This window comes from Nocardia sp. NPDC003183, from assembly GCF_053590715.1.
In genome coordinates this window covers 1-230,686 of sequence record NZ_JBSFTG010000005.1, presented here as the reverse complement: position 1 = coordinate 230,686, position 230,686 = coordinate 1, and the positions used below count along the sequence as shown (strand labels likewise).

Below are 230,686 nucleotides of genomic sequence, written 5' to 3'. Positions count from 1 at the left end.
TGCCGGTCGACCCGAGCTACCCCGACAGCCGAATCGAGCAGATGGTGTCGGATTCCGGTGCGACGCTGGGGGTTACGGTGTCGTCGGTGCGTGCCCAGCTGCCCGATTCGGTGGACTGGATCGTGCTCGACGACCCGGCCGTCGCCGCGCGGATCGACGCGGCGGCGGGCGGCCCGATCGGCGACGACGAGCGGACGCGGCCGTTGCGAGCCTCGGATGTCGCTTACGTGGTCTTCACCTCCGGATCCACCGGAGTGCCGAAGGGCGTCGCCATCACACATTCCGGCATCGCCGGCTTCGTCGCCGGGCGGCGCGCCGACCGAGAGCTGCGGCACACGTCCAGGGTGTTGCATTTCGCGTCGCCGTCGTTCGACGCCGCGGTGATGGAGATCCTGATCGCGGCCAGTCGAGCCGGTGCGCTGATCGTGGCGCCGACGGGGATCTACGGCGGCGACGAGCTGGCCGAGTTCCTGCGCGTGCAGCGGGTCACCCACGCCTTCATCACCCCGGCCGCGCTCGCGTCGGTGGATCCGGCCGGGCTCGACGACCTGCGGATGGTGTTGTCCGGTGGTGAGGAGGTCCCGGCGGATCTGGTGAGCCGATGGGCGGGCACCGACGTCGCGGGCGCCCGGGAGTTCCAGGTGCTGTACGGGCCGACCGAGGCGACGATGCTCGCCACGGCGACGCGCGCGCTGCAACCGGATGATCGGCCGACGATCGGTGTCCCGCTGCCGGGGATCCAGGCACTGGTCCTGGATGACCGGCTGCGGCCGGTGCCGGTGGGGGTGGCCGGAGAGTTGTATCTCGCGGGTCCGGCGCTGGCGCGCGGGTACCTGAACAGGGCTGCTCTCGACGCGGTGCGGTTCGTGGCGCTCGCGTTCGGGGAACCGGGACGCCGCATGTACCGGACCGGTGATGTGGTGCGCTGGAAGACCGACGGCGATCTGGAGTTCTTGGGGCGCAACGATTTCCAGGTGAAGATCCGTGGTTACCGGGTAGAGCTGGGCGAGATCGACGCGGTGCTGAGCGCTCGGGCGGAGGTGGCCTACGCGGTCACGGTGCCGTGGCGTGCGGGCACCGGTCCGGCACAATTGGTGTCCTACGCGGTCCCCGAAACCGGCGCGAGCATCTCGGGCGAACAGTTGCGCGCGGCATTGGTCGAGGCGCTGCCGTCGTACCTGGTGCCCGCCGCGGTGATGATCCTCGACGCGATCCCCCTGTCGCCGAACGGAAAGCTCGACCGCGCGGCCCTGCCCGCACCCGTTGTCCAGGCCAAGCGGTTCCGGGCACCGGTGTCACCGGCGGAGGAAATAGTGGCGGGTGTCTTCGCCGACGTCCTCGGTAACGACGGTCCCGTCGGCGCCGACGACGACTTCTTCGACCTCGGCGGCAACAGCCTGGTGGCCACCCGGGTAGCCGCGCGGATCGGTGCCGCGCTCGACGTGACCATCCCGGTGTCGATGATCTTCGAAGCGCCGACGGTCGAGAGGCTGGCCGCGCGCGCCGAATCGCACGCCGATACCGGTCGGGTAGCGCTGACCGCGCAGCCACGGCCGCAGCGAATTCCCCTGTCGTACGCACAGCAGCGGATGTGGTTCCTGAACCGGCTCGAGCCCGGCTCGGCCGCCTACAGCATTCCGATGGTGCTACGGCTGTCCGGACAGCTGGATCTCGACGCGTTGCGCGCGGCGATCGAGGATGTCCTGGATCGGCACGAAGTACTGCGGACCGTATACCCGTATGCCGACGGCGAGCCGTCGCAGGTGGTCCTTTCCGCCGCTGACGCGTATCCGCCGCTGACCGTGACCTCGGTCGCGGAACCCGAACTGGCCGAGTCGTTGTCGGCGTTCGTCTCGACGGTGTTCGATGTGACGGTCGAGGCGCCGGTGCGGGTGCGGTTGTTCGAGCTCGGGCGGGACGAGTGGGTCTTGGCCGTGGTGGTGCATCACATCGCCTGCGACGGGTCCTCGCTCGGCCCGCTGGCACGGGACATGATGACGGCGTACACAGCTCACCTGCTCGGGGAGTCGCCGAGCCGGCCGCCGTTGCCGGTGCAGTACGCCGACTACGCGATCTGGCAGCGGACGGTATTGGGGTCCGAAGACGATCCCCAGTCGCTGCTCCGTGCCCAGATCGACTACTGGACCCTCGAGTTGGCCGAGCTCCCGGTATTGCTGGGGCTGCCGACCGACCGACCGCGTCCGCCCGTGCAGACCCATGCGGGCGCGAGCGTGCCGATCAGTGTCGGTGCCGATCTGCACGCGGGATTGCAGCAGGTCGCGCGAGAACACAACACGACGCTGTTCATGGTCTTCCATGCCGCGCTGGCGGCCACGCTGGCCCGGCTGGCCGATACGGACGATATCGCGATCGGCACTCCGTTCGCCGGACGCGGCGAGCCCGAACTCGACGATCTGGTCGGGATGTTCGTCAACACCCTGGTGCTGCGGACCCGGTTGACGCCGGGGATGACGTTCACCCAGCTGCTCGAACACCAGCGGGGGACCGATCTGGCCGCGTTCGGACATGCCGATGTTCCGTTCGAGCGGCTGGTGCAAGAGCTGAACCCGGTGCGGTCGCACGCCCACCATCCACTGTTCCAGGTGATGCTGGCATTCCAGAACGTCGGCGGGGCCCAGTTCGAACTTCCGGGGCTCTCGGCGTCCGCCGTGACGGCCGACACCGACATCGCGCTGTTCGATCTGCTGATCACGATGTCGGATTCCTATGACTCCGCCGGTGACCCGGCCGGCATCAGCGGCGGGGTGATCTACGCGAGCGACCTCTTCGACGCCACGACAGCGACAGCGATCGTCGATCGCCTGCTGCGATTGCTCGGCGAACTGGTGACCGATGCGACACAGCCGGTGCGCGAAGTGGATCTGCTCGGCGACGATGAGCGCGAAACCATCCTGACGCAGTGGAATTCGACCGATCACAGCCTCCAGCCGGAGGAAACGCTCCCCTCCCTCTTCGCTCACTCCGTGCTGGCGCGAGCGGATCGGCCCGCGGTGACAGCCGGAGAGCAGACACTGACCTATGCGGAATTCGCGTCCCGCGTCAATCGGTTGGCGCGGTGGTTGATCTCCCGCGGAGTGGGGCCGGAGTCGTTGGTGGCGCTGCGGATGCGGCGTTCACTGGACCAGGTCGTCACCATCTACGCGGTGCACGCCGCCGGGGGCGGATACCTGCCGGTCGATCCGGACCTGCCGGCCGACCGCATCGACTACATGCTGTCCATCGCCGCGCCGGCGCTGGAGCTGTCGTCTCTCGATGGGCTGGAGCTGTCGGGATTCGACGACGGGCCGGTCACCGACGCCGATCGGCTCGCGCCGCTGCGATCGCACAATGTCGCGTACGTGATCTTCACGTCGGGGTCGACCGGTCGACCGAAAGGCGTCGCGGTATCGCACTGTTCAGTGGTCAACCAGGTGCGGTGGGTCAACGAGACCTACGCGCTGACGCCGAAAGACGTCGCCCTGCTGAAGTCCCCGGCTACGTTCGACATGTCGGTGTGGGAGTTGTTCGCGCCGCTGGCGGCGGGCGCGCGGCTGGTGATCGCGCGAGCCTACGGGCATACCGACCCGGCCTATCTCGCCGAAACCATCGCCGCCCAGCGGGTCACGGTCGCCGCGCTGGTGCCGTCGATGGTGGCGGTACTGGCGGACATGGCGCCCGCGCAGTCGCTCGAGTCGGTGCGGACGCTGCTGGTGGGCGGTGAGGCATTCGACCCCGAGACGGTGGCCGCGGCACGGCGAATGGTGCCCGGGGTCGAGTTGCACAATCTGTACGGGCCGACCGAATGCACCGTGTGCTCGACCGCGCATCGGGTGAGCGAAGCCGAGAGCGCGACCATGCCGATCGGCTCACCGGTATGGAACACGCGCGCATACGTCCTCGACGACCGGTTGCATCCGGTACCGCCCGGCGTCGCCGGGGAGCTGTACCTGGCGGGCACCCAGCTCGCGCGCGGCTACCAGTCACGCCCGGGCCTCACCGCGGAGCGGTTCGTGCCCGATCCGTACGGTGACGGCAGGCGCCTGTACCGCACCGGCGACTTGGTGCGCTGGCGCCGGACCGGCGAATTGGATTACCTGGGCCGCACCGATTTCCAGGTGAAGCTGCGCGGCCTGCGCATCGAACTCGGTGAAATCGAGGCAGTACTCTCCGAGCACCCCACCGTCGCGCGGGCGATCGCGGTGGTGCGCCCCATCGGTACGATGGAGCACCTGGTCGGCTACCTCGTGCCTGTCGCGGGCGCGACGGTCGATACCGCGGCGGTGGCCGCGCACGCGGCGACCAAACTGCCCGACTACATGGTGCCCGCCACGATGATGGTGCTCGACTCGGTGGCCTTCCACTCGTCGGGCAAGCTGGACCGTCTGCGGCTACCGGAGCCGGTGCTCTCGGTAGCGGAGTTCAGGGAGCCCGCGTCGTGGCTGGAAGGCGAGGTCGCACGGGCCTTCGGAACGGTGCTCGGCGTGGATCGGGTGGGCGCCGACGACGACTTCTACGCATTGGGCGGTAACTCGCTGAAGTCGGTGCAAGTGGTGAGCGAGTTGCGCAAGGAACTCGACTACGAGGTGCCGATCAGCTGGATGCTGTCCGATCCCTGCCCGGCCGACCTGGCCAAGCGGATCGAATCCAGAATCCGCTCCGGTTCGACCGTCGACGGGACCGATGCCGGCTTCGACACGCTGTTGCCGATCCGGACCGATGGTGACCGAGCGCCACTGTTCTGTATCCACCCGGCCGTCGGCCTGTCGTGGTGCTACCGCACACTCGACCGCTACCTCTCCGACGGCCGACCGATCTACGGCATCCAGGCGCCACAGATCGGCGGTGAGATCCCCGGTCCTACATCGATCGAAGAAATGGCAGCACGCTACTTCGACGAGATTCGCGCGGTTCAGCCACACGGCCCCTATCACCTGCTCGGCTGGTCACTGGGTGGTGCGATCGCCCATGCCATTGCCGTCGAGATGCGCGCCGCCGGTGAACAGGTCGCGCTGCTGGCACTGCTGGACGCCGAAGTCGGCGGTGTCGACGAGTCGACGCTGCGCGCCGTGACGGCCGGCGAGCTGATCAGCAATCTCGGCCCGGTCATGGGCGTCGATTTCATCGACCCCGATGCGACGGCCGAGGAGGCTGCCGACCTGATCGAACGACATCTGGGAAGCAGCCTCGGCATCGACGCCGCACGGATCCAGCGCCTGACCGACGCCTACAACCTGGCGGTCCGGGCAGCCGGTGCATGGCGTCCGGCGGTCTTGGACAGCGACATGCTCTATTTCACCGCGACACGCGACCGGCGATCCGACGTCGCGGGTCACGAGGGATGGGCGCGGGTGGTCCGCGGGCAGGTGTCGAGCTTCGACATCGACGCAGCCCACCTCGAGATGACCCAACCAGGTGCGATCGCCGAGATCGCCCGGATTCTCAACGCGCGACTGGATCAATGACCGTGTGAGGTCCGCCCACACGCTCCGGTTGCGAGACCGACCTGGTCGCCTGCTATCTTGAACGTTGTTCAATTGTGTAGCGAAGGATGTCTGCCGTGCCCGAAGTCGAGAAATCCCCGAAGTGGGCAGCCACCTTCACCGCACGGGACATGGCGCAGATCGCGGTGTTCGCCGCCCTGATCGCCGCGCTCGGCCTGCCCGGCGCGATCACCGTCGGGTTCAGCGGGGTACCGATCACGCTGCAGACGCTCGGGGTGATCCTCACCGGCGCGATCCTGGGCGCGCGTAAGGGCACGGCCGCGGTGGCGGTGTTCATCGCACTGACCATGATCGGGCTGCCGCTGCTGTCCGGCGGCCGCACCGGACTCACCGCCCTGGCCTCGCCGACGGCGGGTTACCTGATCGGCTGGATTCCGGCGACGCTGGTCATCGGTCTGTTGACCGCCATGATCCTGCCGAAGTATCCGATCGTGTTCGGTCTGCTGATCAACGCACTCGGCGGCATCGTGATCATCTACCTGTTCGGCACCGCGGGACTGCTGGTGCGCACCGATCTCAGCCCGTGGGCGGCGGTGTCGACCAACTTCGCGTTCATCCCGGGTGACCTCGCCAAGGTCGTGATCGCCACGGTCGTCGCCAAGGGCGTGCATCGCGCGTATCCCGGGCTGATCCGTGGCTGATCGCCGCGCGTCGTGAGCGAGATCGTCGTCGACGCGGTGGGGCATCGTTTCGGTGACCGGACCGTGCTGCGTGAGATAAATCTGCGGATCACCGAACGCCGGGTCGGCTTCATCGGCGCCAACGGCTCGGGCAAATCGACGCTGGCCCGCATGCTCAACGGACTGCTGAAGCCGACCGCGGGCACCGTCACCGTCGACGGGCTCGACGTCGCCCGCAAGGGCGCGCAGGTGCGGCGCAAGGTCGGCTTCGTGTTCACCGACCCCGATACCCAGATCGTGATGCCGACAGTCGCCGAGGACCTCGCGTTCTCGCTGCGCCGCAGCGGCCTGAGCAAGACCGATATCGCCGCCCGGGTACAGCGGATGCTCGACCGATTCGGCCTCGCCGCGCACACCGACCACCCGGCGCACCTGCTCTCCGGTGGACAGAAACAGCTGCTGGCCATCGGTTCCGCACTGATTCGCGAGCCCGAGGTGATCGTGGCCGACGAACCGACCACGCTGCTCGATCTACGCAATGCCCGACGGGTCTCGCAGGCGCTGAACTCCCTCGACCAGCAGGTGATCGTGGTGACCCACCAGCTCGGACTGCTCGACGGGTTCGATCGAGTCGTGGTGCTGGACAACGGTTGCGTCGTTTTCGACGGCGCACCGCCGGCGGCGATCGACGCGTATCGGCACCTGATCGAATGATCGGCCTGTACTGCCCCGGCGACTCGCCGCTGCACCGGATGCCGGCGGGGGTGAAGCTGGCGCTGTTGCTGGTCTCGATCCTCGCGATGACGGTGTTCGTCCGCGGTCCACTCGCTGTGCTGGTCGCCGTGGCGCTGGTGGCCTGTCTGTTCGCGCTCGCCCGCGTCTCCTGGCGGGTGGCCTTCGCCCAGGTGCGCCCGGTGCTGTGGATGACCGCGATCATCGGGGTGTTCCAGCTGCTCACCACCTCGCCGGCGCGGGCCGTGGTGGTGTGCGGGGTGTTGCTCGTGTCGGTGGCCCTCGCGGCGCTGGTCACGGTGACCACGCGGGTGAGCGCCATGCTCGATGCGCTCACCCGTGCGCTCGGCCCGCTGCGCCGCGTCGGAGTGAATCCGGAGCGGGTGAGCCTGCTTCTGGCATTGGCCATCCGGTGTGTTCCGTTGCTGGCGCAGATCGTCCACGATGTCGGCGAGGCTCGGCGAGCCCGCGGGGTGTCGTGGTCGGCGACCGCACTGGTTACGCCCGTGCTGGTACGGGCATTGCGCACCGCCGACGCGATGGGCGAAGCCCTCGCCGCACGCGGTGTCGACGACGACTGAGATCGGCGTGGACCGCGCGATGCGAACAGGACACCAGCCGCCTTCCGCGTAGCGCGCGTACGCGCACCTTGCTATTCCTAGACGACCGCTCGTATAGTTCTGCGCATGGCACGACCACGGCGCAGCGACGACACGAGAGCGCTTCTCATCGAGGAGGGCGCGGCCGATCTGCTGTCCAACGGCTATCACGGCACCGGCATCAAGCAGGTGCTCGACAAGGTCGGGGTGCCGAAAGGCTCGTTCTACAACTACTTCGACAGCAAAGAGACGTTCGCTCGAGCGGTGATCGAGCATCATTCACTGTGCATCCAGCGCAACCTCGCCGACGCCTTCGGCGCCACCGCCGATCCCCTCGGTGGCGTGCGCGTCTTCTTCGCGCGGCAGACCGCCGAATTCGTGCGCACCGACTTCACCGGCGGCTGCCTGCTCGCGAACCTCGCGGCCGAGCTCGAAGGTAGTGACGTGCTGCGGGAAGAACTGTCGAGTGCCTGGGTGGCCTGGCGTGACAGTGTCGCGGCCGCGTTGCGCGCCGCGCAGGCCGACGGCTCGGTGCGCGGCGATATCGACGCGGTCGACCTCGCCGACCTGCTCCTCGAATCGTGGGAGGGCGCCGTGATCCGGATGAAGCTGCAGCGCACCGTCGAGCCGCTGCACAAGTGCCTGAACCGTCTGCTGGACGACTACTTCCGGCCCTGATCAGGGTCGGGCGGACCGGCTGGTTGCTGCGTGTCTATTCTAAGACGACCGGTCGTATCAAATGAAAGGGAAGACACCATGTCGACCATCAAAACGGCCATCGTGACCGGATCCTCCAGTGGGATCGGGCGCGACATCGCTCGTGCCTTCGTCCAGCGCGGCGACAATGTCGTGCTCAACGGGCGTGATGCCGCGAAGCTCGCGGCGGTGGCCCAGGAGTTGGGCGCGCCCGAGCGCACGGCGGTCGTCGTCGGCGATATCGGCTCGCCCGCAACGGGTTCGGCGCTGGTCGCGGCCGCGGTCGAGCGATTCGGTGGGGTGGATGTGCTGGTCAACAACGCGGGCACGTTCGCGGCGAAGCCGTTCACCGAGGTCACCGCCGACGAGTTGACCGGCTACCTCGACGGCAACCTGAAAGGCACCTACTTCACCACGCAGGCCGTGGTCCGGCGGCTTCGTGAGCAGGGTGCGGGCGGCAGCATCGTCAATATCGGCACCGTGCTGGTCACGCACGCGATCGCCGATATCCCCGCCTCCGCGCCGTTGGCCAGCAAGGGCGCGATCCACGCCTTGACCACAAGTTTGGCGGCCGAACTGGCAGTCGACCGTATTCGCGTCAACGCCGTCGCCCCCGGCTTCGTGCGCACGCCGCTGCTGGCGAGCGGTAACGAGGCTGTCTTCGGCGGGTTCGCCCTCCTCGACCGTCTCGGCGACGTCACCGAAACCACCGCGGCCGTGCTGTACCTCGCCGACGCCGAGTTCGTCACCGGCCACATCCTGCCCGTCGACGGCGGCTTCATTTCCGGCCGAGCGGCCTGAGTCGGCGAAAAGACCTACTACACAACGGATTCGGGTGCGCAGCGCCCCGAATGCCGGTCATCCTGTGAGAGCTGCACCCATCGAAAGGACACGCTCATGCCGTACGTGAACATCAAGGTCACCGACGAAAATGTCACCACGGAACAGAAGTCGCAGCTCATCAAGGGCGTCACCGATCTGCTCTTCGAGGTACTCGGCAAGGCCCCCGACAGCACCTACGTCGTGATCGATGAAGTGCCGCTGACGGATTGGGGCGTCGGTGGCGTGAACGTCGCCGAGTATCGCGCCCGTCGAGCCGCCACGGAGTGAGTCATCGGTACCGGGCCGGGCGGTGCCCCGGCTCGGTACCCTCACCGGGCGAGAGCGCGGGGCCGACTCACAGTGGACCGTCGAACTCGATCGAGGCATCCAGGGCGAACCAGCCCATGGACGTCAGTGTCGCACCGCGCTTGTAGTAGCTGGGTCCCAGCCACAGACCCGGCTCGATCTCGCGCAACTCGTCGTAGATCCGGTGGGCGGGACCGGGCTTTCCGGCCCGGAGATCGTCGTAGTCCAATCGCACGGCCGCACGTCCGTCGACCGAGGATGCGCCGACCATTGCCACGAAGTTGAGCGCGCGCATGCCGCCGAGCAGGCGGAAGATGTTGTGCCCGAATGCCATCCCGCCGTCCACGTGACGAAAGGACTTGCCCACCCAGAAGTAGGTGGGACGGTCCATCAGTGGTCCGAGCAACCGGGAGCCGGTCGCGGGAAAAGACCGCATCACCAGATCGCCGGTCAGCCGGCCGAAATCTGATGCTGTCGTCTCCGGCGCCGCGGTGAACAGCTCCGTGAACGCGGCGATACCCGCCGTGGACAGGGCATCGAGGCGCGGGCGTCGGTCAGATGGCCGGTGGACCGGCATCAGACCGTTCGCGGACAACGGTGTCGGCTTCATGGGCGGACTCGATTCTGTCGAAACTCGGTCCTCGCATGGTGCCAAGCCGCGGCGCGCTCCGGTGCGGTTTCGCCGGACCCAGGACAGCGGGCCGGGACGCATCACACGTCCCGGCCCGCTGTCGGTGCGGATTCCCTACCGGTCGCGCAGGGCGTACGGCTCGACCGCGCCGCGCTCCAGAGCCCGCGCGTCGATGGTCTCGGCGCGGTAGGGGAGCAGGGCGAGACGGTCGCGCATGCCGCGGACCGGGTCGTCGATCTTCTCGTTCAGGCCGAACAGGAAGGTCCACTCGTGCTCGTCGCTGCCGTAGGGGACCACGGTGGCGAACTGCTCGTGGAAACGACCCCACGAACGCTTCAGCGTCTCGTTGCGCCACATGGTCGCGCAACCGGCCTGCGCCGACAGCACGCCGCCGGGAGCGAGCAGTGCCTTACATCGGGACAGGAACTCCGACTCGTAGAGGCGGTTGTGCTGGGCGTCCTCGACACGCTCGTCGGGCAGATCGATGACGATCACGTCGTAGCGGGTGCCCGCCGCCTGCGCGTTCGCCAGGAAGTCCCAGCCGTCGGCGTAGTGCACATGGACCGGGCCCTCGTGCCGCACCGCGGCGGCGAGCTCGTCGGTGGTGTAGCCGTAGGGCAGGTGCTCGGCACACAGCTCCACTTCGCGCTGATCGATGTCGACATGGTCGACCAGGGTCGCCCCGGCCGCCACCGACATCTGCGAGGCCACACCCTCACCGGAACCGATGATCAGCACCCGGTCGAGCTTCTCCGCCAGCACGAACGCCGGGACCATCATGGCCTCGTGGTAGGTGACCTGGGAGAACTCGGTGGACTGGCGATCATCGTCGGAGAACAGGGAGATCCCCTGATCGGTCCGCGCGATCACCATGTGCTGGAACGGGGTGTTCGTATCCACGATCACCTCGTGCAGATCCCAGATCCGGGTCAGGCCGTCGCCCACCGGTTCGTAGATCTTCTCGGCGCCGTGGCCACGCTGGACCGTCTGCATCCGAACTGTGGTGGGGGACAACTTGTCTCGGAGCAACTCGACGGCTTTCGTCGCGCCCGCACCGATGCTGCCGCAGGTGAAGACGTCGACGAAGATGTCGCCGGACTCCGGATAAGTGTGAATCGAGGCGTGAGACTCCGACAACAGCGCGAGGACGGTCACCCCCTGCGGATCGAACTTTTTGTGAACGACTTCGCAGATGGTGACGCCCGCCGCGATCAGAGACTCACGCAACGCCGATTCGAGTCGTTCGAGATCGTCACACAGGGCTGTGTCGACGCCACCGAACTCGGCCAGCACGTGCCAACCGGTGAATTCCGCCGTCATGGGCAAACTCACTCTCGCTCAGCGCCCGAGACATGAACGGTCAAGGGCGGAAAACCATTGAAGGACACCGACGAATAACTCGCGGTATAGGCGCCGGTGTGCAGGATCTGAATCCGGTCACCGGCTCGCAACGTGGTCGGCAGAAGGACCTTCGTGCGTTGATACAGTACATCGTCGCCGTCGCAGGTCGGACCCGCGACCACCGCCTCCGACACCGGATCGCCGTCGCGATCGGTGACGAAACGGTAAGCGATGTACTCGTTCTCGGTCTCGGCCATACCGTTGTATCGGCCGATGTCGAGATACACCCAGCGCCGGCCATCCGGCGCGAATCGCACGCCGACGACCTCGGCGTGCACGGTGCCCGCGTTACCCACCAGCGCACGGCCGGGTTCCACGATCAGGCCGATGGCCGCGGGCAGGAACTCGGCGGCGGCACCGGAGATGGCGGCCGCGATCGCGTCGAGTTCGGGGGCGGCGTCGACGTAGGAGATCGGCAGACCGCCGCCTACATTGACCGCCGTGACGTGAATGTCCTTGTCCGCCAACGCCGTGACGATCGCACCCGCCTGCTCGATGCCGATCCGCCATGCGGCGGGGTCGAGCTGCTGGGAGCCGACGTGGAAATAGGGGCCGCCGACCCGTAGGCCCAGGTCCCGGGCGCGCACCAGCAGCCGCAGGGCTTCGGCGGGCGCGCACCCGAACTTGGTGCCGAACGGGGTCCGTGATTCGGGGGCCGAGGACAGGAACCGGCACTCGACCTCGGAGCCGGGCGCGTGCTCGGCGATGCGGTCGAGGTCGTCCTCGGTGTCGAAGGCGTAGCGGCGCACCCCGAGGGCGAAGGCGCGCGCGATATGGGCGCTCTTCTTGATCGGGTTGCCGTAGCAGAGCCGCTCGGGCGCGACACCGAGGTCGAGGCACTGGTCGATCTCGCCGATGCTGGCGACGTCGAATTCGGCGCCCTCGTCGTCGAGCAGGGTGATCAGTTCCGCCACCGGCGCCGCCTTGACCGCGTACCGGATCCGGGTGCCGACAGCGACGGCGGCGTCGAGGGTTCGGTAGTTGGCACGTACCCGCTCGGGGTCGATGACAAGGTACGGGGATTCGGGCACAGGTGAACTTTCGGTCGGCAGCCGGGAGAGACTATCAGCGGCGCCTACCCAACAACGAATCCGTCAAACATTCGTCATATTCGTCATAGGCAACTGGTATTACTCATCCCGCCGTGACTGTGACCTCGTCGAACACCACCTCGCCCGCGGCATCGGATTCCTCGAGATCCACGATCGCCGTGACCGCCCAGCCGTGATCACCCGCGGGGTCGTCGATCACCTGGCGGACATGCCAGAAACCGGGCCGCTGCTCGATCCCGAACAGTTGTGGGCCGCGCGCGTCGGGGCCGGTGCCGATCGTGGCGTACTCGTCGAAATAGGGGGCGAAGTCCTCGGCCCACTCGGGGCCGGTGCCGAGTTGGTCGAGTTCGTACCAGCGGTGTCGCGACGCCAGCTCCACCCGGCGGAACATGGCGTTGCGCACCATGATCCGGAAGGCGCGTTCGTTGGCGGTGATCGGGCGCACCGTTTCGGCGCCGAACGCTATCTGCTGGGCGTCGTTCTCGGCGCCGGGGTTGGTGAGCTGTTCCCACTCGTCGAGCAGGCTCGAGTCGACCTGGCGGATGAGCTCGCCGAGCCATTCGGTGAGGTCGTCGAGATCCTCGGTGCGGGCGGCGTCGGGCACGGTGCGGCGCAAGGCGCGGTAGGCGTCGGCGAGGTAGCGCAGCACGACGCCTTCGGAGCGGGTCAGTTCGTAGTGCGAGATCAGTTCGGCGAAGGTCATCGCACGTTCGATCATGTCGCGCACCACCGACTTCGGTGACGGCGCGAATTCCGACACCCAGGGGTGGCCGGCTCGGTAGGTCTCGAACATCGGATCGATCAGCTCGGCCAGGGGTTTGGGCCAGGTGACTTCCTCCAGGAGCTCCATCCGCTCCTCGTATTCGATACCGTCGGCCTTCATCTCGTTGACGGCGACACCACGGGCCTTGTGCTGCTGGGCCATCAGCAGCTGGCGCGGGTCCTCGAGGGTCGCCTCGATCAGCGAGACGACGTCGAGTGTGTAGGTGGGACTGTCGCGATCGAGCAGGTCGAACGCGGCCAGCGCGAACGGTGACAGTGGTTGGTCCAGCGCGAAATCGCGTTGCAGGTCGACGGTGAGCCGCGCCATCCTGCCCTTCGCGTCGGGCTCGGACAGTTGTTGCACCACACCGGCATCGCGCAGTGACCGGTACAGGCGCAGGGCTCGCAGGATGTGCTTGCGTTGCGCGGGACGCGGCTCGTGGTTGTCCTCGAGCAGGTGACGCATCGCGTAGAAGCAGTTGCCCGGGCGGGCGATCACATTGAGCAACATCGAGTTGGTCACCGCGAAGCGTGACACCATCGGCTCGGGCGGGGCGGCGATCAGCCGGTCGAAGGTCTCCTCGCTCCACGAGACGAAACCCTCCGGCGGCTTGCGCCGCACCACTTTTCGCTGCTTCTTCGGGTCGTCACCCGCCTTGGCGATGAGGCGGGTGTTCTCGACCTCGTGCTCGGGGGCCTGCACCACCACGGTGCCCATCGTGTCGTAGCCCGCGCGACCCGCGCGCCCGGCGATCTGATGGAACTCACGCGCTTTGAGCCTGCGGGTGCGCACACCGTCGTACTTGGTGAGACCGGTGAGCAACACGGTACGGATCGGGACGTTGATGCCGACGCCGAGGGTATCGGTGCCGCACACCACTTTCAGCAGCCCGTCCTGAGCGAGCTTCTCCACGAGGCGGCGATATTTGGGCAGCATCCCCGCGTGGTGCACACCGATGCCGTGACGGATCAGCCGCGACAGCGTCTTGCCGAAGCCCGAGGCGAACCGGAACTCGCCGATGGCGGCGGCGATCGCGTCCTTCTCGGCACGGGAGGCGAAGTTCACGCTCGTCAGCGCCTGCGCGCGTTCGAGCGCGGCGGCCTGGGTGAAGTGCACGACGTAGACCGGCGCCTGGTGGGTGGTCACCAGCTCTTCGAGAGTCTCGGTGATCGGGGTGCGCACATACGAGAACGTCAGTGGGACAGGACGTTCGGTGCCCGCGACCACCGTGGTGGAGCGGCCGGTGCGCGCCTCGAGATCGGCGGCGAAGAAGTCCACTTCGCCCAATGTCGCCGACATCAGCAGGAATTGGGCGCGGGGGAGTTCGATGATCGGCACCTGCCACGCCCAGCCGCGGTCCGGGTCGGCGTAGAAATGGAACTCGTCCATCACGATCTGCCCGACCTCGGCTGCCGCGCCCTCGCGTAACGCCAGGTTCGCCAGGATCTCCGCCGTGGCGCAGATGATCGGGGCGTCGGCGTTGACCGCCGCGTCACCGGTCACCATGCCCACGTTCTCCGCGCCGAACACCTCACACAGCGCGAAGAACTTCTCGCTGACCAGCGCCTTGATCGGTGCGGTGTAGTAGCTGCGCTGCCCGTTGGCCATGGCGAACAGGTGCGCGCCGACCGCTACCAGAGACTTTCCGGAGCCGGTCGGCGTCGCCAGGATGACATTGGACCCCGACGCCAACTCCATCAGCGCCTCGTCCTGCGCTGGATACAGGGTTGTGCCCTGCTCGGCAGCCCACGCCGCGAACGACTCGTAGAGCGCGTCGGCGTCGGTCCCGGGAATTTCCAGTAGGTCGGTCAGATCCACTCCGACCACCCTAGTGGGTGTGGGGGTCAGTCTTTACCTTCGCCGGAGGTGTCGTCGTAACCACCCTGCTCGGCCAGGAAGCGCTCGAACTCCGCCCCTAGCTCCTCGCCACTGGGCAGTTCACCGTCGGCGGCCAGCAGGCTGGACTGGCGTTCCTGGGCGGTGACGAAGCTGTCGTACTGGCGTTCCAGCGCTGTGACGACCGTCTCCACCTCCTCGTTGCCCGCGATGTGCTCGGCGACCTGCTCGCGCACGCGCGCGGCCGCCTCACCCAGCGCCGAGAGCGGCAGATCCAGGCCCGCGTTGTCGGCGAAGTTCTCCAGCAGCGTCTGCGCGGCCTCGGGGTAATCGGTCTGGGCCAGGTAGTGCGGCACGTGCACCGAGAATCCGAGCGATTCGTGGCCGTGCTGCGCCATCCGGTACTCGAGCAGCGACGACGCGCTGCCCGGCACCTGCAACTCGCCCGGCCAGCGCTGGTGCTCGCCGATGAGCGAACGATCCGAGGAGTGCGCGGTGACACCGAGCGGACGGGTGTGCGGGATCGCCATCGGAATCGCCGACAGGCCGATCGTGCGGCGCACGCCGAGCTGTTCGGCCAGCAGCCGCACCGCAGTGGTGAACTTCTCCCAGCGCAAGTCCGGTTCCAGGCCCGAGAGCAGCAGGAACGGGGTGCCCGCGGTGTCGCGCAACGCCCACAGGTTCAGTTCCGGTTCCGCGTAGTCGGCGAAATGATCGGTCTTGAACGTCATCAGCGGGCGGCGCGACCGGTAATCGAGCAACTCGTCGACATCGAACGACGCGACCAGCTCCGATTCGAGGCTCTCGCGCAGATGGGTCGTCGCCAGACGCACGGCGTGCCCGGCGTCGGTGAAACCTTCCAGACCGTGCACCAGCACGGGGCCCGCACCGTCGTCCGAGGACAACTGCGGCGCCGGAAACTCCAGTTCGTACATATGCGACTGGTCATCCATCGCGTTTCTCCTTCCTGCGCGGTCCACCATCGCTCGCGGGGTGGGGAAGCGGATCTCCATTGTCCCCCACGCGAGCAGTGCCATCACACACGGCCGGGGACGGCTCGTCCTGTTAGGCAACAGCATGGACACCTCGCGCATTCCCGCCCGGCGCGGGGGACCGGGGTGTGCCGCGCCGCCGCCCGGCGTGGCGCGACCGGGCCGATCGAGGCGGTGGGGCACAGTGGACGGTGTGAACGTGGCGCAGGAGACACCGATCCGCGCGGGTGATCCGGGCCTGCGCCGCTGGTGGCTGGGGTTGGTGGCCGTGTCTTTCGCGCTCACCGGGTGTGCGCAGAGCGTCAGCGGGACACCGGTCGCCGAGAGCGCGGTATCGGTGCGGCAGATCGATGGTTCGCTGGCCGAGCTGCTGCCCGCGCCGTCGCAGTTTCCGGCCCGGTATCCGGCGGTCGTGCTGCCCGCGCAGGCGGCGACGGCGGCCGCGGCCGATCTCGACGGAGTGGGGGCGGGCGCGACCGTCACTCCGGCGAAATGCACACCGGTCGAGGCAGAGCCCGGCGGGGAGCCCGCGGCGGTGGCGGTCGGGACCGATGACGCGAGCCGGGCCACCCTGACCGTCGAGTTGTCGCGGAGCGCCGAACCGGTGTCGTCGCTGCGCGATCGACTCGGTGAGTGCGGGCTGATCCAGGTTCGGCGGGCGGGTGCGGGGTCCACCGTCACGACCGCGCTCGACCGGACCGCGCCGACCGGTACCGACGACGCGATAGCGTTGCGGCGCACCGTGGTTCCCGAAGTCGGCGGTGCGGGGCTGACGCAGACGATGCAGACCTCGATCGGGCAGATCGGCGACGTGCGCATCACGGTGACGTCGATGACCTTCGGTGCGGGACAACCGGATACGGCCGCAGTGGACGAGATGTTCGCCACCACCGCCGCCGCCGTACGCGGTAGCTGAAGCGCCTACCACCAGGCAGTGACAGGTTCGCCCGCCGCGCATGGCCGGGAGCGGGATCGGTCCACAGCTTCGGCACTACACACAGGGCGGATGAAAGCCCAGGTCGGTGCACCCGATGTGGGGGAGCCGGCGGGCACCGTGGAGCCATGACGCCTTCGACGAACCCCACCCGCCGGGTCAAGCGCTCCGGACCGTTTCCCCGCGCACTCGGCTGCGCCGAATCCACTCCCCGCTATCCCGGCGGGCTGCCGCGCCCACCGCTGCGGGTCGACGAACCCGGTGAGCTGATCGCCGCCCTGCCCGCGATGCTCGGCTTCGTCCCCGAACGGTCCCTCGTCGTCGCCGTGCTGCACGAGGTGGCGGGCGGTGCGGCCGAGGCGATCGAGGCGGTGGTGCGCTTCGACCTCGACGTGGCCACCGACATCCGGCTGCTCGACCAGTTCACCGCCTGCCTGGCATCGATCTGCCTGCGCGAAGAGGCGACCGGGGTGCTCGCCGTCTTCGTCGAGGACCGTGCCGAGTTCGAGAGCGAGGAGGTCCTGCGCGCGGCCGAATTGATCGACGTACTGGCCGAGGACGGGATCGCGGTCCGCGGCGCCTGGTCGGTTCCCGCGATCGCGGCGGGCGAACGCTACCGCAGTGTGTTCGGCCTGGTCGGGACCGGCCTGGTCGCCGATCCGTCGTCCTCGATCGTGGCCGTGTCACATGTGCTGGAAGGCAAGCAGATTCGTGGCTCGCGTCAGGAGATGACGGCGCTGATGGTTCCCGACGAGCTGCTGAGCGCGCGCGTGCGCGCTCAGCTCGGGCCCGCGGACGCGCGCTACCGGGGTGGGCTGGCGGCGGCGACGCGCGCCGGTAACGCCCTGGCCTACCAGCGGCGGGCACTGGAATGGGTGCTGTGGCAGATCGCCGACACCGCGTCCGGCGCACCGCGTGCCGCACGCGAACTCGCGCGACTGGCCGCGACCCTGCGCGACCGGCCGATCCGCGACGCCGTGTACGGCCTCGCGGCCGGCGATCACGCCGAGGCCGCCGAGCGGCTGTGGGCGCAGTTGGCCAGGGCGACACCCGGTACCGACCGCGCCGAAGCAGCGTCGCTGCTCGGCTTCAGTGCCTACCTGCGCGGCGACGGACCGTTCGCCGGCGTCGCGATCGGCGCCGCCGTCGAGGCCGACGCCGAGCACGCGATGGCGGTGCTGCTGGAGACCTCGCTACAGACCGGGCTGCGGCCCGAACGGCTGCGCAGACTCGCGCTGTGTGGTCACCAGATCGCCGCCGATCTCGGGGTCGACATCGGCCCGATCACCCGGTGAGGCAGGCAGGTCAACGAGCGCTGTGGGCCTTCGTGCCGAGGGAACGCAGGAAATCCCAGGCGTCGGAGACGATCTCGTCGAGGTCGTTGTGCTCGGGTCGCCAGCCCAGTTCGGCGACCGCGCGGTCACTGGAGGCGATCAATACGGCCGGGTCACCCGCGCGGCGCGGCGCGTCGATCGTCTCGATCGGCAGACCGGTGACCCGCTCGCACGCCGAGATCACTTCGCGCACCGAGAAACCCGTGCCCGAACCCAGGTTGCAGATCCGGTGCGTGCCCGGCTGCGACGACGACAGCGCGAGCAGATGCGCCTGCGCCAGGTCGCGGATGTGGATGTAGTCACGCACGCACGTACCGTCCGGCGTCGGCCAGTCGGTGCCGTACACCGAAATGGCCTTGCGATGACCCACCGCCACCTGCAAGACGAGGGGGATCAGATGCGTTTCCACCACCCGGTTCTCGCCGAGCCCGGCATAGGCGCCCGCCACGTTGAAATAGCGCAGGCTGGTCGCGGCCAGATCGTGCGCCACCGCGTAGGAGGTGATGGCGTGATCGATGGCCAGCTTGCTGGCGCCGTAGGGATTGGTGGGGCGCGTGGGCGAGGCCTCGGTGATCGGGACCTGCTCGGGCTCGCCGTACACCGCGGCGGTGGAGGAGAACACCAGGCGGGGGGTTCCGGTCTCACGGATCGCCTCGAGCAGCGTCAGCGTTTTCACGACGTTGCCGTGCCAGTACTTCTCCGGCTGCTCCACCGACTCGCCGACCAGCGACTGCGCCGCGAAATGCAGAACACCGTCGAAGGATTCGGCACGCAGCAGATCGGGGGCGGCGACAGCGATATCACCGTCGACGAACCGGGCACCGGCCGGCACACCGTCGGCGTTACCGGTCGAGAGGTCATCGACCACGACCACCTCGTGGCCCTCTTCGAGCAGCACGGCGGCGCAACCGCCACCCACGTAGCCGGCGCCGCCGGTGACAAGAAGTTTCACGAATCAGACCAGCCTCACCTGGACGGCATGCGCCATCTCTTCGGACAGTTCGAAACCGTTGTGGCCCGGCACCGTGATCAGCACCGCACCCGGCTTGGTCTCCACGGTAACGCGTGCGTCGGGCACCACGCCCGCCTCACGCAACCGCCCGATGACCTCCGGGTCGGTCTGGATGTGCTCGGCCAGCCTGCGCACGACCACCGCGTGCAGCGCGCCGTTGGGCAGATCGGAGAGCCGGATCAGCTTCTCCTCGGCGGCGGACACGTCGCCGAGGCCGAGTTCGTCCAGACCCGGGATGGGGTTGCCGTAGGGCGAGGTGGTCGGGTGGTTGAGCACCTCGATCAGGCGCCGCTCCACCTCCTCGCTCATCACGTGTTCCCAGCGACACGCCTCGGCATGGACGTTCTCCCAGTCCAGACCGATGATGTCGACCAGCAACCGCTCGGCGAGCCGGTGCTTGCGCATCACCGAGACGGCCATGGAACGGCCCTTGTCGGTGAGCTCGAGATGGCGGTCGCCCGCGACGAGCAACAGGCCGTCGCGCTCCATCCGCGCGACCGTCTGGCTCACCGTCGGACCACTCTGCTCGAGGCGTTCGGCGATGCGTGCCCGCAACGGCACCACGCCCTCTTCCTCGAGGTCGTAGATGGTACGGAGATACATCTCCGTGGTGTCGACCAGATCCTTCACCTGATACCCCTTCGTCAGCACGAATTCTACCCACGCGCGAACGCCGGTCCGCCCGTCGGACCAGCGGCCCTATTTCTACTGCATGTCAACGCCGCACGGGGGCTGCTGCTTCCGGCTAGCGTGGCGACCATGGTCACGTCGCCGCGCAGCGAAACCAGTGGGACCGTCGTGTGGACCGAGCGATTCCTCGGCTACACCTGGAGTCCGGAGCATCCGATGAAGCCGGCGCGCCTGCAATACACCATGTCGCTGGCCGAAAGCCTAGGTCTTCTCGATGGTGTCGAGCCGTTGGCACCCGACGCGGCCACCCAGGCCGATCTGATGCGGGTCCACAGCAGCTCCTACATCGAGGCGGTGCGCCGGGCCGGACAGGGCCCGCCGACGCCCGAGGACGTCCTCTACGGGCTCGGAACCGCCGATAATCCGGTGTTCCCGAAGATGCACGAGGCGGCGTCGGTGATCGTCGGCGGCACTCTCGCCGCCGCCAGGGAGATCGCGGCGGGCCGTACCCGGCGGGCTGTGAGCATCGGCGGTGGAATGCACCACGCCATGCCGGATTCGGCGGCGGGGTTCTGCGTCTACAACGACGCCGCGATCGCCATCTCATGGCTGCTCGACCACGGCTTCGACCGCATCGCCTACCTCGATGTCGACGTCCACCACGGCGACGGTGTGCAACGCGCGTTCTACGCCGATCCGCGGGTGCTCACGGTGTCGATACACCAGCATCCGGCGACGTTGTGGCCCAATACCGGCTGGCCCGAAGAGACCGGGGTCGGGGCGGCCGAAGGTACCTCGATCAATCTGCCGCTCCTGCCGGGCACCCGGGACGCGCAGTGGCTGAGGGGATTTCACGCGGTGGCGCCCGGTGCGGTCGCCGCGTTCCGGCCGCAGATCATCATCAGCCAGTGCGGTGTCGACACCCACCGCGAAGATCCGCTGGCCGATCTGGAGCTCACCGTCGACGGTCAGCGCGCGGCCTTCCTCGCGATGCGCGACCTCGCCGACGAATACGCCGAAGGGCGGTGGCTGGCCATCGGCGGTGGCGGATACGGCGTGGTGCGGGTGGTGCCGCGCGCCTGGACCCACCTGCTCGCCGCGGCACTGGACAGGCCGCTCGCCCCCGAAACGCCGGTGCCCGCCGACTGGATCGACCAGGTGCGGGCCTCCGCGCCACGTGTGCAACCACCGACGACCATGGGTGACGGCGGCGACACCGCCTATCGGGCCTGGGACGGTCCCGGCGGCACACCCGAGATCGGCGACGCGGGCCAGATCCGCGCGCAGCGCGCGGTCGACACCGCGATCACGGCCACCCGGCGGGCGAGTTTCGGCCTGCTCGGGCTCGATCCGGAGGATCCTCGTGACTGAGCCACTGCTACCCGATACCGCCGACACGCCCGCGAATCCGCCTGCCCCGCCTCAACATTGGTACGGCGATGTGCTCGCCGCCGACGGTGGCGTGGTCCGGGTGCGCCCGATCGTGCCCGCCGATGCCGACGCGCTCGCGGCCTTTCACACCGGCCTGTCCGATCGCACCCGGTATCTGCGCTACTTCGGTCCGTACCCGCAGATCTCGCCGAAGGACATGTACCGCACCACCCACGTCGACTACCGCGATCGGGTCGGTCTCGTCGCGGTGCTCGGCACGGCGATCATCGGCGTGGCCCGCTACGAACTGCTCGCCCGGCCGGGCCCACGCGCGGCCGAGGTGGCGTTCGTGGTCGCCGACGAGCACCAGGGGCGTGGGCTCGGCTCGGTGTTGCTCGAACACCTCGCCGGTGCCGCCGCCGAGAACGAGGTGATCGCCTTCGTCGCCGAGGTGCTGGCCGAGAACGAGGCCATGATCACGGTCTTCCGTGAGGCCGGCTACCAACTGCAGCGCAGTCGTGACGGTTCCGAGGTACACCTCGAATTCGCCATCGACCCCACCGAAGCGCTGCGCACCGTGCGGGATTCGCGGGAGGCGGCCTCGGAAGCACGCAGTGTCGGCAATCTGCTCGCGCCCGGTTCGGTCGCGGTGATCGGCGCGTCACCGGAACAGACCCGGGTCGGCGGCGCGGTATTCGCGAATCTGCTGGCCGGCGGTTTCAGCGGACCCGTGTTCCCGGTAAATCTGCACCGGCGCTCGGTCCGTGGCGTGCGCGCCTACGCCGCGGTGAGCGAGATCCCCGACGAGGTGGACCTGGCGGTGGTGGCGGTGCCACCCGCCGCGATCGGGGCGGTCCTCGACGATTGCATGGCCAAGGGGGTCAAGGGCCTTGTCGTGTTGACCGCCGGCTTCGGCGAGACCGGGGCATCTGGGCTGGCCGCCGAACACGACCTGGTCGCCGCGGCGCGCGGGCATGGGATGCGTGTGGTCGGACCCAGCGCGCTCGGCATCGCCAACACCGATCCCGCGGTCGGTCTCAACGCGACTTTGGCCCCGGTGCTACCCCAGCGCGGGCGAATCGGCTTCTTCTGCCAATCCGGCCCCCTCGGCGCGGCGATCCTCGGCGAGGCCGCGGCCCGCAACCTCGGTCTGTCGACGTTCGTCTCGGCGGGAAACCGGGCCGACGTCTCGGGCAACGACCTGCTCCAGTACTGGGACACCGCCGCTGACACCGAAGTGATCCTGCTGTATCTGGAGAGCTTCGGTAACCCACGCAAGTTCTCCCGGTTGGCACGCCGGGTGGCCCGCGGCAAACCGATCGTCGCGGTGAGCAGCGGCCGCCTCGCGGCCGGCGCCGACATGGACCGCATCGTGGTCCGCGACCTCTTCGGTCAGGCCGGGATCATCCAGGTCGACTCCATCTCCGAACTGTTCGACTGTGCCGCGCTGCTGGCCTGTCAGCCGCTACCGAAGGGCCCCCGGGTCGCGGTGGTCGGTAACAGCGCCGCGCTGAACTGGCTGGCCATCGACGCCGCCCGTAGCGAAGGGCTGCGGGTGCACCGGCCCGTCACCGCGGTCGACCGAGGTCCTGGAGCCCGGCCCACCGAACGCGGTGCGCAGGCCGCGCGGCCGCCGGAGCCGGACCTGCGCAGCGCTCGGCCGGACGAGCGCGCCGAGCGAGGCGCGGATCGTGCCGGGCGGACGGCGTGGGGATTGCGCGGCGCCCGGCGGGGAAGCCGGGGCCCGGCCGATGCCGGGACGACCGACCGGCCCGGGGACAGCACCGGGGCGCCGGACCGAAGCAGGGGCAGCGGACCGGCCGACGGGCCCCGGGACAACGTCGGGACGCCCGACCGAAGCAGGGACAGCGGACCGGCCGACCGGCCCCGGGACAACGCCGGGACGCCCGATCGGACGAGAGGTGGCGTAGGGCCGGCCGACCGGACCAGTGGTAGCGCCGGGTCGTCCCAGCGGATCGTGGGCAGTGCCGGGCCTGCTCACCGGACCGCGGACAGCGCCGGGCCGACCAGCCACACCGAGGGCGACCTCGGCCCGGCCGCACGGAGCGTGGACAGTGCGATCGTGGACGGGCCGGTGGATCTCGGCCCGGAGGCGACACCGGCCGACTTCCGGGAAGCGGTCCTGGCTGCGCTGCGTAGCGAGGAGGTCGACGCGGTGATCGTCGTGGTCGCCCCGCCCGTTCCGGTGCCGATGGAAGGCTTCGGAGACGCCTTGCGGGCGGCAGCCGCGGCGGCGCCGGGCAAGCCGGTGCTCACCACGTTCGTCGCGGAATCGGGCATTCCGCGACAGTTGGCGGTGCGTACCACCGCGGGCGCGCCGGCCCGCGGGTCCATCCCGTCCTATCCGGATCCCGAGCGAGCCGCGCGAGCCCTGGCCAGGGTGGATCGGTACGCGCGCTGGCGGGATCGGCCGATCTCGCCGGTGGTGCGCCCGCCAGGAATCGACACCGCGGCCGCGGCGGCGCTGGTGGAGGGCTGGCTCGCCGAGTCGGGCGGGCGGTGGCTCACCGACGAGGAGGCGGTGCGGCTACTCGGGTGCTACGGCATCGACGTGGTCGAGTTCCGGGCTGTGCGCGATGCCGAACAGGCGGTCGCCGCGGCTGAGGAACTCGGATATCCGGTCGCGGCGAAGGCCACGGGGGAGCTGTGGCGGCGCCGACCGGATCTGATCGGCGTGCGTCTGGATCTGTGGGGACCGGAGGCGGTCCGGCAGGCCTACACCGACCTGGTGGAGATCTGTGGCGATCCACTGCTGCACGTGCAGAAGATGGCGACCAAGGGTGTCGGCTGCGTGCTGCGCGTCACCGACGACCCCTCGTTCGGATCGGTCATCCAATTCGGCCTGTCCGGCATGATCATCGACCTGCTCGGCGACCGCGCCTACCGCGCCCTACCGCTGACCGAGGAGGAAGCGACAGCGCTCATCGACGCACCACGCGCGGCGCCATTGCTCTCGGACGGGCCGGGCAGAGTGGGGGTGGACAAAGCCGCGCTGGCCGCGCTGGCTCAACGCATCTCGGCCTTGTTCGACGACATCCCCCAGATGCGCGAACTCTCCTGCGACCCCGTCCTGGCCGCCTCGGCCTCGGCGGAGATCATCTACGCCCGAGCGCGCATCGGCCCGGAACCGAGCCGCTTCGACACCGGCCCCCGTCGGCTGGCCTGAACGATGGCCGATCGGTCCGGTGGAACGAACAACGCCGACCGGCTCGCGACCCGGAGGGGAGGGGTGCGCGGTCGCCGGTCGGCGTTTCGGCAGACGACCCCGCGGGGCCGTCGAGTTTTCGGATCAGCTGGCGTAGGCGCGCAAGCGGTCGGCGCGGTCGCCCTTGCGCAGCTTGGACATGACCTCGCGCTCGATCTGGCGGACCCGCTCGCGGGACAGGCCGAAGAGCTTGCCGATCTGGTCCAGGGTGCGCGGCTGGCCGTCATCGAGACCGAAGCGCAGGCGGATGACCTGCTGTTCGCGCTCGTCGAGGGTGGCCAGGACGCTGCGCACGTCGTGGTGCAGCAGGCCGGCGATGACGGCGCTCTCGGCGGAGGTGGCCTCGGAGTCCTCGATGAAGTCGCCGAGGGGAGCCTCCTCGTCGTTGCCGACGGGCATGTCCAGGCTCACCGGGTCGCGGCTGTGGTCGAGCAGATCGGCGATCTTCTCCACCGGGATGCCCGACTCGTTGGCGAGTTCGGCGTCGGTGGCCTCGCGGCCCAGCTGCTGATGCAGTTCACGCTTGATCCTGGCGAGCTTGTTCACCTGTTCGACCAGGTGCACGGGCAGCCGGATGGTGCGGCTCTGATCGGCCATGCCGCGGGTGATGGCCTGACGGATCCACCAGGTGGCGTAAGTGGAGAACTTGAAGCCCTTGGCGTAATCGAACTTCTCCATCGCGCGGATCAGTCCGAGGTTGCCCTCCTGGATCAGGTCCAGCAGCGGCATGCCGCGGCCCGTGTAGCGCTTGGCCAGGGATACGACCAGACGCAGGTTGGCCTCGAGCAGGTGCGAGCGGGCGGCAGAGCCCTCGCGAACCAGAATCGCCAGGTCACGCTTGCGAGCCGCCGTCAACCGCTTACTGGTTGACAGCAGGTTCTGGGCATACAGGCCCGCCTCGATGCGCTTGGCCAATTCGACCTCGTCGGCCGCCGTGAGCAGTGCCGTGCGTCCGATTCCGTTGAGGTACACGCGTACCAGATCGGCTGCGGGGCTCTGGGCGTCGATATCGGCCTCGCTGGGGCGCAAACGAGTGGTGGCGGGGCTTGTCATGACTTGCCTCCTGTCGGTGGTGTCTCACTCCGATCAACGGACCCGACTTAGAGAAAGTTCCCGATCCCGCGGTCGATAAACCGCTCTGAGCTGCTGGTTCCCACCCCAACGGCTGAGAAGTTCCTGAGAAGAGGGTCCTGGTCGGAACTCGCTGCCACCGCGGGGCGGCTCAGACGGGCCGCACCAGTCCGTGACGGACGAGTCCGGCGACCACACCGAGAGCCTGGGCGGCGAATTCCGGCGTGACCTGCTCTGCTCCGTCGGCGAGGGCGAGTAGTTCGATCAGTTCGTACAACGGCAGCCCGTCGGGCCGCATTCCCGCGACCAGCGCGACCGTCGACTCGTCGACCTCGTGCTGCCAGCGTGGTCCGTCGCCGCGATGCAGCCGGGCCACCTGCTCGGTCCAGCCGAACTCGCCGGGCAGATACACCCGCTCCAGCGCGGTCGCCGGGCTCGGCGCGAAACGGGATGCCCACGCGAGGCTTTCGTCGGAGGCCACCGCGCGCAACCACGCCGACCGCGCGAAATACCCGGCCACCTCGGTGCCGAGCGGGTCGTCGAAACCGTGGGTGAGGTCCTCGGCGAGGAGTTCGGTGGGGCCGTCGATCGCGCGCAGATAGACGAACCCGAACCCGACACCTTCGACATCGGCGGCCTCGAAGGCGTCGAGCCAGCGCGCCGCCTGTTCCTGGGCGGCCGGGTCGCGCGGGTCCAGGCCCGCGTCGCGCAACCAGGTACCGACGTAGAGGGCAGGATCGGCGACGTCGCGCTGCACGACCCACGCGTCGACGCCGTGCGCGGGCAACCAGCTCGACACGCGCCGACGCCAGTCCTCGCCGTCCACGTGCACCCAGGCGGCGAGCATGGCCGCCGTGCCGCCGGGGGCCAGTAGCTCGGGCGCCTGCCCGATGACCAGTTCACTGGCCCCGTCCAGGGCGAGCCCGGAGTCGCGATAGGTGTGCTCGATGCGGGCCGGACCGACCACGAACGGCGGATTGGCCACGACCTGGTCGAAGCGTCGCCCCGCCACCGGCTCGAACCAGGACCCCTCGAGCAGTTCGATATCGAGTTCGTTGAGCGCGGCCGTGGCCTGCGCCAGCCACAGGGCCCGTGCGTTGACATCGGTGGCGGTGACCCGACCCGCGTAACCCGCCGCGTGCACGGCCTGCACACCGCAGCCGGTGCCCAGATCCAGCACGGTGCCGACGGGTTCGGTGGGGGTGGCGCGCAGCAACGACAGCGACGCGTGCCCGACGCCGAGGACGTGATCCTCGGTGAGCGTGCGCCGCCGCATCGAATCGTCGAGATCGGACAGGATCCACCGGGTACCCGCGCCGGCATCGAGCGGCCGCAGATCCAGCGCGGCCCGCACCTGGTCACCGTCGCGCGTGAGCAGACCCGCCGCCACCGCGGCGTCGATGCGCACCGGCGCCAGTGCGGTCGCGACGTCGCGCTCCGGCAGGACGTCTCCGAGCAGCAGCAACCGCACCAGCGTGCCGAGGTCGCCCGCCGCCCGCGCCGCCCGCCGCACCGGCACCGGCTCCGAACGGCTCAGTGCCGCATGCACATCGGGACCCAACGCCTCGACGAGGGTGTCGGCGTCGTAGCCGACCCGGATCAGCGCGGTGCGCAGGTCCGGGCACAGCGCGGTGAGCGGGGAGTCGGTCATCGTCGGGTTCGTAGGCACCCGACCACTCTGCCAGGGCCACGAGCACCGAGAACGACCAGCTGCCACTGCGTGTCGTCGCGTGCGCAGACTCGGACTCGCCCGAATACCGCGGTAGCCGCGGCGGCTTGTTCCTCTCGCGGACTGGATGGAAAGCCGCTGGGTCGCAGTGGCACATCGGCTGTGCTCGCGGCAGGTCGCTGTCTGCGGTGGTTCAGCCGGTGTACGGGTCCCGCGATGTCACGCAGTACAAGGCATTTCCGGGGTCACGCAGGACGATCCAGTGTTCGGCGTCGGTGACCCGGGTGGCGCCGAGGGATTCGTGCCAGGCCGCGGTGGCGGTGATGTTCGACGAGGCCAGGTCGGCGTGCGCGCCGGTGGGGCCGGGCTCATCCAGGCGCTGGAGCAGAAAGTGCAGTGGCTGGTCGGGGCCGCGCAGGCGCGAGAATTCCGGGCGGCGGCCGGGCTTGTGGGTCCAGTCGGTGAGTGTCTGCCAGAAGGCGGTATCGGCGTCGATGTCGGTGGGGGACAGGTCGAGGCAGATCTGGTCGAGGCGGGTCACTGTGCCATCGGGCGCGGTCGACACCGTGATCGGCGCCGGACCGAGACCGGCGGGCTCGGTAGACGGAATGAGACAGAACGTCTGTCCGGCAGGCGATTCCAGCACGGTGTAGTCATCCATTTCGGCGATCACGTGGGCGCCGAGCCCGGTCGCGGTCGCGATCGCCGCGGAAAGATCGTCGACGTCGAGATCCAGGTGGATGCCGCCGTCGTCGTGGACGGCTTGCATCTTGATCCACGCGGGTCCGGTGGCGGGCAGCAGGGTGATGAACTCATCGTGTTCGCCGCGCGGTGGCGAGACGGTGGAGTCGGTGACCTTCGCCCAGAATCGTGCGCAGTCGGCGAAAGTATCGACGGGTCGGTCGAGAAAGGCCCAGGTCCAGCGAATCATGCTGTCTCCCTTCCGCTATGAGGGCACCTCGGAAGCCGTCGGCCGGATTCGGTTGTCCTGTCGGGCAGCTCGGGTGGTCCTGTCCGAACGGTAGGCGGCCCGCGCTCCGCTGTCGACAGCCTTGTCGGTTCAGCCTGCGGGCTCCGCTGTCACGGCCTTCGTGCCGCGTTTCGCTCGCGCGCGCCCGGCCGACCCCGTCGATGGCAGGATGTTGACGAAACATGTCACACCGGCCACTCGCTCGCCCGCCGTCGATCCGGCACGCTGGCCGAGTGACCGATTTACGTGCGCCCGCGCCGCCCACCGGCGACGACCCGGCCGACAACCTCACTTCCGCACCGGCATCGGTCACCGACGAACGTCGTCGACTCCATCCCGCGTGGATCGTGGCGGGCGTCGGCTTCGTCGCCCTCCTCGGCGCGGCCGCCTTCCGCTCGGTCCCCAGCGTCCTCATCGAGCCGCTGCACACCGAATTCGGGTGGTCACACGCCACGATCTCCACCGCCATCTCGCTGAACATGCTGCTCTACGGCCTGATCTCGCCGTTCGCCGCCGCGCTGATGGACCGATTCGGCATCCGCAAGGTGGTGTGTTCGGCGCTGGTGCTGATCGCCGCGGGCAGCGGGCTGACGGTGTTCATGACCCAGGCGTGGCAGCTGGTGGCGACCTGGGGATTGCTGGTGGGTGTCGGCGTCGGGTCGATGTCCATGCCGTTCGTCGCGACCATCACCGGCCGTTGGTTCGTCCGGAGTCGTGGCCTGGTCACCGGAGTGCTCACCGCGGCGGGCGCCACCGGTCAGCTGGTGTTCCTGCCGCTGGTGTCGATGCTGGCCACCGAGCACGGCTGGCGGCTGCCGTCGTTGATCGTGGCAGCAGTGGCGCTCTCGGTGGTGCCGCTGGTCTGGCTGTTCGTGCGCGACTATCCCAGCGACGTCGGTGTCCGCGCGTACGGGGCGCCGACCGATTCGGACGCGGGTGCGCGAGTCCCGATCGTCGGCGGTGCCAACCGGGCGTTGAAGGTACTCGCCTCGGCCGCGCGCCGACCCGGATTCTGGCTGCTGGCGGGCGGTTTCGCGATCTGTGGGGCATCGACGAACGGCCTGGTCGGCACCCATTTCGTCACCGCGGCCCACGACCACGGCATGCCGCCGACCACCGCGGCCGGACTGCTCGCCCTGGTCGGGATCTTCGATGTGGCAGGCACCATCGCCTCGGGCTGGCTCTCGGACCGCGTGGATCCGCGCTACCTGCTGCTCGGCTACTACTCGCTGCGCGGGCTCTCGCTACTGATCCTGCCGTCGCTGCTCGGGCCGCACACCGAGCCGAGCATGTGGGTGTTCATCGTGTTCTACGGCCTGGACTGGATCGCGACCGTCCCGCCGACCGTGCTGCTGTGCCGCGAACTCTTCGGCGCGGACGGCCCGATCGCGTTCGGCTGGGTCTTCGCCGCCCACCAGGTCGGCGCCGCCGTGGCCGCCACCGGCGCGGGCTTCATCCGCGACGTCCAGGGCTCCTACGACCTCGCCTGGTACGTGGCGGGTGCGCTCTGCGGGATCGCCGCGGTCATGTCGATGCTGGTCCGCAGACCGGCAACGGCCGTGTAGCCGAACCGCAGCCGCTATTCCAGGGTCTTGTGCTGTCCGGATTCCAGCGCGATCTGGTTCGTGCGGCCGTCCCAGCGGCTGGGTTCGTCCTTGGTCCGCGGCGGGCGGTCGTTGGCGATCAGCACCGCGATCCACGGCAGCGGCACCGAGGCGGCGATGATCAGGATCGAGAGCAGCGGGTTCTCGAACGCGCTGTAGGCGATCGCGGCCAGGATCAGGCAGGGGATCCGGAAGGCCATGATGAACGTGTAGCGGCGCACCCTGGCGCGATGCTGGTCGTCGAGCGAGGGCGCGGCCTCGGTGATCAGCACGGCGTGTTCGGCGGGGGCGGGCCGGAAGAACCCACGCGAGGACTTGGGCTCGGGGGGGATCGTCACTTCCGGGTCCGGCTTCGGTTCGTCGGCGCCTGGGACATCGCCGTAGGACTGCATACCCCGAGTCTTCCACTCGGCGTCATCGAGCGCACACGCGGCTGGTCAGCGGCCCGGGGCCGGGATGCGGCATCATGGAAGGCGTGAGTACAGACACTCTGGTACGCCCGGAAACCACGACCGACGAGACGACCAGCGACGACACCCCCAAATTCTTCCACTACGTGAAGAAGGACCGGATCGCCGAAAGTGCCGTGATGGGCACGATGGTCGTCGCCCTGTGTGGCGAGGTTTTCCCGGTGACGCGTTCGGCCAAGCCCGGCTCGCCCGTGTGCCCGGACTGCAAGAAGGTCTACGAGGGCTTGCGCAAGGACGGCGACTGAGCCGAGGGCTCGGTCGGTGACGCCGGTGCCTCGGAGCAGGCCCCGGCGGTTTCGTCGTGCTCATCGTCATCGTCGTCGTCACCCCGCACCTGGCTGGTGATCCATTCCTTGACCTGCTCGATCCGGGTGGCCCGGGCAGGCCAGAACTCCTGAACGGCGGCGTTGAACTCCGCGCCCAGGATCACCGCGAAGCCGAGGAAGTACGTGAACAGCAGGAACGCGATCGGGGTGGCCAGCGCGCCGTAGCTCACCCCGGTGGCGGTGATCCACGACAGGTACCGGCGCAGCAGGTCGCTGGCCGCCATGAAGAAGACCCCGGCCACCAGCGCGCCGCCGAACAGCCGATGCCACGGCAGTGATTTGTGCAGGGCCAGCTTGTAGAGCGTGGTCAGCCCGACGATCAGCAGCAGCCCGACGATCGGGTAGTAGAAGGTGTCGATCAGCCGCAATCCCGGCTCCCGCCACGCTTCGGGCAGCACCCGCCCGATCCTGGTGGGACCCAGTGCGATCACCGGCAGGATGAGCACCGCGGCCACCAGGAACTGCACGTAGAGCAGCAGCGCGAAGATCCGCTGCCAGATCGGATGACGGGCGTCCTGCTGTCCGTGCGCCTCCACGATGGCGTCGACGAAGGTGGCCATCGCCGAGGAGCCGGCCCACAGCGACAGCACGAAACCCACCGACACCAGCGCGCCGCGCCCTCGGCCGAGCACGTCGTCGACGGTCGGTTCGATCAGGTCCGAGACCACCGACGGGCTGAAGAACTCGCGGCTGAACGCGATGATCTTGCTCTCCACGATCTGCACGGTGTCGGGCCCGAACAATCCGCCCACATAGCCGAGGCTGCCGAGGAGGCCGAGCAGCAGTGGTGCCAGCGACAGGGTCTGCCAGAACGCCGCCGCCGCGGACTTGGCGAATATCGAGTTGTCCCAGCACTTGACCGCGACCCGGACCACCAGTCGCCATGCCGTAGCGAGCCATCGCACCCACGGCGCGTGATCGCTGCGACGTTGCGGAGCGGCCCGCGCGCCGACCGCAGGGCGCGCGGGCGAGTCGCGGGGCGGGAGCGCCTGCGGCGGGTGCGCCGCGTCGGCAGCCGGGACCTGGTCGTTGTTCATCTCGGTGTCAAGCATCCCGCACGTTGGGGGTCTGTGTGGTGCGGGCCGGGCATCGTGTCGGCGGGTAACAGGTAAATGGCCGGTGACCACGGGCGCGGTTGTGATGCCTGTCGCCCACCCCGCGTCGGTTTGGCGACACGCCGCATCGGGCGGCTAGGGTCGACTGCGTGACTGGGTCGGGTGGCGCCGCTACGGCGAAGCAAGCGGGGACACCGGGCGAGATTGCCGCGGGAGGCGCCCCGTCGGGTTCGTTGCGCGCCTGGCAGCGGCGCGCGTTGACGAAGTACCTGGCCACCAAGCCGCGTGACTTCCTCGCGGTCGCGACGCCCGGCGCCGGTAAGACCACCTTCGCGCTGCGTGTTGCCGCGGAGTTGCTGGCCGATCGTACGGTGGATCAGATCACCGTCGTCGCGCCGACCGAGCACCTCAAGCACCAGTGGTCCGCCGCGGCCGCGCGCACCGGGATCCAGCTGGACTCGCGGTTCTCCAACTCCACCGGCGCGACCTCCGGCGACTATCACGGCGTCGTGGTGACCTATGCCCAGGTCGCCGCGCACCCGACACGACACCGGGTGCGCACCGAGAACCGTCGCACGCTGGTGATCCTCGACGAGATCCACCACGCGGGCGACGCCAAGACCTGGGGCGAGGCGACCGAGGAGGCGTTCGGCGACGCGACGCGCCGACTGGCGCTGACCGGAACCCCGTTCCGCAGTGACGATTCGAAGATCCCGTTCGTCACCTATGAGCCCGACGAAGGTGGGTTCCCGCGTTCGCGCGCCGACCACTCCTACGGCTATGCCGACGCGCTCGCCGACGGCGTCGTGCGTCCGGTGGTGTTCCTGGCCTACTCCGGTGACGCGCACTGGCGCGACAGCGCGGGCGAGGAACACACCGCCCGTCTCGGCGAACCGCTCAGCGCCGAACACACCGCGCGGGCCTGGCGCACGGCCCTTGATCCGGCAGGTGACTGGATCTCGGCGGTGCTGCGCGCGGCGGATGTGCGCCTGCGTCAGCTGCGCGCGTCGGGCATGCCCGACGCGGGCGGTCTGGTGATCGCCACCGATCAGGAGCGGGCCCGCGACTACGCCGAACTGCTCGAGCACATCTGTGGCGAGCGGCCGTCGGTGGTGCTCTCGGACGACCCGCAGTCCTCGCAGCGCATCGGCGAGTTCGGGAAGGGCACCCAGCCGTGGATGGTCGCGGTGCGCATGGTGTCCGAGGGTGTCGACGTGCCACGCCTCGCCGTCGGCGTCTACGCCACCAGCGCCTCGACGCCGCTGTACTTCGCGCAGGCCATCGGCCGTTTCGTGCGTGCCCGCAAGCCGGGCGAGACCGCGAGCGTGTTCCTGCCGTCGGTGCCGGTGTTGCTCGACCTGGCCGCGCAGCTGGAGTTGCAGCGCGATCACGTGATCGGCAAGCCGCACCGCGAGAAGGACGGCCTCGACGACGAGCTCCTGATGGACGCGAACAAGGCCAAGGACGAGCCCGGAGAGGACGAGAAGTCCTTCGTCGCCCTCGCCGCGGACGCCGAGCTCGACCAGGTGATCTACGACGGTTCCTCCTTCGGCACCGCCACCATCGCGGGCAGCGACGAGGAAGCCGACTACCTCGGCATTCCCGGTCTGCTCGACGCCGACCAGATGCGTGCTCTCCTGCGCGACCGTCAGACCCGTCAGCTGGCCGACCGTAGTGCCGCGCAGGAGTCCGCCCCCCAGCCCGCGGCCGTCGCCGAACGTGTCGCCACCTCGGACAAACTGGGCGAGCTGCGCCGCGAACTCAACAGCCTCGTCGCGATGCACCACCACCGCACCGGCAAACCCCACGGCGTGATCCACGGCGAACTCCGTCGCGAATGTGGTGGTCCGCCTACGGCCTTGGCGAGTGTCGATCAATTGGGTGAACGTATCGCCGCCCTGCGTCGACTCTGAGAGACCGAACCTCGCCGACGCGCCGGCCCGCGGGCTTCGCCTAGCGTGTCGCGGCGTCGAGTGTGCGCAACGCGCTGTCGACGGCGGCGCTGAGTTCGCCGGGGCTGACGCCGTCTCTGGCCTGGATCGACAACCCGTACAGGACGGTGCTGTACAGCATGGCCAGCGAAGCCGTGTCGGTGTCGGCGGCGAGATCGCCGTCGGTGACGCCGCGATCGAGACGTGCGCGGATGTCGGCCGTGGTGTGGCGACGGGCTTCGACCAGGAATTCGCGCACCGCGGCGTTGCGGGTGGTGTAGGTCGCGCCGGCGAGGACCACCATGCAGCCGTTGGGTAGACCGGGGTCGGTGTAGTGGGTGATGTTGTCGCGCAGCATCGCCTCGATCGCGGCGTAGGCGGTGGGTTGCTCGCGCAGCGCCGTGGCCGTGTAGGAGCCCTCGGTACGGCGGTAGAGCTCGACGGCGGCGCGGAACAGGGCCTCCTTGTCGCCGAAGGCGGCGTAGAGGCTGGGGGAGTTGATGCCCATGGCGGCGGTGAGGTCGCTCATCGAGGCGCCGTCGTAGCCGAGCTCCCAGAACACCTCCATCGCACGACGCAGCGCGACCTCACGATCGAAGCCTCGGGGGCGCCCGCGCTCTGCCATGCGAAACCTTTCTGTGCCGATCGGTAAATATACCGCGCCCACGGCGGCGGACGGCCCGCCCACTTATTTCTGTGTCGATCGGTAAGAAACTCTTGACGAGGGTGCTGTGGATACGCTTCTCTATTTGTGTATCGACTACTACAAAATTGGAGCAAACCTGATGACGAGCAGCAACACCGTGGCCCTGGTGACCGGCGCGAGCCGCGGGATCGGCGCGGCCATCGCCCGCGCACTGGCCGCCGCCGGCACCGATGTGGCGTTCACCTATCAGCGCGACGAGGTCGCCGCGAAGGCGGTCGCCGCCGAGATCGAGGCGCTGGGCAGGCGGGCGCTGCCGATCAAGGCCGACAGCGGCGACGCCGCAGCGGTCGTCGCCGCCGTGGAACAGACCGCGCGCGAACTGGGCGGGCTCGATATCCTCGTGAACAACGCGGGCATCTTCCCGGCCAAGCCCTACGAGGAGTTCACCCTCGACGAGATCGACCGCGCGCTGAACATCCACGCCCGCGCCGCCTTCGTCGCGGGCCAGGCCGCCCTCCCGTACCTCGGTGACGGCGGCCGGATCATCTCCATCGGCTCCAACCTGTCCGAACGCGCGCTCTTCGGTGGACTGTCGCTCTACAACCTCAGCAAGTCGGCCCTCAACGGCTTTACCAAAGCCCTTGCGCGCGAGCTCGGTCCGCGCGGCATCACGGTCAACCTCGTCCAGCCCGGACCGACCGACACCGACATGAACCCCGCGGACAGCGGGCACGCCCCTACGCAACGGGAGTTCAACGCGCTGGGCCGTTTCGGTGCCGCCGCCGACGTGGCCGACCTCGTCGCCTTCCTCGCGGGTCCGTCGGGCCGATCGATCACCGGCGCGATCCTCACCGTCGACGGCGGCACCAACGCCTGAGCGGCGGGCGCAGACCGAACGGGCCCTGTGTATCTTCCGGATGCCGGGTTCGTCGAGCGGGATCGGCAGGACTCACGGATAACCCGGTGCGTTCGAGGAGGTCTCGTCGGCTGATCGCCTAGCGGGCGATGTCGAAGAAGTCGGCCGGGTCGAGGGTGTGCAGGGGAGTCCAGCGTTGTTCCTGGGTGGGCGCGTCGGATTCGGCGGTCGCGTCGAAGTAGCCCTGCAATTCCAGTGCGAGGCGCGGATTCTCGTCGACCCCGCGCGCGATCGTGTACAGCGTCGCGAACACGTGCAGGCAGCGCGCGGTCCGCGCCGAGCAGGAACAATCGGCGCTGACCAGGGTGGGCGCGGGGGAGTGGCCCGCGTCGACCAATGCCCGGTGCATCTCGTCGGTGAGGACGGTCGGGTCGGTGATCGTCTGGCCGATCGCGGTCATCGCCGCCCGCGACAGCGGCGCCACCTCGACGTGCGCGATCGAGGCCTGACCGCCGCGATGCAGGTGCGCGCGCACCGTTCGCCCCTCGATCTCGACGCGCACGCCGTCGTTGCGCGCGATGCTGCGGGCGCGGGGCAGCAGTGGTTCCGGCCGGGTCTGGCGCAGCGGTTCGGCCAGGCGCACCCAATCCCGACCCCACTGGGTGTACCCGAATTCGTTGTCGGCCATCAGTTCTCTCGCTTCCGGCGCAGGATGTCGACGAGGGCGTCGTCGTCGAGGCGGGCCAGTTCGGCGATGCCCGCCGCATCGGATAGGTCCGTCAGCGCGGACTTGCGGGTGTGCATCGCGGCGATGTGCTCCTCCACCGTGGTGGCGCTGGTGAGGGTGGTAACGGTGACGGTGCGGGTCTGCCCGATCCGGTGCGCCCGGTCCGAGGCCTGCGCTTCCACCGCCGGATTCCACCAGCGATCGAAATGGATCACATCGGCCGCGCGGGTGAGGGTGAGGCCGGTGCCCGCCGCGCGCAGGCTCAGGATCAGTACCGGCGGCCCGTCCGGCGCCTGGAAGCGGGTGACGAGGTCGCCGCGCTGGGTCGCGTCCAGCCCACCGTGGAAGAACGGCGCGTCGACGCCGAACTGCTCGGCCAGGTGCCGCACGAGCAGGTCGCCGGTCTTGCGGTACTGGGTGAAGATCAGCGTGGGGTCACCGGTGTCGAGGTTGGTGGCCACGATGTCGGTGCACAGGTCGAGTTTGCCGGAACGGCCCGCGAGTTCGCCCAGGTCGCCGGAAACCAGTCCGGGGTGGTTGCACACTTGCTTGAGGTGGGTGAGCGCGGCCAGTACCCGTCCCTGTCGTTGCAGGCCGGAGCCGAAGCCCTCATCGAGGGCGTCGGCGAGCACCGCGTCGTACACCCGTTCCTGCTCGGCGGTGAGATCGCACAGCAGATCGCTGTGGATCTTCGCGGGCAGTGACGCCGCCACCTGAAGCTTCTTGCGTCCGAGGACAACCGGCTCGACGGCGTCCCTGAGTCGTGCCGCGGCCGTGGCCGACCCCTCCTCGATCGGCCGCACGAACCGGCGCCGGAACTGCGTGCGATGCGCGAACAGTCGCGGCACGGTGAGGTTGAGCAGTGCGAACAGTTCGTCGAGGTGGTTCTCCACCGGCGTTCCGGTCAGCGCGACCTTCGCGTCGGCGGTCAGCGCGCGCGCCGCCCGCGACACCTGGGTGCGCGGATTCTTCAGCGCTTGCGCCTCGTCGAACACCACGGTGACCCAATGCTCACCGGTCAGTGCCGCCCCGTGCAGCCGCAGGGTCGGATACCCGGTCACGAGAACCGTCCCCGCGCCGGCGGGCACCGCGCCACCGCGCCACGACACCGCCTTCAACCCCGGTGCGAACCGTTCGATCTCGTGCACCCAGTTGCCCACCAGCGAGGTCGGGCACACCACCAACTGCGGACCGTCGGAGCGGCCCTGCAGGAACCCGATGGTCTGCACCGTCTTCCCGAGCCCCATCTCGTCGGCCAGCACGGCCCCGCCGAACGCCGACACGGTCTCGCGCAACCACCCCACCCCGCGGACCTGATACGGCCGCAGCGTGGCATCGAGAACTCCCGCCAGCTCCCCGTCGAGGGCCCGTGTCTCGCGCAAGACCCGCGCCGCCCGCTCGGCGGACACGATCGCGGTGCCGACCGCATCGGGGACGGCGTGCGCGGCGGCGGGCAAGGCGAAGGGCCGCTCGTCGGTCATCGACGCGCGCCAGGCCAGCGCGGACGGGGCGAGGTCGCCGAGGGTGACGTCAGCCAGTTCGGCGGGGGTGACCACCGCGGTCGCCACCTCGACGGTTTCGATCGCCCCGCGCTCGCCGACCGGCAGCGCGAGGGTGAGTTGTTCCGGATCGCCGACCCCCGTCGGCGCGGGGCCGGTGTCGTGCCCGGTCCACGTCCACAGGGCGAACAGGTGACGGTCGGGAAGGTAGGTGGCCTGAATGGCGGGCAGAACGTTCTCCTCTGATCGGGCAGCACGAACAACCGAACAACGTACACTGTACTGAGTTTATTCCTGAACGCTCGACACAATCTCCGGAGAGGATGGCTCGTGCCCGCTGACCAGGACGGGGAATCGACCGCTCAGGCCACCCGGATCCTCGAATTGCTGTGGCGGCACTCCTTGCCGTCGAAGCCGGGCGCGCGCGGCCCGAAACCCGGGCTCACCGTCGACGATGTGGTGGCGGCGGGTATCACCCTGGCCGACCGCGACGGCATCGACAAGCTGACGATCCGCGCGGTCGCCACGCAACTCGGTCTGCGCGCGATGAGTCTCTACACCTATGTCCCCAGCAAGGACGCCCTGATCGTGCTCATGGTCGACGCCGTGGCCGCCGCGGACTCCCCGATCCCGGCCGACCTGCCGGTCCGCGAACGCATGATCACCGTCGCCACCCGGATCAGGGCCGAGCTGATCGAGCACCCCTGGCTCCTCGCGGTGTCCCCGTGGCGCCAGGTGCTCGGCCCCGCCCGGATGCGCCGCTACGAACATCAGCTGGCCGCGATCGAGGGCATCGGCCTGAGCGATCTGGCCATGGACCGCGCGATCGCGGTCCTCACCGACTTCGCGACCGGAAATGCCCGCCTCGCCATCGCGGCCGCGGGCGCCGCCGCGCAGCTGAGCGACGCCCGATGGTGGGAGGTCAACGGCCCCTTGCTGGCCCAGGTGATGCCCGCAGGCGAATTCCCGCTCGCCGGGCGGGTCGGTACGGCCGTCGGCGAGCACTACCAGGCGCCCGCCGACCCGGAGGGCGCGTTCGACTACGGCGTGGCGACCCTCGTCGACGGCATTCTCGCCGACGCCCGATAGCCGGGATACCCGGATACAGCGACAGCGGGCGCCCTGTCCGGGTCGCCCGCTGTCGGGAGTTTTCTGTTGTCAGATGTGGTTGTTTCGGACGCGAGGAGTGGTCAGATCGCGGGAGCTTCGTCCGTGTTGAGCACGGCTTCGAGTTCGCGCAAGCGGTCCATGTGTTCATTCGCGTGGTGCTGGCAGAAGAGCAACTCGCCACCCGCGGGAAGCACGGCACGCACTCGGGCAGCCGCCCCGCAGCGATCGCAACGATCGAGTGCGGTCAGTGGGGTGCTGGTCAGTGTTCCTGGCATGACTCCTCCGTCCCGGCTCCCGGCGCTGCGTGGCCGTTCGCCTAGGTGTGGGCCTCGTGGTCACTCCACGCGGCTCGCATCCGCTACTTCCCAGCAGTGGTACGACTACTCTGTCAGACGTTCGGGGTTCAGGCTTTGTTCCCGGAAGTGAATCTTTGTGTTTTCGATAACAGACCTGCGGTTTCGCTGAAAGCGAACACCCGCCGGTCGTCGGTCTCGAGCACCCACCGATCACCCGCGAAGCGCTGATGCCACCTCCCACTCGAACCTGCCGCTCACCGATATGTCGCTCGCTGCGGTGTTGCTCGTTACGGACGAGCCGAGCACCGAAGCGGGCCGAACACGATCGAGTTGTGACAGGGTCTTGACCGTCCGAACCTGTTGTCTACCCGGAGATTACCCGTGACATCCGACACTCACACCCTTGTTCACCTGTGTTCTTCCCAAGAATGGGAGGAAGCTCGCCGCGTGGGCGAGCGCAGACCGCCTTCGCTGGCCGACGCGGGCTTCGTGCACCTGTCCACCCCGGAGCAGGTCCACCTGCCCGCCAATCGACTCTTTGCCGGGCGCGCCGACATGGTCGTGCTGTGGCTGGATCCGGCGGCGTTCACCGGTGCGGTGAAGTGGGAACCGGGCGTGCCGAGCGACCCGTCGTCGATGCTGTTCCCGCACCTCTACGCGGCGCTGCCGGTCGCCGCGGTGCTGGCCGCGCAGCCGTATCTGCCCGGATCCGACGGCGTGTTCAGCACACCGCGCCGGGAGGGAGTGGCGTAGACCACAATCGCGGCCGGGCGCGTCTACTGTTGACGGTGTGAACGTCGACGTCACAGCGCTACCGGGCATCGGAGTGCGCAAGGATTTCGAAGTCAGGTCGGGGCGCCGCGTCGGGGTGGTCGCCCACCGCGACGGTGACATCGATCTGATCGTGTCCAAACCCGACGACCCGGACGCCATCGCCGCCCAGGTGCCGCTGTCCACCGACGAGGCGTCGGTACTGGCGAACCTGCTCGGCGCGCCGCAGCTGGTCGCCAAACTCAACGACGACCATCGCGATCTGCCGGGCATCACCACCCGCCAGCTCGCCATCGTCGACGAATCCCCCTACGCGGGCCGGACGCTCGGCGAGACCGGCATGCGCACCCGCACGAAGACCTCGATCGTCGCGGTGATGCGCGCCGGTCAGCTCCACCCGTCACCCGGCCCGGACTTCACCTTCACCGAGGGTGATCTGCTCGTGGTCGTCGGCACCCCGGACGGCCTGGAAGCGGCCGCGAAGATTCTCGTGCACGGCTGACCGCCGTGACCTCGCAGGCCTTGGCTCTGCTCGAGCTCGGCGTGATCTTGTTCGCGCTGGGGATCTGCGGGCGAGTGGCGGGCCGCTTCGGGATGTCCCCGATTCCGCTGTACCTGCTGGGCGGACTGGCGTTCGGCCGCGGCGGTTTCATCGAGCTCGACGCCGCCACCGAGTTCGGGCACATGGCGAGCGAGATCGGCGTCGTGCTGCTGCTTCTGCTGCTCGGGCTCGAGTACACCGCCCCCGAGCTGATGACCGGTCTGCGGCGCTCCTGGGCCGCCGGAGTGCTCGATCTGGTGGCCAACGCCCTGCCCGGGGTCGCGGTCGCGCTCATCATGGGCTGGGGTGTGCTCGGCGCCGTCGTGCTCGGCGGGGTCACCTACATCTCGTCGTCGGGGATCGTGGCCAAGGTCCTCGACGATCTGGGCCGTCTCGGTAACCGCGAGACGCCCGTGGTGCTGTCGATCCTGGTGCTCGAAGACCTCGCGATGGCGGTGTACCTGCCGATCCTGACCATGCTGCTGGCCGGGTTGAGCCTGCTGAGCGGATTGATCTCCCTCGCGGTCGCGCTGGCGACCATCACGGTGGTGCTCGTGGTGGCGCTGCGGTTCGGGCGGGTGGTCTCGGCCGTACTCGACAGCGCCGATCGCGAGGTGTTCCTGCTCCAGCTGCTCGGCGCCGCGCTGCTCGTGGCCGGGGCGGCCTCGGCGCTCAATGTCTCGGCCGCGGTCGGCGCGTTCCTGCTCGGCATCGCCATCTCGGGGTCCACCGCGCACGAGGCCGCGAAACTACTGGAGCCACTGCGTGATCTGTTCGCGGCGATCTTCTTCGTCGCGTTCGGTCTGTCGATCGACCCGACCGCGATCCCGCCGGTGTTCGCCTGGGCGGTCGCGCTGGCGGTGGTGACCACCGGCACCAAGATCGCGGTCGGTTGGTGGGCGGCGAGCAGGCAGGGAATCCGGCAGATGGGTCGGGCGAGGGCGGGCGCCGCGCTGGTGGCGCGCGGCGAATTCTCCATCGTCATCGCCGGATTGGCGGTCGCCTACGGCAAGGCCGACGCGAAGCTGGCCGCGCTCGCCTCCGCCTATGTGCTGCTGATGGCGATCCTCGGCCCGATCGCGGCCCGGGTCGTCGAGCCGGTGGCCGAATTCGTCAGGCGCCGTTCGGGTGTCGCGACGACCTGATCAGTCGACGACCCGGCGTGGCCAGGCGCCCGCACCGTCGTAACTCAATTCCTCGGTGCGGTACTCGTGCTGGACCGGCGGCGCGTACTGCGCGGCCGGGCGCGCGGGCGCGGCCGGCCGCGGCTGGGGCCGGTGCCGCGAGGTGAGCCACATGCGTGGCAGTGCTTCCTCGTTCTCGATCTCGGTGAGGCTCACACTGATCAGCACGAGCATGGTGACGATGCTGCTCACCCCGATCAGCGGCGCCAGCAATTGCATCGCCTCGGCGCCGGTCGCGGGCGCGGTTTGATGTCCGGTGTGCGCGTGCATCGAGGCCATCCCGGTGTAGTGCATGCCGCACACGGCCACACCCATGATCAGTGCCGCACCCACGGTGGCGAGAAATCCCTTGACGCGCAACGTGAACCACAGCGCCACGACCGATGCCACCACCGCGATCACCATCGACAGGGCCACGATCGCCGGGTCGTATCGCACGGTCGCGCTGGATCTCATCGCGTACATGCCGGTGTAGTGCATGGTCCCGACACCGAGGCCGGTGATGACGCCACCGGTGAGCAGTGAGCGCAGGGTCGGCTGCGGCTTGTTGACCATGAACAGCCCGATTCCGACCACCACCATCGCGGTGATCGCGCTGAACAGCGTCAACGGGATGTCGTAGCGGATCTCGGTGCCGCGGATGGTGAAGCCGAGCATCGCGATGAAATGCATGACCCAGATCCCGGTTCCGCCGATCGCGATCGCGGCGCCGATGAGCCAGCCGACCCGTCCCTCGGTGGCATTGCGACCGCGGGCCGCGCACTGCAGTCCGAGCAGACAACCCGTGACGGACATGAAGTAGGCGAGAACCGGGGTGATCCAGCCGTAGCTGAAGTGATAAATGTCGAGCACGCGCGAAAAACCCTCAATGCCGATACCGCAGACCTGAGGCGGTAGAACGAAAAGCTGGGTGTGACGATACGTCGAAGATCGCCAATCCGGGTCCTCCACAGTGCAATCCAGCAGTGTGGGTTTGATCACGAAAAGATTACTCACCGATTTACTGGATAAAACAGACCGCTAGGAATGTAGCGGAGGAAACAAAAAAGAGGCCCGCACCACCGATTCGGTGGTGCGGGCCCCTTGTGCGGAACCTAGTCGAGGTAGTCGCGCAGAACCTGTGAACGGCTCGGGTGGCGCAGCTTGCTCATCGTCTTCGATTCGATCTGACGGATGCGCTCACGCGTGACGCCGTAGACCTGACCGATCTCGTCGAGGGTGCGCGGCTGACCGTCGGTGAGGCCGAAGCGCAACCGCACCACGCCCGCCTCACGCTCGGACAACGTCTCCAGCACCGACTGCAGCTGATCCTGCAGCAGGGTGAAGCTCACCGCGTCGACCGCGACGACCGCCTCGGAATCCTCGATGAAGTCACCGAGCTGGCTGTCGCCCTCGTCGCCGATGGTCTGGTCGAGCGAGATCGGTTCACGCGCGTACTGCTGGATCTCGAGGACCTTCTCCGGCGTGATGTCCATTTCCTTGGCGAGCTCCTCCGGCGTGGGCTCACGGCCCAGGTCCTGGAGCAGCTCGCGCTGGATGCGGCCGAGCTTGTTGATGACCTCGACCATGTGCACCGGGATACGGATGGTGCGGGCCTGGTCGGCCATGGCGCGGGTGATGGCCTGGCGGATCCACCACGTCGCGTAGGTCGAGAACTTGTAACCCTTGGTGTAGTCGAACTTCTCGACCGCGCGGATCAGACCCAGGTTGCCTTCCTGGATGAGATCGAGGAACGCCATGCCGCGGCCGGTGTAGCGCTTGGCCAGCGAGACGACCAGTCGCAGGTTGGCCTCGAGCAGGTGGTTCTTGGCCCGGTTGCCGTCGCGCACGATCCAGTTGAAATCGCGGCGCGTGGTGACCGAGAGCTTCTCGCCCGCCTCGGCGAACTCGCGCATCTTCTCCGCGGCGAACAGGCCGGCCTCGATTCGCTTGGCGAGTTCGACCTCCTCCTCCGCGTTGAGCAGCGCGACCTTGCCGATCTGCTTGAGGTAGGCGCGCACCGAGTCGGCGGAGGCGGTGAGTTCGGCGTCCTTGCGTGCTTGACGCAGCGCTTCGGACTCCTCCTCGTCCCAGACGAAATCGCCGGAAGCCTTGTCCTTCTCGGACGGCTCCGCGGTATCGGCGACCTCGGCGGCTTCCTCGGTGACGTCTTCGACGACGACTTCCTCGCCGACGAGTTCGTCTTCGGCGACTTCGAGATCACCGAGATCGTCGACCTCGACCGACTCGTCGTCGAGCTGCTCCTCACCGCCCTCGCCCGAGGTCGCCTTCTTCGCGGCGGTTTTCTTGGCCGGAGCCTTCTTGGCGGCAGCCTTCTTCGCCGGCGCCTTCTTGGCTACGGCCTTCTTCGCCGGCGCCTTTTTGGCAGCGGCCTTTTTGGCCGGCGCCTTCTTGGCCGGGGTTACGGCGTCGTCGGCATCGGCGTCGGAGGCCGAGTCGGCGGTCTGACGGGTATTCGTGGCTACCACGTACGCCCTTTCGTGACGGTCTCGTGCGGCGTCACGCCAGAGTGGTTTTCCGGCGGAGCGGTCGGTCGGGTTGCACCGGCGATGCGTCGGCCGGGGAAGTCGGCGCTCGTTCACCGACCTTCTCGCGACCGGCCGCGGCCGGAAGGTTTCACCGGCTCACCGCCGGACGTGTTCCATTGTAACGATCCAACCAGGGTACTCATGGCACGATGCCACCCAGGCGTTGCGTCGCAGGCCGCGCCGGGCTACGGCGCGAGGCCCGCATCGATGGCCATCGCCGCGCCGACGATACCCGCGGTGTTCTTCAATACGGCCGGAATCACGGGAGTTCGGTTGGTGAGCAACGGAATCCACTGTTCGTGATCACGGCTGATGCCGCCGCCCGCCACGATCACCTTCGGCCAGAACAGATCCTCGATGTGACCCAACACGCGACTCACCCGCTGCGCCCACTCCGGGTAGGTGAGGTCCTCGTTGTCCTTGACCGAGGCCGCGGCCAGATCCTCGGCGTCGACGCCCTCGATCTTGAGATGGCCGAGCTCGGAGTTGGGCACCAGCACGCCGTCGTAGAGCAGCGCGGAGCCGATGCCGGTGCCGAAGGTGAGCAGCAGCGTCAGCCCGTGGAGGTCGTGCGCGGTGCCGTAGCGGTCCTCGGCCAGTCCCGCCGCGTCGGCGTCGTTGAGCACGGTGACCTCGCGCCCGCCCAGCGCCTTCGCGAACAACGCGCGGGCGTCGGTGCCGATCCAGGCCTGGTCGATGTTGGCCGCGGTTCTGGCGTGGCCGTCGAGCACCACGCACGGCATGGTGATACCCACCGGGCCCTCCCACCCCGCCTGCGCGACGAGTTCGGCGACCGCCCCGGCGACGGCGTCGGGCGTCGACGGCCGCGGTGTCGGGATCTTGATGCGCTCATGGGTGAGCAGGCCGGTGGCCAGATCGACCTCGGCGCCCTTCACCCCGCTGCCGCCGATATCGATACCGAATGCGTGCCCCCGAGTGGACATGGTTCAACCCCTTGCTGACGTGGTCGAGGTGCCTGGCAGACACCAGGGAGAAGAGTAGCGGTAGTCACCCCTCGCGCGACGAGCCACGACATGTGATGCGATGGGTGGGTGCCCGAATACACCGAGCCCGAGACCGTAACCGCCCCCACCACATCCGCCGATTACGAGCAGTTGCGGCGCCTGGCCGTCGAGCTCGCCGAGACGGCCGCCGCGCACGTGCGTGCCCGCAGGCCCGAGGTATTCGCCGACGACGGACCCGTGGCAGGCGCCGTGGCCACCAAGGGACACGTCACCGATCCGGTCACCATCGTCGACACCGAATCCGAACAGCTGATCCGCAAGCTGCTCGCCGAGCACAGGCCCGGCGACGCGATTCTGGGGGAGGAGGGCGGCGGCGATGTCGGCGCCACCGCGCCGGGGGCCGTCACCTGGGTCGTCGACCCGATCGACGGCACCGTGAACTTCCTCTACGGGCTGCCCGGCTACGCCGTCTCGGTGGGCGCGGTGGTCGACGGCAAGCCCGTGGCGGGCGCCGTGGTGGACGTCGCCGCCGCCACCACCTACAGCGCCGCGCTGGGCGCTGGATCGCACGCTGTGCGACCGGACGGCACCCGGGTGACACTGCGCTGCAGTAGCGAGGATTCGCTCTCGGTGGCCCTGGTAGCCACCGGCTTCGCCTATGGCAGCGCGCGCCGGGCCCGCCAGGCGCAGCTGCTCACCGAGATCCTGCCGCGGATCCGCGACATCCGCCGCCTCGGCGCCGCCGCCATGGACCTGTGCCATGTCGCCTCGGGCAGGCTCGAGGCGTACTACGAGCACGGCCTCAACGCCTGGGACTGGGCGGCGGGTGCCCTCATCGCCGCCGAAGCGGGGGCGATCGTGCACGTCCCCCCGGTCACCGTCGGCGGGGCCGCGGGCGAACTGACCGTCGTCGCGGCCCCCGGTATCGCCGGGGACCTCACCGACCTGCTCGACCGGGTCGGCGCGCCGACGGCGCTACCGGACTAGAGCGCTCAGCACTTGACTTCGCGTGCGGCGTCGAGGAGGTCCGGGTCGATCGAGGACGAGCTCGCGCCGGGGGCCAGGTTCTTGAGCGACCGGAGCACTGCCTCGGCGTCGGCGCCGGGTCGCAATGATTCACCGAACGCCTGCCCGAGGACCAGGTCGACGGTGTCGTCGGTGCGCGGATCCTCGATCAGCTCGGCGCAGGGCGCGATCAACTGCACCGACGCGGCCGCGGGCCGCCCGTTCACACCGAACCGGATCTGACCGGTGCAGGTGAGGTCGCCGCTGACATAGACCGGATCGTTACCGACCTGTGTCCCCGGCGCGCCGGCGAAGCCGAGGTCGGCCAGTGCCGCGCCGATGTTGCCCGCTTGGCCGCTCTTGCCGTTGGCGTTGAACACCCGCACCCGCGACTCCGACAGGGCCGCCGGGTCGACCTCGGCGAGTCGCGTCGGACCCACCCGGGTACCCAGTGCCGCGGGCTGCGGCGCGTTGGTGGCCGTCGGCGTGCTCGGCGCGTTGCACGCCATCGGTTCGTTGCTGTCGTCACGGGTTCGGAACGCCGTGATCCAGACGAACAGGCTCACCAGAGCCAGCACGAGGACGAGCGCGAGCCAGAGCTCGGGCCGCCGCCGCGGAAAGGGTTTGCCGTCGCGATCTGTCGCGCTGCCTTCGGTGATCAGTGAAACCACGCGCTCACTCTACGAGTCCCGCGGCGGTGCGCGAGTCGGGGAGGTCTCGGCGAGTTTCCCGGCAGGTGACGATTCGTCGTCGGTTTCGGCTCGGCGCGGGTTTGATTGCGACTTTCGTCCATCGGTCCGCTATTGTCTGGCCGCCCAGATCGAATATTTACCGGTGAAACGGTGGTCGGTCGCGGGAACAACAAGGGCATGTCCTGCGTTTACCGAACGCTGTCGGAGTAGATCGCTGGTCGATCGAACCTGATAGACGACCGGTGCACGTGTGAGGTGCACCACCGGCGGGGCGGTACGAACGCCGGAACCCTGCGGGGTTACGGCAATCGACTGATCCGGGATATACGGAGTAAGGACTGAGGGGAAGACGACATGGCAACCGACTATGACGCACCGCGGCGCACCGAATCCGACGAGGTGTCGGAGGATTCGCTCGAGGAGCTGAAGGCCCGCCGCAACGAGGCGCAGTCCGCCGTCGTGGACATCGACGAATCCGATACAGCGGAATCGTTCGAGCTTCCCGGCGCGGACTTGTCCGACGAGGTACTCAGCGTTCGGGTGGTCCCGAAGCAGGCGGACGAGTTCACCTGCTCGAGCTGTTTCCTCGTGCATCACCGCAGCCGACTGGCCACCGAGAAGGGTGGACAGCTCATCTGCATGGATTGCGCGCTCTAGCGGCAGGCAAGTGCGTGGCACCGTGCGGTCGATCGACCCGCATGGGCTACGCAGACTGATCCGCAGGGATCAGCGAGGAAGGGTCAGCCCGCGCTCGGGAGTCCGAGCGCGGCCAAGACCCGGTCCGGCCTACGCGTACTGACCAACCAGTACGGCGTGGGGTCGTCCGGGTCGTCCAGCACCAGCAATGCCATCGGGCCGATCCAGGCCCGGTGCTGCACATAGGCGGCGGGGTCGAGTTGTCGGCCCAGCGCCGCACTCTTGGCCGTCGGCGCGACGGCCGCGGCGCGCGCGACGAAGCTCACCGGTAGGTGGGCGCGGTCGACGCGCAGTTCCGCCGTACCATCGTCGGCCACGGTGACATCCAGGCGATGCCTGCTCATCCACAACAGAATCCAGACCGGGACCGGCGCCAGCAACACGTACGGCAGCCAGGCCCGCAGACCCGGCGCGCCCATATGGATCTCGGCCGCGAGCAGGCCCGCGATCGCGAAGCCGACCGGCCACCACCACAGCGGCACCCACAGGCGCTCGGAGTAGGGCGACGGACCCTGCGCGCTCGGCGCGCCGTGGTCGGTGTCTGTGGTCGCGGTCGTCGGGGAATGGGGCTGGTCGGGCACCCCTCAACACTAGGTCACCGCACCAGGGCTGCGACGAGAAGGTCCGGCCTCGACCGCGTAGTCTCGACCGATGTGAACGCACTTGCACCGATTCCGCTGCGGCGGCTCGATCCCGGCATCCCTGTGCCGACGCGTGCCCATCCGGGTGACGCGGGCGTCGACCTCTGTACCACCGAGGATGTGATCATCGAACCGGGCGAGCGGGTGCTGGTCGGTACCGGGATCGCGATCGCGTTGCCGATGGGCACGGTCGGCTTGATCCACCCCCGGTCCGGCTTGGCGGCGAAGGCCGGTCTGTCGGTGGTCAACACGCCCGGCACGGTCGACGCGGGTTACCGCGGTGAGATCAAGGTGTGCCTGATCAACCACGACCCACGCACCGCCATCGAGCTGCGTCGCGGCGACCGCATCGCGCAGTTGCTGGTGCAGCGGGTCGAGTTGGTCGACTTCGCCGAGGTCGACGATCTCGACGACACCGCCCGTGGCACCGGCGGGTACGGGTCGAGCGGCGGGCATGCCAGCCTGGCCGACAAGGAGGCGTGATGGGTCTGTTCGGAAAGAAGAAGCGCGCGCGTGACGACGCCGCCGACGACTATGTCGACTACGACGACGTCGAGTACGACGAGGCGGACTACGACTTGGACGCGGACTCCGACGAGTACGACACCGACGAGTTCCAGCGCCCCGACTTCGCGCGCCTGGACTTCGACGACGCTCCGACCGATGAGCGCATCTACGGCAATTTCGACCATGCCCCCGATGCCGCCGCGGGCCCCTACGACATCAGCGAGGTCTCCGACGAGGCCATCTCGCGTCGCCTCGATCTCGGCTCGGTGCTCATCCCGGTGCCCCAGGGCGGGCAGTTGCAGGTGGAGATGAGTCCCGACGGCACCCCGCAGGCGGTGCACCTGGCCACCGAGCACGGCAGGCTCACGGTCGCCGCCTACGCCGCGCCGAAGTCGGCGGGTCAGTGGCGCACGGTCGCCGCGGATCTGGCGGAGTCGCTGCGCGGTGACGGCGCGAGCGTGGCTGTCGAGAAGGGCCCGTGGGGCCGCGAGGTCAAGGCGATCACCGAGGGCGCCGATCTGCGTTTCATCGGTGTCGACGGTCCTCGCTGGATGATCCGGCTGGTCGCCGCCGGCCCCAAGGGCGCCGTCGACGACCGCAGCCCGCTGATCACCGCTGCCCGCGCGGTCCTGGCCGACGCCGTGGTCCGCCGCGGCACCGACCCCCTGCCCGTGCGTGACCCGCTCCCGGTGGTCCTGCCTCAGGAACTGGCCGAACAGCTGGCCGCCGCCCATCAGCAGCAGGTCCAGGCCCAGCAGGACGCGCTCGAGGCCCAGGCGGCCGCCGCGGCCGCTCCGCCGCCCTCGGCCCTCCCGCCGAAACTGCCGGACGAGCCGCGTCGAGGCGCGGACGGTTCGGCCATGCAGCAACTCGGCCTGAACTAGGCGTGGCTCCGCCGCCTCTCCGCGACTTTCGCCGGTCGTGGGGAGGCGGTTCGGCGGGTGACCCGGGCCTGCGGTTCGGGGCGGGTGTGGTGTCGGGGGTATCCGAACGAGTTACCCGTGTATTCGCGAAATCAGTTGTCCTGCAAGGCTGTTCGTTGCGTGAGTGTCGCTGGTAGCAGCGCGCTCAACTCTGCGAACCCGGTGTGCCCGAGGATCGCCGGGTCGGCGCCCAGCTCGGCGAGTGTCACCCGGTGCAGTCGGGCTGACGGCAATGTTGCCGCCCATTCCTCAGCGACGGCGATCGGGTGGACCGGGTCGTCGCCGGCGCCGACGACCGCGACCGGCACGTCGTTGCCCGCCAAGTCGTCCAGCGACGGCCACGCGTACGCGGCGGCCTCGTCCAGTGCGGCGGGCAGATGCGGCCACTGCCCGCGCCAGGACTGGGTCAGTGCGTCGGCCAGCCAGGGTGGACTCGAGGCGCGCATTCGCTCCAGCACCGCCTCCAGACCGTCGGCTCGCAGTTGCTCGGCGGTAACCGCGGCGCTCAACGCGGCTGGGCACGCGGCGGTTTCGGCACCCGTCCAGGCGGGTAATGCTGTGATGACACCGACTACCGCGGTACGGTGCTCGGCTGCCCAGTCGAGTGCGATCGCGGCGCCGAGGGAGATGCCCGCGGCCAGGACCGGACCGCGCGCCGCGGCAGCGTCCAAAGCCGCGGTACAGCTCCCGATCACGGCCTGCGGGTCCGGTTCGACGGCGTGGAAGGCGAGTCCGTACGCGAGGGCGGCAGGCCCGAACGCGCGGGCCGCGAAATCGGCGTCGGAGCCGGTCCCCGGCAGGGCGACCACGGTGACCTGGGGTGGGGTGCGCAACACCGACCGAGCGTAGCGGCCGGGCGTTTGCCCATCTACAGTGGCGGTGTACGGCCAACTAGCGGGAGAAGCGTGACATGTCGTCATCCACGGGCGGACACAAGTCGGGATCGGGTCCGGACTCGGGATATTTTCGCCGACTCGGTCGTCGTCTCACCGCCGATATCGACCAGCTCGACGCCGAGGAATTGGCCGAGACGGCCGATGCGTCCGGTGCCCGGCGGGCCAAGGATTGCTGTCGTGGCGAAGAGGCGACGATTCTGGGCAGACTCCGCAGTGTCGAGGCGTGTCCCAAGGCGGCCGGTGCCACGGTGCAGGCCGAGTTCTTCGACGGCACCGATGCCATCACCCTGGTGTGGATCGGGCGCAGGCGCATTCCCGGTATCGAACCGGGCAGGCGCATTCTGGTCCGTGGTCGCGTCGGCGACCGCGACGGCCGCAAGGTGATCTTCAACCCCTACTACGAATTGCGCGGGAACAGCTGACGTATGCCCTCCAGCGACGAGTACCGCACTGCCGCGGACCCCGAAGCCACCGTGGCGTTGCCCGTGGTCACCGATGAACAGGTGGACCCGGAGATCGACACCGAGGTCGACAAGGCCGAACAAACCTTGCTCGAGCAGCTCGGTGGTTTCAGCGGCCTGATCTATTCCACCCTCCCCGTTCTGGTTTTCGTCCCGGTGAACACCTTCGCGGGCCTCACCGTGGCCATCTGGGCCGCTCTCGGCGTCGCCGCCGCCATCCTGATCTGGCGACTGGTGCAGCGCAGCCCCATCCAGCCTGCCGTCTCCGGCTTCCTCGGCGTCGGCCTGTGCGCGCTCATCGCCCAGCGAGTGGGGGAGGCCAAGGGCTTCTTCCTGTTCGGCATCTACACCAGCCTGGTGTACGCGGGCGTGTTCGCGGTGTCGATCCTGCTGCGCAGGCCGCTGGTCGGGGTGATCTGGGGCGCGCTCAACGGGCACGGTCACCGCTGGCGGACCGACAAGCGCATCCGCAAGCTCTACGACCTGGCCACCGCGGTCTGGGTGGTCGTGTTCGGCGCCCGCTACCTGGTGCAGTCGCAGCTCTACGACACCGACCACACCACCTGGCTGGCCGTGGCGCGGATCGGCATGGGCTGGCCGCTCACCGCGGTCGCCCTGGTGGTCACCGTGTGGGCGGTGCGCCGCGCCGGGCACCTGCCCGCCGAGAAAGCCGACAAGCCCGGCGCCGGAACGGAATCCGTGCCCGCGTAAGGGTGGTCAGCGCGCCGCCGGAGGTGGGGAAGTACCCACCCTGGGGTATCTGGTCGCGACCGGCTGTTCGTCGCACGATCAATGCGTAGGAAAAACGCGATGATCGTGAGAGGACCGGCGACCATGATGGCAACCGAGCACCGAAATGAGCGACCGGCCACCGCAGCACGCCGCGACGCCGCCAAGACCCCGGCGCCCGTGCTGTCGGAGAGCAAGCGCCTCGGCGCCGAACTCGACGCGCTGATCGGCCCGGCCGCCGCCGGTGATCGCGACGCCGTCGCCGAGATCCTGCGCCTGGTGCACCCGGTGGTCCGCCGGTACTGCTCGGCCCGGATGGGCACCACCGGGCATCTCACCGTCACCGCCGACGATGTCACCCAGGAAGTCCTGATCGCCACTGTCACCGCCATCCCGCGCTACCGCGATCAAGGCAAGTCGTTCCTGGCCTTCGTCTACGGCATCGCCGCCAACAAGGTCTCCGACGCGTTCCGTCGCGGCAAGCACACTGCCTACCCCACGGCCGAGCTGCCCGACAGCGCCAGTACTTCGGCGGGTCCGGAGGAGTGGGTGCTGGCCTACGAGCGCCGCGCCGCCACCCTCGAACTGATGAAGGTGCTCGCGCCGAATCACCGAGAGGTGCTGCACATGCGCATCGTGCTCGGCTGGAGCGCGGCCCAGACCGCCGAGGCCATCGGCACCAGCCCGGGCGTGGTCCGGGTGATGCAGCACCGCGCGCTCAACAAGCTGCGCGCGGAACTGAAAGTGGCGTAGGGGCTTACGGCCGCACGCCGTGCGTCGCCAGCGTGAGTCGCAGATCCTCTTCGGCCTCCACCGAGGTGACGAACAACAGTTCGTCGTCACCCTCGAACGGATCGTCGGGTTGCGGCACGATGACCCGGCCACCGCGCAGGATCGTCACCAGCGCGGTATCGCGCGGCATCTTCAAGGTCCGCACCGGCTTGCCTGCCAGCTGGGTGTCGGCGGGCAGGGTGATCTCGACCAGGTTGGCCTGCCCTTGCCGCAGCGTCATCAGCCGCACCAGATCACCCACCGATACGGCCTCCTCGACCAGCGAGGCGAGCAGCCGCGGCGTCGACACCGCCACGTCGACGCCCCACGACTCGTTGAACAGCCATTCGTTGCGCGGATCGTTGACTCGCGCCACCACTCGGCGCACCCCGAACTCGGTCTTGGCGAGCAGGGCGTGCACCAGATTCGCCTTGTCGTCGCCGGTGGCCGCGATCACCACCTCGTAGGTCTCGAGATCGGCGTTCTCCAGCAGCGACAGCTCGCAGGCGTCGGCGTGCACCCAGACGGCGTCGGGAATGGCGGCGGGATCGATGTGGTCGAGCTGGCGTTCGAGCAGCATCACGCGGTGTCCGCCGCGTAGGAGTTCCCTGGCGATCGAGCGCCCGACCGCGCCCGCTCCGGCGATGGCGACCTTCATGTGTTCAGTCCTCGCTCAGTGGGGCCTTGGCGGCCAGGGCGATCGCCTCGCCGACTGTGCCGGACGTGGCCGCGACATAGACGACGTCGTCGGCCTGGACGATCGTCTTGGATTCGGGCAGCAGGCCCTGGCCGAAGCGCAGGATGAACGCCACCCGCACCTGCAGGTCGCGTTCCAGATCGCGCACCGTGCGACCGGACCAGTCCTCGTGCAGGGTCAGCTGGGTCACCGCGACCGCGCCGGTGGGGTCGCGCCAGGTGGTGGTCGAGTTGTCACCGATGAGGGTGCGCAGGAACCGGTCGGTGGTCCACGGCACGGTGGCGATGGTCGGGATGCCGAGTCGTTCGTACACCTCGGCGCGCTTGGCGTCGTAGATGCGAGCGACGACACGTTCGACGCCGAACATCTCTCTGGCCACTCGCGCCGAGATGATGTTGGAGTTGTCACCGGAGCTCACCGCGGCGAAGGCGTCGGCGCGCTCGATCCCCGCGCGGGTCAGCACCTCGCGGTCGAAGCCGACGCCGATCACCTCCTGCCCGGTGAAGCCCTCACCGAGGCGGCGGAAGGCGGTGGGATCCCGGTCGATGACCGTGACCTCGTGACCCACCCGGGTCAGCGCACGCGCCAGTGACGAGCCGACACGCCCGCACCCCATGATCACTACGTACACCGTGCACCCTCGTTCCTTGCCTACCCGTGGCGTCCGGCAAGGACCGTACCCGCCGGATGCTCCCATCGCCCATTTTCCCCGCGCCGACGCGGGGCAAACAATCCGGACATCGCCGTGACGCCGGTGAACGTGCGCGCGAAGGTGCTGGTGAACTCCTCTATGCTCAGCCCGGTGTCCAAGTTGACGACGGCAGCCAAGCGTGTGCTGCTGGGCAGGCCGTTCCGTAGCGATTCGCTCGGCCACACGTTGTTGCCCAAGCGTATCGCTCTTCCGGTCTTCGCCTCCGACGCGATGTCGTCGGTCGCGTATGCCCCGGAGGAAATCTTCCTGGTGCTGTCGGCGGCGGGCATCTCGGCCTACGTGTACGCGCCGTGGGTCGGTCTTGCCGTAGCCCTGGTGATGGCGGTGGTCGTTGCCAGCTACCGGCAGAACGTGCACGCCTACCCTTCCGGTGGCGGCGACTACGAGGTCGCGACGAAGAACATCGGGCCCAATGCCGGTTTGACGGTCGGCAGCGCGCTACTGGTCGATTATGTGCTCACCGTGGCGGTGTCGATTTCATCGGCCGCGTCCAATATCGGGTCGGCGATCCCGTTCGTCGCCACGCACAAGGTGTTGTTCGCGGTCGTGGCGATCGCGATCCTCACCGCGATCAACCTGCGTGGCATCCGCGAATCGGGGACCGCCTTCGCGATTCCCACCTACGCGTTCATCTTCGGCATGTTCGCGATGCTGGCTTGGGGCCTGTTCCGTACCTACGTGCTCGGCGACGACATCCAGGCCGAGTCCGCCGGTTTCGGGCTCAACGCCGAAGACGAGCACCTCTACGGCTTGGCCTTCGCCTTCCTGATCGCGCGTGCCTTCTCCTCCGGTTGTGCGGCGCTGACCGGTGTCGAGGCCATCAGCAACGGTGTACCCGCGTTCCGTAAACCCAAGTCGCGCAATGCCGCGACCACCTTGCTGCTGCTGGGTTCCATCGCGATCGTGCTGCTGATGGGCATCATCATCCTGGCCCAGAAGATCCGCGTCGTGTACGCGCACGACCCCGCGCACCTGGTCGGCGCGCCCGCCGATTATCACCAGAAGACCCTCATCGCGCAGATCGCCGAAGCGGTGTTCCACGGTTTCCCGATCGGCTTCTTCTTCATCACCATCGTCACCGCCCTGATCCTGGTGCTGGCCGCCAACACCGCGTTCAACGGTTTCCCCGTGCTCGGTTCGATCCTGGCACAGGACCGCTACCTGCCCCGTCAGCTGCACACCCGCGGCGACCGGCTCGCGTTCTCCAACGGCATCCTGTTCCTCTCGGGTGCCGCGATCGCGTTCGTGGTGGTCTTCGGCGCCGAGGTGACCAAGCTGATCCAGCTCTACATCGTGGGTGTGTTCGTCTCGTTCGTGCTGAGCCAGACCGGCATGCTGCGGCACTGGACGCGCCTGCTGCGTACCGAGACCGACCCGGCGCAGCGCAGGCAGATGATGCGTTCCCGGGTGATCAACGCGATCGGTCTGACCGCGACGGGCGCCGTGCTGATGATCGTGCTGGTCACCAAGTTCTTCGCCGGCGCCTGGATCGCGATCCTGACGATGGTGGCGATCTTCGTCGTGATGAAGCTGATCCACAAGCACTACGACTCGGTCTCGCGCGAACTCGACGAATCCGACTGGGACGGCGTGCTGCCCAGCCGCACCCACTCACTGGTCCTGGTCTCCAAGCTGCATCTGCCCACGCGCCGCGCGCTGGCCTTCGCGCGCGCCACCCGCCCGGACACGCTGGAAGCGGTGACGGTCAACGTCGACGACGCCGACACCCGCAAGCTGGTGCGCGAATGGGAGAACAGCGAGATCAACGTGCCGTTGAAGGTGATCGAATCGCCCTATCGCGAGATCACCAAGCCGGTGCTCGAGTACGTCAAGCGGGTGCGCAAGGACGCCCCGCGCGACGTGGTCACCGTCTTCATTCCCGAATACGTGGTCGGCCACTGGTGGGAGCAGGTGCTGCACAACCAGTCCGCGCTGCGGTTGAAGGGCAGGTTGCTGTTCGAGCCCGGTGTGATGGTGACGAGCGTGCCGTGGCAGCTCAGTTCCTCCACCAGGGCCAAGCAGGCAGCCGATGTGAACGCACCGGGTTCGGTGCGCCGAGGTTTCGAACGACCAGGACGTCGCGAATGAGCGGCGCGCCGGTCGAGGGTGAGAGTGGGTGTGGCCGTGAGTGATTGGAGCGGACAAGAATTCGAGGTGCGCCTCGGGGCGCCCGGGCACGGTGGGTTCATCGTCGGACGCCACGAGGGCCGGGTCGTGTTCGTGCGACACGGGCTGCCCGGTGAGCTGGTGCGGGCGCGGGTGACCGAGGATCGCGGCGGTTCGTTCTGCCGGGCCGACGCGGTCGAGATCATCGAGGCGTCCCCGGACCGGGTGCCCGCGACCTGTCCGGTGTCCGGGCCGGGCGGTGCGGGGTGCTGTGACTTCTCCTTCGCGACGCCCGCGGCGCAGCGCGCGCTCAAGGCCACGGTGGTGGAAGAGCAGTTGCGCCGGTTGGCCAAGATCGAGCGTGAGGTGACGGTCGAGCCGATCGCCGGTGATTCGGGTGAGGTCACCGGTGGTTGGCGCACGCGGGTGCGGTTGGTCGTGGACGGCGCGGGGCACGCCGGTGTGCACCGTCACCGCAGCACCGAGGTGATCGCGGATCTGCGCTGCCCGCAGCCTGTCGCCGGTGCGCTCGACGGCGTCGCGGACCGGTTGTGGACGCCGGGGGCGGATCTGGTCGTCGCGCTCGACGGTGACGGTGTTCGTCATATCGTGGAACTGGCCGAGACTCCTGCTTCCGGTCCCGCCGGTCGCCCGGAGACACCGCGTGGCGCGAGCCGCGGTCGTGGCCAGCGGCCGGGGCGTCGTCGTGAGTCGGCGCCGCCGACGGGTGACGAGCGTGGGGCGATCCGGGACCGGGCGGCTTCGCGGAAGTCGGCGATGAACGCGCCTCGTGAGGAGTGTGTGGTCGAGGGTTCGGGTCGCGTCGTCGAGTATGTGGCGGGGCGTCGCTGGGAGTTGTCGGCGACCGGGTTCTGGCAGGCGCATCGCGGTGCGGCGCAATGTTATTCGGACCTGATCGCCGAGTGGTCGGGGCTCGCTCCCGGCGGTTCGGGGTGGGATCTCTACGCCGGTGTGGGCGTGTTCGCTGCCCGCTTGGCCGAGCAGGTGGGGCAGACCGGGGCGGTGACCGGTGTCGAATCCGCTCGTTCGGCGGTTGTCGACGGAGTGGCGGCGCTGGGGGATCTGCCCTGGCTGGAATTGCGTAGTGAGCGGGTCGAGCCGTGGGCTCGAAGTGCTTCCGGTAGGCCCGATGTCGTGGTGCTCGATCCGCCGCGGGCGGGGGCGGGCAAGGATGTCGTCGCCGCTGTCGCCGATGCCGATCCGCGCCGGATCGTTCATATCGGTTGCGACCCGGCGGCGTTCGCTCGTGATCTGGGGTTGTACCTGGATGCCGGCTATCACCTGGCGGAGCTGCGGGCCTTCGACGCCTTCCCGGCGACGCACCATGTCGAATGCGTCGCGCTGCTCGACCGCTGAGTGTTCGGTGATCCCGGACGATTCCACCGATAGAAAGAGAGAGTTCGCGCTACATTGTCTCAATGGTGGACGTGAACGACGCACGCCGGTTCGTTGTCATCGGGGGTGGGCTGGCCGGACTGGCCGCCGCCGTATGGCTGGCGGAAGCCGGTGAACAGGTAACCCTGCTGGAGCGGCGAGGTCGGCTCGGCGGCCGCACGCAGGCGATGCGGGTCGCCGAGGTGGACGACCTCGCCGACAACGGCCAGCACGTGGTGGCCAGCGGGTACCGGAGCCTGTGGCGGTATCTGGAGAGCGTGGGCACGCGGCACCACGTGGAATTCCCCGGCGCGGGGAGCCTGCGCTGGCCGGGTGGTCGCGCAGTCATGTTGCACACCAAGGGTTTCGCGGCCGTGCGCACACTGATGGGTGCGCATCCCGACGCGGGACCGCTGGAGCGGCTGCGTGCGCTGCGTTCCGCGCTCACCTTGGTGCGCCAAGCGCTGTGGCAGCCTGCCTACCTCGCCGACATCACCACCGACGAGTGGTTCCGGCGGCTGGCGATGCCGCCGAAAGCGCGCGAGGCCCTGTGGGATTGGCTCGCGCTCGGCATCGCCGCGGAACCGGTGGACAGGGAGTCGGCGAAGGTGTTCGCCGATGTGCTGGCCACCGGGGTCCGGATCGGGATGCGGACGCGCACAGGCGTGACGATCGGCTACCCCACCGTGGATCTGGACACCCTCTACATCGCCGGTGCCGAGAAGGTTTTCGAACGCCACGGGGTCGACGTGCGCTACCGGGCGGTGGCCCGCAAGGTCGTCATCGTCGACGGCAAGGCGACCGGGGTGCAGCTGGCGGACGGCTCGGTCGTCGACGCCGACGCGGTGATCTGCGCGGTTCCCAACACCAATATCGGCGGGCTCCTCGACGACCTGCCCGAACATGCCGAAATCTACGCTGCCGCAGACAAACTGGGGTTCACCCCGATCGTGAGCACGAACCTGTATCTGGACCGGCCGCTGAAAACCAAGTCGGCCATGGAGGCGCTGATCGGCGGCACCGGAGTGATCGATCAGGTCTTCGACCGGCAGCGCATGCATCAGCGCGCGCCCGATGGCACCTGGCTGTACTGCCTGACGACCAGCGGCGCCTACGAGCAGATCCACAAGAGCAACAGCGAGATCGTCGCCGAGCAAATGGATCTCATCCGCCGCTATTACCCGGAAGCCGCCGACGCTCAGGTCGTCACCGGTCATGTGGTGAAGATGCCGAAGGCGACCTTCTCCCAGGTTCTCGGCACCGACAACCTGCGCCCCGACCAGCGCACCTCGGTCCCGAACCTGATGCTGGCCGGCGATTGGACCCGCACGGACTGGTGCGCCACGATGGAAAGCGCCGTCCAGAGTGCCGAACGCGCCGTCGAAGCGCTGCTCGCGCAGCCGGAGTGGACCGGCCGCGCTAGTCGAGGGCCCAGGTGACGCGGACGCTTGCGCCGACTTCGGTTTCGCCGGGGACCACGGGAACCGGGGAGCCGGCCCGGGCCATCAGCATGGGGGAGGAGTCCATTTCCGCGCTGATGTCGTAGGCCCGGGACGTCGGCGGCGAGGTGTCCTCGGTGATCTGGAGGACGGCGCCCAGGCTCACCCCGGCGCGGGTCGCGTACTGCTCGGCTTTCGCCTTCGCGTCGTCGTAGGCCGCGTCGCGGGCTTGCTCGAGCAGGGGGGCCGGGTCGGCGATGCCCCGGGTGAGGCCGCCGAGGCGGACGTCGTCGCCGCCCGCGTTCACCGCGGCGGCGACCGTTTCGGCGGGGTCGATGCCGGTGCATTCGCGCAGCGACACACTGAGGCCGGTGGAGGCCAGGTATCCGGCGATCTCGTTGCGCCCGTTGTCGGTGTAGACGGTTTCGGTGCGCACGCTCAGGCCGCTGGTGGCCATGTCCGCGTCACTCACCCCGGCGGTTCGCAGTGCCGCGACGACCGCGCTCACCCGGTCACCGGCACGCCCGTAGGCCCCGGCGACGGTGTCGGCGCGCGATTCCACCGACAACGTCAACCGGATCAGATCGGGGACCGCGCGCACCACGCCGCGCCCGAAGGTGGTCGTGCTCGCCTGCCAGGACTTCTTGCTCACCGCGGTACTCCTGTCGGTCGAAGGCTGCTGTGCTGCTCAACGTCTCGCGTGAGGACCGAGTTCCGCCGGGCGGTCAGTAGTTCTCGGCGTTGCCCGAGATGGTTCGGACAGTGGCTTCCATCTGCGCGTACGCCCCGGCCGCGAGCCGTTGCAGCAGGGCGAGTTTCAGTTGCGGGTGCTGCTCGGCGAGCTCGTCGAACACGGCCGTGCTCATCACCGCCACCCGCAGCCCGGTCTCGGCGACGATGTCGTTGACGAAATTCTCGCCGGTCAACATCGGGATCTCGCCGAACGACATCCCCGACGACAACGTCACCAACCGGTGCACCCGCCCGTCGGTACCGGTGAAGGTGGCCCGCACCCGCCCGGCGAGAATCAGATACAGCCCGGACCGTGGCTCGCCGCGCTCGGCGATCACCTCGCCGCGGGCGAAGGTGCGGGCGACGAAATCCGCGCACAGCCGGTCCCGGTCGGCGGGGGCGAGTCCCACCAGCAGCGGATGCTCGTCGAGGTCGATCGACGCGGCGGCGCGCGTTCCCAGCGGCCGATGCCGGTCGAGCACGATGTCCTCACACCATTCGGTCGCGGTGTCGCGATCGACGAACACCCGCCCGCGCGGATCGTCCGGATCCAGACTCGACACCTCGTGACCGAGCTTGGCATCGGGATCGACCAGCGCCACCCGGCTGCCCCGGCGCACCAGCTCGGCCTGCAACTGCTCGACCATCCCGCGAGCCACCTGACTCACCTCACCGACCCGGCGCAGGTCGATCACCAGCGCGTCGAGCTCGTCGGCGTTGCCTTCGATCGCCCGCACCGCCCGTTCGGCACCGGCGAACAACAGGTCGCCGTGCAGCTCGTAGACCCGCGCACGGTCACCATGGGCGGCCAGCACCTCGGCGTCCTCGGGGGTGCGGCGCAGCCGCGACGGCAGCTGCGCGACCGAGTAGTCGGCGCGGATCGCGGTGCGCGCCGATCGGGTCACGTGACAGAAGTGCAGTTCGAGCCGGCGCGACAGCTCCCGGCACGCCGCCACCCCGCGCACACTGTTGCCCTGCCCGTCCAGCCTCGGTGAATACACCGAGATCCCGAGCTGACCGGGCAGCACCGCGATGATCCCGCCGCCGACCCCGCTCTTGGCGGGCAGCCCGACCGTGGTCACCCAGTCACCGGCGGCGTTGTACATGCCGCAGGTGGTCATCACACTGAGTACCCGTTCGGTGAGCGAGGTCGACAGCGCCCGTTCACGAGTCTTCGGATTGACTCCGTTGTCGGCCAGGGTCGCCGCCATCACGGCCAGGTCGGTGCAGGTGATCTCGATCGAGCACTGCCGGAAGTACCGGTCGACCACGTCGTCCGGATCGACGTCGATGATGCCGACCGAGCGCAACATGTACCCGATCGCCCGATTGCGGTACCCCGTGCGGGCTTCGGATTCGTAGACCGCCTCGTTCATCGTCAACTCGCGTCCGGCGAAGCGGGAGTAGCAGCGACGGACCCGCTCGAACTTGTCGGCGGCGTCGCGGCCGTCGATCAGCGAGGCCGCGGTGATGGCCCCGGAGTTGATCATCGGGTTGCTCGGGCGCTGAGTGTCGGGTTCGAGGCTGATCTCGTTGAACGGTTCACCCGACGGCTCCACGTCGATGTGCTCGGCCACCCCGTCGAGTCCGCGATCGGCCAGCGCCAGCGCGTAGGTGAACGGCTTGGAGATGGACTGGATGGTGAACCCGATGCCGGTGTCGCCGACCTGGTAGACGAGTCCGTCGGCGGTCGCCAGGCACAGTCCGAACGAATCCGGTGCGACGGCGGCGAGCTCGGGGATGTAGTCGGCGGGTGCGCCGGAGGTGTCGTCGCGACAGACCGCGTACACCTCGTCGAGCATGCCCGCCACCACACCCGGGTCGATCGTGCGCGTCGCGCCGTGCGGTCGAGTCACAGCGTCACTGTAGGTCGCAGCGCTGGTGGCCCGGTCCTGGACGCGCGGGGGAGATTGTCCTCACAGCCCAGAACTCGGTGAGGTAAGCCTTGGTCGAACCCGATTTCCGCCCGCGCGTCCTGTTCACCGGGCCTGCGGCGGTATCGTCGTCGCGACCGTAGCGCTCGCCGTGCCCGTGCTGGGAAGGGCCCGCGAGCCTGTGCCCGTCCCGCGGGCAAATACACTGGGCTGATCACAATGTAGTCCGGAGGGAGCGAGTTCAGGTGGGAGTGCTGTCGCGGGTGGATTCACCCGAAGATCTGCGCCGGCTGAGCGTGCCGCAGCTGCGGGAACTGGCGGACGAGATCCGCGAGTTCCTGGTGCAGAAGGTCGCCGCCACCGGAGGCCATCTCGGCCCCAATCTCGGGGTGGTCGAGCTGACCATCGCCTTACACCGGATTTTCGATTCGCCCGCCGATCCGTTGATCTTCGACACCGGCCACCAGGCGTATGTGCACAAGATCCTCACCGGTCGCAAGGATCGCTTCGACTCGCTGCGCAGCCGTGACGGTCTGTCGGGCTACCCGAGCCGCGCCGAGAGCGAACACGACTGGGTCGAGTCCTCACACGCGTCGGCCGCGCTGTCCTACGTCGACGGCCTCGCGAAGGCGTTCGCGCTCACCGATCAGGACCGCACCCCGGTCGCGATCGTCGGGGACGGCGCGCTCACCGGCGGTATGTGCTGGGAGGCGCTCAACAACATCGCGGGTGCGCCCGATCGCCCGGTGGTGGTGGTGGTCAACGACAACGGCCGTTCCTATGCCCCCACGATCGGTGGACTCGCCGACCGCCTGACCGCCCTGCGCACCCAGCCTGCCTACGAGCACGCGCTCGACGCCGGGAAACGCATCCTGAAAAGCATTCCCGCCGTGGGTGATTCGGCGTACTCGATGGTTCACGCGCTCAAGGCCGGGATCAAAGACGCGGTGAGCCCGCAGGAACTGTTCTCCGATCTGGGCATGAAGTACGTCGGCCCGGTCGACGGCCACGATCTCGTCGCGCTCGAAGCGGCGATGCGGCGCGCCAAGGACTTCGGCGGTCCGGTCGTCGTGCACGTGGTCACCCGCAAGGGCAACGGCTACGAGCACGCCGAGAACCACGTCGCCGACCAGATGCACGCCTGTGACCCGATCGACCCGCTCACCGGCCGCCCGCTGGCGGGCAAGAAGGCCAAGGGCTGGACCGCGGTGTTCTCCGAGGAGCTCATCGAACACGGTGCGCGCCGCGACGACATCGTCGCCATCACCGCCGCCATGCCGGGCCCCACCGGCCTGGCCGCGTTCGGCGAACGCTTCCCCGAGCGCATGTTCGACGTCGGCATCGCCGAGCAGCACGGCATGGCTTCGGCCGCCGGTCTGGCACTGGGTGGTATGCACCCGGTGGTCGCCATCTACGCCACCTTCCTCAACCGCGCGTTCGACCAGCTCCTGATGGACGTGGCACTGCTGAAGCAGCCCGTCACGGTCGTGCTGGATCGCGCGGGTATCACCGGCCCCGACGGCGCCAGCCACAACGGCATGTGGGACTTCTCGCTGCTGGGCATCATCCCCGGCATCCGGGTCGCGGCCCCGCGCGACGGTGCCACGCTGCGGGAGGAGCTGGCCGAAGCGCTCGCCGTCTCCGACGGCCCGACCGTGCTGCGGTTCCCGAAAGGCAGTGTCGCCGAGGACATCACGGCCGTGGAACGTCTCGACGGGCTGGATGTGCTGCGACTGGCCGTGCCCGGTGCGGGCTCCGCCCAGTCCCAGCACGGTGACGTCCTGATCGTCGCCGTCGGCCCCTTCGCCGACACCGCGATGAAGGTCGCCGAACTCCTCGAACCCCAAGGCATTTCGGTCACCGTCGTCGATCCGCGCTGGGTCATCCCGGTGTCGGACACCTTGGTCAAACTCGCGGAGAACTACCGCCTCGTGGTCACCGTCGAAGACGGCGGCCTGCACGGCGGCATCGGCTCCACCGTCTCCGCTCGCCTGCGCGACGCGGGCCTGGACGTCCCCACCCGCGATCTCGGTGTGCCCCAGCAGTTCCTGGACCACGCCTCCCGCAACGAGATCCTCGAAGAACTCGGCCTCACCCCCGACGCCATCGCCCAGCGAATCGGCGGCTGGCTGCAATCACGCTGATCAGAGCCGGATAACGCCCGCTGCGTGTCGGGCGTTGTCCGCCTCGGGCGTTGCGTACCCTCGCTGCCGAACGGTCCACTCGGGATTCCGATCGGCGGGAGAGTTCATGGCGAAGGTGGCGATCGTCGGGGCGGGCGTGATCGGTATCGGCTGGGCGAGGCTCTTCGCCCGGGGCGGTTGGGACGTCGCACTGGCCGATCCGCGACCCGACCTCGAACAGATCGTGGCCGACGATCTGTCGGGTCTGCCGGTCACCGCTCACGCCGAGGCCGGATCGGCCGCTGAGGGCGTCGACTACGTGCAGGAGGCAGGCCCGGAACGGCTCGAGTTCAAGCACGAGGTCTTCGCCGAGCTGGCCGCAGCCACCGCCGACGACGTCGTGCTCGCCTCCTCCTCGTCCTCGCTGCTGCCCACCGACATCGCCCAGGGCAGCTCCGCGGCGGACCGCATCCTGATCGGCCACCCCTTCAACCCGGCAGACCTGATGCCCCTCGTCGAGGTGGTTCCCGGCGCGAAGACCGCCGATGCGGCGGTGGTCCGGGCGATGACGGTCTATCGCGAGCTGGGCAAGACACCGATCCGGTTGCAGCGCGAGATCCCTGGTTTCGTCGGCAACCGCCTGCAGAAGGTCTTCAACGACCAGGCGATCTACCTGGTGCAACAGGGCGTCATCGCCGCGGAAGACCTCGACGACCTGGTCAAAGCTTCGCTCGGACTGCGCTGGGCCACCGTCGGCCCGTTCGAGGGCATGAACCTCGGCGGCGGCCCCGCGGGCATCCGCCATCTGATGGACAACGTCGGCTCCCAGATGACCTTCGACATCGGCTCACCGGACAAGTCGGCCATGGGCATGGTGGTCCAGCAAGTCGACGCCGCGTACGGCAACGGCGAGCAGCGGTACGAGCAGGGCGTGACGGCCCGCGACGAGAAGACCCGCGCGATCCTGCACGCCCTCGGCGAGGGTGCCTGAGACTGCGCGGCTCGACGGTGCCTAGTGGCCGGGCCGCCGGGCGACGACGGCGAAATTCAACGGGATGCGCGGTGCGCCGTCGGGCAATGTCCACCCCTGCTCGCAGGGCACGAGATCGGCGAACGCGGGCCAGTCCATAGTGGGCAGCTCGGTCAACGCCTCGATGACGAGCCCGGCTCCGAGCAGCGCACCGACGATCTCGCCCAGGCCGTGGCGCCACTCGTGATTGGTGGTGTGCGCGATCTGCCCTTCGGATTCCTCGGTGTAGGTCCCCGAGTCCGAGTAGCTGCGAGCGCCGCCACCGCCGAGATAGTCGTCGTCGATCTCCCACGGTTCGAACTGCATCGCACCCAGAATCGGATGGTCGTCGCGGATCACGAACACCCCGCCCGGTTCGAGCAGGTCATGGATCGACCGCGCCCACGCGGTGAGCTCCGGCAGCCAGACGATGGTTCCCGCACTGGTCACGATGGTGTCGAAGCGCCGATCGAGCAGGGAGGAGGCGAACCGCGCGTCGCCTTCGACCCAGGTGATGTCGCGACCGTCGGCCTCGGCGATCCGCGCGGCGTGCCGCAGCGAGTTCGGCGACAGATCCAGTCCGTGCACCTCGATCGCGCCCAACCGCGCCCAGGACACGGTGTCCGTCCCGATGTGACACTGCAGATGCAGCAGGGATCGCCCCCGGATCCCGGATTCCGGTAGGTGCGGGGCCAGTACCGCGAGATCGTTGCGCACCACCGAGGAAATGTCGTCCGGATCGGCCAGAAAGGCGTCGACGTCGTACATCCGCGAACGCGCGTGCACGTCGGCCCGGTCGTCCCAATTCGCGCGGTTGGCGGCGATCGCTTCGGCTTCGAGCACGGCATGACCTTTCGACGGCGGTGTGACGGCGAGGATCAACGCTAGTTGGCGGGCCACTGTCGGGTCGACTGATTTTGTGCCGCCGGGTCTCTCGGCACGCATCGGGTTGCCGAGACTGGTCGCGTCGCTCAGGGCGTGCGGCGGATCGGGGAGTATTCCTGTTCGGGCCGGCCGGTGGTGCCGTAGCGAAGTTGCATGCGTAGATCGGCGGTGGTGACGAGGGCAGCCAGGTAGCGCTGGGCGGTGGCCCGCGAGATTCCGATGGCGGTGGCGACCTCGCCCGCCGACATCGGGGCAGTGGCCCCGTGCACCGCTCGGAGTACGAGTTCCCTGGTGGGGGAGGCGGCGGAGCCCCGGTCCGGGGTGGCCGGGGTGGGCCGCAGCGCGTCGAGTGCCGCGTCGACCTCGCGTGCGCTCACCTCGGGGACGGCGAGGATTCTGCGGTAACGGGCGTAGCCGGCCAGGCGGGCGGCGAGGACGGTGTGATCGAACGGTTTCACCAGATACGCCAGCGCTCCCGCCGCCGAGGCGGCGCGGACCGTGGCCGATTCGGTGGCAGCGGTGAGCATCATGGCGTCGCAATGCAATTCGCGTACCAGGTCGATGCCCGAACCATCCGGCAGATAGACGTCGACCAAGGCGAGATCGATGGCGGTCGTGGCGAGTGCCTGCCGGGCGGCGGCAACGGTGTTGACGACCGCGCCGACGGCGAATCCGGGTAGCGCGCCGACGATTCCGGCATGCATGTTCGCCACCCGGAAGTCGTCATCGACCACGAGCACGGTGTAGTCGGGCCGGTTCACGACACTTCTCCCTCGCTGAGCACGCCGGGTAGGCGCGCGATGAACTCCGCCCCGCTCAGTTGTCCACCGGCGCCGGCTGCCGAGGCCAACCACACATCGCCACCGAGCGCCCGAGCGACCTGCCGCGACAACGCCAGCCCCACCCCACGACCCCCTGGCACCCCGCCACCGTGTTTCGTCGAAACCCCGTCGGCGAACAGCGAATCCACCAATTCCGGTCCGATTCCCGGGCCGCTGTCGGCGACGGTGATGTGCAGCGTGGATCCCTCCTGCACCAACTCGACCTCGACGAGCGCGCGGGCTTGCGCGCCGGACTCGGTCGCCACGGAATCATCGCGGATGCGTGCGTCGAACTCGGCGGGCACGTCCGGCCCCGTGGCGGCTTCGACGACGCGCACGGCATCGATGGCATTGTCGAGCAGATTGCCCAGCACTGTCGTCACATCCACCGGCGCACCGAGATTCGCGTCCACCCAGGTGCTCGGCCCCAGCCGCAACGACACCCCGTTCTCCCTGGCATGAGCGGCCTTGGCGGCGAGAAACGCTTGCAGATACGGATCGCGCACCGCATCGATCCCCGGCATCGCGGCACCGAGCGGCCCCGACCCGAGCAGCTCGTCGATGTATTTCGCGGCCTCGCTGGGCCGATCGCCGTGCAGCAACCCACTGAGCAGGTGCAATCGGTTGGCGAACTCGTGCCGCTGCGCCCGCAACACCGTGCTCATCGACCGCACCGCGTCCAGCTGCCGGGTCAGCGACTCCACATCGGTCCGATCGCGCACATCGAGCACCGCCCCCAGCGCGCGCCCCTCGCGGGTCACCGTCCTGGCGGTGACCACGACGATCCGATCGCCGACCGCCGCCTGCACCGGCTGCCCGTCGGCGGCGCGAAACGCCTCGAGCACGCGCGGCGTGAGCCCGATCGAATCCACCGAACATCCACTGTCCCCGGCGATTCCGAGCAGGGCGCGCGCCTCGTCGTTGATCACCGTCGTGCGCCACCTGGCATCGACCGCGACCACCCCCACGCCGATCCCGTGCAGCACCACATCCTGTTCGCGCACCAGTTCGGCCAGCTCGGCGGGCTGCAGGCCCAGGGTCAACCCGTGCCACCGCCGTGCCAGCAACACCGACCCCGCGATCCCCGCGAACAGCGCGCCCATCACCAGGACGGCGGCCCGGCGCAGGTCGCTCACCAGCTGATCGCTCACCGCCTCGGTGGAGATGCCGACACTCACCTCGCCCACCACCCGATTCGAACCGGGCTCGCGCACCGGCACTTTCGCCCGCACCGAGTCGCCGAGTGTGCCGTGCTCGCGAATCACCACCTCGCGCCCTGCCAACGCCTCCGAGGGATCCGTGCTCACCTTCTGACCCAGCCGCGCCGGGTCGGGATGCGCCAACCGCAACCCCGCGTCATCGGTGATCACCACGAACAGTGCCCCCGTCCGCAGGCGCGCCGCCTCGGCCGTCTGCTCCAGTTCCCCGCTCGCGAGCTCCGCACGGAGCAATGGCCCCGGCTCCAGCGCCGCGTACCGGGCGACCTCCTCGCGCACCACCGGATCACTGGCGACGGTGCGCGCGATGGCCAGAGCCCGCTGCCCGTACTCGGCCGACAACCGCTGATCGCTCAGGTAGGCGAACACCCCGAACGCCAGCCCCAGGATCAACGCCACCAGCGCGACCTGCAGCAACACGATCTGCGTCCGCAGCCGGACACCACGGGGGAACAGCCTCACCGGCTCAGTGTAAGCACCCCCGGTGACCATGAGCACAATGCGCACAACGTCCGTATCGCTGCTTGCGCCGGTTGTGCGCACAAGCGCGCGCCCTGTGACCCACAACACTTACTTTTCGATAGCGGCCGCGCATCACACCAAGGCGGCGCCGGACACAGGAGCAGCAATGAGCAATCCACTCATCGAACTCCGGGGCGCGACGAAGCGCTTTCCCGGAACCGACGGTGGCATCCACACCGCGGTGAAGAACATCGACTTCACCGTCGCGCCAGGCGAATTCGTCGCGGTGGTCGGCCCGACCGGCTGTGGCAAGTCCACCACCCTCTCCCTGGTCTCGGGCCTCGAGCCCACCTCGGCGGGGCGCACGCTGGTGCGCGGCAAGGATGTCGACGGCATCCCCGACGGCATCGGCTACATGTTCCAGCAGGATGCCGTGCTGCCGTGGCGCAGCGTGCTCGACAATGTCGCGCTCGGCCCGCGCTTTCGTGGCGTGTCGAAAGCCGAGGCGAAGGCGAAGGCCGCCGAATGGGTGCGCATCGTGGGACTTGCCGGATTCGAGGACTATTACCCGCACCAGCTCTCCGGCGGCATGCGCAAGCGCGTCGCACTGGCCCAGACCCTGGTGAACGAACCCGAGATCATGCTCATGGACGAGCCGTTCAGCGCGCTCGACGTGCAGACCCGCCAGCTCATGCAGGACGAACTGCTGCGCGTGTGGGCAGGCACCGACGCCGCGGTGATCTTCGTGACCCACGACCTCGAGGAGGCCATCGCCCTGGCCGACCGGGTCGTGGTGATGACCGCGAGCCCCGCGACCGTCTGCGGTGACTTCCGCGTCACCCTCGAACGTCCGCGCAATGTCGAAGAGGTGCGCCTCACCGAGGAATTCCGCGACCTCTACCGGGAAATCTGGGAAACGCTGCGCGATCAGGTCGAGGCGGCTCGCACGAAGGGAGCGACCCGTGTCGCTTGAGACGATGACCGCGATCGCCGCGACAGCGCCGGAGGTCGAGGCGGAATCCGAGGAGCAGATCCTGGCCCGGGTGAAGGCCAAGAACCGCAAGTCCAAGCTGCGGGTGTGGGGTCTGCGGGCCGCGCTGATCGTGCTGTGGCTGGGATCGTGGGAGCTGGTCGCCAGCGTCTGGATCGACCCGTTCTTCTACTCCAAGCCCTCCCTGATCTGGGATCGGCTGGTCGAATGGTTCACCGAGGGAACGCAGTTCGGGTCGATCTGGCTGCAGATCTTCACCACCGTGCAGGAAGCCGTGCTCGGCTTCGTGATCGGCACCGTCGCCGGCGTCGTGCTGGGCACCTTGCTCGGCCGCAGCCGCTACTGGGCCGACGTGCTCGCCCCGTTCATCAAGGCGCTCAACGCCGTGCCCCGCATCGTGCTGGCCTCGCTGTTCATCATCTGGTTCGGCTTGGGTCTGAGTTCCAAGGTCGCGACCGTGGTGGTGCTGGTGTTCTTCGCCGTGTTCTTCAACGCCTTCACCGGCGCCAGGGAAGTCGACGGCAATGTCATCAACAACGCCCGCATCCTGGGTGCGAGTAAACGTCAGATCCTCGGCTCCATCGTGCTGCCCAGTGCCACGACCTGGATCCTGTCCAGCCTGCACACCGCCTTCGGGTTCGCGCTGATCGGCGCGGTCGTGGGTGAATATGCCGGTGCCAGTAAAGGTTTGGGGTTGCTGATCTCCAATGCCCAGGGCACCTTCGACGCGGCAGGCATCTACGCGGGCATGATCATCATCACCGTGGTCGCCCTGATCGCGGAATCGCTCATCGGCTTCGCGGAAGGGCGCCTGCTGAAATGGCGTCCCTCGCAGGCACAGTCGGGTCACGGGGTGTAGACGATGAGATACCGCAAGCCCTTCGCACTGGCGCTGCTCGCGATCAGTTCGCTGCTGCTGGCCACCGGATGCCGCGATTCGCGGTCCATCCCGATGGCCGACGGCAGACCCCAGATCACCATTATGGTCGGCGGTCTGGAGAAGGTGATCTACCTGCCGGCGATGCTCGCCCAGCAGCTCGGCGCGTTCGAGGCCAACGACATCGACGTGAAGCTGCTCGGCGAACAGTCCGGCGCCAGCGCCGAAACCGCCCTGCTCACCGGTGACGTCCAGGCCGTGGTCGGCTTCTACGACCACACCATCGACCTCCAGGCCAAAGACCAGTGCCTGCAGACCGTGGTCCAATTCGCCGACGTGCCAGGCGAAGTGGAACTGGTCTCCACCGCCGACGCCGACACCATCCGCTCGCCCGCCGACTTCCGCGGCCGCAACCTCGGCGTCACCTCGCTCGGCTCGTCGACCGACTTCCTCACCCAGGCGCTGGCCGGTCAGGAGGGTCTGAGCACCTCCGACTACACCAGGGTGAAAGTCGGTGCGGGACAAACCTTCATCGCGGGCATGAACCACGACGGCATCGACGCGGGCATGACCACCGACCCCACGGTGGCGAAAATGGTCCAGTCCGGTGACGCGAAGATCCTCACCGACATGCGCAACGAGGAAGGCACCCGCGCCGCACTCGGCGGCCTGTACCCTGCCTCATCGCTGTACATGAAGTGCGACACCGTTTCCGCGCACCCGGAGATCGTCCAGAAACTGGCCAACGCCTTCGTGCAGACGCTGCGCTGGATCGACACCCACAACCCCGACGAGATCGCCGCGAAGATGCCGTCCCAATACGCCGGCAGCGACCCCGCCCTCTACGCGAAATCCATCCGCGACTCGATCGGCATGTTCAACGGCGACGGCCTGATGAAACCCGAAGGCGCCCAGAACGTCCTTCGCATCCTGGGCCGATACTCCCGCAACGTGGCCCCCGTCCGGGACCGCATCGACCTCGAAGCCACCTACACCAACCAATTCGTCGAACAAGCGCATCGAACCCCGGCCCAGTAACGCGATCGACCCCTGCCGTGACTCATGGCAGGGGTCGATGCGTGTCTATCGGTAGGCGGGTTCGTTGTCTTCGCGATAGATCGCGATGGCCGATTTCATCAACCGCACCAACGACCCTCGGGCATCGCCGGTATCACCCGGTCGCGCCTCGATCACAGAGCCTCGTTCGGTGACCAGGTAGCGCCCATCCGGGAAATCCATCACGTGGAAGCCCTGTCCGGGTTGTGGCCGGTTGTCCGTCGCGGCGCCCGGATAGCCCGCCACGTATACCAGCGTCGACCGGGGCCGCCCGAAGAAATCATCCGCCTTCTGCTGCGGCGTGCGCCGGTCGGCCGCCCACGGATCGTAGGGTGCTTCTTCGTCGAAGTCGTTGCTGTTCATCGAGAACACGTCCCCGCCCGCCGCCCCCGTCTTCGGCAGCCGGGCAAGGAGCTTGTCGGGCAGCTGTTCGATCTCGAGCATGCTCATCCGGATGTCACCGCCCTCGTGGTCGAGCGGCACCCGCTGCTGTTCCACCAGCACCGCCTGCTGCCCCCGCACCGCCGCGAACGACCGCAACTTCTCCCCGTCGCCGTACCCGGCGAGCTCGAATCGCGCTTCCGGCTCGAGCAGAATTTGCAGCGCCGCGTCCAGCGAGTGGTCGAACATCGGCAGAATCCGCTGGGCCTCGTCCTGCCACAGCCGGTCGTAGTCGTCCACGGTCACCGCGTCCGCCTGCGTCTGCAACGGATAGGGGAGCACATCGCGATCCGCCGCGCGCCACAGCACCGTGAACCCGAGCGCACTGAACTGCCACTGTCCCTGGCTCATGCGCCGATCACCGGTGGCACCGTCTTGGCCCGCTGATCCTCGCTGAGCCCCGTGAGTTCTTCACCGTTCTCCTGATTGATCAGATAGTCCTTCGTCCCGGATTCCTTCTCGTCATCGCCCTTCCCGCCCTTCCCGCCACCGGCACCCATACCGCCCATGCCCGACATCCCGCGGCCCGAACCGGCGGAACCCGCCCCTCCTGCACCGGTACCGCTCTTTCCCGCAGCCGCGCCACCCGGTGTGCCCGGAACGGCCGCTCCCGGCACGCCGGAACCCGGTGTCCCCGCACCGGGCGAACCGCCACCCGGAGAACCACCGGTCCCCATCGGTGTCGTCGACGCGGGAGTGGTGCCGGTCGGTGAAGTCGGCGTGGTCGGCACGGTGGATTGCGGTGTCGTCGCCGCAGGCTCCGTGCTCGACGGTGTCGTGTCGTCGCCGGTGTCGTCGTCGGAGGGGTCCTCCGTCGTCGGCGTCTCGGTGGTCGGCTGTTCGGTCGTGGGCTGTTCGGTGGTGGGCTGTTGCGTGGTCGACTTCTTGTCGGTGGTGTCGTTCTTGCTGCCGTTGTCATCGCCCGGCTTCGAGCCGGTATCCAAGGGGTTGTACGGCTGGGGGACGAGTGGGACGTCGGTGTCCGCGATCTTGATCGCCTCGTAATAGATGCCCTTGACCACCTCCGCCCCTTCCGATTTCGCGGTATCGGCGTTGTGGCTGTCCATCTTCCAGGTGGGTCCGGGGATGTAGCTCGCGATCCCGCTGAGCGTGGAGCCTTCGTGCGGCTGGACCCGATCCTTGGCGATCTGCATGGCCGACTCGACCACCTTCACCTTCTCGGCCATCATCTGCGCCGACGACAGCAGGTTTCCCGACTTCTCGACATAGTCCTTGATGCCCGCACCGGCGCTGGCTCCCGCGTTACCGGTCCACTTCTCCCCGATCGCTTTCCCGATTTCGGCGTCGTAGGTCTTGAAACCCTGTTCGAGCTTGTTGCGCAGGGTCTCCCAGCGGGTGTGCAGCGTGTTGACATCGGCCATCGACATCGCGGAGACCCGCTCGTACAGGTCCGACATCTGACTCGGTTCGTCGTACGAGACGACCTGCGGCTTCTGATAGGCGCCGTCGAATTCGTTTTTCAACTCCGCCAACCGATTCCGTGCGATATGCGCGTCCGGGCTTTCGTCCGTCGAGCGGGTCGGCTTGCTGCCGTCAGCGTAATCCTTCAACGAGAGGTATGTGCTACCTCCCGGAATGGAGTTGACGACTGCCCTACCGACGACATTGTCCAAGAATGACATTCTTAACCACCACTGGGAAGGTTGGCGCCCTGTGAAGTCAGCGCTTGCGCTTGGGCTACTTGCTGGTCTTCGTACTTCTTCACCGAGATCTCGATTGTGTCGCGGATGAGCTCGAGGACTTCGATGTGTTCCTTGAATGCGGTATCGAAGTCTCGCTCGCCGCCAACAGCTTTCATCCCGAGCATCTTCGCGAGTTCGTCGGCGCAGTTGAAGCGACCCAAGCCGGTCACGCTCGACAGCATTCGAAGGTCGGTCTTCAGTTGTCCGAACAGCGCAATCTGTTTGTTGCTGGCGTCTCGGCAACTCTTGGCGACTGACGCGTCCAAGTACAGTCTCCCTGCCTTGGCCTCTTCGTTGAGAAACTGCCAACGACTTTTTTCCTCGGTCGGAGCCATCGCCGACCCCCCTTCTTTCGCGCCCTACTTCGGAATATTTGGAACGACGGCCTCGGCGATTGGACGAATCCGATCGCAGGGGGCTACAGTCTTCGACTTTGAAGTCGTATTGATAATGCCAAATTGCGCAGATCCCGACGATGTCGGAAATACGAAGTTGCATTCTTCGTCCGCGTCATAGTTGCTTTGCCGGAACTGCACGCCTTGGCGACCGGCGACAGTGACGTCTTTGAATTCGATGTTGTTGGGCTTTGCCCGGACCTCGTCGAGAGTATGGACAGTGGTAGCCACGCTGGCGCCGTAGTTCGGCGGGAACTCGGCCTCGTCCCACAAGCAGATCTTCCATCCAGGTTCTTCGGCCCCCAAGATGCCAGAGCGTTCAGACACCACATCCAGCCCCAACCCAGCCAAGGTCGAATCGGAGATCTGTGAACACGGATCCCACAGAGCCGCCGTGTCCGCTGACAGATCTGCAGACGCACTCGGCTGAGCATTCCCACTCTCGGTGCTGGAACACCCCGCCAACGCGAGCACCCCACACAACACTGCGCTGACCACCACAGACCGTCGCCGCACGAGCATCCTCCGTCTTCACCCGATTACCGAGCCACACCGTCCGGCCGAGCCCGCACCAACCCCACGGCAGCCCCGAATACTCCCCGCACCCGGCCACCCCGTCGTTCTGCACAGCCTACGACACCACCCCACCCAATTCATCCCACCGCACCCTCAACCCATGAAACCTCCACAACCCCAACAATTTCCGCCGTGCCAGAGTTCCGCCAACCCTCGACAGCAACCCACGGCGACCGCGAGCCATGTGGTCGAGCATCCGCGTTCACGGCCTGCGCATCACGCACAATCGGCCACGAGATGGCACTCCTTCACGCCCTTAGACGCACCGAAGCCCCTTCTGGTTCCATCGATTTCACCGCACGTACCAACCCTGTCGTATCCGCTACGCTCGGCGATTGGCACTGCGTGCCGCAGGTCTGACGTACCGGTATTTCCGGTGCATAGGACCTGTTCGATCAGGTTCGACATCGCAGGTCGCGGGCAGGGTGTGCCCGCCGACCTGGGGTGGCATCACACGAGGGGCGGGGCACTAAATATGACCAGTGCAGGCGGGGAACTCAGCATCTCCCCGGACAAGATCAAAACCCATGCCACCAACGTCACCTCAGCCGGTTCAGGGTTGACCGAAGCCCTCGAGGCAGCCCAAGCCGTCTCGGCCCCCTCGGATGCGTTCGGGAAACTGTGTGCCTTCCTCGGTCCGTTGTTCGTCGATTCGGTAGAGACCGATGGCATCGACGCGATCCAGGCCGCGATCGATGCCTTCGGTGACACCAGTTCGAACCTGACTGCTGTTGCTGATGCGTTCACGACCCGTGACACCACCAACGCCGCCGCGCTCAAGACCCAAGAGTCCGGTTTGTAATGGCCGCGAACCCGTTGATCGCGGCGAAGGAAGACACCACCGACTGGTCTACCGGTATCAGTTTGGTCAGCTCGGTCACCGACCTGTCCGACGCGATCTCGGGCGGTTCCTGGATCGAAGTAGGTCTGGGTGTCGTCGGTCTCGGCGCCGAAGCGGTTTCGTTGGTCGTGGACCCACTCGGCACCTTGGCCGGTTACGGCGTGGGTTGGCTGATCGAACACTGCCAACCATTGCAGGATGCCCTGGATTGGATCGCGGGTGACCCCGCGCAGATCGAGGCTTATGCCAAGACCTGGGACAACGTTGCCGCCCGGATCAGCGAGGTAGCGACCGCCCAAAATGCCGCGGTTACAGCCGATGTCGCGGATTGGACTGGTCAAACCGCCACCGCCTACAAATCGGCGGCGTCGAACACCACCAACTTGCTCACTGCGGCCAACACCGCAGCGACCGCGGCAGCTTCGGCGATCCGGATGGCGGGTGGGATCGTGGCCGCGGTTCGCGAGACCGTGCGTGACTTGGTAGCCCAGACTGTTGGTCGTCTTGCGGTGTGGGCGGCGGAGTTGGTGTTCTCGGTCGGGTTGGCGACTCCGTTGGTCGCGGTCCAGGCGACTGCGTATATCGCGAAGACTGTGGCGACGATTTCGAAGTTGTTTTCGAAGTTGGCCAAGACGATGTCGAAGCTGAAGCCGTTGCTCAAGCAGTTGAAGTCGGCATTCGGTGATATCGCGAAGGCATTCAAGAAGACCCCGTCCAAGACCTCGAAGAACGCCGACACCACCACCACGAGCCCCGCGGCCGCGAAGAACACCGACACCTCGACAACACCGGCGACTACGAAACAGCCTGACACACCGACGAATCCGTCGAATACACCCGACACACCGTCCAAAACCACCGACAACCCCGACACCCCGGGCAGCACGAAACCCGCGAACACCCCGAGCGATACCAGCAAGCTTCCCGACCAAACCGATTCGCAGAAACCCGACCTCAACAAAACCGCGAAACAAACCACCGACTGCGGTGACCCGGTCGACGTCGCGACCGGCGAATTCCTGCTCCCCGCAACCGATATCGAACTCCCCGGCGTACTGACACTGATGTTGACCCGCCGGCACCGCTCGTCGTATCGCTTCGGCCGATGGTTCGGGCCTTCCTGGGCCGCGACCCTGGACATGCGCGTCGAAGTCGACCAGGTCGGAGTCCGGTTCGTCGGACCCGACGGCGAACTGTGGCAGTTCCCCCACACCGCCCCCGACGTCCCAGTCCGGCCGGTCCACCAGGGCACCCGCGCGACCATGACCCGCACCGAAACCGGCGGATACTCAGTCCACGACCCAGACCGCGAACTCACCTACATATTCCGACCGACCGTGGCGGACGGGCCCGAAACCGCACTCGGCACCTATCCGATCACCGAGATCACCGACCACCACCACAACCGAATCACCTTCCACTACACCAGCACCGGCCAACCCACCGAAGTCACCCACACCGGCGGATACCGCGTCCGCATCGACACCACCGACGACCGCGTCACCGGCCTGACCGTCCTCGCCACCACCCCCACCGGCGAACCGCTGGAAACGACTGTTCGCGAGTTCGGTTACACAGCAGGTGATCTCACCACGGTCACCAACGGTGTCGGCGCGACCACGACCTTCGCCTACGACAACGAACACCGGATGCTGTCGTGGCGCGACTCCCGCGGCACCGAAATGCGCAACACCTACGACCGATCCGGACGGGTCATCGAACAGGTCGGCACCGACAACATCCTGTCGGCGACTTTCACGTATGAGGCGATTGTCGACTTCCGCCGCTCGCGCACTCATCACACGAACTCCCTCGGCGCCACCACCACCTTCGAGTTCGACGAAGACCTCTGCCTACGCAACCTGATCGACCCACGCGGTGCCACCTCGATCACCGACTACAACGAGTACCGCCAACCAGTCCGCCACGTCGACGCCTACGCCAACACCACCGTCTACCTCTACAACCCCGACGGCGACCTGGTCCTGGTCCGACGCCCCGACCAACAAACCATCAGCATCAGCTACACCGCACCACGGCGTCCGGCCACGATCACCGACGTCGACGGCACCACCACCACCCGCACCTACGACGACCATGGCAACCTCACCAGCGTCACGGATGCGGACGGTGTCACCACTGCTTACACCCATCATCGGTGCGGTGCACCGGCCTCGATCACGCTCTCGACCGGTGCCACCACCAGCATCGACGTCGACGACGCCGGCCTACCGATCCGGATCATCGAGCCCAACAACGCGGTCACCATCGTCGAACGTGACACGTTCGGCCGTCCCGTGACCATCACCGACCCTCTCGGCAATACCAGCACCAACCACTACTCGGGCGAGGGAAAGCTGCTCTCGCACACCGATGCCGACGGCAGCACCCAGTCATGGACATATGACGGTGAGGCGAACCTACTGGCCCACACCAACGAGATCGGTGCGATCACCCGCTACACCTACGGCACTTTCGACGTGGTCAGCACGCGCGAAACCGCCGATGGCACCGTGACCGCCTATACCCACGACACAGAGCGCCGTCTCACCTCGGTCACCAACCCCATCGGGGACACCTGGACCTACGAATACGACCCGACCGGCAACGTCTGCACCGAAACCGACTACAACGGATCGGTCACCCACACCGAGCACGACCTGCTCAACCGACCCACCACCATCACGACACCGACCGGCGTCCAACGTCGCCTCACCTACGATATTCTCGGCCGATTCATCGGCGTCAGCACAGACACGGGCGAATGGGTTGTCAACACCTACACCCCAACCGGGCTGCTCATCAACGCTAGAAATGGCGTGCACGACGACCCGATTCATTCGGTCACCTTTGTCCACTCGCCAGCCGGGCGGATACTGACCCAGCGCGTCGACGGGCGCGCCACCACCTACGACTACGACCGTCACGGTCGCCGCACCGGGTACACAACACCGAGTGCGGCGTCGACCACCTACGAACACACTTCGACCGGACAGGTCGCCACCCTCACCGCCAACGGCCACCGATTCGACTTCACCCACGACCGCATCGGACGCGAAAACAGTTGGCACAGTGCTGGTATCGGACAGCACAACACCTATAGCGCTGGTGGATACACCCTCAGCCGCGAACTCGTACAGCTCGATCCGCACACCAGTGCGCCCATCCAACTGCTCGAGCGCGACGATTACACCTGGCGTGCGGATGGGTACGTCACGAGCCACACCACCACGACACCCACCGCAAGCCGGCGCCGCGACTACACCCTCGATGCGATCGGTCGCATCACCCACATCGCAACCCCGAGCCCCGGTGCCACCGAGCAGTACACCTACGACGCCCTGTCGAACCTCACTACCGCCGAGATCCCCGCATCACCGGCACCATCCGATCCCATCGCAACCAACCAGAACACACCTGAACTCCCGACCGACCAGCGCTTCGAGTACCGCAACAACCTCCTCGTCCGCGCCGGACGCACCCGCTACCACTATGACACCGCCGGTCGCCTCACCCGCAAAGAGAAGACCCGGATCTCCCGTAAACCCGCCGTCTGGCATTACCGGTACAACGACTTCGACCAACTGATCGAAGTCGTTACCCCGGACAAGAACACCTGGTCCTACACCTACGACCCGTTCGGTCGGCGAACCAGCAAACGAAACGACACCAGCAATACTCTCACTGAATTCACTTGGGATGGAGTACATCTCACCGAACAGTCGACCACCAACCATGCCGGTACCCGAACTCATACATGGACCAACCACCCAACAACCCACATCCCTCTCACTCAATCCGTCGACGACCAATTCTGGGCAATAGTCACCAACCTCGAAGGCAGCCCGACCCATCTCGCCGACCCCATCACCGGCAGAATCACCTCAACAGCCAACACTGCTCTCTGGGGCCAGACCACCTGGGCAGGTCTCGACACACCCCACCGATTCCAAGGCCAACAATACGATCCAGAATCCGGCCTCCACTACAATCTGCACCGGTTCTATGATCCAGAAGTCGGCAGATTCCTGACTCAGGATCCACTGGGGTTGCCACCCGCTGAAAACCCAAATTCTTACCCCAGGAATCCAATTTCTTGGTGCGACCCGCTCGGGCTGGCGCCGGTTGGTTGCGCAAAGCGTGCGTGGGCGGACCGTGCGGACTTCAGTAGTCAAAAAGTTCTGGATAAGAAGTATGACGCGCATGCTTCAGATTTCGGCCTCACCGGCAATAAGAACAATGCCAATAAGGCGGCGTTTGTCGAAGCGATGAAGCAACACATGACGGCTCCGGATACGAAGATTTACCGCTTCAATTACAGAAACCAAGGAACGGCCGTCGGATTCATCGACCCCAATACGAACAAGATGGTAATGTTGCGATCTGACGGCAAGTTCTGGTCGGCGTGGAAGCTGGGAGACCAGCAATTTGAAGGTATCGTTCAGAGGGGTTTTCTATGGTAGCCGGAAATGGTGAATTGAATTTTCCCAAACGCACTTGGCAGCGCCCCCCGGATGTGTCACCGAATTCGGGCATCGGCGATCAATTGGCACTGATGAGAAGGTTTGCCAGCTGCGAAATTGATGGTGCAGAGTTTGCGCGCAGCTGGTACGCCGCACGGGGTAGATCTCTGGAAGCAAAGGAGCGCGTGCGACCGCCTTTCGAATTCCTGCTGGATCGAGTCTTCTTTGCGCTCGAAGATTACCCGATCGATCCTTTGGATCGGGAAGACGGGGATATCACCGAGGACCAACTTCGCGCCGCAGTCTGCGATGCTCTGGTTCACCTCGATAAACTGTAGGTGGGCGACACGGGCACGGCGCGGATGTCTCCAATGCATGGGAAGTCAAACAATGGTCGAGTTCATTTTCACGGTCCGCGATGACCCTCCAGAGGATGGATATTCACTAGGCGACCTGGAAGTGCTGGGCAACTCGGGATCGGTTACTACTCGCGGTCTCGAGCGCCCTGATCAACGTCTGATGGTGTATCCCTCCGCTGCTGCTCTCCTCTCTGAGGCTCGCTTACTGGCCAGTCGCGGAAAGGGAAATGGGCGATTTGAAGGCTTTGGTTCTATGTTTGTAGTCGAGTTTTCCCTACAGAAGAACCGTGTAGCTACCCAGCAGGGAAAGAAGATCATTGATTCCACTCCATTGTCGGAGTTTCTTTGCGCTGTCTGCGATAGCGTAAAGGCTCTGCATGGTCACGGGGTCGGTGCCATTGAAGAAAATCGCAAAATCTTGAACCTTTTGGAGAAGGAGATGGATTCATTCGAAGTGTGGCGTAAATCCTTCGGCATCAAGTGTGAGAAATCCAATGATAGACGGAAGCGTTTTTAGAGCACACTGTCACGGATTCCATCGCCTCAAGCGGGAGCGCGGCATTCTTCCGCGGGATGTTCTCGCCGTGGGAAGGTGAGGCGAAGCGAAGTTGGTGTCAAGGCTCGGTGGACAGCGGGTGTCGCCCCATCTTCCCGCAGCGCAAAGAACAGAAGTCGTTGAGCAGCGCGAACCTGCGACTCACCGACGAAGACCTCGTCGAATTCGTCCGCACCTTTCGTGGTTCGAAATGAACTGTTGTAGGCCGGTGTCAGGTGGCTGCCGGGGTCAGCGCTGTGGTGAGCGCCGGAACCGCGAGGGTTCGCTGCCAGGGGCGCGCACCGCCGGCGAGAAGGAAGGCGTCGATCTTCGCGGACAACTCTTCGGGAGTGCCGACGTTCTTGTAGTCGGGGAGCCCGTCCCAGCAGAGACGGCGGACCAGTTCGGGGGACAGCAGGTTCTCTACCGGGATGGAGTGTTCGGTGGAGAGTTCGCCCATGGCGCCGCGGGCGGTGGTGAGGCGGGCGGCGGCGATGGGGTCGCGGCGTTCCCAGCGGTTGACCGGGGGCGGGCCGTCGAAGGGGAGGGTGAGTGGGGGGAGTTGCTTGTCGGGGAGGGTGCGGCCTCGTTCGACGGCGGCCAGCCAGTCGCGCGAGTAGCGGCGCTGGCGGGGGCCGCCGAAGACGGGGAGGGTGCGCAGTTGGGCGATCGAGCGGGGTTCGCTGGTGGCGGCGGTGACGATGGCCGAGTCGGGCAGGATGCGGGCGGGGGCGACGTCGCGGGCGCGGGCGAGTTCGTCGCGGGTGGTCCACAGTTCGCGCACGATCGCCAGTTGACGGGTGCGGCGCAGGGTGTGGATGCCGGAGGTGCGGCGCCAGCGGTCGGCTTTCGGAGCGGGCGGGTCCATGGTGCGGACGTGCTCGAATTCCTCTGCGGCCCAGTCGAGTTTGCCCTGGGCTTCGAGGTCGGCGGCGACGGTGTCGCGGAGTTCGAGGAGTAGTTCGACGTCGAGGGCGGCGTAGTTGAGCCATTCGTCGGGCAGCGGGCGGCTCGACCAGTCGGCGGCGCCGTGGCCCTTGCGCAGGGAGCGGCCGAGGAGGTTTTCGACCATCGCGGCCAGGCCGACGCGTTCGTAGCCGGCGATGCGGCCGCCGAGTTCGGTGTCGAACAGGCGGGCGGGGCGCAAACCCAGTTCGGCGAGGCCGGGCAGGTCCTGGTCGGCGGAGTGCAGGACCCATTCGAGGTCGTTGATCGCCTCGGCCAGCGGGGTCAGCGCGTCGGTGACGGGAATCGGGTCGATGAGGAACGAGCCCGCGCCCTCACGGCGGAGCTGGATCAGGTACGCCCGGGCCGAATAGCGGAAACCGGACGCGCGTTCGGCGTCGACAGCCAGGGGACCGGTGCCCGCGGCGAGGGTTTTGGCGGCCGCGGCGACCTCGTCGGCGGTCGCCAGCACAGGTGGAACCCCCTCGGCAGGGGCGAGCAGGGGCTCTGCTGCGGTGGGTTCCTCGGCGACCGACATAAACGTGAACTCTACGTGGCGATCAAGGGCGATCGGTGCGGGTATAGGACTCCGGTCGTAAATGAGTGACCCCGGCGGGGGGTAACCCGGCGGCGAAGGCCAGCACTTCGCAGAATGCCTCGACGTGTCGGCGCATCTCGGTGGTCGTGGCCGTCCACGACGCGCGCAGTTCGAGCTGGTGCGCGCGGGGTGGGCCCGCGATATCGCCGTAGCGGACCGAACTGGTCGCGGTGACCGTGCCGCCCAGGGCGGTGAACGCTTCGCCGCGCGATTCGAGAGAGTCGACCAGCCAGCTCCACGCCACCTCGGGTAAGAGGGGGTCGGCGGCCAATGCGGCGTCGATGTCGGCCTGGATGTAGGCGACGAGCCGGAACACACCGTTCCAGGCCTCGTCGCCGTCGGGGTCGTGGAGCAGGATCAGCCTGCCGAACGCGTCGCCCTCGGAGTCGGTGGGCACCACCGGACTGTCGGGGTGGATGACCTCCGCCCCGAGCGCATAGGAGAACGGCGCCAACCGTTGCGGGGGACGGATCGGCGCCAGCTCGATTCGGGGGTGCACTGTTGCGGTGCCCATCGCATCGACCGCCGCCCGAAAAGAAGCAGGCTCGCGGGGCGTTCCCCCGGTCGGTGCGGCGCCGTCGCGGATGTCGAGCGGTGTCACGAGGAGGAACGGTAGACCGTGGGTGCCCGGCGCCGTCGGAGGCGCGCCGCCGTGCGCGTTGCGTGCGGGTCGCGTTGCGTAGGGTGCATTCTCGGCGTCGGCGCGATGCACGATGTGCGATGTGAGCGGGGTCGGCGGGTATCGACGACTCGACCGGTGGAACGTGTGGTCGGTCCCACACCCGCCGGGGCGTGAGGTTCCCGCGGGCTCGGCGCTTAGGATGAACGGCGATGAGCACTTACACCCGCCGCCGGTTGACCGATGCCCCTTTCCTGGCCGCCGCCACCGGCGCGACGCCCAGCAGGCGCCCGGTGTGGTTCATGCGTCAGGCCGGCCGTTCGCTGCCGGAGTACCGGGAACTGCGCAAGGGCATCGGCATGCTCGAGTCGTGTTTCGACCCGGAGCTGGTGTGTGAGATCACCATGCAGCCGATCCGCCGCCACGGCGTCGACGCGGCAATCCTGTTCTCCGACATCGTCGTTCCGCTCAAGGCCGCGGGGATCGACCTCGACATCGTGCCCGGTGTCGGCCCGGTCATCGCCTCCCCGGTGCGCACCGAAGCCGACGTGCGCGCGCTGCCGCGGCTGCGCCCCGAAGAGGTCGGCGCGGTCACCGAAGGCGTGCGACTGCTCACCGGCGCGCTCGGCGACACCCCGCTCATCGGTTTCGCGGGTGCCCCGTTCACCCTCGCCTCCTACCTGGTGGAAGGTGGGCCGAGCAAGCAGCACGAGCGCACCAAGGCGATGATGCACGCCGACCCGAAGACTTGGCACGCCCTGCTCGGCGCCCTGACCGACATCACCATCGCGTTCCTGCAGGCCCAGTTGGCGGCCGGGGTCGACGCGGTGCAGCTGTTCGATTCCTGGGCGGGCGCGCTCTCGCTGGCCGACTACCGCGAGTACGTGCTGCCGCATTCGGAGCGGGTGTTCGCCGAGGTGGCCTCGGCCGGGGTGCCGCGCATTCACTTCGGCGTCGGCACGGGCGAACTGCTGGGTGCCATGGGTGAGGCCGGTGCCGATGTGGTCGGTGTCGACTGGCGGGTGCCGCTCACCGATGCGGTGCGCCGGGTCGGTGCCGGAAAAGGCTTGCAGGGCAATCTGGATCCCGCGATCCTGTTCGCCGGGTTCGACGCTGTCGAGGCCGAGACGCGGCGGATCGTGCGCGAAGCCGACGAGGCGATCACGCTCGGTGCGACCGGGCACATCTTCAACCTGGGCCACGGCGTGCTGCCCGACACCGATCCCGGTGTGCTGACCGCCCTGGTCGAGTTGGTGCACTCCCTGTAGCTTCGGCTCACGAACCAGACGCGCTGGTGACCCAGCCGACATCGGAGCCGGTGCGTCGCACCGGGCGACGTGTCGCACGGCTACGGTCGGTACATGCGGATCGCGGTTATCGGGGGCGGAATCAGCGGGCTCGTCGCGGCTTATCGGTTGCGGCAGCGGTTGGGGGAGGACGCCGACATCGTCGTGCTCGAGCAGAGCGGACGGGTCGGCGGCGTGCTGCACACTCGTGAATTGTCCGGGGGGCCAGTAGATCTCGGCGCCGAGGCCTTCGTGGGGCGCAGGCCCGAGGTGATCGAGTTGATGAGCGAACTCGGCCTGGCCGACCAGTTGGTGCGGCCCGCGGGGAAACGGCCGCTGGTCTGGGCGCAGGGGTCGGCGCATCCGTTGCCGGGGCGAACCCTGATGGGGATTCCGTCTGATGCCGAGTCGCTGCGCGGGCTGGTCGACGATGCGACGCTCGCCCGGGTCGCCACGGAGCCGGAGCGGCCGCTGCGCTGGGATCGAGGCTGCGACATCGACGTGCAGACTCTGGTGGGTGACCGGTTCGGCAGGCAGGTGGTCGAGCGGAGCGTCGATCCGTTGCTGGGCGGGGTTTATGCGGGAATCAGTGCTTCGATCGGTGTCCGCGCCGCGTTACCCACTCTTGCCGCAGCGCTCGACGACGGCGCGTCGAGTCTTACGGAGGCTGTCGGTGCGGCGATGCCCGCGCCCAGCTCGGACCCGGTATTCGGTGGGCTGCGCGACGGCTACGGAGCCCTGCTGGCCGCACTGACCGAGGCTTCGGACGCGCGTTTTGTCGCGACCACCGCCGCAACCAGAATCGCCCGCGGACCCCATGGCTGGGTGGTCGACCCGATCGGCGCCGTCGAAGGTGTCGTCATCGCTACGCCTGCCCCGGTGACCGCCCGCCTGCTGCACTACGTGGCGCCCGAGGCCGCCCGAGCCGCCGCAGGCATCGAACTGTCCTCGTCGGCGCTGGTCGCGATGGCCCTGCCACGCGACACCGCGCTACCGGACAACTCCGGCATCCTCGTCGCCACCGGAGAACCCTTGCGCGCCAAGGCGTTCACCCTGTCCAGTCGTAAATGGCCTCATCTGGCCGAGCGTGACGTCGCGCTGGTCCGCGCCTCCTTCGGCCGGCTCGGCGACGACAAGCCGCTCTCCTGGACCGACGACGACCTCATCGCGGCGGCTGTCGCCGACCTGTCCACCGTCACCGGCATCCCGATCACCCCGATCGAAGCGGTCGTCCAACGGTGGCCCGGTGGCCTTCCGCAGTACGCCCCCGGCCATACCGAGCGGATCGCGGCTCTCGAGTCGGCTATCGCCCCCCTCGACAGCATCGCGGTAGCGGGCGCCTACCTACACGGCGTCGGTGTTCCCGCCTGCGTCGCGTCGGGAACCGCAGCCGCAGAACGCGTGGCTACCGCGTACATCGCGAGCACGCAGCGCTGATCCCGATGCCGGCGGCGACCGGATATGTGTGGGCCGATCCATTCCGGTACCTCGCTCCGGCCCGGCTTCGTGGCGTGTCCTCGGCGGCAGGCGATACCGGCGCCGCGTGATCGCTGTGAGTCACCCAGCGGCACAGGCAGACTGGGACGATGCAGAGATTCGAAGCGGTGCTGTGTGATCTGGATGGCGTGCTCCGTCAATTCGACCACGACCGTCAGCGCGACATCGAGGAGCACTACGGGCTGCCCGTGCTGGCCACCGCCTTCGCCCCGGAACAGATCCGCCCGGCCATACTCGGACAGATCACCGCCGAGCAGTGGCTGGCTTCGATCACCGCCGCGCTCGGCGGTCACCCCGATGCGATCCGGGCGGTCGACGCCTTCGCCGCCGTCGACTTCTGGGTCGATGAGCAGGTCAGGGATCTGCTGACAAAGGTCAGCGCCCGCGTCCCGCTGGTCCTGGTCACCAACGCGATGGACAACCTCGACGTCCATCTGGCCCGGATGCGTCTCACCGATTTCGCCGACACCGTGATCAGCAGTGCGGCCGTCGGCATCGCGAAACCGGACTTGCGCATCTACGAGATCGCTGCTGAAGCGGCCGGTGTCGCACCGAACCGCTGCGTGTTCATCGACGACCGGCCGGAAAACGTCTCCGCCGCACGGTCTCTCGGCATGACCGGCATTCACTACCGAGGGATCGAAGATCTGGCGGTACTCAGCGCGAACGGCGGAAGCTAGTCGTGGCCGGCCGGCGCAGCTGCCACGGAACGAATATCGCCGTCTGTCAGCTCGGTGGCTCGGGGGACCAGACTCCGACCGCGGTGCCCTCGTCGACATGCTTGCGATAGGTGACGACCTTGTTGTGGATCACCTCGAGGTCGGCCGCCAGCTCGGCCAGCCTGTCACGGACGGACTGTTCGTGAGCCTCGAGCAACGCCAGTCGCTCCTGCTCGTTTCCCGGTCCCGAGCGAACGAGCCCGGCGAAGACTCGCAAGGTCGCGATCGGCATGCCGGACTCGCGGAGGCGGTTGCAGAGCAGGAGCCATTCGACGTCGGCCGGTGCGTAGACGCGCTGTCCACCGGGAGACCGAGGGATCGGGCGCAACAGAAGTTCTTCCCGTTCGAAGTATCGCAAGGCGTGCACCCCGAGGCCGGTGGCCCGCCCGACGTCACCGATAGACAGCTCGTTCATCTCGTGCGTCCTCACAGCTTGACCTAGATCGCACTCTAGATTTTACCGTCAGCGCATGGCGATCACAGAGCAGCACAGAATCGGTAGCGGGTTCGGACCGCGCAGCACGGTCGACGAAGTCGTCGACGGCGTCGACCTCACGGGAAAGACGGTCCTGGTCACCGGTGGTTACTCAGGTCTCGGCAAGGAGGCCACCGCGGCGTTGGCGCGTGCCGGGGCGCAGGTGGTTGTGCCTGCCCGCCGGGTCGAAGCGGCGCGAAAAGCGTTGTGCGACGTCGATAACGCGGAGGTCGATGAACTCGACTTGGCCGATCTCGACAGTGTGCGGGTGTTCAGTGAACGCTTTCTCGAAACCGGCCGGAGCATCGACGTCATCATCGCGAACGCCGGGGTGATGGCCTACCCATGCCGGGATGTCGGGCCGGGCTGGGAAGCGCACTTCGCGATCAATCATCTCGGGCACTTCGCACTGGTCAACCGTTTGCGTCCGGCGCTGGCCCGGAGCGGGGCTCGTGTGGTGGCGGTGGCATCGTCGGGCCACTTCCTGTCCGATATCCGCTGGAACGACCTCCATTTCAGCCGCGACTACGACAGCTGGAGAGCCTACGGTCAGTCCAAAACCGCCAACGCACTGTTCGCCACCCACCTCGACGCGATCGGCGCGGCAGCGGGGATCAACGCGTACTCCGTGCACCCGGGCAGCATCCTCACGCCACTGCAACGCCATATCGCCCGTGCGGAACAGATCTCGCAGGGCTGGATCGGCACGGACGGTAGTCAGGCCGTGGGCTTCAAAACCCCGGCGCAGGGGGCGGCGACCGCAGTCTGGGCGGCGACTGCCGCACCGCTCGCGGGGCACGGCGGTGCCTATTGCCAGGACTGCGATATCGCCGAAGTCGCCACCGACGACGATATGCTCGTCGGCGGCGTGAAGCCGTGGGCCGTCGACCCCGCTGCCGCCGCCCGTCTCTGGACTCTGTCCAGTGAGCTCACCGGACTCGACAGCTTCTCCGGCTGACCAGCGGCGTGTCAGCGGGCATCGGCGATAGCGGTACTGCATGATCGCCCGCTGTGACCATTGCCGGTGAGCAGCGCAACGAGCGAAGCCTGATTCTCGATCCCGATCTCGGTCCGGTCGAACTTCACGACGGTGAGGCGACGACGGTGACCTCGGTGTTCGGCAGTGACGAGTCGTCCCCGTGGCGGGCGAGCAGACCGGTAGGGGACTGAGCCCCGACCGCGGGCGAAAACGCCGCAGTGGCACCATAGATCCATGGCGCGACTCGACTACCAGGCTCTCAACTCCACCATTCGCTACCTGATGTTCTCGGTGTTCCAGGTTCAGCCGGGCGTGCTCGGTGAGGACCGGGCCGGGGCGATCAAGGAGGCACAGGAGTTCTTCGACGGACTCGCCGACAAGGGCGTGGTGCTGCGCGGGATCTACGACGTGGCGGGGCTGCGGGCCGACGCCGATTTCATGCTGTGGACCCATGCCGAGCGGGTCGAGGACCTGCAGGCCGCGTACTCCGATTTCCGGCGGACCACCGAGCTGGGCAGGGCGAGTGCGCCGGTCTGGAGCAATGTGGCGGTGCACCGGCCCGCGGAGTTCAACAAGAGCCACATTCCCGCGTTCCTGGCAGGCGAGGACGCGGGGAACTACATCTGCGTCTACCCGTTCGTGCGGTCCTACGAGTGGTACCTGCTCCCCGACGAGGAGCGGCGCAAGATGCTCGCCGATCACGGCAAGGAAGCGCGCGGGTACCCGGACGTGCGGGCCAACACCGTGAGTTCGATGGCGCTGGGCGACTACGAGTGGATCCTCGCCTTCGAGGCCCCCGAGTTGCACCGGATCGTGGACCTGATGCGTGACCTGCGGGCCACCGAGGCGCGGTTGCACGTGCGCGAAGAGGTGCCGTTCTTCACCGGTCCGCGCGTCGAGGTCGAACAGTTGCTCACCGCACTGCCGTAAGCGGCGCAGACACCGAAGGCCCTCTCCGTGGAGAGGGTCTTTCTCCTCGGCCTGGTATCGCCGCGGTCTCCCACTCGAGTATCGTGAGCGGGCCGATTGTGGCGTTGAGGGTGAGAGAGATTCGCGCGTGGTATCAGGGTGGGGAACGGATCGAACCGAAGAGGGTCGATCCGGCACAGCAGTGACCGATCGAACCGCACCGGAAACGGTCGAGTCGCGGCGAACTCCGGCGCAGTGGCTGCGCTCGGCGCGCACCGACCTGATCGTCGCCGGTTGCTACCTGTCGCTCGCGGTCTTCGTCCTCGCCGGGCTGTGGTGGAACCCGAGCAGTGGTTACCTGAGCAAGAGTGATCAGGACCAGACGCTGTACGAGTGGTTCTACGCCATCACCGCGCGAAACCTCACCCACCTCGACAGTCCGTTCAGCACCGAGCTGCAGAACTATCCCGACGGCATCAACATGATGGCCAATACCCTCATGTACGGCTGGGGGGTGCCGTTCACCCCGATCACGCTGCTGTTCGGGCCCACCGTCACCTTCGTGTCGGCGCTGACATTCGGCCTGTTCAGCACAGCGTTCGCCTGGTACTGGGCATTCTCGCGCGAGCTGGTGAGCTCGAAATTCGCCGCGGCCATCGGCGGATTGTTCTGCGGCTTCGCACCCGCGATGATCGCGCACACCAACGGGCACGCGAATTTCGTCTTTCTGGTGTTGCTCCCGCTCATCGCTGTGCGGGTCATCAGGATGGCAAGGCACGCGGAGAACACCGTCGGGTCGCGACCGGTCTGGCAGCCACGCGCCGCCGTCGCGCTCGGACTGCTGGTCGCGCTGCAGCTCACGCTGGGTGAGGAGCCGCTGCTGATCTTCGCGCTCGGCTTCGCGGCCTTCGCCCTGGCCTACTTGCGCACCCCGCGCGCCATCGCGCGCACAGCGCGCGCGGCGGCCCCGTCGATACTGCTCGCGGCGCTGATCACGCTGACGCTCACCGGTTTCGGGCTGTGGTGGCAGTTCGCCGGACCGCAGTCGTATCGATTCGTGGGGATCGGCCGGGTCGGCAACGACATTCTGTCGCTGGTGCAGTTCTCGCCGGAATCGGCGGGCAGCATGTTCTCGTTCGGCCCCGATGTGAGCATCAATCCGACCGAGGACAACACCTACTTCGGTTGGCCGCTACTGCTGCTCGTCGCCGCGGCCGTGTGCTACCTGCGGCGTGAGCGCATCGTGCGGGCCGCCGTGATCGTCGGGGTGGTGTTCACGACGCTGTCGATGGGCATTGTGCTGTCCTTCGACGGCGTCGTGCGTTTCGGCGAGGGTGAGTATTCGATGATTCCGATGCCGTGGCTGGCCTTCGGATGGATCTCGCCGCTGAACGGGATGATCGAATCGCGGTTGGCCATGATCGCCATTCCGGCCATCGCGATAGTCCTGGTCCTCGGCACTCAGCGGGCGATCGAATCGCTGCGCACCGCTGCCACGCGGCGGCGACCCGTTGCCTGGTTCTGCGCCCTGGCCTTCGCGCTGCTGCCCATCGCGCCGACCGTGCTGCCCGTCGCCGAACGCCCCCGGACGCCCGCGTTCTTCGCCGACGGCACTGTGCGGCAGTATGTCTCGGACGGCTCGGTGGTGATCGTACCGCCGCCCACCTCGGGAGATTCGATCGCGCTGCGATGGCAGATCGACGCCGACTTCGCCTTCCCGCTCGTCGGCGGCTACTTCGTCGGCCCGGTCGGCGCGGACCGTGGGGCCGGTTATGGCGCCGACCCCCGATCCACCGCCGTTCTGCTCATGCTGGTCCGCAAGACCGGTACGGTTCCGGTCATCGACCGAGCTCGGCGCGAGCAGGCCGTCGCGGACCTGCGTTACTGGGGCGCCGATGTGCTGGTGCTGCCGCCGTCACAGAGCGATGATGCCCTGCGTCGCACCGTGGACGACCTGCTCGGCGTACCGGCCGAGCAGGTGGGCGGTGTGTGGGTGTGGGACGTGCGCGGTCTCGTGTGACCGCTATTCGGCGGCGGGCTTCAGGCGCAACGAGATCGAGTTGATGCAGTAGCGCTGGTCGGTGGGCGTCGGGTAGCCCTCGCCTTCGAAGACATGCCCGAGGTGGCTGTGGCAGTTCGCGCAGACCACCTCGACCCGGCGCATCCCCAGGGTGTCGTCGGGCTTGAGGATCACCGCGTCGGAATCGGCGGGATCGAAGAACGACGGCCACCCGCAGTGCGAGTCGAATTTCTCTGTGCTGCGGAACAATTCGGCGTCGCAGGCACGACAGGTGTAGACGCCCTCGGTCTTGGTGTCGGTGTATTCGCCGATGAACGGACGCTCGGTGGCGGCCTCGCGCAGCACCGCGTATTCCTCGGGATCCAGTTTCGCCCGCCATTGCTGCGGCGTCAGCTGGATGCGCGGCGTGGGCAACGAAGTATCGGAACTCATGGCTCCACGCTAATGGTTTCGGCCGGTGCGCGCCGTGAGCGGTGCGTCACCGGCCGGTAACTACTTGAGCGCGGGCTCGCGATCCTCGACCGGCGCCACCGGATCCTCGCGGGGCGGCGCAGTGTCCTCGACCGGTGCGACGGGCGCGGGCTCATCGGTGCCGTCCCGCGAATCGGGCGCACTCTCGATCCACGTCGGGTCGATTCCGAACTGCAGCCTGCCCTCGCGACGCGCCGCCAGATACCGGTCGCCGAGCACACAGAACACGACGATGAGCAGCAGGCCCCACCCGAAGGTCACCCGCAGGTATTCGAGATTGCGGCCGACGCCCTGCCAGCGATCGGAGAGCCACTTGTCGTAGGTCATGAACCCGAAGATCGCCAGCCACGCGGGCCAGTTACGCAGGACGGAATTGCGCAGTACCACGGTCATCAGGAACGGGAAGACCATCATGGAGTAGTACATCTGGCCCAGCGACGGCAGCAGGAACCACGCGGTGAGCAACACCCCGGAGAACGTGGTGACGAAGAACAGTTCGTCGTGGCGGTAGTAGCGCCACAGCAGCCACAGCGATACCGCGACCACACCGGCCATCAGGACCTTGACCAGCAGGATCAGCCATTCGGGCAATCCGTAGTAGAGCCCGTTGCCACCCACCGAACTGTTGAAGTAGTCGCGGGTCTCAGCCAGATAGGGCATCACGTGCGTGAAGAACTTCTCGGGGTCCGCCGACAGCGGCCAGGCGATCGCGGTGAGCACCAGCGGCACACCGAGCGCGGTGATGAACACCTTCCACTGGCCGCGAACGGCTGCGACCAGCAGTAACGGCGCCAGCGTCGGTTTCACCGCGATGCTCAATCCCAGCGCCACGCCTGCCCAGAGGTCCCGGCGCGCCAGCAGCAGCGTGATGAACGCCAACTCGGCCAGCAGCAGGCAGCCGTTGACGTTGGTGAAGACCAACGTATTGGTCACCGTCTCGGAAGCGAACATCGCCAGCAGCAGCGCGGGCGCGGCGATGGAGCCCAGACCGAACTTGAACAGGCGCAGCAGCAGATACCAGGCGAGCAGAATCGCCACGGCGTTGAGCCCGATGAACAGCCAGCGTGACAGCTCGTAGTCGATGATCGCGACCGGCGCGATCAACAGCGTTCCACTCGGATAGTAGAGATAGTGCGGGTCGACCGACGAGAAGTCGGCGGTGTACAGCGGCCTGCCGTTCAGGAACTCGAACGAGGCGTTGTACACAGGCCGGTAGTCGTCGGTGACGAAACCGTTGATCGCCTTGATGAAGACGCGGTTCAGCACCATCATGACCGCGAAGGGCCAGAGCGCGAACTTGATCACCTCGGCGGAGGTGCGAGCGGTACGGGGCTCGAGCTGTCGGAACAACACTGGGGCACGGTACACCGAATCGGGTTGCGATGGTGTCGCCGGACCCGTATGACGCGCCGGAACCGGATGGTTGCCCCGGCCCGATCAGGCCGGGCAGGCACCGCCGTCGGCGGGCAGTTTCCCCTCGGCGAGGTAGTCGTTGACGGCCTTCTGCGCGCACCCGGAGTGGGTGACGACCGGATGGCCCCAGCCCTGCCAGGTCATCGTGGCATGCCGAGCGCCCGCCGAGCCGAGCGCACCGGTCACCGAGGCGGCCGCCCCGCCGACGATCGGATCGGCGGCACCGGCGAACACCAGCACCGGCAAGTCGAGTTTCGTCGGCAGCGGCGCCGCGGTGGAGACCGGCCAGGCCGAGCAGACCATCAGCCCGATGGCGGCATTGCGCCCGAATACCGGATATTTGCTCGCCCACGTCTCGCTGAGTTCACGGGCCTTGTCCGCGGTCGGGGGCTGCTGGCTGTCGGTGCACCGGTTCACGAACTCGCCGTCGGAGGTGATCGCGGCGGCTTCGCGCACGACCATCGCCGACAGTGGTCCGCGATCGCCACGGTCGGCGGCGGCGAGGATGTCGGCCATGGCGGTGACCCGATTCGCCTGGTCGCCGCGGGGACTGGACAGGAAACCGGTGAGCGCGGTCGACAGGTCAGCGGCCGAGATCTCGCCGAGCCCGCCGCTGTTCGCCTTGTTCATCAGCGCCACGATCGCCGCCCGCGGATCGGCACCGAGTGCGCAGTTGGCGGCCTTGCAGCGCTGCGCGAACGCGGTGAGGGCCGCCTCGGCGCCGGTGACCCGCGCCTCGGCCATGGTGGTGGCGTCCGCGCCGACGGGTTCGGGGGCGTCGAGCACGAGTCGGGCCAGGTGGTCGCCGTAGCGGCGGGCATAGCTCAGGGCCACCTCGGCGCCGTTGCCCGCGCCGAGCACGTTGATCTTCTCGACCTGCCATTGCTTGCGCAGCTGCTCGATGTCGTCGGCGGCGTGCGGCGCGTCGAACGTGCCCTCGTAGGGCTGCAGGAAATCGCGGCAGGCGATGGTGGCGTCCTGGCTGAAGCCCGCGACGGCGCCGACCTGATCGGCGCTGCCCACCCCGGTCTGTCCGAGGTCGGTCATCACCGCGCGCAGCTGCGCCGGAATGCAGTCGATGGGCTGGGAGGCGCCGATGCCGCGTCGATCCACCGCGACGATCGGCTGCGCGGCCAGCAACGCGCTGTTGGGCCCGATCGCCAGACCGGCCAGCGTCGAGGCCGACGAACGGTCCGAACCGGAGGTGAGCACCAACGGGGCCGCGTCGGTGGGCGTCTGCGGCAGGCGAGCGCGCAGGGCGCCGGCCCGGAACGTGCCGAGCACGGTGCCCGCGGTATCGATCGGGGTCGAGAACTCGGCGCACTCGAGGACCAGACCCGCGGGAGCGGCGCCGAAGTCGAGCGAACTCAACGTGGCCGCGGTGCAATCACGCCAGGCCAGATCGGTTTTGGGCACCTCGGCCTTGGCCAGGTCCTGCGGCGCGGGCGCTTCGGTCTGCGCGCCGCCTGCCCCGGGACGCTCGACGGCGACGACGGGCCGATCCGACGGCCCGGCCCCACAGCCCGCGAGCATGATCGACAGTGTCGCGGCCGTTGCCGCGGCCCGAGTCCAACGCATGCGCTACACACTGCCAGGTTCGGCGCCAGGTTTCATCGACGGGCCCAACGGGCCGCGACGGTGCCGTCCTCGGCGAGCACCAGCTGCTTGCGTGCCATCGGCAGGTCGAAAGTGCTCGCCGACAGCGAGATTCGCCCGCCCGCGCCCCCGACCAGCATCGGGGCGGTGGTCAGGCAGAGCTCGTCGACCAGGCCGGCCTCGGCCAGCTGCCCGAAAAGATGCGGTCCGCCTTCACACAGCACCCGGTGCAGACCGCGCTCGGCGAACACCCGGATCAGCGCGGCGGGCATGATCGCGGCCTCACCGGCGACCACTATCTGCGCGCCCGCGTCCTCGAGCGCACTGACCTGCTTCGGGTCCGCGTGGCTGGTGGTGACGATCAGCGGCGGCACCTCGGCGTCGGTGAAGAACTTCGACCCCGGATCGAGCTTGGCGGTCGCGGTGACCACCGCGATCGGTGGCGGGGTGCCGTCGGGGTGACCACCGATCCCGTGCCGATGGTGCGCGATGCGCCGTTGCGGGTCGGGGTGCGCGCCGCCGTAGTTCTCCGCGCGCAGGGTGCCCGCGCCGATCACGATCACGTCGGCCAGTTCACGCAGGACCGTGAACACTGTCTTGTCCGCCTCGGTGCCCAAGCCTGCCGAAACACCGTCGACGGTGAACGCGCCGTCGATGCTGCTGACGAAGTTCGCCCGTACCCACGGACCGTCCAGATGCCGTGGGTAGGCATAGCACCTGGCCAGTGCGTCGGCGTCGAGGTCTGCGAGCTGGGTCACATTGTGGATACGCTGCATAGGGATCGATGCAACCACGTCCGTACGATTTGTCCATGCAAGAACGCCTTGTCGATCGCCATCCGGAGGTCCCGGCCGACCAACTCGTCGCGCAGATGGTGCCCCCGCCCATGTTCGACGAGGTCAGCTTCGCCTCCTACATCCCCGACCCCAAGGAACCGAGCCAAGCGGCCGCGGTAGCCAAGGCGGAGGAATTCGCAGGTCAGGTGGCGAAGATCCACAAGGCCGCCTCGAAGAAGAGCCTCTTCGGCAAGAAGAAGGCAGTCTCGGGCGCCGGCCTGTATCTCGACGGCGGCTTCGGCGTCGGCAAGACCCACCTGCTCGCCTCGATCTTCCACAGCTCCCCGGCGCCCAAGTCGTTCGGCACCTTCGGTGAGGTCACCAACCTGGTCGGCGCGCTGGGCTTCAACAACGCCGTCGAGCGGCTCTCGGCCAACAGCGTGCTGTGCATCGACGAGTTCGAACTCGACGATCCGGGCGACACGATGCTGGTTTCGCGACTGCTCACCGAGCTGTCGGCCCGTGGCGTCTCCATCGTGGCGACGTCGAACACGCTGCCCGGCCAGCTGGGCGAGGGGCGTTTCGCGGCATCGGACTTCCTGCGCGAGATCAAGAAGCTCGGTTCGATCTTCGATCCGGTGCGCGTCGACGGGCCCGACTACCGGCACCGCGACCTGCCGCCCGCGCCGGAACCCACCTCGAACGACGTGCTCGTCGAGCGTGCCGCGACCACCCCGGGTTCCACGCTCGACGAATTCGACGTGCTGCTGAAGCATCTGAGTACGCTGCACCCGTCCAAGTTCGGCGCGCTGATCCAGGGCGTGGCCTCGGTGTTCATCTCCGACGTGCACACCGTGACCGATCAGGCCGTCGCGCTGCGCGTGGTCGTATTGGCCGACCGCCTCTACGACGCGAGCATCCCGGTGACGGTTTCGGGCGTCAAGCTCGACGAGATCTTCTCGAAGGAGATGCTCGACGGCGGCTACCGCAAGAAGTACCTGCGCGCGATCTCACGTCTGCTCGCGCTCTCGCGCTTCGAGGCCGCGGCCGCCTGACCCCACAGCCGGTCAGAGCGCGCGCTCGAAGACGAAATCGGAGTGCAGCTGGTTGCCGACCACGAACGTCTTGGTGCCCACCTGCCGAAAGCCGTGCTTGGCGTAAAACTTCTGCGCGCGCTCGTTGGCCTGGTTGACCCCCAGCCACACCGTCTCGGCGCCCGAGTCACGCGCGGTGTCGACCACGGCGTCCATCAATGCCGCGGCGACGCCGCTGCCGTGGTGTCCGGGCAGGACATACATCTTGCTCAGCTCGACCACCTCGCCCGCGCTCACCTGTGCGGCGACGTCGGGGTCGCTCGGCCTGCCCGCGATGAGCATGGCGTAGCCGACGATCTCGTCGCCCTCGACGGCCTTGAGCACGGTCCTGGTCGGGTCGGACAGGTATTCGCCGAAGCGTTCGCCCGACAGCATCTGCTCGAGGAAGATCTCGATATCGCCCACGGTGGCCTCGGGCGGGCAGGCGAGCGGAAATGTCGCGGCGGCCACATCGCTGAGCGCCTCGGCGTCCCAGAGTCCGGCTCGGTCGACGACGACGGAACTGTTGGTCATCCTTCCAGTACAGCACGGGTCACCCCGGCCGCGGCGCGACTGTGGATCGCGACAGCGCGGCGGCACTACGGCTGGGTCGGGCACTGTCCCACCGACTGTGGGCTGTCCAGCGCGGTGGCACCTCACCTACTGGTCCGAGTAGTCTCCTGCGCATGACGAGCGGTAGCCGCATCGGGATCGTCGGTGCGGGAGTGGCGGGTTTGGCCTGCGCGAAGGTATTGAGTCAGGCGGGGTTCCCGGTCGAAGTCTTCGACCGGGCCCCCGACGTCGGCGGTGTGTGGAGTGCCACCCGCCGGTATCCGGGACTTCGCGCGCAGAACAGCAAATCCACGTACGCGTTCAGCGATCACCCGATGCCCGAGGATTTCCCCCGCTGGCCCGACGGCCAGCAGATGCAGGCCTACCTGGCCGGATACGTGCACGAGTTCGGCCTCGGCCCGCACCTGCGCCTGGGCACCGAGGTGGTGGCGGCCGACCCGGTCGACAGCGGCTGGCTGCTCGAGATCCGCGACCACATGGGGGTGCACCGCACCACCTGCGATCACCTGATCGTCGCCAACGGCGTCTACAGCGACCCGGTGATGCCCGACCTGGCCGGCACCGCGGCGTTCCGTGCCGCGGGTGGGCGACTGTGCCATGTCTCGGAATTCCACGATGTCGAACAGGCGCGTGATCGTTCGGTGGTCGTGCTCGGCTACGGCAAGTCCGCGTGCGATGTGGCCGAGGCCGTCAGCCACATCGCCGACGAGACCACCGTGGTGGCGCGCAGACTCACCTGGAAGATGCCGCGCAAGCTCGGTTTCGGCGCCGACTACGAACGTCTGCTGCTGACCCGCGCGGGGGAGGCGCACTTCCCGTCCCGCTTCCCGCACCGCGTCGAACGGTTGCTCGACCGTCTCTCGCTGCGCCAGTCGAACATGGACCTGCTGCAGGAGCGGGTGACGCGCAAGCTGCGGCTGCGTGAGCTCGATCTGGTACCGACGAGCCCGATCTCCGAGATCGGCACCAGCAGCGCGAGCCTGGCCACCGAGGGCTTCGCCGAGCAGGTCGAGGCGGGCCGGATCAGCGTCCACCGCGACACCGAGATCACCGAACTGATCGGTGGACCGCACGGACCCGCGGTGCGTCTGGCCGACGGCAGCCTGAAACTGGCCGAGATCGTCCTCTGCGCCACCGGATACCGGCAGGAGGTGCCGTTCCTCACCCCGTTCGTGCGGCGCGCCCTCACCGACGACGTGAGCGACTTCCGGCTCTACCGCCACATCCTGCCGGTGGAGATCCCCAATCTGAGCTTCGCCGGTTACAACAGCTCGAATGTGAGCGCCCTCAGCGCCGAGGTGGGCGCGCACTGGATCGCCGGGCTGCTCACGGGCCGGTTCGTGCCGCCGATGGCCGAGCTGATGAACAACGAGATCGATGCGCGCCTGGAGTGGTCGCGTGAACGCAGTGAGGGCAACCACGCGCACGGTGCCTCGGTGGTCCCGTTCTCGCTGGCCAATATCGACGAGATGCTCGACGATCTCGGCACGCCGCTGCCGTTGATGTCGCGGCTGGCGCAGTGGGTGCGACCCGTGCGGCCGCCGTCCTATCGCGGGGTGCTGCGCAATCGCGCGGTGGCCGCCCCCGTGGCGCCCGCACCGGCGCCCGTAGCGGAGCGGTAGCCGACACGCCGGATCGCCGTCGGCAACGCCGACGGCGATCGGTGCGTTGGTGATAATCCTCCCGTGGACGCGCTGGATCTGAACCTGCTGCTCGCTCTCGACGCGCTGCTCGACACCAACAGCGTGACCGAGGCGGCCAGGCGACTGCACACCTCGACCTCGGCGATGAGTCGCACTCTCACCCGGCTGCGCGAGGTGCTCGGCGATCCGCTGCTCGTTCGCTCGGGCAGACAGATGGTGCCAACGCCGCGGGCCCTCGAATTGCGCCACGATGTGGCGAGCCTGGTCGATCAGGGCCGGTCGTTGCTCACCGCCCGCGATGGGAACGGGCCGGGCAGGCATCGTGATTTCGTTGTCCGCGTGGGTGATTCGGTCGGCGCGAGCCTGTCCGGTCCGCTACTGGCGGCGGTCCACGCAGAGCTGCCCGGGGTAACCGTGCGGCTGCTCGCGGCCGATGCCGCCGACGGTGCGGTGGCGTTGCGCGACGGCCGAGTCGACGTCGAGGTCGGCATGATCGGGCAGACCGACCCGGAAACGGTGGTCAAGCGCCTGTTCACCGACCGCTGGATCGGCGTCGCCGCGCCCGACCACCCGTTCGCCGTCGACCGCCCCACCGTCGCCGCCTACGCCTCGGCACGCCATCTGGAAGTGTCACCCACCGGTCGCACGCACGGCCCGATCGACGACCGCCTCGCCCTGCACGGCCGCACCCGCCGCGTGGTCGCCACCGTCGCCGACCTGCCCACCGCGCTGCTCACCCTCGCGTCGACCGAATTGATCTGCCCCGCACCGGAACTCGTGTCTCGCGCCGCACGCGCCGCGCTCGGCTTGGCGATGTTCGAGATCCCGCTGCCGCTACCGGCCCCCGTCGTCGCCATGGCGTGGCATCCACGCAACACCGCCGACGCCGGTCATCGCGCCCTACGCGACCTGATCGGCACCGTCCTGCACGAACCTCCGAAGCCGGAGGTCGGTCCAGGTCTGGTTCCGCTGGCGACACCTGCCTGACGGACATCCCCGGAACATTCGTCCGCCGCTCGCACGTGACCGGTGCGAGATGGACGCGCGCGCCTGATGGGTTGCAGTGGTGCGCAGTCGGATCGGAGGAGGCGATTCGCCTGGGATGCTCGTCGCGCAGCGTTTCTCTGCTGCTCACGTCCCGAGCGGAGGCGAAGGTGCGTCTAGCCCACGTCCGGTGTCGGCGGGCCGAACACGTCGCGGCGGCCCGGTGGGAGACCGGCCGAGCGTTTCAGCTCGTCCAGCATCGCCTGCAGCTTGTCGACGTGGGCGCGTTCGATGTCGAAGGCGCGGTAGGTGCCGGTGACGGTGATACCGGCCGAGTCGGTGGCGGTGGGCGGAACCGGGTCGGCGGCCGGGCGTTCGAGGGGATCGGGGCTGCTCGCCGACCCGTCGCGTCCGGTCGGCAGGCCGAGAGTCGGTGGATCGAAGTCCGCGGACGGACGATCGTGGTCGGTGAGCGTCGCGTGGTTGTTGCGCGGCTCCTGGTCGGGTAGGGCGGCGGTGTTCGCCGGTCGATCGGCGTTCGGGAACGCGGTGCTGTGGCCGACGCCGTTGACGTGAGACGGACCGGGGGTGCGCGCCGAATCCACCGGCACCTGGTTCGGCTGTGTGGTGAGTTCTGTCGGTGGAGTCAGGCGTGGGGGCGGCCCGGAGACGGTCGGTGGCTCGGATGATTCACCGGTGGTCATGCGGTCGCGCGGGGTGAAATCGTCGAAGAGGGACTCGGCACGGCGCGCGGAGTCGGTGGTGAAGCCGTTGCGGGCGTGTCCGTTTCGGTCCGGGGCCGACGAGGGGGGCGCCGGTTCCTCGGTGAAAGACCAGTGGATGCCGTTGGCAGTGTTGCCCGCGGGCTGTGCATCCACCGAGGTGTCCGGGCGGACTTCAGCTGCCGGCGGGATGTGGGACTCGAATCCATTGACCGGCTTGCCATTCGGCGGCGTCGCGGATCGCTCGCCGGTGAATCCCGACGACAGGTGGTCCTCGGCAGCAGAGACGGGTTCGGTCGGCGCGGGCCGCGCGACACCGTTCCCGTTGGTGGACAGCTTCTCCGGCGACGCAACGCTCGGTCTGCCGTCTGCTGTGGCCGAGCTCTCCGTCGGCTTCTTCACCGGGCGAGCCCGCTCGATCACGGCATCGGGGCTGATCTCCGCCGTCTGCGGATCTCCGGGCGCCTGCCGCGCCGACCGGTCGTCGACCGGCGAGCTCGGAACGTGCTTCATCGCACCGGAACCGAGCCCGAACCCGTTGGGGCCACTCTCCCGCACGAGGGCGCTCACCTCCGCGCTCCCGGGTAGTGGGTCGTTGGTTGCGGAGGACGGCGTGCTGTTGTCGACACCCGACGTGGACAGGCGATCCTCGGAGAGCACCGTCGCGGTGGGCTTCGAAGCTGTCGGCGCACTCGCTTCTGCCGCGTGGTCGACGACCGGTGCCGTCAGCACCGTGCCGATCACGGCGGGCACCGGTGTGCCGTTTCGGGTAGACGCGATGTCGCCGGCCAGACCCTTCGCGGTGCCGTTGATTCCGTTCGTCGAGGTCCCATTGCCCGCCGAGACCCGCTCGCCGGTACTGCTGAGCCGCACGGGCGCGGGTCGGCGACCGGACGGTTCGCCGGCGGCCGCGTTGCCACCGACCGCGGCGATCGCGTCGGTATCGAACGACGCCGGTTGACCCAGGGGCGCCGCCTCGGCCTGGGCCGTGCGCGGGACCGGCGTCGCGGCCAGCGCGGTGGGGTCGCCGAGGTGATCGGTGGCCGGCCGGACAGGGGAGTTGCGGCGTTCGAGCGGGGGCCGGGAGCTGTCGGTATCGCGGTCCCGATGAGGTGGTAATGACTCGGGGGCCGCTCGGTGGTCGTCGAGTCCGTCGGCCGCGCGTTCGGCGGCCTCCGCGGCTTCGCGAATTTCGCGACGGCTGGGCGTGCTCCGCGCCGGACGGCCGGAATCGGGCTCACCGTCGTTGTCGAGGGCGTCGAGCCGGGAACTCAGGCGTGAAATGTCCTGTGACGCACGAAATGCCCAGGATTCCAGCCGCCTGATCCGGGTGTGGTCGGGCAGATCCTCGTCGACCGGGAAGGTGGGTACATCGAGCTGGACCCGCGCGGCGACGATATCGAGCTTGTCGCTGACTTCGCGCAGCGCCGTGGCGATACTCGCCAGCATCGACCCGATGGACTCGTCGTGCTCAGCGTGGTTCATGCACACCCTACTTCCCGTGGTCGCCCGAGCGTGCCCGCCTCGGCCGCAGCGATCATATCCACCGGAGCAACAGCACGCGTTGTCGTGACCGCTTCCGCGACGCGCCGAACTGATTCTCAATCAGGATGAAACGGACACGCAACAGGCCGGGTCTGTGTATCGAAATGATCAAGAATTAGGCGTCTTCGTGCGACGTTGGCACAATGAAATGGCTTGATATACAAGCAGAGTCGCGTTTGTGACCTCAATCACCAGGCGATGACGCACCCGAACGCGGGTCAAGGGGGCTGGCGCCTTTTCGATGGCTGCGGGAACCTGATGTCCAGGACGTGCGCGTGAGCCTACGACAGGTCCCTTGGTGAGGGAGTGATGGTGTGAGGACGAAGCGGCTGAGCGAGACCCAGGTGGCGTGTGGACGTCGAGCGCTGCTCGACGAACTGGGGATTTCCGAGGGCAGTCGCCGCGCCGTCACCGAACGCACCGGCTATGGCTGTGGTTGCCCCGAATGTGCGGCGACCCAATGGAATACGCAGCGTCTCGAGCACTGGATCTGCGGCAGGCTCACGGCGGCGGGCGCCGACGAGGCCGAGGTCGACGCACAGATCGGCGATATCCCCGTCGATATCTACTGGCGCCGCGGCGACCGGCGCTGCGTGGTCGAGGTGCGCAGCGGCCCGCTCGACATCACCGCGGCCCGCGCACACCGGAAACGCCTGCAGGCGGCCGGAATCGACGATGTGCTGTGGGTGTGCCCGCAGGGTTTCTGGGTGCCGCTGGTCCCCGCGGTCGGCATCGCCGATTTCGCGCCCGCGGCCGCCGATTACCGCATCGACCAGGGCATGCTCGCCGCGGGCAAGACCGGTTTCGCCGCCCCGGCCGGCGGCGGCACCGAGTTGCGTGATTTTCTCGAAGACTGGGTGTCCGGCGCAATGCACTGGGGGCACGCGGATCTCACGACAGGAGGGTGGTCCGACGTGGGCACCTGGGAACGGCACACCGCGGCACAGGCCGCGATGATCGAGCACCAGCGCACCGAATTGCGCGATCAGCGGGTGGAGCTGGCGGTCTCGCGCCAGGCCGTGCGCGACAAGCAGCGACTGGTCGGCCGTCTGCACAACCGGATCGATCGGGCCGGGGTGAACGCCGACGCCGAAGCCATCACCATGGCCGGACTGCGCAGCGAACTCCTCGCCCAGCAGCGCGTCGCGGCGAGCCTGCGCGCGAGCATCGGCCGGATGGATCGCACCCTGGATCAGTGGCAGTGGCTCACCTGCTGCGCGATGCTGCTGGTCCTCACCGTGATGGTCGGCGCGATGGTGATGCGCTGAGCCGCATCGGCAACCGGTCCCACTGCCAGTCGTTGCGGAGCACGAGGCCGGCAAGGTCGAGGAGGTCGAGGCCGGTGTCCGCGCTGACCGTGGCCAGCGCCTGTCGATCGTAGGAGCCCTGGTCCAGGTCGGAGGCCAGGCGTTGCTCGATCGAGGCGTCGACCGGGCGAGCTTCGAGCTGGGGTGTACCGATCGCGCTCCCGGTCCAGACGAGCCAGCCCCAGCCGTGCTCGCGTGCGTAGGCGCGGCCGAGTTCGCTCTGGATCCGGTTGTGGTGGAAGGCTGTGCGGCCCAGCGGAACCACGTCGATGAGCATCGCGCGGCCGTCGGTGAGCTGTGCGGCCACGGCCGGATAGTGCACCTGGTCTTCGCCGGCGAAGCGATAGGTCAGTGCGGTCGGTTCTTCCTGGAACGCCGCCACCGCGGGGTCTGCATCGAGGGTTCGCAGTAGGCGGGCCGCCATGGCCGAGTCGTAGGCGACGTCGCGGCCTGCTTTCGCCAAGTAGAACCGGCCGCGGCCGTCGTCGTCACCGTCTGCCACGCGCGCCGACTCCGTGGGCAGCGGGGCGGGCGATCCGGTCGCCCACTCCACGTCGGCCAGCAGCGTCCGCAGATCGTCGGCGCCGTCCGCCGGCACCTGTAGCTTGGCCAAGATGCTGGCAGTCTTCTTCTGCCAGCCCAGGATTCGTTGCATCACATAGCCGGCCACCCGCTTGGCGTCGCCCGGTTCGTGTCCGGCCAGCCGGAGCTTGAGGTAGGACCATTCCATGGCCACCAGGTCGGTATCGGTCGCGTAGGTCTCGGCCAGCAGCATGCGCACCAGACGCAGATCACCTGCCTCGACCGGATAGCGGTGCGCGAACACCTGCGCCGACCGGTGCCCGGCGCGGGCGGCGTCGCGCACGATCCGGCCGACCGCTTTGGCGTACAGCTGGCGGACCCTGTCGCGGGCCAGGTCGTAGCGGGCGCCGATCCGGGTGAGGGTCTCCGGGCGCTGCCCTCCGATCCCGAGGCGCAGCGCGACGATCCGCGCGTCACGGGCGGCGCGTTCGGCATGGTCGGTGAGCAGTTCGCCGACCAGATCGTCGAGCTCCTCGAGCTCGAACGAGACGTCGGCGGCGATATCGTGACCCGGTGGCCTGACGATCTCGGCACTCACAGCGGCGACCTCCCTCGCTCGATCGAGTCAGCGTAGCCGCAGGCCCCGACAACTAGAGCGAGGTCAGGTACTCGCTGTAGAACAGGCACAGCCCCGTCGCCGACGCGATCCCGGCCAGCACCCAGAACCGGATGATCACCGCGGTCTCTGGCCAGTTGTTGAGTTCGAAGTGATGATGGAACGGCGCCATCCGGAACAGCCGGGTATGCGTCGTGCGGAACACCACGATCTGCAACACCACCGACATGATCTCGGCGACGAACAGCGCCCCGATCACCACGGCCAGCAGTTCGGTGCGGCTGGTGATCGACAGCCCGGCCAGCAGCCCGCCGAGGCCGAGCGATCCGGTGTCGCCCATGAAGATCTTGGCCGGCGCCGCGTTCCACCACAGGAAACCGATGCACGCCGCCGCCCCCGCGGCACTGACCATCGCCAGGTCGAGCGGATCGCGCACCGTGTAGCAGGCGCGTCCGGGACTGATCTCGCACGAGTTGTCGTACTGCCACAGCGTGATCACCACGTACGCGCCGAGCGTGAGGCTCATCGACCCGGCCGCGAGTCCGTCGAGACCGTCGGTGATGTTCACCGCGTTCGACCACGCGACCACCAGCAACACGATGAATGCCACGAAGAACAGCGACGCGAAGGTGATGGTGTTGATGTCGCGGACGTAGGACAGGTTGCGACCGGCGGGCGTGAGCCCCGTGGCGCCGGGGAACCGCAGCACGAGCACAGCGAACACCACCGCGGCGCCGATCTGCCCGATGTATTTGCCCGCCGCGGTCAATCCGAGGTTGCGGTGCTTGCGCAGCTTGATGGAGTCGTCGAGGAAACCCACCACACCCAGCGCCGACGCCAGTAGTAGTACCAGCACGCCCGACGCGCTCGGCCCCGGTGCGTCCCACAGCAACCCGATCAGATGCGACCCGAGATACCCGGCCCACACCCCGGCCCCGATCGCCAGCCCACCCATCGTCGGCGTTCCGCGTTTGGCCTGATGACTGGCAGGTCCGTCGATCCGGATCTCCTGCCCGAACCCTCGCCGCGCGAAGACCCGGATCAGCCCCGGTGTGAGCGTGATGGTGACGACAAGAGCGATCCCCGCCGATAACAGGATCTGCCTCACTCGATTGCCCCTCCATGCCGCCGGTCCCCGCACCGGACCCGCCCGGCGATGCCGTGTGCCGATACTAGGGGAGCTCACCGGGAATCCGTGCCGAGAGTGATCTGGGTTACAGGCTCGGCTCGCTGGACCGGTAACGCAAACAAGTCAGGCCCCCTCGAAAGGGGGCCTGACTCGGTACGGTGGTGCGCGATACTGGGATTGAACCAGTGACCTCTTCCGTGTCAGGGAAGCGCTCTCCCGCTGAGCTAATCGCGCGAGGTGGAGACGGGAATCGAACCCGTGTGCACGGCTTTGCAGGCCGTTGCCTCACCACTCGGCCACTCCACCGTACAAAGGAGGATGGGGCTAGTGCCTTACCTACCTCTCGAGCGGATGACGAGATTCGAACTCGCGACCCTCACCTTGGCAAGGTGATGCGCTACCACTGCGCCACATCCGCATTTACTTCACACTTAGGGGAGCGGCTCGGCCTGGCGGCTTTGCTGCTCTCTGCGGTGCGAGGAGAACATTAGCCGACGTTCGACGCAGACTACAAATCGCCTGGTAAACCGCCCTAAATATGAATTACACGCATGTCGCCCACATCGAGCCGCGCCTCCGCGCCGCCCAGCGACTCCTGATGGTCACATTTTGAAACATAGATATGCGCATCTAGCCATGATATTCCCCGAGCGTCGAGTGCGCGGACCATCGATCGCCCGCCCGCGCGTACACGCGCGCGCGAGCATCGACCCGGCGAGGTTCCCCTCGCCGAAACCCCGCTTCACAAGGCGATTTGGTGTCATCCCGGCCCCCCGTGCTAATGTTCCATCTCGTTCGAGCGGCTCAAAACCCGCCCGGCAAGTGTTCGGTCCCATAGCTCAGCGGGAGAGCGTCCGCCTCACACGCGGAAGGTCGCTGGTTCGAAACCAGCTGGGACCACCAGAAAGTGCAGGTCGGAGTCTTTTTGGCGATGGCCGTGTAATATACGTGCAATAGCGTTCAGTTTCGGGGGCTTCGACGCTGACGGGCGGGGTAGCCGATCGTGCTCGACAAGCCCGACGAGAAGTGTTGCCCGTCACAATCTCCTTCGCCTGCCCGCTCCGCGCGGTGCATAAAGCTCGGTAGCTTCAGCCGACGAACTGGCGCGAATCAGCTCAATCGCGTGGCGGAATGGCCACATCGCTGCGTTGATGTCTTCGATTGCTATCCGGATCTGCTTCTCGGAACCCTCCGTCGAGCGTCGGCACGCCGACTCGACGTGCTGTCGCAGGTCTTCCTGGGCCTGCTGGCTTGAAACCAACTGGGACTATGCATCATGGATGGACGGGTACGTCTTTCGTGTTGGCCGGCCGATTTCGTGCAATACGAGCAGGGTCGTTGCCCGCGGACCGGCAATAAGTCGCGCTTCGGCCGGCTGGGCCGGCCGGGATCGGGCTTTGACGCCGGTATTCGGCAGCCGAAGAGTGGATGGACGACGGCAGTCGGCATGCTCAGTTCGAGGTGACTGCCGCGCGGTTCAGCCGGGAGTGGCAGCGTCCTAGCTGAGTCGGCAGAATCGTTTGGTATGCAACGTATTCCGTTCGATGTGGTGGCATATGCGCATCGAGTTCAGTCGAGCTCCTGTTTTATCTGCGAGGTGGCCGCCGGCCCGGGGAGCGACGGATGGCACGAGGTGGTTGCCGAGACCGAGAACGACATCGCGTTTCTGTGCAAGTATCCGACCGTGCTGGGACACGTGCTCGTGGCTCCGAAGATCCATCATGAGCACGTGGTGAGGGATCTCGCCGAGGACGCCTATCTCCAGTTGATGGCTCTGGTGTACCGGGTGTAGATGCCTACATCGACCGGGTCCAGGCCGATCACGCTCAATGAACGTCTCTGCGTGTTCAGCACAGCGACCTTCTCGAGTGCGACCTACGGGCAGGGGGCGATGTCACCTACGAGCTGCCCGTACCTCGATGGCGTCCATGAACAGGTCGAGCGCGACGTCGAATTGGTCTTCCTCGTCGACCTCGGCCAGGTGTGGCGCGACCGCGGCGATGTTGGGATATCGAGTCGGGGACAAGGCGAGGTATTCACGGCTCCAGGCGTCGCGGTCACCGGCCATGGAGTCGGCGGGTAGAGCCATGAGTGTGGCTTCCATGGATGCGTAGGCCAGTGCGATCTCGACCAGGGCTCGGTAACAGGATGCGGCTTCGCGGCCTTGTAGGCCTGCCTGTAGCAGAGCGCCGAGGACGATTTCGGCGCCTTCGAATTCCGATGCTCTGCGGCTGGTCCGCCCGGAAACCACCACTGCGACCTGCGGGTGTGCGTGACAGGCGAGCCGCACACGCTGCGCCAACCCTTTGAGGGTGGCTCGCCAGTCGTCGCTCACCTCGACACCGCTGAGCGCTTCGGCCATCAGTCTGTCTGCCAGGGCGAGCATCAGATCGTCCTTGCCGCGGAAGTGGCGCAAGACCGCGGTGTGGTCGACTCCGAGCTCTGTGCCGAGCCGCCGGAACGTGAGGGCATCGGAGCCGTCGGTTTCGATGATTCCCATCGCCACCTCGATGATCCGATCCGGGGTGAGAACACCTCGTGGACGGCGCTTTCGGGTAGGGGCGGCAGGACTGGTCGGCATGGCGTCAGCATACCTGCGATTTAAGCACCACTGTTGACACCAGTGGTGACAAATGGTTGCATTCTGGCCACCTCACATGAACGGAGAAAGAATGTTCAAGCGAAGTTTGGTCGTCGCGATCTCGGCGGCGGCGGTGCTGTCGGCGCCGTGGGCGGCACCCGCACACGCCGACGGCGCCTTGCCGTTGCCCCTGTTGCCGCACGTGCCCTTCTACTTCACCGACACCGCAGACGCCGCCAACCGGCCCGAGTCACTGACCGCGCAGGGGCTCAAAGCCCTCGATGCGACCTACGTATACAACGGCAAGACCCGCACTGTCGCCGACTATCTCGATCGTTCTTCGACCAGGGGATTCCTGGTCATGAAGGACAACCAGATCCTCGATGAGCGCTACTTCGGCGGCTATTCGGCCACCAGCCGCTTCAACTCGTGGTCGGTCGGAAAGTCCATCACCTCCGCCGCGCTGGGCATCGCGGTGTCGGAGGGGCGGATCGCTTCGATCGACGACCCGGTCACCAAATACGTCCCGGACCTGGCGAAAAGTGGCTACAACGGGGTAAGTATCCGCAACGTCTTGCAGATGTCGTCGGGCACCGCTTACGACGAAACCGACTACACCAACCCCACCAAGGGTTCGACCGCCACCACGATCCGCATGGTTGCCGGCACGTCGCTGACCGACCAGGCCAAGGAGATCAAACGCGAGCGGCCCGCGGGAACCAAGTGGAACTACGACTCCATGGACACTTTCGTCCTGGGCTGGGTCGTGTCGAAGGCAACCGGTAAGTCGCTCTCGGACTACGTCGAGGATCGGATCTGGAAGCCGGCCGGGATGGAGACCTCGGCGCTGATCGGCAAGGACTACAAGGGTAACGCCGTCGGCTACTGCTGCTATCACGCGACTGTTCGCGACTTCGCCCGGTTCGGGCTGCTGTATCTACGCGACGGCCAGGCCGGTGGCAAGCAGGTCCTGCCCGCGCAGTGGGTCAAAGACTCCACCCACGCCTCCGCCCCGCACTTGCAGCCGCACAACCTGCGCCCCGACAAGCCCGAAAGCTCGGAGAACAACTACGGCTATGGCTATCAGTGGTGGCTCGGTGACGGCGACCGCGGCGACTACTCCGCGATCGGCATCCTCGGCCAGTTCATCTACGTCTCGCCCAAAGACGGCATCGTGATCGTCAAGAACAGCGAAGACCTCAACTCCGAAGTCAACATGGGCGAAGCCATCCACGCCTTCCGCGCCATCGCCGACGCCGCCGCCAAGCGATGACCTCGAACCGATGACAACACGTCCGGTCCCGTAGCGGGGCCCGGGACCGGACGTGACGCGCGACTGGAGATCTGATGCTGACAATCGATGACAACCTCCGTGCACCTATGCACTCGGAAGACAGCGCCACAGCTGCCGCACTCAACGAGTTCGCGATGTCGCTGCTGTCCGGCAGCCGCATCAACCTATCGATCGCCCGACACTTCCAGATCCCCACCACCAGCACGTTCGTCGTCGTCGCTGCCGGATTCTCCCCACCGCCGGACGCGGCCCTGACCGATCGGGCGACCGCGATCTCCGAGGCTCGGCTGGGCGACATCCGCCGATGCCTGGCGGCCGAATGCGGGTTTCCGGTACCGGCACTCTTGGGCCCGGGTTACGGCACGATCCTGATTCCTGCTTCCTCGGACCTGGGTCGTCGGATCGGTGACCTGCCCGCCTTGTTGTCTGCGGCCGCGCGAAAGGCCACCACTACGGTCGCCGTCGAGTCCGCGACCGCCTCGATCTCGGAAGCGGCCGGGACCGCTCACGAATTACTCGACCTCGCCATCCGCCTCCGCAAGGAGCCGCAGCTCTACAGGCTGGGAGAACTGGCTGTGGAGTACCAGGTCACGCGCCCTGGACCTGGGCGCGACCACCTAATGTCGCTTCTAAAGCCTCTCGATGAGCACCCAGAGCTGCTGCAGACCTTGGAGGTGCTTGTTCGCCAGGGATTCGATCGCAAAAGAAGTGCCCGTCGATTGTGCATACATCCCAACACCGTCGACTACCGCATGCGCCGGATCTTGGCCCTGACCGGCCTGCCCGGAACGCATGCCTCTCACTGGCGACTGTTCACTGCATTGACCGCATGGACATTCGTTCGAGCCGAACATGTCCACCACGACGTTCCTGACATTCGCTGACGTTCGCCAGGTTTTGCTCGTGGTGCACGAGATGTACCGATCGGCCGTATACATACCCGTCGGATGACGAACTAACGAGCCGAAATCACCGTTGGAACTGACGCACCCGAGTCCTCGGATAGTCGTGCACGCGAACCATGCTGCACGGGCGTCGATTTGGAGAGTTTGATATGCCCACGCCAGAAGATTCCACACCCCTGTACGGAGAACTCTTCGAGTCCGCGAAACGGCTCTCGTTCGACCTACGCAACGACTCAACCGACGCCCACATCGATCTTGACTGGTATGGGATGACGCCGGAATGGTCCCCGCTCTATGGAACACCGACCTGGAATCGGATGGCCGAGACCGAGCGGATGCAGCTGACCCGACGCGAGGTCTCTCACTTTCTCGGCGTGGCGATCTGGCTGGAAGTCGCACTGCAGATCGTTCTGCTCCGCCGCAATCACAGCGTCGACCCGACACGTGCGGATGTGAAGTTCTTGTTCAACGAATGCGCCGACGAGAACCTGCACTCGCTGATGTTCGTCGCTGCGATCGAACGCCTCGGTGAGCGCCACAGCCCCCTGGATCGTCTGCTTGTCGTCGTTGGTTGGTTGTTTCGCACCTTCGCCTGGGGAGAGGTCGCCTACGGAATCGTCCTGGCGGGCGAGGAGATCTTCGATGTGATGCAACGCGACTGGTCGATCGACGACCGAGTTGCTCCCGCGGTCCGACGCAGTTCACACGTGCACGTAGCAGAGGAATCGCGTCACATGAGCTTTGCGCGCCAGAAGATCCGAGATCACCTGCGCAGTGTCTCGTCGGTTCGTCGCAATGTCAGTGCTGTTCTGATCGCCGTGGGCGCGCACGTCATCGCCAGAGGCTTGGTCAACAAGAAAGTCTACCTGGATCTCGGGCTCGACTGGCGTGCGGTGAAGGACGACATCGACCGAAACGAGCAGCATCGCATGATGTTCCGCCGGGCGACTGCACCCCTGGTGGAGTTCCTCGCCCGCGAAGGACTGCTGAATACGGTCGCACGCACCATCTACCGCAAGTCGAACCTGCTGTGAAAGGCGACCCGCAGTGAGTTTCGTGATTCTCGGGCACTGTTGCAAAGACGGGTCCTGCCTGCAGGTCTGCCCGCAGAACTGCATCCATCCCGCACCCGGCGAACCGGAATTCGAGCTCGTCGAGCATCTGTATATCGACCCTGCCGCGTGCATCGACTGCTCGGCGTGTGTCGATGCGTGCCCCGCACAAGCCATCAAGCCCGACACGGCGCTGACCGAGACCGAGCAGACGTACGCCGAGCAAAGCGGCGTGTATTTCGACCTGCTCGCGACATCGCGATCACCGCGCATCACTACACCGGTGATCCCGACAGCCTTGGGCTCGGGCCCGATTCGCGTCGCGATCGTCGGCGCCGGATCGGCCGCGATGTACACGGTGCGCGAGCTGCTGCAACGCTCCAGCTCTGTGCAGATAACAGTGTTCGAACAGAGCTCTCACTTTGGCGGGCTGCTGCGGACCGCGGTCTCACCAGATCAGCAGGGGATCCGGCAGATGGCCCGTTTGTTCGATGTGCCGTTCGCCGACCCCAGGGTGGAGACCCGGTTCGATACCCGTGTCGGTGTCGAGGTGACGATGCAATCGCTTCTGAAGCGATACGACGCGGTGGTTCTGGCACACGGAGCCACTCGGCCGCGAGAGATCGCCGCGGCGGCAACCACGGATGTCCATCAAGCCATCGATGTGCTGGCCGCCGCCTACGCCGCACAAACAGACGGCACCGGACCGGTCGGGCTGTTGGCCGGACCGACCGCGGTGATCGTCGGTGGCGGGAATGTCGCGCTGGATATCGCCACGACCATCGCCAAGCGACGGATCCTTACTCGGGCAGGCGCGCCGATCAGCCGGGTGGTCATCGTCGCACGTTCGTCGGCGTCTCAGCCCTCATTCACCTTCTCAGCGCTGCACGAACTGAGCCAGCTCGATGTCGATATCTCTGTCGACACCGGTGGGACGCGGATCGGTGTCGACTCGAAGGATCCACTCGCCCGCCTGCTATCCGCATTCGCGCGAGAGGGCAGTGCGCCGACGCGCTCAGCGCGGCTGTCGGTCGAGCTGATCTTCGGACAGGAAGTGACCGCGCTGACGACGGCTGAGGGCCGCATTCGCCTCGACACAGACAAGGTCGCCGCCGGTGGTCGAGTCCGACTGAAGACCGCGGCAGGAAACGTCGTCACCGCCGATTCGGTCATCATGGCGTCGGGGTTCACCTGTGAACCGTTGCCGGGTGTTGCGTTGAGATCCGACGGCGCTGTCGACAACCATCATGGCCGGGTCGTCTCGCCGGTGAGTGGTGAGCCGATCGAGGGGCTCTACGTCGTCGGCTGGGCAAAGCGTGGCGGGCGCGGTGGGGTGGGCGAGAACCGGCGTTGTGCAGCACAAACAGTCGACATGATCGTGGCGGACAATGGCTAGCTGACCTGGCGGGAACAGTGGCAGATGAGGTCGAAGCGGGTCCTCGGCGCCCTCGCGGGCAGCTACCGCGTCGGCATCGTGACCTCGGCGGGGCAGCGATCGGATCGCAGCCAGCGGGCATTTGTCCTGTCCTGAGTTGGGGGTCCACAGACTGGGGGCTGATTTACTGCCCGCTTTGGCAAGGAGAATCTCAATGATCGTGGTAACGGGCAGATCCGGGACGATCGGCAGGGCGCTTCCGCGCTCGAGGGCATTCATTGCTGAGCCGATGCCGGGTTCTCGAACTAGTCCGCAGGTCCCATAGCCCGCGCGACTGGACCCACATCACCCGGTCGAGCTCTCGCGTGCTCGCGATCGGATCGAGTGCGATCTCGCTCAAATCGTGTGCCCCTCGGTACGCGGTGAACCCTGATCTTTGCCGATGTCGCGCGGACGGGCGTCTTCGATTTCGGTGCGAGCTGCTAGGTCCATGTCGGCCGCTGGGACAGCAGCGTGGGGAATTCGGTGTGCAGCAAGCAGAATTCGTTCTTCCAGGGGTCTTGCAGGATCCAGAATTCGAATCGGCGCTCGCGTTGGTGGTCGTAGCGGATGGCTCCGAGTGCTTCGAGTGTGTGGACTTCGGCGTCGAGGTCGTCGACGTCGATGACGATGTGGCACAGGCGGCTGCGGTGGCTCACGGCATCAACGTAGGCGGCTTTGCTTGGACGGGAGGCTGATTCACGAAGATGCATGCGGAACCCCTGGGATCAACGCGGGCGCCGAGTTCTGTCATTCTCGCTGGCAGGCTCCGACCGCCTCGACATGCATCGGTGAACCCTCGATCACTGCCGGCGTGCTGACCAGTCCGGCACCCCCATCCCATGGAGTGAGGCTCAGATGTCGGTTGGGAATAAGGATATTTCGCTGGGAGAAGCGCAAGCTACTTGACCGACACGGAGTGTGGGGAGTGGATTGCTGGCTTCGATTAGAAGGTTTCCGGATTTAAGGTCAAGTGCAACGATTCCGTCGTCGAAAATGGTTGTGACTGTACAGCAAACCATGAGTTGACCATCCTTCAGATAGATTCCCTCTTCAGGTGCATCGGAATCATAAACATGAATTTCTGAGACCTCGTCGCCCAGTTCGATCTCCACGTCGTACTGGACGCCCGCTACTCCGGGGTTCCGTCCGGCCCACACTGCGGGCCAGTCGCCGCTGCGTGATCTGACCAGTCCCGATGTGCCGGTCGGCATGTCGGTCAGCAGGGTAACCAGCATCACCATGTTCCCTTCGGGAAGGGCACTCGGACAACTCGGTTGTCGAGGTGCCACGCGTTTGCGGATGGATTGTAGGTCCATGTTTCTTCGTGGTAGTGAAATTTGGTTGGCCCGCTGCTCATTTCATGATTTCCGAGCCGGATGCTGCGGGTTCCGTCTTCGGATACGATCCGGTTCGGGTCGGGAAGTCCCGTGCGGGGGTGCAGGTTCGTGTGTTCGCCGGGGGTGAATGCTGTCGTGGCGCCGGTGTAGTCGGTTTCAGCGGTCAGGCGGCCGGCAAGGTCGTACTGGTAGGTCCAGCGTTGGCCGAGGGGGTTGATGGCGGCCGTCAGTTGGCGTTCGGAGTTGTACAGATGTCGGGTGGTTGAGCCGTCAGGGTCGGTTCGGGTCGTGATCTTGTCGAACCCGCCGTAGGTGTAGCGAGTGGTGCCGCCGTTGCGGTTGGTGTGGGCGAGGTGGTTGTTTTCGCCGTCGTAGGTCCAGGATTCGGCGAAACCATCGGGGTCGGTGCGGCGACGATGACGCGATCCGGATCCCCGCCGCGGCGGCCTGTTTGGGGAGTGAGAGTTTCGTGTTTGCGTGGGAAGACCATGGCAATCAGCCATGTCGAGATCTGACGCTTGATGTTCGTTGCTGAGACTGTCATCACGATGGATTTGCTACGGCATCGAGTGTGAGGGCGGGCACGGTGTTGTCGCGTTGCGGGTTTCAATATCTGTGACGTAAAGTCACAGGCGTTACTGAGGGGCAGATCGGTAACGGGGGATGACGGCCGACTGTGGCCGGGCTTCAACGGCGTAAACCGTTGGGTCAGTTGGATTCCTGAATTCGATGACATGTGGAACCCCGGGGTGGGGTCTCTACTTTCTCAGGTCGAAGTGGAGGCGCTGTGCGCCTCTGCTTTGCTGTGCGCAAGGGGCATGCAGATGAGCAACATGATGGAAGCTGACCGCATCGAAGCGGTGGATTTGAGCTATCGGGAGGGTAGCCCGGTCCATCGCACGGCCGATGGTTGCGAGCTGTACTACGAGGTCGAGGGGCAGGGCCCCAGCATTACCTTCGTGTCCACGATCTACGTGGTGAGTACGGCGTGGCGTGCCTTTACCGGCAATCTTGTGCAAGACCACCAGGTCCTCACCTACGACCTGCGTAATCAGGGAACTTCCGGCGATGCCGCGCTCGGCTTCGGTCAACACACCGACGATCTGCTGTCGCTGCTCGATCACCTCGGGATCGAGAAGACCTACCTGGTCGGTACATCCATCTCGACGTTGATCTGTCGTGATTTCGCGGTGGCACACCCTGATCGTGTCGCCGGGCTGGTGCTGATCGGCACGCCGCTGAGCCCGTGGGGCTCCAATCGTCGTCGTCGTATCGCGAAGTCCTGGTTGGCCTCTGTCGAAACCGGCGGTCCGCGAGCACTTTTCGATCAGATCTATCCGTTGGTGTTCGGCGACAAGATGCTCGCGCTCGGCGGCAACGCCACTTACTTGGCGCTGCGTGAGCGCTTCTTGGCGATGAACACGGCCGAGCAGCTCGCCGAGAACTTGCGTGAGTCGATCGATGCGAGCGATGACGCGGATCTGTTGCGCTCGATCACCGCGCCCGCACTGCTTCTCAATGGCGACGACGACTTCTGCAACAGCCCTGCCTCGCTGCACGCCTTGGCGGAAATCCTGCCTGAGGCCAGTGTCGACATCATCGAAGGCTGTGGCCATCTGCCGTTCTTCGAGGCTACCGACCGATTCCAGTCCTCGGTCGCGGGATTCGTCGCCGCCACCGAAGCTCGGGCGAAGTAGCCGCAGGTGAGGAAACTGATTCAGCTCACCGGCGCGTACCGCTGGTGGGTCGTCGCGGCATGGCTACTGCTGGTCGCGGCCGCGTTGCCGCTGATGCTGCACCAGTCCGACCGGCTCACTGCCGGCGGCTACGAGGTTCCGGGCAGCGGATCCCAGCAGGTTCAGCAACTGGTTGCCGAGAATTTCCCGGCCTTGTCCCAGGAACAGCTGCTGCTGGTCATCCGGTGCGACAGCGACGTCGCCCCGGAATCGACGGGCAGGCAACTGGAGCGGTCACTGGCCCAGGTCGGCGCTGGTGGCAGCGCCGTCTCGGTACCCGCGACCGCGGCGGTCGCGGCGCAACAGGCTGCCGCGGCGGGGCGCCGTGAACTGGCGATTCCACTGCATGTGGCGACTGGATGGAACGGTGCGATCGACGCGGGTCGCGACCTCACCCATCATTTCGATGAGTCGTCGGGCGAGCAGGGTTGCCGGACTCAGGTCGCCGGGCGCGGAGCCCAGGCGGCGGCGCTGCACGACGTCTCCGAAAGCGGTCTGAAACAGGCCGAGATGATCGGCATGCCGGTCCTTCTGATCATGTTGCTGGTCATCTTCGGCTCGTTGGCGGCCGCGGCACTGCCGCTGGTGATCGCGGGCGTCAGCTTGGCGGTCACCGGTGCGGCGATCTACCTGATCTCCCAACACGCGCTGATGTCTGTTTTCGCGGTGAACATGTCGTCGATGATCGGCCTCGGCGTCGCGGTGGATTACGCGCTGTTCGTCGTGGTGCGGTTCCGGGAGGAACTGCGAGGCGGAGCGAGCGTAGCGGAAGCTCGCGCCATCAGTATGCGCACGTCGGGGATGGCGGTGGTAGCCAGCGGCGCGACGGTTGTCGCGGCACTGAGCAGTGTGTTCATCATCGACAACGCGGCATTGCGTTCCATGGCGCTCGGCGCGGTGCTGGTGGTCTGCGTTGCTGTACTGGTGACTGTCACGTTGCTGCCTGTGCTGCTCGAGCTGCTCGCCACCCGGATCGGCCGAGTCAAGGCCGGCGCGGTCGAACGACCCCTGGAATCAACCTTCTGGTACCGCTGGACTGTCCGTGTCGTCGAACGACCGGTCATTGCGACGGTTCTCGCGCTCGGCGTTCTCGCGCTGCTCATCGCGCCGGTCTTGTCCTTGCGGATGGGCGATGACACCTTGCGTCAGCTGCCGGGGCAGAATTCGGCACGCCAGGCCGCTGAAACCGCGCACCGGCTGCTCGGGCCGGGTGCTGACGCGCCTGTCGTCATCACCCTGCAAGCCCGCGAGGGGGGTGCGGTCGATGCCGACACCGGACGACTGGCTGTTGCCCTGCGCGCTGACTCCTTGGTCGAATCGGCAGAGGTTATCGGCGCCGAAGGTGACATCCGTGTGCTGGCTGTCGTGCTGCGCGCCGACTACGAGAGCGATGCCGCGCGCGCCTTTGTGCGATCGCTGCGCTCCGAGATCGTTCCCGCCACCGGATTCGAGAGCACCGCACAGGTCGCTGTCGGTGGCGCCGGCGCCAGCGGCGTCGACCTGATCGATCTCGTTCGTGAGCGGCTGCCGATGGTGGCAGCTCTCGTGCTGGTGCTGTCGTATCTGCTGTTGGCCTTGCTGCTGCGCAGTCTGGTGCTTCCGCTCAAAGCGATTGTCACCAACATGCTCTCGGTGGGCGCGGGATTCGGTGTGATCGTCGCACTGTTCCAATGGGGCTGGTTGAAGGACCTGACCGGCATCGAGCCGCTGGGACACGTGCAGAGCCTGGCGCTACCGCTGGTCCTGGCTGTCGTTTTCGGCCTCTCGATGGACTACGAAGTGTTTCTGCTGTCTCGTATCCGGGAACGGTGGGAAGCCACCGGTGACGATCGGCGTGCGGTCGCCGAAGGCGTCGGGAGCACCGCCGGCGTCATCTCCAGCGCCGCGGTGATCATGATCGCGGTATTCGCCGCCTTCGGGGTGACCGGTATTCCGGTGGTGCAGCAGCTCGGCATCGCCTGCGCTGTCGCGGTCGCGGTCGACGCCACGATCACCCGGTTGATCCTCGTCCCCGCCACGATGACCATGCTCGGCCGCTGGAACTGGTACTTCCCGGCGCCGCTGCGCAAGATTCGGGTACTGCAGGAGGCATCGGAATGATCGGGGCGTTGGGCGGTGGGCTGACCATGCAGGGCGACACCCCGTTCGCCACGTGCTTCCTGCAGGCACTGGCGAACATCCTCGGCAAACGGGGTGTCGCCGAACCGCTGAGTGCACTCGGCCCGGCGCTCGGATTCGGGCGCCGGAGTGCGACTCGGCTCACCGGTGGCGAGCGCACGGTGGCCAACACCGCACGGGTGACCGGCTTGTCGCTGAACTCGCATCACCATACCGATTGGTCGGACGCGATCCGATTCGAGCGCGAGATCCTCGCTGCGGCAGGCGATCTGATCGTTGGGCTGGATTCGTTCGACATCCCGTCGCCGTATGAGAATCTCGAGCACCTCACCCATGCCGTTGCCGTGCTCGAACATCATGACGACTACGTGGTCGTTGCCGATGCCATGAACCATCCACAACCGCGGCGGATGAACCTGGCCGCCTACGCCGCGTCGCGGATGAGCGAGGCTGGAGCAGGCGTATCGATTGTCTGCTCCGGCCTCGCCGGTCGGCCCGCTGATCAAGCCGAGATCATCGAGCTGCTGGCTACCGAAGTCGCGGCTCACCGCGGCGAACTCGGCATCGCCGCCGCTTTCGCGGTGGACGTGGAAGCTGGTGACGGCGTCGCCGATGTCGCCGATGTCGCCGCCGAACGGCTCGTGCTCGGGCAATTGGTCGGTGGCCTGGACCGGTCGTGGGCTCCCGATGTGGCCAAAGCATTGGCAGGACTGTCGCGACGCTGGTATCTGGCGCACACCATGGCCAGAGAGATCGCCTCGGGTAACGCGGCACCGCGCCCGGCGCGATTGGCTCGACTGCTCACCGAATTGCACGGTCGCGAAACGGCATTCAACGCCATGCTCACCGACTATCTGGCCGCTGACCGCATCCGCACGTGAGCTTCGCGCAAGTCGGCGTCGACCTGGTCCATCAACCGCAGTTCGAGCAGGTGCTGGCCCGCCACGGACAGCGATTCCTGTACCGGGTCTTCACCGATACCGAACGCGCCTACTGCGCCGCACAAGGCACTGCGGGTACCGCGTCGCTGGCAGCCCGGTTCGCGGCGAAGGAGGCCACGTTCAAGGCGCTGGCCTCAGCGCTACCGACGCTGCGCTGGCGCGAGATCGAGACCGTCAGCCACGACGACGGCCGGCCGATGCTGCGGTTACACGAGCACACCAGGGCCGCAGCACTGGCGCACGGGTGTGTCGGTGGCTCGGTCAGCCTCAGCCACGACGGCGACTACGCGATCGCGATGGTCGCCCTGCAATTCACCACCACGATCGACCCCCTCTGAACTACGAGAACCACAGGAGGACAGCGATGGAAGAACGCATCACTTCGCTCGTACTGGCCCACACTTCGCTCGGCGCGGCCGGGACCATCATCGGTACCGACACCGATCTGTGGGCGGCCGGCATGAGTTCGGTGCACAGCGTGAACGTCATGATGGCCGTCGAGGACGAATTCGACATCGAGTTTCCCGAAGCGCTGCTTACCCGAGCGACATTCACCTCTGTCGCTTCGATCGCCGCCGCGGTGCGGACTCAGATCGACGACGACACGATGGTGTCGGCATGACGACCACGGTCGGTCGTGAGCCGATGACGATCGGCGACCCGATCAGGGTCGCGAAGACAGTTGCAGCACAGGTGCTTTCCGCACATGCCGCCACCGTCGACCGGGAAGCGGTGTTTCCCGCCGAATCCGTCGCGGCGATCCACGAGGCAGGATTGCTAGGCGCGGCCGTCGCACGTCGGTACGGCGGAGCAGAGCTGTCGCTGAACGAGCAAGTCGGCGTCGCGAAGGAACTGGGCCGCGGGTGCTCGGCATCGGCGATGGTGTGGGCGATGCACCAAGTCCAAATCGCCTGCATTGCACGCCACCACGGTGACGGTACCGAACTCGTCGCCACCCTGACCCGCTACGTCACCGACGGCACGCTCGTCGCCTCGATCACCTCCGAGGTCGGTGTGGGTGGTAGCTTGCGCACCTCGACGGCCGCGGTCGAATTCGACGGTGATCGCGCCGCGCTGAGGAAGAAAGCGCCCACCGTGTCCTACGGTGCGCACGCCGGTGCCTACCTGGTGACCGCACGCCGCCGTGCCGACGCGGACGCGGGTGACCAGGTGGCGGTTCTGGCCGATGCCTCGTCGAGCGAGCTCGTCCCGACCGGACCCGGGTGGAATCCGATGGGCATGCGCGGAACCTGTAGTCCTGCTTTTACTTTCAACGCCGTGGTTCCTGCTTCGCATGTGCTGCCCGCCGGGTTCGACACGATCGCGGCAGCCACGATGGTGCCCCATTCACACATCCTGTGGGCCGCGGTATGGATCGGCGTCGCCGCCGATGCCTTCAAACGCGCCCAAACCGCGGTCCGCAAACGCGGAACCACCGATGTGCGACTGGCCGATGCGGCCCGAATCCTGACCCAACTCGAAGCGTTGCTGGCCGATTCGGTCCGCCGGTATGCCCCGATCTGGGATGACCCAGCGGCGCTGGACACCCTCGGTGGGCCTGGGTTGACCATGCAATTCAACGACCTGAAGGTGCTCGTCTCCCGAGGATCGGTCGATGTCGTCGAACTCGCCCTCGAGATCTGCGGGATGGCCGGCTACGCCGAAGCGGGCCCGCTGTCAGTCGCTCGTCACCTGCGTGACCTGTACTCCGCACGGCTGATGATCGGCAACGAGCGGCTCATCGCCACCAATACCCAACTTGCCCTGCTGAAGCGAGGATGACCATGAGCATCGAAACCATCTCCCCGAACACCCTGCTGGCGTCCCCCGACGCCGTGCTGATCGCCTCGGAAACACCGGGTGTCAGCGTGACCAACCATGCCTTCGACACCATCATCTCCGGCATGCGCGCCGCGCTGCTCGAACTCGCCGCTCCCCAGCAGCCGACGCCACTGGCGGTGCCGCCGGTGATTTCGCGATCGCTGCTCGAACGTGTCGGCTATGTCGACACCTTCCCCGATCTGCTCGGCACCATCCACTCGTTCACCGGCTCGGCCAAGCGGTGGCGCGAGTTGGATGCCGCTCGGACGGCCGAGGCCGGCCACTGGCATGACGACCAGCAGATCAGCGATCTGTGCGTACTGCCTGCCACCTGCTATCACGTCTACCCGCTGTTCGAGGGCCAGGACCTCGACGCACCGACCGTGCTCACCGCCGAAGCACACTGCTATCGGCAGGAGGGCACTCACGAACTCGGTCGGCTGCGCAGCTTCCGGATGCGCGAATTCGTGCGTATCGCCGGTGCCGACGACTGCACCGCCTGGCGCGACGAATGGGTCCAGCGGCAGCGTGTTTGGCTGGAATCGTTGGGTCTCGAGGTGTCGGTGGTTCCCGCCAGTGATCCGTTCTTCGGCGCGGCGGGTCGACTGATGAGCGCCACACAGAAGGAACAGGAGCTCAAATACGAGCAGTGCGTCGCCGTCGGAGACGGACTCGTGCAAGCGGTCGCCAGTGCCAACTGCCACAAGGAGCACTTCGGCGAACCGTTCGACATCACCGTCGCCGGCGAACCTGCCCACACCGCCTGTGCGGCCTTCGGACTCGAACGGATCGCTCTCGCCTTGATCCACGCGCACGGCACCAACCCGTCGACCTGGCCTGCCGTCGTGCGCGCCGCGCTGCGACTGGACGCCGCGTGACCCACACAGAACTCGTCAACCGTCTCGTCGAAGTACTGCGCGAGGTCACCGACGGTGCGGTGCCCGCGAACGTCGACACCACCGGCCCTCAGAGCATCCGTGCGCTGAAGCTGACCAGCATGAAACTGCTGGCATTCATGGTCGAGCTCGAAGACACACTCGGCGTCGAGTGGGACGACGACATGGCTCCCGACACCACCGCGTCCTTCGACGCGCTCGCCGACTACATCCACACCCAACTACAGAAAGCTGGTGCGCGATGAGCGAATACCGGATCGCGCTGTTCACCGTCGAGTGCGCGCAGACCGGGGCAGCCATGGCGGAAATCGTGGCGCGCCACCCGGAGGTGAGGATGATCGTCACCTCCGACGTCACCCGCCCGGCCCGGGGGAGTGCCGCCCAACAGGCCGTCCAGCACATTCGCCGCTCCGGGCTCGGCTTCGCGGGCTACCTGCTGTCGTCGTTCCAGTTCTACAACGCATGGCTGAGCTTCGACAGGGTTCGCTCGGCGGTGACCGGCAGCGAACGCGACCGCCTCTCGGTGGCGGAACTGTGCGAGCGCAACGACCTGCGCCATGTTCATTCGCAGAATGTCAACGGCGCGGACGTGATCGAGGCGATGCGTGCCGAAGGCATCGATCTGATCGTCATCTACTGGTTCGACCAGATCCTGAAGCAGCGGGTCATCGATCTGCCTGCCCACGGCGTGGTCAACCTGCACGCAGCTCCGCTGCCGGTGTGCCGCGGGTTGTGGCCGGTGCTGTTCTCGGCCATCGAGAACGACCGAACCTTCGGAATCACCGCGCATCTGATCGAGGACGAACAGATCGACGCGGGCCCGATCATCGGCCAGTTGGCTGTCCCTGACGCGGGCCGGTCCGTCATCTATCAGGACGACGTCGTGAACCGCAGCGGAACCGAACTGCTCTCGGCCGTGCTCGCCGACCTACCGGGCGCGATCGCGGCGGGCAGACACCAGAGCGGCGGAAGTTACTTCTCCCATCCCGAGCGCGCACAGATCGCCGCGGGCTCGCAACGCGGCATCTCCTTGACCGCGTTGCGGGACACGCTCGCGGTCTATCGCAGCAAGGGCCCGCTCGACGCCGAGTTCACCGTCGTGTCCGGTGTCGCGGTGGATCCGGATCCGGTCACCGGGTGATGAACGGGAACGGTGTGTCACGGTGGTTGACTGTGCTGTTGGCGATCACCTGCGGAGTGACTTCGTCCAACATCTATCTCACACAACCGTTGCTGCCGCAGATCGGCGCCGATCTGGGCGCGACGGCCGAGACCACGAGCCTTGTGCTCTCGGCAACTCAGATCGGCTATGCCCTCGGCATCTTGCTGCTGGTGCCGTTGGGTGACATCAGGGACCGACGGCCCCTGATCCTGACAATGATGGGACTGACGGGCGCCGCACTCGTCTGCTCCGCGTTGGCACCGTCGATCACGGCACTGGTGGTCGCGGGCTTCCTGGTCGGCCTGTTCACCCCGATCCCGCAAGTCGTGATCCCGCTGGCCGTGCTGCTCGGCGGCGACGCAGCGCGGGGCCGGACGGTCGGAATCCTGCAAGCAGGTCTGCTCATCGGCATCGTCTGCTCCCGCGCCTACGCGGGAGCTATGGCCGAATGGGTGGGCTGGCGCAGCGCATACTGGTGCTCGCTGGCGGCCATGATCGTGGTGACGGTACTGCTCCTGCGGGCGCTGCCCTCCACCGCACAATCGACCGAATCGTTGACCTATCCGCAGCTGATGCGCTCGATGGCCGTGCTGATTCGCAGGCCCGCCGTCGCGGGAATCTGCGTTTCGGGTGGCCTGGTCGGGATCGCCTTCGGCGCCTTCTGGAGCACGATCACCTTCGAGCTCCATTCCGAATTCGGGTTCGGCTCGGCGGCTTTGGGAGCCTTCGGAATGATCGCCGCGGTGAGTGCACTGGCTTCGCCGGTCGCCGGTCGCATCGCGGACCAGCACGGGGTTCGCCTGACCCAGACGGCTTTGATCAGCATGCTCGTCGTGGGCTGGCTCGTCATTGCGGGGCCACCTGGCTGGCCGGTAGTCGTCCTCGGCGCGATACTCATCGATGTCGGATTGTGGGGCAACCAAGTCGTGAATCAGGCCGCACTGTTCGGCGCGGCAGCCCGCGACCACAGCCGACTCAACACGCTGTACTTCTTCACTCGGTTCGCCGGTATCAGTGCCGGTTCGGCGCTGGGCGCGGCGTTGTGGGCTCAGTTCGGTTGGCACGCGGTGGTAGCGCTGGGGATCGGCGCGAGTGTGGTGGCCCTTGGTGTGTTCGCCGCCAGCACCCGAAACCCTTCCACGACTCGTCAGGAGGTACCCGCGTGACCACGGCCGAACAGCAGCAGTGCTCCGCTGACGATTTCCGGTTGGCGATGTCGCGATTTCCTTCGGGCGTCGTGGTCGTCACCGCCGAGGACGAGGACGGCACGCCTTACGGGTTCACCGCCAGCTCGTTGTGCTCGGTCTCGCTCGATCCGCCACTGTTGTTGGTTTGCCTTGCACGCAAGGCTCGCTCGTATCCCGTTTTCGCTCGGGTCGAGCGGTTCGCGATCAGTGTTCTCGCTGCGGACCAGGAGAACACCGCCCGCCGGTTCGCCGGCAGCCTGGGAGAGAAATTCACCGGTGGCGAACTCACACGCGCGCCTGGCGGTGCGTTGGTGGTCGGGGATGCGTTGGCTACCCTCGATTGCCGCGCAGTCAATCGACACGAGGCAGGTGACCATATGGTGTTGATCGGGCAGGTCACCGTTGCTCGAACCAACCCGATACCGGCTCCATTGGTCTATGTCGACCGTGGATTCCGCACTGTCGGCTGAGGCTCGGATCCCGCGACGATGTGCCTTCCGTGGACACGGGATTGCAGGTAGTCGGGTCGGGGGCCGTTGGTCGGAGGCGCTGAGGTCCGATAAACGGGGCCTTTCCCAGCGGTCAGTCATTCTTCGTGGGAGTTCGGGCACGTACCCGAAGGCTGGCGCTGACCCGGCTCGGTCGACCTGGCTGATCGGCCGGTCGAGAGCCATCCGGTAGGCAGTGCTTGCCCAAGGCGATCGCTACGCGTACCGCACGGTCGTATGTTGTCGTCCGAGATCGATCGCGCCGTCATCGGTGGCGACCGTCGCTTCGATGACGTCACCGTCGCGCAGGTACTTCGGGTTCTTGGCCTGGCGGTCGAAGAAGAGTTTCCACTTGATCTTGGGTGGCAGTATCGCGCCGATGATCTCCACCGGTTTTGGTGGAGCGCTGATCGCGGTTCCCACCGGAGTGCCGGTGAGCAGCAGATCGCCGGCACTCATCCGCTGGAATCGCGACAGCGCCCGCACGGTTTCGAGCGGTTGGTAGATCATGTCGGCCACGGTCATGTCCTGGCGCTTCTCACCGTTGACCCACAGCCGTAGCCGCAAGTCGACGAACCGGTCGAGTTCGCCTGCTTCCAGGAGAACCAGTGCTGGTCCCGTCGGGGTGAACGTCGGATACGACTTGCCCTCGTAGTACTGGGTCTGCGGCAATTGCACGTCGCGCGCGGAGATGTCGTTGGTGACGACGAGTCCCGCGATGTAGTCGCCGAGGTTGCCGGAGTCGATCTCGGTACCGACGGGCATTTCCCTGCCGAACACCAACCCGATTTCGACTTCGTAGTCCAGGAGCCGCACATGGCTCGGACGGACGACCTCGTCGTGGGGGCCACTGATCGATCCCGATGCCTTCCTGAAGAAGGTGAGCGGGACCGATCCGGGATCTCCGCCGGAATCCTTCACGTGGGAGGCGAAGTTCGTCATCTGGGCGACCACCCGGCACGGGACCGTGACCGGGGAGACCAACGAGAGTTCGTGCACTGGGACCGGATCGGTGGTTCGCGCCGCCTGGGTGATCGCGGAGCGGTCGGCGAGAAGTGCCGCGGTCGTGGTGGCGTCGGTGGCGATCCGGGCCGCGCCCGCAGAGGTCAGCAGCCACCAGCCGTCGATCGCACGGAGAACGGTGTGTGCCATGAACGCTACTTTCTTCTAGCCGATCAGCTGCTCATATACTGACGATATCATCACTTAAGACGCTTGCATCAGTTGAGATCATCTGGAGGATAGCATCAACTATGAGATAGTGGTCATTTGTGTGATCGGTAATCGACTGGCTCGGTGTGGAGGGCACGATGGATGACACTGGCGGCACCAATCGGCTGGAGCGGCGGAAAGCCCGGACTCGGGCAGCGCTCGTCGCGGCGGCGCAGGTCTTCATCGCGCAGGGCAGGCTCAACGTGCCCATTCTGGAGATCACCCAGGCCGCGGACGTGGGCATGGGGTCCTTCTACAACCATTTCTCGAGCCGGGAGCAACTCCTGCAGGTGGCAGTAGGGGAGGTGCTCGACCGGCTCGGTGGTGCGCTGGACGAACTGACGGCAGACCTCGAAGACCCGGCGCACGTCTTCGCGCAGAGCTTTCGTTTGGTGGGCAGGGTACATCGGCGTGAACCCACCGCCAGCAAGGTTCTGCTCGCGGAGGGACTGGTCTACGCCGGGTCGGACAGGGGTGTGGCCGCACGAGCGCGCCGGGATATCGAGATAGGTATGCGCGCTGGTCGGTTCCGGGTGCGCGATGTCGAACTCGCGCTGGTGATCGTGTCGGGCGCCGCGCTGCGCCTCGGTCAGTTGTTGCACGAACAGGCGAACCGTGACGACGCCGCGGCCGTCGACCAGGTGACCGAAGATCTCCTGCGCATGCTCGGACTGGGGGCGGAAGAGGCTCACGACGTCAGTCGACGTGCCTTGCCGGAGATCTGAGTTCCGGCGGCACGTTCCGCGTCCGCCGCCGGGTCGTAGGTCGGTCCCAGTCGGCCCGGGCCGGGCGCGTGGGGAGCCCCGCGCCCGGCCGTGGTCAGACGTGGAGATCAGCCCGCGTTGACCGCCGCGGCCAGCCTGGGAAGCTGGCGAAGCGGGGCGTGGTGCTCGACTTCCATGCGCTGTTCGGCGTCGAAGATGTCGCTGAGACCCGGGGCGGGGTCGTGGGTTCCGGACTGCGGCAGGGTGGTCGCGCTGAACGGCCAGTCGGAGCCGAAGACGATGTGGTCACGCGTTGTCACGGCCGACACCGCCGACATCGCGGCATTGGAGGCACTGAGAGCCGTGTCGTAGAAGAATCGCGAGATCTGGGTCTTCGTGTCGAGCAGCGACGGCTTGCCCAGGCCCTCGGGCCAGTTCTCGCCGATGGCCGTCTCGGAGGCGACGCCGATCCGCCAGGACAGGAAAGGCAGGGTGCCGCCGGCGTGGGAGAGCTGGAACCGGATGTTGGGGTACCGCTGGGTGACGCCGGTCAGCATCATCATCGTCGCGGCCCGGGTGGTGTCGAAGGTGAACTCTTCGAGGAAGTCGGGCAGGGGCAGCTTCGGCTTGGCGTCGTCCGGGATAGCGGCTGGGTGGACAAAGACGTAGGCCTTGCGGTCGTTCAGCGCGATCATCAAGGGCTCGTAGAGCGGATCGCCCAGATAGACGCCGTTGTAGGCGGACAGCAGGACGATGCCGTCGGCGTGCAGGACGTCGAGGGCGTAGATCGCCTCGGCGACCGAGGCGGCGATGTCCGGCATGGGCAGGACGGCGAAGGAACCGAAGCGGGTGGGGTGCTGCTTGGTGAGTCCGGCGACGTAGTCGTTGCAGTATCGGGCCATGTCGTTGGCTTCCTTGCCCGCGGGCAGGAAACCGACGCCGGGATCGGACACCGACAGGGCTTGCGCCTGGATGCCGTAGTAGTCCATGAATTCCAGCGCGGATTCGGGCGACCACTGGGGCGTGGGATAGCCGCCGATCGTGAAGTGCCCATGCGAGAGCAGTGCCGCGCGGTAGTCCGGTGGCAAGACGTGGGAATGCAGATCGATGCGGTAGGTACCGCTCGGAGCGGGCTGCTGGGCGCGGGCGGTTCCAGCCGCGCCGAACCGGGTCGACGTACCGAGGGGGAGAGCCGTGGCCGCGGCGACACCGAGCGTGCCTGCGACAGCTCCTCCCAGCATGCGGCGGCGGCTCACGCCGGCGCGCGATGGAGTATCGGATTCGTTCACGAGAATGTCCTTTCCTTCGGTTGTTTCGGTCGCATCGCGAAGTCCCGCTCGGCGCGGTCGGAGTCCGCCCGAACGGGGATGGGCTGCGGGGTGGGGAGTGCTCGATCGAGCTGATCGGGCGAAGCGATGCGCGAATCGCTGATGAAAGTATCAGATGCGATGCGATACGTGGCTGAACCGGTCTTCTTGCACCGAGGTCGTTCCGCCGGAGGGTCTGGGCAGGGAGTGCGACCGGCATCATCGGCGGAGGCGCTCACTGCTGCTATAGACCGTCATAGATGATGACATGGTCAGTCAATTGCTGCCAGAGAATTCTCAGGCGATCCGCAGACCTCCGACAGGAAGCGTGTGCGCGACGTCACGCAATATGGAGCTTTGCGTCAGATATGATGATTTCATCATTGCCATGTTGGTGTGGCGATTGTGCCCGGGATCGTCTCCCCGGCCTGCCAGGGGGAATCTGGAGGAGAACTGATGAAGCTTCGAGAGCTGGATCCCGTCGACAACGGCAACGTGCCCGGTGGGAGTGTGCGGCGACGAATCGCGCGCGGCATCACTCTCGGCCTGGTCGTCTCGCTCGTGCTGGCGACGATCGGGATCGTGTCGGTCGAGCTGTATCTGCGGAACCGGATCGAGGGCTGCCTCGCGGCCGGCCTGCGAGACGACCTCGGCTCCTCGGTGGACGTGGATCTCGGTCCGCGACCCGTCGTGTTCAGTCTGATCGACCAGCGGATTCCCGAGCTGACCGTGGACGGCGACGACGCGCAGTTCGGTCCGGCGGTCGGGATGGCGGTCCATGCCACACTGCATCAGGTCTCGATGGCGCAGGGCGGGGCTTCGGCCACCGTGGGCAGCTCCGAGGCGCGCGTCGACTGGAGCGCCGAGGCGATCCAGCGCACGCTGCACGGGCTGGCCGGGGAGGTGAGGATGTCCGCAGCCGACGGCACGGTCGATGTCACCGGGGTCATCGGCGTGGTGTCGGTGCGGCTGCGCCCCTACATCGAAGACGGGGCGATCCGCGTCGAGATCGTCTCTTCTCGCGGGGTCCCGCCGCAACTGGCGAACGAGATCGCCGACCTGCTCACGGAGAGCCTGCGCGACTATCCGCTCGGGCTTCGACCGGAGTCCGTGACCGTGGCCGACACGGGAATCCGGGTCGAACTCCGTGGCGGCGCCACCGAGCTCCCGGTATCCGGCGACACGTGCTGATCTTTTCATCAGGAATAGCTTGACCTGCCAAGAGCCGGTGCTCGATGATCGACGTGGTGGGTTGCGACGAAGTTGCCGAGCTGACGGTAGAGGAGTGGTTCCATGGCGATCACCGGTAGGAATCTTGCGAGGTGGCTGCGTCCCGGTGCTGTTGTCGCGGTGATCGCGGCACTGCTGGCGACCATGTATCTGGGATACATCGTCGACCCGGAGAAGAACATGCACGACTTCCCGATCGGACTGGTCAACCTCGATGTCGGCGACACCGTCGGAGGTGAGCAGGTCAACGTCGGCGATCAGATCGCCGCCTCGATGGTTCAGCAGATCCCCGCCGACAAGGTCGCGCTGCGTGAGATGGGCCTGCCGGAGCTGCATCGGGCCATGCTCAACGGCGAGATCTACGGGGCGATCGTCATCCCGAGTGACTTCACCAAGCGTGTGTCGATCCTGGGCGCGGCCGGTGTCGTGCCCGGCGATGTCGATTGGCCCGTCATCACCGTCGAATCGAATCCGGCGGCGGGTGCCTACGCCACGCAGATCATGCTGCGCATCACCACTCAGGCGACGGACGCGGCGAACAAAGCGGTAGGCGCGCAACTGCTCGAGCGGGTGCAGAACCAGCTCCAGCCGACATCGGACGCACCCGCTACCCAGCTCTCCGGCGTGAGCCGGCTCGCCATGGCCGAGCCCGTCTCGGTGGTGGTCGTGCCCTTCCGTGAGCTCCCCGACGGCGCCGGTGGGGGACTGTCGGCGTTCTTCTACACCCTGCTGTTGCTGCTGGCCGGGTTCACCGGCGCGATGATCATCCACGCGATGGTGGACTCGGCACTGGGCTTCGCGCCGACCGAATACGGGCCCTGGTACGTCCACTACCCGGCGACGCCGATCTCGCGCGTGCGGACGCTGCTGCTCAAATGGGGCATTCTGGTGGTCGTCGCGCCGGTGGTGTCCGGGATCTACCTGGCCGTCGCGACGATGCTGGGGATGTCGATCGAGCGTGCTCCGATGCTGTTCCTCTACGGCGTGCTCGCGATCGTGGCGGTCGGGATCACCGCGCTGTCCATCCTGGCGATCTTCGGTGCGGCCGGGATGCTCGTGAATCTCATCGTGTTCATCGTCCTCGGCCTGCCCTCCGCGGGCGGAACCGTGCCGATCGAGGCGACGCCGCGGGCCATGGCGTGGCTGTCGACCTTCGAACCGATGCACCAGATCTTCATCGCGGTGCGGGCGATCCTCTACTACGACGCCCGGGCGAGTTCGGGCCTGGCGCACGGCGTGGGGATGGCCCTGCTCGGCCTGCTGATCGGACTGGTCATCGGCCTGGCCGCGACGATCTTCTACGACCGGAAGGGGCTGGAACGCCGGGCTGTCCCGGCGGCCGGAAAGCAGTGATTTCCGCGCGGACCGGCGCCGACCAGGACGTGGTGGGCGCCGGTCCCGCGATCAGAAGGCGGCCTCGTCGAGATCCATGATGGCGGGGTCGATATCCGCGATCACGGCACGGTCGGCACCGAGCCGGGGCAGCACGGTTCGGAGGAAGAAGGACGCCACCGCGATCTTGCCCGCGTAGAAGTCACGGTCCGATCCGGCGGACGGGAGTGCGGCCGAGGCGATTTCCGCGGCTACCAGCAGTCGCCACCCGATCAGCAGATCGCCGACCGCCAGCAGGAAACGGACCGATTCGAGCCCGACCTTGTACAGCTCCCGACTGTCGTTCGCGGCCGCGAGCAGGTGCTGGGTCAAGGTGGCGGTCATGGCCTGCACGTCGTCGAGCGCGGTCAGCAGAATTGCGCGTTCGGCCTTGAACTCGGGGGTGCCGGATTCGGGCTGGGCGGTCGCCCGGACCTGGTCGGCGATATGGGCCAGGGCCACGCCGCGGTCGCGGGCGATCTTGCGGAAGAAGAAGTCCTGCGCCTGGATGGCGGTGGTGCCCTCGTAGAGGGAGTCGATCTTGGCGTCGCGGATGTACTGCTCGATCGGGTAGTCCTGCAGGAAGCCGGAGCCGCCGAAGGTCTGCAGCGAATCGGTCAGGTACTGGTAAGCGCGCTCGGAGCCGACACCTTTGACGATCGGCAGCAGCAGATCGTTGACCCGCGCGGCCAGCTCGGCGTCCGCGCCCGAGACATGCTGGGCGACTGCGGGATCCTGGTGGGCGGCGGTGTAGAGATAGATCGCGCGCAGGCCCTCCGCGTAGGCCTTCTGCATCATCAGCGAGCGCCGAACATCCGGGTGGTGGCTGATGGTCACCTTCGGTGCGGTCTTGTCGGCGATCTGGGTCAGGTCGGTGCCCTGGACGCGAGTCTTGGCGTATTCCAGCGCGTTCAGGTAACCGGTCGACAGGGTCGCGATGGCCTTGGTGCCGACCATCATGCGCGCTTCCTCGATGACCTGGAACATCTGGGCGATGCCGTTGTGGACGTCGCCGACGAGCCAGCCCTTGGCGGGCACGCCGTGGCCGCCGAAGGTGAGCTCGCAGGTGGCCGAGGCCTTGAGTCCCATCTTGTGCTCGACATTGGTGACGAACACACCGTTGCGATCACCGAGTTCGCCGGTCTCGGAGTCGAAGTGGAACTTCGGCACCAGGAAAAGGCTCAACCCTTTGGTGCCGGGGCCGGCGCCTTCGGGGCGGGCCAGGACCTGGTGGATGATGTTGTCGGACAGATCGTCGGCATCGGCCGCGGTGATGAACCTCTTGACGCCCTCGATATGCCAGGAGCCGTCCTCCTGCTGGACCGCCTTGGTGCGGCCCGCGCCGACGTCGGAGCCCGCGTCGGGCTCCGTCAGAACCATGGTCGCGCCCCAGCTCTTCTCGACGGCGATCCTGGCCCAGCGGCGCTGGTCCTCGGTGCCGATGCGGTCGACGATATCGGACATACCGGGCCCGGTCAGGTACATGTACGCCGCCGGCTGGGCGCCCAGAATGAGCTCGCTGATCGCCCAGGCGAGCATGCGAGGCGCCGGAATACCGCCGATGGCCTCGGATTTCGCGATGCGCCACCATTCGCCGTCCTGCCACGCCCGTACCGAGCGCTTGAACGCCTCCGGTAGTCGCACGGTGTGGGTCGCGGGGTCGAATTGAGGTGGGTTGCGGTCGGTGTCGGCGAACGACGCGGCGGCGGGACCCTCGGCGATCCGCGCTGCTTCGACCAGCATCGTGCGCACGGTGTCGCCGTCGAGGTCGCTGAACGCGCCGCTGCCCAGCACGTCCGCCAGGCCGAAGACCTCGAGCAGATTGAACTCGAGGTCTCGGACATTGCTCTTGTAGTGGCCCACGGCCGAGTCCCTTCGACAGGCCGGTCGAGACGACCGGGAGTGAGGTGGAATGCGCGAATCCGATGCGCGCCGTGGGCCATTGTGGGTACGCGCCGAAGCGCTACGCAACCGTAAGTTATTTTCGGCTAAGTAGATTCAATCTGAGAGCCGCTGGTACCAGATCATGAGATCGTCGTTCTCGCACTAAGTTGACCACCGCTAAGCTGATGAGCGAGTCAGTCGTGCAGCGCGATCCGGTCACCGATGGCGATCAACGCGCCCGCGAGATTCCGGTGGCCGAGGGCGCGCGGGTTGCGCACGGCGTCGATCACGACGGTGCCGATCGCCTGGACGAGGATGCGGGCCTGCGGGAGTGGCAGTTCGGCGTGGGCCGTCTGCAACAGCCGGGCCCAGTTCAGGATGCCGTCGCGATGGATCCGGCGGTAGCGCGTGGCCTGCGGTTCCGGTAGGTGTCCGACCTCGCTGACGGTGGTACCGAGCAGGTCCGGCTGCTGGAGCGCGAATCCCACGAACGATTCCATCAGCAGATGTACCGCCTCGCGGGCGTCGCGGCCCTCGGCCAGTGCGCGGGAGGTGTAGAGGCCGATCCACTGCTCGTTGCGCACGATGATCTCGTTGAGCAGGTCGGCCTTGCTCGCGAAGTGGTGATACAGCGCGGGTCCGCTCACGCCGACGGCGGCGCCGATGTCTTCGATGCCCACCGCGGCATAGCCTCGCGTGTTGAACAGGCGCGCCGCCGCGCCGATGAGGCGCTCGGGCCGGGTGATTCGTTCGAACTCGGGGGACAGCGGTGGCGCCGGACGCGACGTGCGGGGCGAGGTCCCGCCCGGAGGCAATTCGGTGGCGAGGAGTCGCAGAATCGCGGCGTCGAGCACCGAGGTGAATGTCGTCGGCGGCAACTGCTGGCGGTGGTACGACGGGCTGACCGCCACCGAGAGAACGCACCAGCTCAGCAGCTCGACATCATGGTCGGATAGCTCTGGGCGCCGCGCGCGCACCGCCCGGCGCAGGTAGCCGGTCAATCGAACCGCCCGGATCAACACCGAAGAGCGGTGCGCGGCGGTGAGGTTGCGGAACTCGAGCTGCCACAGCCTCGGCAGCCCGCGCAGCTCGAGCGCGATGGCGACGAGTTCCTCGAAGACCCGATGCCCGCTCGCGTCCTGGACCGCGGCGGCCTCCAGCCGGGACACCGTCGCGTCCATGCCGGACATCAGGCAGTGGCCGAGCAACTCCTGCTTGTTGCGGAAATGGCGGTACAGCGCCGCCGAGGAGATCCCGACGGCGGTGGCGATCTCGGCCATGGACGTGCCGTGGTAGCCCGCCCGGGCGAAGGCGTCGGCGGCCGCGGTGAGGATCGTGGCGCGGCGGTCGCGTGGACGTCGGCGAATCGCGTGGCCGCCCGGGGTGCTGGTGCTCATCGTCTCCCAGTCTGGCGTACCGGGGCTGTGCCGTCGGGGGTGGCCACCGCATGGCCTCGTCGTCCGATGGCGGGCACGACCGGCCCCAGTGGGTGAACTCACAGTCAAATGAATGTGTTGATCAAATATGATCAAAATATCAATGTTGCGATCATTGATGGGAGTGCTGTCCGGTGTTCGTGTCACAGCGCGGCGACAAGCGCGGGAAGTGAGAAGTAGTGCCTGACAGTGGTGTTCAGCCGCTTCACGATGAGCCGTTCGACGACGCGCCGCAGGGTGGGAAGGGGATCGAATCCGCGCGGGCGCCGGTTGTCGTGAGGATTCTGCTCGGGGCGTTCCGGTGGTATCACCGCCACGAAGTAGGGGGCGTGCTCGAACCGGCATCGGGGCCGGCGTTGTTCGTGGCCAACCACGGCTTCGGCGGTGTCTTCGATCTGAATGTCCTGGCCGCGCGATCGGCCTATGTCCGCATCGGGGATCCGCGACGGGCGGTCGTCCTGACGCATCACATGGCCTGGGCGATGGGGCTCGGCCCGTTGCTCGCCAAGATGGGGGCCGAGCCCGCGACCGGTGATAACGCCCTGGCGGCCCTCGCGCGTGGCGAGCATGTCCTCGTGTTTCCCGGGGGTGATGTCGACGCGTTCAAGTCGTGGGGCGATCGCAACCGGATCATCTTCGACGGGCGGACCGGCTTCGCGCGGCTGGCGATCCAGGCGGGGGTGCCGATCGTTCCGGTGGTCACCTCGGGGGCGGGAGAGTCGCTGATCTGCCTGTCCGATGGTCGTGCGCTGGCGCGATTGCTTCGCCTCGACAAGGCGCTGCGGCTCAAGCGGCTCCCGATCACGCTGTCGTTGCCGTGGGGGCTCACCGTCGGAATCGCGGGGTTGTTCCCCTACATCCCGCTGCCGACCAAGGTTCGGACCGCGGTGCTGCCTGCGATGCGGCCGGAGGGTGGGGAGTCGCCGGGGGAGTTCGCCGAGCGGGTGCGTCGGGTGATGCAGGACGAGATGGATCGCCAGACCGCGAACCGTGTCCTGCTGCTCGGATGAGAACCGGTCAAACCACCAGTTCTGAGTATTTCATCAGAAACACTTGACGTGGATTCGATCGGAGGTGATGATATTATCAACTTCACTGGGAGGTACATCGTGACAAGCATCGACAAGGGAGTCGACACCGGGCGCACGGTCCAGGTCGGCAACCGCGAGATCTACTTCACCGAGTTCGGATCAGGACCCGCGGTCGTGCTGCTGCACGGCGGCGGCCCCGGCGCGACCGGGCTGTCGAACTACTCGCGCAATATCGAGGCGCTGGCGCAGCACTTCCGGGTGCTCGTGCTCGACATGCCGGGCTACGGACGGTCGTCGAAGTACGTCGACCAGTCCGATCCCTTCGGCGACCTGGCGCGTGTGCTCGGCGAGTTCCTCGACGCCTTGCAGATCGACTCGGCGCACCTGATCGGCAACTCCTACGGCGGGGCTGCGGCGCTGCGGTTGGCGATGGACCGTCCCGACAAGGTCGGCCGCCTGATCCTGATGGGCCCCGGCGGCGTCGGTTCCACGCGTGCCCTGCCGACCAAGGGTCTGCAGGAGCTCCTCGCGTACTACCCCGGCAGTGGCCCGAGCCGCGAGAAGATCATCCGCTTCATCCGTGAGTTCCTGGTGTACGACGGTGCGACGGTGCCGGACGAAGTGATCGAGGAGCGCTACCGGGCCAGCATCGACCCCGAGGTCGTCGCCAACCCGCCGCTGCGCCGGCCCTCGGGCCTGTTCGCCCTGCGCACGCTCTGGCGGATGGACTTCACCCGGGATTCGCGCCTGAGCGAGGTGGCGCACCCCACGCTGGTGGTGTGGGGCGAGGACGACAAGGTCAACCGGCCGTCCGGGGGCAGGATGCTCGCCGAGACCATGCCCAACTGCGACCTGTACCTGGTCGCGCGCACCGGGCACTGGGCGCAGTGGGAGCGGGCCGAACTGTTCAACACCCTCGCGATCGCGTACCTGAAGGCCGAGCGATGAGCGGCCTCGTACCCGGCGACGGGTCGGTCTTCGGGGCGGTGCACCTGGGCTACGTCGTCGTGGAGTCGGCGCGGCTGGGCGAGTGGCGTCGCTTCGGCGCCGACGCGATCGGCATGCACGCCGACGACGTCGACAGCTCCACGGTGCGGTTCCGCCTCGACGAGCACGCGTGCCGTTTCCTGGTGGAGCAGGGTCCGCAGGAGGACGTGACGGCCGTCGGCTGGCAGGTCGACGATCACGAAACCTTCGACCGGATCATCGCGCGGGTGTCCGATCGTGGCGTGCCGATCGCCGAAGGCAGTGCCGAGGACGCGGCCCGTCGTGGCGTGGAGCGTCTGTGGCGGTTCGCCGGCCCCAAGGGGATCCGGCAGGAGATCTTCACCGTCCCGGTGACCACGCCCGAGCCGCTGCGCATGCTCAGCTCCGGGTGGGTGACCGGCGAAGCCGGCATGGGACATGTCGCGATCGTGTCGAGGGAACCGGAATCACTGCGGGGCTACTACGAGACGGTCTTCGACTCCCGGCTCAGCGACTACATCGACGAGAACGTCTCCGGCCTCAAGCTCAAGATCCGGTTCCTGCGGGTCAACGAGCGGCACCACTCGATCGCGATCGCCAACATCCGCGGAGTGAAGATCGACCCGATCCGAACCCGGGTGCAGCACATCAACATTCAGTCCGGCTCGCTCGACGACGTGCTGGCCGCCTACGGGCGGGTCACCGATCTCGGCTTCCGGATGGCCTGGTCGGTCGGCCAGCACACCAATGATCGGGAGCTGTCCTTCTACTGCGTCACCCCGTCCGGATTCGAACTCGAGGTCGGCTGGAATCCGATCGTGTTCGGCCCGGAACGCGAATCGACGTGGGAGCCGACCACCTACCAGGGCATCAGTATCTGGGGTCACACGCCGGTCGGCGAGACCGTGCTGGACAAGTTCACGCAGTTCCGGCAGGTCGTTCGGACCCTGCGAACCCCCGAGATCACTGTTCCCCAACTCACCGGAGGCATGGCGCGATGACATCGTTCGACTACGACGTGGTAGTCGTCGGACTGGGGCCCACCGGGCTGACCCTGGCGAACCTGCTAGGCCGTCGCGGCGTGCGGGTCCTGGTACTCGAGCGCGAACCGGAGTTCTACGGCTTGGCGCGGGCGGTGTACACCGACGACGAAGGCATGCGGATCTTCCAGACCGCCGGTGTCGCCGACGAAGCCTCGGCGCAGATGAACCTCGACTGCACCGTGCAGTGGGTGCGCCGCGACGGCTCGGTGCTCGCCCAGTTCAACCAGGTCTCGCGCCCGCTGGGCTGGCCGGTGGCCAACTTCCTGTACCAGCCCTACCTGGAGAACACGCTCGAGAACGCCCTCGAGCGCTACCCGCACGTGACGGTTCGGCGCGGCCGGGAGGTCCTCGGTTTCGATCAGGACGCCGACGGTGTGCTCGTGCGGCATGCCGAATGCCAGGGGACCGGGTACGGCAAACACGCCGCCGACACCGATGCGGCCACCTCGGAAGAGGTACGGGCGAAGTTCCTCGTCGGCTGCGATGGCGGCCGCAGCGTGGTCCGCACGCAGCTGGGTATCGATATGACCGGTACGAGCTACCCCGAACGCTGGCTCGTGGTCGATCTGCTCGCCAACGACGGTGTCGACGCGTTCCGGCATCTGCCGTACTTCAACTTCGTCTGTGATCCCGAGCTGCCGACGGTGTCGTGTCCGCAGCCTGGTGGGCATCACCGTTTCGAGTTCATGCTCAACGATGAGCAGAGCAAAGAGGAGATGGAGGACCCCGACCAGGTCCGCAGTCTCATCGCCCGCTACGTCGATCCCGACGAAGTGACGGTGCTGCGCAAACTAGTCTACACCTTCAACGCCGTGGTCGCCGACCAGTGGCGTGAGGGACGCGTCCTGCTCGCCGGCGACGCCGCGCACATGACGCCCCAGTTCATCGGCCAGGGCATGAACGCCGGTGTCCGCGACGCCGACAACCTGTCCTGGAAGCTCGGCGCCATCATCCAGCACCGTGCGAGTCTCGATCTCCTCGACACCTACGAGACCGAGCGGCGGCCCCACGCCAAGGCGATGATCGATCTGTCGGTGCTGAACAAGAGCCTCGTCTCGATCGACAACAAGCTCGCCGCGGGTGCCCGCGATATCGCCCTGGCCACCGCGCTGAAGGTCCCCGGACTCAACACCTGGATCCGGGAGGCGAAGATGAAGCCGTCCCCGCGGTTCAAGCGCGGTGCCTACTTCGGGCTCCCGCGCAAGTTGACGCGCGGCGTCGAGGGCACGCTGGCACCGCAGCCGGAGATCCGCACCTTCGACGGCCGCCACCAGCGCCTCGACGACGCGCTCGGCCTCGGCTTCGCCGTCGTCGGCTACGGTGTCGATCCGCGTGCGGGACTCAGTGTCGCCCAGCGCAATGCCTTGCAGATACTCGGCACGCAGTTCGTCACCGTGTACGCGACCGGTGGCCGTCCGCAGGGCGAGCCGGGCGACGCCCGGGTCGCCGCCACCGACTACGCCGACGTCGAGGATTACACCGGGGACATGGCCCGGTGGTTCGCCAAAGCCGGTGTCGCCCAGGGCGGCACGGTCCTGCTCCGCCCGGACCGATACGTGTTCGGGATCAGCGCGAAATCCGACGCGAGCGAGCTGGTCACCGCGCTCCTGGCCCGCCTCGCCGTCACGCCCGCGATGTTGACCGCGAACCACAGCCCCCTGCGCGTCGTGGCGTCCGCCGCGCCGAGCCCCCTGGAGGAAGCCCGATGACCACGACCACCAGCGAACTGCCCGCCGTCCTCGCCGCCGCCGAGCGACTGGCGACCGCGACGCAGCTGGGCGTGCCCGTGGCCGCGGTGCGTGACCTGATCGGCGCCGACGACGTGGACCTGGCCTACGCGGTGCAGAGGCTGGGCACTCGCCGACGGATCGACGAGGGCGCCCGCGTCGTCGGGCACAAGATCGGCTTGACCTCCACGGCGGTGCAACGTCAGCTCGGTGTCGACCAGCCCGACTTCGGCGTGCTCTTCGGCGACATGGATGCGGGCACGACGCCGCTGTCGCGGCGGCCGAGGCTGCTGCAGCCCAAGATCGAGGCCGAGCTGGCCTTCGTCCTCGGCGCCGACCTGACCGGTGACGACCTCGATCCCATCTCGGTGCGCGGCGCCATCGACTACGCCGCACCCGCACTCGAGATCGTGGACAGCCGAATCGCCGGCTGGGACATCACCTTCGGCGACACCGTGGCCGACAACGCCTCGAGCGGCTGGTTCGTGCTGGGCGAACAGCGGCTCTCCCTCGATGACTTCGAACCGCGTGAGATCACGATGGCCATGCGCATCGATGGCGAGATCGTCTCGCGCGGAAAAGGCGTGGACTGCCTCGGCGACCCACTGCTGGCGCTGGCCTGGCTCGCGCGCACCGCTCAGGCGCTGGGAGATCCGCTGCGCGCGGGCGAGATCGTGCTCTCCGGCGCGCTGGGGCCGATGGCGCCGCTGGTGCCCGGCGCGCGGGTCCACGCCGAACTGACTCAGCGTTCGGGGCCGCTCGGCACCGTCGACTTCACCCTGGAGGAACAGCGATGAGCCGCACCAAAGTCGCCGTCATCGGATCGGGCAATATCGGCACCGATCTGATGATCAAAGTCTTGCGCCTGTCCGACACACTCGAGATGGCCGCTATGGTCGGCATCGACCCGGATTCCGACGGGCTCGCCCGCGCCGGCCGGTTGGGTGTGCAGATCACCTCCGATGGTGTCGAGGGTCTGATCGGGCTACCGGATTTCGATGACATCGAGATCGTTTTCGACGCCACCTCGGCGGGCGCGCACAAGGCCAACGCCGCCGCCCTCGCCCCCTTCGGCAAACGCCTGATCGATCTGACTCCCGCCGCGATCGGCCCGTTCGTCGTTCCGGCGGTGAACCTCGATGAGCATGTGGCGGCCGACAACGTCAATATGGTCACCTGCGGTGGTCAGGCGACGATTCCGGTGGTCGCGGCTATCGCCCGGGTCACCGCGGTGCCCTACGCCGAGATCGTCGCCTCGATCGCGTCGAAATCCGCGGGCCCCGGCACCCGAGCCAATATCGACGAGTTCACCGAGACCACCTCGACCGCGATCGCCGCGGTGGGCGGCGCCCAGCGCGGACGCGCGATCATCGTGCTCAACCCCGCGGAACCGCCGCTGATCATGCGCGACACCGTGTTCGCGCTCATCGACACCGCCGACGCCGAGGTCCACACGCGGATCAAGGAGTCGATCCTGGCCATGGTGGCCGACGTCGCCGCGTATGTGCCGGGCTACCGGTTGAAGCAGGGCGTGCAGATCACGCCCGTCGAAGCCGGAGCTCCGCTGCGCACCCTGGTCGGCGACACTCCGGTCACCCACCAGGTCAGCGTGTTCCTCGAGGTCGAGGGCGCCGCGCACTACCTGCCCGCCTATGCCGGGAATCTCGACATCATGACCTCGGCAGCCGTGCGCGTCGCGGAACGGATCGCGGCATCCACGAAGGAGAGTGTCCGATGAGCGCCGAAATCTTCCTGCAGGACGTCACCCTGCGCGATGGGATGCACGCACTGCGGCACCGCATCGATCCCGCCGGGGTGGCCCGGATCGCCGCCGCGCTCGATGCCGCGGGCGTGGACGCGATCGAGGTCGCCCACGGTGACGGGCTGCACGGCGGCAGCCTCAACTACGGGCCGGGCAGCCACACCGACTGGGAATGGCTCGAAGCCGCCGCGGGCGCGGTGCGGTTCGCCCGGCTGACGACCCTGCTGCTGCCCGGCATCGGCACCATCGAGGACCTGCGTCGCGCGTTCGATCTCGGCGTGCGCTCGGTCCGGGTGGCCACCCACTGCACCGAGGCGGACATCTCCGCCCAGCACATCGCCTGCGCGCGCGAACTCGGCATGGACGTGTCCGGTTTCTTGATGATGAGCCATATGAACAGCCCGGAGGGTTTGGCCGACCAGGCGAAACTCATGGAATCCTATGGCGCGCACTGCGTGTACGTCACCGATTCCGGCGGGCGCCTCACCATGGACGGTGTTCGTGAACGCGTGCGCGCCTACCGCGGCGTGCTCACGCCCGACACCGAAATCGGTATCCACGCCCACCAGAACCTCTCGCTGTCCGTGGCGAACAGTGTCGTCGCGGTGGAGGAGGGCGTGACCCGGGTGGACGCATCCCTGGCCGGACTGGGCGCCGGGGCGGGCAACACTCCGCTCGAAGCGTTCGTCGCGGTCGCCGACCTGACCGGCTGGGAACACGGCGCGAACCTCGATCAGCTGACCGATGCGGCCGACGACCTGGTCCGGCCGCTGATGGATCGGCCCGTCCAGGTCGACCGCGAAACGCTGACGCTCGGCTACGCGGGTGTCTACTCGAGCTTCCTGCGCCACGCGGAGAACGCCTCGGCCACCTACGGCGTGGACGTGCGCACGCTGCTCACCGTCGCCGGTCGGCGAGGGCTTGTCGGCGGACAGGAAGACATGATCGCCGATATCGCGCTCGACCTGGTCGGTGATCACTGAGACTTCCGGCTCGCGCGGACCGGAAGGTGACGCGGTCCCGGCCTTTGTCACAGGAGGCCGGGACCGCCGTCCCCACGAGTCGGAACACGGGTGTGCCACGACCGCCGCTGATGTCAGGCGGTACGGCGGCCAGACCGTCGCGACGCGCAAGGCGCGACGACGGCGTCAGTTCCTCGACGCGGCCACCCGCGTCTGCGCGGAGCGCGGCTGTTTCGGCTGCTCGCTCAGCGATATCTGTGCGTCGGCGTCGCTGTCGAAGCGGCAGTTCTACGAGGAATTCCACACTCTCGACGAGGTGCTCGTCGCGGCCTATGCCCGGATCCAGGACAGGGCGGCCGTCGCGGTGGCACGCGCGCTCGCCGACCAGACCGGACCCGTCGAACCGGTCGTCGCACTGCGCGCCGCCCTGATCGCCTATTTCGCCGCGATCGAGAGTGAGCCGTACGGCGCGAGGTTCGCCCTGCTCGAGGTGAGCGGCGTCGGTGAACTCGCACAGCAGCAGTGCCGGGCGCACGCCCACCGATGGGCGGGACACGTCCGGAGTTTCCTGGCGGCGAGAGGTTCACGTCCGGCCGACGACACCGTCGGGCTGCTGACCGCGACGGTCAACGCTGTCGCGCGCGAAGGCCTGTCGTGCGTCCCCGAGCTGCCGCCGTCGAGCCTGATCGAGCTCCTGACGAACATGGCGATGCTGGTTGTTACCCGAGGGGCTTCGGCAGATCACGGGGCAGCGGATTCGTAGCCAGCCTCTCGGCGGCCTCCTTGGACATCCCGAACATGCGCAGCACCCGGCTGGTCACCTGATCGGTCAGCTCCCCGGCATCGGCGTCGGGCGTGCGATCCAGTAGCTGGAGCAGCCCGAGCAGCGCCCCACCAGCAGCCATCATGGCCATCTCGATATCCATCGGGTCGAACCTGCCCGCCTGCTGCGCGGCCGCGATATCGCGGCGCGCACGGGGAGCGAGGCCCTCGTCGCGAACGAGGATCGATGTGCCCGAGTGCAGGATCACGCGGACGCCTTCGGGAAAGTCGCGCTGCATGCGGCCCGTCATCCGGAAACTCACCGCGAACACCTCCGCCGGATCCTCGTATGCCGCGACCACGCCATCGCGCAGCACGCCGTAGGTGTTCAGCACCGCGCGGACGGCTTCCTCGAACAGCTCGTCCTTCGAGGAGAAATGGTTGTAGAACGACCCGAATCCGACATCGGCGGCATCGGTGATCTCCTGGATGCTGACCGCGGTCCGCCCCTCGGCCAGCAGTGCGGTCGCCGCGGCCAGCAGCGCGTTGCGCGTGCGTGCCCGTCGCCGGTCCACCCGATTCCGTGTAATGGGTTCGGCTGTCATCGAACCTTCCTCCGGCCTACGCTCGTGGACCGATCGCCCGTGCGATGCCACGGAAAGCTTGGCGCCGAATCGTGCTCCGAACCCGGTTCAGCACCGGCGTCGACGGTGCGATGGCCGGGGCGGCACCGAAACGGGGGAACAGGGTGAGTGCGTTGACGCGCTCGACGGCACGGCGCTGGGCGTCGTCGAGACCCGCGTAGGCGTCGAGGCCGCCGCCGAAGTAGAGCACCGCCGGATCGGGGGCGAACGGCCAGTCGCTGCCGTAGAGGACGTGGCCCGGCCGGGCGAACGACAGCAGGCTCGGCAGGGCCGACGCGCTCGAGGACAGCGCGGTGTCGAAATAGAACCCGGCGAACTCGTCGATCAGGTCGGCCGGGCTCACTCCGGTTTCGCTGAAGATGGTGAGCGCCAGCCGGTGGGCCGCGTAGGGGACGAAGCCGCCACCGTGCGACAGGATGAACTTGATGTTCGGGTACCGACGTCGAATCCCGTTGCGCACCAACAGGTAGGCGGCCCGGGTCGTGTCGAGGAGGAAGTCCGCGGCGAAGGGCAGGATTCCGGGAACCGACTCGCCGGGAAGATCCGCCGGGTGTACCAGAACGACCGCGCGACGGTCGTCGAGCGCGCGGAAGAGTTCGTCCTGGCCCTCGGCGCCGAGATAAACCCCGGCGGAGTTCCCGAGCAGCACCACTCCGTCGGCGCCGAGAGTATCGAGGGCTCGTTCGGCTTCCAGCCGGGACGCTCGCACGTCGGGCATGGGCAAGGTGGCCATGAATCCGAGCTGTCCCGGGTGGGCGGCCGAGATCTCGCAGGAGTAGTCGTTGAGGGCCTGGGCGAGCGTCGTGGCCTCGGCGGGATCGGTAAGGAAGGTGGTTCCGGGTGTCGACACCGACAGAATCGCCGAGCCGATCCTCGCAGTCGCCATCAGGCTCAGAGCCGAGTCCGGCGACCAGTCCGGCAGATCCCGGCCACCCGGGGCGGTGATGCCGTGGCGGCGCAGCGCGTCGCGATAGACCGGCGGGATCATGTGCTGATGCACGTCGATTCGGTCCGCGTTCATCGGGTCCTTCCGTTCATGGTGGAGAGATCTGCGGCCACACCATCGGCACTTATGTGATGATAGTATCAGTTACGACGACTCTCTAGCTATAGTGATGAAAATGTCAGCAGCTTCGCGCTGGGTGCGGGCTACTTCGTCAGCCCCAGCAGGGCGGCCGTGAGTCCGTAGTCGGGACCGAAGTCCTGCATGTTGCCGGTGCGGCAGCCGTCCGCGCGCATCTGGATCCGCTCGCAGAAGACGCTGATGATCTCGCCCGACAGGGCGGTTCCGATCAGCACGTTCTGGCGGAAGTACCTTCCGTCTTTGTCCATCGTGCGGTCGATGTTCTCCATGAGCAGCGGAGTGAGGTCAACGATCTCGGTGAGCGCGCCGGAGTTCGCACGTAGTTGGTTGGTGACATTGGTCAAACCGGCGAGTGAGGCGGCGAGCTCGTCCTGGTGCCCGGCGAATGCGATGCTGGTGTTGGCCAGGAAGGCGTTGAGCTGGTCCAGTGTTGCCTGCAGGCCGGGCGCCTGCTCGGCTAGCAGCCCCGACATGGCGGTCATCCGGTCGCTGAAGTCGCGCACCGACTGGTCGTTGTCGGCCAGCATCGTCGTGAGCTCGTTGAGCTTGATGATGATGTTGGCGATGGCGTCTTTGTTGTCGACACCGACCTTCAAAGCACCCGAGAGCGCGTCGAGGGTTTCGCGGATCTTCTGGCCGTTGCCGTTGAGCACCGGGTAGAGCGCCCGGCCTGAGAGCGGGCCGAGACCCTCCTGGCCTTCCTCGGGCTCGAGCGAGGCTGCGAACTGGTCGATGGTCTTGATCATCGTGTCCAGCTCGACCGGGGTCCTGGTCCGCGTGAGCGGCAGGTGATCGCCGGATTCGAGGGTGTCGCCGCCGGTGTAGGGCGGGGTGATCTCGATGTGGCGGTCGGTGACGATCGAGGGCGAGATGATCGCCGCGATGGCGTCTTTCGGGATCTCGATGCCTGCGTCGACGGTCATGTGGACCTCGACGTAGGTGCCCTTGGGGACGATCTTGTCGACCTTGCCGACCGCGAGGCCGAGGACCATGATCTCGTTGCCCTCGTACATGCCCGCGATGTTCTCGAAATCCGCGGTGATCTTGGTGGGAGGCGTCGATGTCGGCAGGGCGGAGCAACCGCCGAGGGTGAGGGCGGCTGCTCCGCCCGCGACGCACAGCCAGTGGAACCCGGCCTTCTTTCTGCCCAGCATGAACTGGTCCCTTCGCGCTCCAATAAATGATGATGCGATCACAAATGATAGAAGCATCGACACGATCTGGTGATGAAATCATCAAATACGCCCGGAGCGTCGGGCTCGGATCGGGATGACTCCCGTCACTCTCGGTGCGGCGTCGTTGCAGTTTATAGAATTGACCATCATTATTGATGAAACAGTCATAAACTATCGCCCGGTCGGCGCGCTGCTCCATGCCCCGCACCGGCAGAAGGGACCGGGTCGAGATGTCGAACCTGCAGCGCGTAGTCGCCCTGCCTGTGATCGGAGTCATGTGCTCCGCGTCACTGTTGATCTCCGGGTGTGGAATCGGCGTACCGGGAGGATCGCAGGAGTCCGGTGCGAGCGGCACGGTCGCGACGTCGCCCCGGACGACGAGTCCCGTCGCGGCGGAGGTGGTCACCCCGGAAGACGCCGGTCATCGGTGGGCGGCCGCCGGTTCGGCCGTCCTGACCCCCGGGATCCAAGCGAACACGCACGGAGGCGGGCAGTGCACGACGAACTACGTGTTCGTCGACGACACCGACAGGGTCTACCTCGGCCAGTCCGCGCACTGCGCCGGAACGGGCGGATCCACTGAAACCGACGGATGTACGGCCACCAGTCAGCCGCTCGACACCGCGGTCGATTTCACCCGCCGTGGCTCACTCCGTTCCGACGGCACCACCATCGGCACCGGCCGGCTGGCCTACAGCAGCTGGCTGACGATGCGGCAACTCGGCGAAGCGGACCCGAATGCCTGCGCGTACAACGACTTCGCGCTGATCGAGATCGACCCCGGCCTCGTCGATCAGGTCGATCCGAGCGTGCCGTACTGGGGCGGTCCCACCGGTCTCAACACCACCGGCACGCCCGAGGGCGAACACGTCTACAGCTATGGCAACTCGAGAATCCGGGGTGGCCTCCCCGGGCTGTCGCCGCAGCGAGGTGAGAGCTTCGCCGATGACAGCTCACTCGGCGGGTGGACCCACGCCCTGAAATCGCCGACGCCCGGCATTCCGGGTGACAGCGGAAGCGCCTTCCTCGACGCCGAAGGACGAGCGGTGGGCACGCTCTCGACTGTGGGGCTCGGGTTGCCCATCATCAACAATGTCGGCGACATCAGCCGCGAACTCGCTTACGCACGAGCGCATTCCGGGATTTCCGGACTGCGCCTCGTGCTCGGAACCGAAGAGTTCGACCCGAACCGGTGACACCTGTCCGCATCTGTCCCGGCCGGACCGAGTGTGGGTCTACTCGCCGGCCCCGAGGGGCAGATCGGGGTCGGCGGGCAGCTGGGGGAGTGGTCCGGAGCTGAGGCGCTGCGCGGTTCGCTTGTTCACGCCGAACATGCGCAGGGCTCGATACGCCATGTCGTCGGCGAGTGCCGCCGCGTCCGCATCCGGATCGGCGTCGAGCAGTTGCAGCAGTCCCAGCAGCGTTCCGCCCGCCGCCATGACGGCCAGATCGGGATCCATCGGTTCGAAGCGCCCTGCCTCCTGCGCGGCCACGATGTCCTGACGGGCACGGGGCGCGAGCCCCTCGTCGCGCAACATGACCCCCATGCCGGAATGCAGGACCACGCGCACCATCTCGGGAAGTCGGCGCTGTAGCCGTCCGGTCAGCCGGAAGCTGACCGCGAAGACCTCGGCCGGGTCGTCGTAGCGAGCCACGACCTGGTCGCGCATCGTGCTGTAGACGTTCAGCGCGGACCGCACGGCCTCGTCGAAGAGCTGTTCTTTGGAGTCGAAGTGGTTGTAGAAGGAGCCGAAACCGACGTCCGCGGCGTCGGTGATCTCCTTGATGCTGACCGATGACTTGCCCTCGGACAAGAACTTCCGCGCAGCGCCGAGCAGCGCATTGCGCGTGCGTTCCCGGCGACGATCGGTACGCGTGGGTGTGGTCTGCTCGGCTGTCATCTGCCCTCCACCTCGAGTTGCCGCAGCAATCATAACTGATCGGATATTCAGTACCGATGCGTGCGACTCGTGGCGTGGGTGTGGCGGTCGCTGTGGGCCCGGCGTCGCACCCACAGCGACCGACCGGCGCGAAGGGTCGGCTCAGCCGATGGCGCCGGACAGGACGGGCAGCATCTTCACGACCTGGGCTTCCCAGTACTTCCAGGCGTGGACACCCGAGGAAGGGAAGTCGTAGGTCACGGTGGTGGCGCCCAGTGACTTCATGCGTGTCTGGAACGACCGTGAGTTGGTCAGGGACAGCGTCTCGAGTGCCGAGCCCTCCGCGGCCTGCTTGCTCGGCTCCCCGGCCTCGGACGGCACGCCGTTGGCGGCCGACACCCACAGCTCGGTCCCGTTCCGGATGAGAGCGGGGGCGAGGAACATGGGATCCATCCACTGCCATTTGTCGGAGGTCGGCGAGCTGATCATGCACGAGATGTTGTACCCACCAGCCTTGGCCATGGCGGCCGAGATCGCTCCGCGCATGCCCGGAGCCGACGGGTTCAGATATCCGGACAGGGAAGCGGCATAGCTGAACTGGGCGGGATGATGAGCGGCGAGCGCGAACGCGGCGCTACCACCCATCGAGAGTCCGATGACACCGTTGCGGGTCGGGGACAGGCCGAGCCGTTCGTGCAGGGTGGCGGGCAGGACCCGGGTCAACAGTGTCTCCCAGGTGTAGGTGTAGGACTTTCCCGGCCCGGTGTCGGGTGCGGAATCACCGGCGATTTCGGATACGGCGCCCTCCGGAAGGTACGACGGGCGATCCCAATCCATATAGAAACTGGATTGTCCGCCGACCGGCAGCACGACATTGATGTTGTTCTCGGTCAGTGTCCTGGCGACCTCGGTTTCGATCTCCCAGCCGTTGAGGTCCTCACGTGCCCACATTCCGTCGAGGGCGTAGACCACGCGCTGGGTGTTGCCGTCGGCCGCGCGGAATACGCGGGTCTTGACGGGGCCCATATCGGAGTCGACCCAGAAGTCGACGCCGACGGGATCGAACGCGGCGTTCGACCGAGGTGTCGCTACGAGCAGAAACGTGAGCAAGGAGAACAGGGCAAGCCACAATGTCATTCGGGAGAGCGCTATCAACGCTTCGTCTCTTTTCATGGGTTGTCGGAGCCAGTTCGATACTGGTCACCGGGCGGAGGCTCAGCTCGAAGTGGAAGGCCACGGGCGCGCGGGGCCCACCGCGCGCCCGGCTTTCCGACCGCTACTTCGACTGCTGCTGGCTCTGCACCGACGGCTGGTTGATCGTGGTGTAGTACTGGACCGCGGCGTAGATCGCCACGGGCGCGGCGATGAGCAGCTGTCCCGCCAGCACGCCGAGGAAACCACCGGCCGCCACACCCGCGATGCAGCCCTGCACCTCGGACGGGAGTCCACTGAACATGGTCGCGAGCGCGCCGGTCAGTGTCGCGCCGGTCGCGCCGCCGATGACGCAACCGACCGCCGCGCCGCCGATTCCGCCGACCATGGCGCCGATCGAGGCGCCGAGTCCGATCGTGCTCGTCATGCGGGCCCAGGCGTCGCGCTCACGGTCGTAGTCGTTCTTCCAGGTAGCCTGCTCCTCGTAGGGTAGGGCGACCGGCTCATAGTGGGCCTTGTCCAGGGTGAACTGCGGAGTGAGCGTCGCAGTCCGCTCGTTGATCTCAGCTCCGATGGGGAAGACGAATTCGTCGACGCGGAACTTCAGTTCGGTGCCGGCGAGAACCTTGCCGTCCGGTGCCTTCACCTTCAGGGCGCCGTCCTCGACGACCAGGGAGCCCGCGTCGATCTGGACGAGCGTGGACGTGTCGGTCGTGGTCGTCGTGTAGTTCACGACGCCGAGGTCGTCGGCCGGGTCGGCGTAGGCCGTCCCGGTGCCGGTGGCCAGCGCGCCGATCAGGATCGCTGAGACGGCGGTGAGGTGCTTGATGCGCATTTCTGTTCCTTCTTCGTGGCGGAGATTTCCCGGGGAGGGTCTGGTGGGTCGGATCAGCCGAGCGCCGACAGCCAGTCGTGCAGCCAGGTGACGGCGGTGTGCCGGCCGTCGACGGGGTAGCTGCCGTAGGACATGTGCGTTCCGGATCCGTAGAAGTGCGCGAGCTGTCGCGCGCGTTCATCGCGGGCCTGGTCGGTGAGCTCGCCCTGTTCGTCGGCGGATCGCAGGGCGGTCAGCATTTCCGCTGCTCTGCTGCGGTAGCGGGGCAGATCGTCGGGGTGGTCGGCGGAAACTCCGGCCAGGGCGCCGGCGATGGCGATGACGAAGTCCTCGTCGTCGGTCGAGCAGTACAGATCGCCGACGGCGCAGATCGTGCGGACTCGAGCCGTGATCGAGCCGAACCCGTCGGGGCGTGGCCCCCGGACGCCGACGCCGCGGGCGGGCGGGCCGACCTGGGTATCGGCCCGTGACCGCTGGGGATCGGAGAGCAGGCCGACGGCCTGCACGCGATCCGGCGACACGACCCCGCCGCCTCTGCCGATCTCCGCCGCCAGATCACCGGCGGCGTCGGCACCCTGGCTGTAGCCGACCAGCGCGAAATCGGTGCCGGAGCAGCGGTCGGCGATGGTTCGCATCATCTCGCGCGCTGTGTCGACGGCGACCCGCTGCGAGGCGCCGTAGACCTTGCCCTCCCAGGGGAAGGCCGTCGCGGGATAGTCGACATAGGCGACCTGTTGGCTCGCGGGGAGGCCGTCGGTGACGCCGGCGAGCATGCCGGGGCCCGGGGTGTGCCGGGCTTCGCCGGTTTCCCAGGTGCCAGGGATCGCGATGACCGTGAGACCGGGGCAGCCCGGATCCGCGGCGGCGCTGCCCGTCACCGTGCCGGGCACGGTCGTGAGCGCGATGGCCGCACCGGCCGCCAACGCGATGGCCGCGGTGTGCATGTTCGTCCGCACCGGTCTGGCTCCGTTCGTCTCTGGGAGTTCGGCAGGAGCGTGACCGGCGTCATCGGCGGAACTGCGCCCTGGTGGTATAAAACGTCACAGATGATCATATGATCAGTCAATCGTCGTCAGAGAACTCTCAAGCAATCGGTAAACCTTCGACAGGAAGCGTTTCGACCGGCAGAGGAAGTGAATTCAGGTGCACGTAGCAACCACGGCGCGAACGGTGCGGCCGCGCGCCGTGGACGCCCGCGAGGGTTCCGCCGCCCCGGGTGCGAGCGGGATGGTGCTGGTCGTCGACGACGACGCCGACGTTCGTGAATCGCTGGAACGTGGTCTGCGTCTCAACGGCTTCGCGGTGTGTACCGCGGCCGACGGCGCGGCCGCGCTGGCGGTGACCCGCGAGCAGACGCCCGACGTGGTGGTGCTCGATATCGAGATGCCGGGACTGGACGGGTTGGCCTTCATCACCTCGCTGCGAGCACTCGGCAACGACGTGCCCATCTGTGTGGTGAGCGCTCGCACGCGGGTATCGGACCGGATCGAAGGGCTCGAGCTGGGCGCCGACGACTACCTGACCAAGCCGTTCGACTTCGTCGAATTGACCGCGCGGTTGCGTGCGCTGCTGCGCCGCCGCGGCAGTGGCTGGAGCACCGCGCAGGACTCGGTGACCATCGGGGTGTTGCGGGTCGAGTTCGCGGCGCTGCGGGTGACGGTCCGTGGCCGCGAGATTCCGCTGACACGGCGGGAATTCGAGCTGATCAGTGTCCTGGCCACCCATCACGGGGAGGTCGTGACCCGCGACCGGCTGCTGGAGACGGTGTGGGGTTACGACTTTCGGCCGCAGACCAATGTCGTGGATGTCGTCGTGGGGCACATTCGCCGCAAACTCGAAGACGACGGCGTGCCCCGCCTCCTGCACACGGTGCGCGCTGTCGGGTTCGTCCTCCGGGAGGAAGGGCCGTGAGGGGGAATCTCTCGCTGCGAACGCGGGTCGCGGTGGCGGCGGCGACGGGAACGACGCTCGTCGTCGGCGCGCTCGCCGTCTTCCTGTTCGTCGCGATCGAGCGGAACAACATCAGGCACGTCGACGAGCAACTCGACATCATCACCGGCCTGGTCGAAGCGAATGTCGGTACCGCGCAACTGTTCATCGGCAGCGTGCGCGACGGCGGCGTCGCCGCCATCACCCTGCACCAGGACGGCGCCGTTCTCGCCAGCACGTCCACGCGACTGCCGGAGCTGCCCGAGGGGCACCAGACCCTGGTGCTCGACGATGCCGGCTACCGCGTCAAGACCATGACGGTGGAGCAGTCTCCGATCGGCCCGCACCTCGTGTCCGTTGCCGCGCCACTGTCCGCGGCGGAATCGGTGACCCGGGAGCAGCGTCAGCGCGTCCTGCTCGCCGGGGCGGCGGCGATCGCGGTGGCATCGGGATTGGGATGGCTACTCGGCGGCCGGGCGATCCGGCCACTGATCGACCTGACCCGCAGGATCGATGCCGGTGACGAATTGCTCGAGGTGAGAGGATGGTTCCGGGTGCGGGAAGCCGATCGACTCGCCGGTTCGGTCCGGTCGATGCTCGCGCGGATCGACTCCGCGCAGCAGCGCACGATCTCGGCTCTCGAGACAGCGCGCACGTTCGCGAATACGGCCGCCCATGAGCTCCGAACCCCGCTCACCGCCATCCGCATGGACATCGAGATCGCGCGGGATGTCGAACTGGTGCCCGCCGAGCGCGCGCAGATCCTCGACGACGCGCTCCGCAAACACGGCCGGGTCGAATCGACGCTCGTGGCGCTGGAACTGCTCGCCGCCGGTGAACTGACATCGCGCCACGTCAGTGAACCGTCCGACGTGGTCGAGCTGGCCTACTCGGTCGTCGCGGACACGGCACGGACCCATCCGGAACTCCACCTGGTCGTCTCCGGCGAGCAACGAGCGGACTGCCACTGTTCCCCGGCCGGGATCCGCCTGATTCTCGACAACGCGATCACGAACGCGGTTCGCCACGGCCGCGCCACCCGAATCGAGATCTCCGTCCACCGAACCGGTGACGGATTCCTGCTGGCGGTCGACGACAACGGCACCGGGTTGCCCGAGAACGAACGCGACGTGGTGTTCGGTCGATTCCGGCGGGGCTCCGGCGCGGCCCGCGAAGGATCGGGCCTCGGCCTCGCCCTGGTCGCGCAGCAGGCCGAACTACACGGCGGACGCGCGGAACTGATCACGAGCCCACTCGGCGGCCTACGGCTCGCTGTCGTCCTCGCCTGCCCCGATCCCCGAGGTGCCGACGGAGCTGAGATGTCCGACCGAGTCGAGTAGCGGGCATGACACTCTCACGACGCCACTTGACTGATGTTTGCATCGCATGTGATTCTCTCATCAACTGATGGGAGTGGGCAATGAAAGACCAGCTGGAACGGAAGGAATCGAACGCGCGACGAGCCGGCGCCGCCCGCTTCCGGCGCACACGGGGTGGTCGGACCCACACTCCGATCCGCCACGACCCTCCCGCGCGCCCGGCGAAATCGAATCCGCTGACCGGAATTCGCGCACGGGTGATGGCCATCGTGCTCATCCCGAGCATCGTGTTCGCTACTGCGGTGATCGTGGTAGGCCTGCACCTCATCGAGGAGAACCGGCAGAACCGGGCGTGGGCCGAACTCATCCTCCGAGTGGCGCCGCAGGCGGTGGACTTCAGTGAAGCCATGCTGCGGGAACGTCGATTCGCGATGGCTCGCGTCGCACGGCCGGAACTCGGCTCCGACGAGCTCAACGCCCAGCGCCTTCGCGTCGACGCCGCCGGCACGGCACTGCTGGAGGCCGCATCGTCACTCGGCGAACTCACCACCGGAGCGTTCGACGATTCCGCTCACCAGCTGCGTGACACGGTCCGCCGACTCGGCGCCGTGCGCGCGCGTACGGTCAGCGGTACCTCGACAGTCGACGAGGTGTACCAGGCCTACAGCCTGCTCACCGCGACCGGGACGATCGCGGTCGAGGCATTGGTCCCCAGAGCTCCCGACGTGGACAGCACTATCGCTTTGACCACGACCGCGACCTTGCTGCGCACAGCTGACGCCATCTCCGCGGTGCACGCACTCGTCGCGGCCGCAGACGCAGAGACAGCACTCGACCAGGCCGCCTTGCAAGCGTTCGCCACCAGGGTCGGCGCCTACCACGCTGACCTGGACTCACTGGCGCACAAGGACGATCCCACCATCCGGCAGAGGCTCGTGCAACTGACCTCCAGCCCACAGTGGAGACAATTGGTCGAGTTCGAGAACGCCGTCGTGGCCAGAGGCGCTGCCCCCGCCCCGTCGGACCGCGACGACCCCACCGAGCCGCTGCCCACCGATTCCGTGGCGGCACAGCAGATTCTGGGACTGATGGTGAACGGCCTGTTGACGCTGTGGCGCACCAACTTCGCCGGTGTCCAACAGCGAGCGACCGACATCGCGGACAACGCCGTGCGCACCTCCGCCCTGACCATGCTCGCAGCGCTGATCATCGCCGCCGTGGCGTTCGTTCTGACCTCATGGTTGGCGAGTGGACTCATTCGACGACTCCGACGCCTTCGACTGCACACGTTGGCCGTCGCGGACACCGAGCTGCCTGCGATCATGTCCCGGATCGGTGCTGGTGAGGCGATCGATCTGACCTCGGCTCTACCTCCATCCGACTTCGGTGACGATGAAATCGGGCAGTTGGCACAGGCTTTCGACACCGCACAGCGCGCGGCGGTGTCCGCGGCGATGGCCGAAGCCCGGACCCGCGGCGCGGTCAACGCGATCTTCTTGAACCTCGCACACCGCAGCCAAGCCATGGCGTCTCGCCAGCTGGAAGTTCTGGACGCCGCGGAAGCTCACGAGGAGGACCCGGACAAGATGGAGCTGCTGTTCGAACTCGACCATCTGGCCACTCGCGAACGTCGCAACGCCGAGAACCTGATCATTCTCGGCGGTGAACGTCCCGGACGGCAATGGCGATATCCGGTGCCGCTCAGCGACGTCGTGCAGGGGGCGATCACCGAGTCCAAGGACTACACGCGCGTCACACTCAACCGCTTCCCTGATGTCTCGGTCAACGGCGGCGTCGTCGCCGACACCATCCACTTGCTTGCCGAGCTGGTCGAGAACGCCACCTACTTCTCATCCACGACCGCACCCGTCACGGTCTCGGGCGGACTCGTCGAAGGTGGCGCCGTCGTCGAGGTCGCCGACCAAGGGCGGGGACTGTCCCCGCGGGAACTGAACCGAATCAATCGAATTCTCGACAGCGCCCCGGATTTCGGCATCATGCACCTGTCCAGCGACGCGCGCATGGGGTTGATCGTGGTCTCGATCCTCGCCGGCCGCAACGAGATCAAGGTCCGACTCACCGAGTCGGACCACGGCGGAGTCACAGCGCACGTGTTCTTACCTCTCACCTTGCTCGATGACAGATCGCCTTCGGAGCCCGCCGGCGCCGGTGATGCACGCCCGCTGCTCCGGTAGGCATCACAGGCGCGCACGCGCGAGATGTGCCGACGGCTCGGTCCTGCTCGGATCCGGGACACGCCGACGCGCAGCCCCCCGAGGCGCGGGAAGAGTGCCGCGGTCGACCGATTGCCGCAAGCGACGTTGTTGACCGGGTTGGTGTCGAGGACGTTGTGTAGGACGGCGATGTCGCGCACGGCTTCGGCGAGCTTGTTACTGCCGATCCCGGTCGACGAGAGCGAAGTCGGATGTCTCCACGCCCAGTAAGTCATTGGCGAGCTGGCCGGTCGTCGACCGAGTGGATGGCGCCATGACAGGTCCGTAGCGAGTGATGGCCTCGCGCATTTCGGCGAGCAGTACGCTCAGTGACGCGTCACAGAGGACCAACTCGCCCACTAGGCCGCCCCTGGTCGTCGACTCTTCCCTGCTCGGGGTGGAGGCAGCTCGATGGTGGCGGGCGAGTTGACGGAGGGCTCCCGGAGGAGTCATCGACTAGTGCCATTTTTGTGCAATATGCGTGAAGAAATGTTGGTTCCCTGTCTGCGGCACGGGAGGCGTGGCAGACGGATCCAGGTCGCCATGGGTTGATCGCTAGACCACCCGGCTGAGCGCGCGCAGGTCCGCGTCCAGCTTCCGGAACAACCAGTACACGGCGACGAAGGCGAGCCCGCCGGCCGCGCACAGCCCCAGTACCGAATCGCGCACGAGCCACAGCTCCTCGGGTTCGAGAAAGCTGAATCCGGCCAGCACCCCGACCACCGGCACCGACGCCGTCACCGCGAGGTAGACCGTGGTCCTGCGGCGCAGCCAGCGCAAGTCGGCGGAGTCGCGCTCCGTCGTGCGCCCGTGGCGCAGGTAGCGGGGATAGACGCAGCGGACGAGATAGAACGTGGAAAGGAAGAAGGTGTAGGCGACCGAGATGGTGCCCGCCACCAGAACAGTCATCGCCGCATGGACCTGCAGCCGCACCGGAAGATCGGTGAACCAGCGCAGCAGCAGCACGGCCGTCCCGGTGGCGAGAAGCGCGGACAGCAGGGTGTTGAGCGCACACAGGTCGCCCCACAGCAGTGTCCGCGACCGCACCCGCGCGAGCCTTGCCTCGTCGTAGCGTCTGCCCATGCGCAAGCCGCGAAGAACCTCGAGCTGATCACGTGAAATGCAGACGTAGATGACAACGGCCAGCAGAAAGCCACAGAGGATGCACACCATCACGCCCCTGTTGATCTGCGCGTTCGCTGCATCGGGCAGGCGCTCTCTGATCAGTTCCTGGGCGTGCACAGCCAGGTACAGCGTAGCCAGGCCGACACCGACCATCGATGACAGCCAGAGGGTGAGGGTGGGCCATCGCGACAGTCGCGTTCGCCAACTGTCCGGCGGCGGATCGACGAGGTCGCGGGCCCTCTTCTCGAGGCACAGGTCGAACTGCTGGGCCACCTCCGAACCGGACGAATAACGGTCCTCGCGGTCGGGCGACAGGCATTTCAGGAGCACGCGGCGCAGCGCCATGGGGCAATCCGGCGGAAGCTCCGACAAGAATGCCGCCTCTACCGGTCGGCGCCGCAATTCGAGCATGCGGGCCAGCGACGTCTCCGACTCGCCCGCGGACGTTTCGTCGGGGAAGGGCCGCCGCCCCGTGAGCAATTCCCACAGCATGACGGCCAGCGCGAAGATATCGCTGCGAGTATCGAGATCGAAAGCGGTCGCGGGCAGGTCCGGATGGCAGGCTTCGAGCTGTTCGGGCGACATGTACGCCAGGGATCCGCCGAAGTAGGCCAGGGGGCTGGTGCCCTTGACGCGTTGGCTGAAGCTGACGTTGAAGTCGGCCAACTTCGGCACTCCCTCGGCGCTCAGCAGCACATTCGCGGGTTTGATATCTCGATGCAACACTCCTCGCCCGGACGCGTGCTGCAGCGCGTCCGCGAGTCGGCGACCCAGCCAGGCGACGGTCTCCGGCCAGGTCAGTGCCGCGGTCCTGGTCCGGATCGCCGATTCGGTCGGCCGGACCTCACCCTTCGCGGCGAGGACCTCGTCGACGGCGTCGAGCAGCAGTTGCCCACCGTGGCGTTGCGACGGCGTCGAGCGCCGCAACCGCAGCACGTCGAGCAGCGTCCCGCCCGGTAGGTACTGCATGTAGAGCAGCTTCAGCTGGCCATCGGCGATGAGCCGCTGGTCGAAGATGCGCACGATGTATTCGTGGTCGAGCTGGGCGAGAGTCTGCGGTTCGATGCCGTGGTTGTGGGAGATCTTGACCGCGACGAGTCGCTGCATCGATTGTTGCCGAGCCAGATAGACCTGGGCGAAGGCGCCGGCGCCGATCCTCATCAGGAGGTCGAAGTCGTCGACGTGGTCGCCGACATCGACGGCGTCGAGCAGAACCTGCGCGCCGGGACGCGCGATGATCGTGCTGTGGTAGTCGCTCACGAGGTCGGGGCTGGTCGCCCCCGCGGTCACCGCCTCCGCGGTGGGAGCCGCATCGGTCGCCTCCGATCCGCGGCGCACGGCATGGAATTCCTCATAGACGAGCTCGGCGGGCAGCGGACCATCCCGCAGCTCGGCGAATTCCGCGCGGTATTCGATCAGTCGTTTGGGAAAGTGATACCGAAGCCAGCGGTATTCGAGGTCGATCTTGATCAGTTCGACCAGGACGGTGTGCCGCGCCGCGGGTTCTCCGGGGAGGAACGCCGAGAGGTCGGGTGGAGAACCGGCCGCCCAAGCCTGCGAGAGTTCCGCCACGGCACTGGCGAGCGCGGTGCGGGTTCGTTCGGCTGCATCGACCAGGTCGATCGGCTCGGACATCGGCAGCTCGAGATCAGACTCGGGCGATCACAGAGCGGCTATACGCGATGCGGCCCAGTTGCCCCACGTCAGCTCCTTCCATCAAGACTCCCTTGCTCAAGGGTATCGCTCCGATTCGAGCAAATGGTGCGCCTCGGGTCCACTGCGCCGCCGGTGTAGCCGGACTGTTCTGTGCCACGTCGGTGGAAGTCCGTCCCCGGGGTGGCCGGCCGGTGCGAACTGTGTCCGCTTTGGTGAACCGGGCGCCAGTGAGCGGTCGTCGTCGCCCGAGGCCCTGGAATCGATGCTTGCGGGATTATTGCGATGGCGAGAAAGCGTGGTGGAACGGGTCGCCTTTCGTGCCGACTCTATTGGTCATAGTCCCAGTTTGTCGGAGGTATTGTCGCGCCATGCCGGTGGACCGAAGGTCGGTTTGCTGAAGGTGTGCTGTGTGTATCCTTTGCGCGTCTTGGTCGACAGGGGCGAGCGGGTGGCCGTTCGCCTCATGAGGGTCGGAGGTTTGTGCACACATGGTTTGGCATCGCTCGGTTCCGCGTCCGGCGGCACTCACGCCCGGCGCCGCGACGTCGCATTTCCGTCCCGAGCTGCTCGATGCATCGAGCCCGGAAGGGCTGCGTGATCTCGAAGCGCTGACAGCGTCGGGTTCGGTCAGTGCGGTGCACGACACGATCGAAGATCAGCTCGACGAACTGATCCGCTGCGAGGACCCTGCGGTCGCGCAGTCGACCGGCTCACTGGTGGCATCCCGTCGTCGGATCTGTGACGGGACTCCGTTGTGGCAGTGGGGGACGTGGGTGTTCTATCCGTGGAACGGCAGGTTGGTACATGTGCTGCCGCGCAAGGTTTTCCAGCGGGTACGGACAGATCGGAATCGCAACAAGATCGACCGAGTGCAGCAGCGAGTCCTGCGTGAGCGCCGGATCGGTGTGATCGGGCTGTCGGTGGGCAACAGCGCGGCTGTGACGCTGGCGATGGAAGGGGTCGGCGGATCGTTCCGATTGGCCGACTTCGACACCGTCGGGCTGTCGAATCTGAACCGGCTGCGGGCCGGGGTGGGCGATCTCGGGGTCTCCAAGGCCGTGCTGGCGGCGCGTCAGATGTTCGAGATCGACCCCTATCTCGATATCGAGGTGTTCACCGACGGGTTGACCGAGGAATCGATCGGGCCGTTCTTCGACGGAGTGGAGGGCACCCGTCCGCTGGATCTGCTGGTGGAGGAATGCGACACGGTATGGGCGAAAGTCGCTGCCCGTGAGTACGCGCGGCGCCGAGAGATCCCGGTACTGATGGACACCAACGATCGCGGCTTGCTGGATGTGGAGCGTTTCGATCGCGAACCCCATCGCCCGCTGTTCCACGGCCGCATCGGTGGGTCGACCTCGTCCGATGTCGCGGGGATGAACCGGGGCGAGCTGCTGGCATTTCTGCTGGCAGTGGTCGATGAGCCGCGGCTGAGTCCGGCGATGCGCGACGCTGTCGGTGAGATCGGCCGAAGCCTGTGCAGCTGGCCGCAGCTCGCCTCCGGGGTGATGCTCGGCGGCGCCTTGGTGGCGGACACGGCTCGCCGGATCCTGCTCGGCGAGCTGATCCCGTCGGGGCGAACCTATATCGACCTCGACGAGCTGATCCCCGCGGTAGGCCCACAGATCGCTCCGGCATTCGTGCGGGTGATGGAGGAACTCCGTTGACGATCGATCTGCGCAATGTGGAACTGGTCGGTCCGCGGCTGCGGTTGCGTGATCTCCGTGCCGGTGATCTGGGCGTCTATCAGCGGATCTTCACCGACCCGCACCTGACCCGATATATGGGCACCGACAGCATGGGCGTGCGGGCGGCCGCGACGTCGTTCGACGCCGCCCTGCGTTCCCGAGGCGAGACTCCGCGGCGCAAGTACACCTTGGCGATCACGGCGCCGGGTGAGGACACCATGGTCGGCACCATCGGCCTGCTGGTGGAGGATTTCGGCAGCAACGCGATGATCGGCGGTCTGGTCGTGGTTCCGGAGGGGGCGCTGCGCGCGGGCGGTATCGAGGCGGGGCGGCTGTTGGCGGCATTCGCCTTCGGGCCGCTCGGGATTCACCGAGTATGGGCGGGGCACCGCCACGATCATCCGGTGATGGACACGGTGATGTCGGGAGTGGGCTTGACGCCGGAGGCGCGGCTGCGTCAGCTGTACCGAACCCAGGGTCGGTGGCGCGACGTGTGCATCTATGCGGCTATACGGCCGGAATGGGCTGCGACGGCGACGCCTGCCGAACGTCGAATCCTGGCGTTACGGCCAACCACGGCAAGGGAACACGCCACCGTGGGCCGGTGAAGTCGGTGCGGCAACCCTGCCGAATCGGGCTCCGGGCGCGCCACGGCGCGATAGCATCGCCGACTACAGGCCCCCGAATCGCCACCACCCGAATACGCGCAGCGGTCGGCGATGGGAGGGACACCACCGCCGACGAGAATCCGAAGTAGAGATCACAAATGGCAGTGCTGATCGACTCCGACTACTTCACGCCGGCGGACCGGCGGGAGGCGGTCACCGCAATCCTGCAGGAAGCCGATATCGGGGCCACCCTGCAGATGTGGGATTCGCCGGCCGAAGTGGTCAGCCGTCACCAGGCCTGGATGCTGGGTCCGATCGCGCTCACTCGCTCGGAGGTATCCGGTCATCAGGTCTGCCGAACCAGTCGGCATGAGCGAACCACGCCCAGCGACACCCTGACGGTGACCGTGCAGAACGGACAGGTTCGCAGGCACGAACAGTTCGGTGCGCAAACGCTGATCGAGCCCGGCGCCTGCGAAGTGATCGACCTGGCCACGACGTTCGCCTCCGGCTGGCACGGTCTCGGCGGAACGCTGTGCCTGCAGCTGTCCAGGGAGCGCCTCGGCATTTCCGCGGAAACGGTCGTCGCGGCGCACGGGCGACTGGCGGCGTCGCCGCTGTACCCGATGGTCACGGCGCAGATCCAGCATCTGGTCGGGATCGCCGACCAGCTCGAAACGGATCCGGCCGCTGCCTCCGTGGGCGAGTCGTGTCTGGAAATGGTTCGGGCGCTACTGATCTCGGCGGCCGGCCGGGGGCCGGGTGACGGTGCCGCCATCCCGGAGCAGCTGCTGATCGAGCAGATCCTCGGGTATGTGCGGACCCACCTGTCGGATTCGGACTTGAAGATCCCCGATATCGCCGCCGGCAACAACATCTCTGTGCGCCACCTGTACAAAGTCTGCGCACAGTCGGGTATCAGTCTCGAGCAGTGGATCATCGAACAACGCCTGGTCCGGGGCCGCGACATGCTGATCGACAGAGGCTATGCGCACCGGTCCATCGCGTCTGTGGCCGGCGCCGTGGGTTTCCGCGACGCCGCCCACTTCGCCCGGCGATTCCGCGAGGCATTCGGGATGACGCCCCGTGACTGGCGCCGCAGCGCCACCGATGTGGGCAACCCACCGAAGTAGCCGGAGTTCCGCGCCCGGATGCACGCACGTTTGTGCGTGCACAGTCAGTTGCCGTGCAGTCACAGCCTCCTTCGCAGGCCGATTCGCCGATACCTTTCGAATGTGGCTGCGCGAGACCGCATCAGGAGTACGAGGGTTCGCCGACGGGCACCCGCGCCGATGCGGTCCGCGCGGAGGGCATCGAGAGAAAGGGGAGACCATGTCCACGATCGGCAAAGCGATTCGGGCGGCAAGGATGGCCTCCGGGTTCACCCAGGCGGAGTTGGCCGACTGGATCGGAATCGCGGACGGAAACCAGATCAGCCGGTGGGAGCGCGATGTGGTGACACCCAGTGCCGACAATGTCGGCGAGTTGTCGAGGGTTCTGGGGGTGCGTCTCGACAACTCGGTCGGCGATGCCGTGACGTGCTGATCTGAATGCTGGTGTGTCGGCTCGATGCAGGTCGAGCCGACACACCAGCGAGGCTACGAAACGACCTGGGAGCTCAGGTAGTTCAGGAGGATCAGGACGTCGTCGCCGTAGTCGACGTGAGCCTCGGAGGCGTAGAAGTTGGCCATGTCCACGCCTTGGCGGGCCAGTTGGACGAGTTCGTCGATGGTGGCGGGGTCGGCGATGCTGAGCAGGGTTCGGGTGGTCGCGCGGAGGTCTGCTCGGAGCCCGGCGGCGACAGGGCCGAGCACGGAACCCGTGAGGTCGGCGCCGGTGGCGGCCAAGGTCGCCAGGTCGGTGGCGGCGGCGAGGGGGTCGTTGCGATCGAGGGATTCGACCGCACGCCACAGGATTTCCTGAATTCGGCCCACCCTGTCGGCGATGCTCAGAAAATCGATGGGCACGAGGGCGTCGGCGATGACGCTGACGGCTGCGGTCCAACCAGCGGGGTCGACGGCGGCGGCCGCGCGGATGACCTGGGCGACCAGGACTCGGTCCACACCCGCGGCGGCCTCGACCAACGGGGACAGGGCAACGTTCAGGGCATTCGCGGTCCGGTGCGCACCGCGAATGTCACCCGCCGCGATGAATTCCGAGAGGTGGGTGAGGTTGTCGAGAATGGTAGGCAGGTTCGCCGCGGTGGCGGTCCAGCCGGCGCCCATGGTGACAGCCTGAGCGATCAGGCTGCGGGGATCGACCGTGGCGGGGATGACATTCGCGATCGGTTCGGGATCACCGCTCAGGACCCGGCCCAATACAGCGAGGAACGGGGAGGTGGTGGCATCGAGGGAGCAGTACAGGTCGCCGTCGGTGCACAGGGTGCGAACCCGGTCTGTCAACGCACCGAAATCCCGGCTTCGCGTTCCGGCTATGCCGAGGCCGGGCTGCGGATTGCCCAGGGAGAGTGTGGTCTTCGGGTCGCGGTGTGGATCGGCCAGTAGTCCGACACCGACCACTCGATCGGCATCGATGGGGCCGTCGCCATTGCCGATCTCGGTGGCGAGATCGCCGATGCCGTCCGCGCCCTGGCTGTAGCCGGCGAGGATGACCCGCGTCGAGCGGCACAGGCCGCGCATCATCTGGTGCAAGCGGGACTCCAGCGTGCCCAGGGACTCCGCGTAGCTCAGACCAAGGTCGAAAGCGCTGGCGGCATAGGGCACATAGCGCACGGTGATGTCCCGGCCGAACTGCCGTTGCAGGCCATCGCCGACGGGCTGGAGCATCCCGACGGGCACCCCGGGATCGGCGCCCGGCGTGGTCTCCCAGGTCCCCGGCGCGAAGATTGCCGTGTACGGGGTGCAGGGCTGCGTGCTGGGTGTCTCCGCCCGCGCGACGCCGACCGCCGCGGTCCCGACCGCGACGACGGCGGCAACCAGCATCGCCGCGGCGGATCTCGACAACCTGTCCATCGTCCAATTCCTCTGTTGCCGAAGGGAATTCGTGACGTACGACAGGTGCTGAGTTGCGCCGAACCGTCCGTCGGGGCCAATTCTCGCCACTCGCAGTCGGTTTCGCCGAGGTTTTCAGACACAGTTTCATTTCAGATTAGCTGCCGGGGGCCGCGCGGTGTGACGGTCGAGCCTTGGCCTGCGGCTTTCGCGTTGTGCGGTTTTCGGCATCACGCCCGGTCGTGGCGAGCGGGCTGCCAGGCGGTGACGGCCCAGATGACCACCACGCTGATCGCGATGATCACGATGGACCACGCGGGATAGTAGGGCAGGGACAAGAAGTTCGCGATGATCACCAGTGCCGCGATGCCCACCGCCGCGTATCGCGCCCACGCGGTGCCCGACATCAGACCGATCGAGCAGACGATGGCGATCACGCCGAGGACGACATGAACCCAGCCCCAGGTGGTCGCGTCGAATTCGTAGACGTAGCTGAAGCCTGCGACATAGAACTCGTCCTCGGCGATCGCGGAGATGCCCTCGAGGATGGAGGCCGCCGCGGCGATGAACAGCATGATCGCCGCCAGCACGGAGATCCCCTCGGCAGCGGCTTGCCGCGCGAAAGGCTCTTCTTCGGGAACGGGACGATTTGCGGAAGGATTGCGCTCGGTCATGGCAAGCCCCTTGCTGCGGCGATATTCCGCCATCGCAGATCTCCGAGACTCCGACAGGTCGCAATGACAGGCAATCGCGTATTTCGATAGGGACGGCGGAATGCGCGGCACGCCTCTGCGCAGCGCCGACTGAAGGGTGGTGCTCGCGATCGGAGTTCGATCGCCCACGATCCGTCTAGCTCGACACGCAGCGAGTTTACCGGAGGCTCGCCGCTTGATGCGGCGATGTTTCAGGTTCGCAATCCGCGCTCGCGGCCTTCCGCGAACCCCGGCTGAACGACGTGGTGGCCACTCGTAGTCCCGGTGGGCCGCCGGATCGGTGGCGCATGCAGGCCCGAAGCGCGACGACACCCCGGCTCGACCGAGACCGCCTGCCGAACGGCTCGATTGCCGGATGATTGCCGTTGCTGGTGGGGCGGGGACAAGTCGCGTGCGCGCCGGTCGGAGTGAACTCCCGAGTCCGGAAGCAAGCGAATCATGCGCGGCCGTTCCCGAGCATTGGAGGAGTTCACGGTATGACCTGGCCCAATTCGATTGTCCGGGTGGTGATTCCGTGGGCAACAGCGTCGTCTTCGGCGCACCCCGGACTCGGCCGTGGACCGCCGCGGTGGTGAAGGCGGAAGGGGTCGTTGTCGACCGCTCCGCTCGCGAATTCAACCGGGGTCGTGTCGCCGCATTCAGCGCGCATTCTCCTCGGATACCGGATCGGGTGCCTCCCCGCGAGCACGGGGAGACACCCGAAAACAGCTCTGCACGGCGGTCGCCACCGCCCGCAGAGCAGATGCAGACACTTGGAGACCTCTGCGATGACCACAGTAGATGTACTCGTCATTCTCGCGCGCCCCTATGGCGTCCGCCGATGACCGGGCCCACGATCACCCACGAAGTAGTTGTCGTCGGGGCGGGCTTCGGTGGGCTCACCATGGCCGCGCAGCTGAGACAGGCCGGGGTGCGCGACTTCCTGATCCTCGAAGAAGGACCGGAGGTCGGCGGGGTGTGGCGGGAGAACACCTATCCGGGCTGTTCCTGCGATGTGCCCGCGCACCTGTACTGCTTCGCCTTCGACCCCTATCGAGACGTTCGCGTGCGTTATCCGGATCAGCAGGCGATCCTGACCTACATGCGGGAGGTCACCGACCGCAACGGTCTGCGTGCGCATCTGCGCTGCGATACCGCCGTGATGGCCGCCGACTACAGCGACACCGACCGCACCTGGACACTGACCACGACCACCGGGGAGCGGATCCGCACCGACGCGGTCGTGTGGGCGCTCGGCCAACTGCATCGACCCGCGATTCCTCGGTTGCGGGGAGCGCGGACCTTCGGCGGCCGTGCGTTCCACTCCGCACGGTGGGATCACACCGCGGACCTGAGCGGGCAGATCGCCGTCGTCGGTACCGGTTCCTCGGCGGCGCAGATGATTCCCGAGCTGGCCCGCGTCGCGGCCGGTGTCACCGTGTATCAGCGTTCCCCGTCCTGGGTGCTGCCCAAGCCCGCCGCGTCGTTCGGTCCGCTGTCGCGGTGGGCGCTGACGCGTGTGCCCGGTCTGCACGACCTGTATCGGGCCGGGATCTACCACGCGGCTGATCTGGTTCTCGCGCCGATCATGCGCGCGGGGTGGTCGGCGGGACCGGCCGAACTCGTTGCGCGCGCCCACCTTCGGTGGCAGGTGCGCGATCGTGAACTGCGCGCGAAGCTCACACCGAACTACCGGATCGGGGAGAAACGGATCCTGCTCGACAGCGGATACTATCCGGCGCTGACCCGGCCACACGTCGAACTGGTCACCGACCGCATCGACCGGCTCGGCCCGGACGGGATCCGCACTGTCGACGGCACCGAGCGCCGCGCCGACGTCATCGTGTGGGCCACCGGGTTCCGTGCGCCGGAGTTCCTCGCCGGGGTGCGGATCCGTGGCCGTGGTGGAGTGGATCTGCACGACCGGTGGCGGCGCCGAGGTCGACCGGCCGCCTTCTACGGACTCGCGGTGCCCGGCTTTCCGAATCTCTACATGATCGCGGGGCCGCACTCGTTCACTCCGTCGAACAGCAACCCCGCGGTCAAACAACACCAGGCCCGGTATATCACGCGCTGTCTGGCCCTCAGCGCGGACTGGGGTGCGCCGGTGGAGGTGACCGAGCGGGCGATGGCGCGCTACCTCGACCGTCTGGATCATGCTCTCGCCCGGACCATCTGGTGCGACGGTGCGGCGACGGCATGGTGGAAACGCGCGGACGGCACGGTCACCAATGCCTGGCCTGGAACCGTCAGCGAGTTCGAACACGAGATCGTCGGCAGCGATCCAGCCGAGTCGTTCGCGAAGGTGGCCGCGATCGCCGGAGCACGCGACGCCGATCGAGAGGTCGCGGAGCAGATCACCTGACCGCGCTGCGGCGGGCCTCGGCACTACCGGCCGAGGCCCGCCGAGGAGCGGCGCCGCACAGGGGGCGCTGCACCTCGTCGCCAGGTCACGGCGACGGGCGAGCGCCGACGCGTTCGGCTCAGGCCACCGGCGGGTGTTTGCGGGCGCCCATCGACTCGGCCGCGAACAGCAGCACCACCGCCGCGATGACCGCGAGGACGAAGCCCCAGAAGTTGAGCTCGGTGATGGAGCCGACGCCGATGAGGCTGGCGATCACGCCCGCGATCAGCGCCGCCACCATGCCGAGCACCAGGGTCATGCCCATGCTCATGTTCTCCTTACCCGGCTTGAGCACCCTGGCGAGCACGCCGACCACGGCGCCGATGATCAAGAATCCACAGATCTGAACAATCGCGTTCCACATCGCTCGAACCTCCACGTTGTGCCGATGGCCGGGGAGTGCCGGTCAAGTTCGATCATTTCTCCCCTTCGCCCGGAGAACCAGGGTCGTGTCCTCGGCGTTGTCGAAGCGTGTCCGCGCCGACGCCGGATCAGCCCATCGCCGTCGATGCTGCTCAGAACTGAGGATCCACCCGGCACTCGCTCGCGGACCGGCCCGCCGGGGCAGTGCCGTCGCCCTGCTCGAAACGCCACTGTGTGATCGGACCCGCCTGCCGCCAGCGCAGGCCGCGCCCGTCCGGCACGGCTTCGTAGACGGCTTCCCGACCGCTGACGAGCTGCTCACCCACGCAATAGTCGTTGTATCCGGTGCCCGGCTGGACCGCCCCCGCGCTGAAGCGGCCGGTGGGCTCGGCGGCGGCGCCCGGATTGGCGACCGTGCTCGTCCGATGCGTCGATGCTCCGCGATCCCAGTGTGCGTCCCCGGCCTGCGATCGGCCGCAGGTGAAGGTCCAGCCACCGGCGACGACGGTGGCTCCCTGTGTGTACGGGGTGCCCGCCCACGAACAGCTGACGGCGGTGTCCGCGGACGCGGTTGCCGTCGAGAGCCCGAGCAAGCCCGCTACCGTGACAGCCGATGCCAGCGCCGCGACACCGAGACGCCGTCGAACGGTTCCTGAAATATCCTGATTGCCAACGGTTTCCATTCTTCGATGCTCCCGTCGGGACGGGTCGGGCACATCAGGTCCCGACCCGGAGCTTCAGCTCAGGGATTTCCCTCGGTCCAGGGTCGGCGCAGGCTCAGCAGCACGGTCCTAGGCGCGCGCTCGGGCGCGGGGTCGTGTCGCTGTTCGGCACTGCGGCCAGGAACGCGTCGAGGTCGACCCGGCGCCCACCCACCCACGTGCCGTTGACCCGGACGGTCTCGCCCAACGTGGCCGGGTCGACCTCGTAGGGGTCACCGGACAACTCGACGAAGTCGGCCAGCTTGCCGACCGTGATGGACCCGATCAGGTGATCGCGGCGCAGGGTGCGGGCGGCGTTGATCGTCTGCGCGCGGATCGCGTCATCGAGCGGAATCGCCTGATCGGCGCCGTGTACGGTGCCGGCGCGGGTGCGTCGGGAGGCGACGGTCTGGATGTTGACCAGCGGCGACGGTGGCGAGACCGGCCCGTCGTTGTGCAGGGACACGCACGCCCCCGAGGCCAGCGCGTCGGCGGTGGGCTGCCACCGGCTGCCGTGTTCGTGGTCGAAGATCGCGCCGTCGAGCAGATCGCCCCAGAAGTAGTACTGGAACGGTGACAGCGACACGTGCACGCCCAGCCGGGCCGCTCGGTCCATCTGCGCGCGGCTCGCTCCGCCCAGGTGCTCGATCCGCCACCGGTGATCGGTGCCGGTCAGGCCGTGGCGCTGCAACGCCGCCTCGTAAGCGTCCAGGGCCAGCTCGACGGCCAGATCGCCGTTGGAATGGAACGACATCTGCCAGCCCGCGGGCGCGGCCTTGTCCAGAATCTCGTCCAGCTGCGATCGGGTGTAGTTCAGCGAACCGGTGCCGCCCGCGGTCGCCGGGTCGATACCGGCGCGCCGAGTCGCCTCGGTATCGAGGTAGGGAAACGACGTCGCCGCACTGCCCACCCAGACCGCACCGTCGGTCCAGAGTTTGACGCCGGCCTTGCGCAGCATCTCGTCGCCGGCGGCGAAGGTCTCGGGCTCGGTGTAGGTGTCGGTGGTCGACATCTCCCACAGGTTGACCCGCAGCGGGCACGATGTGGTGGCGGCCAGTGTTTCGTAGTCGTGTGCGGTCTGCGGGTCGTAGGCCATGTCCGAGGTCGTGGTGTACCCGGCGCGCGACATCGCCGCGAAGAACCCGGCGCCGCTGAGCAGCGGGCTGGGCATCTCGGCGATCAACGGCGTCATGACCGCGGTGAGCACCGGCACTTCGAATCCCTGACCGTCGAGCGAGCCGTCCGGATTGCGGCCGTAGTGACCGCCGTCGGGGTCCGGTGGCGGGTTGTCGGACCAGCCGTAGCGCTCGATGAGCGCGGTGTCGAAGTAGATGCCGTGCGCGGAGTTGTCCAGGACCACGGCCACCCGATCACCGAAGATCGCGTCCAGGTCCGATGCTGTCGGTGCCGCGTGTTCCTGGAGCAGTGCGTCGAACCCGTTGAACACCAACGGCGTCGACGGGTCGGTCGCGGCGATGGCCGCTGTGAACACGGCCACCACATCGTCCCAGGTCGGGGCTACCCACGGGGTGATCTGCGCGATGGGTGGTTGGGTGAGGACCCCGCCCAGGAACGGATGCCCGTGCGGTTCGACGAACCCCGGCAGCAACGCTCGCGCGCCGGTATCGATGACCTCGGCGTCCGGGGCCACCGCCGACACGCACTCGGCCAGCGACCCGACCGCGACGATGCGTGAACCCGACACCGCGACGGCGTCAGCGCGGGGGCGGTCCTCGTCCATGGTGATCACGGTGCCTGCGGTGAGAATGAAATCCGACACAGCCAACTCCCTCGCTTGTGGTGTTCGAGGCGGAGAAGAATTCGGCCGACCGTGGACACCGATTCGGCGGCAACAAAGGTCGGAAATGCTGCTGACCAGCCCAGGCTATTCCCTGAGGGCTACCGGCGGAGAGGGCGACACGCGTGTCCGATCGCAGATCGAGCGGGCCCGGTAGACGTCGGCGCCGTGTCGAGCCGAGCGGTCGCGTATGCCGGTTCCGGACACTTTTATTCGGCGGTTCGCCCTGGCTCCGGCAGCTCGGCGTAGAACTCGCGCAGTGCGGCCGTGACGCTCACGAGCACGCGGTGCGCGGCCGTCAGGTCGCTGTCGGGCAGGGCGGACAGCGCGTCGCGGGTGCGGGAACCGAGTGGTCCGAAGAATCCGGCGGCGACCGACATGCCGTGGTCGGTATAGGTCAGGTTGACCCGCCGTCGGTCCGCCGGATCGGGCACGCGGTCGAGGTGCCCGGATTCGATCATGCGCTCGACCAGGTAGGTGACGGCGGGCGCGGAGACGCCCATCAGCTTGCTCAACTGGCCCGCGCTCACCGGTGAGCCCTCGGCATCGGCCGTGGCGACGTGCATCAGGGCGCGAAAGTCGTTCGGGCGCAGGTCGTTCGATCGCGCGAAGACATGACCGATCTGTTCGGAGATCGCGGTCAGCGCACGCAGATCCCGGGCGATGCCGGTCTCGAGCGCTGTCCGGTCGGCGGCCGGGTTCGTGTCGGCGGTGTCGTCATCCACGCGCGGCCTCCTCTCTGTCCGACAGGCAGCTTAGCCGTCGGAGCCGCCGGCATTGCCAATTAGTTAAGTTTCTGAAATAGTTTCGGCGTGATGCGAGTGAGTGACGGAAACGGTTGGGACCGGTTCGCCGGGCTGGTCACCGGTCGGCGATCGTGGGCGGTACTGCTCGCTGTCGTCGCGGCCGCCATGGCGGTGATGGCGCTGGCGGGGAGCAACGACAGCGCTGGCCAGGCCCCGGTGTCGTTGCCGCGATCGGCGGAATCCGCCCTGGCCGCCGAGGCCGCGGCACGGTTTCCCGATGCCGGAACCGCCGCCGCGATCATGGTGGCGACCCGCGACGACGGCGGTTCGCTGACACCGGCCGATCTCACGGCAGTGGACGCGGCGCTCACCCGCGCGGGTGGTTCGCCGACCGACGATCCGCGGGTGATGCTCGCTCCCGACGGGCGGGCCGCGCTCGCCCAGATTCCGGTGTCCGCACAGCTGAACGGCTTCGCGCTCACCGATCGGGTCGACGAACTACGCGCCGCCGTCAGCACCGATCTACCCGATGCGCTGCGCGTGCAGATCACCGGCGGACCGGCCTTCGGCGCCGATATCGCCGACTCCTTCTCCGGTGCGAACTCGCTGCTGCTCATCGTCACCGCGATCGTGGTGATGGCCCTGCTCATCGTCACCTATCGCTCGCCGGTGTTGTGGCTGGTGCCGTTGACGGTGGTCGGGCTCGCCGACCGCGTCGCCACCAGTGTCGGCACGCTCGTGGCCGAGCTCACCGGACTCGCCTTCGACGGTTCGACGTCGGGCATCACCAGCGTGCTGGTCTTCGGGGCGGGAACGAACTACGCGCTGCTATTGGTATCGCGGTATCGCGACGAACTGCATCGCCACACCGATCATCGAGTGGCGTTGCGCGCCGCGGTGCGCCATGCCGCGCCCGCCATCGTGGCCAGCAACGTCACCGTTGTGCTGGCTCTGCTGACGCTGTTGCTGGCGCTGCTCCCCAACACCCGCAGCCTCGGCGCGTTCGCCGCCGCCGGACTCGTGGTGGCGCTGATCTTCGTGCTCGCCGCGTTGCCGCCGGCGCTGGCACTGTGCGGTCGGCGGGTCTTCTGGCCGTTCGTGCCGAAGGCGGACGGTCGCGACGCGGCCGAGCAGGGCGTCTGGGCGGTCGTCGCGAAGCGGGTGGTGCGCCGCCCTGCCGTCGTGGCCGGGGCGGCCTCGGCGGTGCTGATCGTCTTCGTGACCGGGCTCGCGACCACCGATATCGGGCTCTCGCAGACCGAGCAGTTCCGCGTCGAGGCCGAGTCCGTCGACGGGCTCGACACGATGGCCGACCACTTCCCGTCCGGCTCGTCGGATCCCGCCGTGGTGATCGCGCGCAGCGAATCCACCACCCGGATCCAGTCGGCCCTCGACGGCGTACAGGGTATTTCGCGCGCCACCGCTACCGGTACCTCCGCCGACGGTGCGACACGGTGGTCGGTCGTTCTGGAGGCGCCGCCCGGCTCGGCGGAGGCGTTCACCACCATCGAGGCGATCAGGACGGCGGTCGGCACCGTCCCCGGCGCCGAGGCCCTCGTCGGCGGTACGGACGCCGAAGCGCTCGACATCCGCGACGCCGCCCGCCGTGACCAGGCGCTGGTCATTCCGCTGATCCTCGCCGTCGTGCTGCTGGTGTTGCTGGCACTGCTGCGCGCGGTGCCCGCCGCCGTGCTGCTCGTCGGCGTCACGGTGCTCAGCGCGCTCGCGGCGCTCGGTGCGGGCAGCTGGATCAGCGGCACGATCTTCGGCTTCCCCGCCCTGGACACGAATGTGCCGCTGTTCGGCTTCCTGTTCCTGGTCGCGCTGGGGGTGGACTACACGATCTTCCTGGTCACCAGGGCCCGCGAGGAAGCGGGCGCGCACGGCACCACCCAGGGCATGGTGCGCGCGGTCGCCTCGACCGGAGCCGTGATCACCAGCGCCGGTGTGGTGCTGGCCGCGGTGTTCTGTGTGCTCGGTGTGCTGCCGTTGATCACCCTGACCCAGTTGGGCATCGTGGTCGGGATCGGCATCCTGCTGGATACGTTCGTGGTGCGCACGCTGGTTGTCCCCGCGCTGTTCGCGCTGCTGGGCGACAAGGTGTGGTGGCCGGGATCGCTCGCGAAAGCCGAAGCGGCACAGCCTGCTTCGACCGAAGCGGTGGCCGTGAACTGAGCTCCGCGGTGAAATCGGCGGACTCCGCTGCGTCGTCGAACATTGCGCGGAAATCGGCGCAGGCGTGCGGGAGAATCGCGGAATGCGTATCCGAATCGTGGGGACACAGCTGCCGGGGTCGTCCTGTCGACCGCCCGGGATCGAGACGGCGTACTCGAACATTCACGTCGGCGTGCAGCGCAGGAACCGGCCACAGGAGCTGCTCGACCTACAGCGTGGTGACACGGAAACCGTCACGTGGACGGTGGAGTGCACTGTCCACGAGACCGACGTCCGAGGGCCCTACGTCCAGGGCCGACCGGGGGAGCGGTTCCTCTACCTCAGCTGGGTCAGCGACGAGGACACCGCAACGCTCACGATGTTCCGGCGCGCCAAGCTGATGCTCGCCGACGTTCCCACAGAGACGCTGGCGGCCGCGATCGAATCGGGCGTGCTCGAGGCTCGTCTCGGCCTCACGGACGCGACCGGAAACCCGTTGTGCGCGAGGGTGGAACCCGCGTCGATCCGCTGGGCTGCCGTGACCTGACCACAGCATCGACCCCCGGTGCTGACGGGCGCCACACTCTGTCGGACCGCGGTGGCAGGATGCGAAGGGTGGGTGACAACTTCGAACGGATCGTCGATCTCGATGTGGCCGCGGCGGATGCCGAGGCGTCGGCTGAGGCGACGATCGACTGGATGGTGTCGCGGGGGTGGCTGCTGCGGGAGACCTCGGCGGACGCGATGTACAGCCTCCACGTCGACGAAGGGTATGTGGCAGGGCCCGCGTGGGCGGAGATCGCCCAGGATTGGGGCGCCGAGTGGATTCCCGCCCCGGTAGGGGTCATCATCGGCCGCCACGCCCACTACGGCGGCCAGGGCGAGATCGCCCCGGCCGACGCGACGTGCCCGAGCTGCCGGGCAAGCACGGTGATCATCGACTACCCACAGGCCTGGGAACCTGATCCCGCAGTGTGGCAACCGTTTTCGGACGCGATCGAAGGGTGGGAGCAGACGGGCACCGGTGCGGTGGCCTGCACCGCGTGCGGTACGGCCGGCGCGATCACCGACTGGCAATGGCCGTGGGGCTTCGCCCTCGGCGCCCTTGCCTTCGACTTCTGGGGCTGGCCACCGCTGACCGACGAATTCATCGCCGAGTTCACCGCCCGGCTCGGCCACCGCGTCGAGCACCACACCGGCAAGTTCTGAGCCGTGTTCGGTGCCGCGGGTCACAGTCGCCCGATCGCGGGCATTCCTCTCGGCACAGTGCGCACGATCTCACCGGTGGGGAGTGGCCCACGGTGAAAATTCGGCGCTCACTAGCATCGATGCAGCGGAAGTATCGATGAACCCAGAGGACGTGTGTTGACTACCGAACAACTTGATCGCTGGAACGCTCAGGAAGCTGCGGCGGAGGCGATGATTCCCATCATCGGGACGTTGTACCGCAGCAAGGGTGTGACGATTCTGCTGCACAGCCGGTCGCTGGTGAACAAGTCGGTGATCAGCATCCTGCGGACGCATCGGTTCGCGCGCCAGATCGGCGGCGAAGAGCTGTCGGTGGACGAGACCCTGCCGTTCCTCGAGGTGATCAGCCGGCTGGATCTGGGGCCGTGCAAGATCGACCTGGGCCAGCTGGTGATGGCGTTTCACGCCGACGAGCGGGGCCTGTCGGTCGAGGAGTTCACCACCTCGGTGCTGGCCGAGGTGAGCGACGGCAACAAGGCCGTGTCGCAGGGACCGCGTGATGTGGTGCTCTACGGGTTCGGGCGGATCGGGCGGCTGGTCACCCGGCTGCTGATCGAGAAGGCCGGGTCGGGCAACGGGCTGAGCCTGCGCGCGGTGGTGGTGCGCAAGGGCGGCGACGACGACCTGGCCAAGCGGGCGTCGCTGCTGCGGCGCGACTCGGTGCACGGGCACTTCAACGGCACGATCAAGGTCGACACCGACAACGACACGATCACCGCGAACGGTAACGTCATCAAGTTCATCTACAGCGATGACCCGACGACGATCGACTACACCGCCTACGGCATCGACAACGCGATCCTGATCGACAACACCGGTCGCTGGCGTGACCGCGAGGGCCTGGAGCAGCACCTGCGTCCCGGCATCGCGAAGGTCGTGCTCACCGCGCCCGGCAAGGGTGACGTGCCCAACATCGTGCACGGCGTCAACCACCGCGACCTGGACCTGTCGCAGCAGATCTTCTCCTGCGCCTCCTGCACGACCAACGCGATCGTGCCGCCGCTCAAGGCCATGGACGACGAGTTCGGCATCGTGCGTGGACACGTGGAGACGGTGCACTCGTTCACCAACGACCAGAACCTGCTGGACAACTACCACAAGGCCGATCGGCGCGGTCGTTCCGCGCCGTTCAACCTGGTGCTCACCGAGACCGGCGCCGCCTCCGCGGTGGCCAAGGCGATGCCGGACTTCAAAGCCAAGATCACCGGCAACTCGATCCGCGTTCCCACCCCGGACGTCTCCGTCGCGATCCTGAACCTGCAGCTGAAGCAGGACACGACCAAGGAAGACGTGCTCGCGTACCTGCGTCAGGTATCCCTCGCGGGCCCGTTGAGCCGCAACCTCGACTACACCGCCGCCACCGACGCGGTCTCGAGCGACTTCATCGGCTCGCGGGCGGCCTCGATCATCGACGCCAACGCCACCATCGTCGAGGGCGACACCGCCATCCTCTACGTCTGGTACGACAACGAATTCGGCTACTCGTGCCAGGTGGTGCGGACCGTGCAGTACATCTCGGGCATCGAATACCCGACCTACCCGCAACTGGGTGCGCAGTCCGACGTGCGCGAGCTCACCGACGCGCGATAGCGGCCCGCCGGCAAGGCGGGCATCTGGTCGGTGACCAGGGCCCGCCTGCCTCGTCGACTCGGTGGCAGACCGCGCGACCCGACCAGCACCGCTTGTCGGCTCGCGCGTTGTTGTGCATACTGGCGACATGACATCGAGTCGAAAGGGCGTTCTGCGCCCGGGCCGTTGAGCCCCACGCCGGTCATCGAACCGGCTTCTGCCCCGCGTGAACGCGGGGAATTCACCGAATATCAGCAGTCTTCCCGTACGTCCTATGACGATGCGCGCCTCGACCTCTGGCTGCGTGTGCGCGAACTCGCTGTGCCGTCCACCATGATCGAGGCCGCCACCGCACGGCGGCTCGTCGGTGACTGGTCGGGGGCCTGCGCCGCTGCGCACGTCGATCTCGATGTGGATCTGCGGACGTTGGCGCGGACCCACGGTCGAGGACTCGCCGCCCGGGTACGGGCCGACCTGCGATATCTGGCGCCGGACCTGTTGCGCTGGCATCTACCCAGAATCGCGCCGGACGGTCTGTTGCGACCCGGGTTGACGATGGTGCTGGCTCGGTACGAATCCGGGGGCATCGCCGGCCTCGACAGCGCGGCCGGTGACGTAACGCAGTGTGACGGTGCGGATTCCGTGTATCTGGTGGTCCGTACGCCACCGGCCTGGGCGGCCGCCGGACAGCGGATCAGCCTCGCGCTGTGGGACACGGCGAGCCCCGTCGCCAGCGCGCGCATGCACCCACACCCCCGACCCAGCAGTCGCTACCGGCTCGACCTGCACCGTCACCTGTGGGATTCGCGCAGGGTGGAAGAGTTGCGAACCCGTTCTGGTGCAGGGCAATTCGCCGCCCAAGGGCTTGCGGCAGGCGACGACCCCAGGGATTCTGTGTCCGCAACGGCACCCCCGGGTTGCGCCGTCGACCGGTGGGCGGACGAAGCGGGGATTCTGCTGCATGCCGAGGGGCGCCGGTCCGGGTTGGTGTTGGTGCGGTGTGGTGCGCGCAAGCGCCTCGTGTTGGACGTGCGTGCGGAGGACCCACTCGCCGTGCGGATTTCGAGGGAACACCCGCGTGGCGGAATCTCCGCCCTCCCGGTTCTGCCCGACGCGGCGACCTGGGTGCTCCCCGACCTGGAATTGCTGCGCGCGGGCGTGATCGCCGCCGATCGACTGCATCCGCTGGTCGCCTCGGCGCTCGGCTGTGACGGCGCGCCGACCGAGACCTCCGGGATCGCCGCCGCCGGTCATCGGATCGTGGAGTGCCGGGGCGAACGTCATCGGATCGGGTTGGTGAACGGGGTGCTCGCCGCCCTGGATCACGACCCCGCCGAGATCCGGCGTGAAGAACTCCTGGCGGCCCTGACCGGAACACCGATGCCCTGCCTCCAGGCCATCGACCGGTCACTGCGCCAACCGGATTGGCTCGTCGGCGTCTGCGACCGCCTGGACCACGGCGATATCGACGGCGCCCTCACCATCGTCGAAGCCCAGCTCGGCGCGGACGCGACGCTGCGCGACGGACCACTTCGCGACGCACTCGAAGCCGCTGTACGGCAACGGATTACCTATGGTCTGTTCCGGGCCGGTCTACCCGCACCCGGTCGCGGCCACGTTCTTCCCGACCGTTACGACCGCAAGGGTCGTCGCGCACGTCCGAAACGCCTGGCCTTGCGCTGAGTTGGCGTCCGGGCCATCAGGGCCACGCCTTGTCTCGCTGACAGGTGGGGTCGTGTGGGCCTGGTACGACCGGCTGATCCGCGGGTCGCCGGGACCTCGCCTCGACCGTGGATTCGTGCGGCCTTCGCGCCGCCGACCTCGTACTTCATCGACAGACCCCGAGGGCGGGCTCGCTCCGCCTGAGCTCGCCCATCGAATTCCTCCGAACCCAAAAGGTGATGCACACATGACTGTTCATACCCTCTGCCCGCTTCCGACTCGCGCCACCGACTCCCAGCTCGACGTCGCGGGCGAACTCCTTGCCCTGCTGGGTGAGGTGACGACTGAGCCGCGCACCAACACGCAACTGGAAGCGCTCACCTTGGCTGTGGCCGCCGACCTGCCGGTGCTGCTGTGGGGTGAGCCGGGCATCGGCAAGACCGCTGCCCTGACCCAGCTCGCGGAGTCCCTGGAACTGCCGCTGACCACGGTGATCGCGAGTGTGCACGAGCCGTCGGACTTCTCCGGCCTGCCGATCATCGGCGACGACCCCGCGACCCAGGGGGTGCCGATGGCGCCGCCGGATTGGGCGGTTCGGCTCGTGCGGGCCGGGCGCGGCCTGCTGTTCCTCGACGAACTGTCCACCGCGCCGCCCGCCGTGCAGGCCGCGCTGCTGCGCGTCGTTCTCGAAAGGCGGGTCGGCGCACTGGAACTGCCGCCGGGTGTGCGCATCGTCGCGGCCGCCAACCCACGCTCGTCGGCCGCCGACGGCTGGGAGCTGAGCCCGCCTCTGGCGAACCGATTCGTGCACCTGCAGTGGACTCACGAACACGACGTCGTCGTCCGCGGCCTCGGCGGAACCTGGCCACACGCGACCCTGCCTCGGCTCGCGGCCGAAAGCCTGCCGGAGGCGGTCGCATTCGCCCGTCGCGCGGTATGCACCTTGCTCGCGGCTCGGCCCAAGCTCGTGCACCAGATGCCTACCACCGAAACCCGGCGGGGCGGTGCCTGGGCGTCACCGCGGAGTTGGGAGATGACCGTGCGGCTGATCGCCTTCGCCACCGCGGCCGACGCGAGTCGTGATGTGCTGTCGCAGTTGATCCGCGGCACAGTCGGTGACGGGCCCGGTTTCGAACTGCTCACCAGCATCGATCGGATGGATCTGCCCGACCCGGAAGCACTGCTGGCCGATCCGGTCGCCGCTGAACTGCCGACCCGGGGCGACTTGCGTCAGGCCGTTCTCGACGGTGTGGTGGCCGCGGTGCGCAAACGGCCGGAGCGGGCTCGGTGGGACGCGGCTTGGTCGCTGCTGGTGAAAGCCGTGGAAACCGGAGCACCCGACCTGGTGGTTGTTCCCGCGACGACGCTGGCCACGCTGCGCCGCGAGAACTGGGAGGTGCCCGCGGCGATCGAACAGCTGGCCGGGGTGGTGGCGGTGTCGCAGAGTGCCGATCGCGCCGCGGCCCGCGTTGCCGTGCAGGCGGGCCGATGACAGCGGACGCCACCGGACTGGATTTCGGCAAGCTGTATGCCGCACGGCTGCAGGCGGTTTCGGCCCGCCCTTATCTGGCGACCGCTCTGTACGCGCTGCACATCGTCGAGTCGCCGAGGTCACCGACGATGGGCGTGGACAAACACTGGCGGTGCTACGTCTCGCCACGATTCGTCGACTACACACCGGTGGAAGAACTGGCTTCGATCCTGGTGCACGAGGTGTCGCACCTGCTGCGAGACCATCACACGCGCAGCGACCGCTACGCCCACGCCCACGACCTGACCGGTCCGGGGGAGCGGCTGCGCATGAACATCGCCGCGGACGCCGAGATCAACGACGACGCGTTCGGTGACGGGCTGGTCTGGCCCGAGGGCGCTGTGCTGCCCAGCACATTGGGGCTGGACCCGGGGCAACTCATGGAGGACTACCTGGGTCAGTTCCGCCTCGGGCGGCTGACCGAAGACATGGCGTGGCTCGACTGCGGCAGCGGCGCGGACGGATCGGACCGCGAATGGGAGCTGGGACCCGACGGCGCGGACGGTCTCAGCGAACAGCAGCGCGACGGCGTCCGATTCCTGGTGGCACAGGGCATCGTCGGGCGTCCGGGAGACGCGCCCCAGGGGTGGCGGCGCTGGGCGAAGGAGGCGTTGCATCCTTCCCAGCCGTGGCGGGACCTGCTCGGCGCGGCACTGCGCGCGGCCGCCTCGGCTCCCGGCGTCGGCGAGGACTACACCTACCGGCGCCCCGCCCGCCGCTGCACCGCACTGCCCGGCATCGTGTTGCCCAGCCTGCGTCGCACCCCACCCAAGGTCAGCGTGGTCATCGACACCTCGGGTTCGGTCAGCGACGACGAACTGGGCAGCGCCCTGCTCGAAGTCGCCGCCATCATCCGCGCCGTCGGCGGCCGCCGCGACCTGGTCACCGTGTTCTCCTGCGACGCGGCGGCGAGAATCGCCCACCCGCTGTGCCAGGCCGAGGGCATGACGCTGATCGGCGGTGGCGGCACCGACCTGCGCACCGGTTTCACCCAGGCCCTGCGCACCCGCCCGGACGTACTCGTCGCCCTGACCGACGGCCAAACCCCCTGGCCCTCCCACCAACCGGCCTGCCGAACCGTCGTCGGCCTCTTCCGCCGAGAACGCGCGTGGCGCCACGACGACCCGGACTACGTCCCGGACAGCCCACCCGCATGGGCGCGAGTGGTCGACATCGGCTGACGGGAGTCACCCAGCTAGTGGGCGCGCCGCGCCCGTACCAGCGGCGACACGAACATGAACGAGCCGGACAGGAAGAGCCCCGCGAGTGGGATCAGCGGGAGGTAGGAGATCCACACGATCGGCTCCGGTTGTGCCAGCGCGATCACCGTGGCGACGACGGTGACGACGAATACCACCGCGGACCAGCGATGCACCTGACGGACGCGACCGGCACTGTCGCCGAACGCCGACAGCGGGTGCGGTCCGCGCAAGAGCCGTACGAACATCGAGGCACCGGACAGGAACAGCCCGGCGAGCGGAACGAGCGGCAGGTAGACCACCCATTCGGGCCCGCTGAGCGACAATCCGAGCACCGTGATGAGCACGGCCGCGAGGAAGGTGACGGCGAGCACGCGATGAGTTCGCCGAACCCAGGTGATGTTCATCGCAAAACCCTTTCGTCGATCCATGGAAGACAATGCTGACACGGCGCCTACCTGGAAACTTCTCGATTCCTGATCGTTTCTCCCGCTGACCGCCGATAGCCGATCGACCCCATTTCAATCCGGCAATTCGTTGAAAGTATCAATCCCCGCGGGCCGCCGAACCCCTGCGAGACTCGTCGTGTGATCAGCGCGATTGTGCGAATTCGGTCCATCACCTACGAATCAGAGGGCGTGCTGTCCTTTGTGCTCACCGACCCCGGCGGCGCGCCACTGCCGCCGTGGGCACCGGGTGCGCACGTGGACGTCGTCCTGCCCGACGGCGTCGTTCGCCAGTACTCGCTGTGTGGCGATCCCGCGAATCGGGACAGTTATCGCATCGCGGTGCTGCTCGAGGAGCAGGGCCGCGGCGGGTCGGCGTGGATGCACGAGAACGTGCGGCCGGGCACGCTGCTGGAGATCCGGGAGCCACGCAACAATTTCCCGCTCACGCAGGCGGCGAGCTACCTCCTGATCGCCGGCGGTATCGGGATCACCCCGCTGTTGCCGATGATCCGCGAACTGCAGCAGCGCGGCGCCGACTGGCAACTGCACTACGGCGGCCGCACCGGCGCGCGGATGGCGTTCGCCGGCGAGCTGTCCGCCTATGGTGCGCGGGTTCGTCGCTACGCGCAGGACGACGTCGGGCTGATGCCACTGGCCGAGATTCTCGCGCCGGTGACCTCGGGCACGCTCGTGTACTGCTGTGGCCCCGAGCCGCTGCTGGCCGCGGTCGAGCAGCACTGTGTCGCGGATGCCTTGCGGGTCGAGCGTTTTCATCCGAAGGAGATCGCGGCCACCGGACCCGAGCGGACGAGCACCGTCGTGCTCAACCGTTCCGGCCGGACCATCGAGGTTCCGGCCGGGTCGTCGGTCCTGGACGCACTCGAACGGGCGGGCGCCGACGTGCTGTGGTCGTGCCGTGAGGGAACGTGCGCGACCTGCGAGACCACCGTGCTCGAAGGCGAAGTCGAGCACCGCGATTCGGTGCTCACCCCGGCTGAACAAGAGTCGGGCAAAACCATGATGATCTGCGTTTCCCGAGCGCGCACGGACCGTCTCGTGCTCGATGCCTGAAAGGTCGAAAACTGTGCACGATGTCATTGTTGTCGGCGCGCGCTGCGCCGGCGCCACAGTCGCGATGCTGCTCGCGCGGCGTGGCTACCGGGTGCTCTGCGTCGACCAGGCGCTGTTTCCCAAAGACGCCGTGTCGACCCACATGCTGCGGCAGAGTGGTCTGGCGCGGCTGCGGGACTGGGGCCTGCTCGATCGGCTGAAAGCCACCGGCTGCACGCCCATCCACTCGATCACCATGTCCTACGCCGACGCCCACTTCTCCGGCTTCTCCGACCCGATCGACGGTATCGCCGAGACCTACGCGCCGCGGCGCATCGTGCTCGACAAGCTGTTGCAGGATGCCGCCCGCGAGGCCGGGGTCGATCTGCGCGAAGGCGTCACCGTGACAGATCTGGTGCGCGACGGTGAGTTCGTCACCGGCATCGTCGGCCGCGACCGCGACGGCGAACCGGTGACCGAACACGCTCGCCTCGTGATCGGCGCCGACGGATACGCGTCCACCGTCGCCCAGCTCACCGGGGCTCAGAAATACGACGTGATCCCGGGGGAGACCTTCACCGCCTACTCGTACTGGTCCGGCCTGACCATGCAGAGCCAGTTGCGGATCGGCGACAAGCAGGCGGTCGGTGGCTGGCCGACCCACGACGGCAAGACGCTGATCTGGTGTGTGCAATACGTCGACCGGTTCGCGCCGTTCCGCGCCGATGTCGAGCGCAACTTCTCGTTGGCGTTCAAGGAAACCGCGCCCGACCTCGCCGAACTGCTCGACACCGGCGAACGCGACGAACGGTTCTATATCGCCCGCTATCCGGAGAACTTCTACCGCGAATCGCACGGCCCCGGCTGGGCGCTGGTCGGCGACGCCGGATATCACAAGGACCCGTTCACCGGCCTCGGGATCAGCGACGCGTTCACCTACGCCGACCTGCTCGCCGAGCGGGCGCACGAGGGGCTGTCGGCGGCGCGGCCACTCGACGAAGCGCTCGCCGACTATCAGGCGCAGCGGGATCGGTCGAGCAAGCCGATGTACCGGTTCACCTGCGAGTCCTCGCGACTGGTACTGCCGGACAAGCACGTCGAGGTGATGCGCGCGTTGCCGAGCAGCGCGAAGCACACGCAGCAGTGGTTCCGGATGATGGCGGGCGGGCTCAGCGGCCGGGACTTCTTCGCCGAGGACAACCTCGCCGCGCTGCTGAACCCGCAGGGTGCGCGATGACCGTGCAACCGTTCGGCACCGCCGGGATCTTTCGCGACGAGCACGGTATCGCGCACTACGCCGACCTGCCCGATTCCCTGGTGGACATGCTGCGCCACACCGTGCAGACGTGGCCCGAGCAGGAAGCCGTCGTCGAGATCGGTGGCGAGCGACTTTCGTACCGGCAACTGTGGGACCGGGCCGCCGCGGTCTCGGGTGGGTTGCGGGACAAGGGAATTCAACCGGGCGACCGTGTTGCCATCCTGTTGAACGCCGGAACGGAGTGGGTGGTCGGCTTTCTCGGAATCGTGCTCGCGGGTGCGGTTGCCGTGCCGGTCAACACCCGGTTCGCCGACCCCGAAATCGACTATGTCCTCACCGATTCCGACGCCGCGTTCAGCCTGCGGCCGAATGAGGCACTGCCCCAGGGCGATCCCTACGTCCACGAGGGTGCGGGTCCCACGGATCTGGCCGCGATCTTCTACACCAGTGGGACGACCGGACGACCCAAGGGAGCGATGACCACGCATCGCAACCTGCTGTCCACCGTGGAGAACGTGCGCCGGCTCGCCCACATCGCCGCCGACGAAGGCCCGACTCTGCGCAACCTGGTCTCGGTGCCGCTGTTCCACGTCACCGCCTGCAACAGTCAGCTGATTCCTCAGCTGGCCATCGGCGGCAGCACGATCATTCTGCCGCAGTTCAAGATTCAGGATTTCCTCCGCGCGATCGTCGATGAGCGGGTCACCTCGCTCACCAACACTCCCGCCATCTACTACCTTGCGTTTCGGCAGCCGAACTTCGCCGACTTCGATCTGAGCGCGGTGAACCGGGTCGCCTACGGCGGCGCGCCGGTCGCGCCCGCGCTGGTCGCCGAGATCGCCCGGCACTTCCCGAACGCGCGGCTGGCCAACGGGTTCGGTCTGACCGAGACCTCGTCCATCGCGACCTACCTGCCCCACGAGTGGGCCACCGAACACGCGGAATCGGTGGGGTTCGCCGCGCCGATCATCGACCTGGCCATCGACGCGCCCGATCCGGTCAGCGGAGTCGGCGAACTGCTCATCCGCGGCGCCACTGTCGTCGCCGGATACTGGAACAACCCCGCCGCCACCGCCGCGACCTTCGTCGACGGCTGGCTGCGCACTGGTGACCTCGCCCGCATCGACGAGCAAGGGCTGGTGTCGATCGCCGATCGGGCCAAGGACATGATCAACCGTGGCGGCGAGAACGTGTACTGCGTCGAGGTGGAGAACGCCCTGGCCGGCGCCCCGGGCATCGGCGAATCCGCGGTGGTCGGGGTGCCCGACGACATGATGGGCGAGAAGGTCGGCGCGGTGGTGGTGCCGGTCGAGGGCGTCGAGTTCGACGAAGCCGCCGTGCTCGACCACCTGCGCGAGCGGCTCGCCGATTTCAAAGTGCCCCAGTACTTCTCGGTGCGCACGGCGCCGTTGCCGCGCAACCCCGGCGGGAAGGTCGTCAAGACCGCGTTGCGGTCCGAACCGTTCAAGCCCGCCGGACGAGGGTGATGCTGGTCCGCCGCTGCTCGGCGAAGGCGTGGATGTCGTCGTCGGGCGCCAGATCCTCGGCGCGGTAACCGATCGTGCTGAGGATGGCGCCCTGGGCGATGTCGAAGACATCGGTGTAATACAGCGCGCGGCTGACCGTGGTGTAGGCCGGATCCGCGCCCCGGTCGGTGCCGGACAGGTTGACGTTCGCGGTGAACCAGCCCGCCCGCGCTGTGAGCAGCGTGGTGAGTACCCCGGCTGTCGCCTCGGGGACCCAGCTCCAATCCCAATCGTGGGGCGTGTTCCACGGTCCACCGAACTCGCGGGAGAGCGCGATGCCGGGCACACCGCGCGCTCCCGCCTCCTGGACGGCACCGTAGGTGCCGCTGACATTGAGTGTGGCGCCGATGTTCTCGCCCGCGTTCACACCGCTCAGGCACAGATCCACCGGCGCCAGGACCCCAGAGGTCAGCGCGAACACCACGCAGGCCGCCGGGGTCGACCCCACCTGAATCGTGGGAATTCCGGCGGTCGGCGCGGCCCACTCCCACTCCACCGCGACGCCACTGCGCCGGGACTGGCTCGCGCCCGACATCGGACCGCTCGGTGCTACCACCGTCGCGTCGATGCCGAGCGCCCGCACGGCTTCCGCTAACGCCAGGAGCCCCGGCGCGCGGTATCCGTCATCGTTGGTGATCAGCAGGTGCATCGAAAGCCGTTACCCGGGAGCCGGTGTCGGGGTCGAACAGGTGCAGCCGGTGCGCAGGGACGAACACCTGGATCCGCGCGCCGACGGCCGGAGCCGGATCGTTGGCGGGCAGCGTCACGGCCCAGCGACCCGATTCGCCGGTGCACTGCGCGATCTTGGAGTCGCCGGTGAACTCGACCAGCTCCACCACACCGTGCACGAGCAAGCCCGGGCCGTCGTGGTCACGGAGCGTGCCGTCACCGGGCCGCCAGCCCAGTGTCAGTTCGGCGGGAACGCCGGGGACAGCCTGGGGGAGCAGTACTTCCAGTCCGCGCCCGGTCATCTCGTCCCCGGCGTCGTTCATCGTCACCGTCGCCAGGTTCATCGGCGGGCTACCCAGGAACGTCGCGACGAACAGATCGACCGGTCGCCGGTACACCTGCGCCGGACTACCGACCTGCAACACCCGCGAGTTGTTCATCACCACCAGGTGGGTGGCCATCGACAAGGCCTCGAGCTGGTCATGGGTGACGAGCACGACGGTATTGCCGAGCTCGCGATGCAGTCGTACCAGCTCGACCCGGGCCTGCTGGCGCAGCTGCGCGTCGAGTGCGGACAGCGGCTCGTCGAGCAGCAGCACCTTCGGCTGCCGAACGATCGCCCTGGCCAGCCCGACGCGCTGACGCTGACCGCCCGAGAGCTGAGCGGGCTTGCGGTGGCGCAGTTCGCTCAGGCCGAGGCTGTCGCACGCGCCGGCCACCCGTCGTTCGATCTCGGTGCGGTCCAGCCCGGACTTGCGGTTGTGCTTGCCCTCGAGCCGCAGGCCGAAGGAGATATTGCGCTCGACGGTCATATGCGGGTACAGCGCGAAATCCTGGAACACCATCGAGACTCCGCGTCGTCCCGGCGCCACCTCGGTGACGTCGGCGCCGTCGATGAGCACCCGCCCCGCGGTGGGGGTGATCAGGCCGGACACCACGCCGAGCGCGGTCGATTTGCCGCAGCCGGACGGGCCGACCAGCACGGTCAGCGATTGTCCGGGCACATGCAGCAGGTCGACGTCGAGAGCCGGGCGGTCCTCGTCGTATTGCTTGGTGATGCCGTCGAGCACCACGCCGGCCGAGAGATCGAGCTCGGTGGTCAGCACCGGGGGCTCGCTCACACTGAGACTGGTCATGTCGATTACCGAACCCCTGAATGAAGGAAGGCGTCCGCGATCCGTCGCGACGCCAGGACATAGATCACGACGACCGGCAGCGAGGCCAGCATCGCCGCGGCGAGCATCGGTCCGTAGTCCGCGCTCTCCGGGCCGAGGAACAGCGCCAGACCCGGCTGGATGGTGGTGTCCTCGGGATCGGGCATCACCAGCAGCGGCCACAGGAACTCGTTCCACGTACTGATGAACAGCAGGATCGCCACCGCGCCCAGTGCCGGGCGCATCACGCCGAGGACCACGTGCCGCAGGACCTCCCACGAGGTAGCGCCCTCCAGTACGGCGGCGCCGATCAGCGATTGCGGCACCGACCGGATGTGGTCGCGCAGCAACAGCACCGCGAGCGCGCTGACGCCGAGCTGCGGGATGATCACCCCGATCGTGTGCCCCTGCCAGCCCAGTTTCGCGGTCATCAGGAACTGCGGGATGATCAGCGCCTGCGGCGGGATCAGCAGCGAAATGCCCACGGCCGCGAGGACGAAACCACGGCCGCGCGCCTTGTCGAAGCGCACCAGCGCGTAGGCGGCGGGCAGGGCGACGAGCATGGTCGCGATGGTGACGCCCGCGGCCATCACGAAGGTGTTCCACAGCAGCGTGCCGATCGGGAACTTGCCCACTGCCTTGTCGTAGTTCTCCAAGCTCGCCGGAAGCGGGATCGGATTCAGATCGAAGATGGTCGACACCGGTTTGAACGAGGTGGCCAAGGCCATCGCCACCGGGAACAGCATCAGCACAATGGCTGTGATCAGTAGCAGGTGTCTGCCGATCGCGTCACCGCGTCGCACGGAATCTCCTCGAGAGCAGGGTGTGAACGGTCAGCAGCAGCCCGAACGCGAGCGCGATGACGATGGCCGCCGCCGATGCGGTGCCCGCGTCGAAAAAGGTGAAACCGTAGGTGTAGAGCCGGTAGTAGACGTTGTCGGTGGCATTGCTGGGTCCACCTCGGGTGAGCACCCCGATATTGGTGAACAGCCACGGCCACACCACCACCATCGACAGCAGTCCGAGCAGAATGATCGGGCGTCGCAGCTGGGGCAGGATGATCGCGCGGGTGATCTCGCCCTCGGTGGCGTCGTCCAAGCGCGCCGCGTCGACGGTGCGGCGGTCCAGGTTCGCCAGCGCCGCGCCGAAGAGCAAGGTGTTGAGCGCCACCACTTTCGGGGCCGTCACCACCACGACGGTCGGCAGCGCGGTCGCGGGGTCACCGAGCCAATTGATCGGTTCCACCCCGGCGAACCCCAGTACCTGATTGAGGGTTCCGTACAGCGGGTCCAGGATGAACTGCCACGACAACGCGTTGGCCACCGGCGCGAGCACGACCGGCAGGAACAGCAGCATCCGGTAGAACTCGCTCATCCGGCCAGGGCGCTTCCACAGCGCGATGGCCAGCGCGCACGGCACCACCGTCGCGAACGGCAGCACGAACAGCGCGTACTTCAGGGTGTTCCAGGCTGCGTTGCCGAATTCCGGTTCGGTGAGCAGGGTTTCGTAGTTCTTCAGGCCGTTGAACGCGATGTCGGGTGACACCAGGTTCCAGTCGAGGAAGCTGAGTACCGCGGTGAACACGAGCGGCCCGTAGACCCACACGGTGATCGAGAGCATGGTCGGCGAGAAGTACAGCCAGGCGAGCCCGGTCGCGGCGGGGCGTTCGGCCACGCGCGCCTTCGGCGTGACCTCGGGGTCCTTGGTGAGCGTCATGACCGGGCTCGCGCATCGAGCAGCCGCCGGGTGGTGTGCAGGGCTTCCGCGTGGTGGCGGGCGTGGCGCATCTCGATGATGATCGCCGGGTCGTGCGGGAAGGGCGTCGCCAGCACCTCGTCCAGCGGGATCGTGCCCCAGCCGGGCGGCAGGTGCAGATCGCCCTCACCGAGGAGTTCGAGTTCGTACGGGTTCGCGTCGGGCTGGCGCGGCATCCGGCCGAAATTGTCGTGCAGGTGAATGTGGCCGACAACCGGGGCGACTTCGCGGATCGCGGCCAGGTAGTCGTAGTTCAGGTAGCCGGCCGACAGGTACGCGTGGCCGACATCGAGGCACATCGTCACCGCGGGGTGATCGATCTGGCGCACCTGCTCGGCGACCAGATCCAGCCGCATCCCGTAGGAACGGCGGGTGAGTACCGCGGGACCGGGCGCCCGGTTCTCGATCGCGATCGTGACCCCGCGCGCGCCGGATTCGTCGGCGAGCTCACGCAACATCGTGCGCTCGGTCGCCATGCCCTCGGTCAGTGCCGCACCGTCGCTGTAGAGGCTCGGCAGCACTCCGGCGTGGTAGACCAGCACCTCGGCGCCGATCGCGGCGGCGATCTCCAGATCCGCCAGCAGACCGAGTTGCTGCGAGGACGCGGACCCGGTGTCGAGCAGATTGCCGGTGCGTCCGGAGGAATGCCACGAACTGTGCAGGGTGAGCCGGACTCGGCAATCGGCCAGCGCGTCGCGTAGCGCCGCCAGCCGGGAGCGCTGCACCTGTCCGCCGATCACCACCCCGAGGCCGCAGCCACCGAGTTCGGCATAGCCGAACCCGGCGGTCGCGGCCTCATCGAGGAATTCGCGCATCTCCTCGAAATCGGAGCGTAGGAGCTGCTTTCCCGACCACGGATTGACCGTCAGGCCGATCTTGTTCGGGATCGCGCCGCCGTCGGTCGAACCGTTCGGCGGCGTGTGTGCGAATACCTGGTGTGACAACGGTGTCTCTCTTCGAGGGGGTGGTGGTCAGCGGAGGGTGCGTGAACTCAGTTGAGTCCGCGGATCTTCGCGGCGGCGGCGCGCAGGGTCGCCGCCGGGTCGGCGCCGCGAAGGACGATCGGTTCGACGGCCTCGTCCTGGAGGATGACGACGCCCTGGTTGGACTGCTTGCCCGGGAAGGCGGTGTAGGGAGCCAGATCGGCCATCTGCTTGACAGCCGAGCCGAGCCGCGGATCGGCCGAGGACTCCGCCGCGGTCCGCAGCGGCAGGTAGCCCATCTGCGAGGCGATGAGCTTGAAGCTCTCGTCGTTGGTCATGAACTGCACGAACTTCCACGCCGCCTTCGCCTTGGCGGCGTCCTTGGCCACGACCGTCAGGCCCGACCCGGAGAAGGTGGGGCGGGCAGGCAGGTTGTCGAAGGCGGGCAGCGGCGCCACCTGCAGGGCGAACTTGCCCTTGGCCGCCGCGTCGAGGGTCAGCAGACCGCCGCCGGTGGTGACCAGCATGCCGAGCTTGCCCGAGTTGAAAGCGCTTTGCGCGGAAGCGAAGTCGACCGCGGGCTGCACACCGGACTTGGTCAGATCCTGGATCGTCGACAGCGCGGTGATCACCGGGGCCGAGTCGACGGTGACTTCACCGCTGCTCGACACCAGTGCGCCACCGGCACTGTTGACCAGGGACTGGGTCAGGTAGTCGGACTTGCCCGGGTCGGCCGCCGAGACGTACACGCCCTGCGCCTCGGTCTTGTCCTTGATCGCCTGCGCGGCCTGCTTGAGCTGGGCCATCGTCTTGGGCGGCTGGGCGGGATCGAGCCCGGCCGCGGTGAACAGGTCGGCGTTGTAGAAGACCACCGGGGTGGCCATCATGAACGGCATCGCGACCGGCTTCTTGGCGCCGGCCACCGGGGTCGCCTTCAGCACCGACGGCACGAAGCCCGCCATGTGCTTGTTCCACTCATCGGTGCCGGCGACCTCTTCGAGCGAGCGCAGCGGCAAGGTCTGCGAGGCCTGCGCGACCTTGCTCCACCCGATCTGCGCGACATCGGGCGGGTTGCCCGCCACCACTTCGCTCTGGAGTTTGGTGAGCGCGTCGGCCGTCGGGACCGACTGCGGCTTGACGGTGATCTTCGGGTTGGCGGTCTGGAAGTCGTTGATCAACTTCTCGATGCCCTTGCCCAGCGGGTTGGTCTGTCCGTAGGTGTAGGACAGGAAGGTGATGGTCACCGGGTCGTCGGCCGCGACCGGGGCCGAGCTGTTCTGGCCGCAGGCCGCGAGCAGCGTGGTGACCGCGACGAGCACGATCCCCCATCCGGCCTTACGGCCGTGGTGGTGCGAGTTCATAACAGGCTTTCTGTGGAGGGGGTGGTCGAATCGGAGATCAACGGAGACGAACTCCGCCGTGCGTGACGGTCAAAGCGTCGATGCCACGCAGGTTCACATTGGGCCGGTAGCGCAGCGAGCCCGGGACGAGCACCGGGTCGATCACCCGCCCGGCGAAGGCGGACAGCGCCGCGGCGCCCTCGGCCCGGCCCAGCGCCGCGGCGAGGCAGAAGTGCGCCCCGGCCGAGAAGGCGAGGTGGTCGGCCGCGCCGCGGGCGACCAGGAAGCGGTCGGCGTCGGGGTAGTGCTCGGGATCACGGTTGGCCGAGGCGAGCAGCACCAGCATCGCGGTGCCGGGGCTGATCGCGGTGCCGCTCACCTCCATGTCACGGGTGGCGATGCGCATCACGAACTGGATCGGCGCGTCGTAGCGCAACGCCTCGTCGGCGGCGCTGATCCCCAATTCGGGGTCGGCGGCGAGGATCTCGCGCTGGTCCGGATTCTGGAGCAGGGCGAGTACGCCGTTGGCGATGAGGTTGGCGGTGGTCTCGTGGCCGGCGACCATCAGCAGCACACAGGTGGCGAGCAGTTCGCCCTCGCTGAGCACCTCGCCTTCCTCCTCGACCTCGATGAGCCGCGAGAGCAGGTCGTCGCCGAGGTTGCCGCGCCTGCGGGAGATCAGGTTGACCAGGTAGTTCATCAGCTCGTTGCGCGCGCCCTCGGCGTCGTCGAGATCGTCGTTGTGGACGACGAGGTTGAAGTCGAGGACGCGGCCCAGCCTGCGGGCGGCGGGTTCGAAGTCGCCGAACTCCTCGACGGGGATGCCGAGCAGAGCGCACATGATCCGCACCGGCAGGGGCAGCGCGAATTCGGAGATCACGTCGAATTCGCTCTTGCTCGCGATATTTTCGATGAGTTCGTCCACGATCGAGTGGATCTGCGGCTGCGAGGCCCGAATAACCCTGGGTGTGAAGGCCTTCGACACGAGCCGGCGAATGCGGGTGTGCGCGGGCGGATCGAGGAACAGCAGGGACTCCGAGCGCTCCGGGTGATCCTTGCCGAGCCGGGAAAGCTTGGGGTCGTTGCGCACCGACGGGTCGCGCAGCACCTGCTGGCAATCGGCGTAGTTGGCGATGATCACGAGGTCGCCGCCTTTGGTGACCAACGGGGACTTCGTGCGCAGTGCGCGGTGGACGGGATACGGATCGGGTCGGGTATCGGGAGCGAACAGTTCGGCCAGTGTCGACTCGGCGTCGTGCTGGCTGGCAACCGTGGTCGTCATATTCTGGGCTCCTTCGAAAATCGGCGTCGAAATTACTTCGCCTGCACCGGATAAAAGTCTTCCACTCCGGTGTCGCGGGCGACAACGCGGAACGCATTATTGATCAATTGCGGTACGAAATGGATCGCCCTGTCAAGACGGGGATCATCGGGTTTTTCCGAGTCAGCGATTCGAGTGCCGAATCGACCGTGTTCACGGTGCCGCTCGCGGCACCGTGCACCGCGAGGCGGGGTGGACACGCCGCAGGGTTGGCAGGAATTCGGTCGCTGCTCATCTGGGCTTCACGGGCCCGTTCCCCGATGACGTGCGGTGCCGCTATACAAGGTGCATATCTCGGACGAGTCACGTACCTGATCACGCGAGGCGCGCACTATGGAGACACGGCATATCGAGGCATTTCTTGCCATCGCTGACGAACTGCACTTCGGAAGGGCGGCCGCCAGGCTCCATCTCACGCAACCGTCACTCAGCCAGCAACTCAAGCGCCTGGAACGCCATCTCGGCGTCGAACTGGTGTCGCGGACGTCGCGGGTGGTGCAGCTGACCCCCGCGGGCGAGGCGTTCCGCGCCGACGCGCGACGGATTCTCGGGGAGGTGCACTCGGCGACCAACACCGTCCGCGACATCGCGGCCGGGCGGATGGGCAAGATCAACATCGGGTTCAACGGCCGGGCCGGGCAGCTCATCATGCCCAGGTCACTGGCCCAATTGCACGCGCACTATCCCAATATCACCACCAAACTCAGCTCGGGTCGCTCCGGGCCGCAGCTCACCGCTCTCACGCGCGGGGAGCTCGATGTCGGGCTGCTCTACGGCGGTGCGTCCAACGGCGGGTCGGTGCTGTCGCGGTGTCTGCTGCAGATGCGCATCGGCGCGCTGGTGGGGCAGGGGCACCGGTGGGCCGACCGGTCCTCGATCTCGATCCGCGAACTGGCCGAAACGCCGTGCGTGCTGTTCAACCGCGAGGTGAGCCCGGCGATGTACGACGCCATCATGACCGCGGGCGAGCGGGCGGGCGCGTTCCCGAAGGTCGCCGAGTACATGAACGACTCGGTGGCCACCGAGATCACCGTGGCCGCCCGCCGGTATGTGGGGTTCGCGTCGTTCATCAGCATGGACGAGCCGCGGCCGATGGGTTTGAAGGTGGTTCCCCTCGTCGATCCGGAACCGGTGGTGGAATTACAGGTCGCCTGGCGCGTCGACAGTCCCAACGAAGTGGTGCAGGTATTCCTGGACAGCCTCGATTCGACGAAGAATTTCCTGCAATCCACTATCCGCGGCAAGGTCTACGGAGAACCGCTGGCGAGTTGATTACCATTCGGTCGATTGAGATCGGCAATGGAAATCCGAATCGGCGGGTGCGGATGGTGCAATTATTTCATGGCACCTGAACTGAAAACCTCAGCCACCCTCGGTTCGGTATTCGAGGCGATCGATCCGGATAACCCCGACTTCTTGCATCTGCAGCGAATTGTGAGCAAGTTGGTCCCCTTCGGCACCCACGCGGGGACCGAGATCACCGAAATCGGTCCGCACCGCGCGATCGTGGAAATTCCCGACGAGCCCTACGTCCTGAACCATCTGCGTACCGTGCACGCCGGTGCGCAATTCCTGGCCGCCGATATCGCCGGCGCGTGCGCCTTCGTGGGCGCGCTGGCGTCGCGGTTGTCGGCCATCGACACCCTGGTGCTGCGCGACGCGCGGCTGTCGTTCCGCAAGCCCGCCCTCGGCCGGATCCGGGCGATCGGGGTCATCGACCCGAGCGACGTCGCGACGGTACTGGCGGCCAAGGGCGGCCAGCGGCTGGATGTGGACGCGCGGGCGCTGATGTACGACACCGCGGGTGTGCTGGTCGGCAAGGTGGCGCTCGACTACGTCTGCACGCTGGCCGCGGAGGCGTGATGAGCGAGCAACGCGCCCAGATCGTCGGGCTGGAATCGACCACCGTCGCCACCCCCGACGGCGCCACCCTGGCGGTACGCCTGCTGCCGCAGGCGGATCCGGCCGCACCGGTGGTGCTGATCCTGCCCGCCATGGCCATCAAGGCCAAGTACTACCTGCCGCTGGTCACGGCCTTGCACGCGGCCGGACTGACGGCCGCTGTCCTCGATCTGCGCGCGCAGGGCGACAGCCTGCCCGCACTGGGGGAAGGTCCCGGGTTCGGCTATCGCGAGCTGATCGAGGTCGACCTGCCCGCCGTGGCGGACGCGCTGCGCGAGCGGTTCCCCGAGGCGCCGCTGCACCTGTTCGGGCACAGCCTGGGCGGACAGCTCGCGTTGCTGTTCGCGGCGGCCGAACCGGATCGGGTCGCGAGCATCACGACGATCGGTACCGGCTCGGTGTACTGGTGGTCGTTCGAACTGCGCAGGCGCCTCGAGGTGCTGGCGCGCGGCTGGTCGGTCGGTGCGGTCACCCGGCTGCGCGGCCGGTGGACCGGCGGTGGCGGCATCGGGCCGATGACCGCGGGCGTGATGATCGACTGGGCCCGGCACCTGCGGACCGGCAACTACCGGCCCAGCGGCAGTGCCCGCGACTACGACCGGTTGCTGCGCGAATTCACGCTGCCGGTGCTGCTCATCTCGCTCGACGGCGACCCGCTGGGCCCCGAGTCCACGGTGCGGTTCCTGAGCAAGCGGATGGGCGCGGCGGATCAGCATCGCTGGCACATCGACCGGGCCTCGGGCTTCACCCACATCGGCCATGCGTCGTGGGTGAAGGACAGCGAACTGGTCGCGCCCGCGGTCGCGGCTTGGGTTGCCGAAGGCCGACCGCCCCAGTAGCGATGGCCGATCCACTCGGCATCGAAGACCGATCTCGGTCGGTAGCGCAGGCCGATCGCTCAGCGATGGTCGGCCGACTCGGTAGCGATGGCTGCCCGCCTCGCCGCAGGACGGCCGACCACCTCGGGCGCCGATGTGCGTCGTTCGCGGCGCCGACCGTTCGTGGCATTTCTCGATAGCGACCTCTGCCCTCGGGCTCTCAGAAGGATTGGCACAGTGACGACTTCCCTTGCACCCTCGGCGCTCGCCAGGGACGACAACTCCATCTACCGTGCGCTGTCGGAATTGGACAAGCCGGTGTTCGTGGTCCGTGACGAACGCGGTGTCGCGGTGACCACCGACGCCGGCACCGCGCGCGGTGCGCAAGTGCTGGCAGCGGCTCCGGCGCTGCGGCCGGAAACGCTGGGCAACACCGAGTTCCGGCAGACCCACGGCGTGCACTTCGCCTACCACGCCGGTGCGATGGCCAACGGGATCGCCTCGGCGCCGATGGTGGTCGCGATGGCGCGCGCCGGCTTGCTCGCCTCGTTCGGCGCCGCCGGTGTGCTGCCCGCCCGGATCGACGAGGCCCTGGCCACGATCGGGCGTGAGGCGCCGGGTAAACCCTTCGCCTGCAACCTGATCCACAGTCCCAGCGAGAACGCGCTGGAGCGGGCGATCGTCGACGCGTGTTTGCGTCACGAGGTGCGCTGCGTGGAGGCGTCGGCCTTCCTCGACCTGACCCCGCAGGTGGTGCGTTACCGGCTGGCCGGCCTGCACCGTGACCCGAACGGCCAGGTGATCGCCCGGAACCGGGTGATCGCCAAGGTGTCTCGCGCCGAGGTGGCCGAACTGTTCCTGCGCCCGGCGCCGGAGCATCTGGTGCGCGGATTGCTGGACGCGGGGGAGATCACCGCCGAGCAGGCGCAGCTGGCGGCATCGGTTCCGATGGCCGACGACATCACCGGCGAGGCGGACTCCGGTGGCCACACCGACCGCCGTCCGCTGGTGGTGCTGCTGCCGTCGCTGCTGGCGGTGCGCGAACGGATCCAGCGCGAATACGGTTTCGCCCAGCGGGTCCGGGTCGGCGCGGCCGGTGGCATCGGCACTCCGGCGGCCGCCGCGGCCGCCTTCGCGATGGGTGCCTCCTACGTGGTCACGGGGTCGGTCAATCAGGCCACTGTCGAAGCGGCGCAGTCCGAGACGGCGAAGCGACTGCTGGCCGCGGCGGGCGTCGCCGACACCACCATGGCGCCCTCGTCGGACATGTTCGAACTCGGCGTCGACGTGCAGGTGCTGCAACGCGGCACGATGTTCGCGAGCCGCGCACGGCGGTTGTACGACACCTATCGGCGCTACGACGGCATCGAGGCGATCCCCGCCGCCGAACGCGCCGAGATCGAGCAGCGGATCCTGGCCCGCTCCTTCGACGAGGTGTGGAACGACTGCCTGGGCTACTTCCGTGAGCGCGACCCCGAGCAGATCGCGCGCGCCGAGGGGAACCCGAAACGCCGGATGGCGCTGATCTTCCGGTGGTATCTGGGCCGGTCGTCGGGCTGGAGCACGGCCGCGACGCCCGAGCGCACCCTCGACTATCAGATCTGGTGCGGGCCCGCGATGGGCGCGTTCAACGACTGGGTCGCCGGCACCTACCTGGCCGCACCGGCGCACCGCCATGTCGCCGAGGTCGGGTTGCAGATCATGCAGGGTGCGGCGTTCGCCACCCGCGTGAGTCAGTTGCGCGCGGCGGGCGTGCGGCTGCCGGGCCGCTGCTCGACCTACGTTCCGGCCCCGCTGACCAGCATCGAGTCACGATGAGTAGCGCCGTGCAGGGAGATAGCGCCGTGCAGGGGGATAGCGCCGTGCAAGATGCCGGCGCCGTGCAGGGACTGCGGGTCGCGCAGGAATACAGTGTCGCGCCACTGGTCACCATGGCCGATGACGACAACTTGGCCAACGTAGTGTTCTCCAAGGCCGCGGCCGACCCGTCGGCCGTGGTGTTCAGCCGGAGAACGGCCGAGGGCTGGCTCGACGTCGGCTACGACGAGTTCGCCCGGCTCGTCCTCGGACTCGCGAAGGGCCTGCTGGCCAACGGGATCGGCGTGGGCGATCGGGTGCTGATCCTCGGCGGGACCGGTTTCGAATGGTCGGCGGCGGACTTCGCCGTGCTGAGCGTGGGCGCGATGGCCGTACCGGTGTATCCGACATCGTCGGCCGAGCAGATCCAGCACATCGTGGCCGATGCCCGTCCCAGCGCGTGTTTCGTGGAGACGGTCGAACAGTGCGAGTTGATCGGTGCGGCGGCGGGAGATCTGCGCGGCCGGGCCTGGCTGCTCGGTTCGTCGTTTCCTGCGCTGGTCGAGCAGGGCGAGGTGATCGCCGACGCCGAGGCCACCGAGCGTCGGCTGGCAGTACGCGCCGATGATGTCGCGACGATCGTTTACACCAGCGGCACCACGGGCGTCCCCAAGGGCTGCCTGCTGACGCACCGCAATATTTTCGCCGCCGCGGCCAACGTGGTCGAACTCCTCGACACCGTATTCCGCCGCACCCCGGCGGATCCCGCGTCGACACTGCTGTTCCTCCCGCTCGCGCACGTGTACGGGCGGGTCGTGCAGTTCGGGTGTGTATTGGCCGGAGTCCGCACGGGCCTGGTCGCCACTCCCGCGCAACTGCCCGCCGAACTGCCGATCTTTCGGCCGACGTTCCTGATCGGTGTCCCCTACGTCCTGGAGAAGATCCGCAAGGCGGCGCGTCAGGCACTCGGCAGTGATCGGTACGACGCCGCGGAGGCGGCTGCGATCGCTGTCGGCCATGCGCGCAGGCGCGGTCAGCAGCCACCGGCGGACGCGGTGATCGACGCCCGGATCGGCGAACAGTGGCGTGGCATGCTCGGCGGGCGGCTCGAGCACATGGTCGCGGGTGGCGCATCGCTGGAACCGTCGACGGCGGACTTCTTCACCGGCATCGGTGTGGAGATCATCGGCGCGTACGGCCTGACCGAGGCGTCGTCGACGGTCAGTATGAGTGCGCCGCACGCCAATCGGGCAGGCGCGGTCGGCCGACCGGTGCCCGGGACGACCGTCGCGATCGCCGACGACGGCGAGATCCTGGTCCGGGGCCCGCAGGTCTTCCCCGGGTACTGGCCCGACGGCGGCCATTCAGCCGAGAACTGGTTGGCCACGGGCGATCTCGGTCGGCTCGACGAGGACGGATTCCTGTTCATCACCGGCCGGCGCAAGGAGATCATCGTCACCAGCGGCGGCAAGAACGTGGCGCCCGCGCCGCTCGAAGACCGGGTTCGCCTGCACGCCTTGGTGAGCAACTGCATGCTCGTCGGTGAAGGCCGACCGTATGTGACCGCCTTGATCACCGTCGATCCGGTGGTGCTGGCTCGCTGGGCCGCGGAGCACGGCGTGGACGTGTCCGGCGGGGTCCCGACCGAGGACGCCCGGTTGCTCGCCGAGATCTCCGCCGGTGTGGAGGCGGCGAACCGGCTCGTCTCCCGTGCGGAGTCGATTCGCCGGTTCGCCGTTCTCGCGGAGGACTTCTCGATGGAGAAGGGTCAGCTGACGGCCTCGTTGCGGCTGCGTCGCGCGGCGATCGAAGCCGACTTCGGCGCCGTCATCACCACGCTGTATCCGGATTAAGCCGCGCCCAGCCAGCAGAAGTACTCGAGATCCACCTTCGCGAGCAAGGCGCCGCTGTCGTCGTTCAGCAGCGCCTTTCCGGTGATATCGAACTGCTCCTCGGTCCTGCGCCCGACCACCTCGGCCAGGATCGGGGAGCTCACCGTGCCACTGGCGCGGATCCGGCCGCGGGCAGGCCGGAAGAAGGTGGCCTTGGTGCTGCGCAGCACGAAGGTCCGCACGTGCAGGATGCGCGGTGCGATGATGCCGGAAAACGCACCGGCACAGGCGACTTCGGCGGCGAGGAACAGCGCGCCCGCGTGCACCGTGCCCAGGTGATTGCTCATCGCCGGTGCCTCGGGGATCTCGGCCACCGCCGAGCCGGGGCCCAGCTCGGTCATGCGCACGCCCACCAGATTCACGAACGGGACGAGCGTGTCGACGGTCTTGCGGATCTGTTCGTAGTCCGGCGTCGCGGCACCGGTCATATTCGTCAGCCGAGCCTGTGCTGCGGCGATTCCGGGGGCCGGTTCATTTCCAGTTGGCATGCCCCAATTAGCCCATATCGAACCGTTTTTCGTGATGAACGGAAGTTGAATTCAACTATTCATCCGAGCTGCCGGATCGCTAATATTCGAAATCATTGTTCTGGAACATCTATTCATGTAATCCGATTGGAAATCGGTACGCGGATCGAGCGGTTCGACTCCGTAAAATCGCATCCGGGGCCATAAGCGTTTCATTTACTGAGGAGTCACCCTGATGTATGACGCGATTGTTGTCGGCGCGCGGTGCGCGGGTTCACCGGTTGCCATGTTGCTGGCGAGGCAGGGGCATCGAGTCCTGGTGGTCGACCGTGCCACGTTCCCGAGCGACACCATCTCGACGCACTACATTCAGCAGCGCGGGCTGGCCCGGCTGGCCCAGTGGGGCCTGCTCGACAAGCTGATCGCCACCGGTGTGCCGGCGATCAAGCGCATGACGGTGTCCTACCTCGACATCGTCATCGCGGGGTTCGCCGATCCCATCCAGGGCATCGACGCCACCTACGCGCCGCGGCGCACCGAACTCGACGCGATCCTGGTCGAGGGTGCCAGGGAGGCCGGCGCCGAGGTGCGTACCGGGTACACCGTCAGCGAACTGATCATCGAAGACGGTGTGGTCGTCGGTATTCGCGGTTCGGTCGCCGGTGGTGAGATCGCCGAGGAGCGGGCCCGCATCGTGATCGGTGCCGACGGCACCAACTCGTTCGTCGCCAACGCTGTCGGCGCCGAGACCTACACGAAGGTCGCGGCCGAGTGCTTCATCTACTACAGCTACTTCAGCGGCCTGTCGGTGTCGGAGTTCCACAGCCGGATCGGCGACAAGCAGCAGATCGGCATCTGGCCGACCCACAACGACCAGACCCTCGTGGCGGTCATGCGCAAGATCGACACCTACGCTGATTTCCGTGCCGACGTCGAGGCCAACTTCGTGAAGGTCGCTCGCGAGATCCTGCCCGAGTTCGCCGAGGAACTGGTCACCAAGGGCAAGCGCGAGGAGCGTTTCACCCCGATGCGGTACCCGGACAACTACCGCCGCCAGTCGCACGGCGAAGGCTGGGCGCTGGTCGGGGACGCGGGGTACCACAAGGACCCGTTCACCGGGCTCGGCATCTCCGACGCGTTCGACTACGCGGCGCTGCTGGCCGAGCGGGTGCACGAGGGTCTGAGCGATCAGCGACCGATGGCCGAGGCGCTCGCCGATTACCAGCGCGAGCGTGACGAGAAATCGCAGTCGAGTTTCGAGTTCACCTGCACGATTTCCACGCTGGAACTGACTCCGCAATTGCTGGCCGTTTTCCGTGCGCTGGAAAAGAACGAAGAATATGCCACGGACTTCTATGCGATGGTCGGCGGCGGAATGACCGGCGAGGAATTCTTCGCGCCGGAACGCATCGCGAAATTGCTCGGTGCCAACGTATGAGCTGATGGTGCTCGGCGACAGTTTCGCGGAGGGGCGCGGCGGTTCGGTCAACGCCGACGGCTCCTTCGCGGGATTTGTCGCGCACGTCGAGCACCTGCTCGGAATTTCCGGCGCGATACTGAACCTCGGCTCCTACGGGGCCACCACCCAGGATGTCGTCGACCGGCAACTGCCGATCGCCCTGGCCGCCGATGCTGCGCTGATCGGCGTGATCGTGGGCGGAAACGACCTGGTCACCGACTACGACCCGGACCGCTTCCGCCGCAACCTGCGTCATATCTATGCCGGGCTGGCGCGCCCGGATCGGCTGGTGTTCACCACGAACTGGCCGAATATCCCGGACCGCCTGCCCGGCCTGCCCGAATCCGTCCGCACGGTGTTGCGGTCGCGATTCGCGCAAGCCAACGACTATCTCGACGACCTCGTCCACGAGTTCGATCTCGTGCGACTCGATTTGGTGAACGCACCCATCACCGCGGACCCGGTCATGTGGTCCCCGGACGGCATGCATCCGAGTCCGGCGGGCCATCAGCTCATCGGTACGGCGATGGCCGACCTCATCGACGAGGTCCGGACTGTGCGAGTTTCGCAACTCTGAGCAGAAGACAAGGGATAGCAACCATGAACGACCACCTTCGGCACTCCGAAGACCCGGCCATGACGCGGCGACTAGCCGACAATCCGATCGCGATCGTCGGACTGAGCGGACTGTTCCCCATGGCCGCCAACTTCCGTGACTTCTGGCAGAACGTCGTCGACGCCGCGGACTGCATGTCCGACGTGCCGGCCACGCACTGGAACCTCGACGACTACTACGACGCCGACCCGACGGCGCCCGACAAGACCTATTGCCGCCGTGGCGGTTTCGTGCCCGAGATGCCGTTCAGCGTCACCGAGTTCGGGCTGCCGCCCAATCAGCTCGAGGTCACCACGGTCGTGCAGCTGCTGAGCCTGCTCGTCGCCCGTGACGTGCTCGCCGACGCGGGCGCCGTCGGGTCGGACTGGTACCGGCCCGAGCGCACCGGTGTGGTTCTCGGCGTCGCCGGACCGACGACACTGTCGCACCCACTGGCCGCCCGTCTGTCGACGCCGGTGCTCAAGGAGGTCATCCGCAGTTGTGGGCTGACCCAGGCCGACGCCGAACAGATCGCGCAGAAGTACGCCGACGCCTTCCCGTCGTGGGAGGAGAACTCGTTCCCCGGTCTGCTGGGCAATGTGATCGCGGGCCGGGTCGCCAACCGCCTCGACCTCGGCGGCATGAACTGCACCGTCGACGCGGCGTGCGCCAGTTCGCTGTCGGCGGTCCACGTCGCGATCAGCGAGCTGGTGTCCGGTCGCGCCGACATGATGATCACCGGTGGCTGTGACACCGAGAACTCGATCTTCGGTTACCTGTGCTTCAGCAAGGTCGGGGCGCTGTCGCGGTCCGGTGTCATCAAGCCGCTCGACGACAGTGCCGACGGCACCCTGGTAGGCGAGGGCATCGGCATGATCGCCCTCAAGCGCCTTGCCGACGCCGAGCGCGACGGTGACCGGGTGTACGCGGTGATCAAGGGCATCGGATCGTCGAGCGACGGGCGGTTCAAGAGCATCTATGCCCCGCGCGCCGAAGGTCAGCAGGCCGCCCTGCACCGCGCCTACGAGGACGCGGACTGCTCGCCCGCCACGATCGGGCTGTTCGAGGCACATGCCACCGGCACCCGCGTCGGCGATCAGACCGAACTCGCCGCCTTGAACGCGGTGCTGCGCGAGGCCACCGACGAGACCGGGTACGCCGCGATCGGCAGCGTGAAATCCCAGATCGGGCACACCAAGGGCGCCGCCGGTGCGGCCAGCCTGATCAAGCTGGCGCTGGCGTTGCACCACAAGGTGCTGCCGCCGACGATCAATGTCACCGCGCCGAACAAGGCGCTCGACGATTCCTCGCCGCTCTACATCAACACCAGGACCCGGCCGTGGATTCGTGATCCGCACCGGCCGCAGCGTCGTGCGGCGGCATCGGCGATGGGCTTCGGCGGCACCAACTTTCACGCGATCCTCGAGGAAGCAGCCGAGGGCCGCGGACGCGCGCTCACGATGCACCGCACCGCGCGAGTCCACCTGTGGCACGCCGCCTCGACAACCGAACTGGCGAGCTTGCTGAGCTCGGACGCCGCCCCGAACGGTGACGCCGGGATTCCGGCCGAGCACGCGCGCGTCGGGTTCGTGGCGCGCGACGACGAGGAAGCATCGGCACTGCGCGCACTGGCGGTGACCGAACTCGCCGGTGACGCCGACGAATGGACGCATCCGCGCGGCATCGTCTTCCGCCGGCGCGCCATGCCCGATCTGAAGATCGGCGCGCTGTTCGCCGGTCAGGGCAGCCAATACGTGGACATGGGCCTGGCCGCGGTGCTGAACAACCCCACCGTCGCCACCGCCTTCGACGAGGCCAACGCCGTGTTCGCCGACGCCGCCCGGCCGCCGGCCTCGGTGGTGTTCCCGGCGCCGGTGTTCGACCCCGAGCTGCGCAACGCCCAGGAGGCGACGTTGCGGCGCACCGAGTTCGCGCAGCCCGCGATCGCCGCGCTGTCGGTGGGCCAGTACCGGTTCCTGTCCGAGCGCGGCCTCACGTGTGAAGGGTTCATGGGCCACAGCTTCGGCGAGCTGACCGCGCTGTGGGCGGCGGGTTCGCTGGACGCCGTCGACTACTTCACTCTTGCCAGGGCACGCGGTGCGGCGATGGCGATCGACACCGACACCGATGCGGGCACCATGGCGGCGGTACAGGCCGACCGTGAACAGGTCAGCGCGATCCTCGCCGATCATCCCGATGTGAGCGTGTGCAACCACAACGCACCCGATCAGGTGGTGGTCGGCGGCGGCACCGCGGCTGTCGCGGAGTTCGTCGCGGCGGGCCGGGCACAGGGACTGACCGTGCGCGAGCTGCCGGTGGCGGGCGCGTTCCACACCCGCTACGTCGCCCACGCGGTCGAGCCGTTCAAGGCCGCGGTGAAGAGCGTCGCCATTCGCGCCCCCAAGACCAAGATCTACGCGAATTCCCGGGACGCCGAATACGGTGCGCGGGTCGCGACCAACCGTCGTGTGCTCACCGAGCAGTTGCTCGAAACCGTCGAGTTCGTGGCGGGTCTGCGGGCCATGCAGGCCGACGGCTGCAACGTGTTCGTCGAGTTCGGCCCGAAGGCCACGCTCACCTCGCTCGTGCGCCGGACGCTCGGCGCCGAGGTGATCGCTCTGTCCACCGATCAGGGCCCGACCGGCGACAGCGATGTGGCGCTCAAGAAGGCGGCGCTGCAACTGGCGGTGCTCGGTGCGCCCATCGTCGACATCCACCGCCACGACGCCGCACCGTTCGCGGTGCCGGCGGCGCCCGGCATGGTGGTGCGGCTCAACGGCCGCGATTTCGTGCCGGAATCCCGGAAAGACCTCTACCGCAAGGGAATCGAGGAGCAGGTCGTGTTGGAAGCCGTCACGCAGGCGCGAGAGGCCGCCGAAGCCGATGCCGCGGCACAGGCGCAGGTGGCCGCGCGAGCGCATACCGCCGAGCGGGAGCGCCTCACCACCGAGGCCTACGCCGCCGGTCGGAACGAGGCCGCGCGGACACCCGCCGTCACTCGGGAACTGGTGAGCGCCGAAGCTCCGGCCGCCGCGCCGGTCCGGGCGGAGTCGACCATCGGGCATCAGCCCGCGACCGGATACGACGTGGCCGCCCAGCAGCACCTCGACATCCACAGCCGGTACGCGCAGGGTCAACTCGAGGTCGCCGAAGGGCTGGTCTCGGTTCTGCGCGACGCCCAGCGCACCGGTGGCGTCGATGATCGCCTGCACGCGACGGTGCACGCGATCAAGGAACAGAGCCTGGCGATCGGCCGGACCCATGTCCAGGTCAACGAGATCCTCGCCTCGCTGTCCGGCCTCGAACTCGGGTCCCCGGCGCCGACCGTCGATACCGCGAGCACGAACGGGACGAACGGCTTCCACGCCGAACTCCCCACCGGCAACGGGAACGGCAGTCACACCCCCGCGGCGACCCTGCTCGACCACCGGACAGTCGCTGAGCCCTCGGCGCCGAACGCTGTGGCGACTCCCGAACCACAGCCGACACGAGCAGCGGATGTTGCCACGGCGCGCCGGACAGCCGACATCGAGCCCGCTCCCCAGGCCGCGATGCCCGCCGCCGTCACGGTGAGCGAGGCCCCCGCGCTCGATGCCGACGCGGTGTGGTCGGTGTTGTCGCAGGTGGTGTCGGACAAGACCGGCTACCCGACCGACATGCTGGCGTTGTCGCTGGATCTGGAAGCGGACCTCGGGGTGGATTCGATCAAGCGGGTTCAGATCATGGGTGCGGTCGGTGAGCGTATCGAGGGTGTGCCTGCCGTGGGCCCGGAGCAGGTCGCGGAATTGCGCACGCTCAGCGATATCGTGAACTTCGTTGCCGCATCGGTGGTTTCGGTTCCGGGTGCCGCTTCGGCGCCGACCGGCCCCGCGCTCGATGCCGACGCAGTGTGGTCGGTGTTGTCGCAGGTCGTTTCGGAGAAGACCGGCTATCCGACGGAGATGCTGGCGTTGTCGCTGGATCTGGAAGCCGATCTCGGGGTGGATTCGATCAAGCGGGTTCAGATCATGGGTGCGGTCGGTGAGCGTATCGAGGGTGTGCCCGCCGTGGGCCCGGAGCAGGTCGCGGAACTGCGGACCCTGAACGACATCGTGGACTTCGTTGCCGCGTCTGTGGTTTCAGGTCCGAGTGCCGCCCCGGCGCCGACCGGTCCGGCGCTCGATGCCGATTCGGTGTGGTCGGTGCTGTCGCAGGTGGTGTCGGAGAAGACCGGTTACCCGACGGAGATGCTGGCGTTGTCGCTGGATCTGGAGGCCGATCTCGGGGTGGATTCGATCAAGCGGGTTCAGATCATGGGTGCGGTCGGTGAGCGTATCGATGGTGTGCCCGCTGTCGGTCCGGAGCAGGTCGCGGAGTTGCGCACGCTCAGCGACATCGTGGACTTCGTTGCCGCGTCAGTGGTTTCGGCACCTGTAGCGCCTGCGACCGAATCGGCGGTCGATGCCGACGCGGTGTGGTCGGTGTTGGTGCAGGTCGTCTCGGAGAAGACCGGCTATCCGACGGAGATGCTGGCGTTGTCGCTGGATCTGGAAGCCGATCTCGGGGTGGATTCGATCAAGCGGGTTCAGATCATGGGTGCCGTCGGTGAGCGTATCGACGGTGTGCCCGCTGTCGGCCCGGAGCAGGTCGCGGAATTGCGGACCCTGAACGACATCGTCGATTTCGTCGCCGGCTCCGCCGCCCCCGCCGCAACCCCGGCTGTCCGCACGGTCGGTGGCGGGTCGGAAGCCGCCGGTGCACACGGGTTTCAGCCGGGATCCAGCCAGGACGGGATCGAAGACGATCCGGTGCTGCTGCGGATCGTGCCGGTCGCACTTCCCGACATCGACCGCCTTTCCCAGCCCTACGCCGCGGAGCGGACGGCCCTGATCCTCGACCACGGTGACACCACCGCGGCGACTCTCGCGACCGGCCTCGAACAGCAGGGCTGGACCGTGCACACGGCCGCCGTCGCGGCCCGCGACGATGCCGGCGTAGCCGCATGGGACGGCGCCACCGTGCGGGGGGCGATCGAGTCCGCGCTGAAAGATGTCGCGCGGCTGGATCTGTGCCTGACCGTCCTGCCCGCGGACAGCCAGTGGCTGGTGGGCGGTCATCGGCTCGCCGATACCATCCACACCGCCACGCTGGTGCACGACCGCCTGGTCGCGACCGCCGAAGCCGGTACACGGGCGGCGTTCGTGACGCTCACCCGCATCGACGGCGTGCTCGGCCACCGCGGTGAACGAGCGGCCGCCGCCGCCGTTGTCGGCGGGGTCAGCGGTCTGGTGAAGACCCTCGCGCAGGAAGCGCCCGGGCTGTTCTGCCGGGCATTGGATCTCTCGCCGCACCTGACCGACGAGGCACTGATCGTCTCCTTCCTCGCCGAGCTCGACGACGCCGCGATCGACGCTCGCGAAGTCGGGGTCGACGCCGATCACACCCGCTGGACACTGCGCCCGCAGGCAGTCGACAGCACGGCCACGGCCACCGAACTCGCCCTCACCACCGACGATGTTCTCGTTGTCACCGGTGGCGCACGGGGAGTGACCGCGCGGTGTGTTCGTGAACTGGCCGCTCGCAAGCCGTGCGAGTTCCTCTTGCTCGGCCGCACTGAACTCGAGGACGAGCCGGAGTGGGCGGCAGGTGTCGCCGACGACGCGCTCAAGGCCGCCGCCATCGCCGCCGTACGCGCCGCGGGTGAGCAGCCGACACCGAAGCAGGTCGACCGCCTCACCCGAAACCTCCTGGCACAGCGTGAGATCCGCAAGACCGTCGATGCCGTGGCCGAGACCGGCGCACGGGTGCGCTACCTCGCGGTCGACATCACCGACGCCGAAGCCACCGAGCGGGCACTCGCGCCGGACGCGGGCCGGATCACCGGCATCGTGCACGGGGCAGGCGCCCTCGCGGATTCCCTGCTCCCCGCCAAGACGGCCGACGACATCCGCCTCGTCCTCGCGACCAAGCTGGACGGGCTGTACAACGTGGTCACCGCCTTGCGCGAGGCCACGCTCGGGCACCTCATCCTGTTCGGGTCGGTGGCCGGGGTGTACGGCAATCCGGGTCAGGCCGACTACGCGGTCGCCAACGAAGCCCTCAACCGGGCGGCGGTGAGCTGGCGACGGCAGGGTCTGGCCGGCCACGTCACCACCGTCAACTGGGGTGCGTGGGACGGCGGCATGGTGACTCCGCAGTTGCGCGAAGTCTTCCTCGCCCGCGGTGTCGCGCTGCTCGGGATGGACGCCGGAGCCCGGATGTTCGCCGAACAGTTCGCCCCCGGTCGCGCCGACGACGTGTCGGTGCTGGTCGGTCCCGCGGCACCGCTGGCCACGGCCGTGACCCTCACCCCGACAAGCTCTTTCACCACGCACCGTGATCTCGCGCCGCTGGCCGGCGATGCGGTGATCGGCGATCATCGAGTCGGCAAGTTCCCGGTGTTCCCGGCGGCCGCCGGACTCGGCTGGGCGATCAATGTGCTCGAGCGCGCCAACCCCGGCTTGCGGGTGGTGGAATGCACCGGCTTCGAGGTACTGCGGGGCATCGTCTACGACGGCAAGGACGAACGCTCCTACCGGCTCGAGGCACAGGCGGGGATCGTCGTCGACGATCGCCTGAGCGTCACGGTCTGGATCCGCAGCGACGAACCGGGCAAGACACTGGCGCCGTCGCACTTCACCGGTACCTTCCTCCTCGCCGCTGAAACATGGCCCGCCCCCGTCGTTTCCGAATGGCCGGGCTACGCGATCGGTGTGGGACCGGAGAACGGGGTCGATGTCTACCGTGCCGCGGACCTGTTCCACGGGCCGCTGCTGCAGGGCGTGCGCCGCATCCTGGAACGAGCCGACCGCCGCCTCGTCGTGGAAGGCAAGCTTCCCGACGCTCGCCTCGGCACCGGCAACTACGCGGGGGCGCTGCACAGTCCGGTGCTGGCCGACGTCGCGATCCAGGCCGGCGCGTTGCTCGGTGTGTGGTTCATGAACTCGGCCTGCCTGCCGCTGTCGATCGGGCGTATCGAGTACTTCGCCCCCCTGCCCGACGACAGTTCGTTCGTGCTGGTGGTCGACGACCTGCGCGCCAACGCGACCGGCACCGAGGTCACCGTGACCGTCACGGCGTGTGATCCGAACGGCACTGTGCTGCAGCGCTACTCCGATCTCGCCGTGATCGCTACCCCGGAGATGACCGAGAAGTTCGCCGAGGCCGTGCGGTTACGCGAGCAGCGCGCGTGAGCATCGTCGATGTGAGGAATGGAGATCCGATGACCATCACACCACTGGACACCCTCGACTTCGACGGTGAGCCCTTCGACGTCCTCGCCTGGTCGCTGGCGCTGGAGCCGGCCACCAGCCCCGCCCCCCGATCGTCATCCACAGCGCCGGAGGCCCCGGCGCCCAGCTCGGCGGTGCCCGCGGTGCGACACACCACCGCACCGGCGCCATCGGTCACTGTGCCGGTGGCGGCGGGCGGTACACCCGCCGACCCCATTTCCGCCCTCCTGCACGAGGTCCGGTCCGAGCTGGTGACCGCGCACCTGTCGGCGATGGATGTGCAGACCGCATTGCAGCGGCGCACGCTCGCGAGCCTCGGTCGCGGCGAGCACATCGCCCGGACCGACACGGACATCGCTCCCGCCTCGCCCACCTGGGCGGAACAGTCCTTCGCGGTGATGGTGGACTACACGCCGGCAACCGGTCTGGCGGTCTCCGCGGCGCCCGGGCACCCGGTGGTCTTCGAGCTGCCTGCGCCCGCGACCACCATGAACGCCTTCAAGTTCCTCGCCCGCACGCCGATCACCACGCTGAACGGCGCCGACCTCGCGGCGCTGGGCAGGGGCGAGATAGCCGCTGTCTTCGGTCCGGCCTACGACCAGGAAGGCGTCAACCCCGACATCCAGTTGACCGACGGCACCCACGCCACCCTCACCGAGGTGCTCGAGATCGCCGGACGTGAAGGACCATGGGCCAGAGGGCGATTGCGCGCCACCTGCCGCGTGGACGGCCCCGATCCGGTCACCGCGGCAACCGAGCTCACCTGGCAGGCCGCCCAGGTCTTCGCGGTGCGCGCGGGCTTGCAGCTGTGCCTGGCCGGGGCCCGATTCCAGGCGGGGGAACCCTTCGAGGTGACCGTGTCCGCGCCGATGACAGGCCCCGTCGAGCTGATCGCCGACGTGGTCCAGATCGACCTGCTCCCGCGTCCCTGGCTCCGGATCAACGCCGAGATCCGGTGCGCGGGCGCAGTGGTGGCGCGCGTGCACGGCCTCACCCTCGAGGTCGCGGAGGAACCGGGTCTGCCGATCGGTCCCGAGGCCGGCGGTGAGATTCCCCGATTCCTCGGCCGCCGCAACGCCTTCGGTCAGCGTGCGCTGCTCGGCGAATTCCACATGACCCACAGCGCCCGCGGTGATCTCGGCATCGCGCTCGGCCCGGAGTTCTCGGCCTACGCCGGCCGCAGGGCCACCCGCATGCCCAACCACGGACTCCAGCTCTGCGACCGGGTCATGGCCGTCGACGGACGACGCGGACAGCTCGACGCGGGCAGCTCGCACACCGAGTACGACTCGCCCGCCGATTCCTGGTACTACCTCGAGTCGGCCGATGCCTCCATGCCCAACGTCGTCTACATGGAGACCTCGCTGCAATCGGCGCTGCTGCTCGGCTACTTCCTCGGCGCGACCCTCACCTCGCCCGGGGAGGATTTCAGCCTGCGCAATCTCGACGGCTCCGCGACCGTCCTGCGCGAAGTCGACTTGCGGGACAAGACGATTCAGCAGACGAGCAGGCTGACCGACACCACCGTCCTGGTCGGCGTCGTGTTGCAGACGTTCTCCTACGAACTCTCGGTGGACGGTGAACCGTTCTACGCGGGGCAGTCGCTGTTCGGGTTCTTCAACGCCCCGGCGCTGGCGAACCAGAACGGACTCGACAACGGCGAGCTCGTGCCGACCTGGCTCGACAGCCAGGACCGACGTCCCGACGTCCGCGTGATCGACGTGGCGGCCAGACGCGCGGCGGGTACCGGCATGCCGTGCGCGGTCGGGCATCTGGCGATGCTCGACCGCATCGAGACCGTCGACGGCGCGGGCACCTACGGGCTCGGCTACCTGCGTGCCACTCGTCCGGTCGCCGCCGACGACTGGTTCTTCGGCTACCACTTCTACCTCGACCCGGTGATGCCGGGCTCGCTCGGGGTCGAGGCGGTGATCCAGGCGATGCAGGAGTGGACGGTCGACTCCGGTCTCGCCGCCGAGCTGGTCGCGCCGGAATTCGTCCTCCCGGTCGGGGTGTCGCTGTCGTGGCGGTATCGCGGGCAGATCCTGGCGAGCGACGAGCTGATGACCCTCGAGGTGCACATCAAGAGCGTCGAACGGCGACCCGGCCGGATTCGGGTGATCGCCGACGCGAGCGTCTGGAAACCGAGCATGCGGATCTACGAACTCATCGATGTCGCCGTGGAGTTGCGCGATGCCGGCGCCCGACCCTGGTGAGGCGCTGGGGCATTCGGTGACCGTCACCGATGCCGCGCCGTCGTCGATCCGGTGGTTGCCGGTCCTGGTGCTCGCGCTCGGCGCGTTCTGCGCGGGGACCGACAACTACCTCGTCGCCGGGGTACTGGCGCCGATGGCGGCCGACCTGCGGGTCTCCATCACCGGTGCCGGGCTGTTCGTCACCGGCTACTCCCTGGCCTACGCCCTGGCCGCGCCCGTCGTGGTCACCGTGCTGCGGGTGCGCTCGCCCCGGCGGCTGCTGCTGGCCGCGACCGCGCTGTTCGCCGTCGTGAATCTGCTCGCGGCGGTGGCCTGGGCGCCGGGGGTGATGGCGGTGGCGCGCGTCGCGGCCGGGTGCGTCGCGGGGATCTATGTCCCCTTGGCGGCCGCGGCGGCGGCCGGCATGGCCACGGCGGATCGTCGCGGCCGGGCGCTGGCGGTGATCCTCGGCGGCATCTCGATCGCCACCGTGGCGGGCGTGCCGCTCGGGGTGTGGGTCGCCGGGTTGTCGTCGTGGCGGATGGCGTTCGTCGCCGTGGCCGTGGTGGCGCTGATCACCACTGTCGGTGTGGCACTGACGGTTCCGGCGGGCGAGGCCGCACCCCTGGTGTCGCTGCGACAGCGGCTCGCGCCGCTGCGGCACCCACCGGTGTGGTTGGGGCTCGCGGTGACGATCTCGGCGATGACCGCCGGATTGATGATGTTCACCTACCTGGGCCCGATCTACGCCGAGACCCCCGGGGTGGGCGCGGGCCATGTCGGCACGCTGATCATGGCGCACGGCCTCGGGGCGATCGTCGGCCTGTGGGGCGGGAGCGTGCTGGTCGACCGATTCGGTGCCCGGCCGGTCCTGCTGGGCGCGTTGACGCTGTTCACCGTGAACCTGACGTGGCAGCCGATCGCCGCGCAGAGCCTGGCGACCACCGTCGCCTTCGTCACGATGTGGGGCGTGGTCGGCTGGGCGTTCCTGCCCGCGCAGCAGCACAGCATGATCGCCGACGCGAGCCCGGAGCAGGCGCCGATGCTGTTGTCGCTCAACGGGTCGGCGTTGTATCTCGGCGCCGCGCTCGGCTCGGCGATCGGCGGAGCCGTGATCGCGGTCTTCGGGGCCGATCGCATCTGGATGTTCGCTATCTGCTTCGGCGCGCTGAGTGTGGCGCTGTCGTTGATCCGTCATAAACAATTCCGATCCGTCGATCGGCAATTGTCACACGCCGTCGCCGACCGTTGAACCCCGGTTACGGTAATTATGTTGCGCCCGGTTTCTATACCGCCTGAGGTGAATTGAGCAATGAATCCCGATCCGCGCAGGAAAACGATCAGTAGTCCCTATATTCATCGACTGCAACGACGACACTTCCTGCTGTTCGATATTCTCCCGATCATCGGCACCGTCGTAGCTTTCGCCTTCCTGCTGGTCCGGCCCTTCGGTGTCCTGGAATTCGCCCTGATCTTCGGGATGTGGCTGCTCACCGGACTCGGTGTGACCGTCGGCTACCACCGGCTGTTCACCCACCGCACGTTCAAGGCGGCGCCGTGGGTGACGTGGGTGCTGGCGGTTCTCGGGTCGATGGCGGGCCAGGGCCCGGTCATCTCCTGGGTCGCGCTGCACCGACGTCACCACGAGTACAGCGACCGCGAAGGCGACCCGCACTCGCCCAACCTCGCCGGTGACGGCCTGGTTGGGGCGCTGCGCGGCCTGGCCCACTCGCATTTCCTGTGGATGCGCCGCCACGAGTACCCGAACGTGGTGCACTACGCGCCCGATCTGATCAAGGACCGGAACCTGGTCCGGATCGCCCGCCTCTACTACTACTGGGTGGGGCTCGGGCTGCTGATCCCGACCGTGATCGGCGGCCTGGTCACGATGAGCTGGACCGGTGCCGTTTCCGGTCTGCTCTGGGGGGGGCTGGTGCGCATCTTCGTGCTCGAGCACATCGTGTGGGCGATCAATTCCTTCCTGCACATGTTCGGGACCCGCCGCTACGAATCCCGCGAGAACAGCCACAACGGCGGTGTATTCGCCCTGGCGACGCTGGGGGAGTCGTGGCACAACAATCACCATGCCTTTCCCGAGTCGCCCTCTTTCGGGCTGGACTGGTATCGCCTCGATCCCGGTTTCTGGCTCATCCGAACATTGGCATTCTGTGGTCTCGCCTGGGACCTGAAAATGCCCTCCGCCGAACGCATGGCAGCCAAGCGAATCTAAGGAATTCTCACCATGGATACGAGTAAAGAAGCCATTGTCACCTGGTGCCAGGAATACCTCGCGAGTCTGCTCGAGGTACCGGCCGCCACCATCGACCCGGCCACCGACTTCGATCGCCTCGGCATCGACTCGGCGCTGGCCGTGGCGCTGCTCATCGAGGTCGAGGACCGCTACGGCGTCGATCTGGCGCCCGAGGACCTGTTCGACAACCCCAACCTCGACGCCGTCGCCGCCTACCTGCACGAGCAGAGCCGGCGGAGTGTGGGGTAGCGATGTCGGTCCATACCGAGCGGTCCACCGCGGCCGCCGCAGCGATCCGTCATCACTACGACGCGGGTAACGACTTCTATCGCCTCTGGCTCGACGAGTCGCTGTCCTACTCCTGCGCCCTGCGCGAAAATCCCGATGACACATTGGAACTCGCCCAGGACCGCAAACTGCGATACCACCTGGACGCGATCGACGCCGAGCATGCCACCTCGGTCCTCGACATCGGCTGCGGGTGGGGCGCGATCCTCGAACGCTCGGCAAAAGCCGGGGTCGCCAGGTCCGTCGGGCTCACGCTCAGCCCCGAGCAGGCCGAGTTCGTCCGCTCGCGCGCCTACCCCGGCGTCGAAGTGCGGACCGAGAGCTGGGTGCACTACGAGCCGGACACCCGATTCGACGGCATCATCTCGATCGGCGCCTTCGAGCACTTCGCCACCCCCGACGACTCGCCGGAACAGAAGATCGGCGTGTACCGGGACTTCTTCACCCGCTGCCGGGACTGGCTCGAGCCCGACGGCACGCTGTCGTTGCAGACGATCGCCTACGCGAACATGTCTCGCGATCAGGCCAGCGTCTTCATGCAGCAGGAGATCTTCCCCGACGCCGACCTGCCGACCCTGGCCGAGATCACCGCCGCGGCCGAGGGACTGTTCGAGGTGCGTTCGATCAGCAACGGTCGTCTCGACTACGCCTGGACGTGTGAGCAGTGGGCGCGCAGGCTGCGCGCGAACCGTGCCGAGGCCACCGAGCTCGTCGGCGCCGACGTGGTCGCGCGTTACGCGCGCTACCTGAAACTGTCGGCGCTCGGTTTCCGGATGGGCAAGATCGGCCTGCTGCGATTGGTGTTGGTGCCCTATCGCAGCGGATTCTTCACCGACCATCCGGTGCGGTCGGCATGACCACGCAGTCGTCCGATCCCGTCGCGCCCGCCCGGACCCGGGTGCGGTTCAACCCGTTCAGCGCCGAATTCCGGCACGACCCGTACCCGATCTACCAGCAGTTGCGTGAGGTCGAACCGGTGCACCGCACGCTCGGCATGTGGGTGCTCACCCGGCACGCCGAGGTGCGCGGCGTACTGCACGATCGCTCGTTCAGCGCCGGGCTGATCCCCAGCCTGGTGACCCGGCAGGCCGAGCGGCTCGGCCATTGCAGCGTCGAGCAGATCGAACGTCTCGGGCGTAAGTCGTTGGTGTTCACCGACAATCCCGATCACGCGCGCCTGCGCGGACTGGTGAACCGGGTATTCACCGCCCGGTCGGTGGAATCGCTGCGACCGCTGGTGACCCGGGTCGCCGGCGATCTGATGGAGCGGGCCTGGCGCGACGGTGGCTTCGATGTGATCGCCGATCTGGCCGCGCCGCTGCCGGTCGCGGTGCTGTGTGAGTGGATGGACCTGCCCGAGGAGTTGCGCGGCCGAGTCGGGCCGTGGACCCACGACATCCGATTCCTGCTCGAACCCGGGATGATGAAAGCCGGGGACTTCGAGCGGGTCTGCGCGGTGGTCGAGGAGTTCGCCGCCGCCATCGACGCCGTGTTGCCCGAGCGACGAGCCCGGCCTGGCACCGATCTGATCAGCCAGTTGCTCGCCGCGCGGACCGGGGGCGGGGATGTGCTGTCCGACGAGGAACTGGTGTTCGTCTGCATCATGTGCTTCGTCGCGGGCAACGAAACCACCAAATCGCTGATCGGCAACGGCACACTCGCCCTGCTGCGTAATCCCGAGCAGGCGGCGCTGCTGCGTCGCGGACCGGAGTCGGTCGAGGCGGCGGTTACCGAGGCACTGCGCTACGACCCGCCGCTGCAGTTGACCAAACGCCTGGCCACCCGCGATATCCAGCTCGACGGGACCAGGATCTCGGCGGGCGAGCAGATCCTGGTGTGCCTCGGCGCGGCCAACCGCGACCCCGACGTCTTCACCCGGCCCGACGAGTTCGACCTGACCCGCACCGGCGGTGGACATCTGGGCTTCGGCCACGGTATGCACGGTTGTCTCGGCGGATTGCTCGCCGAACTACAGGCTCAGGTCGCCTTCGAGTACCTGTTCGTCCGCTCGCAGTACCTGGAATCACGGTCGGCGGAACTCGAGTGGCAGGACCACAGTTTCATCGTGCGCGGTCTGAAGAGCCTTCCCGTCGATGTGCGGCGGGCATCATGACCGGCACCGGACTGGTCAAATCGTGGTTGCGCAGTGACACCGCGCCCGCCGCGGTACGACTGGTGTGTATTCCGCACGCGGGCGCCGGGGCGTCGTCGTTCAACCGCTGGCCCGACCTGTTCGGCCCCGAGATCGGGGTGGTCCGCGTCCAGCTCCCCGGCCGCGAGGACGTCGCGCAGCAGCCGCCGCTGCGCCGGGTCGGCGACGCGGTCGACGAATTGACCGGCCAGATAACACAATCGGGTGAAACGCCGGTGGCGATCTACGGCCACAGCATGGGCGCGCTGATCGCCTATGAACTGGCTCGCGCGCTGACCCTCGCCGATCGGGCGCCGATCCACCTGTTCGTGTCCGGTCGCCGGGCACCGCACCTGGCGGCGAGTCGCGCGGTCCTGCATCGCCTGCCCGACAACGAATTCGCCGACGCGATGGCCGCGATGGGGGCGTGGGGCGCGGCGGGCCGCAGCGCGAGCTTCCTGCGGTACGCGCTGCCGCTGACGCGGGCGGACCTGGAGTTGTCGGAGGAGTACAGCCACCGGTCGCAGCCCCGGCTCAGCTGCCCGATCACGACCTTCTACGGCACCGAGGACCCGATCGCCGATCCGGACGAGGTGTGGGCCTGGGGCGCACTGACCGACGGCCCGTTCGCCACGCACGAGTTCACCGGTGACCACCTGTTCCACCATCGACACCGCGCGGCGATCGCGGCGATCATGACCGCCGCCCTGACCTGAGGACCGACGTGCAGCTTCTTCCCGACATCCTCGCGCGTCGCGCCGTCGACGAGCCGGACCGCATCGCCTACATCTTCCTCGACGACAACGGTGCCGAGCACACCACCACGACCTATCGCGAACTCCACGACGCGGCGATGGCGGTGGCGAGCCTGCTGCGCGAGCGGTGCGAGCCGGGCGATCGCGCCCTGCTGGTCTTCGGGCAGTCCGTCGAGTTCATCACCGCCTACTTCGGCTGCCTCTACGCGAACATCGTGGCGGTGCCGGTGAATCCGCCGCGCCGCGGCAAGGTTCAGGACTCGACCCGCGCTGTCGTCACCGACTGCGCGCCCACGGCCGTGCTGACGATCGGCGCGGTGCTCGAGCCCCTGCGATCGGTGCTCGAACCGGTGTGCACGGCTCGCCAGTGGCTGGCCGTCGACGAATTGCCCACGGCGGAAACTGCTTTCGTGCCGGAGGTCCTCGATCCGGATTCCGTGGCGTTCCTGCAGTACACCTCCGGGTCGACCTCCGCGCCCAAGGGTGTGATGGTCACGCATCGAAACCTGGTGGCCAACGAGGAGATGATCCGGCACAGTTTCGGCCACGACCGTGAATCCACCGTCGTCGGCTGGGCGCCCTTCTTCCATGACCAGGGCCTGATCGGGAATGTGCTGCAACCGGTGTATGTGGGCGCCACGTGTATCCAGATGTCGCCCACCACGTTCATCCGGCGGCCGCTGCGGTGGCTGGAGGCCATCTCGCGCTATCGCGCGCACACCAGCGGCGGCCCGAACTTCGCCTTCGATGCCTGTGTCGCGCGCGCGGCGGCGGGCGAGCTGCCCGATCTCGACCTGAGTTCCTGGAAGGTCGCCTTCAACGGCGCCGAACCGATCCGGGCCGAGACCCTGGACAGGTTCGCCAAAACCTTTGCCCCACTGGGTTTCAGCGCCCAATCGGTCTTCCCGTGCTACGGGCTCGCGGAAGCCACCCTGCTGGTGTCGGCCAGTGGGAAAGGTCGCGGTCCGCGATTGCTGGACGCCGATATCGACGCGCTCGCCGACCGGCGCTACGTCGCGGCCACCGCGGATCAGGGGCGCACGCTCGTCGGCTCGGGAGTGGTACTGCCGGGTGAGTCGCTGCGCATCGTCGACCCGGAGACGGGCGAGCCCTGCCCGCCGGATCGGGCAGGCGAGATCTGGGTAGCGGGTGACCATGTGGCCCAGGGCTATCGGGGCCTGCCCGAGGTGAGCGCCGCGACCTTCCAAGCTCGCATCGCCGACGATGCCGAGCGCGCCTACCTGCGCACGGGTGACCTCGGCCTGATCGTCGACGACGAACTGTATGTGGTGGGCCGGCTCAAGGACATGATCATCATCCGGGGCCGCAACTACTACCCGCACGACATCGAGCACACCGTGGCCCGCGCGCACCCGGCGCTGCGACCCGGCAGCGGCGCGGCGTTCGCGGTACCGGGGCGCGACGGCGAGAAGCTGGTCGTCGTCCAGGAGCTCGAGCGCGATGCCGATGCCGATGCCGACGACATCGTGGGGGCCATCCGGGCGGCGGTGACGCAGGAGCACGAACTCGCCGTGGCGGACGTGGTGCTCGCCGCGCCGAACACCGTGCAGAAGACGAGCAGCGGAAAGATCATGCGAGCAGCAGCGAGAAAGCGGTACCTGGAATGAGCACCGAGACCTACGTCTTCGATCCCACCGCACCGGGATTCATCGACGACCCCTATCCGCACTACGCCCAGCTGCAGGCCGCGGGACCCGCGCAGCAACATCCGCTCGGTTTCTGGATCATCGCCCGGCACGCCGATGTGGCCGCGCTACAGCGCTCGGCGCACTCGGTCGACGAGGCGCACCTGCGGCATCTGCCCGCGTGGAAGAGCGGCAGTGCCGAGGTCCGCAAGGAGAGCCGGGTGATGGGCGGGCTGTCGATGCTGGACCAGGACCCGCCCGACCACACCCGCCTGCGGCGGCTGGTGTCGAAGGCCTTCACACCGCGGGCCATCGAATCGCTGCAGCCGCGCGTCGAGGAACTCGTCGAAGAGGCACTGGTCCGGATCGCCGCCGCGGGCACCACTGATGTCATCGCCGAACTGGCCTTTCCACTGCCCTTCACCATCATCTCGGAAATGCTCGGTATTCCCGTCGGCGAGCACACCCGCCTGCGCGAGCTGACCGCGATCATCGTGCTGGTGTTCGAGCCGTTCGCGAGCGCCGAGACCCAGGAACTGATCAGAGCCGCCAACCAGGAACTGTTCGGCATGGTTCGTGAGCTGATCCGCTGGAAGCGCGCCACCCCCGGCGACGACCTGCTCTCCGCGTTGATCAGCGCCGAGGACGACGGCGACATGCTCAGCGAGGACGAGCTGATCTCGCAGGTGATGTTCCTCTACATCGCGGGCCACGAGACCACGGTGACCCACCTCGGCAGCGGAATCCGCTCGCTGCTGCAGCATCCGGACCAGGCGCGGCGGCTGCGGAACGAGCCCGACCTGGCGGTGAGCGCCGTCGACGAGCTGATGCGTTTCGACACCCCGGTGCACCTGATGCGCCGGATCACCGTCACACCGTTGCGCGTCGGCGAGCACGAGATCCCGGCGGGCAGCTGGGTGATCGGCGCGCTGGCCGCCGCCAACCGGGACCCGGAATTCTGGGGCCCCGACGCCGACGAATTGCGTCTGGACCGGCCGAACGCGCACCAGAACGTCTCGCTCGGCGCGGGCATCCACCACTGCCTCGGCGCCGCCCTGGTCCGGATGGAAGCCCGGATCGTGTTCCCGCGCTTCGTGACCCGCTTTCCCGAGGCCGCGGTGGTCGACCAGACCTGGAACGGCCGGATCAACCTGCGCGGCCTCGCGACATTGACGGTCGCGGTGTAGGGCTCAGCTCGGCTGTTCGGCGGGCACCGAGAACCGCATGCCGGGTCGGCTCAGGTGTACGGGCCCGTCGAACTCCGCGGCCACGTCGTCGCGTCGAGCCTGCTGCCATTGCGGCTGCGCCGAGCCGAGATGGGTCAGTACCACCGAGCGCGCACCCGCGGCCGCGGCGGCCCGCCCGACCTCGGTGGCGCACAGATGGCCGTGAGCTGTGTGATCCGGCTCGGCGAGGGTGGACTCGGCAAGAAAGATGTCGACATCGGCGGCGAGCGCGACCAGGTTGTCGTTCCAGCCGGTGTCGCCGGTGAACGCGATACTGCCGGTAGGGCTTTCGATCCGGATCCCGCAGGCGGGTTCGGTGTGCACCATGGGCACCAGTTCGATGCTGCAATCGGTGAGCGGGTAGGTAGCGCCGCGCTCGTACTCGATGACCTCATAGGCCAGGTCGAACGCCCGATTCAGGTCGGGGAAGGTCTTCACCGGGAACAGCGCGGCGAGCTGATCCAGTCTCGCGCGAGCGCCTTTCGGCACGAACAGCTTGATCCGGCGGTCCGGGGCGTCGGGGGCTCTGCGCATCGCCTGCTTGCCGATGGGCAGCACGTCGTAGCAGTGATCCAGATGCAGGTGGCTGATCACCACCGCGTCGAGCAGGCTCGCGTGCAGGTAATTGCCGAGCATCACCGCGACCCCGGGACCACAGTCGAGCAGAATTCTCGACTGGCCGGTTTCGACCAGATAGCCCGAACTGGCTGCGCCGTCGGCGGGCATACCGGCTCGATTTCCGACGATTGTCAGGTGCATGCGACATACCTTTCGACACGGGAGTTTTCGTGCCGACGGTATCGATGAGAACGGCTGCCGCCGACTCGTATCGAATATTTCGATCCGTCCATCGTATTTCGCGATCGAATCGACGTATGAAGGGTTCTGACCTGCGCAAATAGTCGGAAGCTCCTTCGGGGAGAGCGGATTTCGGAATGGGGGATGCTCGGCACCGAATACCGTTGATCAATGTTTGGCAGCAGGTGCTGCGAAAAGTGAGAACGGGGATTGTGATGACCAACGGTGTGAGTTCTGCGATGGGCCGGGAATTGCCGCTGCGCGGTGCGGTGAACGCGCGCGATCTGGGTGGATTGCGCACGGTGGACGGGCGGCAGGTGCGTCGCTTGCGGGTGTTTCGGTCGGATCTGCTCACCCGGCTGGATGCCGGGGACGTGGCGTTTCTGCTCACCGACTGTGGACTGCGCACGGTCGTCGACCTGCGCGCGCCGGACGAGATCGTCACGGACGGAACGGGTGCGGTGGTCGATGCCGTCGCCGACTACCGGAACCTGCACGTCTACGGCGCGGACCGGGTGCGGCTCGACCTCACCGAGGTCTCGCCCGACGGGAGCATGTTCGACCGGTACTGCGAGTACCTCGAGCACAGCAGCGAGAACATCGCCGCGGTGCTGCGTCTGCTCTCGGTTCCCGGCCAACTGCCCGCGCTGATCCACTGCGCCGCGGGCAAGGATCGGACCGGGGTGGTGATCGCCCTACTGCTCGCGGTCGCCGGGGTACGCGCGGACGACATCATCGCCGACTACGCCGCGACCACCCCGAACATCGCCGCGCTGCGGGCTCGCGACGGCCGGCCTGCCCGACCGGACGGCGCGGCCGATCGGCTCCCCGCCTGGGTGTTCGCCGCTGACGCGATCACCATGCGCCAGTTCCTGACCCACCTGGACACCGAGCACGGTGGCCCCACCGCGTGGGCGACCCGTGCCGGTCTCGACCAGGCGACGCAACGGCGTCTCGCCGAGAACCTGCTCTGTGACTGAGGTCACAGAACGACGGCGATTCCGTCCCATTCTTCCCAGAACGTTTTCTAATGCTTGGGAAGTTCTTTACTATTAACCCGACTCTGTGTCTGGGGTCCGATCTCTTCGAGCAGTGCTGCAGATCCGCCGTTCGCTCGCAGCTCAGCATCAATTGCCAGTGCATGTTCGACCGATGAACCGGGAGCTCACCCGCCCCGGCGAAGGAGAATGATGACCGACAATGATCCGGGCACTACTACGACCACTACCATCGCCACGGCGCGCCCGATGTCGTGCACGTCTATGAAAGCTGTTCTCCAGCAAGATCTTCCAGCGTCACTCGTGGTCTTCCTCGTGGCCCTGCCGCTGTCGCTCGGCGTCGCACTGGCCTCCGGTGCGCCGGTGGTCGCCGGGCTCATCGCCGCCGCTGTCGGCGGGGTGGTTGCCGGGTTGCTCGGCGGCTCGAAGGTTCAGGTCAGCGGGCCGACGGCGAGTCTCGCCGTCGTCGTGGCGGGAGCCGTTCAGCAATTCGGCTGGGCTGCTATGTGTTTCATCACGGTCGGCGCGGGTGTCCTGCAGATTCTGTTCGGGCTCAGCCGGATCGCGCGCGCCGCGCTGGGCATCGCGCCGGTCGTGGTGCACGCGATGCTCGCCGGCATCGGAGTGGTGATCGCGCTGCAGCAGGTCCACGTCCTGCTCGGCGGAGCGACGGTCAGCTCGCCGTGGGCGAGCATCGTCGCGCTCCCGCATCAGGTGATGTCGGTGCAGAAGGGCGACCTGTTCGTCGGGCTGCTCGTGATCGCCGTACTGATCGGATGGCAGTATCTGCCGCGCCGGGTACGGGTGGTGCCCGGCCCGCTCGTCGCGGTGGTGGCGGCGACGGTGGTTTCGCTGGTGCTGCCGGTGACGGTGGAACGGGTGCGCCTCGACGGCTCACTGCTCGACGGCATCGGGTTGCCCGCGCTGCCGCACGGCGGGTGGCTGCCGATCGCGCTCACCATGCTCACCATCGCCCTCATCGCCAGTGTGGAGACGCTGCTCTCGGCTGTCGCGGTCGACAAATTGCGCCCCGATCAGCGCACCGACTTCGACCGGGAACTGCTCGGCCAAGGTGCGGCGAACATGGTCTCCGGCGTGCTGGGCGGCCTCCCGATCGCGGCGGTCATCGTGCGCAGTATCACCAACGCCAACGCGGGCGCCCGCAGCCGGGCGGCCACCGTGCTGCACGGTGGCTGGATCCTGGTGTTCGCGATCGTGCTGGTCGGTCTGGTCCGCCAGATTCCGACAGCGGCGCTGGCCGGGCTGCTGGTGCTGATCGGGGTGCAGCTGGTGAAGCTGGCGCACATCAAACGTGCCCGCCGCACCGGTGACATCTACGTCTACCTGGTCACCGTGATCGCCGTGGTCGCGCTGAACCTGTTGCAGGGCATGCTGATCGGACTGGTCGCCTCCTTCGCGCTGCTGCTGTGGCGGGTCGTGAAGTTCACCATCGCCGCGGCCCCGCGCGAGGACGGGACCTGGCTGGTGCGCATCGCGGGCACCTGCACTTTCCTGGCCGCGCCCCGGCTCACGTCCGAACTGGCGAAGGTGCCTGCGGGTGTGGACGTGACCGTCGAACTGAGCGTGGACTTCCTCGACCACGCGGCGTGCGAGTTGCTCTCGGAATGGGCCGACGCCCGTGAATCCGGCGGTAGCACCGTCGATTTCGTCGAACTCGGTGCCGCGAGGATGGCCCGCACCCACGACGGACCGCCCGAGCACGGCCACGCGCGCAAAGCGGTCGACGAGGCGATCCGGCCGTGGCGGCGCAGCGGCGGCGTCGACCCGATCGCCGCGGGCATCGCGGCCTACCATCGCCAGCACGCGCACCTGATGCGCCCGCACCTGGACGGGTTGCGGCACCGGCCCGATGCCGACACGTTCTTCCTGGCCTGCGCCGACGCCCGCATCGTGCCCAATGTGATCACCAACAGTGGTCCCGGCGACCTGTTCACGGTGCGCAATGTCGGCAATCTGGTGCCGGTGGGCGGCTCCGACGTCTCGGTGGAAGCGGCGCTGATCTACGCGCTCGACAAGCTCGACGTGCGCTCGGTGGTGGTGTGCGGGCACAGCGGCTGCGGGGCGATGGAAGCGCTGTACGGGCAGGTGCAGGCCGGGCCCGGACTCGACGACTGGCTGGCCCATGCTCAGCCCACGCTGGCGGCGTTCCACGCCGGTCACCCCGTCGCCGAGGCCGCCAGGCTGGCGGGCTTCGGCCCGGTCGACCAACTCGGCATGGTGAACGTGGCCCGGCAGGTGCAGACCCTGATCGACTATCCGGCGGTGCGCAGTGGCATCCAGGAGCGCGGGGTCGCGGTGTCGGGGCTGTTCTTCGACCTGGCGACCGCGCGGGTCATCGAGATCACCGCCGACGGGATCGCCGACTTCGACGAGGCCCGTCGGGCCGCCGCCGAACCGGTGTAAAGCGGGGTAGTTGTGGGTCACACCACACACTGCCTGCCGTTATGGCGAGACCCACTATGTGTGCGGCACACTGGCTTTGCCAATTCTTTACTAATAGGTTGGATCCATCCGAACCCGGTTCGCCGTTGCACCGGATCCTTCGATGCTCCCGTCCCTTTGCTTCACCGTCCTCGTGATGATCGGCCTCGGCCCAGCGCCGGGAGCCGGCGAAGGAGAGTCAATGTCTGTCGAGAACGACCTTGCCCCGCCCCACGCGGACGGCTCGTCGAACGAGTCGTCCCGCCCCGCGTGGCAACAGACGCTGTTGCGTCACGATCTGCCCGCCTCCATCGTGGTTTTCCTGGTGGCACTGCCGCTTTCACTCGGCATCGCGGTCGCCTCCGGCGCGCCGATCGCCGCCGGTCTCGTCGCCGCCGTGATCGGTGGTGTGGTCGCGGGCCTGCTCGGCGGCTCGGTCCTGCAGGTCAGCGGTCCCGCCGCGGGTCTGACCGTGGTCGTCGCCGAGTCCATCTCGCAATTCGGTTGGCGCGTCACCTGTTTCATCGTCGTCGCCGCCGGTGTGCTGCAGATCCTGTTCGGGCTCAGCCGGATCGCGCGGGCCGCGCTCGCCGTCGCCCCCGTGGTGGTCCACGCCATGCTGGCCGGCATCGGCATCACCATCGCCCTGCAGCAGGTCCACGTGCTGCTCGGCGGCTCCTCGCACAGCACCGCGCTGCGCAACCTGATCGAACTCCCCGGACAGCTGCTCGCGCTGCACGGTAGTGACGCGCTCGTCGGCGCCGTGGTGATCGCGGTGATGCTCGGCTGGAAGTACGTCCCGCCGAAGCTGCGCGCGGTGCCGGGCCCGCTGGTCGCGGTGCTGGTGGGCACCGTGCTCTCGCTCGGTCTGCCCGAGGTCGAGCGCATCGCCCTGAGCGGGTCGGTCTTCGACGCGCTCGGCCTGCCGGAACTGCCCTCGGGCAACTGGTCCGCCGTCGCCATGATGGTGCTGACCATCGCATTGATCGCCAGTGTGGAGAGCCTGCTCTCGGCCGTCGCGGTCGACAAGATGCACACCGGTCCGCGCACCGGATTCGATCGGGAACTCATCGGCCAGGGCACGGCGAATGTCGTCTCGGGCCTGGTCGGTGGCCTGCCGATCACCGGTGTGATCGTGCGCAGCGCCACCAATGTGCAGGCGGGCGCGCGCACGAGGGCATCGACCGTGCTGCACGGACTCTGGATTCTGCTGTTCTCGGTGGCGCTGGTCGGCCTGGTGGAGCAGATCCCCAAGGCCGCGCTGGCGGGTCTGCTCATCGTCATCGGCATGCAGCTGCTGAAACTGGCCCACATCCGGTTGGCCCGGCGCACCGGTGACCTACTGGTCTATGTGGTGACCGTGCTCGGCGTGGTGTTCACCAACCTGCTCGAAGGCGTGGTCATCGGCCTCGCCCTGGCGTTCGGGCTGCTGCTGTGGCGGGTCGTGCGCGTGCAGGTGGCGGCGACCCCGTTGCCCGACGGGCGCTGGCAGGTCCATATCGACGGCTCGTGCACCTTCCTCGCCTTGCCGAAACTGTCGGGCGAGCTGGCGAAGGTACCCGCGGGCGCCGAGGTGACCGTCGAGATGACCGTCGACTTCCTCGATCACGCCGCGTTCGAGGCGATCGAGGAGTGGCAGCGTCAGCAGGAAAGCGGCGGTGGCCGTGTCGATTTCGTCGAAATCGGCAGTGCGCGGATGGCCGATACCCCGGCCGCGCCGCCGATCCGCGGATTCGGTCGCGCCGCCATCGACGAGATACTGGGTCCGTGGCGGCACCAGAAGTCCGGCGGCGACGCGGTGACCGCGGGCGTCGCGGCCTACCATCGCGGCCACGCGCACGTCGTGCGATCGCATCTGGACGGGCTGCACGACAGTCAGGACCCGGACTCGTTCTTCCTGACCTGCTCGGATTCGCGGATCGTGCCCAACGTGATCACCAACAGCGGTCCCGGCGACCTGTTCACCGTGCGCAATGTGGGCAATCTGGTCCCGGTCAGCGGTGACGATTCCGTCGAAGCGGCACTGAGTTTCGCGTTGGACAGCCTCGCGGTGCGCTCGGTGGTGGTGTGCGGGCACTCCTCGTGCGGTGCGATGAAGGCGGTGCACTCCGCCGCCGCCACCGAAGGCGGCTTGAGCTCGTGGTTGCGCCACGCCGAGCCGACGTTGGAGCGGTTCCTCGCGGGCCATCCCGTGGCCGAGGCGGCCAGGGCGGCCGGGTACGACGAGGTGGACCAGCTGAGCATGGTCAATGTCGCCGTGCAGCTGGAGACCCTGGGGCGTAATCCCGCGGTGCGCCGGGCGGTGACCGAGCGCGGATTGGCGGTGTCGGGGCTGTTCTTCGACATCGCGACCTCGCGGGTGCTCGAGGTGACGCTCGACGGGGTCAGCGCGATCGACGATCACGCCGCACTCGCCGTCACCGGCTGACGACACCGCGACCGGTCGGCGGTCGGACTCGTAGTCTGGAAATCATGACCAGCGATCCGACCGCCGCCGAGCGCGTCACCGACGGCCCCGACTCCGCGGACGAGGAGTCCACGGCCGAGCCGGAGCGGTGGGACGGGTTGAAGGAACGCGGGCGCGCCTTCCGGGCACACATCGCCCAGCGCCCTACCCTCGACCTCGGCTACCGCATCGTCGTCGGCGTGGTCGGTGGGCTGGTCCTGCTCGTCGGGATCGTCACGATCCCGTACCCCGGACCCGGCTGGGCGCTGGTGTTCGCGGGATTCGGCATCCTGGCCACCGAGTTCGTCTGGGCCCACCACACCTTGACCTGGGTGCGCGGCAAGTACCGGATCGTCATGGACTGGTACACCTCGCGCGGTTGGTTCATCAAGGTGCTCGGCGCGGTGGGCACCTTCGCCCTCGTCCTCGTGACGTTGTGGCTGCTCGGTACATTTTCGATGGTCGCAGGGTGGATCGGAGTCGATTGGCCATGGTTACACAGTCCCCTGATGTCGTGAGCACTGTTCCCGGCCACGTCCTCACCGACCCCGCCTGGATCGCGGCGCGGATCGACGCGATGAGCCATACCTGGGGCACCGATGTTCCCCGGGTCGCGGGCACCCTGTGGTGGTGCATGGTCGCCTCGACGCTGGTCGAGCAGATCGCCGTCGCCTACGCGGCGGGCACGCCCGCCCCGGTCGCCGCCCTGGGCGAATTCGAGTGCGTGGTCCGGCCCGACGGTGGTGTCGAACACGCGCAGTTCCACCGGGTGCCGGTCGATGCGACCGGCCGTTCCGTGCGCTCGGACGTAGGTGGCGAGACCGGTGCGGCAGCGGCGGACGAGGTCGCTGCCGCCTTGCGTGACACCCTGACCGCCGTGATCACCCAGGTCGCGGCGGTGTCGGGGGCCGGGATTCCGGCGCTGTGGGCGGTTGTCGCCGATGCCATCGGCAACCGGGCGTTGGACGCGGGCTCCCCGGACGCGGCGACCAGGCTGGCCGCCGACGTGGGCGCGCGCCTGCCCGCACCGCGGTTCGTCACCGTCGCGGGCCGCACCTTCGTCCGCCGCGCCTCGTGCTGCCTGGTCTTCGAGGCGCCCGGCCGCGAGATGTGCACGAGCTGCCCGAAACGCTCGCCCGCCGACCGAGCCGAACACCTGGCCGCCGCCGCGCGCGCTCGGACCTCCTAGGTCCATCGACACGGCCCACGCGCGCTCCCGATAGCATGGGCGGGCGCGGGAAGGACCCTGCGAGAACTGCCGGATCGACCCGGCACCGAAGTCAAGGAGAGCATCCCCGTGACCACCTCTGCACCCATCAGTCCAGTCGCCCTCGTTCGAGTGCCGGCCGGGACTACGGCGGGCGCGGCGGTACGGGAGGCGGGTTTGCCCACCAAGGGCCCCGACACCGTCGTGGTCGTGCGCGATGTCGACGGCGCGCTCAAGGATCTGTCCTGGATTCCGGAGGACGACGCCGACGTCGAGCCGGTCCCCGCGAACAGCGAGGACGGGCGCAGCGTGATCCGGCACTCGGCCGCGCACGTGCTGGCCCAGGCGGTGCAGCAGGAGTTCCCCGACGCGAAACTCGGGATCGGCCCGCCGATCAAGGACGGCTTCTACTACGACTTCCAGGTCGACAAGCCCTTCACCCCCGAGGATCTGGCCAAGCTGGAATCGCGGATGAAGAAGATCATCAAAGGCGCGCAACGCTTTTCGCGGCGCGTCGTGGAGATCGACGATGCCCGCGTCGAACTGGCGAACGAGCCGTTCAAACTCGAGCTGATCAGTGACAAGTCCGGCATCGACGATCCCGAGATCATGGAGGTCGGCGGCAACGAGCTGACCATCTACGACAACCTCGACCCGCGCACCGGCGAGAAGCTGTGGGGCGATCTGTGCCGCGGCCCGCACATTCCCACCACCAAGTTCATCCCCGCGTTCAAGCTCACCCGCTCCTCGGCCGCCTACTGGCGTGGCGACCAGGACCGCGAGGACCTGCAGCGGGTGTACGGCACCGCGTGGGAATCCACCGAGGCGATGGACGCCTACCTGGAGCTGCTGGCCGAGGCCGAGCGCCGCGATCACCGCAAGCTGGGCCTCGAACTGGACCTGTTCTCCTTCCCCGACGCGCTCGGTTCAGGTCTGCCGGTGTTCCACCCCAAGGGCGGCATCATCCGCAAGGAGATGGAGGAGTACTCGCGTCAGCGCCACGTCGACGCGGGCTACGAGTTCGTCAACACCCCCCACCTCACCAAGGGGCATCTGTACGAGATCTCGGGCCATCTCGACTGGTACAAGGACGGCATGTTCCCGGCCATGCACCTCGACGCCGAGCTCAACGAGGACGGCACCGTCCGCAAGCCCGGCCAGGACTACTACGTCAAGCCGATGAACTGCCCGATGCACAACCTGATCTTCGGCGCGCGCGGTCGTTCCTACCGTGAGCTGCCGCTGCGGATGTTCGAGTTCGGTTCGGTGTACCGCTACGAGAAGTCCGGCGTGATCCACGGCCTGACCCGCGTGCGTGGCATGACCCAGGACGATGCGCACATCTACTGCACCAAAGAGCAGATGCACGCCGAGCTCACCAGCACCCTGCAGTTCGTCCTCGGCCTGCTCAAGGACTACGGCCTCGACGACTTCTACCTCGAGCTGTCCACCAAGGACCCGAAGAAGTACGTGGGCTCGGACGAACTCTGGGCCGAGGCCACCGAAACCCTCGAGAAGGTCGCCGAGGCATCCGGCCTCGACCTGGTACCCGACCCCGGTGGCGCCGCGTTCTACGGTCCGAAGATCTCCGTGCAGGTCAAGGACGCGCTGGGTCGCACCTGGCAGATGTCGACCGTGCAGCTCGACTTCAACCTGCCCGATCGGTTCGACCTCGAGTACACCGCCTCCGACGGCACCAAGCAGCGCCCGGTGATGATCCACCGCGCCCTGTTCGGCTCGATCGAACGCTTCTTCGGCGTGCTCACCGAGCACTACGCCGGTGCTTTCCCGGCCTGGCTCTCGCCGGTACAGGTCGTCGGCATCCCGGTGGCGGAGAACTTCGCGCCGCACCTGGATTCGGTGATCGAGCGGCTGCGCGACGCCGGCGTGCGGGCCCAGGTGGACCGCAGCGACGACCGGATGCAGAAGAAGATCTTCAACCAGACCGCGCAGAAGGTGCCGTTCATGCTGCTGGCGGGCGCGCGTGACGTGGAAGCGAACGCGGTGAGCTTCCGGTTCCGCGACGGCACCCAGGTCAACGGTGTGCCGGTCGCCGACGCGGTCGCCACCATCACCACCTGGGTCGCCCACCGCGTGAACGCCTCACCCACCGCCGAGGGGTTCGAGGTCGTCTCCGCGGCGGTTCAGGCATGAGCGAGAACCTCGCCCCCGAGGCCGGCTCGATCGTCGACGCCGGGGCCGGCCAGCCCGACCGCCTGCAGCGGTTGTGGACGCCGTACCGGATGTCCTACATCACCGGCGAGGTCAAGCCCAAGGACGCGACCGGGCATCCGTTCACCGATATCCCCAAGATGTCGGACGAAGACGGCCTGATCATCGCCCGCGGCGAGAATGTCTACGCCGTGCTCAACTTGTACCCGTACAACCCAGGGCACATGATGGTGGTGCCTTACCGCCGGGTAGCCGACCTGGAGGACCTCACGACCGCCGAGAGCGCGGAACTGATGGCCTTCACGCAGCGGGCCATCCGCGTGATGAAGCAGGTCTCGCGGCCTGCCGGATTCAACGTGGGTCTCAATCTCGGTGGAGTGGCCGGTGGTTCGCTCGCCGACCACCTGCACCAGCACATCGTGCCGCGCTGGGGCGGGGATGCGAACTTCATCACCGTGGTCGGCGGGGTGAAGGTGATGCCTCAGTTGTTGCGCGACACGCGGCAGCTGCTGGCGGAGGCGTGGGAGGAATAAGGACCGTGCTCAGCTTCTTCGGCCGCCAGACGTTTGCGAAAGCGACTGCGCCGCTGGGCAAAGCGCTCGTCGGGACGGGGCTCACCCCGGACGCGATGACCCTGATCGGCACCACCGCGACGATCGCGGCCGCGGTGACGCTGTTCCCCTCCGGACACCTGTTCTGGGGAACGATGGTCATCTGGCTGTTCGTCATGTTCGACATGCTCGACGGTGCGATGGCGCGCGCCCGCGGCGGCGGCACGAAGTACGGCGCCGTCCTCGATGCCACCTGTGACCGGGTGGCCGACGGCGCGATCTTCGGCGGACTCGCCTGGTGGGCCGTCTATCACGAGCACAGCAAGCACCTGTTCGCGCTGACCTTGATCGTGCTGGTCACCTCGCAGGTGATCTCCTACGCCAAGGCGCGTGCGGAGGCCAGCGGCCTGTCCGCCGACGGTGGGCTCATCGAACGCCCGGACCGTCTGGTCATCGTGCTGGTCGGCGCCGGGCTCACCGGCATCGGCGGGCACTGGGGGCTCGACTGGCTCACCTGGGCCGTGTACGTGGCGATGTGGGTGCTGGCGGTGCTGAGCATCGTGACGGTGTTCCAGCGGGTGCTGGCGGTGCGCAATTCGCCGGGCGCCCGCGTGGTGATTCCGCCGACGCCGCAGCCGGACGCGGGATCTGCCTCGTGAGCCTCACGGATCGGTTGAGCGACTGGGGCTACGCCGCAGGCTGGGGCCTCGTGCGTTCGGCGCCGGAAGGGTTGGCGCGCAAGGTCTTCGACCTCGGCGCCGATCGTTCGGTGCGCGGCGGCGGGCCGGAACAGCTGCGCCGCAACCTCGCTCGCGTTCTCGGTGTGCCCGCCGACCAGGTCCCCGGCGACCTGATGCGGGCGAGCATGCGCTCCTACGCCCGCTACTGGCGTGAGGCGTTCCGCCTGCCGTCGATGGACCACACGAAGATCGACTACTACGTCGGTGGTCTGGAGAACGTCGACGCCGCGCTCGAGCAGGGCCGCGGCCTCATCCTGGTGCTGCCGCACTCGGGTAACTGGGACATGGCCGGTGTCTGGTTGGTGCAGCACTACGACAACTTCACCACCGTGGCCGAACGGCTGAAGCCCGAATCGCTGTTCGAGCGGTTCGTGGCCTACCGCGAGAGCCTCGGTTTCGAGGTGTTCCCGCTGACCGGTGGCGAGCAGCCGCCGTTCGCCGCGCTCGCCGAACGCCTGCGCCAGAACCGGATCGTGTGCCTGATGGGCGAACGCGACCTCACCGGCAAGGGCGTGCCCGTCGACTTCTTCGGTGAGCGCACCTGGATGCCCGGCGGTGCCGCGAAACTGGCCATCGAGACCGGCGCCGCGCTGGTTCCCGTGCACGGCTGGTTCACTGTCGACGAGGACGGCACCGAAGGTTGGGGGCTGAAAGCCGAACCGGCCCTGGATGTTTCCGGTGGGGTGGCGGCCGCGACGCAGGCACTCGCCGACCGGTTCGCCGCCAATATCGCCGAGCATCCGGCCGATTGGCACATGCTGCAACCGCTCTGGGAAGGCGATCTGTCGCCCGAACGACTGTCGCGGATCACCGCGCAGCAGGCGGGAGGGCAGCCGTGAAGATCGGCATGATCTGCCCGTATTCGTTCGACGTCCCCGGCGGCGTGCAGGCCCATGTGGTCGAACTGGCCCGGGTGTTCATCGAACGCGGGCACAAGGTGAGCGTGCTCGCCCCCGCCTCCGACGACACCCCGCTGCCCGATTTCGTCGTCTCGGCGGGTCGCGCGGTGGCGATTCCCTACAACGGGTCGGTGGCGCGCTTGTCGTTCGGCCCCATGGCCTACACCAGGATCCGGCGCTGGATCGACAGCAACGACTTCGACGTGCTGCACATCCACGAACCCAACGCCCCGAGCCTGTCGATGCTGGCGCTCAAGATCGCCGAGGGCCCGATCGTGGCGACCTTCCACACCTCGACCACGAAGTCGTTGGTACTCAGTACTTTTCAGGGTGTGCTTCGCCCGTATCACGAGAAGATCAGTGGGCGGATCGCCGTGTCGGAGCTGGCCAGGCGCTGGCAGGTCGAGGCGCTGGGATCCGACGCGGTCGAGATCCCCAACGGTGTCGATGTGTCCGCGTTCGCGCGCGGTGAGCCACTCGACGGATACCCGCGCGCGGGCCGCACCGTGCTGTTCCTCGGTCGCTACGACGAACCGCGCAAGGGCATGGACGTGCTGCTCGGCGCGCTGCCCGCGCTCATCGACCACCATCCCGACGTGGAGATCCTCATCGTCGGGCGCGGTGACGAGGATCGGTTGCGCCGTGAAGCCGGGGAGCACGCGGGGCATCTGCGGTTCCTCGGACAGGTCTCCGACGAGGAGAAAGCCGCCGCGCTGCGCAGTGCCGACGTGTACGTCGCGCCGAACCTCGGTGGCGAGAGTTTCGGGATCATCCTGATCGAGGCGATGGCGGCAGGCACCCCGGTGGTCGCGAGCGAACTCGACGCCTTCCGTCGCGTGTTGCGCGACGGGACCGCGGGCATGCTCACCCCGATCGGTGACTCCGACGCGCTGGCCACCGCCATCGACACGCTCCTCACCGACGACGAGACGCGGACGCGTCTGGTCAGCACCGCGACCCAGGTGGTCGCGGGCTACGACTGGCCGGTCGTGGCCGAACAGATCCTGCGGGTGTACGAGACCGTCACCGTCGGCGACAACCGCGTCCGGGCCGCCGGATGATCACCTTCTCCGCGACCACCGTCCTCGTTCTCGGGCTGATCGCCCTGCTCGTCCTGGCCCTCGGCGTGTGGGCCTACTCCACGGCGAACCGGCTCGACCGGCTGCACGTGCGCTCCGATCAGTCCTGGCAGGCACTCGATGCCGCGCTCGCCCGCCGGGCGGTGGTGGCTCGCGCGGTGGCGATGTCGGAGGCCGGTCCGGTGAGCACCGATCCCCGCCGGGCCGAACGGGCCACCCAGCTCGCCACACTCGCCGATCGGGCCGAACGCGCCGATCGCGGTGACCGGGAAACGATCGAGAACCAGCTCTCCGCCGCGCTGTCGCTCGTCGACATCGACCACCTGCGACCGCAGCTGGTGGCCGAACTCGCCGACGCCGAGGCGCGCGTGCTGATCGCCCGGCGCTTCCACAACGACGCCGTGCGCGACACCCTGGCGCTGCGCACCCGCAGGCCCGTGCGCATCCTGCACCTCGGCGGTACCGCGCCGCTGCCGACCTATTTCGAGATCACCGAACGCGCGACGCCCGCCGCCGCCACCGGCCTCACCGTGCACACCACCCGCACCTCCGCCCGGGTGATGCTGCTCGACGAGCACAACCGCGTGCTGCTGCTGCGTGGTCACGACCCGATGATCCCCGAGGTGGCCTTCTGGTTCACCGTGGGCGGCGGCGTCGAACCGGGGGAGAGCCTGCGCGACGCCGCGGTGCGCGAGATCTACGAGGAAACAGGGCAGCGGGTGGATCCCGCCGCGCTGCGCGGTCCGCTGTGGCGGCGGGTCGCGGTGTTCCCGTTCAACGGCGAGCTGATCCGCTCCGAGGAACTGTTCTTCAGCCTGCGTTCGCCGGGCTTCGAATGGCGCCCGGCGGACCTGACCGCCCTGGAGCGCCGCACGATCACCGACCACCGCTGGTGCTCCGCCGACGACATCCGCGCACTCGACGACGCGGGCGAGGCCGTCTACCCGTACCACCTCGACGAACTCCTCACCGAAGCCGTTTCCGCGGCTGAAGACGACACCCAGCACGTGGTCCGCTCGATCCGCTGAGGCCCAGCGGGGGACAGTACCCGGGCCATGATTCGCTCGATGCCGCCTCGTCGGCGTGGCCGTCGATCGCGCGCGGACTCCGGTCGCGGCGCTGTGGTGCGCCGCCGGTGCGGCGGCCGTCGCGGCGGTGATCGTGCTGGTCGACCGGGCATGGCGCGGCCCCGTGGCGGACGCGGTCGGAGCCGTGGCACGGTGAATGCCAGGCCATCGGACAAGGCCAGCGGTGCGCGGTGAACACATCACCGCTGGTCGTGACAAGGCCAGTGGTGCTCAACTGGCTATGAAGGCCGATTTCGGGCAGCTCTAGAATCGACGGTGAACCGAATCCGAGCGACTTGATTGGCGCCCATGACACAGGAGACATTCGTGACTACGCCTGAGACCACCAACACCGTCGGCACCGCCCGCGTGAAGCGCGGCATGGCCGAGATGCTCAAGGGTGGCGTGATCATGGATGTGGTCAACGCCGAGCAGGCCAAGATCGCCGAAGACGCCGGCGCCGTGGCCGTGATGGCGCTCGAGCGGGTGCCCGCCGACATCCGCGCCCAGGGTGGCGTGTCCCGGATGAGCGACCCGGACATGATCGACGGCATCATCGCCGCGGTCTCCATCCCGGTCATGGCCAAGGCCCGTATCGGCCACTTCGTCGAGGCGCAGATCCTGCAGAGCCTGGGCGTGGACTACATCGACGAGTCCGAAGTGCTCACCCCCGCCGACTACGCCAACCACATCGACAAGTGGAACTACACCGTCCCGTTCGTCTGTGGCGCCACCAACCTGGGCGAGGCCCTGCGCCGCATCACCGAGGGCGCGGCCATGATCCGCTCCAAGGGCGAGGCGGGCACCGGTGACGTGTCCAACGCGACGACCCACATGCGTACCATCCGCGGCGAGATCCGTCGCCTGACCTCGCTGTCCGAGGACGAGCTGTTCGTGGCCGCCAAGGAACTGCAGGCCCCGTACGAGCTGGTTCGCGAGGTCGCGCAGACCGGCAAGCTCCCGGTCGTCATGTTCACCGCCGGTGGCATCGCCACCCCCGCCGACGCCGCCATGATGATGCAGCTCGGCGCCGAAGGTGTGTTCGTCGGCTCGGGCATCTTCAAGTCCGGCAACCCCGAACAGCGCGCCGCCGCCATCGTCAAGGCCACCACCTTCTACGACGACCCGGACGTGCTGGCCAAGGTCTCGCGTGGCCTGGGCGAGGCCATGGTCGGCATCAACGTCGAAGAGATCCCGCAGCCGCACCGTCTGGCCGAGCGCGGCTGGTGATCATGGGCCCGATATCGTTCGGGCACTGAAACATTCGCCTCGGCGGGCGTCGCGATCGCGACGCCCGGCCGGCCAGACCGCGCCAGGCCAGATCGTCGAGCAGGTCGACCGCCTCGGCCACTTCGATCCGCCCGCTCGCGACCCGGTCGGCGATGGCC

At 67.6% G+C, this 230,686-nt stretch carries 203 protein-coding genes, 4 tRNA genes and 2 pseudogenes (1 of these 209 cut by a window edge); 127 read left to right on the top strand and 82 right to left on the bottom strand.

Features of this window, described 5'->3' with window-relative positions; all coding sequences use genetic code 11:
• The 7 genes from ACWDXS_RS19385 to ACWDXS_RS19355 form a co-directional block, all read left to right on the top strand.
• Nucleotides 1-5,462 carry the final stretch of an amino acid adenylation domain-containing protein gene (locus ACWDXS_RS19385; protein ID WP_449967501.1) on the top strand. 12,685 nt of this gene lie to the left of the window's left edge, so only the last 5,462 of its 18,147 coding nucleotides appear in the window; its start codon lies beyond the left edge, outside the window; its stop codon occupies nt 5,460-5,462.
• An 86-nt stretch (nt 5,463-5,548) separates the two neighbouring features.
• Nucleotides 5,549-6,142, top strand: a complete 594-nt coding sequence (locus ACWDXS_RS19380; protein WP_387442451.1) for a biotin transporter BioY — start codon at nt 5,549-5,551, stop codon at nt 6,140-6,142.
• Nucleotides 6,143-6,154: 12 nt separating this feature from the next.
• The gene (locus ACWDXS_RS19375) at nt 6,155-6,835 is read left to right on the top strand and encodes an energy-coupling factor ABC transporter ATP-binding protein (protein WP_449967378.1); all 681 of its coding nucleotides are present in this window, start codon (nt 6,155-6,157) and stop codon (nt 6,833-6,835) included.
• Nucleotides 6,832-7,434, top strand: a complete 603-nt coding sequence (locus ACWDXS_RS19370; protein ID WP_449967375.1) for an energy-coupling factor transporter transmembrane component T family protein — start codon at nt 6,832-6,834, stop codon at nt 7,432-7,434. The genes ACWDXS_RS19375 and ACWDXS_RS19370 overlap by 4 nt, the downstream gene beginning before the upstream one ends.
• A 105-nt stretch (nt 7,435-7,539) precedes the next feature.
• Nucleotides 7,540-8,130: a TetR/AcrR family transcriptional regulator gene (locus tag ACWDXS_RS19365; protein ID WP_378988590.1), complete on the top strand. Its 591-nt coding sequence runs from the start codon at nt 7,540-7,542 to the stop codon at nt 8,128-8,130.
• A gap of 78 nt (nt 8,131-8,208) precedes the next feature.
• The gene (locus tag ACWDXS_RS19360) at nt 8,209-8,949 is read left to right on the top strand and encodes an SDR family NAD(P)-dependent oxidoreductase (protein WP_387442459.1); all 741 of its coding nucleotides are present in this window, start codon (nt 8,209-8,211) and stop codon (nt 8,947-8,949) included.
• Between the two features lie 96 nt (nt 8,950-9,045).
• Entirely contained in the window at nt 9,046-9,258 is a 213-nt protein-coding gene (locus ACWDXS_RS19355) for a tautomerase family protein (protein ID WP_378988594.1), read from the top strand.
• Nucleotides 9,259-9,325: 67 nt separating this feature from the next.
• Here the strand turns inward: ACWDXS_RS19355 and ACWDXS_RS19350 are convergent, their stop codons facing one another.
• The 5 genes from ACWDXS_RS19350 to ACWDXS_RS19330 form a co-directional block, all read right to left on the bottom strand.
• Nucleotides 9,326-9,886 carry a hypothetical protein gene (locus ACWDXS_RS19350; RefSeq protein ID WP_449967370.1) on the bottom strand — a complete coding sequence of 187 codons (561 nt, stop codon included), beginning with the start codon at nt 9,884-9,886 and terminating at the stop codon, nt 9,326-9,328.
• 135 nt (nt 9,887-10,021) lie between these two features.
• Entirely contained in the window at nt 10,022-11,227 is a 1,206-nt protein-coding gene (gene speD, locus ACWDXS_RS19345; RefSeq protein ID WP_378988598.1) for an adenosylmethionine decarboxylase, read from the bottom strand.
• 8 nt (nt 11,228-11,235) lie between these two features.
• Nucleotides 11,236-12,339 (bottom strand): type III PLP-dependent enzyme, encoded by a 1,104-nt coding sequence (locus ACWDXS_RS19340; RefSeq protein WP_378626650.1) that lies wholly within the window; start codon nt 12,337-12,339, stop codon nt 11,236-11,238.
• Between the two features lie 103 nt (nt 12,340-12,442).
• The gene (locus ACWDXS_RS19335; RefSeq protein ID WP_378988600.1) at nt 12,443-14,941 is read right to left on the bottom strand and encodes a DEAD/DEAH box helicase; all 2,499 of its coding nucleotides are present in this window, start codon (nt 14,939-14,941) and stop codon (nt 12,443-12,445) included.
• Nucleotides 14,942-14,967: 26 nt separating this feature from the next.
• A complete protein-coding gene (locus ACWDXS_RS19330) occupies nt 14,968-15,912 on the bottom strand; it encodes a PAC2 family protein (RefSeq protein ID WP_378988602.1) in 945 nt (314 codons plus the stop codon).
• A gap of 232 nt (nt 15,913-16,144) precedes the next feature.
• Here ACWDXS_RS19330 and ACWDXS_RS19325 point away from each other — a divergent pair, with 232 nt between their 5' ends.
• Together ACWDXS_RS19325 and ACWDXS_RS19320 are read left to right on the top strand one after the other, a co-directional pair.
• Nucleotides 16,145-16,867, top strand: a complete 723-nt coding sequence (locus tag ACWDXS_RS19325; protein ID WP_449967364.1) for a sensor domain-containing protein — start codon at nt 16,145-16,147, stop codon at nt 16,865-16,867.
• Nucleotides 16,868-17,013: 146 nt separating this feature from the next.
• The gene (locus tag ACWDXS_RS19320; protein WP_387442472.1) at nt 17,014-18,180 is read left to right on the top strand and encodes a DUF4192 domain-containing protein; all 1,167 of its coding nucleotides are present in this window, start codon (nt 17,014-17,016) and stop codon (nt 18,178-18,180) included.
• A 10-nt stretch (nt 18,181-18,190) separates the two neighbouring features.
• Here the strand turns inward: ACWDXS_RS19320 and galE are convergent, their stop codons facing one another.
• On the bottom strand, nt 18,191-19,171 hold the full coding sequence (gene galE / locus ACWDXS_RS19315; protein ID WP_449967361.1) for a UDP-glucose 4-epimerase GalE: 981 nt from the start codon (nt 19,169-19,171) through the stop codon (nt 18,191-18,193).
• Between the two features lie 3 nt (nt 19,172-19,174).
• Nucleotides 19,175-19,861 carry a metal-dependent transcriptional regulator gene (locus ACWDXS_RS19310; RefSeq protein WP_378989121.1) on the bottom strand — a complete coding sequence of 229 codons (687 nt, stop codon included), beginning with the start codon at nt 19,859-19,861 and terminating at the stop codon, nt 19,175-19,177.
• A 129-nt stretch (nt 19,862-19,990) separates the two neighbouring features.
• Between ACWDXS_RS19310 and ACWDXS_RS19305 the strand changes: the two genes are divergently transcribed.
• Nucleotides 19,991-21,232: an acetoin utilization protein AcuC gene (locus ACWDXS_RS19305; protein ID WP_449967358.1), complete on the top strand. Its 1,242-nt coding sequence runs from the start codon at nt 19,991-19,993 to the stop codon at nt 21,230-21,232.
• A complete protein-coding gene (locus ACWDXS_RS19300; protein ID WP_449967355.1) occupies nt 21,225-24,419 on the top strand; it encodes a GNAT family N-acetyltransferase in 3,195 nt (1,064 codons plus the stop codon). The genes ACWDXS_RS19305 and ACWDXS_RS19300 overlap by 8 nt, the downstream gene beginning before the upstream one ends.
• Before the next feature lie 123 nt (nt 24,420-24,542).
• Here ACWDXS_RS19300 and ACWDXS_RS19295 read toward each other — a convergent pair whose 3' ends face one another.
• The 3 genes from ACWDXS_RS19295 to ACWDXS_RS19285 all read right to left on the bottom strand — a co-directional run bounded on the left by ACWDXS_RS19295 (nt 24,543) and on the right by ACWDXS_RS19285 (nt 28,129).
• Nucleotides 24,543-25,511, bottom strand: coding sequence for a sigma-70 family RNA polymerase sigma factor (locus ACWDXS_RS19295; protein WP_378626663.1), 969 nt, complete (start codon nt 25,509-25,511; stop codon nt 24,543-24,545).
• A 169-nt stretch (nt 25,512-25,680) separates the two neighbouring features.
• Nucleotides 25,681-27,180, bottom strand: a complete 1,500-nt coding sequence (locus ACWDXS_RS19290; protein ID WP_449967350.1) for a DUF7782 domain-containing protein — start codon at nt 27,178-27,180, stop codon at nt 25,681-25,683.
• Between the two features lie 211 nt (nt 27,181-27,391).
• The gene (locus tag ACWDXS_RS19285; protein ID WP_449967348.1) at nt 27,392-28,129 is read right to left on the bottom strand and encodes a VOC family protein; all 738 of its coding nucleotides are present in this window, start codon (nt 28,127-28,129) and stop codon (nt 27,392-27,394) included.
• 272 nt (nt 28,130-28,401) lie between these two features.
• Here ACWDXS_RS19285 and ACWDXS_RS19280 point away from each other — a divergent pair, with 272 nt between their 5' ends.
• Nucleotides 28,402-29,733 (top strand): MFS transporter, encoded by a 1,332-nt coding sequence (locus ACWDXS_RS19280; RefSeq protein WP_449967345.1) that lies wholly within the window; start codon nt 28,402-28,404, stop codon nt 29,731-29,733.
• 14 nt (nt 29,734-29,747) lie between these two features.
• On the opposite strand, the gene ACWDXS_RS19275 is transcribed toward ACWDXS_RS19280, so the two are convergent.
• The gene (locus tag ACWDXS_RS19275) at nt 29,748-30,164 is read right to left on the bottom strand and encodes a DUF3099 domain-containing protein (RefSeq protein ID WP_378988616.1); all 417 of its coding nucleotides are present in this window, start codon (nt 30,162-30,164) and stop codon (nt 29,748-29,750) included.
• Nucleotides 30,165-30,247: 83 nt separating this feature from the next.
• Between ACWDXS_RS19275 and ACWDXS_RS19270 the strand changes: the two genes are divergently transcribed.
• On the top strand, nt 30,248-30,487 hold the full coding sequence (locus ACWDXS_RS19270; protein WP_056815556.1) for a DUF3039 domain-containing protein: 240 nt from the start codon (nt 30,248-30,250) through the stop codon (nt 30,485-30,487).
• Here the strand turns inward: ACWDXS_RS19270 and ACWDXS_RS19265 are convergent.
• Complete coding sequence (locus ACWDXS_RS19265) at nt 30,457-31,620, bottom strand: YihY/virulence factor BrkB family protein (protein ID WP_379313031.1); 1,164 nt, start codon at nt 31,618-31,620, stop codon at nt 30,457-30,459. The two genes, ACWDXS_RS19270 and ACWDXS_RS19265, sit on opposite strands and share 31 nt — an antisense overlap.
• Nucleotides 31,621-31,826: 206 nt before the next feature.
• Between ACWDXS_RS19265 and ACWDXS_RS19260 the strand changes: the two genes are divergently transcribed.
• A complete protein-coding gene (locus tag ACWDXS_RS19260) occupies nt 31,827-33,536 on the top strand; it encodes a DEAD/DEAH box helicase (RefSeq protein WP_378628281.1) in 1,710 nt (569 codons plus the stop codon).
• 40 nt (nt 33,537-33,576) lie between these two features.
• On the opposite strand, the gene ACWDXS_RS19255 is transcribed toward ACWDXS_RS19260, so the two are convergent.
• The gene (locus ACWDXS_RS19255) at nt 33,577-34,179 is read right to left on the bottom strand and encodes a TetR/AcrR family transcriptional regulator (RefSeq protein WP_387442491.1); all 603 of its coding nucleotides are present in this window, start codon (nt 34,177-34,179) and stop codon (nt 33,577-33,579) included.
• A gap of 160 nt (nt 34,180-34,339) precedes the next feature.
• Between ACWDXS_RS19255 and ACWDXS_RS19250 the strand changes: the two genes are divergently transcribed.
• Nucleotides 34,340-35,077, top strand: a complete 738-nt coding sequence (locus tag ACWDXS_RS19250; protein WP_379316549.1) for an SDR family NAD(P)-dependent oxidoreductase — start codon at nt 34,340-34,342, stop codon at nt 35,075-35,077.
• A 118-nt stretch (nt 35,078-35,195) separates the two neighbouring features.
• Here ACWDXS_RS19250 and ACWDXS_RS19245 read toward each other — a convergent pair whose 3' ends face one another.
• Entirely contained in the window at nt 35,196-35,744 is a 549-nt protein-coding gene (locus ACWDXS_RS19245; protein WP_449967337.1) for a hypothetical protein, read from the bottom strand.
• Complete coding sequence (locus tag ACWDXS_RS19240) at nt 35,744-37,474, bottom strand: DEAD/DEAH box helicase (protein ID WP_449967497.1); 1,731 nt, start codon at nt 37,472-37,474, stop codon at nt 35,744-35,746. Before ACWDXS_RS19240 ends, ACWDXS_RS19245 begins: the two co-directional genes overlap by 1 nt.
• 138 nt (nt 37,475-37,612) lie before the next feature.
• Between ACWDXS_RS19240 and ACWDXS_RS19235 the strand changes: the two genes are divergently transcribed.
• The gene (locus ACWDXS_RS19235; RefSeq protein WP_378988626.1) at nt 37,613-38,371 is read left to right on the top strand and encodes a TetR/AcrR family transcriptional regulator; all 759 of its coding nucleotides are present in this window, start codon (nt 37,613-37,615) and stop codon (nt 38,369-38,371) included.
• A 101-nt stretch (nt 38,372-38,472) separates the two neighbouring features.
• Here the strand turns inward: ACWDXS_RS19235 and ACWDXS_RS19230 are convergent, their stop codons facing one another.
• A complete protein-coding gene (locus ACWDXS_RS19230; RefSeq protein WP_378988628.1) occupies nt 38,473-38,667 on the bottom strand; it encodes a DUF7455 domain-containing protein in 195 nt (64 codons plus the stop codon).
• 402 nt (nt 38,668-39,069) lie between these two features.
• On the opposite strand from ACWDXS_RS19230, the gene ACWDXS_RS19225 reads away from it, so the two are divergent.
• Genes ACWDXS_RS19225 through ACWDXS_RS19215 form a run of 3 tightly spaced genes read left to right on the top strand, consistent with a single transcriptional unit; the run spans nt 39,070 to nt 41,145 of the window.
• Entirely contained in the window at nt 39,070-39,441 is a 372-nt protein-coding gene (locus ACWDXS_RS19225) for a DUF952 domain-containing protein (RefSeq protein WP_378988630.1), read from the top strand.
• A gap of 37 nt (nt 39,442-39,478) precedes the next feature.
• Nucleotides 39,479-39,961, top strand: a complete 483-nt coding sequence (locus tag ACWDXS_RS19220) for a cation:proton antiporter regulatory subunit (RefSeq protein ID WP_101466659.1) — start codon at nt 39,479-39,481, stop codon at nt 39,959-39,961.
• Nucleotides 39,962-39,966: 5 nt separating this feature from the next.
• Complete coding sequence (locus ACWDXS_RS19215; protein WP_449967331.1) at nt 39,967-41,145, top strand: cation:proton antiporter; 1,179 nt, start codon at nt 39,967-39,969, stop codon at nt 41,143-41,145.
• Here ACWDXS_RS19215 and ACWDXS_RS19210 read toward each other — a convergent pair whose 3' ends face one another.
• The 3 genes from ACWDXS_RS19210 to ppgK form a co-directional block, all read right to left on the bottom strand.
• On the bottom strand, nt 41,146-42,036 hold the full coding sequence (locus ACWDXS_RS19210; RefSeq protein ID WP_378988634.1) for an MHYT domain-containing protein: 891 nt from the start codon (nt 42,034-42,036) through the stop codon (nt 41,146-41,148). It abuts the gene before it with no gap.
• 242 nt (nt 42,037-42,278) lie between these two features.
• Complete coding sequence (locus ACWDXS_RS19205) at nt 42,279-43,652, bottom strand: RNA polymerase sigma factor (RefSeq protein WP_378626684.1); 1,374 nt, start codon at nt 43,650-43,652, stop codon at nt 42,279-42,281.
• A gap of 245 nt (nt 43,653-43,897) precedes the next feature.
• The gene (gene ppgK, locus ACWDXS_RS19200) at nt 43,898-44,656 is read right to left on the bottom strand and encodes a polyphosphate--glucose phosphotransferase (RefSeq protein WP_449967326.1); all 759 of its coding nucleotides are present in this window, start codon (nt 44,654-44,656) and stop codon (nt 43,898-43,900) included.
• Between the two features lie 108 nt (nt 44,657-44,764).
• Between ppgK and ACWDXS_RS19195 the strand changes: the two genes are divergently transcribed.
• Nucleotides 44,765-45,664: an inositol monophosphatase family protein gene (locus ACWDXS_RS19195; protein WP_449967323.1), complete on the top strand. Its 900-nt coding sequence runs from the start codon at nt 44,765-44,767 to the stop codon at nt 45,662-45,664.
• Between the two features lie 5 nt (nt 45,665-45,669).
• Here ACWDXS_RS19195 and cei read toward each other — a convergent pair whose 3' ends face one another.
• Nucleotides 45,670-46,353, bottom strand: a complete 684-nt coding sequence (cei, locus tag ACWDXS_RS19190) for an envelope integrity protein Cei (protein ID WP_378626688.1) — start codon at nt 46,351-46,353, stop codon at nt 45,670-45,672.
• A gap of 375 nt (nt 46,354-46,728) precedes the next feature.
• Here cei and ACWDXS_RS19185 point away from each other — a divergent pair, with 375 nt between their 5' ends.
• On the top strand, nt 46,729-47,031 hold the full coding sequence (locus tag ACWDXS_RS19185) for a DUF4193 domain-containing protein (RefSeq protein WP_056811237.1): 303 nt from the start codon (nt 46,729-46,731) through the stop codon (nt 47,029-47,031).
• Between the two features lie 83 nt (nt 47,032-47,114).
• Here the strand turns inward: ACWDXS_RS19185 and ACWDXS_RS19180 are convergent, their stop codons facing one another.
• Complete coding sequence (locus tag ACWDXS_RS19180; RefSeq protein WP_378988640.1) at nt 47,115-47,651, bottom strand: DUF3093 domain-containing protein; 537 nt, start codon at nt 47,649-47,651, stop codon at nt 47,115-47,117.
• Nucleotides 47,652-47,723: 72 nt separating this feature from the next.
• Between ACWDXS_RS19180 and dut the strand changes: the two genes are divergently transcribed.
• Together dut and ACWDXS_RS19170 are read left to right on the top strand one after the other, a co-directional pair.
• Nucleotides 47,724-48,194 (top strand): dUTP diphosphatase, encoded by a 471-nt coding sequence (gene dut, locus ACWDXS_RS19175; RefSeq protein WP_358063315.1) that lies wholly within the window; start codon nt 47,724-47,726, stop codon nt 48,192-48,194.
• 5 nt (nt 48,195-48,199) lie between these two features.
• Nucleotides 48,200-49,102: a DUF3710 domain-containing protein gene (locus ACWDXS_RS19170; protein ID WP_449967494.1), complete on the top strand. Its 903-nt coding sequence runs from the start codon at nt 48,200-48,202 to the stop codon at nt 49,100-49,102.
• Between the two features lie 131 nt (nt 49,103-49,233).
• Here ACWDXS_RS19170 and ACWDXS_RS19165 read toward each other — a convergent pair whose 3' ends face one another.
• Nucleotides 49,234-49,977, bottom strand: coding sequence for an alpha/beta fold hydrolase (locus ACWDXS_RS19165; RefSeq protein ID WP_449967316.1), 744 nt, complete (start codon nt 49,975-49,977; stop codon nt 49,234-49,236).
• Between the two features lie 74 nt (nt 49,978-50,051).
• On the opposite strand from ACWDXS_RS19165, the gene ACWDXS_RS19160 reads away from it, so the two are divergent.
• The 3 genes from ACWDXS_RS19160 (at nt 50,052) to ACWDXS_RS19150 (ending at nt 51,980) form a co-directional block, all read left to right on the top strand.
• A complete protein-coding gene (locus ACWDXS_RS19160) occupies nt 50,052-50,459 on the top strand; it encodes an OB-fold nucleic acid binding domain-containing protein (protein WP_067458744.1) in 408 nt (135 codons plus the stop codon).
• Between the two features lie 3 nt (nt 50,460-50,462).
• The gene (locus ACWDXS_RS19155) at nt 50,463-51,209 is read left to right on the top strand and encodes a DUF3159 domain-containing protein (RefSeq protein ID WP_378988646.1); all 747 of its coding nucleotides are present in this window, start codon (nt 50,463-50,465) and stop codon (nt 51,207-51,209) included.
• A 126-nt stretch (nt 51,210-51,335) separates the two neighbouring features.
• The gene (locus ACWDXS_RS19150; protein WP_449967491.1) at nt 51,336-51,980 is read left to right on the top strand and encodes a sigma-70 family RNA polymerase sigma factor; all 645 of its coding nucleotides are present in this window, start codon (nt 51,336-51,338) and stop codon (nt 51,978-51,980) included.
• A gap of 4 nt (nt 51,981-51,984) precedes the next feature.
• Here the strand turns inward: ACWDXS_RS19150 and ACWDXS_RS19145 are convergent, their stop codons facing one another.
• Nucleotides 51,985-52,656 (bottom strand): potassium channel family protein, encoded by a 672-nt coding sequence (locus ACWDXS_RS19145; RefSeq protein WP_067458738.1) that lies wholly within the window; start codon nt 52,654-52,656, stop codon nt 51,985-51,987.
• A 4-nt stretch (nt 52,657-52,660) separates the two neighbouring features.
• Nucleotides 52,661-53,326 carry a potassium channel family protein gene (locus ACWDXS_RS19140; protein WP_056811222.1) on the bottom strand — a complete coding sequence of 222 codons (666 nt, stop codon included), beginning with the start codon at nt 53,324-53,326 and terminating at the stop codon, nt 52,661-52,663.
• 171 nt (nt 53,327-53,497) lie between these two features.
• Between ACWDXS_RS19140 and ACWDXS_RS19135 the strand changes: the two genes are divergently transcribed.
• The 3 genes from ACWDXS_RS19135 (at nt 53,498) to hpnE (ending at nt 58,347) form a co-directional block, all read left to right on the top strand.
• Nucleotides 53,498-55,495, top strand: coding sequence for an APC family permease (locus ACWDXS_RS19135; protein ID WP_387442513.1), 1,998 nt, complete (start codon nt 53,498-53,500; stop codon nt 55,493-55,495).
• Between the two features lie 36 nt (nt 55,496-55,531).
• The gene (locus ACWDXS_RS19130; RefSeq protein WP_378988652.1) at nt 55,532-56,890 is read left to right on the top strand and encodes a class I SAM-dependent RNA methyltransferase; all 1,359 of its coding nucleotides are present in this window, start codon (nt 55,532-55,534) and stop codon (nt 56,888-56,890) included.
• Between the two features lie 62 nt (nt 56,891-56,952).
• Entirely contained in the window at nt 56,953-58,347 is a 1,395-nt protein-coding gene (gene hpnE, locus ACWDXS_RS19125; protein ID WP_378988654.1) for a hydroxysqualene dehydroxylase HpnE, read from the top strand.
• Here hpnE and ACWDXS_RS19120 read toward each other — a convergent pair.
• Together ACWDXS_RS19120 and glsA are read right to left on the bottom strand one after the other, a co-directional pair.
• Nucleotides 58,328-58,999 (bottom strand): SIMPL domain-containing protein, encoded by a 672-nt coding sequence (locus ACWDXS_RS19120; RefSeq protein WP_449967307.1) that lies wholly within the window; start codon nt 58,997-58,999, stop codon nt 58,328-58,330. The two genes, hpnE and ACWDXS_RS19120, sit on opposite strands and share 20 nt — an antisense overlap.
• A gap of 73 nt (nt 59,000-59,072) precedes the next feature.
• Nucleotides 59,073-60,881: a glutaminase A gene (gene glsA / locus ACWDXS_RS19115; RefSeq protein ID WP_449967488.1), complete on the bottom strand. Its 1,809-nt coding sequence runs from the start codon at nt 60,879-60,881 to the stop codon at nt 59,073-59,075.
• Between the two features lie 317 nt (nt 60,882-61,198).
• Here glsA and dxs point away from each other — a divergent pair, with 317 nt between their 5' ends.
• Nucleotides 61,199-63,097, top strand: coding sequence for a 1-deoxy-D-xylulose-5-phosphate synthase (gene dxs, locus ACWDXS_RS19110; RefSeq protein ID WP_378988659.1), 1,899 nt, complete (start codon nt 61,199-61,201; stop codon nt 63,095-63,097).
• A gap of 106 nt (nt 63,098-63,203) precedes the next feature.
• Complete coding sequence (locus tag ACWDXS_RS19105; protein WP_449967303.1) at nt 63,204-64,067, top strand: 3-hydroxyacyl-CoA dehydrogenase NAD-binding domain-containing protein; 864 nt, start codon at nt 63,204-63,206, stop codon at nt 64,065-64,067.
• Between the two features lie 21 nt (nt 64,068-64,088).
• Here ACWDXS_RS19105 and ACWDXS_RS19100 read toward each other — a convergent pair whose 3' ends face one another.
• The 3 genes from ACWDXS_RS19100 to ACWDXS_RS19090 form a co-directional block, all read right to left on the bottom strand.
• The gene (locus ACWDXS_RS19100) at nt 64,089-64,928 is read right to left on the bottom strand and encodes a class I SAM-dependent methyltransferase (RefSeq protein ID WP_449967300.1); all 840 of its coding nucleotides are present in this window, start codon (nt 64,926-64,928) and stop codon (nt 64,089-64,091) included.
• A 128-nt stretch (nt 64,929-65,056) separates the two neighbouring features.
• Nucleotides 65,057-65,731 carry a response regulator gene (locus tag ACWDXS_RS19095; protein ID WP_449967297.1) on the bottom strand — a complete coding sequence of 225 codons (675 nt, stop codon included), beginning with the start codon at nt 65,729-65,731 and terminating at the stop codon, nt 65,057-65,059.
• Nucleotides 65,728-67,500, bottom strand: coding sequence for an ATP-binding protein (locus ACWDXS_RS19090; RefSeq protein WP_449967485.1), 1,773 nt, complete (start codon nt 67,498-67,500; stop codon nt 65,728-65,730). The genes ACWDXS_RS19095 and ACWDXS_RS19090 overlap by 4 nt, the downstream gene beginning before the upstream one ends.
• 136 nt (nt 67,501-67,636) lie before the next feature.
• On the opposite strand from ACWDXS_RS19090, the gene ACWDXS_RS19085 reads away from it, so the two are divergent.
• The 3 genes from ACWDXS_RS19085 to ACWDXS_RS19075 are packed head-to-tail and all read left to right on the top strand — an operon-like array spanning nt 67,637 to nt 70,376.
• Nucleotides 67,637-68,443 (top strand): ABC transporter ATP-binding protein, encoded by an 807-nt coding sequence (locus ACWDXS_RS19085; RefSeq protein WP_378988669.1) that lies wholly within the window; start codon nt 67,637-67,639, stop codon nt 68,441-68,443.
• Nucleotides 68,433-69,320, top strand: a complete 888-nt coding sequence (locus ACWDXS_RS19080) for an ABC transporter permease (protein WP_378988671.1) — start codon at nt 68,433-68,435, stop codon at nt 69,318-69,320. Before ACWDXS_RS19085 ends, ACWDXS_RS19080 begins: the two co-directional genes overlap by 11 nt.
• Nucleotides 69,321-69,323: 3 nt before the next feature.
• Nucleotides 69,324-70,376, top strand: coding sequence for an ABC transporter substrate-binding protein (locus tag ACWDXS_RS19075; RefSeq protein WP_387442533.1), 1,053 nt, complete (start codon nt 69,324-69,326; stop codon nt 70,374-70,376).
• Nucleotides 70,377-70,421: 45 nt separating this feature from the next.
• Here ACWDXS_RS19075 and ACWDXS_RS19070 read toward each other — a convergent pair whose 3' ends face one another.
• The 4 genes from ACWDXS_RS19070 to ACWDXS_RS19055 form a co-directional block, all read right to left on the bottom strand.
• Nucleotides 70,422-71,186, bottom strand: a complete 765-nt coding sequence (locus ACWDXS_RS19070) for an ESX secretion-associated protein EspG (protein WP_449967293.1) — start codon at nt 71,184-71,186, stop codon at nt 70,422-70,424.
• Nucleotides 71,183-72,328 carry a hypothetical protein gene (locus ACWDXS_RS19065; RefSeq protein WP_449967290.1) on the bottom strand — a complete coding sequence of 382 codons (1,146 nt, stop codon included), beginning with the start codon at nt 72,326-72,328 and terminating at the stop codon, nt 71,183-71,185. Before ACWDXS_RS19065 ends, ACWDXS_RS19070 begins: the two co-directional genes overlap by 4 nt.
• Nucleotides 72,329-72,480: 152 nt before the next feature.
• Nucleotides 72,481-72,873, bottom strand: a complete 393-nt coding sequence (locus ACWDXS_RS19060) for a hypothetical protein (protein ID WP_449967287.1) — start codon at nt 72,871-72,873, stop codon at nt 72,481-72,483.
• A gap of 24 nt (nt 72,874-72,897) precedes the next feature.
• Complete coding sequence (locus ACWDXS_RS19055) at nt 72,898-73,455, bottom strand: DUF3558 domain-containing protein (RefSeq protein WP_449967284.1); 558 nt, start codon at nt 73,453-73,455, stop codon at nt 72,898-72,900.
• Between the two features lie 481 nt (nt 73,456-73,936).
• Between ACWDXS_RS19055 and ACWDXS_RS19050 the strand changes: the two genes are divergently transcribed.
• Nucleotides 73,937-74,311, top strand: a complete 375-nt coding sequence (locus tag ACWDXS_RS19050) for a type VII secretion target (protein ID WP_449967281.1) — start codon at nt 73,937-73,939, stop codon at nt 74,309-74,311.
• A 391-nt stretch (nt 74,312-74,702) separates the two neighbouring features.
• Here the strand turns inward: ACWDXS_RS19050 and ACWDXS_RS19045 are convergent, their stop codons facing one another.
• The gene (locus ACWDXS_RS19045; protein WP_449967520.1) at nt 74,703-75,269 is read right to left on the bottom strand and encodes a hypothetical protein; all 567 of its coding nucleotides are present in this window, start codon (nt 75,267-75,269) and stop codon (nt 74,703-74,705) included.
• 79 nt (nt 75,270-75,348) lie between these two features.
• Between ACWDXS_RS19045 and ACWDXS_RS19040 the strand changes: the two are divergent.
• Nucleotides 75,349-75,543, top strand: a pseudogene (locus tag ACWDXS_RS19040) (DUF6531 domain-containing protein); the annotation flags it as partial.
• Between the two features lie 96 nt (nt 75,544-75,639).
• Here ACWDXS_RS19040 and ACWDXS_RS19035 read toward each other — a convergent pair.
• Nucleotides 75,640-75,996 carry a hypothetical protein gene (locus tag ACWDXS_RS19035; protein WP_449967517.1) on the bottom strand — a complete coding sequence of 119 codons (357 nt, stop codon included), beginning with the start codon at nt 75,994-75,996 and terminating at the stop codon, nt 75,640-75,642.
• A 3-nt stretch (nt 75,997-75,999) separates the two neighbouring features.
• On the opposite strand from ACWDXS_RS19035, the gene ACWDXS_RS19030 reads away from it, so the two are divergent.
• Genes ACWDXS_RS19030 through ACWDXS_RS19020 form a run of 3 tightly spaced genes read left to right on the top strand, consistent with a single transcriptional unit; the run spans nt 76,000 to nt 79,689 of the window.
• The gene (locus ACWDXS_RS19030; protein ID WP_449967482.1) at nt 76,000-78,813 is read left to right on the top strand and encodes an RHS repeat-associated core domain-containing protein; all 2,814 of its coding nucleotides are present in this window, start codon (nt 76,000-76,002) and stop codon (nt 78,811-78,813) included.
• Nucleotides 78,807-79,151, top strand: a complete 345-nt coding sequence (locus ACWDXS_RS19025) for a hypothetical protein (protein ID WP_449967278.1) — start codon at nt 78,807-78,809, stop codon at nt 79,149-79,151. The genes ACWDXS_RS19030 and ACWDXS_RS19025 overlap by 7 nt, the downstream gene beginning before the upstream one ends.
• 52 nt (nt 79,152-79,203) lie before the next feature.
• A complete protein-coding gene (locus ACWDXS_RS19020) occupies nt 79,204-79,689 on the top strand; it encodes a hypothetical protein (RefSeq protein ID WP_449967275.1) in 486 nt (161 codons plus the stop codon).
• Nucleotides 79,690-79,939: 250 nt separating this feature from the next.
• Here ACWDXS_RS19020 and ACWDXS_RS19015 read toward each other — a convergent pair whose 3' ends face one another.
• Together ACWDXS_RS19015 and ACWDXS_RS19010 are read right to left on the bottom strand one after the other, a co-directional pair.
• Nucleotides 79,940-81,190 carry an HRDC domain-containing protein gene (locus ACWDXS_RS19015; protein ID WP_449967272.1) on the bottom strand — a complete coding sequence of 417 codons (1,251 nt, stop codon included), beginning with the start codon at nt 81,188-81,190 and terminating at the stop codon, nt 79,940-79,942.
• A 22-nt stretch (nt 81,191-81,212) separates the two neighbouring features.
• Complete coding sequence (locus ACWDXS_RS19010) at nt 81,213-81,764, bottom strand: DUF3000 domain-containing protein (protein WP_378989124.1); 552 nt, start codon at nt 81,762-81,764, stop codon at nt 81,213-81,215.
• A 317-nt stretch (nt 81,765-82,081) separates the two neighbouring features.
• Here ACWDXS_RS19010 and hemE point away from each other — a divergent pair, with 317 nt between their 5' ends.
• The 3 genes from hemE (at nt 82,082) to ACWDXS_RS18995 (ending at nt 85,332) form a co-directional block, all read left to right on the top strand.
• Nucleotides 82,082-83,137 carry a uroporphyrinogen decarboxylase gene (gene hemE / locus ACWDXS_RS19005; RefSeq protein ID WP_387442553.1) on the top strand — a complete coding sequence of 352 codons (1,056 nt, stop codon included), beginning with the start codon at nt 82,082-82,084 and terminating at the stop codon, nt 83,135-83,137.
• A 93-nt stretch (nt 83,138-83,230) separates the two neighbouring features.
• Nucleotides 83,231-84,592, top strand: coding sequence for a protoporphyrinogen oxidase (locus ACWDXS_RS19000; protein ID WP_378988693.1), 1,362 nt, complete (start codon nt 83,231-83,233; stop codon nt 84,590-84,592).
• A gap of 149 nt (nt 84,593-84,741) precedes the next feature.
• A complete protein-coding gene (locus tag ACWDXS_RS18995) occupies nt 84,742-85,332 on the top strand; it encodes an HAD family hydrolase (protein WP_449967267.1) in 591 nt (196 codons plus the stop codon).
• 46 nt (nt 85,333-85,378) lie between these two features.
• Here ACWDXS_RS18995 and ACWDXS_RS18990 read toward each other — a convergent pair whose 3' ends face one another.
• Nucleotides 85,379-85,786, bottom strand: a complete 408-nt coding sequence (locus ACWDXS_RS18990) for a MerR family transcriptional regulator (protein WP_378988697.1) — start codon at nt 85,784-85,786, stop codon at nt 85,379-85,381.
• A gap of 55 nt (nt 85,787-85,841) precedes the next feature.
• On the opposite strand from ACWDXS_RS18990, the gene ACWDXS_RS18985 reads away from it, so the two are divergent.
• The 4 genes from ACWDXS_RS18985 to ACWDXS_RS18970 all read left to right on the top strand — a co-directional run bounded on the left by ACWDXS_RS18985 (nt 85,842) and on the right by ACWDXS_RS18970 (nt 89,754).
• Nucleotides 85,842-86,804 (top strand): oxidoreductase, encoded by a 963-nt coding sequence (locus tag ACWDXS_RS18985; protein WP_449967263.1) that lies wholly within the window; start codon nt 85,842-85,844, stop codon nt 86,802-86,804.
• 53 nt (nt 86,805-86,857) lie between these two features.
• Nucleotides 86,858-87,016: a hypothetical protein gene (locus ACWDXS_RS18980; protein ID WP_378626730.1), complete on the top strand. Its 159-nt coding sequence runs from the start codon at nt 86,858-86,860 to the stop codon at nt 87,014-87,016.
• 43 nt (nt 87,017-87,059) lie between these two features.
• On the top strand, nt 87,060-87,755 hold the full coding sequence (hemQ, locus tag ACWDXS_RS18975) for a hydrogen peroxide-dependent heme synthase (protein ID WP_378988701.1): 696 nt from the start codon (nt 87,060-87,062) through the stop codon (nt 87,753-87,755).
• A gap of 181 nt (nt 87,756-87,936) precedes the next feature.
• Nucleotides 87,937-89,754 carry a glycosyl transferase gene (locus ACWDXS_RS18970; protein ID WP_449967259.1) on the top strand — a complete coding sequence of 606 codons (1,818 nt, stop codon included), beginning with the start codon at nt 87,937-87,939 and terminating at the stop codon, nt 89,752-89,754.
• A 3-nt stretch (nt 89,755-89,757) separates the two neighbouring features.
• On the opposite strand, the gene msrB is transcribed toward ACWDXS_RS18970, so the two are convergent.
• The 4 genes from msrB to ACWDXS_RS18950 all read right to left on the bottom strand — a co-directional run bounded on the left by msrB (nt 89,758) and on the right by ACWDXS_RS18950 (nt 94,010).
• Nucleotides 89,758-90,186 carry a peptide-methionine (R)-S-oxide reductase MsrB gene (msrB, locus tag ACWDXS_RS18965; protein WP_378626732.1) on the bottom strand — a complete coding sequence of 143 codons (429 nt, stop codon included), beginning with the start codon at nt 90,184-90,186 and terminating at the stop codon, nt 89,758-89,760.
• Between the two features lie 60 nt (nt 90,187-90,246).
• Nucleotides 90,247-91,578: a glycosyltransferase family 87 protein gene (locus ACWDXS_RS18960; protein ID WP_378988706.1), complete on the bottom strand. Its 1,332-nt coding sequence runs from the start codon at nt 91,576-91,578 to the stop codon at nt 90,247-90,249.
• 84 nt (nt 91,579-91,662) lie between these two features.
• Nucleotides 91,663-93,216, bottom strand: coding sequence for an alpha/beta fold hydrolase (locus ACWDXS_RS18955; RefSeq protein ID WP_449967255.1), 1,554 nt, complete (start codon nt 93,214-93,216; stop codon nt 91,663-91,665).
• Nucleotides 93,217-93,248: 32 nt separating this feature from the next.
• Nucleotides 93,249-94,010: a pyrimidine reductase family protein gene (locus ACWDXS_RS18950; RefSeq protein WP_378988710.1), complete on the bottom strand. Its 762-nt coding sequence runs from the start codon at nt 94,008-94,010 to the stop codon at nt 93,249-93,251.
• Nucleotides 94,011-94,045: 35 nt separating this feature from the next.
• On the opposite strand from ACWDXS_RS18950, the gene zapE reads away from it, so the two are divergent.
• A complete protein-coding gene (zapE, locus tag ACWDXS_RS18945; RefSeq protein ID WP_378988713.1) occupies nt 94,046-95,065 on the top strand; it encodes a cell division protein ZapE in 1,020 nt (339 codons plus the stop codon).
• 12 nt (nt 95,066-95,077) lie between these two features.
• Here zapE and ACWDXS_RS18940 read toward each other — a convergent pair whose 3' ends face one another.
• Nucleotides 95,078-95,617 carry a GNAT family N-acetyltransferase gene (locus tag ACWDXS_RS18940; protein ID WP_378988715.1) on the bottom strand — a complete coding sequence of 180 codons (540 nt, stop codon included), beginning with the start codon at nt 95,615-95,617 and terminating at the stop codon, nt 95,078-95,080.
• A gap of 152 nt (nt 95,618-95,769) precedes the next feature.
• On the opposite strand from ACWDXS_RS18940, the gene ACWDXS_RS18935 reads away from it, so the two are divergent.
• Complete coding sequence (locus tag ACWDXS_RS18935; protein ID WP_449967250.1) at nt 95,770-97,278, top strand: flavin-containing monooxygenase; 1,509 nt, start codon at nt 95,770-95,772, stop codon at nt 97,276-97,278.
• Nucleotides 97,279-97,341: 63 nt separating this feature from the next.
• Nucleotides 97,342-98,286, top strand: coding sequence for a LysR family transcriptional regulator (locus ACWDXS_RS18930; RefSeq protein WP_378988719.1), 945 nt, complete (start codon nt 97,342-97,344; stop codon nt 98,284-98,286).
• A 173-nt stretch (nt 98,287-98,459) separates the two neighbouring features.
• On the opposite strand, the gene ACWDXS_RS18925 is transcribed toward ACWDXS_RS18930, so the two are convergent.
• Nucleotides 98,460-100,490: a hypothetical protein gene (locus ACWDXS_RS18925; protein ID WP_449967247.1), complete on the bottom strand. Its 2,031-nt coding sequence runs from the start codon at nt 100,488-100,490 to the stop codon at nt 98,460-98,462.
• Between the two features lie 374 nt (nt 100,491-100,864).
• Here ACWDXS_RS18925 and ACWDXS_RS18920 point away from each other — a divergent pair, with 374 nt between their 5' ends.
• Nucleotides 100,865-101,818 (top strand): hypothetical protein, encoded by a 954-nt coding sequence (locus ACWDXS_RS18920; protein ID WP_378988723.1) that lies wholly within the window; start codon nt 100,865-100,867, stop codon nt 101,816-101,818.
• Here the strand turns inward: ACWDXS_RS18920 and ACWDXS_RS18915 are convergent.
• From ACWDXS_RS18915 to ACWDXS_RS18895, 5 genes are all read right to left on the bottom strand, one after another.
• Nucleotides 101,784-102,977: a hypothetical protein gene (locus ACWDXS_RS18915; RefSeq protein ID WP_449967243.1), complete on the bottom strand. Its 1,194-nt coding sequence runs from the start codon at nt 102,975-102,977 to the stop codon at nt 101,784-101,786. The two genes, ACWDXS_RS18920 and ACWDXS_RS18915, sit on opposite strands and share 35 nt — an antisense overlap.
• A gap of 52 nt (nt 102,978-103,029) precedes the next feature.
• On the bottom strand, nt 103,030-104,103 hold the full coding sequence (gene mraY, locus ACWDXS_RS18910) for a phospho-N-acetylmuramoyl-pentapeptide-transferase (RefSeq protein WP_378658313.1): 1,074 nt from the start codon (nt 104,101-104,103) through the stop codon (nt 103,030-103,032).
• A gap of 180 nt (nt 104,104-104,283) precedes the next feature.
• Nucleotides 104,284-104,358, bottom strand: a tRNA-Val gene (locus tag ACWDXS_RS18905).
• Nucleotide 104,359: 1 nt separating this feature from the next.
• Nucleotides 104,360-104,430 (bottom strand) — tRNA-Cys (locus tag ACWDXS_RS18900).
• 40 nt (nt 104,431-104,470) lie between these two features.
• Nucleotides 104,471-104,542, bottom strand: a tRNA-Gly gene (locus ACWDXS_RS18895).
• Nucleotides 104,543-104,952: 410 nt separating this feature from the next.
• Here ACWDXS_RS18895 and ACWDXS_RS18890 point away from each other — a divergent pair.
• Together ACWDXS_RS18890 and ACWDXS_RS18885 are read left to right on the top strand one after the other, a co-directional pair.
• Nucleotides 104,953-105,027, top strand: a tRNA-Val gene (locus ACWDXS_RS18890).
• Nucleotides 105,028-105,649: 622 nt separating this feature from the next.
• Nucleotides 105,650-105,916 carry an HIT family protein gene (locus ACWDXS_RS18885; protein ID WP_449967239.1) on the top strand — a complete coding sequence of 89 codons (267 nt, stop codon included), beginning with the start codon at nt 105,650-105,652 and terminating at the stop codon, nt 105,914-105,916.
• Nucleotides 105,917-106,018: 102 nt separating this feature from the next.
• Here ACWDXS_RS18885 and ACWDXS_RS18880 read toward each other — a convergent pair whose 3' ends face one another.
• A complete protein-coding gene (locus ACWDXS_RS18880) occupies nt 106,019-106,705 on the bottom strand; it encodes a TetR/AcrR family transcriptional regulator (RefSeq protein ID WP_378988729.1) in 687 nt (228 codons plus the stop codon).
• Nucleotides 106,706-106,796: 91 nt separating this feature from the next.
• Between ACWDXS_RS18880 and ACWDXS_RS18875 the strand changes: the two genes are divergently transcribed.
• The 4 genes from ACWDXS_RS18875 to ACWDXS_RS18860 all read left to right on the top strand — a co-directional run bounded on the left by ACWDXS_RS18875 (nt 106,797) and on the right by ACWDXS_RS18860 (nt 111,352).
• Nucleotides 106,797-107,978, top strand: a complete 1,182-nt coding sequence (locus tag ACWDXS_RS18875; RefSeq protein ID WP_378988731.1) for a serine hydrolase domain-containing protein — start codon at nt 106,797-106,799, stop codon at nt 107,976-107,978.
• Between the two features lie 74 nt (nt 107,979-108,052).
• Entirely contained in the window at nt 108,053-108,883 is an 831-nt protein-coding gene (locus ACWDXS_RS18870; protein ID WP_449967235.1) for a PucR family transcriptional regulator, read from the top strand.
• 137 nt (nt 108,884-109,020) lie between these two features.
• Nucleotides 109,021-109,938: an AurF N-oxygenase family protein gene (locus ACWDXS_RS18865; protein ID WP_449967233.1), complete on the top strand. Its 918-nt coding sequence runs from the start codon at nt 109,021-109,023 to the stop codon at nt 109,936-109,938.
• A gap of 13 nt (nt 109,939-109,951) precedes the next feature.
• Nucleotides 109,952-111,352: an FAD-dependent oxidoreductase gene (locus ACWDXS_RS18860; RefSeq protein ID WP_449967230.1), complete on the top strand. Its 1,401-nt coding sequence runs from the start codon at nt 109,952-109,954 to the stop codon at nt 111,350-111,352.
• A 461-nt stretch (nt 111,353-111,813) separates the two neighbouring features.
• Here the strand turns inward: ACWDXS_RS18860 and ACWDXS_RS18855 are convergent, their stop codons facing one another.
• The 3 genes from ACWDXS_RS18855 to ACWDXS_RS18845 form a co-directional block, all read right to left on the bottom strand.
• Entirely contained in the window at nt 111,814-112,029 is a 216-nt protein-coding gene (locus ACWDXS_RS18855) for a VOC family protein (protein ID WP_378988737.1), read from the bottom strand.
• 195 nt (nt 112,030-112,224) lie between these two features.
• The gene (locus tag ACWDXS_RS18850; protein WP_449967227.1) at nt 112,225-112,608 is read right to left on the bottom strand and encodes a hypothetical protein; all 384 of its coding nucleotides are present in this window, start codon (nt 112,606-112,608) and stop codon (nt 112,225-112,227) included.
• Nucleotides 112,608-113,213, bottom strand: a complete 606-nt coding sequence (locus ACWDXS_RS18845; RefSeq protein WP_449967225.1) for a hypothetical protein — start codon at nt 113,211-113,213, stop codon at nt 112,608-112,610. The genes ACWDXS_RS18850 and ACWDXS_RS18845 overlap by 1 nt, the downstream gene beginning before the upstream one ends.
• Nucleotides 113,214-113,534: 321 nt before the next feature.
• Here ACWDXS_RS18845 and ACWDXS_RS18840 point away from each other — a divergent pair, with 321 nt between their 5' ends.
• The 11 genes from ACWDXS_RS18840 to ACWDXS_RS18790 are packed head-to-tail and all read left to right on the top strand — an operon-like array spanning nt 113,535 to nt 123,041.
• A complete protein-coding gene (locus ACWDXS_RS18840) occupies nt 113,535-114,407 on the top strand; it encodes an alpha/beta fold hydrolase (protein WP_449967222.1) in 873 nt (290 codons plus the stop codon).
• A gap of 6 nt (nt 114,408-114,413) precedes the next feature.
• Nucleotides 114,414-116,546: an MMPL family transporter gene (locus ACWDXS_RS18835; protein ID WP_449967219.1), complete on the top strand. Its 2,133-nt coding sequence runs from the start codon at nt 114,414-114,416 to the stop codon at nt 116,544-116,546.
• Nucleotides 116,543-117,445 carry a hypothetical protein gene (locus ACWDXS_RS18830; protein WP_449967216.1) on the top strand — a complete coding sequence of 301 codons (903 nt, stop codon included), beginning with the start codon at nt 116,543-116,545 and terminating at the stop codon, nt 117,443-117,445. The genes ACWDXS_RS18835 and ACWDXS_RS18830 overlap by 4 nt, the downstream gene beginning before the upstream one ends.
• The gene (acpS, locus tag ACWDXS_RS18825) at nt 117,442-117,843 is read left to right on the top strand and encodes a holo-ACP synthase (RefSeq protein ID WP_378988749.1); all 402 of its coding nucleotides are present in this window, start codon (nt 117,442-117,444) and stop codon (nt 117,841-117,843) included. Before ACWDXS_RS18830 ends, acpS begins: the two co-directional genes overlap by 4 nt.
• 26 nt (nt 117,844-117,869) lie before the next feature.
• Nucleotides 117,870-118,127 (top strand): acyl carrier protein, encoded by a 258-nt coding sequence (locus ACWDXS_RS18820; protein ID WP_378988751.1) that lies wholly within the window; start codon nt 117,870-117,872, stop codon nt 118,125-118,127.
• On the top strand, nt 118,124-119,287 hold the full coding sequence (locus tag ACWDXS_RS18815) for an acyl-CoA dehydrogenase family protein (protein ID WP_387442602.1): 1,164 nt from the start codon (nt 118,124-118,126) through the stop codon (nt 119,285-119,287). The genes ACWDXS_RS18820 and ACWDXS_RS18815 overlap by 4 nt, the downstream gene beginning before the upstream one ends.
• 2 nt (nt 119,288-119,289) lie before the next feature.
• Nucleotides 119,290-120,204 (top strand): class-II aminoacyl-tRNA synthetase family protein, encoded by a 915-nt coding sequence (locus ACWDXS_RS18810; RefSeq protein WP_387442604.1) that lies wholly within the window; start codon nt 119,290-119,292, stop codon nt 120,202-120,204.
• Complete coding sequence (locus ACWDXS_RS18805) at nt 120,201-120,467, top strand: hypothetical protein (protein WP_387442606.1); 267 nt, start codon at nt 120,201-120,203, stop codon at nt 120,465-120,467. Before ACWDXS_RS18810 ends, ACWDXS_RS18805 begins: the two co-directional genes overlap by 4 nt.
• Nucleotides 120,464-121,363, top strand: a complete 900-nt coding sequence (locus ACWDXS_RS18800) for a formyltransferase family protein (RefSeq protein ID WP_449967210.1) — start codon at nt 120,464-120,466, stop codon at nt 121,361-121,363. The genes ACWDXS_RS18805 and ACWDXS_RS18800 overlap by 4 nt, the downstream gene beginning before the upstream one ends.
• Nucleotides 121,363-122,550: an MFS transporter gene (locus tag ACWDXS_RS18795; protein ID WP_449967478.1), complete on the top strand. Its 1,188-nt coding sequence runs from the start codon at nt 121,363-121,365 to the stop codon at nt 122,548-122,550. Before ACWDXS_RS18800 ends, ACWDXS_RS18795 begins: the two co-directional genes overlap by 1 nt.
• Complete coding sequence (locus ACWDXS_RS18790; protein WP_378988764.1) at nt 122,547-123,041, top strand: flavin reductase family protein; 495 nt, start codon at nt 122,547-122,549, stop codon at nt 123,039-123,041. The genes ACWDXS_RS18795 and ACWDXS_RS18790 overlap by 4 nt, the downstream gene beginning before the upstream one ends.
• Before the next feature lie 234 nt (nt 123,042-123,275).
• On the opposite strand, the gene ACWDXS_RS18785 is transcribed toward ACWDXS_RS18790, so the two are convergent.
• Nucleotides 123,276-124,211, bottom strand: coding sequence for a fumarylacetoacetate hydrolase family protein (locus tag ACWDXS_RS18785; protein WP_378988766.1), 936 nt, complete (start codon nt 124,209-124,211; stop codon nt 123,276-123,278).
• 158 nt (nt 124,212-124,369) lie between these two features.
• Between ACWDXS_RS18785 and ACWDXS_RS18780 the strand changes: the two genes are divergently transcribed.
• Complete coding sequence (locus ACWDXS_RS18780; RefSeq protein WP_449967205.1) at nt 124,370-124,996, top strand: TetR/AcrR family transcriptional regulator; 627 nt, start codon at nt 124,370-124,372, stop codon at nt 124,994-124,996.
• 107 nt (nt 124,997-125,103) lie between these two features.
• Here ACWDXS_RS18780 and ACWDXS_RS18775 read toward each other — a convergent pair whose 3' ends face one another.
• Nucleotides 125,104-126,264 (bottom strand): amidohydrolase family protein, encoded by a 1,161-nt coding sequence (locus ACWDXS_RS18775; RefSeq protein ID WP_378988768.1) that lies wholly within the window; start codon nt 126,262-126,264, stop codon nt 125,104-125,106.
• A gap of 474 nt (nt 126,265-126,738) precedes the next feature.
• Between ACWDXS_RS18775 and ACWDXS_RS18770 the strand changes: the two genes are divergently transcribed.
• Both ACWDXS_RS18770 and ACWDXS_RS18765 read left to right on the top strand, forming a co-directional pair.
• Complete coding sequence (locus tag ACWDXS_RS18770) at nt 126,739-127,473, top strand: LmeA family phospholipid-binding protein (protein WP_449967202.1); 735 nt, start codon at nt 126,739-126,741, stop codon at nt 127,471-127,473.
• Nucleotides 127,474-127,575: 102 nt separating this feature from the next.
• Entirely contained in the window at nt 127,576-128,865 is a 1,290-nt protein-coding gene (locus tag ACWDXS_RS18765) for a YhgE/Pip domain-containing protein (RefSeq protein ID WP_449967199.1), read from the top strand.
• Nucleotides 128,866-128,916: 51 nt separating this feature from the next.
• Here ACWDXS_RS18765 and ACWDXS_RS18760 read toward each other — a convergent pair whose 3' ends face one another.
• Together ACWDXS_RS18760 and ACWDXS_RS18755 are read right to left on the bottom strand one after the other, a co-directional pair.
• Complete coding sequence (locus ACWDXS_RS18760) at nt 128,917-130,746, bottom strand: acyl-CoA dehydrogenase (protein WP_449967196.1); 1,830 nt, start codon at nt 130,744-130,746, stop codon at nt 128,917-128,919.
• 215 nt (nt 130,747-130,961) lie between these two features.
• On the bottom strand, nt 130,962-132,164 hold the full coding sequence (locus tag ACWDXS_RS18755) for a TetR/AcrR family transcriptional regulator (RefSeq protein ID WP_387442626.1): 1,203 nt from the start codon (nt 132,162-132,164) through the stop codon (nt 130,962-130,964).
• A gap of 314 nt (nt 132,165-132,478) precedes the next feature.
• Here ACWDXS_RS18755 and ACWDXS_RS18750 point away from each other — a divergent pair, with 314 nt between their 5' ends.
• The 8 genes from ACWDXS_RS18750 to ACWDXS_RS18715 all read left to right on the top strand — a co-directional run bounded on the left by ACWDXS_RS18750 (nt 132,479) and on the right by ACWDXS_RS18715 (nt 140,457).
• Complete coding sequence (locus tag ACWDXS_RS18750) at nt 132,479-133,213, top strand: lysophospholipid acyltransferase family protein (RefSeq protein ID WP_449967193.1); 735 nt, start codon at nt 132,479-132,481, stop codon at nt 133,211-133,213.
• Between the two features lie 108 nt (nt 133,214-133,321).
• A complete protein-coding gene (locus ACWDXS_RS18745; RefSeq protein WP_378989127.1) occupies nt 133,322-134,182 on the top strand; it encodes an alpha/beta fold hydrolase in 861 nt (286 codons plus the stop codon).
• The gene (locus ACWDXS_RS18740) at nt 134,179-135,201 is read left to right on the top strand and encodes a VOC family protein (protein ID WP_378988780.1); all 1,023 of its coding nucleotides are present in this window, start codon (nt 134,179-134,181) and stop codon (nt 135,199-135,201) included. Before ACWDXS_RS18745 ends, ACWDXS_RS18740 begins: the two co-directional genes overlap by 4 nt.
• On the top strand, nt 135,198-136,952 hold the full coding sequence (gene mhpA / locus ACWDXS_RS18735) for a bifunctional 3-(3-hydroxy-phenyl)propionate/3-hydroxycinnamic acid hydroxylase MhpA (protein WP_449967190.1): 1,755 nt from the start codon (nt 135,198-135,200) through the stop codon (nt 136,950-136,952). The genes ACWDXS_RS18740 and mhpA overlap by 4 nt, the downstream gene beginning before the upstream one ends.
• Nucleotides 136,949-137,767 (top strand): 2-keto-4-pentenoate hydratase, encoded by an 819-nt coding sequence (locus tag ACWDXS_RS18730; protein WP_449967188.1) that lies wholly within the window; start codon nt 136,949-136,951, stop codon nt 137,765-137,767. The genes mhpA and ACWDXS_RS18730 overlap by 4 nt, the downstream gene beginning before the upstream one ends.
• Nucleotides 137,764-138,708 (top strand): acetaldehyde dehydrogenase (acetylating), encoded by a 945-nt coding sequence (locus ACWDXS_RS18725; protein ID WP_449967185.1) that lies wholly within the window; start codon nt 137,764-137,766, stop codon nt 138,706-138,708. Before ACWDXS_RS18730 ends, ACWDXS_RS18725 begins: the two co-directional genes overlap by 4 nt.
• Nucleotides 138,705-139,715 carry a 4-hydroxy-2-oxovalerate aldolase gene (gene dmpG, locus ACWDXS_RS18720; RefSeq protein WP_449967182.1) on the top strand — a complete coding sequence of 337 codons (1,011 nt, stop codon included), beginning with the start codon at nt 138,705-138,707 and terminating at the stop codon, nt 139,713-139,715. Before ACWDXS_RS18725 ends, dmpG begins: the two co-directional genes overlap by 4 nt.
• Nucleotides 139,705-140,457 carry a TetR/AcrR family transcriptional regulator gene (locus tag ACWDXS_RS18715; RefSeq protein ID WP_449967179.1) on the top strand — a complete coding sequence of 251 codons (753 nt, stop codon included), beginning with the start codon at nt 139,705-139,707 and terminating at the stop codon, nt 140,455-140,457. Before dmpG ends, ACWDXS_RS18715 begins: the two co-directional genes overlap by 11 nt.
• Here ACWDXS_RS18715 and ACWDXS_RS18710 read toward each other — a convergent pair.
• The 3 genes from ACWDXS_RS18710 to ACWDXS_RS18700 all read right to left on the bottom strand — a co-directional run bounded on the left by ACWDXS_RS18710 (nt 140,414) and on the right by ACWDXS_RS18700 (nt 143,338).
• Nucleotides 140,414-141,061, bottom strand: a complete 648-nt coding sequence (locus ACWDXS_RS18710) for a TetR/AcrR family transcriptional regulator (RefSeq protein ID WP_378871393.1) — start codon at nt 141,059-141,061, stop codon at nt 140,414-140,416. The two genes, ACWDXS_RS18715 and ACWDXS_RS18710, sit on opposite strands and share 44 nt — an antisense overlap.
• 16 nt (nt 141,062-141,077) lie before the next feature.
• Nucleotides 141,078-142,121, bottom strand: a complete 1,044-nt coding sequence (locus tag ACWDXS_RS18705) for an amidohydrolase family protein (protein ID WP_378988792.1) — start codon at nt 142,119-142,121, stop codon at nt 141,078-141,080.
• Nucleotides 142,122-142,249: 128 nt separating this feature from the next.
• Entirely contained in the window at nt 142,250-143,338 is a 1,089-nt protein-coding gene (locus tag ACWDXS_RS18700) for an MlaD family protein (protein ID WP_387442641.1), read from the bottom strand.
• 251 nt (nt 143,339-143,589) lie between these two features.
• Between ACWDXS_RS18700 and ACWDXS_RS18695 the strand changes: the two genes are divergently transcribed.
• Nucleotides 143,590-144,555, top strand: a complete 966-nt coding sequence (locus ACWDXS_RS18695) for a hypothetical protein (protein ID WP_449967173.1) — start codon at nt 143,590-143,592, stop codon at nt 144,553-144,555.
• 39 nt (nt 144,556-144,594) lie between these two features.
• Here the strand turns inward: ACWDXS_RS18695 and ACWDXS_RS18690 are convergent, their stop codons facing one another.
• From ACWDXS_RS18690 to ACWDXS_RS18675, 4 genes are all read right to left on the bottom strand, one after another.
• A complete protein-coding gene (locus tag ACWDXS_RS18690) occupies nt 144,595-145,260 on the bottom strand; it encodes a TetR/AcrR family transcriptional regulator (protein ID WP_378871194.1) in 666 nt (221 codons plus the stop codon).
• Between the two features lie 141 nt (nt 145,261-145,401).
• Nucleotides 145,402-146,376 (bottom strand): alpha/beta hydrolase, encoded by a 975-nt coding sequence (locus tag ACWDXS_RS18685; protein ID WP_449967169.1) that lies wholly within the window; start codon nt 146,374-146,376, stop codon nt 145,402-145,404.
• Nucleotides 146,377-146,515: 139 nt separating this feature from the next.
• The gene (locus tag ACWDXS_RS18680) at nt 146,516-147,226 is read right to left on the bottom strand and encodes a hypothetical protein (RefSeq protein WP_449967166.1); all 711 of its coding nucleotides are present in this window, start codon (nt 147,224-147,226) and stop codon (nt 146,516-146,518) included.
• Between the two features lie 53 nt (nt 147,227-147,279).
• Nucleotides 147,280-148,182: a cutinase family protein gene (locus tag ACWDXS_RS18675; protein ID WP_378988800.1), complete on the bottom strand. Its 903-nt coding sequence runs from the start codon at nt 148,180-148,182 to the stop codon at nt 147,280-147,282.
• Between the two features lie 271 nt (nt 148,183-148,453).
• On the opposite strand from ACWDXS_RS18675, the gene ACWDXS_RS18670 reads away from it, so the two are divergent.
• From ACWDXS_RS18670 to ACWDXS_RS18660, 3 genes are all read left to right on the top strand, one after another.
• Nucleotides 148,454-149,137, top strand: coding sequence for a response regulator transcription factor (locus ACWDXS_RS18670; protein ID WP_449967474.1), 684 nt, complete (start codon nt 148,454-148,456; stop codon nt 149,135-149,137).
• Complete coding sequence (locus ACWDXS_RS18665; RefSeq protein WP_449967163.1) at nt 149,134-150,495, top strand: sensor histidine kinase; 1,362 nt, start codon at nt 149,134-149,136, stop codon at nt 150,493-150,495. Before ACWDXS_RS18670 ends, ACWDXS_RS18665 begins: the two co-directional genes overlap by 4 nt.
• 80 nt (nt 150,496-150,575) lie before the next feature.
• On the top strand, nt 150,576-152,669 hold the full coding sequence (locus ACWDXS_RS18660) for a nitrate- and nitrite sensing domain-containing protein (protein ID WP_449967160.1): 2,094 nt from the start codon (nt 150,576-150,578) through the stop codon (nt 152,667-152,669).
• Between the two features lie 573 nt (nt 152,670-153,242).
• Here the strand turns inward: ACWDXS_RS18660 and ACWDXS_RS18655 are convergent.
• On the bottom strand, nt 153,243-155,447 hold the full coding sequence (locus tag ACWDXS_RS18655) for a serine/threonine-protein kinase (RefSeq protein ID WP_449967157.1): 2,205 nt from the start codon (nt 155,445-155,447) through the stop codon (nt 153,243-153,245).
• A 509-nt stretch (nt 155,448-155,956) separates the two neighbouring features.
• On the opposite strand from ACWDXS_RS18655, the gene ACWDXS_RS18650 reads away from it, so the two are divergent.
• The 4 genes from ACWDXS_RS18650 (at nt 155,957) to ACWDXS_RS18635 (ending at nt 159,309) form a co-directional block, all read left to right on the top strand.
• Entirely contained in the window at nt 155,957-157,135 is a 1,179-nt protein-coding gene (locus ACWDXS_RS18650; protein ID WP_449967154.1) for a ThiF family adenylyltransferase, read from the top strand.
• Nucleotides 157,132-157,764, top strand: coding sequence for a GNAT family N-acetyltransferase (locus tag ACWDXS_RS18645; protein ID WP_378988837.1), 633 nt, complete (start codon nt 157,132-157,134; stop codon nt 157,762-157,764). Before ACWDXS_RS18650 ends, ACWDXS_RS18645 begins: the two co-directional genes overlap by 4 nt.
• Before the next feature lie 158 nt (nt 157,765-157,922).
• Nucleotides 157,923-158,897 carry a helix-turn-helix domain-containing protein gene (locus ACWDXS_RS18640; RefSeq protein WP_378988839.1) on the top strand — a complete coding sequence of 325 codons (975 nt, stop codon included), beginning with the start codon at nt 157,923-157,925 and terminating at the stop codon, nt 158,895-158,897.
• A 199-nt stretch (nt 158,898-159,096) separates the two neighbouring features.
• Complete coding sequence (locus ACWDXS_RS18635) at nt 159,097-159,309, top strand: helix-turn-helix domain-containing protein (RefSeq protein WP_378988841.1); 213 nt, start codon at nt 159,097-159,099, stop codon at nt 159,307-159,309.
• Between the two features lie 53 nt (nt 159,310-159,362).
• Here ACWDXS_RS18635 and ACWDXS_RS18630 read toward each other — a convergent pair whose 3' ends face one another.
• Nucleotides 159,363-160,736: a cutinase family protein gene (locus tag ACWDXS_RS18630; protein WP_378988843.1), complete on the bottom strand. Its 1,374-nt coding sequence runs from the start codon at nt 160,734-160,736 to the stop codon at nt 159,363-159,365.
• Nucleotides 160,737-160,945: 209 nt separating this feature from the next.
• The gene (locus ACWDXS_RS18625) at nt 160,946-161,389 is read right to left on the bottom strand and encodes a DUF7144 family membrane protein (protein ID WP_378626797.1); all 444 of its coding nucleotides are present in this window, start codon (nt 161,387-161,389) and stop codon (nt 160,946-160,948) included.
• 859 nt (nt 161,390-162,248) lie between these two features.
• On the opposite strand from ACWDXS_RS18625, the gene ACWDXS_RS18620 reads away from it, so the two are divergent.
• Nucleotides 162,249-163,772, top strand: coding sequence for a flavin-containing monooxygenase (locus ACWDXS_RS18620; RefSeq protein ID WP_449967147.1), 1,524 nt, complete (start codon nt 162,249-162,251; stop codon nt 163,770-163,772).
• A 118-nt stretch (nt 163,773-163,890) separates the two neighbouring features.
• Here the strand turns inward: ACWDXS_RS18620 and ACWDXS_RS18615 are convergent, their stop codons facing one another.
• The 4 genes from ACWDXS_RS18615 to ACWDXS_RS18600 form a co-directional block, all read right to left on the bottom strand.
• On the bottom strand, nt 163,891-164,175 hold the full coding sequence (locus ACWDXS_RS18615) for a GlsB/YeaQ/YmgE family stress response membrane protein (RefSeq protein WP_378988847.1): 285 nt from the start codon (nt 164,173-164,175) through the stop codon (nt 163,891-163,893).
• A 151-nt stretch (nt 164,176-164,326) separates the two neighbouring features.
• Nucleotides 164,327-164,857, bottom strand: coding sequence for a hypothetical protein (locus tag ACWDXS_RS18610; RefSeq protein ID WP_449967144.1), 531 nt, complete (start codon nt 164,855-164,857; stop codon nt 164,327-164,329).
• Nucleotides 164,858-164,951: 94 nt separating this feature from the next.
• Nucleotides 164,952-166,655, bottom strand: coding sequence for an amidohydrolase (locus ACWDXS_RS18605; RefSeq protein ID WP_449967142.1), 1,704 nt, complete (start codon nt 166,653-166,655; stop codon nt 164,952-164,954).
• Between the two features lie 227 nt (nt 166,656-166,882).
• Nucleotides 166,883-167,398, bottom strand: coding sequence for a MarR family winged helix-turn-helix transcriptional regulator (locus ACWDXS_RS18600; protein WP_387442669.1), 516 nt, complete (start codon nt 167,396-167,398; stop codon nt 166,883-166,885).
• A gap of 90 nt (nt 167,399-167,488) precedes the next feature.
• Between ACWDXS_RS18600 and ACWDXS_RS18595 the strand changes: the two genes are divergently transcribed.
• The 7 genes from ACWDXS_RS18595 (at nt 167,489) to ACWDXS_RS18565 (ending at nt 176,764) form a co-directional block, all read left to right on the top strand.
• Nucleotides 167,489-169,594 carry an MMPL family transporter gene (locus tag ACWDXS_RS18595; RefSeq protein ID WP_449967138.1) on the top strand — a complete coding sequence of 702 codons (2,106 nt, stop codon included), beginning with the start codon at nt 167,489-167,491 and terminating at the stop codon, nt 169,592-169,594.
• Between the two features lie 82 nt (nt 169,595-169,676).
• Complete coding sequence (locus ACWDXS_RS18590) at nt 169,677-170,120, top strand: DUF5990 family protein (RefSeq protein ID WP_449967135.1); 444 nt, start codon at nt 169,677-169,679, stop codon at nt 170,118-170,120.
• A gap of 68 nt (nt 170,121-170,188) precedes the next feature.
• The gene (locus ACWDXS_RS18585; RefSeq protein WP_449967132.1) at nt 170,189-170,782 is read left to right on the top strand and encodes a hypothetical protein; all 594 of its coding nucleotides are present in this window, start codon (nt 170,189-170,191) and stop codon (nt 170,780-170,782) included.
• A gap of 210 nt (nt 170,783-170,992) precedes the next feature.
• Nucleotides 170,993-172,411: a glyceraldehyde-3-phosphate dehydrogenase gene (locus ACWDXS_RS18580; protein ID WP_378989131.1), complete on the top strand. Its 1,419-nt coding sequence runs from the start codon at nt 170,993-170,995 to the stop codon at nt 172,409-172,411.
• A 165-nt stretch (nt 172,412-172,576) separates the two neighbouring features.
• Nucleotides 172,577-174,073, top strand: a complete 1,497-nt coding sequence (locus ACWDXS_RS18575) for a hypothetical protein (protein ID WP_449967129.1) — start codon at nt 172,577-172,579, stop codon at nt 174,071-174,073.
• A 226-nt stretch (nt 174,074-174,299) separates the two neighbouring features.
• Nucleotides 174,300-175,544 (top strand): AAA family ATPase, encoded by a 1,245-nt coding sequence (locus tag ACWDXS_RS18570; RefSeq protein WP_449967126.1) that lies wholly within the window; start codon nt 174,300-174,302, stop codon nt 175,542-175,544.
• Nucleotides 175,541-176,764 (top strand): vWA domain-containing protein, encoded by a 1,224-nt coding sequence (locus tag ACWDXS_RS18565; protein WP_449967123.1) that lies wholly within the window; start codon nt 175,541-175,543, stop codon nt 176,762-176,764. The genes ACWDXS_RS18570 and ACWDXS_RS18565 overlap by 4 nt, the downstream gene beginning before the upstream one ends.
• Before the next feature lie 14 nt (nt 176,765-176,778).
• Here the strand turns inward: ACWDXS_RS18565 and ACWDXS_RS18560 are convergent, their stop codons facing one another.
• Nucleotides 176,779-177,189 (bottom strand): hypothetical protein, encoded by a 411-nt coding sequence (locus tag ACWDXS_RS18560; protein ID WP_449967120.1) that lies wholly within the window; start codon nt 177,187-177,189, stop codon nt 176,779-176,781.
• A 180-nt stretch (nt 177,190-177,369) separates the two neighbouring features.
• Between ACWDXS_RS18560 and ACWDXS_RS18555 the strand changes: the two genes are divergently transcribed.
• The 3 genes from ACWDXS_RS18555 to ACWDXS_RS18545 are packed head-to-tail and all read left to right on the top strand — an operon-like array spanning nt 177,370 to nt 181,026.
• Nucleotides 177,370-178,302, top strand: a complete 933-nt coding sequence (locus ACWDXS_RS18555; RefSeq protein ID WP_378988869.1) for a PDR/VanB family oxidoreductase — start codon at nt 177,370-177,372, stop codon at nt 178,300-178,302.
• 13 nt (nt 178,303-178,315) lie between these two features.
• Nucleotides 178,316-179,518, top strand: a complete 1,203-nt coding sequence (locus ACWDXS_RS18550; protein ID WP_378988871.1) for an FAD-dependent oxidoreductase — start codon at nt 178,316-178,318, stop codon at nt 179,516-179,518.
• A complete protein-coding gene (locus tag ACWDXS_RS18545) occupies nt 179,515-181,026 on the top strand; it encodes a class I adenylate-forming enzyme family protein (RefSeq protein ID WP_449967115.1) in 1,512 nt (503 codons plus the stop codon). The genes ACWDXS_RS18550 and ACWDXS_RS18545 overlap by 4 nt, the downstream gene beginning before the upstream one ends.
• On the opposite strand, the gene ACWDXS_RS18540 is transcribed toward ACWDXS_RS18545, so the two are convergent.
• From ACWDXS_RS18540 to ACWDXS_RS18510, 7 genes are read right to left on the bottom strand one after another with little or no spacing between them, the layout of a single operon-like run.
• A complete protein-coding gene (locus tag ACWDXS_RS18540; RefSeq protein ID WP_449967112.1) occupies nt 181,004-181,714 on the bottom strand; it encodes a 5'/3'-nucleotidase SurE in 711 nt (236 codons plus the stop codon). The genes ACWDXS_RS18545 and ACWDXS_RS18540 overlap by 23 nt on opposite strands.
• Nucleotides 181,689-182,870 carry an ABC transporter ATP-binding protein gene (locus ACWDXS_RS18535; protein WP_378988877.1) on the bottom strand — a complete coding sequence of 394 codons (1,182 nt, stop codon included), beginning with the start codon at nt 182,868-182,870 and terminating at the stop codon, nt 181,689-181,691. Before ACWDXS_RS18535 ends, ACWDXS_RS18540 begins: the two co-directional genes overlap by 26 nt.
• 5 nt (nt 182,871-182,875) lie before the next feature.
• A complete protein-coding gene (locus ACWDXS_RS18530) occupies nt 182,876-183,691 on the bottom strand; it encodes a carbohydrate ABC transporter permease (RefSeq protein WP_449967109.1) in 816 nt (271 codons plus the stop codon).
• Nucleotides 183,678-184,604, bottom strand: a complete 927-nt coding sequence (locus tag ACWDXS_RS18525; protein ID WP_449967106.1) for a carbohydrate ABC transporter permease — start codon at nt 184,602-184,604, stop codon at nt 183,678-183,680. Before ACWDXS_RS18525 ends, ACWDXS_RS18530 begins: the two co-directional genes overlap by 14 nt.
• Entirely contained in the window at nt 184,601-185,587 is a 987-nt protein-coding gene (locus ACWDXS_RS18520) for a sugar phosphate isomerase/epimerase family protein (RefSeq protein WP_379313456.1), read from the bottom strand. The genes ACWDXS_RS18525 and ACWDXS_RS18520 overlap by 4 nt, the downstream gene beginning before the upstream one ends.
• A gap of 47 nt (nt 185,588-185,634) precedes the next feature.
• Complete coding sequence (locus ACWDXS_RS18515; RefSeq protein WP_378988885.1) at nt 185,635-186,927, bottom strand: extracellular solute-binding protein; 1,293 nt, start codon at nt 186,925-186,927, stop codon at nt 185,635-185,637.
• 37 nt (nt 186,928-186,964) lie between these two features.
• The gene (locus tag ACWDXS_RS18510) at nt 186,965-188,188 is read right to left on the bottom strand and encodes a cytochrome P450 (RefSeq protein WP_387442697.1); all 1,224 of its coding nucleotides are present in this window, start codon (nt 188,186-188,188) and stop codon (nt 186,965-186,967) included.
• Between the two features lie 372 nt (nt 188,189-188,560).
• On the opposite strand from ACWDXS_RS18510, the gene ACWDXS_RS18505 reads away from it, so the two are divergent.
• From ACWDXS_RS18505 to ACWDXS_RS18485, 5 genes are all read left to right on the top strand, one after another.
• Nucleotides 188,561-189,499 (top strand): LysR family transcriptional regulator, encoded by a 939-nt coding sequence (locus ACWDXS_RS18505; RefSeq protein ID WP_378626831.1) that lies wholly within the window; start codon nt 188,561-188,563, stop codon nt 189,497-189,499.
• Nucleotides 189,500-189,568: 69 nt separating this feature from the next.
• Complete coding sequence (locus ACWDXS_RS18500) at nt 189,569-190,090, top strand: DUF4442 domain-containing protein (RefSeq protein ID WP_378626832.1); 522 nt, start codon at nt 189,569-189,571, stop codon at nt 190,088-190,090.
• Nucleotides 190,090-190,968, top strand: coding sequence for an alpha/beta hydrolase family protein (locus ACWDXS_RS18495; protein ID WP_378988889.1), 879 nt, complete (start codon nt 190,090-190,092; stop codon nt 190,966-190,968). The genes ACWDXS_RS18500 and ACWDXS_RS18495 overlap by 1 nt, the downstream gene beginning before the upstream one ends.
• A 216-nt stretch (nt 190,969-191,184) precedes the next feature.
• Nucleotides 191,185-192,765 carry a PfaD family polyunsaturated fatty acid/polyketide biosynthesis protein gene (locus ACWDXS_RS18490; RefSeq protein ID WP_449967098.1) on the top strand — a complete coding sequence of 527 codons (1,581 nt, stop codon included), beginning with the start codon at nt 191,185-191,187 and terminating at the stop codon, nt 192,763-192,765.
• A 44-nt stretch (nt 192,766-192,809) separates the two neighbouring features.
• The gene (locus ACWDXS_RS18485; RefSeq protein WP_449967095.1) at nt 192,810-194,597 is read left to right on the top strand and encodes an AMP-dependent synthetase/ligase; all 1,788 of its coding nucleotides are present in this window, start codon (nt 192,810-192,812) and stop codon (nt 194,595-194,597) included.
• On the opposite strand, the gene ACWDXS_RS18480 is transcribed toward ACWDXS_RS18485, so the two are convergent.
• Entirely contained in the window at nt 194,594-195,124 is a 531-nt protein-coding gene (locus ACWDXS_RS18480; RefSeq protein WP_449967092.1) for a PaaI family thioesterase, read from the bottom strand. The two genes, ACWDXS_RS18485 and ACWDXS_RS18480, sit on opposite strands and share 4 nt — an antisense overlap.
• Nucleotides 195,125-195,338: 214 nt before the next feature.
• Here ACWDXS_RS18480 and ACWDXS_RS18475 point away from each other — a divergent pair, with 214 nt between their 5' ends.
• Genes ACWDXS_RS18475 through ACWDXS_RS18420 form a run of 12 tightly spaced genes read left to right on the top strand, consistent with a single transcriptional unit; the run spans nt 195,339 to nt 214,860 of the window.
• Nucleotides 195,339-196,541, top strand: coding sequence for an NAD(P)/FAD-dependent oxidoreductase (locus tag ACWDXS_RS18475; protein WP_378988896.1), 1,203 nt, complete (start codon nt 195,339-195,341; stop codon nt 196,539-196,541).
• Nucleotides 196,528-197,139 carry a GDSL-type esterase/lipase family protein gene (locus ACWDXS_RS18470; protein WP_449967089.1) on the top strand — a complete coding sequence of 204 codons (612 nt, stop codon included), beginning with the start codon at nt 196,528-196,530 and terminating at the stop codon, nt 197,137-197,139. Before ACWDXS_RS18475 ends, ACWDXS_RS18470 begins: the two co-directional genes overlap by 14 nt.
• A 23-nt stretch (nt 197,140-197,162) precedes the next feature.
• Nucleotides 197,163-204,368 carry an SDR family NAD(P)-dependent oxidoreductase gene (locus tag ACWDXS_RS18465; RefSeq protein ID WP_449967086.1) on the top strand — a complete coding sequence of 2,402 codons (7,206 nt, stop codon included), beginning with the start codon at nt 197,163-197,165 and terminating at the stop codon, nt 204,366-204,368.
• A gap of 29 nt (nt 204,369-204,397) precedes the next feature.
• Nucleotides 204,398-206,623: a beta-ketoacyl synthase gene (locus ACWDXS_RS18460; protein WP_449967083.1), complete on the top strand. Its 2,226-nt coding sequence runs from the start codon at nt 204,398-204,400 to the stop codon at nt 206,621-206,623.
• Complete coding sequence (locus tag ACWDXS_RS18455; protein WP_449967080.1) at nt 206,601-207,854, top strand: MFS transporter; 1,254 nt, start codon at nt 206,601-206,603, stop codon at nt 207,852-207,854. Before ACWDXS_RS18460 ends, ACWDXS_RS18455 begins: the two co-directional genes overlap by 23 nt.
• Nucleotides 207,855-207,914: 60 nt before the next feature.
• Entirely contained in the window at nt 207,915-208,832 is a 918-nt protein-coding gene (locus tag ACWDXS_RS18450) for an acyl-CoA desaturase (RefSeq protein ID WP_449967077.1), read from the top strand.
• 12 nt (nt 208,833-208,844) lie between these two features.
• A complete protein-coding gene (locus tag ACWDXS_RS18445; protein ID WP_056810906.1) occupies nt 208,845-209,102 on the top strand; it encodes an acyl carrier protein in 258 nt (85 codons plus the stop codon).
• Between the two features lie 2 nt (nt 209,103-209,104).
• Complete coding sequence (locus ACWDXS_RS18440; RefSeq protein ID WP_449967073.1) at nt 209,105-209,998, top strand: class I SAM-dependent methyltransferase; 894 nt, start codon at nt 209,105-209,107, stop codon at nt 209,996-209,998.
• Nucleotides 209,995-211,254 carry a cytochrome P450 gene (locus ACWDXS_RS18435; RefSeq protein WP_449967071.1) on the top strand — a complete coding sequence of 420 codons (1,260 nt, stop codon included), beginning with the start codon at nt 209,995-209,997 and terminating at the stop codon, nt 211,252-211,254. The genes ACWDXS_RS18440 and ACWDXS_RS18435 overlap by 4 nt, the downstream gene beginning before the upstream one ends.
• Nucleotides 211,251-211,988: a thioesterase II family protein gene (locus ACWDXS_RS18430; protein ID WP_449967068.1), complete on the top strand. Its 738-nt coding sequence runs from the start codon at nt 211,251-211,253 to the stop codon at nt 211,986-211,988. The genes ACWDXS_RS18435 and ACWDXS_RS18430 overlap by 4 nt, the downstream gene beginning before the upstream one ends.
• A gap of 8 nt (nt 211,989-211,996) precedes the next feature.
• Entirely contained in the window at nt 211,997-213,655 is a 1,659-nt protein-coding gene (locus tag ACWDXS_RS18425) for a fatty acyl-AMP ligase (protein ID WP_449967065.1), read from the top strand.
• Entirely contained in the window at nt 213,652-214,860 is a 1,209-nt protein-coding gene (locus tag ACWDXS_RS18420) for a cytochrome P450 (RefSeq protein WP_449967062.1), read from the top strand. Before ACWDXS_RS18425 ends, ACWDXS_RS18420 begins: the two co-directional genes overlap by 4 nt.
• A 3-nt stretch (nt 214,861-214,863) precedes the next feature.
• Here the strand turns inward: ACWDXS_RS18420 and ACWDXS_RS18415 are convergent, their stop codons facing one another.
• Complete coding sequence (locus ACWDXS_RS18415; protein WP_387442729.1) at nt 214,864-215,658, bottom strand: MBL fold metallo-hydrolase; 795 nt, start codon at nt 215,656-215,658, stop codon at nt 214,864-214,866.
• A 254-nt stretch (nt 215,659-215,912) separates the two neighbouring features.
• On the opposite strand from ACWDXS_RS18415, the gene ACWDXS_RS18410 reads away from it, so the two are divergent.
• The 13 genes from ACWDXS_RS18410 to pdxS all read left to right on the top strand — a co-directional run bounded on the left by ACWDXS_RS18410 (nt 215,913) and on the right by pdxS (nt 230,528).
• Entirely contained in the window at nt 215,913-216,677 is a 765-nt protein-coding gene (locus ACWDXS_RS18410) for a tyrosine-protein phosphatase (protein WP_449967058.1), read from the top strand.
• Between the two features lie 207 nt (nt 216,678-216,884).
• The gene (locus ACWDXS_RS18405) at nt 216,885-219,119 is read left to right on the top strand and encodes a SulP family inorganic anion transporter (protein WP_449967055.1); all 2,235 of its coding nucleotides are present in this window, start codon (nt 216,885-216,887) and stop codon (nt 219,117-219,119) included.
• A 220-nt stretch (nt 219,120-219,339) separates the two neighbouring features.
• Nucleotides 219,340-221,565: a SulP family inorganic anion transporter gene (locus tag ACWDXS_RS18400; protein WP_378988926.1), complete on the top strand. Its 2,226-nt coding sequence runs from the start codon at nt 219,340-219,342 to the stop codon at nt 221,563-221,565.
• A 44-nt stretch (nt 221,566-221,609) separates the two neighbouring features.
• Nucleotides 221,610-222,101: a TIGR02611 family protein gene (locus ACWDXS_RS18395; RefSeq protein ID WP_379312715.1), complete on the top strand. Its 492-nt coding sequence runs from the start codon at nt 221,610-221,612 to the stop codon at nt 222,099-222,101.
• Nucleotides 222,098-222,772, top strand: a complete 675-nt coding sequence (locus ACWDXS_RS18390) for a (2Fe-2S)-binding protein (protein WP_378988930.1) — start codon at nt 222,098-222,100, stop codon at nt 222,770-222,772. The genes ACWDXS_RS18395 and ACWDXS_RS18390 overlap by 4 nt, the downstream gene beginning before the upstream one ends.
• Nucleotides 222,773-222,880: 108 nt before the next feature.
• A complete protein-coding gene (thrS, locus tag ACWDXS_RS18385) occupies nt 222,881-224,944 on the top strand; it encodes a threonine--tRNA ligase (protein WP_449967050.1) in 2,064 nt (687 codons plus the stop codon).
• Complete coding sequence (locus tag ACWDXS_RS18380) at nt 224,941-225,495, top strand: HIT family protein (RefSeq protein ID WP_378626868.1); 555 nt, start codon at nt 224,941-224,943, stop codon at nt 225,493-225,495. Before thrS ends, ACWDXS_RS18380 begins: the two co-directional genes overlap by 4 nt.
• Nucleotides 225,496-225,500: 5 nt before the next feature.
• Complete coding sequence (gene pgsA / locus ACWDXS_RS18375) at nt 225,501-226,172, top strand: phosphatidylinositol phosphate synthase (protein ID WP_378988934.1); 672 nt, start codon at nt 225,501-225,503, stop codon at nt 226,170-226,172.
• Entirely contained in the window at nt 226,169-227,092 is a 924-nt protein-coding gene (locus ACWDXS_RS18370; protein WP_387442739.1) for a phosphatidylinositol mannoside acyltransferase, read from the top strand. The genes pgsA and ACWDXS_RS18370 overlap by 4 nt, the downstream gene beginning before the upstream one ends.
• Nucleotides 227,089-228,213, top strand: coding sequence for a glycosyltransferase family 4 protein (locus ACWDXS_RS18365; protein ID WP_379312717.1), 1,125 nt, complete (start codon nt 227,089-227,091; stop codon nt 228,211-228,213). Before ACWDXS_RS18370 ends, ACWDXS_RS18365 begins: the two co-directional genes overlap by 4 nt.
• Nucleotides 228,213-229,259: an NUDIX hydrolase gene (locus ACWDXS_RS18360; RefSeq protein ID WP_378989132.1), complete on the top strand. Its 1,047-nt coding sequence runs from the start codon at nt 228,213-228,215 to the stop codon at nt 229,257-229,259. The genes ACWDXS_RS18365 and ACWDXS_RS18360 overlap by 1 nt, the downstream gene beginning before the upstream one ends.
• 55 nt (nt 229,260-229,314) lie before the next feature.
• A complete protein-coding gene (locus ACWDXS_RS18355) occupies nt 229,315-229,455 on the top strand; it encodes a hypothetical protein (RefSeq protein ID WP_449967043.1) in 141 nt (46 codons plus the stop codon).
• Nucleotides 229,456-229,607: 152 nt separating this feature from the next.
• Nucleotides 229,608-230,528, top strand: coding sequence for a pyridoxal 5'-phosphate synthase lyase subunit PdxS (gene pdxS / locus ACWDXS_RS18350; protein WP_056810852.1), 921 nt, complete (start codon nt 229,608-229,610; stop codon nt 230,526-230,528).
• A gap of 64 nt (nt 230,529-230,592) precedes the next feature.
• Here pdxS and ACWDXS_RS18345 read toward each other — a convergent pair.
• Nucleotides 230,593-230,686 (bottom strand): annotated as a pseudogene (locus tag ACWDXS_RS18345) (TetR/AcrR family transcriptional regulator); the annotation flags it as partial.

What these genes read in the sequence shown, in the direction of transcription:
- ACWDXS_RS18780 (WP_449967205.1), top strand. Translation starts at nt 124,370, where the DNA reads ATGGATGACACTGGCGGCACCAATCGGCTGGAGCGGCGGAAAGCCCGG.
- ACWDXS_RS18545 (WP_449967115.1), top strand. Translation starts at nt 179,515, where the DNA reads ATGACCGTGCAACCGTTCGGCACCGCCGGGATCTTTCGCGACGAGCAC.
- ACWDXS_RS19055 (WP_449967284.1), bottom strand. Translation starts at nt 73,455, where the DNA reads ATGCTCGTGCGGCGACGGTCTGTGGTGGTCAGCGCAGTGTTGTGTGGG.
- ACWDXS_RS19330 (WP_378988602.1), bottom strand. Translation starts at nt 15,912, where the DNA reads ATGGATGACCAGTCGCATATGTACGAACTGGAGTTTCCGGCGCCGCAG.
- ACWDXS_RS18850 (WP_449967227.1), bottom strand. Translation starts at nt 112,608, where the DNA reads ATGCTGGTTACCCTGCTGACCGACATGCCGACCGGCACATCGGGACTG.
- ACWDXS_RS18410 (WP_449967058.1), top strand. Translation starts at nt 215,913, where the DNA reads ATGACCAACGGTGTGAGTTCTGCGATGGGCCGGGAATTGCCGCTGCGC.
- ACWDXS_RS18420 (WP_449967062.1), top strand. Translation starts at nt 213,652, where the DNA reads ATGAGCACCGAGACCTACGTCTTCGATCCCACCGCACCGGGATTCATC.
- ACWDXS_RS18660 (WP_449967160.1), top strand. Translation starts at nt 150,576, where the DNA reads ATGAAAGACCAGCTGGAACGGAAGGAATCGAACGCGCGACGAGCCGGC.
- ACWDXS_RS18405 (WP_449967055.1), top strand. Translation starts at nt 216,885, where the DNA reads ATGATGACCGACAATGATCCGGGCACTACTACGACCACTACCATCGCC.
- ACWDXS_RS18705 (WP_378988792.1), bottom strand. Translation starts at nt 142,121, where the DNA reads ATGAACGCGGACCGAATCGACGTGCATCAGCACATGATCCCGCCGGTC.
- ACWDXS_RS18415 (WP_387442729.1), bottom strand. Translation starts at nt 215,658, where the DNA reads ATGCACCTGACAATCGTCGGAAATCGAGCCGGTATGCCCGCCGACGGC.
- ACWDXS_RS19025 (WP_449967278.1), top strand. Translation starts at nt 78,807, where the DNA reads ATGGTAGCCGGAAATGGTGAATTGAATTTTCCCAAACGCACTTGGCAG.
- ACWDXS_RS18925 (WP_449967247.1), bottom strand. Translation starts at nt 100,490, where the DNA reads ATGAACCACGCTGAGCACGACGAGTCCATCGGGTCGATGCTGGCGAGT.
- ACWDXS_RS18505 (WP_378626831.1), top strand. Translation starts at nt 188,561, where the DNA reads ATGGAGACACGGCATATCGAGGCATTTCTTGCCATCGCTGACGAACTG.
- ACWDXS_RS18440 (WP_449967073.1), top strand. Translation starts at nt 209,105, where the DNA reads ATGTCGGTCCATACCGAGCGGTCCACCGCGGCCGCCGCAGCGATCCGT.
- ACWDXS_RS18985 (WP_449967263.1), top strand. Translation starts at nt 85,842, where the DNA reads ATGGCGATCACAGAGCAGCACAGAATCGGTAGCGGGTTCGGACCGCGC.
- ACWDXS_RS18560 (WP_449967120.1), bottom strand. Translation starts at nt 177,189, where the DNA reads ATGAACATCACCTGGGTTCGGCGAACTCATCGCGTGCTCGCCGTCACC.
- ACWDXS_RS18620 (WP_449967147.1), top strand. Translation starts at nt 162,249, where the DNA reads ATGACCGGGCCCACGATCACCCACGAAGTAGTTGTCGTCGGGGCGGGC.
- ACWDXS_RS19320 (WP_387442472.1), top strand. Translation starts at nt 17,014, where the DNA reads ATGACGCCTTCGACGAACCCCACCCGCCGGGTCAAGCGCTCCGGACCG.
- ppgK (WP_449967326.1), bottom strand. Translation starts at nt 44,656, where the DNA reads ATGTCCACTCGGGGGCACGCATTCGGTATCGATATCGGCGGCAGCGGG.
- ACWDXS_RS18565 (WP_449967123.1), top strand. Translation starts at nt 175,541, where the DNA reads ATGACAGCGGACGCCACCGGACTGGATTTCGGCAAGCTGTATGCCGCA.
- ACWDXS_RS18500 (WP_378626832.1), top strand. Translation starts at nt 189,569, where the DNA reads ATGGCACCTGAACTGAAAACCTCAGCCACCCTCGGTTCGGTATTCGAG.
- ACWDXS_RS18995 (WP_449967267.1), top strand. Translation starts at nt 84,742, where the DNA reads ATGCAGAGATTCGAAGCGGTGCTGTGTGATCTGGATGGCGTGCTCCGT.
- ACWDXS_RS19000 (WP_378988693.1), top strand. Translation starts at nt 83,231, where the DNA reads ATGCGGATCGCGGTTATCGGGGGCGGAATCAGCGGGCTCGTCGCGGCT.
- ACWDXS_RS18465 (WP_449967086.1), top strand. Translation starts at nt 197,163, where the DNA reads ATGAACGACCACCTTCGGCACTCCGAAGACCCGGCCATGACGCGGCGA.
- mhpA (WP_449967190.1), top strand. Translation starts at nt 135,198, where the DNA reads ATGACATCGTTCGACTACGACGTGGTAGTCGTCGGACTGGGGCCCACC.
- ACWDXS_RS19275 (WP_378988616.1), bottom strand. Translation starts at nt 30,164, where the DNA reads ATGCAGTCCTACGGCGATGTCCCAGGCGCCGACGAACCGAAGCCGGAC.
- ACWDXS_RS19030 (WP_449967482.1), top strand. Translation starts at nt 76,000, where the DNA reads ATGCTGTCGTGGCGCGACTCCCGCGGCACCGAAATGCGCAACACCTAC.
- ACWDXS_RS18515 (WP_378988885.1), bottom strand. Translation starts at nt 186,927, where the DNA reads ATGAACTCGCACCACCACGGCCGTAAGGCCGGATGGGGGATCGTGCTC.
- ACWDXS_RS18755 (WP_387442626.1), bottom strand. Translation starts at nt 132,164, where the DNA reads ATGAGCACCAGCACCCCGGGCGGCCACGCGATTCGCCGACGTCCACGC.
- ACWDXS_RS18400 (WP_378988926.1), top strand. Translation starts at nt 219,340, where the DNA reads ATGTCTGTCGAGAACGACCTTGCCCCGCCCCACGCGGACGGCTCGTCG.
- glsA (WP_449967488.1), bottom strand. Translation starts at nt 60,881, where the DNA reads ATGCTCGACGAGGTGTACGCGGTCTGTCGCGACGACACCTCCGGCGCA.
- ACWDXS_RS18610 (WP_449967144.1), bottom strand. Translation starts at nt 164,857, where the DNA reads ATGGAAACCGTTGGCAATCAGGATATTTCAGGAACCGTTCGACGGCGT.
- ACWDXS_RS19255 (WP_387442491.1), bottom strand. Translation starts at nt 34,179, where the DNA reads ATGGCAGAGCGCGGGCGCCCCCGAGGCTTCGATCGTGAGGTCGCGCTG.
- ACWDXS_RS19060 (WP_449967287.1), bottom strand. Translation starts at nt 72,873, where the DNA reads ATGGCTCCGACCGAGGAAAAAAGTCGTTGGCAGTTTCTCAACGAAGAG.
- ACWDXS_RS19010 (WP_378989124.1), bottom strand. Translation starts at nt 81,764, where the DNA reads ATGGGCACCGCAACAGTGCACCCCCGAATCGAGCTGGCGCCGATCCGT.
- ACWDXS_RS18815 (WP_387442602.1), top strand. Translation starts at nt 118,124, where the DNA reads ATGACGACCACGGTCGGTCGTGAGCCGATGACGATCGGCGACCCGATC.
- ACWDXS_RS19160 (WP_067458744.1), top strand. Translation starts at nt 50,052, where the DNA reads ATGTCGTCATCCACGGGCGGACACAAGTCGGGATCGGGTCCGGACTCG.
- ACWDXS_RS18670 (WP_449967474.1), top strand. Translation starts at nt 148,454, where the DNA reads ATGGTGCTGGTCGTCGACGACGACGCCGACGTTCGTGAATCGCTGGAA.
- ACWDXS_RS19085 (WP_378988669.1), top strand. Translation starts at nt 67,637, where the DNA reads ATGAGCAATCCACTCATCGAACTCCGGGGCGCGACGAAGCGCTTTCCC.
- ACWDXS_RS18380 (WP_378626868.1), top strand. Translation starts at nt 224,941, where the DNA reads ATGAGCGAGAACCTCGCCCCCGAGGCCGGCTCGATCGTCGACGCCGGG.
- ACWDXS_RS19265 (WP_379313031.1), bottom strand. Translation starts at nt 31,620, where the DNA reads ATGCTTGACACCGAGATGAACAACGACCAGGTCCCGGCTGCCGACGCG.
- ACWDXS_RS18430 (WP_449967068.1), top strand. Translation starts at nt 211,251, where the DNA reads ATGACCGGCACCGGACTGGTCAAATCGTGGTTGCGCAGTGACACCGCG.
- ACWDXS_RS18870 (WP_449967235.1), top strand. Translation starts at nt 108,053, where the DNA reads ATGCTGACAATCGATGACAACCTCCGTGCACCTATGCACTCGGAAGAC.
- ACWDXS_RS18480 (WP_449967092.1), bottom strand. Translation starts at nt 195,124, where the DNA reads ATGCCAACTGGAAATGAACCGGCCCCCGGAATCGCCGCAGCACAGGCT.
- ACWDXS_RS18525 (WP_449967106.1), bottom strand. Translation starts at nt 184,604, where the DNA reads ATGACGCTCACCAAGGACCCCGAGGTCACGCCGAAGGCGCGCGTGGCC.
- ACWDXS_RS18650 (WP_449967154.1), top strand. Translation starts at nt 155,957, where the DNA reads ATGGTTTGGCATCGCTCGGTTCCGCGTCCGGCGGCACTCACGCCCGGC.
- ACWDXS_RS19090 (WP_449967485.1), bottom strand. Translation starts at nt 67,500, where the DNA reads ATGGTCACCGGGGGTGCTTACACTGAGCCGGTGAGGCTGTTCCCCCGT.
- pdxS (WP_056810852.1), top strand. Translation starts at nt 229,608, where the DNA reads ATGACACAGGAGACATTCGTGACTACGCCTGAGACCACCAACACCGTC.
- ACWDXS_RS19155 (WP_378988646.1), top strand. Translation starts at nt 50,463, where the DNA reads ATGCCCTCCAGCGACGAGTACCGCACTGCCGCGGACCCCGAAGCCACC.
- ACWDXS_RS18695 (WP_449967173.1), top strand. Translation starts at nt 143,590, where the DNA reads ATGTCGAACCTGCAGCGCGTAGTCGCCCTGCCTGTGATCGGAGTCATG.
- ACWDXS_RS19380 (WP_387442451.1), top strand. Translation starts at nt 5,549, where the DNA reads ATGTCTGCCGTGCCCGAAGTCGAGAAATCCCCGAAGTGGGCAGCCACC.
- ACWDXS_RS19290 (WP_449967350.1), bottom strand. Translation starts at nt 27,180, where the DNA reads ATGACCGACTCCCCGCTCACCGCGCTGTGCCCGGACCTGCGCACCGCG.
- ACWDXS_RS18795 (WP_449967478.1), top strand. Translation starts at nt 121,363, where the DNA reads ATGAACGGGAACGGTGTGTCACGGTGGTTGACTGTGCTGTTGGCGATC.
- ACWDXS_RS19070 (WP_449967293.1), bottom strand. Translation starts at nt 71,186, where the DNA reads ATGAGCCAGGGACAGTGGCAGTTCAGTGCGCTCGGGTTCACGGTGCTG.
- ACWDXS_RS18455 (WP_449967080.1), top strand. Translation starts at nt 206,601, where the DNA reads ATGCCGGCGCCCGACCCTGGTGAGGCGCTGGGGCATTCGGTGACCGTC.
- ACWDXS_RS18740 (WP_378988780.1), top strand. Translation starts at nt 134,179, where the DNA reads ATGAGCGGCCTCGTACCCGGCGACGGGTCGGTCTTCGGGGCGGTGCAC.
- ACWDXS_RS18655 (WP_449967157.1), bottom strand. Translation starts at nt 155,447, where the DNA reads ATGTCCGAGCCGATCGACCTGGTCGATGCAGCCGAACGAACCCGCACC.
- ACWDXS_RS19350 (WP_449967370.1), bottom strand. Translation starts at nt 9,886, where the DNA reads ATGAAGCCGACACCGTTGTCCGCGAACGGTCTGATGCCGGTCCACCGG.
- ACWDXS_RS18765 (WP_449967199.1), top strand. Translation starts at nt 127,576, where the DNA reads ATGGCGATCACCGGTAGGAATCTTGCGAGGTGGCTGCGTCCCGGTGCT.
- ACWDXS_RS18940 (WP_378988715.1), bottom strand. Translation starts at nt 95,617, where the DNA reads ATGACCAACAGTTCCGTCGTCGTCGACCGAGCCGGACTCTGGGACGCC.
- ACWDXS_RS18535 (WP_378988877.1), bottom strand. Translation starts at nt 182,870, where the DNA reads ATGACCAGTCTCAGTGTGAGCGAGCCCCCGGTGCTGACCACCGAGCTC.
- hpnE (WP_378988654.1), top strand. Translation starts at nt 56,953, where the DNA reads ATGGTGGACGTGAACGACGCACGCCGGTTCGTTGTCATCGGGGGTGGG.
- ACWDXS_RS19365 (WP_378988590.1), top strand. Translation starts at nt 7,540, where the DNA reads ATGGCACGACCACGGCGCAGCGACGACACGAGAGCGCTTCTCATCGAG.
- ACWDXS_RS18955 (WP_449967255.1), bottom strand. Translation starts at nt 93,216, where the DNA reads ATGCGTTGGACTCGGGCCGCGGCAACGGCCGCGACACTGTCGATCATG.
- ACWDXS_RS18630 (WP_378988843.1), bottom strand. Translation starts at nt 160,736, where the DNA reads ATGGACAGGTTGTCGAGATCCGCCGCGGCGATGCTGGTTGCCGCCGTC.
- ACWDXS_RS18460 (WP_449967083.1), top strand. Translation starts at nt 204,398, where the DNA reads ATGACCATCACACCACTGGACACCCTCGACTTCGACGGTGAGCCCTTC.
- ACWDXS_RS18935 (WP_449967250.1), top strand. Translation starts at nt 95,770, where the DNA reads ATGACGAGCGGTAGCCGCATCGGGATCGTCGGTGCGGGAGTGGCGGGT.
- ACWDXS_RS18445 (WP_056810906.1), top strand. Translation starts at nt 208,845, where the DNA reads ATGGATACGAGTAAAGAAGCCATTGTCACCTGGTGCCAGGAATACCTC.
- ACWDXS_RS18990 (WP_378988697.1), bottom strand. Translation starts at nt 85,786, where the DNA reads ATGAACGAGCTGTCTATCGGTGACGTCGGGCGGGCCACCGGCCTCGGG.
- ACWDXS_RS18640 (WP_378988839.1), top strand. Translation starts at nt 157,923, where the DNA reads ATGGCAGTGCTGATCGACTCCGACTACTTCACGCCGGCGGACCGGCGG.
- ACWDXS_RS18635 (WP_378988841.1), top strand. Translation starts at nt 159,097, where the DNA reads ATGTCCACGATCGGCAAAGCGATTCGGGCGGCAAGGATGGCCTCCGGG.
- ACWDXS_RS18840 (WP_449967222.1), top strand. Translation starts at nt 113,535, where the DNA reads ATGAGCAACATGATGGAAGCTGACCGCATCGAAGCGGTGGATTTGAGC.
- ACWDXS_RS19285 (WP_449967348.1), bottom strand. Translation starts at nt 28,129, where the DNA reads ATGATTCGCTGGACCTGGGCCTTTCTCGACCGACCCGTCGATACTTTC.
- ACWDXS_RS18435 (WP_449967071.1), top strand. Translation starts at nt 209,995, where the DNA reads ATGACCACGCAGTCGTCCGATCCCGTCGCGCCCGCCCGGACCCGGGTG.
- ACWDXS_RS19370 (WP_449967375.1), top strand. Translation starts at nt 6,832, where the DNA reads ATGATCGGCCTGTACTGCCCCGGCGACTCGCCGCTGCACCGGATGCCG.
- ACWDXS_RS18540 (WP_449967112.1), bottom strand. Translation starts at nt 181,714, where the DNA reads ATGCACCTGCTGATCACCAACGATGACGGATACCGCGCGCCGGGGCTC.
- ACWDXS_RS19145 (WP_067458738.1), bottom strand. Translation starts at nt 52,656, where the DNA reads ATGAAGGTCGCCATCGCCGGAGCGGGCGCGGTCGGGCGCTCGATCGCC.
- ACWDXS_RS18595 (WP_449967138.1), top strand. Translation starts at nt 167,489, where the DNA reads ATGCGAGTGAGTGACGGAAACGGTTGGGACCGGTTCGCCGGGCTGGTC.
- ACWDXS_RS18785 (WP_378988766.1), bottom strand. Translation starts at nt 124,211, where the DNA reads ATGGCACACACCGTTCTCCGTGCGATCGACGGCTGGTGGCTGCTGACC.
- ACWDXS_RS19250 (WP_379316549.1), top strand. Translation starts at nt 34,340, where the DNA reads ATGACGAGCAGCAACACCGTGGCCCTGGTGACCGGCGCGAGCCGCGGG.
- ACWDXS_RS19245 (WP_449967337.1), bottom strand. Translation starts at nt 35,744, where the DNA reads ATGGCCGACAACGAATTCGGGTACACCCAGTGGGGTCGGGATTGGGTG.
- ACWDXS_RS18615 (WP_378988847.1), bottom strand. Translation starts at nt 164,175, where the DNA reads ATGTGGAACGCGATTGTTCAGATCTGTGGATTCTTGATCATCGGCGCC.
- ACWDXS_RS18475 (WP_378988896.1), top strand. Translation starts at nt 195,339, where the DNA reads ATGTATGACGCGATTGTTGTCGGCGCGCGGTGCGCGGGTTCACCGGTT.
- ACWDXS_RS18845 (WP_449967225.1), bottom strand. Translation starts at nt 113,213, where the DNA reads ATGGCTGATTGCCATGGTCTTCCCACGCAAACACGAAACTCTCACTCC.
- ACWDXS_RS18395 (WP_379312715.1), top strand. Translation starts at nt 221,610, where the DNA reads ATGACCAGCGATCCGACCGCCGCCGAGCGCGTCACCGACGGCCCCGAC.
- ACWDXS_RS18710 (WP_378871393.1), bottom strand. Translation starts at nt 141,061, where the DNA reads ATGACAGCCGAACCCATTACACGGAATCGGGTGGACCGGCGACGGGCA.
- hemQ (WP_378988701.1), top strand. Translation starts at nt 87,060, where the DNA reads ATGGCGCGACTCGACTACCAGGCTCTCAACTCCACCATTCGCTACCTG.
- ACWDXS_RS18810 (WP_387442604.1), top strand. Translation starts at nt 119,290, where the DNA reads ATGAGCATCGAAACCATCTCCCCGAACACCCTGCTGGCGTCCCCCGAC.
- ACWDXS_RS19185 (WP_056811237.1), top strand. Translation starts at nt 46,729, where the DNA reads ATGGCAACCGACTATGACGCACCGCGGCGCACCGAATCCGACGAGGTG.
- msrB (WP_378626732.1), bottom strand. Translation starts at nt 90,186, where the DNA reads ATGAGTTCCGATACTTCGTTGCCCACGCCGCGCATCCAGCTGACGCCG.
- ACWDXS_RS18680 (WP_449967166.1), bottom strand. Translation starts at nt 147,226, where the DNA reads ATGCGCATCAAGCACCTCACCGCCGTCTCAGCGATCCTGATCGGCGCG.
- ACWDXS_RS18730 (WP_449967188.1), top strand. Translation starts at nt 136,949, where the DNA reads ATGACCACGACCACCAGCGAACTGCCCGCCGTCCTCGCCGCCGCCGAG.
- ACWDXS_RS18685 (WP_449967169.1), bottom strand. Translation starts at nt 146,376, where the DNA reads ATGACATTGTGGCTTGCCCTGTTCTCCTTGCTCACGTTTCTGCTCGTA.
- ACWDXS_RS18625 (WP_378626797.1), bottom strand. Translation starts at nt 161,389, where the DNA reads ATGACCGAGCGCAATCCTTCCGCAAATCGTCCCGTTCCCGAAGAAGAG.
- ACWDXS_RS18880 (WP_378988729.1), bottom strand. Translation starts at nt 106,705, where the DNA reads ATGCCGACCAGTCCTGCCGCCCCTACCCGAAAGCGCCGTCCACGAGGT.
- ACWDXS_RS18510 (WP_387442697.1), bottom strand. Translation starts at nt 188,188, where the DNA reads ATGACGACCACGGTTGCCAGCCAGCACGACGCCGAGTCGACACTGGCC.
- ACWDXS_RS18590 (WP_449967135.1), top strand. Translation starts at nt 169,677, where the DNA reads ATGCGTATCCGAATCGTGGGGACACAGCTGCCGGGGTCGTCCTGTCGA.
- ACWDXS_RS19355 (WP_378988594.1), top strand. Translation starts at nt 9,046, where the DNA reads ATGCCGTACGTGAACATCAAGGTCACCGACGAAAATGTCACCACGGAA.
- ACWDXS_RS19150 (WP_449967491.1), top strand. Translation starts at nt 51,336, where the DNA reads ATGGCAACCGAGCACCGAAATGAGCGACCGGCCACCGCAGCACGCCGC.
- ACWDXS_RS18700 (WP_387442641.1), bottom strand. Translation starts at nt 143,338, where the DNA reads ATGCTGGGCAGAAAGAAGGCCGGGTTCCACTGGCTGTGCGTCGCGGGC.
- speD (WP_378988598.1), bottom strand. Translation starts at nt 11,227, where the DNA reads ATGACGGCGGAATTCACCGGTTGGCACGTGCTGGCCGAGTTCGGTGGC.
- ACWDXS_RS18770 (WP_449967202.1), top strand. Translation starts at nt 126,739, where the DNA reads ATGAAGCTTCGAGAGCTGGATCCCGTCGACAACGGCAACGTGCCCGGT.
- ACWDXS_RS18950 (WP_378988710.1), bottom strand. Translation starts at nt 94,010, where the DNA reads ATGCAGCGTATCCACAATGTGACCCAGCTCGCAGACCTCGACGCCGAC.
- ACWDXS_RS19020 (WP_449967275.1), top strand. Translation starts at nt 79,204, where the DNA reads ATGGTCGAGTTCATTTTCACGGTCCGCGATGACCCTCCAGAGGATGGA.
- ACWDXS_RS19305 (WP_449967358.1), top strand. Translation starts at nt 19,991, where the DNA reads ATGGTCACGTCGCCGCGCAGCGAAACCAGTGGGACCGTCGTGTGGACC.
- ACWDXS_RS19075 (WP_387442533.1), top strand. Translation starts at nt 69,324, where the DNA reads ATGAGATACCGCAAGCCCTTCGCACTGGCGCTGCTCGCGATCAGTTCG.
- ACWDXS_RS18875 (WP_378988731.1), top strand. Translation starts at nt 106,797, where the DNA reads ATGTTCAAGCGAAGTTTGGTCGTCGCGATCTCGGCGGCGGCGGTGCTG.
- ACWDXS_RS18495 (WP_378988889.1), top strand. Translation starts at nt 190,090, where the DNA reads ATGAGCGAGCAACGCGCCCAGATCGTCGGGCTGGAATCGACCACCGTC.
- ACWDXS_RS18450 (WP_449967077.1), top strand. Translation starts at nt 207,915, where the DNA reads ATGAATCCCGATCCGCGCAGGAAAACGATCAGTAGTCCCTATATTCAT.
- ACWDXS_RS18865 (WP_449967233.1), top strand. Translation starts at nt 109,021, where the DNA reads ATGCTGCACGGGCGTCGATTTGGAGAGTTTGATATGCCCACGCCAGAA.
- ACWDXS_RS18830 (WP_449967216.1), top strand. Translation starts at nt 116,543, where the DNA reads ATGATCGGGGCGTTGGGCGGTGGGCTGACCATGCAGGGCGACACCCCG.
- ACWDXS_RS18725 (WP_449967185.1), top strand. Translation starts at nt 137,764, where the DNA reads ATGAGCCGCACCAAAGTCGCCGTCATCGGATCGGGCAATATCGGCACC.
- ACWDXS_RS19230 (WP_378988628.1), bottom strand. Translation starts at nt 38,667, where the DNA reads ATGCCAGGAACACTGACCAGCACCCCACTGACCGCACTCGATCGTTGC.
- ACWDXS_RS18690 (WP_378871194.1), bottom strand. Translation starts at nt 145,260, where the DNA reads ATGACAGCCGAGCAGACCACACCCACGCGTACCGATCGTCGCCGGGAA.
- ACWDXS_RS18580 (WP_378989131.1), top strand. Translation starts at nt 170,993, where the DNA reads ATGATTCCCATCATCGGGACGTTGTACCGCAGCAAGGGTGTGACGATT.
- ACWDXS_RS19295 (WP_378626663.1), bottom strand. Translation starts at nt 25,511, where the DNA reads ATGACAAGCCCCGCCACCACTCGTTTGCGCCCCAGCGAGGCCGATATC.
- ACWDXS_RS18800 (WP_449967210.1), top strand. Translation starts at nt 120,464, where the DNA reads ATGAGCGAATACCGGATCGCGCTGTTCACCGTCGAGTGCGCGCAGACC.
- ACWDXS_RS19360 (WP_387442459.1), top strand. Translation starts at nt 8,209, where the DNA reads ATGTCGACCATCAAAACGGCCATCGTGACCGGATCCTCCAGTGGGATC.
- ACWDXS_RS19015 (WP_449967272.1), bottom strand. Translation starts at nt 81,190, where the DNA reads ATGTCGGTCGCCGAGGAACCCACCGCAGCAGAGCCCCTGCTCGCCCCT.
- ACWDXS_RS18570 (WP_449967126.1), top strand. Translation starts at nt 174,300, where the DNA reads ATGACTGTTCATACCCTCTGCCCGCTTCCGACTCGCGCCACCGACTCC.
- zapE (WP_378988713.1), top strand. Translation starts at nt 94,046, where the DNA reads ATGCAAGAACGCCTTGTCGATCGCCATCCGGAGGTCCCGGCCGACCAA.
- hemE (WP_387442553.1), top strand. Translation starts at nt 82,082, where the DNA reads ATGAGCACTTACACCCGCCGCCGGTTGACCGATGCCCCTTTCCTGGCC.
- ACWDXS_RS18820 (WP_378988751.1), top strand. Translation starts at nt 117,870, where the DNA reads ATGGAAGAACGCATCACTTCGCTCGTACTGGCCCACACTTCGCTCGGC.
- dmpG (WP_449967182.1), top strand. Translation starts at nt 138,705, where the DNA reads ATGAGCGCCGAAATCTTCCTGCAGGACGTCACCCTGCGCGATGGGATG.
- ACWDXS_RS18885 (WP_449967239.1), top strand. Translation starts at nt 105,650, where the DNA reads ATGCAACGTATTCCGTTCGATGTGGTGGCATATGCGCATCGAGTTCAG.
- ACWDXS_RS19105 (WP_449967303.1), top strand. Translation starts at nt 63,204, where the DNA reads ATGGCGAAGGTGGCGATCGTCGGGGCGGGCGTGATCGGTATCGGCTGG.